The 179,451-nt window shown below is 38.1% G+C and carries 190 protein-coding genes, 1 other RNA gene, 7 pseudogenes, 1 riboswitch and 3 other annotated features (1 of these 202 only partly in view); of the genes and pseudogenes, 51 read left to right on the plus strand and 147 right to left on the minus strand.

Annotated elements, in window-relative coordinates; translation table 11 throughout:
* Window positions 1-678 carry the 5' portion of an aminomethyl-transferring glycine dehydrogenase subunit GcvPA gene (gene gcvPA / locus JOC76_RS05085; protein WP_205176510.1) on the minus strand. It extends 669 nt beyond the left edge of the window, so only the first 678 of its 1,347 coding nucleotides appear in the window; the start codon lies at window positions 676-678; the stop codon falls past the left edge of the window.
* A gap of 17 nt (window positions 679-695) precedes the next feature.
* A complete protein-coding gene (gene gcvT / locus JOC76_RS05090) occupies window positions 696-1,802 on the minus strand; it encodes a glycine cleavage system aminomethyltransferase GcvT (protein WP_205176511.1) in 1,107 nt (368 codons plus the stop codon).
* A 200-nt stretch (window positions 1,803-2,002) separates the two neighbouring features.
* A riboswitch (glycine riboswitch) is annotated at window positions 2,003-2,092 on the minus strand.
* Window positions 2,093-2,302: 210 nt separating this feature from the next.
* Here gcvT and JOC76_RS05095 point away from each other — a divergent pair.
* The 12 genes and pseudogenes from JOC76_RS05095 (at window position 2,303) to JOC76_RS05150 (ending at window position 10,415) form a co-directional block, all read left to right on the plus strand.
* Complete coding sequence (locus tag JOC76_RS05095; protein ID WP_205176512.1) at window positions 2,303-3,991, plus strand: DEAD/DEAH box helicase; 1,689 nt, start codon at window positions 2,303-2,305, stop codon at window positions 3,989-3,991.
* Window positions 3,969-4,763: pseudogene (locus JOC76_RS05100) on the plus strand (YqhG family protein). The gene JOC76_RS05095 and the pseudogene JOC76_RS05100 overlap by 23 nt, the downstream one beginning before the upstream one ends.
* Before the next feature lie 134 nt (window positions 4,764-4,897).
* On the plus strand, window positions 4,898-5,998 hold the full coding sequence (gene comGA / locus JOC76_RS05105; RefSeq protein WP_239557548.1) for a competence type IV pilus ATPase ComGA: 1,101 nt from the start codon (window positions 4,898-4,900) through the stop codon (window positions 5,996-5,998).
* Window positions 5,985-7,016 (plus strand): competence type IV pilus assembly protein ComGB, encoded by a 1,032-nt coding sequence (gene comGB, locus JOC76_RS05110; RefSeq protein WP_205176513.1) that lies wholly within the window; start codon window positions 5,985-5,987, stop codon window positions 7,014-7,016. The genes comGA and comGB overlap by 14 nt, the downstream gene beginning before the upstream one ends.
* 17 nt (window positions 7,017-7,033) lie before the next feature.
* Window positions 7,034-7,342, plus strand: coding sequence for a competence type IV pilus major pilin ComGC (gene comGC, locus JOC76_RS05115; protein WP_205176514.1), 309 nt, complete (start codon window positions 7,034-7,036; stop codon window positions 7,340-7,342).
* Window positions 7,343-7,352: 10 nt separating this feature from the next.
* Entirely contained in the window at window positions 7,353-7,793 is a 441-nt protein-coding gene (gene comGD, locus JOC76_RS05120; protein WP_205176515.1) for a competence type IV pilus minor pilin ComGD, read from the plus strand.
* A gap of 13 nt (window positions 7,794-7,806) precedes the next feature.
* Entirely contained in the window at window positions 7,807-8,115 is a 309-nt protein-coding gene (locus JOC76_RS05125) for a hypothetical protein (RefSeq protein ID WP_205176516.1), read from the plus strand.
* Window positions 8,063-8,539 carry a competence type IV pilus minor pilin ComGF gene (gene comGF, locus JOC76_RS05130; protein ID WP_239557549.1) on the plus strand — a complete coding sequence of 159 codons (477 nt, stop codon included), beginning with the start codon at window positions 8,063-8,065 and terminating at the stop codon, window positions 8,537-8,539. The genes JOC76_RS05125 and comGF overlap by 53 nt, the downstream gene beginning before the upstream one ends.
* Complete coding sequence (gene comGG / locus JOC76_RS05135; protein ID WP_205176517.1) at window positions 8,536-8,919, plus strand: competence type IV pilus minor pilin ComGG; 384 nt, start codon at window positions 8,536-8,538, stop codon at window positions 8,917-8,919. The genes comGF and comGG overlap by 4 nt, the downstream gene beginning before the upstream one ends.
* Window positions 8,920-8,976: 57 nt before the next feature.
* Window positions 8,977-9,165 (plus strand): YqzE family protein, encoded by a 189-nt coding sequence (locus JOC76_RS05140; RefSeq protein WP_205176695.1) that lies wholly within the window; start codon window positions 8,977-8,979, stop codon window positions 9,163-9,165.
* A 226-nt stretch (window positions 9,166-9,391) separates the two neighbouring features.
* Complete coding sequence (locus tag JOC76_RS05145) at window positions 9,392-10,090, plus strand: helix-turn-helix transcriptional regulator (protein WP_205176518.1); 699 nt, start codon at window positions 9,392-9,394, stop codon at window positions 10,088-10,090.
* Window positions 10,091-10,172: 82 nt separating this feature from the next.
* Window positions 10,173-10,415, plus strand: a complete 243-nt coding sequence (locus JOC76_RS05150; protein ID WP_205176519.1) for a DUF2626 domain-containing protein — start codon at window positions 10,173-10,175, stop codon at window positions 10,413-10,415.
* Window positions 10,416-10,640: 225 nt separating this feature from the next.
* On the opposite strand, the gene JOC76_RS05155 is transcribed toward JOC76_RS05150, so the two are convergent.
* A complete protein-coding gene (locus tag JOC76_RS05155) occupies window positions 10,641-11,735 on the minus strand; it encodes a class I SAM-dependent methyltransferase (protein ID WP_205176520.1) in 1,095 nt (364 codons plus the stop codon).
* A gap of 10 nt (window positions 11,736-11,745) precedes the next feature.
* Window positions 11,746-12,381 carry an MBL fold metallo-hydrolase gene (locus JOC76_RS05160; RefSeq protein WP_205176521.1) on the minus strand — a complete coding sequence of 212 codons (636 nt, stop codon included), beginning with the start codon at window positions 12,379-12,381 and terminating at the stop codon, window positions 11,746-11,748.
* A gap of 204 nt (window positions 12,382-12,585) precedes the next feature.
* On the opposite strand from JOC76_RS05160, the gene JOC76_RS05165 reads away from it, so the two are divergent.
* The gene (locus JOC76_RS05165; protein ID WP_205176522.1) at window positions 12,586-12,762 is read left to right on the plus strand and encodes a DUF2759 domain-containing protein; all 177 of its coding nucleotides are present in this window, start codon (window positions 12,586-12,588) and stop codon (window positions 12,760-12,762) included.
* A 191-nt stretch (window positions 12,763-12,953) separates the two neighbouring features.
* Here JOC76_RS05165 and JOC76_RS05170 read toward each other — a convergent pair whose 3' ends face one another.
* From JOC76_RS05170 to JOC76_RS05230, 13 genes are all read right to left on the minus strand, one after another.
* On the minus strand, window positions 12,954-13,271 hold the full coding sequence (locus JOC76_RS05170; RefSeq protein ID WP_205176523.1) for an MTH1187 family thiamine-binding protein: 318 nt from the start codon (window positions 13,269-13,271) through the stop codon (window positions 12,954-12,956).
* Window positions 13,272-13,355: 84 nt separating this feature from the next.
* The gene (locus JOC76_RS05175; RefSeq protein ID WP_205176524.1) at window positions 13,356-14,504 is read right to left on the minus strand and encodes a YqgU-like beta propeller domain-containing protein; all 1,149 of its coding nucleotides are present in this window, start codon (window positions 14,502-14,504) and stop codon (window positions 13,356-13,358) included.
* 100 nt (window positions 14,505-14,604) lie between these two features.
* A complete protein-coding gene (locus tag JOC76_RS05180) occupies window positions 14,605-15,792 on the minus strand; it encodes a M14 family metallopeptidase (RefSeq protein ID WP_205176525.1) in 1,188 nt (395 codons plus the stop codon).
* Between the two features lie 79 nt (window positions 15,793-15,871).
* A complete protein-coding gene (locus JOC76_RS05185) occupies window positions 15,872-16,072 on the minus strand; it encodes a YqgQ family protein (protein ID WP_205176526.1) in 201 nt (66 codons plus the stop codon).
* 91 nt (window positions 16,073-16,163) lie between these two features.
* Complete coding sequence (locus tag JOC76_RS05190) at window positions 16,164-17,726, minus strand: rhomboid family protein (RefSeq protein ID WP_205176527.1); 1,563 nt, start codon at window positions 17,724-17,726, stop codon at window positions 16,164-16,166.
* A 379-nt stretch (window positions 17,727-18,105) separates the two neighbouring features.
* Window positions 18,106-18,300: a protein YqgO gene (gene yqgO / locus JOC76_RS05195; RefSeq protein ID WP_205176528.1), complete on the minus strand. Its 195-nt coding sequence runs from the start codon at window positions 18,298-18,300 to the stop codon at window positions 18,106-18,108.
* 96 nt (window positions 18,301-18,396) lie between these two features.
* The gene (locus JOC76_RS05200) at window positions 18,397-19,350 is read right to left on the minus strand and encodes an L-lactate dehydrogenase (RefSeq protein ID WP_205176529.1); all 954 of its coding nucleotides are present in this window, start codon (window positions 19,348-19,350) and stop codon (window positions 18,397-18,399) included.
* Between the two features lie 71 nt (window positions 19,351-19,421).
* Window positions 19,422-20,207, minus strand: a complete 786-nt coding sequence (locus JOC76_RS05205; RefSeq protein ID WP_239557550.1) for a DUF92 domain-containing protein — start codon at window positions 20,205-20,207, stop codon at window positions 19,422-19,424.
* Window positions 20,204-20,770 (minus strand): 5-formyltetrahydrofolate cyclo-ligase, encoded by a 567-nt coding sequence (locus tag JOC76_RS05210; protein WP_205176530.1) that lies wholly within the window; start codon window positions 20,768-20,770, stop codon window positions 20,204-20,206. Before JOC76_RS05210 ends, JOC76_RS05205 begins: the two co-directional genes overlap by 4 nt.
* 55 nt (window positions 20,771-20,825) lie before the next feature.
* Window positions 20,826-20,975: a 50S ribosomal protein L33 gene (rpmG, locus tag JOC76_RS05215; RefSeq protein ID WP_015594975.1), complete on the minus strand. Its 150-nt coding sequence runs from the start codon at window positions 20,973-20,975 to the stop codon at window positions 20,826-20,828.
* Between the two features lie 61 nt (window positions 20,976-21,036).
* The gene (locus JOC76_RS05220; protein WP_205176531.1) at window positions 21,037-21,666 is read right to left on the minus strand and encodes a hypothetical protein; all 630 of its coding nucleotides are present in this window, start codon (window positions 21,664-21,666) and stop codon (window positions 21,037-21,039) included.
* A gap of 23 nt (window positions 21,667-21,689) precedes the next feature.
* Window positions 21,690-22,943: a glycosyltransferase family 4 protein gene (locus JOC76_RS05225; protein WP_239557551.1), complete on the minus strand. Its 1,254-nt coding sequence runs from the start codon at window positions 22,941-22,943 to the stop codon at window positions 21,690-21,692.
* Window positions 22,936-23,622 carry a DUF4912 domain-containing protein gene (locus JOC76_RS05230; protein WP_205176532.1) on the minus strand — a complete coding sequence of 229 codons (687 nt, stop codon included), beginning with the start codon at window positions 23,620-23,622 and terminating at the stop codon, window positions 22,936-22,938. The genes JOC76_RS05225 and JOC76_RS05230 overlap by 8 nt, the downstream gene beginning before the upstream one ends.
* A 572-nt stretch (window positions 23,623-24,194) precedes the next feature.
* On the opposite strand from JOC76_RS05230, the pseudogene JOC76_RS05235 reads away from it, so the two are divergent.
* Window positions 24,195-24,912: pseudogene (locus JOC76_RS05235) on the plus strand (transposase).
* A gap of 266 nt (window positions 24,913-25,178) precedes the next feature.
* Here JOC76_RS05235 and phoU read toward each other — a convergent pair.
* The 9 genes from phoU to JOC76_RS05280 all read right to left on the minus strand — a co-directional run bounded on the left by phoU (window position 25,179) and on the right by JOC76_RS05280 (window position 34,786).
* Window positions 25,179-25,838 carry a phosphate signaling complex protein PhoU gene (phoU, locus tag JOC76_RS05240; protein ID WP_205176533.1) on the minus strand — a complete coding sequence of 220 codons (660 nt, stop codon included), beginning with the start codon at window positions 25,836-25,838 and terminating at the stop codon, window positions 25,179-25,181.
* 13 nt (window positions 25,839-25,851) lie between these two features.
* Window positions 25,852-26,625, minus strand: coding sequence for a phosphate ABC transporter ATP-binding protein PstB (gene pstB, locus JOC76_RS05245; RefSeq protein WP_205176534.1), 774 nt, complete (start codon window positions 26,623-26,625; stop codon window positions 25,852-25,854).
* A 12-nt stretch (window positions 26,626-26,637) separates the two neighbouring features.
* Window positions 26,638-27,477: a phosphate ABC transporter ATP-binding protein PstB gene (pstB, locus tag JOC76_RS05250; protein WP_205176535.1), complete on the minus strand. Its 840-nt coding sequence runs from the start codon at window positions 27,475-27,477 to the stop codon at window positions 26,638-26,640.
* 16 nt (window positions 27,478-27,493) lie between these two features.
* Window positions 27,494-28,381 carry a phosphate ABC transporter permease PstA gene (gene pstA, locus JOC76_RS05255; protein WP_205176536.1) on the minus strand — a complete coding sequence of 296 codons (888 nt, stop codon included), beginning with the start codon at window positions 28,379-28,381 and terminating at the stop codon, window positions 27,494-27,496.
* Complete coding sequence (gene pstC / locus JOC76_RS05260; protein WP_205176537.1) at window positions 28,381-29,301, minus strand: phosphate ABC transporter permease subunit PstC; 921 nt, start codon at window positions 29,299-29,301, stop codon at window positions 28,381-28,383. The genes pstA and pstC overlap by 1 nt, the downstream gene beginning before the upstream one ends.
* An 80-nt stretch (window positions 29,302-29,381) precedes the next feature.
* Entirely contained in the window at window positions 29,382-30,302 is a 921-nt protein-coding gene (locus JOC76_RS05265) for a phosphate ABC transporter substrate-binding protein (RefSeq protein ID WP_205176538.1), read from the minus strand.
* Window positions 30,303-30,501: 199 nt separating this feature from the next.
* Window positions 30,502-32,640, minus strand: coding sequence for a peptidoglycan D,D-transpeptidase FtsI family protein (locus tag JOC76_RS05270; RefSeq protein WP_205176539.1), 2,139 nt, complete (start codon window positions 32,638-32,640; stop codon window positions 30,502-30,504).
* Between the two features lie 210 nt (window positions 32,641-32,850).
* Window positions 32,851-34,068, minus strand: a complete 1,218-nt coding sequence (locus tag JOC76_RS05275; RefSeq protein WP_205176540.1) for an MFS transporter — start codon at window positions 34,066-34,068, stop codon at window positions 32,851-32,853.
* 109 nt (window positions 34,069-34,177) lie between these two features.
* Window positions 34,178-34,786 carry a superoxide dismutase gene (locus JOC76_RS05280; protein WP_205176541.1) on the minus strand — a complete coding sequence of 203 codons (609 nt, stop codon included), beginning with the start codon at window positions 34,784-34,786 and terminating at the stop codon, window positions 34,178-34,180.
* 360 nt (window positions 34,787-35,146) lie between these two features.
* Here JOC76_RS05280 and JOC76_RS05285 point away from each other — a divergent pair, with 360 nt between their 5' ends.
* From JOC76_RS05285 to ispG, 4 genes are all read left to right on the plus strand, one after another.
* Window positions 35,147-35,842, plus strand: coding sequence for a Crp/Fnr family transcriptional regulator (locus JOC76_RS05285; protein ID WP_205176542.1), 696 nt, complete (start codon window positions 35,147-35,149; stop codon window positions 35,840-35,842).
* A 139-nt stretch (window positions 35,843-35,981) separates the two neighbouring features.
* Window positions 35,982-36,749, plus strand: a complete 768-nt coding sequence (locus JOC76_RS05290; protein WP_205176543.1) for a DUF1189 domain-containing protein — start codon at window positions 35,982-35,984, stop codon at window positions 36,747-36,749.
* Between the two features lie 87 nt (window positions 36,750-36,836).
* The gene (gene yqfZ / locus JOC76_RS05295; protein ID WP_205176544.1) at window positions 36,837-37,178 is read left to right on the plus strand and encodes a protein YqfZ; all 342 of its coding nucleotides are present in this window, start codon (window positions 36,837-36,839) and stop codon (window positions 37,176-37,178) included.
* 161 nt (window positions 37,179-37,339) lie between these two features.
* Entirely contained in the window at window positions 37,340-38,455 is a 1,116-nt protein-coding gene (ispG, locus tag JOC76_RS05300; protein WP_307784690.1) for a flavodoxin-dependent (E)-4-hydroxy-3-methylbut-2-enyl-diphosphate synthase, read from the plus strand.
* A 217-nt stretch (window positions 38,456-38,672) separates the two neighbouring features.
* Here the strand turns inward: ispG and JOC76_RS29865 are convergent, their stop codons facing one another.
* A complete protein-coding gene (locus JOC76_RS29865; protein WP_372441915.1) occupies window positions 38,673-39,002 on the minus strand; it encodes a hypothetical protein in 330 nt (109 codons plus the stop codon).
* Window positions 39,003-39,361: 359 nt separating this feature from the next.
* Here JOC76_RS29865 and JOC76_RS05310 point away from each other — a divergent pair, with 359 nt between their 5' ends.
* Window positions 39,362-39,958, plus strand: coding sequence for a hypothetical protein (locus JOC76_RS05310; RefSeq protein WP_205176545.1), 597 nt, complete (start codon window positions 39,362-39,364; stop codon window positions 39,956-39,958).
* Window positions 39,959-39,971: 13 nt separating this feature from the next.
* Here the strand turns inward: JOC76_RS05310 and zur are convergent, their stop codons facing one another.
* Genes zur through JOC76_RS05325 form a run of 3 tightly spaced genes read right to left on the minus strand, consistent with a single transcriptional unit; the run spans window position 39,972 to window position 42,000 of the window.
* Complete coding sequence (gene zur, locus JOC76_RS05315; protein ID WP_205176546.1) at window positions 39,972-40,382, minus strand: zinc uptake transcriptional repressor Zur; 411 nt, start codon at window positions 40,380-40,382, stop codon at window positions 39,972-39,974.
* A complete protein-coding gene (locus tag JOC76_RS05320; protein ID WP_205176547.1) occupies window positions 40,379-41,230 on the minus strand; it encodes a metal ABC transporter permease in 852 nt (283 codons plus the stop codon). The genes zur and JOC76_RS05320 overlap by 4 nt, the downstream gene beginning before the upstream one ends.
* Window positions 41,227-42,000 carry a metal ABC transporter ATP-binding protein gene (locus JOC76_RS05325; RefSeq protein WP_205176548.1) on the minus strand — a complete coding sequence of 258 codons (774 nt, stop codon included), beginning with the start codon at window positions 41,998-42,000 and terminating at the stop codon, window positions 41,227-41,229. The genes JOC76_RS05320 and JOC76_RS05325 overlap by 4 nt, the downstream gene beginning before the upstream one ends.
* 165 nt (window positions 42,001-42,165) lie before the next feature.
* On the opposite strand from JOC76_RS05325, the gene JOC76_RS05330 reads away from it, so the two are divergent.
* Complete coding sequence (locus JOC76_RS05330) at window positions 42,166-42,423, plus strand: DUF2624 domain-containing protein (protein WP_205176699.1); 258 nt, start codon at window positions 42,166-42,168, stop codon at window positions 42,421-42,423.
* 29 nt (window positions 42,424-42,452) lie between these two features.
* Here the strand turns inward: JOC76_RS05330 and JOC76_RS05335 are convergent, their stop codons facing one another.
* Together JOC76_RS05335 and JOC76_RS05340 are read right to left on the minus strand one after the other, a co-directional pair.
* Complete coding sequence (locus tag JOC76_RS05335; RefSeq protein WP_205176549.1) at window positions 42,453-43,346, minus strand: deoxyribonuclease IV; 894 nt, start codon at window positions 43,344-43,346, stop codon at window positions 42,453-42,455.
* Between the two features lie 21 nt (window positions 43,347-43,367).
* A complete protein-coding gene (locus tag JOC76_RS05340; protein ID WP_205176550.1) occupies window positions 43,368-44,684 on the minus strand; it encodes a DEAD/DEAH box helicase in 1,317 nt (438 codons plus the stop codon).
* A gap of 256 nt (window positions 44,685-44,940) precedes the next feature.
* Here JOC76_RS05340 and vrrA point away from each other — a divergent pair, with 256 nt between their 5' ends.
* Entirely contained in the window at window positions 44,941-45,582 is a 642-nt protein-coding gene (gene vrrA / locus JOC76_RS05345; protein WP_239557555.1) for a VrrA/YqfQ family protein, read from the plus strand.
* 188 nt (window positions 45,583-45,770) lie between these two features.
* Window positions 45,771-46,718 carry a 4-hydroxy-3-methylbut-2-enyl diphosphate reductase gene (locus tag JOC76_RS05350; RefSeq protein ID WP_205176551.1) on the plus strand — a complete coding sequence of 316 codons (948 nt, stop codon included), beginning with the start codon at window positions 45,771-45,773 and terminating at the stop codon, window positions 46,716-46,718.
* A gap of 212 nt (window positions 46,719-46,930) precedes the next feature.
* Here JOC76_RS05350 and JOC76_RS05355 read toward each other — a convergent pair whose 3' ends face one another.
* The 25 genes and pseudogenes from JOC76_RS05355 to rpsU all read right to left on the minus strand — a co-directional run bounded on the left by JOC76_RS05355 (window position 46,931) and on the right by rpsU (window position 69,327).
* Complete coding sequence (locus JOC76_RS05355; protein WP_205176552.1) at window positions 46,931-48,046, minus strand: Nif3-like dinuclear metal center hexameric protein; 1,116 nt, start codon at window positions 48,044-48,046, stop codon at window positions 46,931-46,933.
* Window positions 48,043-48,753, minus strand: coding sequence for a tRNA (adenine(22)-N(1))-methyltransferase (locus JOC76_RS05360; protein ID WP_205176553.1), 711 nt, complete (start codon window positions 48,751-48,753; stop codon window positions 48,043-48,045). Before JOC76_RS05360 ends, JOC76_RS05355 begins: the two co-directional genes overlap by 4 nt.
* Before the next feature lie 78 nt (window positions 48,754-48,831).
* Window positions 48,832-49,200 (minus strand): cytochrome c550, encoded by a 369-nt coding sequence (gene cccA, locus JOC76_RS05365; RefSeq protein ID WP_205176554.1) that lies wholly within the window; start codon window positions 49,198-49,200, stop codon window positions 48,832-48,834.
* 184 nt (window positions 49,201-49,384) lie between these two features.
* Window positions 49,385-50,524 carry an acyl-CoA dehydrogenase family protein gene (locus tag JOC76_RS05370; RefSeq protein WP_205176555.1) on the minus strand — a complete coding sequence of 380 codons (1,140 nt, stop codon included), beginning with the start codon at window positions 50,522-50,524 and terminating at the stop codon, window positions 49,385-49,387.
* A 373-nt stretch (window positions 50,525-50,897) separates the two neighbouring features.
* On the minus strand, window positions 50,898-52,028 hold the full coding sequence (gene rpoD, locus JOC76_RS05375) for an RNA polymerase sigma factor RpoD (RefSeq protein ID WP_205176556.1): 1,131 nt from the start codon (window positions 52,026-52,028) through the stop codon (window positions 50,898-50,900).
* 41 nt (window positions 52,029-52,069) lie between these two features.
* A complete protein-coding gene (gene dnaG / locus JOC76_RS05380) occupies window positions 52,070-53,878 on the minus strand; it encodes a DNA primase (RefSeq protein ID WP_205176557.1) in 1,809 nt (602 codons plus the stop codon).
* Window positions 53,879-53,921: 43 nt separating this feature from the next.
* Window positions 53,922-54,366 (minus strand): annotated as a pseudogene (locus tag JOC76_RS05385) (YaiI/YqxD family protein).
* A 274-nt stretch (window positions 54,367-54,640) separates the two neighbouring features.
* Complete coding sequence (locus JOC76_RS05390; RefSeq protein WP_205176558.1) at window positions 54,641-55,450, minus strand: pyruvate, water dikinase regulatory protein; 810 nt, start codon at window positions 55,448-55,450, stop codon at window positions 54,641-54,643.
* Between the two features lie 31 nt (window positions 55,451-55,481).
* Entirely contained in the window at window positions 55,482-56,114 is a 633-nt protein-coding gene (gene ccpN / locus JOC76_RS05395; RefSeq protein WP_307784691.1) for a transcriptional regulator CcpN, read from the minus strand.
* 260 nt (window positions 56,115-56,374) lie between these two features.
* The gene (locus tag JOC76_RS05400; RefSeq protein WP_205176560.1) at window positions 56,375-57,757 is read right to left on the minus strand and encodes a glycine--tRNA ligase; all 1,383 of its coding nucleotides are present in this window, start codon (window positions 57,755-57,757) and stop codon (window positions 56,375-56,377) included.
* A gap of 132 nt (window positions 57,758-57,889) precedes the next feature.
* Window positions 57,890-58,074, minus strand: a binding site (T-box leader).
* Window positions 58,075-58,123: 49 nt separating this feature from the next.
* Entirely contained in the window at window positions 58,124-58,876 is a 753-nt protein-coding gene (gene recO / locus JOC76_RS05405; RefSeq protein ID WP_205176561.1) for a DNA repair protein RecO, read from the minus strand.
* A gap of 36 nt (window positions 58,877-58,912) precedes the next feature.
* On the minus strand, window positions 58,913-59,056 hold the full coding sequence (locus JOC76_RS05410) for a YqzL family protein (RefSeq protein ID WP_098529956.1): 144 nt from the start codon (window positions 59,054-59,056) through the stop codon (window positions 58,913-58,915).
* Between the two features lie 158 nt (window positions 59,057-59,214).
* The gene (era, locus tag JOC76_RS05415) at window positions 59,215-60,135 is read right to left on the minus strand and encodes a GTPase Era (RefSeq protein ID WP_205176562.1); all 921 of its coding nucleotides are present in this window, start codon (window positions 60,133-60,135) and stop codon (window positions 59,215-59,217) included.
* The gene (gene cdd / locus JOC76_RS05420) at window positions 60,125-60,508 is read right to left on the minus strand and encodes a cytidine deaminase (protein WP_205176701.1); all 384 of its coding nucleotides are present in this window, start codon (window positions 60,506-60,508) and stop codon (window positions 60,125-60,127) included. Before cdd ends, era begins: the two co-directional genes overlap by 11 nt.
* A 207-nt stretch (window positions 60,509-60,715) precedes the next feature.
* Window positions 60,716-61,099: a diacylglycerol kinase family protein gene (locus tag JOC76_RS05425; RefSeq protein WP_205176563.1), complete on the minus strand. Its 384-nt coding sequence runs from the start codon at window positions 61,097-61,099 to the stop codon at window positions 60,716-60,718.
* Window positions 61,083-61,553: an rRNA maturation RNase YbeY gene (gene ybeY / locus JOC76_RS05430; RefSeq protein WP_205176564.1), complete on the minus strand. Its 471-nt coding sequence runs from the start codon at window positions 61,551-61,553 to the stop codon at window positions 61,083-61,085. Before ybeY ends, JOC76_RS05425 begins: the two co-directional genes overlap by 17 nt.
* On the minus strand, window positions 61,537-63,726 hold the full coding sequence (locus tag JOC76_RS05435; RefSeq protein WP_205176565.1) for an HD family phosphohydrolase: 2,190 nt from the start codon (window positions 63,724-63,726) through the stop codon (window positions 61,537-61,539). Before JOC76_RS05435 ends, ybeY begins: the two co-directional genes overlap by 17 nt.
* A 179-nt stretch (window positions 63,727-63,905) precedes the next feature.
* On the minus strand, window positions 63,906-64,874 hold the full coding sequence (locus JOC76_RS05440) for a PhoH family protein (RefSeq protein ID WP_205176566.1): 969 nt from the start codon (window positions 64,872-64,874) through the stop codon (window positions 63,906-63,908).
* Window positions 64,871-66,064, minus strand: a complete 1,194-nt coding sequence (gene yqfD, locus JOC76_RS05445; protein ID WP_205176567.1) for a sporulation protein YqfD — start codon at window positions 66,062-66,064, stop codon at window positions 64,871-64,873. Before yqfD ends, JOC76_RS05440 begins: the two co-directional genes overlap by 4 nt.
* On the minus strand, window positions 66,061-66,363 hold the full coding sequence (gene yqfC / locus JOC76_RS05450) for a sporulation protein YqfC (RefSeq protein WP_205176568.1): 303 nt from the start codon (window positions 66,361-66,363) through the stop codon (window positions 66,061-66,063). The genes yqfD and yqfC overlap by 4 nt, the downstream gene beginning before the upstream one ends.
* Before the next feature lie 77 nt (window positions 66,364-66,440).
* Window positions 66,441-66,881 (minus strand): YqfB family membrane protein, encoded by a 441-nt coding sequence (locus tag JOC76_RS05455; RefSeq protein WP_205176569.1) that lies wholly within the window; start codon window positions 66,879-66,881, stop codon window positions 66,441-66,443.
* Window positions 66,882-66,914: 33 nt separating this feature from the next.
* Complete coding sequence (gene floA, locus JOC76_RS05460) at window positions 66,915-67,910, minus strand: flotillin-like protein FloA (protein WP_205176570.1); 996 nt, start codon at window positions 67,908-67,910, stop codon at window positions 66,915-66,917.
* Window positions 67,911-67,931: 21 nt separating this feature from the next.
* A complete protein-coding gene (locus JOC76_RS29870) occupies window positions 67,932-68,567 on the minus strand; it encodes an NfeD family protein (RefSeq protein ID WP_205176571.1) in 636 nt (211 codons plus the stop codon).
* 124 nt (window positions 68,568-68,691) lie between these two features.
* The gene (locus tag JOC76_RS05470; RefSeq protein WP_205176572.1) at window positions 68,692-69,138 is read right to left on the minus strand and encodes a GatB/YqeY domain-containing protein; all 447 of its coding nucleotides are present in this window, start codon (window positions 69,136-69,138) and stop codon (window positions 68,692-68,694) included.
* A 15-nt stretch (window positions 69,139-69,153) separates the two neighbouring features.
* Window positions 69,154-69,327, minus strand: a complete 174-nt coding sequence (gene rpsU / locus JOC76_RS05475) for a 30S ribosomal protein S21 (protein ID WP_007087607.1) — start codon at window positions 69,325-69,327, stop codon at window positions 69,154-69,156.
* A 183-nt stretch (window positions 69,328-69,510) separates the two neighbouring features.
* Here rpsU and JOC76_RS05480 point away from each other — a divergent pair, with 183 nt between their 5' ends.
* Window positions 69,511-70,452: a Na/Pi symporter gene (locus JOC76_RS05480; protein ID WP_205176573.1), complete on the plus strand. Its 942-nt coding sequence runs from the start codon at window positions 69,511-69,513 to the stop codon at window positions 70,450-70,452.
* A gap of 218 nt (window positions 70,453-70,670) precedes the next feature.
* On the opposite strand, the gene mtaB is transcribed toward JOC76_RS05480, so the two are convergent.
* The 12 genes from mtaB to gpr form a co-directional block, all read right to left on the minus strand.
* On the minus strand, window positions 70,671-72,044 hold the full coding sequence (mtaB, locus tag JOC76_RS05485; protein ID WP_205176574.1) for a tRNA (N(6)-L-threonylcarbamoyladenosine(37)-C(2))-methylthiotransferase MtaB: 1,374 nt from the start codon (window positions 72,042-72,044) through the stop codon (window positions 70,671-70,673).
* Window positions 72,045-72,050: 6 nt separating this feature from the next.
* Window positions 72,051-72,800 (minus strand): 16S rRNA (uracil(1498)-N(3))-methyltransferase, encoded by a 750-nt coding sequence (locus tag JOC76_RS05490; RefSeq protein ID WP_205176575.1) that lies wholly within the window; start codon window positions 72,798-72,800, stop codon window positions 72,051-72,053.
* A 97-nt stretch (window positions 72,801-72,897) separates the two neighbouring features.
* On the minus strand, window positions 72,898-73,839 hold the full coding sequence (gene prmA, locus JOC76_RS05495) for a 50S ribosomal protein L11 methyltransferase (RefSeq protein WP_205176576.1): 942 nt from the start codon (window positions 73,837-73,839) through the stop codon (window positions 72,898-72,900).
* A gap of 17 nt (window positions 73,840-73,856) precedes the next feature.
* Window positions 73,857-74,993, minus strand: coding sequence for a molecular chaperone DnaJ (gene dnaJ, locus JOC76_RS05500; protein WP_205176577.1), 1,137 nt, complete (start codon window positions 74,991-74,993; stop codon window positions 73,857-73,859).
* Between the two features lie 259 nt (window positions 74,994-75,252).
* Window positions 75,253-77,079: a molecular chaperone DnaK gene (gene dnaK / locus JOC76_RS05505; RefSeq protein ID WP_205176578.1), complete on the minus strand. Its 1,827-nt coding sequence runs from the start codon at window positions 77,077-77,079 to the stop codon at window positions 75,253-75,255.
* Between the two features lie 29 nt (window positions 77,080-77,108).
* A complete protein-coding gene (grpE, locus tag JOC76_RS05510; protein ID WP_239557556.1) occupies window positions 77,109-77,705 on the minus strand; it encodes a nucleotide exchange factor GrpE in 597 nt (198 codons plus the stop codon).
* A 227-nt stretch (window positions 77,706-77,932) separates the two neighbouring features.
* Complete coding sequence (gene hrcA, locus JOC76_RS05515; protein ID WP_205176702.1) at window positions 77,933-78,964, minus strand: heat-inducible transcriptional repressor HrcA; 1,032 nt, start codon at window positions 78,962-78,964, stop codon at window positions 77,933-77,935.
* Window positions 78,965-79,068: 104 nt separating this feature from the next.
* Entirely contained in the window at window positions 79,069-80,208 is a 1,140-nt protein-coding gene (gene hemW, locus JOC76_RS05520) for a radical SAM family heme chaperone HemW (RefSeq protein WP_205176580.1), read from the minus strand.
* Between the two features lie 77 nt (window positions 80,209-80,285).
* The gene (gene lepA, locus JOC76_RS05525) at window positions 80,286-82,121 is read right to left on the minus strand and encodes a translation elongation factor 4 (RefSeq protein WP_205176581.1); all 1,836 of its coding nucleotides are present in this window, start codon (window positions 82,119-82,121) and stop codon (window positions 80,286-80,288) included.
* Between the two features lie 374 nt (window positions 82,122-82,495).
* The gene (locus JOC76_RS05530) at window positions 82,496-82,822 is read right to left on the minus strand and encodes a DUF3679 domain-containing protein (RefSeq protein ID WP_205176582.1); all 327 of its coding nucleotides are present in this window, start codon (window positions 82,820-82,822) and stop codon (window positions 82,496-82,498) included.
* A gap of 17 nt (window positions 82,823-82,839) precedes the next feature.
* Entirely contained in the window at window positions 82,840-84,045 is a 1,206-nt protein-coding gene (spoIIP, locus tag JOC76_RS05535; RefSeq protein WP_205176583.1) for a stage II sporulation protein P, read from the minus strand.
* 275 nt (window positions 84,046-84,320) lie between these two features.
* Window positions 84,321-85,439 (minus strand): GPR endopeptidase, encoded by a 1,119-nt coding sequence (gene gpr / locus JOC76_RS05540; protein ID WP_205176584.1) that lies wholly within the window; start codon window positions 85,437-85,439, stop codon window positions 84,321-84,323.
* 213 nt (window positions 85,440-85,652) lie between these two features.
* On the opposite strand from gpr, the gene rpsT reads away from it, so the two are divergent.
* Entirely contained in the window at window positions 85,653-85,913 is a 261-nt protein-coding gene (gene rpsT, locus JOC76_RS05545; RefSeq protein ID WP_205176585.1) for a 30S ribosomal protein S20, read from the plus strand.
* A gap of 59 nt (window positions 85,914-85,972) precedes the next feature.
* Here the strand turns inward: rpsT and holA are convergent, their stop codons facing one another.
* Window positions 85,973-86,989: a DNA polymerase III subunit delta gene (gene holA, locus JOC76_RS05550; RefSeq protein ID WP_205176586.1), complete on the minus strand. Its 1,017-nt coding sequence runs from the start codon at window positions 86,987-86,989 to the stop codon at window positions 85,973-85,975.
* Window positions 86,990-87,299: 310 nt separating this feature from the next.
* On the opposite strand from holA, the gene JOC76_RS05555 reads away from it, so the two are divergent.
* A complete protein-coding gene (locus tag JOC76_RS05555; protein WP_205176587.1) occupies window positions 87,300-87,434 on the plus strand; it encodes a YqzM family protein in 135 nt (44 codons plus the stop codon).
* Window positions 87,435-87,503: 69 nt separating this feature from the next.
* On the opposite strand, the gene JOC76_RS05560 is transcribed toward JOC76_RS05555, so the two are convergent.
* From JOC76_RS05560 to JOC76_RS05570, 3 genes and pseudogenes are all read right to left on the minus strand, one after another.
* Window positions 87,504-89,831, minus strand: a complete 2,328-nt coding sequence (locus tag JOC76_RS05560; protein ID WP_205176588.1) for a DNA internalization-related competence protein ComEC/Rec2 — start codon at window positions 89,829-89,831, stop codon at window positions 87,504-87,506.
* A 101-nt stretch (window positions 89,832-89,932) separates the two neighbouring features.
* Window positions 89,933-90,376: pseudogene (locus JOC76_RS05565) on the minus strand (ComE operon protein 2); the annotation flags it as partial.
* A gap of 69 nt (window positions 90,377-90,445) precedes the next feature.
* Window positions 90,446-91,081 (minus strand): helix-hairpin-helix domain-containing protein, encoded by a 636-nt coding sequence (locus JOC76_RS05570; protein ID WP_239557557.1) that lies wholly within the window; start codon window positions 91,079-91,081, stop codon window positions 90,446-90,448.
* A 100-nt stretch (window positions 91,082-91,181) separates the two neighbouring features.
* Here JOC76_RS05570 and comER point away from each other — a divergent pair, with 100 nt between their 5' ends.
* Complete coding sequence (gene comER / locus JOC76_RS05575; RefSeq protein ID WP_205176591.1) at window positions 91,182-92,006, plus strand: late competence protein ComER; 825 nt, start codon at window positions 91,182-91,184, stop codon at window positions 92,004-92,006.
* A 74-nt stretch (window positions 92,007-92,080) separates the two neighbouring features.
* Here comER and JOC76_RS05580 read toward each other — a convergent pair whose 3' ends face one another.
* The 8 genes from JOC76_RS05580 to JOC76_RS05615 are packed head-to-tail and all read right to left on the minus strand — an operon-like array spanning window position 92,081 to window position 97,131.
* On the minus strand, window positions 92,081-92,827 hold the full coding sequence (locus JOC76_RS05580) for a class I SAM-dependent DNA methyltransferase (protein WP_205176592.1): 747 nt from the start codon (window positions 92,825-92,827) through the stop codon (window positions 92,081-92,083).
* The gene (rsfS, locus tag JOC76_RS05585; RefSeq protein ID WP_205176593.1) at window positions 92,824-93,180 is read right to left on the minus strand and encodes a ribosome silencing factor; all 357 of its coding nucleotides are present in this window, start codon (window positions 93,178-93,180) and stop codon (window positions 92,824-92,826) included. The genes JOC76_RS05580 and rsfS overlap by 4 nt, the downstream gene beginning before the upstream one ends.
* Window positions 93,181-93,183: 3 nt before the next feature.
* The gene (gene yqeK, locus JOC76_RS05590; protein ID WP_205176594.1) at window positions 93,184-93,750 is read right to left on the minus strand and encodes a bis(5'-nucleosyl)-tetraphosphatase (symmetrical) YqeK; all 567 of its coding nucleotides are present in this window, start codon (window positions 93,748-93,750) and stop codon (window positions 93,184-93,186) included.
* Window positions 93,719-94,309 carry a nicotinate-nucleotide adenylyltransferase gene (locus tag JOC76_RS05595; RefSeq protein WP_205176595.1) on the minus strand — a complete coding sequence of 197 codons (591 nt, stop codon included), beginning with the start codon at window positions 94,307-94,309 and terminating at the stop codon, window positions 93,719-93,721. Before JOC76_RS05595 ends, yqeK begins: the two co-directional genes overlap by 32 nt.
* Before the next feature lie 36 nt (window positions 94,310-94,345).
* Window positions 94,346-94,639: a ribosome assembly RNA-binding protein YhbY gene (yhbY, locus tag JOC76_RS05600; RefSeq protein WP_205176596.1), complete on the minus strand. Its 294-nt coding sequence runs from the start codon at window positions 94,637-94,639 to the stop codon at window positions 94,346-94,348.
* A complete protein-coding gene (gene aroE, locus JOC76_RS05605; RefSeq protein ID WP_205176597.1) occupies window positions 94,639-95,472 on the minus strand; it encodes a shikimate dehydrogenase in 834 nt (277 codons plus the stop codon). Before aroE ends, yhbY begins: the two co-directional genes overlap by 1 nt.
* A 33-nt stretch (window positions 95,473-95,505) precedes the next feature.
* Window positions 95,506-96,612 carry a ribosome biogenesis GTPase YqeH gene (yqeH, locus tag JOC76_RS05610; protein WP_205176598.1) on the minus strand — a complete coding sequence of 369 codons (1,107 nt, stop codon included), beginning with the start codon at window positions 96,610-96,612 and terminating at the stop codon, window positions 95,506-95,508.
* A 3-nt stretch (window positions 96,613-96,615) separates the two neighbouring features.
* On the minus strand, window positions 96,616-97,131 hold the full coding sequence (locus JOC76_RS05615) for a YqeG family HAD IIIA-type phosphatase (RefSeq protein WP_205176599.1): 516 nt from the start codon (window positions 97,129-97,131) through the stop codon (window positions 96,616-96,618).
* Window positions 97,132-97,624: 493 nt separating this feature from the next.
* Between JOC76_RS05615 and JOC76_RS05620 the strand changes: the two genes are divergently transcribed.
* A complete protein-coding gene (locus JOC76_RS05620; RefSeq protein WP_205176600.1) occupies window positions 97,625-97,765 on the plus strand; it encodes a sporulation histidine kinase inhibitor Sda in 141 nt (46 codons plus the stop codon).
* 43 nt (window positions 97,766-97,808) lie between these two features.
* On the opposite strand, the gene JOC76_RS05625 is transcribed toward JOC76_RS05620, so the two are convergent.
* A complete protein-coding gene (locus JOC76_RS05625) occupies window positions 97,809-98,612 on the minus strand; it encodes a phosphatidylserine decarboxylase (protein WP_205176601.1) in 804 nt (267 codons plus the stop codon).
* 128 nt (window positions 98,613-98,740) lie between these two features.
* Between JOC76_RS05625 and pssA the strand changes: the two genes are divergently transcribed.
* Together pssA and sigK are read left to right on the plus strand one after the other, a co-directional pair.
* Entirely contained in the window at window positions 98,741-99,280 is a 540-nt protein-coding gene (gene pssA, locus JOC76_RS05630) for a CDP-diacylglycerol--serine O-phosphatidyltransferase (protein ID WP_205176602.1), read from the plus strand.
* Between the two features lie 409 nt (window positions 99,281-99,689).
* Complete coding sequence (gene sigK, locus JOC76_RS05635) at window positions 99,690-100,403, plus strand: RNA polymerase sporulation sigma factor SigK (RefSeq protein WP_205176603.1); 714 nt, start codon at window positions 99,690-99,692, stop codon at window positions 100,401-100,403.
* Window positions 100,404-100,706: 303 nt separating this feature from the next.
* Here sigK and JOC76_RS05640 read toward each other — a convergent pair whose 3' ends face one another.
* Entirely contained in the window at window positions 100,707-101,672 is a 966-nt protein-coding gene (locus JOC76_RS05640; protein ID WP_205176604.1) for a F510_1955 family glycosylhydrolase, read from the minus strand.
* Between the two features lie 29 nt (window positions 101,673-101,701).
* Window positions 101,702-101,881 (minus strand): annotated as a pseudogene (locus tag JOC76_RS05645) (winged helix-turn-helix domain-containing protein); the annotation flags it as partial.
* Between the two features lie 131 nt (window positions 101,882-102,012).
* Here JOC76_RS05645 and JOC76_RS05650 point away from each other — a divergent pair.
* On the plus strand, window positions 102,013-103,806 hold the full coding sequence (locus JOC76_RS05650) for a M3 family oligoendopeptidase (RefSeq protein WP_205176605.1): 1,794 nt from the start codon (window positions 102,013-102,015) through the stop codon (window positions 103,804-103,806).
* Between the two features lie 470 nt (window positions 103,807-104,276).
* Here JOC76_RS05650 and JOC76_RS05655 read toward each other — a convergent pair whose 3' ends face one another.
* The 5 genes from JOC76_RS05655 to mtnN all read right to left on the minus strand — a co-directional run bounded on the left by JOC76_RS05655 (window position 104,277) and on the right by mtnN (window position 108,337).
* Complete coding sequence (locus JOC76_RS05655) at window positions 104,277-104,417, minus strand: YrzI family small protein (protein ID WP_205176606.1); 141 nt, start codon at window positions 104,415-104,417, stop codon at window positions 104,277-104,279.
* A gap of 750 nt (window positions 104,418-105,167) precedes the next feature.
* Entirely contained in the window at window positions 105,168-105,422 is a 255-nt protein-coding gene (locus JOC76_RS05660) for a YrhC family protein (protein ID WP_205176607.1), read from the minus strand.
* Window positions 105,423-105,564: 142 nt separating this feature from the next.
* A complete protein-coding gene (locus JOC76_RS05665) occupies window positions 105,565-106,698 on the minus strand; it encodes a bifunctional cystathionine gamma-lyase/homocysteine desulfhydrase (protein ID WP_205176608.1) in 1,134 nt (377 codons plus the stop codon).
* Between the two features lies 1 nt (window position 106,699).
* On the minus strand, window positions 106,700-107,623 hold the full coding sequence (locus JOC76_RS05670; RefSeq protein WP_205176609.1) for a PLP-dependent cysteine synthase family protein: 924 nt from the start codon (window positions 107,621-107,623) through the stop codon (window positions 106,700-106,702).
* 18 nt (window positions 107,624-107,641) lie between these two features.
* The gene (gene mtnN, locus JOC76_RS05675; RefSeq protein WP_205176610.1) at window positions 107,642-108,337 is read right to left on the minus strand and encodes a 5'-methylthioadenosine/S-adenosylhomocysteine nucleosidase; all 696 of its coding nucleotides are present in this window, start codon (window positions 108,335-108,337) and stop codon (window positions 107,642-107,644) included.
* A 266-nt stretch (window positions 108,338-108,603) separates the two neighbouring features.
* On the opposite strand from mtnN, the gene JOC76_RS05680 reads away from it, so the two are divergent.
* Window positions 108,604-108,807 carry a DUF2536 family protein gene (locus tag JOC76_RS05680; RefSeq protein WP_205176611.1) on the plus strand — a complete coding sequence of 68 codons (204 nt, stop codon included), beginning with the start codon at window positions 108,604-108,606 and terminating at the stop codon, window positions 108,805-108,807.
* A gap of 34 nt (window positions 108,808-108,841) precedes the next feature.
* On the opposite strand, the gene JOC76_RS05685 is transcribed toward JOC76_RS05680, so the two are convergent.
* The 21 genes from JOC76_RS05685 to cymR form a co-directional block, all read right to left on the minus strand.
* Window positions 108,842-109,474 carry a YrrS family protein gene (locus JOC76_RS05685; protein ID WP_205176612.1) on the minus strand — a complete coding sequence of 211 codons (633 nt, stop codon included), beginning with the start codon at window positions 109,472-109,474 and terminating at the stop codon, window positions 108,842-108,844.
* A 69-nt stretch (window positions 109,475-109,543) separates the two neighbouring features.
* Window positions 109,544-111,310 carry a peptidoglycan D,D-transpeptidase FtsI family protein gene (locus JOC76_RS05690; RefSeq protein ID WP_205176613.1) on the minus strand — a complete coding sequence of 589 codons (1,767 nt, stop codon included), beginning with the start codon at window positions 111,308-111,310 and terminating at the stop codon, window positions 109,544-109,546.
* A gap of 58 nt (window positions 111,311-111,368) precedes the next feature.
* On the minus strand, window positions 111,369-111,845 hold the full coding sequence (gene greA / locus JOC76_RS05695; protein ID WP_205176614.1) for a transcription elongation factor GreA: 477 nt from the start codon (window positions 111,843-111,845) through the stop codon (window positions 111,369-111,371).
* A gap of 154 nt (window positions 111,846-111,999) precedes the next feature.
* Complete coding sequence (udk, locus tag JOC76_RS05700; RefSeq protein ID WP_205176703.1) at window positions 112,000-112,635, minus strand: uridine kinase; 636 nt, start codon at window positions 112,633-112,635, stop codon at window positions 112,000-112,002.
* Window positions 112,632-113,906: a peptidase U32 family protein gene (locus JOC76_RS05705; protein ID WP_205176615.1), complete on the minus strand. Its 1,275-nt coding sequence runs from the start codon at window positions 113,904-113,906 to the stop codon at window positions 112,632-112,634. The genes udk and JOC76_RS05705 overlap by 4 nt, the downstream gene beginning before the upstream one ends.
* Before the next feature lie 91 nt (window positions 113,907-113,997).
* Entirely contained in the window at window positions 113,998-114,927 is a 930-nt protein-coding gene (locus JOC76_RS05710) for a peptidase U32 family protein (protein WP_205176616.1), read from the minus strand.
* Window positions 114,928-114,932: 5 nt separating this feature from the next.
* Entirely contained in the window at window positions 114,933-115,574 is a 642-nt protein-coding gene (locus JOC76_RS05715; protein ID WP_205176617.1) for an O-methyltransferase, read from the minus strand.
* A 287-nt stretch (window positions 115,575-115,861) separates the two neighbouring features.
* The gene (gene mltG, locus JOC76_RS05720; protein ID WP_205176618.1) at window positions 115,862-116,998 is read right to left on the minus strand and encodes an endolytic transglycosylase MltG; all 1,137 of its coding nucleotides are present in this window, start codon (window positions 116,996-116,998) and stop codon (window positions 115,862-115,864) included.
* 174 nt (window positions 116,999-117,172) lie between these two features.
* The gene (locus JOC76_RS05725; protein WP_205176619.1) at window positions 117,173-117,472 is read right to left on the minus strand and encodes a DUF1292 domain-containing protein; all 300 of its coding nucleotides are present in this window, start codon (window positions 117,470-117,472) and stop codon (window positions 117,173-117,175) included.
* Between the two features lie 12 nt (window positions 117,473-117,484).
* The gene (ruvX, locus tag JOC76_RS05730) at window positions 117,485-117,901 is read right to left on the minus strand and encodes a Holliday junction resolvase RuvX (protein WP_205176620.1); all 417 of its coding nucleotides are present in this window, start codon (window positions 117,899-117,901) and stop codon (window positions 117,485-117,487) included.
* Between the two features lie 3 nt (window positions 117,902-117,904).
* A complete protein-coding gene (locus JOC76_RS05735; protein ID WP_101651947.1) occupies window positions 117,905-118,171 on the minus strand; it encodes an IreB family regulatory phosphoprotein in 267 nt (88 codons plus the stop codon).
* A 235-nt stretch (window positions 118,172-118,406) separates the two neighbouring features.
* A complete protein-coding gene (gene alaS, locus JOC76_RS05740) occupies window positions 118,407-121,043 on the minus strand; it encodes an alanine--tRNA ligase (RefSeq protein ID WP_205176621.1) in 2,637 nt (878 codons plus the stop codon).
* Window positions 121,044-121,160: 117 nt separating this feature from the next.
* Window positions 121,161-121,395 (minus strand) — a binding site (T-box leader).
* Window positions 121,396-121,440: 45 nt separating this feature from the next.
* Window positions 121,441-122,505 carry an AI-2E family transporter gene (locus JOC76_RS05745; protein WP_205176622.1) on the minus strand — a complete coding sequence of 355 codons (1,065 nt, stop codon included), beginning with the start codon at window positions 122,503-122,505 and terminating at the stop codon, window positions 121,441-121,443.
* Between the two features lie 91 nt (window positions 122,506-122,596).
* The gene (locus tag JOC76_RS05750; protein ID WP_205176623.1) at window positions 122,597-122,731 is read right to left on the minus strand and encodes a YrzQ family protein; all 135 of its coding nucleotides are present in this window, start codon (window positions 122,729-122,731) and stop codon (window positions 122,597-122,599) included.
* Between the two features lie 57 nt (window positions 122,732-122,788).
* Window positions 122,789-122,980, minus strand: coding sequence for a YrzR-like zinc ribbon domain (locus JOC76_RS05755; protein WP_205176624.1), 192 nt, complete (start codon window positions 122,978-122,980; stop codon window positions 122,789-122,791).
* Between the two features lie 11 nt (window positions 122,981-122,991).
* Window positions 122,992-123,468, minus strand: coding sequence for a PRC-barrel domain-containing protein (locus JOC76_RS05760; protein WP_205176625.1), 477 nt, complete (start codon window positions 123,466-123,468; stop codon window positions 122,992-122,994).
* Window positions 123,469-123,493: 25 nt separating this feature from the next.
* Window positions 123,494-125,905 (minus strand): SF1B family DNA helicase RecD2, encoded by a 2,412-nt coding sequence (gene recD2 / locus JOC76_RS05765; RefSeq protein ID WP_205176626.1) that lies wholly within the window; start codon window positions 125,903-125,905, stop codon window positions 123,494-123,496.
* A 30-nt stretch (window positions 125,906-125,935) separates the two neighbouring features.
* Complete coding sequence (locus tag JOC76_RS05770) at window positions 125,936-126,589, minus strand: tetratricopeptide repeat protein (RefSeq protein WP_205176627.1); 654 nt, start codon at window positions 126,587-126,589, stop codon at window positions 125,936-125,938.
* A 225-nt stretch (window positions 126,590-126,814) separates the two neighbouring features.
* Complete coding sequence (gene mnmA / locus JOC76_RS05775; RefSeq protein WP_205176628.1) at window positions 126,815-127,933, minus strand: tRNA 2-thiouridine(34) synthase MnmA; 1,119 nt, start codon at window positions 127,931-127,933, stop codon at window positions 126,815-126,817.
* Window positions 127,934-127,967: 34 nt separating this feature from the next.
* Entirely contained in the window at window positions 127,968-129,110 is a 1,143-nt protein-coding gene (locus JOC76_RS05780; RefSeq protein ID WP_205176629.1) for a cysteine desulfurase family protein, read from the minus strand.
* Between the two features lie 107 nt (window positions 129,111-129,217).
* Entirely contained in the window at window positions 129,218-129,637 is a 420-nt protein-coding gene (gene cymR, locus JOC76_RS05785) for a cysteine metabolism transcriptional regulator CymR (RefSeq protein WP_205176630.1), read from the minus strand.
* Between the two features lie 208 nt (window positions 129,638-129,845).
* Here cymR and JOC76_RS05790 point away from each other — a divergent pair.
* The 3 genes and pseudogenes from JOC76_RS05790 to JOC76_RS05800 all read left to right on the plus strand — a co-directional run.
* A pseudogene (locus tag JOC76_RS05790) lies at window positions 129,846-130,148 on the plus strand (AAA family ATPase); the annotation flags it as partial.
* 589 nt (window positions 130,149-130,737) lie between these two features.
* Window positions 130,738-131,808, plus strand: a complete 1,071-nt coding sequence (locus JOC76_RS05795) for an SAVED domain-containing protein (RefSeq protein WP_205176631.1) — start codon at window positions 130,738-130,740, stop codon at window positions 131,806-131,808.
* A 26-nt stretch (window positions 131,809-131,834) separates the two neighbouring features.
* The gene (locus JOC76_RS05800) at window positions 131,835-133,106 is read left to right on the plus strand and encodes a cyclic GMP-AMP synthase DncV-like nucleotidyltransferase (protein ID WP_205176632.1); all 1,272 of its coding nucleotides are present in this window, start codon (window positions 131,835-131,837) and stop codon (window positions 133,104-133,106) included.
* Between the two features lie 57 nt (window positions 133,107-133,163).
* Here JOC76_RS05800 and JOC76_RS05805 read toward each other — a convergent pair whose 3' ends face one another.
* A complete protein-coding gene (locus tag JOC76_RS05805) occupies window positions 133,164-133,808 on the minus strand; it encodes a hypothetical protein (RefSeq protein WP_205176633.1) in 645 nt (214 codons plus the stop codon).
* 284 nt (window positions 133,809-134,092) lie between these two features.
* Between JOC76_RS05805 and JOC76_RS05810 the strand changes: the two genes are divergently transcribed.
* From JOC76_RS05810 to JOC76_RS05825, 4 genes are all read left to right on the plus strand, one after another.
* A complete protein-coding gene (locus tag JOC76_RS05810; protein WP_205176634.1) occupies window positions 134,093-134,440 on the plus strand; it encodes an ArsR/SmtB family transcription factor in 348 nt (115 codons plus the stop codon).
* A 29-nt stretch (window positions 134,441-134,469) separates the two neighbouring features.
* Window positions 134,470-135,111 carry an MIP/aquaporin family protein gene (locus tag JOC76_RS05815; protein ID WP_205176635.1) on the plus strand — a complete coding sequence of 214 codons (642 nt, stop codon included), beginning with the start codon at window positions 134,470-134,472 and terminating at the stop codon, window positions 135,109-135,111.
* Between the two features lie 13 nt (window positions 135,112-135,124).
* Complete coding sequence (gene arsC, locus JOC76_RS05820) at window positions 135,125-135,544, plus strand: arsenate reductase (thioredoxin) (protein WP_205176636.1); 420 nt, start codon at window positions 135,125-135,127, stop codon at window positions 135,542-135,544.
* A gap of 666 nt (window positions 135,545-136,210) precedes the next feature.
* On the plus strand, window positions 136,211-136,552 hold the full coding sequence (locus JOC76_RS05825) for a hypothetical protein (RefSeq protein WP_205176637.1): 342 nt from the start codon (window positions 136,211-136,213) through the stop codon (window positions 136,550-136,552).
* A 19-nt stretch (window positions 136,553-136,571) separates the two neighbouring features.
* Here the strand turns inward: JOC76_RS05825 and JOC76_RS05830 are convergent, their stop codons facing one another.
* The 3 genes from JOC76_RS05830 to JOC76_RS05840 form a co-directional block, all read right to left on the minus strand.
* Window positions 136,572-136,997: a hypothetical protein gene (locus JOC76_RS05830; RefSeq protein ID WP_205176638.1), complete on the minus strand. Its 426-nt coding sequence runs from the start codon at window positions 136,995-136,997 to the stop codon at window positions 136,572-136,574.
* Between the two features lie 28 nt (window positions 136,998-137,025).
* Entirely contained in the window at window positions 137,026-137,214 is a 189-nt protein-coding gene (locus JOC76_RS05835) for a hypothetical protein (RefSeq protein ID WP_205176639.1), read from the minus strand.
* Window positions 137,215-137,286: 72 nt separating this feature from the next.
* On the minus strand, window positions 137,287-137,613 hold the full coding sequence (locus JOC76_RS05840) for an ArsR/SmtB family transcription factor (protein ID WP_275591332.1): 327 nt from the start codon (window positions 137,611-137,613) through the stop codon (window positions 137,287-137,289).
* Window positions 137,614-137,885: 272 nt separating this feature from the next.
* Between JOC76_RS05840 and JOC76_RS05845 the strand changes: the two genes are divergently transcribed.
* From JOC76_RS05845 to JOC76_RS05855, 3 genes are all read left to right on the plus strand, one after another.
* Window positions 137,886-138,329, plus strand: a complete 444-nt coding sequence (locus tag JOC76_RS05845) for an ArsI/CadI family heavy metal resistance metalloenzyme (protein ID WP_205176640.1) — start codon at window positions 137,886-137,888, stop codon at window positions 138,327-138,329.
* Window positions 138,330-138,480: 151 nt separating this feature from the next.
* Window positions 138,481-138,957 carry a GNAT family N-acetyltransferase gene (locus JOC76_RS05850; protein ID WP_205176705.1) on the plus strand — a complete coding sequence of 159 codons (477 nt, stop codon included), beginning with the start codon at window positions 138,481-138,483 and terminating at the stop codon, window positions 138,955-138,957.
* 156 nt (window positions 138,958-139,113) lie between these two features.
* The gene (locus JOC76_RS05855; protein WP_205176641.1) at window positions 139,114-139,902 is read left to right on the plus strand and encodes an abortive infection family protein; all 789 of its coding nucleotides are present in this window, start codon (window positions 139,114-139,116) and stop codon (window positions 139,900-139,902) included.
* Window positions 139,903-139,987: 85 nt separating this feature from the next.
* Here the strand turns inward: JOC76_RS05855 and JOC76_RS05860 are convergent, their stop codons facing one another.
* From JOC76_RS05860 to JOC76_RS05905, 10 genes are all read right to left on the minus strand, one after another.
* Complete coding sequence (locus tag JOC76_RS05860; protein WP_205176642.1) at window positions 139,988-140,215, minus strand: hypothetical protein; 228 nt, start codon at window positions 140,213-140,215, stop codon at window positions 139,988-139,990.
* A 61-nt stretch (window positions 140,216-140,276) separates the two neighbouring features.
* Window positions 140,277-140,507, minus strand: a complete 231-nt coding sequence (locus tag JOC76_RS05865) for a hypothetical protein (protein ID WP_205176643.1) — start codon at window positions 140,505-140,507, stop codon at window positions 140,277-140,279.
* The gene (locus tag JOC76_RS05870) at window positions 140,504-140,920 is read right to left on the minus strand and encodes a hypothetical protein (protein WP_205176644.1); all 417 of its coding nucleotides are present in this window, start codon (window positions 140,918-140,920) and stop codon (window positions 140,504-140,506) included. Before JOC76_RS05870 ends, JOC76_RS05865 begins: the two co-directional genes overlap by 4 nt.
* Window positions 140,917-141,069, minus strand: a complete 153-nt coding sequence (locus JOC76_RS05875; RefSeq protein ID WP_205176645.1) for a hypothetical protein — start codon at window positions 141,067-141,069, stop codon at window positions 140,917-140,919. The genes JOC76_RS05870 and JOC76_RS05875 overlap by 4 nt, the downstream gene beginning before the upstream one ends.
* A 15-nt stretch (window positions 141,070-141,084) precedes the next feature.
* The gene (locus JOC76_RS05880; protein WP_205176646.1) at window positions 141,085-141,309 is read right to left on the minus strand and encodes a hypothetical protein; all 225 of its coding nucleotides are present in this window, start codon (window positions 141,307-141,309) and stop codon (window positions 141,085-141,087) included.
* On the minus strand, window positions 141,299-141,589 hold the full coding sequence (locus JOC76_RS05885) for a hypothetical protein (protein WP_205176647.1): 291 nt from the start codon (window positions 141,587-141,589) through the stop codon (window positions 141,299-141,301). Before JOC76_RS05885 ends, JOC76_RS05880 begins: the two co-directional genes overlap by 11 nt.
* Entirely contained in the window at window positions 141,586-141,885 is a 300-nt protein-coding gene (locus JOC76_RS05890) for a hypothetical protein (protein ID WP_205176648.1), read from the minus strand. The genes JOC76_RS05885 and JOC76_RS05890 overlap by 4 nt, the downstream gene beginning before the upstream one ends.
* A gap of 78 nt (window positions 141,886-141,963) precedes the next feature.
* Window positions 141,964-142,146, minus strand: a complete 183-nt coding sequence (locus JOC76_RS05895; protein ID WP_205176649.1) for a hypothetical protein — start codon at window positions 142,144-142,146, stop codon at window positions 141,964-141,966.
* A gap of 20 nt (window positions 142,147-142,166) precedes the next feature.
* A complete protein-coding gene (locus JOC76_RS05900) occupies window positions 142,167-142,514 on the minus strand; it encodes a YolD-like family protein (protein ID WP_205176650.1) in 348 nt (115 codons plus the stop codon).
* Window positions 142,515-142,536: 22 nt separating this feature from the next.
* Complete coding sequence (locus JOC76_RS05905) at window positions 142,537-142,719, minus strand: hypothetical protein (protein ID WP_205176651.1); 183 nt, start codon at window positions 142,717-142,719, stop codon at window positions 142,537-142,539.
* A 312-nt stretch (window positions 142,720-143,031) separates the two neighbouring features.
* On the opposite strand from JOC76_RS05905, the gene JOC76_RS05910 reads away from it, so the two are divergent.
* From JOC76_RS05910 to JOC76_RS05940, 7 genes are all read left to right on the plus strand, one after another.
* On the plus strand, window positions 143,032-144,015 hold the full coding sequence (locus JOC76_RS05910; protein ID WP_205176652.1) for a hypothetical protein: 984 nt from the start codon (window positions 143,032-143,034) through the stop codon (window positions 144,013-144,015).
* Window positions 144,016-144,240: 225 nt separating this feature from the next.
* Window positions 144,241-144,438: a hypothetical protein gene (locus tag JOC76_RS05915; RefSeq protein ID WP_205176653.1), complete on the plus strand. Its 198-nt coding sequence runs from the start codon at window positions 144,241-144,243 to the stop codon at window positions 144,436-144,438.
* A 97-nt stretch (window positions 144,439-144,535) separates the two neighbouring features.
* Complete coding sequence (locus JOC76_RS05920) at window positions 144,536-144,739, plus strand: hypothetical protein (RefSeq protein WP_205176654.1); 204 nt, start codon at window positions 144,536-144,538, stop codon at window positions 144,737-144,739.
* 48 nt (window positions 144,740-144,787) lie between these two features.
* Complete coding sequence (locus tag JOC76_RS05925) at window positions 144,788-146,089, plus strand: site-specific integrase (RefSeq protein ID WP_205176655.1); 1,302 nt, start codon at window positions 144,788-144,790, stop codon at window positions 146,087-146,089.
* A gap of 6 nt (window positions 146,090-146,095) precedes the next feature.
* Window positions 146,096-148,903, plus strand: a complete 2,808-nt coding sequence (locus tag JOC76_RS05930) for a hypothetical protein (RefSeq protein WP_239557559.1) — start codon at window positions 146,096-146,098, stop codon at window positions 148,901-148,903.
* Window positions 148,904-148,913: 10 nt separating this feature from the next.
* On the plus strand, window positions 148,914-150,593 hold the full coding sequence (locus JOC76_RS05935) for a site-specific integrase (RefSeq protein WP_205176656.1): 1,680 nt from the start codon (window positions 148,914-148,916) through the stop codon (window positions 150,591-150,593).
* A 9-nt stretch (window positions 150,594-150,602) separates the two neighbouring features.
* Window positions 150,603-151,352 (plus strand): hypothetical protein, encoded by a 750-nt coding sequence (locus tag JOC76_RS05940; protein ID WP_205176657.1) that lies wholly within the window; start codon window positions 150,603-150,605, stop codon window positions 151,350-151,352.
* A gap of 12 nt (window positions 151,353-151,364) precedes the next feature.
* Here JOC76_RS05940 and JOC76_RS05945 read toward each other — a convergent pair whose 3' ends face one another.
* Entirely contained in the window at window positions 151,365-152,654 is a 1,290-nt protein-coding gene (locus JOC76_RS05945) for a replication-associated recombination protein A (RefSeq protein ID WP_205176658.1), read from the minus strand.
* Between the two features lie 270 nt (window positions 152,655-152,924).
* Here JOC76_RS05945 and JOC76_RS05950 point away from each other — a divergent pair, with 270 nt between their 5' ends.
* Window positions 152,925-153,941, plus strand: a complete 1,017-nt coding sequence (locus JOC76_RS05950; protein ID WP_239557560.1) for a replication-associated recombination protein A — start codon at window positions 152,925-152,927, stop codon at window positions 153,939-153,941.
* Window positions 153,942-154,002: 61 nt separating this feature from the next.
* Here the strand turns inward: JOC76_RS05950 and JOC76_RS05955 are convergent, their stop codons facing one another.
* From JOC76_RS05955 to JOC76_RS06015, 13 genes are all read right to left on the minus strand, one after another.
* Complete coding sequence (locus JOC76_RS05955) at window positions 154,003-154,953, minus strand: ABC transporter permease (RefSeq protein WP_205176659.1); 951 nt, start codon at window positions 154,951-154,953, stop codon at window positions 154,003-154,005.
* Entirely contained in the window at window positions 154,946-155,872 is a 927-nt protein-coding gene (locus JOC76_RS05960; RefSeq protein WP_205176660.1) for an ABC transporter ATP-binding protein, read from the minus strand. Before JOC76_RS05960 ends, JOC76_RS05955 begins: the two co-directional genes overlap by 8 nt.
* Before the next feature lie 116 nt (window positions 155,873-155,988).
* On the minus strand, window positions 155,989-156,756 hold the full coding sequence (locus JOC76_RS05965) for a tRNA threonylcarbamoyladenosine dehydratase (RefSeq protein WP_205176661.1): 768 nt from the start codon (window positions 156,754-156,756) through the stop codon (window positions 155,989-155,991).
* A 330-nt stretch (window positions 156,757-157,086) separates the two neighbouring features.
* Window positions 157,087-157,280, minus strand: a non-coding RNA gene (gene ssrS, locus JOC76_RS05970) — 6S RNA.
* Window positions 157,281-157,347: 67 nt separating this feature from the next.
* A complete protein-coding gene (gene aspS / locus JOC76_RS05975) occupies window positions 157,348-159,117 on the minus strand; it encodes an aspartate--tRNA ligase (protein ID WP_205176662.1) in 1,770 nt (589 codons plus the stop codon).
* A gap of 13 nt (window positions 159,118-159,130) precedes the next feature.
* On the minus strand, window positions 159,131-160,402 hold the full coding sequence (gene hisS, locus JOC76_RS05980; RefSeq protein WP_205176663.1) for a histidine--tRNA ligase: 1,272 nt from the start codon (window positions 160,400-160,402) through the stop codon (window positions 159,131-159,133).
* A gap of 119 nt (window positions 160,403-160,521) precedes the next feature.
* Window positions 160,522-160,759 (minus strand) — a binding site (T-box leader).
* Between the two features lie 60 nt (window positions 160,760-160,819).
* Window positions 160,820-160,996 (minus strand): hypothetical protein, encoded by a 177-nt coding sequence (locus JOC76_RS05985; RefSeq protein ID WP_205176664.1) that lies wholly within the window; start codon window positions 160,994-160,996, stop codon window positions 160,820-160,822.
* Between the two features lie 878 nt (window positions 160,997-161,874).
* Window positions 161,875-162,315 carry a D-aminoacyl-tRNA deacylase gene (dtd, locus tag JOC76_RS05990; protein WP_205176665.1) on the minus strand — a complete coding sequence of 147 codons (441 nt, stop codon included), beginning with the start codon at window positions 162,313-162,315 and terminating at the stop codon, window positions 161,875-161,877.
* Between the two features lie 12 nt (window positions 162,316-162,327).
* Window positions 162,328-164,523: a RelA/SpoT family protein gene (locus tag JOC76_RS05995; RefSeq protein WP_205176666.1), complete on the minus strand. Its 2,196-nt coding sequence runs from the start codon at window positions 164,521-164,523 to the stop codon at window positions 162,328-162,330.
* A 275-nt stretch (window positions 164,524-164,798) separates the two neighbouring features.
* Window positions 164,799-165,311 carry an adenine phosphoribosyltransferase gene (locus tag JOC76_RS06000; protein ID WP_205176667.1) on the minus strand — a complete coding sequence of 171 codons (513 nt, stop codon included), beginning with the start codon at window positions 165,309-165,311 and terminating at the stop codon, window positions 164,799-164,801.
* Window positions 165,302-167,665 (minus strand): single-stranded-DNA-specific exonuclease RecJ, encoded by a 2,364-nt coding sequence (gene recJ / locus JOC76_RS06005; RefSeq protein WP_205176668.1) that lies wholly within the window; start codon window positions 167,663-167,665, stop codon window positions 165,302-165,304. The genes JOC76_RS06000 and recJ overlap by 10 nt, the downstream gene beginning before the upstream one ends.
* Window positions 167,666-167,765: 100 nt before the next feature.
* Window positions 167,766-170,030 (minus strand): protein translocase subunit SecDF, encoded by a 2,265-nt coding sequence (secDF, locus tag JOC76_RS06010; protein WP_205176669.1) that lies wholly within the window; start codon window positions 170,028-170,030, stop codon window positions 167,766-167,768.
* Window positions 170,031-170,156: 126 nt separating this feature from the next.
* Window positions 170,157-170,453: a post-transcriptional regulator gene (locus JOC76_RS06015; RefSeq protein ID WP_205176670.1), complete on the minus strand. Its 297-nt coding sequence runs from the start codon at window positions 170,451-170,453 to the stop codon at window positions 170,157-170,159.
* 149 nt (window positions 170,454-170,602) lie between these two features.
* Between JOC76_RS06015 and spoVB the strand changes: the two genes are divergently transcribed.
* Window positions 170,603-172,156, plus strand: a complete 1,554-nt coding sequence (spoVB, locus tag JOC76_RS06020; RefSeq protein WP_205176671.1) for a stage V sporulation protein B — start codon at window positions 170,603-170,605, stop codon at window positions 172,154-172,156.
* A 149-nt stretch (window positions 172,157-172,305) separates the two neighbouring features.
* Here the strand turns inward: spoVB and JOC76_RS06025 are convergent, their stop codons facing one another.
* Entirely contained in the window at window positions 172,306-172,965 is a 660-nt protein-coding gene (locus JOC76_RS06025; protein ID WP_307784693.1) for a DUF421 domain-containing protein, read from the minus strand.
* 230 nt (window positions 172,966-173,195) lie between these two features.
* On the opposite strand from JOC76_RS06025, the gene JOC76_RS06030 reads away from it, so the two are divergent.
* Window positions 173,196-173,558, plus strand: a complete 363-nt coding sequence (locus JOC76_RS06030; RefSeq protein ID WP_205176708.1) for a TIGR04086 family membrane protein — start codon at window positions 173,196-173,198, stop codon at window positions 173,556-173,558.
* 198 nt (window positions 173,559-173,756) lie between these two features.
* Here JOC76_RS06030 and yajC read toward each other — a convergent pair whose 3' ends face one another.
* The 8 genes and pseudogenes from yajC to JOC76_RS06070 form a co-directional block, all read right to left on the minus strand.
* A complete protein-coding gene (gene yajC / locus JOC76_RS06035) occupies window positions 173,757-174,053 on the minus strand; it encodes a preprotein translocase subunit YajC (RefSeq protein ID WP_205176672.1) in 297 nt (98 codons plus the stop codon).
* A 29-nt stretch (window positions 174,054-174,082) separates the two neighbouring features.
* Window positions 174,083-175,222, minus strand: a complete 1,140-nt coding sequence (gene tgt / locus JOC76_RS06040) for a tRNA guanosine(34) transglycosylase Tgt (protein WP_205176673.1) — start codon at window positions 175,220-175,222, stop codon at window positions 174,083-174,085.
* A gap of 128 nt (window positions 175,223-175,350) precedes the next feature.
* The gene (queA, locus tag JOC76_RS06045; RefSeq protein ID WP_205176674.1) at window positions 175,351-176,379 is read right to left on the minus strand and encodes a tRNA preQ1(34) S-adenosylmethionine ribosyltransferase-isomerase QueA; all 1,029 of its coding nucleotides are present in this window, start codon (window positions 176,377-176,379) and stop codon (window positions 175,351-175,353) included.
* 47 nt (window positions 176,380-176,426) lie between these two features.
* On the minus strand, window positions 176,427-177,428 hold the full coding sequence (gene ruvB / locus JOC76_RS06050) for a Holliday junction branch migration DNA helicase RuvB (RefSeq protein ID WP_205176675.1): 1,002 nt from the start codon (window positions 177,426-177,428) through the stop codon (window positions 176,427-176,429).
* Between the two features lie 10 nt (window positions 177,429-177,438).
* A complete protein-coding gene (gene ruvA / locus JOC76_RS06055) occupies window positions 177,439-178,050 on the minus strand; it encodes a Holliday junction branch migration protein RuvA (protein ID WP_205176676.1) in 612 nt (203 codons plus the stop codon).
* Window positions 178,051-178,495: 445 nt separating this feature from the next.
* Window positions 178,496-178,774 (minus strand): hypothetical protein, encoded by a 279-nt coding sequence (locus JOC76_RS06060; protein ID WP_205176677.1) that lies wholly within the window; start codon window positions 178,772-178,774, stop codon window positions 178,496-178,498.
* The gene (locus tag JOC76_RS06065) at window positions 178,771-179,034 is read right to left on the minus strand and encodes a hypothetical protein (RefSeq protein ID WP_205176678.1); all 264 of its coding nucleotides are present in this window, start codon (window positions 179,032-179,034) and stop codon (window positions 178,771-178,773) included. Before JOC76_RS06065 ends, JOC76_RS06060 begins: the two co-directional genes overlap by 4 nt.
* Window positions 179,031-179,451, minus strand: a pseudogene (locus JOC76_RS06070) (hypothetical protein); the annotation flags it as partial. The gene JOC76_RS06065 and the pseudogene JOC76_RS06070, both read right to left, overlap by 4 nt.

Below are 179,451 nucleotides of genomic sequence, written 5' to 3' on the forward strand. Positions count from 1 at the left end.
CACTTCTTTTAACGGTTCAATACGACCAAAAAAATTCGGGTATTGGATGATAACAGCTGCTACTTCTTCATTAATTAATTCCTTTAAGGCTTCCACATCGGTAATCCCTGCTTTGATGGGCGCCTCGATTACCTCTAGGTACTGTCCTTTTGCATACGTTTTAAGAACCTCGCGATACTCAGGATGAACAGTCTTCGAAACTACAATCTTTTTCCGTTTTGAATGAGCTGCACTAAGCATGGCAGCTTCTGCAAGTGCGGTGCCTCCGTCATACATGGAAGAGTTGGCAACGTCCATACCGGTTAACTCACAAATCATTGTTTGAAATTCAAAAATAGCTTGTAATTCTCCTTGAGAAATTTCGGGCTGATAAGGTGTATAAGCTGTATAAAATTCTGAACGTGAAATAACATGGTCGACAATGACAGGTATATAGTGATCATAAATACCAGCACCTAAGAACGATACATTACGTTTGAGGTCCGCATTTTGGTCAGCTAACTTATATAGTTCTTTCATAAGGGCCGTTTCAGACTTTGCCGCTTTTATATTTAACTCTCCCTTAAATCGAACCTTTTCAGGAATATCGCTAAATAGTTCATCAATCGATGAAACACCAATGGTATCGATCATTTCCTTCTTATCTTGTTCAGTCATCGGCAAATAGCGATGTTTCATAAACTTAACTCCCCCCATTACTTCATATTTTTTTTATAAAAAGGTGTCGGTACAATTGCTGCTTTTAGTCTTTTACCGCGAATTTCCACTTCAATTTCGGTATCAAGTTTAGCAAATTCCGTCTTAATTAAAGCAAGACCAATATTTCGCTTTAAGGTAGGCGACTGTGTTCCGGTTGTCACTTGACCGATTAGCGCCTCTCCTTTATAGACTAGGTAACCATGACGAGGGATTCCACGATCAATCATTTCAATTCCAACTAACTTCCTTGTTAAACCAGTTTCCTTCTGCTTTTTTAAAGCTCCCTTTCCAATGAAGTCAACCTCTTTATATAACTTAACAGCAAAACCAATCCCGGCTTCGAGTGGTGATATATCAGGCGAAAGCTCTTGACCATAAAGGGCAAGCACCGATTCAAATCGAAGCGTATCACGTGCACCTAATCCGCATGGCAGAACCCCGTCTTCTTTCCCCGCTGTTAAAATAGCTTGCCAAAGGTCTACTGCATCAAAAGCATCACAATAAATCTCAAAACCATCTTCACCGGTGTACCCTGTTCTAGACACCAGCGCCTTTTTTCCGTTTAGATTTACTTCCTGCTGAAATTTAAAATAGCCTATTTGACGTAAATCTGTATTGCTAGCAAGCTTTTGGAGGACCTTTTCAGCAAGAGGCCCTTGAAGCGCAAGCTGTGCCGTCTTTTCCGATAGGTTATTAAGGATTACCTCTCCTTCAACATGATCTTCAAGCCATTGATAATCTTTTTCGATATTTGAGGCATTGACAACAAGTATGAAGTGATTGTCCTCTATCTTATAAACAAGTAAATCATCAACTGTTCCACCGTTTTCATAACACATCGCAGTGTACTGTGCTCCACCGTTGTTAATTTTTGAAATATCATTCGTCATCATCTTCTGTAAAAAGGGTAAACTGTCTTCCCCTTTCACTTCAATTTCACCCATATGGGAAACATCAAATAATCCTGCTTTGGTACGGACTGCTTCATGTTCTTCTTTGATGCTTGAAAATTGGACAGGTAATTCCCAACCTCCAAAATCGATTGTTTTCCCTCCGTGTTCTTTATAAACTGCAAAAAGTGGAGTTCGTTTTAATTCCGTCATCCCCTTATCCCCCTCCAGGATTTTGATTAAAGAATAATGGCCCTATTTCTTTGATTTAAGGATTAAGGACCTTAAAAATATAAAAAAGGACAGAAACCTCCCTATACTTCTAAGAAGGTCTCTGTCCTTTCACCTGAAAGTTTACCATAAATGGCTTTCCCCTTTGGTGGCTGCTACACAAGCAACGCTCTCCAGAGCTGCGTCAAACAAGAGTTCTTTTGCCTGAGAGATTCACATGTACTGCTTGCTCCTTCGGCGCTACTCTCGGTAGTCTCTCCCCTTGTTATCATTCGCATTATAATATTTTCCAATTTGGTAATACTAATTTTACTTAAAATAAAATTTCCTTATTAAAATATTTAAAACATTCTAGCTATTATCATCCTACCATTAAACTACAAAATGGAGCAATCATTTTATAAGAAAACAATACAAGAGCGAACAATCTTTATTATGGGCAAAATACTTGATACTACAATGTATGAAAAGGAGCTGTAATGATGTCAGTTGAAATTGAATTTGAATCCTCGTGGCAGGATGATTTTTTGCATCGAATTGACAACGATGGTCCGTGGGGGAACTGGGAGCTTTTTAAACTAGCAATCGATGTTGAAAACCATTTGGTCATCCCGGAGTTCGAAGGCTTACAAGCTCCAAATCACTTGCCAAATTTAACTCCTTTGCCGCATCAACTTGAAACGGCGAAACAAGTAATTGAAAATATGAATGGAAAAGCCATTCTAGCTGACGAAGTAGGGCTTGGTAAAACGATTGAAGCCGGATTAATTTTAAAAGAATACATGATTCGCGGCTTAGTAAAAAAGGTTTTAATTCTCGTCCCTGCTTCATTGGTAACACAATGGGCCATTGAGCTAAACAGTAAATTTTTCATTCCAGCTGTTACCCAAAGAAAAAGTTATGTCTGGGAACAATGTGATGTCGTGGTATCTTCCATTGATACAGCCAAACGTGATCCTCACCGAGAAATTATTTACAAGCAAGATTACGATCTGATTATCATTGATGAAGCCCATAAACTAAAAAATAATAAAACAAAAAACTATGAATTCGTACAAAATCTCAAAAAGAAATTCTGTTTACTGTTAACGGCAACCCCTATCCAAAACCGAATTGAAGAAATCTTTAATCTTGTTTCGCTCTTAAAGCCAGGGCATCTGGGCAGCGAGACCGCTTTTTATGAAAAATATAAACGGGATGCCCGCTCCTTAAATGATGACCAACATTTAAAAGAATTAGTAAATAAGGTGATGATTCGAAATCGGCGGGCTGACACTGGGATTGAATGGACAAAAAGACAAGTTGAAACCATTCCCATCGTATTCTCTCCTGCGGAGAAAGAACTGTATGATTCTATTTGTATGCTAAAAGGCGAGGGTGATTGGGTCCAAACAAGTGCGTTTTCAGTGATGACCTTACAGCGTGAGGCTTGCTCAAGCAGGGAAGCTGTTTTCTATACACTTAAAAACATGCTGCAAAAGAAAGAAGACCCAACTCCTGCCTTTGAAGAACAAATAAATTTCTTAATCAAAAAAGTGGAAGCTGTCCAGCAAAATTCGAAAGCAGAAAAAGCACTCGAATTAATCCAGCAGGTTAATGATAAGGTGATTATTTTTACCGAATACCGTGCCACGCAGATGTATCTACAATGGTATTTAAAACAGCATGGAATCAGCTCTGTTCCATTCCGTGGTGGTTTTAAGCGAGGAAAGAAGGACTGGATGCGCGAGTTATTTCAAAAACATGCGCAAGTCCTCATTGCCACTGAAGCGGGTGGAGAAGGAATCAACTTGCAATTCTGTAACCACATTATTAATTTTGATCTACCGTGGAATCCGATGAGACTAGAACAACGGATTGGGCGGATTCATCGCCTTGGTCAGGAAAAGGATGTCATGATTTATAATTTTGCCATTAAAAATACGGTTGAAGAACATATCCTTAAGCTTCTCTATGAAAAAATTCATCTATTTGAAAAGGTCATTGGTGAATTAGACGACATCTTAACAAAATTGGAATTTGGGAATATTGAGGACCATCTTATTGATATATTTGGTCAATCGAGTTCTGAAGGTGAGATGCGAATCAAAATGGATAATTTATCATCAATGATTGAATTTGCACAATCAATGAAGGAGGAGGATTCCCATGCAGCAGCAGGAAATTCATAATTTTCTTCTTAAATATTTCCAAGCAAACGATTGTCCGATTGTTGACAATAAACCGGGATATTTTATTGTTCAATTAACCATTGAACTTGATAAAGAATTGATGAACCGTCCTTTCTATTGGCACTATCTTGAAAAAACAGGCGGCATACCCAATCCAATGAGGTTAACGTTTATAACCGACCAGAAAAAGGCTCCAGAAAACTTAAAAGGAGAAATCGTTCATTTTGGGTCACCAAGGCTTCATCAAATATTTGCTTCTACCAAAAAATTAGCCAGTTATATCCGCTTATATGAAAATCATCAGCATATCCAAAACCAAACAGCCTTGTATCCATGGCTTTGTATGAATGTAAAGATTTCTTATCAGTGTGACCGGAAGAAAGATATCTTTAAGTCTATTGGTTTACAACTTATCAATGGACAAATGGTCGAAGATTTTCATGAACGTTTACAAAAAGTGCCTTTAACCCCAAAGATTCCGGATTATTCCTTTACATTATCTCCGCTGGTAAAACCGAAAAGCGGTATGATTCGGGTTGAAAATTAATTAAAAGCCGTAATTGGAGAAGATGATCATTCCTGGGCCGATGACGCGCGAAAGCGTTGGGAACAAGACTTGCGATTACTCAATCATTTTTATGAGGATGTTGAAGAAGAAGAAAATGTAAACTATGAAATCGAAAAAACAGCACTGCAAGAACAATACGAACCCAAAATAAACATCTCCTTCATCAATGGCGGACTCTTCTACCTAACCGAAAAGGCAATATAAAAATAAAATTAAATTTGGTGACAGGCACCATGTGAAAAATTCACAATGGTGCCTGTCACTTTTACTCAGAAAAAGTTTTTTTAGATTTATAAAAATAAAGAAGGAAAAGATGGAATGCTGTCGAATTATAATTATTGAAAAATAAAAAGGTGGTGGTAACCATTGTTAGTTCTATTGAAATACTAGCCAATCGGATTATCAAAGATGCCGTACGAAATCAAGCAACTGATATTCATATTATCCCTCGAAAGAACGACACACTGATTCAAATCCGTTTAACGAACAAACTCATTCCCCGATTATCCCTGCCAAAAGATGAATGCGACAGATTAATCGCCCATTTTAAATTCACAGCCAATATGGACATCGGAGAAAGAAGACGCCCCCAAAGCGGAGCCGTTTTTTGTGAAGTAGACGGACAATTAATGGGTCTTAGGCTTTCTACACTTCCTTCAAACAATAGAGAGAGTCTTGTCATCCGGCTCCTACCTCAACAAGAGCAAATCCCTTTTCACCAACTCTCATTATTTCCTTCTATGACAAGAAAGCTATTAGCCCTTCTCAAGCATGCACATGGATTAATCATTTTTACAGGTCCAACCGGATCGGGTAAGACTACGACACTCTATTCCCTCTTAAATGAAACAGCCCACCTATTTTGTCGCAATGTCATCACACTAGAAGATCCCATCGAAAAAAACTACGACTCTGTCCTGCAAGTTCAAGTAAATGAAAAAGCTGGTGTGACGTATGCAACAGGGCTAAAAGCGATACTCCGGCATGACCCCGATATCATAATGGTTGGGGAAATTAGGGATGCCGAAACAGCCAAAATCGCCGTAAGAGCCGCGCTAACCGGGCATTTAGTATTATCCACCATGCATACTCGCGACGCAAAAGGAGCCGTTTATCGTCTTCGCGAATTTGGTGTAAACTGGCTCGAAGTGGAACAAACACTAATCGCTGTTACCGCACAAAGATTAGTAGAACTTACCTGTCCTTATTGTGATGGAGAATGTTCACCGCTTTGTTATTCCTATAGCAGATGGAAAAGAGCCAGTGTCTTTGAACTCTTATCAGGTCGAAACTTAAACAATGCGATGAAAGCAGCTAAAGGGGAAAAACTGGACACCCATTACCGAACACTTAAAGAAGTGATTAACAAGGGCATTGCTCTAGGGTTTATTAAAGGATCCGAATATAAGCGGCTGGTGTACGATGATGAACAGTCATAAATGGTCCGTCAACGAACAAGCCAATTTCTTAAAAAGAACAGGCGATTTACTTTTACGGGGATATCCAATTGCGGAAGCAATTGAATCTATAGCATTACAATTACCATCTAATCGAAAGGAGGAATTAAATGGCTGTTTGGTAGAGTTAAAGCAAGGGTCACCCTTTCATGAAGTGTTGAATAATCTTGGCTTTCATAAAGATTTAGTTGGTTATGTTTATTTTGCTGAACAACATGGAAGTTTTGCTGAAGCACTTTTGGAAGGCAGCGATCTTGCTTTATTAAAGGATAAAGATTTTAAAAAGCTGTTAAAATTATTGCAATACCCACTGTTATTGATTTTTATCACTGGTTTTTTATTCATTTTCATCGAGAACAGCTTGCTGCCACGATTTACAACACTGTTTGCTTCACTTGGGCTTAAGGAAAATTTCTTTACAAAAGTCCTTTATGCTTTTGACCATTATTTCCCGATTGCTCTTTATACTGTCTTAAGTTCCCTCTCCCTGACAGCCATCTATTATTTTTTTGTATTCCGAAAACTCTCAATCCTTACGCAAAGGGTATTGCTTGTTCGAATCCCCATTGTCGGCAGAATCCTCAAACTATTGTTTACACACTACTTTTCCATTCAATTAAGTTTTCTTTTATCTGGCGGCATATCCGTCTCTCTTGCCCTTTCCCTTTTTGAAAAAAATCATAGACAGCCTTTTTACAGCCGAGTAGCTGAAGACATCAGAATTAAACTCGTAACTGGAGAAAATCTGAGTACAATCATAGCTTCTTATGCCTTTTTCGAAAAGGAATTTCCAATGATTATTAAACATGGTCAAGAAAATGGAAAATTAGAGCAGGAATTACTTTTTTTCAGTAAACATTGTGTAACAAGCGTGGAAGAAAGGATTGAAAAAAGTTTAAAGACCATACAACCCATACTATATGTATTTATAGGATGCCTAGTTGTTTCGATGTATTTATCAATTCTGTTACCAATGTTCCATCTGCTAGATAGCATATAAAATTGGAGGTTATCAAAATGAAGAAAAATGAAAAGGGTTTTACCTTAATCGAAATGATGATTGTTATGCTAATCATTTCAGTTATTCTTATGATTACAATACCGAATGTTGCCAAGCACAATTCTAATATCAACAATAAAGGATGCGAAGCATACGTAAAAATGGTACAAGCACAAGTTCAAGCATATCAAATGGAGAATAATAAAATTCCAACCCTCACAGAATTACAGACTGCTGGCTACTTAAAAGATGTCAAGGGCTGTCCAAATGGACAAGAGGTTAAGATTGATACTGATGGTAATGTCACTGCGGTTACAAATGAATAATATTACAAAAATGAGCAGAAATCAAAAAGGCTTTACTTTGGTTGAATCATTACTAGTTCTTTCGGTTTTTATGATCCTATCCTTAATCACAGCTTTCTCTTTACAACCCCAACATGATGTGTTGGAGGATAGGGTTTTTATATCACAGCTTAGTGCAGATCTCCTTTATGCCCAACAATATGCGATTTCCCACCAAAAAGAAGTATCGATTTTAATAGTGCCAAGTCAATACAAATACTATATGTTTGCAAGTGCTGCCGGTACACCTATTGTTGAGAGGAATTACTCCACCAACATTTATCTTACTGAAGGATCACTCCCCTTAAACTTCAACTTCCTGCGGGATGGTAATGTAAATAAATTTGGCTCCTTTTATATCCAAACAAAGAAAAACAATTATCGAATAACCTTTTTAATCGGAGAGGGACGATTTTATGTTACGGAGCTTTAAGGGGTATTTTCTGTTGGAATTGCTGTTGTCACTCTCAACATTGTTTATGATTTGTCTATTCTTACTCCCTCTATTAATGGAGTTAAAAGACCAATCAAGAAAATTAGAGCTAGAAAAAACCGCACAGAAATTCATGTATGAAGAACTAAAAGCAAAAATCATGGACAATCGGACTTTCTCCGATTATACAATCAAGGAAAATAATATTGAGTACAAAATTACTTGGATGAACCCTAATCCAGCTGGTCAAAAGGAGGTATGTGTAAAAATTGAAAAGAATTCAATTCAACCTGAAACCATTGTTTGTGGGATCCTCGAGTGAAAAAGCTTTTACCTTAATTGAGGTATTAATTTCTTTATCTATCTTTTCCACTATTGTTTACTTTATGGCACCTATTTTTCATATAATCCTAAACCAAAAAAGTACACAAATGGAATTGCAGGAAATGGAATGGGATGTATTCTCCAGTCAAATAAAGAAAGAAATTTCGACCGTCTCTCGTGCTGATATCCTTTCTGGGCGTTTAATTCTAACAAAGGGTACGGATACTGTTCAATATGAAAAATATGGACAGAATGTTAGACGGCGGGTAAACTCCAACGGACATGAAATCGTTCTCCAAAACGTTTCACAGTACTCATTATCTCTCGTAAATAATGGAGTGAAAATTACAGTGGTGGATGTATGGGGAAAAGAATATTCAGTTACAGCCTTCTCCTTCCTAAAATGGAGTACTGGTACATGAAAAGTGATGAACGTGGGTTTACGTATCCCCTAACATTATGTACGCTATTACTGTTCCTTATTTTTTTCTCCATGCATATTGAACAACTATTATCAGAACACAAGATGGCTGTCGAGACAGCAACAATCTTTAAACAGGAATACTACTTTCTGTTATCGGCCAAAAAAGTTGAATCACTGTATCAAACACGTGGTACGATGCCAGCAAAAGGAACCTTTGTTTATGTAAACGGTACAATGGATTACAAGGCAGAGACCCCTTCTGCTTATGTTCAGATTGTTGATTTCACACTTGTTCTTCACTTGCGTGAACCTATTATCGGATACGGATACTTTGATACTCGCTCAAAAAGTTTGATTAAATGGGTTGAAGTAAAATAAACGGTTAGAATGCTTAATAAATGGGCAAACTGTGACTGTGTAAAGGCAGGTGTGTCCATGAAAACGAATGATTATGTTAAATATATGACCCAAACCTTTGTTAAATATGCAGACCAACCGAAGGATGAGCGAAAACGAATTCGAATTGAGAAAAAACAAACAAAGGCTGACTTCTGGTACCGCTGGTTTGGGATTCTCCCTTATATCCTTTATTCTGAATTTAGTAAAAAACGAAGATTTAAATAGCGGTATTCCCATACCGCTATTTTTTTTGCCAAAAAGACCAAAGGAATGTAATTGACAAACACAAAACATCCTTAAATTAGAATTGTTATATAATATTGTTACAATAAATAGACAAGAATTGTGAACATTTTCTAAACATATAGTGTTAACATTGTTAACTCCGTTCCTAAGTATTTTCCCCTGTATTATAATGGGAATAAATTATGGGGGTTCGAGGTGAACAGTGATGGAACAAACATTAAAAATAACCAACGTTTTGTCAGATCCAACACGGTACTACATTTATCAATACATTACCAAACGTCATCAAGAAGTAACCGTTCAAGAGATAGCTGAAAATTTCAATATTCACCCAAATGTAGCCAGACTACATTTATCTAAGTTAGAAGATGTGAATATGTTAGCTTCTGAAACAAAGAAAACTGGAAAAGGCGGAAGACCTAGCCGACTCTACCGTTTATCTGATGATGTCATCCAACTGCATTTTCCTTACCGCGACTACATGCTTTTATCAAAAGTAGCCATTCAAACGATGATAACACTTGGTGAAGTGGGAAAAAAAGCATTGTATATGACAGGTAAACGCTTTGGAACTGAAGTGATTGAACAGGAAATGGCCAAAAGAGCGCCAGGCAACGAATTAGAATTCGAACAAAAATTGGCGATTTTAAAAAGCGCTGCTACCCTTGCAGGTTTTTATCCTGAGTTTGAAGCAAATGGCGATCAAACAAAAATTTACTTTAAGATTTTTAATTGTCCGTTTAAAGAAGTAGCGAAGGAACATACTGAAACGATTTGCAATATGCACCATGAATTCTTAAAAGGCATGTTCAATGCTTTATTCGAATCAGTAGAATTAATTGAAAAAGAAAACATGATTACTGGCTGTGAAACTTGTTCTTACCAAGCTCTTGTGACAAACTAATTAGTGTCAAATGTTTACATTATGCCTCCTTTTCCTTTATAATATTGTATGATGGTATAGCAGGTAAAAAGGGGGTATACATATGGATCGCATGTTCAGAGTTTGTGGTTTTTGGACTGGTATTTTTACCGTAATGCTCTATCTGGGTCATATGGACAGAACAGCAATGCTATTCTTAGCTCAAACAGGATTTTTTGTTCTGCTTAGCTACCTAAAACTTTCCGAGCGTATGTATTTGTATGTGTTCGGGGCATATTTAACTATTTTCTTCGTCGGCTTTACCTACTGGACAACGTTTATGATGCCGCTTGGCGCAGGAGAGTAATAAGAAAAACTAAGGTGCTTAGAAAGCGCTTTAGGATTAGAAAAGCGCAAGGCGCTTAGCCTTCGGCGACAAGCACAAGCCAATCCGGCCGAAAGGTTGTTCTTTAACCTTTTGGACGGATTGGCTTGTGACCTCGAGCCGATGGCGCCTGGAGCTAGACAATTCTCAAAGTCCAAATTTATACATTCATATCTTTAAATTAAAACGCCGGAGGCCCGGCGTTTTTTATTCTGGAAAAACATCTTTTTCTCTTAATTGGAGACCTTTATGCTGGATGATGATATGAAAAAACGAACTCATCCCTGATGGCATAATTAAACTCCGTATTGCTCGATTTTTTTTGCTAACTTCTGAAAAAGGATTGGGATCATAATGATTCTCTAATTCCTTTAGGATACCCGTCTTAATAAGAAATTCATCCTGCCTAAGTTTCGTTAGCTGCTCCAGCTGATACAGCCTCCCTTTTTGAACAAGATAATCAAAGTGAATATGTGTGGTTATATCCATTTCTCCTGGAAACTTCAAAACATTTTCCATCATATTATGTTGATGGTAGCCTCTTAAACTCCCCTTTTTATGTAAGGGATGATTCCATTCCTCATTGGAATAGCCATAATCTGCTGTCACCATAATTCCTTCATTTAAGACGTTTGACATATCCTTAAGCATCTTATCCATTGCTAATGGAATTTCCAACCGCTGTTTTTCACTTATACCCAATTGGCTTTCTGCTAAAAATGATAAAATCTCATGATTAGTTAAAGAAACCGTTTGTTCATACAATTCTCCTTCATCCGTGATCCCCACCATTACTTCCACAAGCTCACCATTCATTTTTTCAATAACATGAACAGGGAGAGCATCAAAAAGTTCATTAGAAAAAATCATGCCAGAAAAGGGTTCAATCTCTTCCAAACTCTCTACTTGTACAAATGAAAAATGAGGAGAAAGTAATTCGCGTTGTAGTTTTTGATGATATGGACTACTTTCCACTATCATATATTGGATGGGTCCTTGAACCGAATCATGCCATTCTTGTAAAAAAGCATTTGCAAAACGACCGGTTCCAGCTCCAATTTCACAAAATACAGGCGGTAGTTTTAATTGATTACATATGTGGAAAAACCATTTAGCTAGAAGTCTTCCGTATACATCTGAAATATTACTGGTCGTAATAAAATCTCCCTGCCTGCCGATTTTTGGTTTTTCTCTCATATAGTAACCTAATTCCGGATGATAAAGAGCAGCAGATATATAATCAGCATAAGTGATGAGCCCATTAGGCGAATTAATAATTAATTGTTGTAAATATGTAATCATGTTACTCCTTTTAAAAACCATTTAAAAATGGATTACTGTCCATTTCTTCTCCAATGGTTGTCACAGGACCATGTCCTGACAAGACATATGTTTCCTCTGGTAAGCTCAAGAGTTTATCGTGAATACTCTTTAATAGCTGTGCCGAATTTCCCCCAGGTAGATCTGTACGCCCGATTCCTCCTTGAAATAACGCATCCCCTGAAATAATAACATCCTTTTCTTTAAAGTAATAAGAAACACTGCCAGGTGAATGCCCTGGTGTATGATAAACATGAAAAGAAAAACCGTCTAGTTCCATGTTCCCTTCATGCTGGATGATATGATCTGCCGGCATAGCCTTAATAGGTTCAATGCCCATAAATAATTGAGAGCCGTTCAACCTCGGGTCTTCAAGCCATTTTTCTTCTTGTTTATGAATATAAACTGGAATGTTATAAGTGTCCCTAATCAGATCCACAGCACCGATATGATCAAAATGGGCATGTGTTAACAGAACAGCAATTGGCTTTAATTTTCTTTGATTCAGCAATTGGATTAATTTGTTCCCTTCTTCTCCCGGATCAAAGATTAAGCATGTCTTATCCGGATTTTCTACAATATAGCAATTCGTTTGCAAGGGTCCTAAAGGGATTTGCTGCCATTTCATATAAATTGTTCCTCCCATACATAAATACATCAAATTTATTTTACACTAAAGAGGATTGGAGCGAAAGCAGTCAAGAGCTCCTTATTTGTCCTCGACAAACACAATAAAAAAATATAAAATAGGAAATGAATGGATATAAATTAGTTACATAATTTTTGGAAATGTGAGGCATCTTGCCTGCTTTAACGAAAAGGGGGATTTAGGATGGGTTTAGTGATTATTTTTGCTCTCGTAACAATCCTTGCGGCTTATGGTGGATATAGTTCTTTGAAAAATAAGAACTTCCTTGCTGCTTTCTGGGGTGTAGCTTCATTTCTAGTTTTCGGCTGGTTTACAGTAATGACAATTATTGAATCCGGTTTCCCAACTGGAACCCACTGATCCATGAAAAAGCGGAAGGCGCCTGGTTATCGGCGACAGGCACAAGCCAATCCGGCCGAAACCTTTTGACGGATTGGCTTGTGACCTCGAGCCGATGTCGCCTGGAGCTGGACAATTATCGAAGTCAAAATTTATACTTTCCTATTCTTGCAAAAAAAGACTGTCAACGGACAGTCTTTTTTTGCTTTTTCTTATTCTCCTTGAAGCAGACTGTTAACCCGCTCAACCTTATATTCCATTGTTCGCTTAACATCTCTGCGATCATCAATCCGAATTGTTGTCGCCACTCGTTTGATCCCTTCAGAGAATGGAACCTCATGCATTGCCTGAATAACTTCAAAAAGAACTGGGAGGTCTCCTTCAATAATCGTATTCATTGGTGTTAATTGAAACTTAATTTTCCCTTCCGTTTCATACTGTCTTAATACCTTTTGAACACTTGCTACGTATTTGCTTACACTTGGTGTTTCAGTTCCAATTGGAATAACTGTCACATCTACAATTGCCATTCAAATCACCATCTTTGTATATTTTGTAACCCTTTGTGATTTTACCATAACCATCTCTAAAGTAAAAAAAGAATGACCTTTTCGTCATTCTTTTATTAAGTCATAGATTTTCTTTTCATTTAAATCAATTATTTTTTCAAAGCTATTACCCATTAATGCTGCATTTCCTGATGGGGAAACTGAAAGAGGAACATTTTCCAATCCTCCTAGAAGGATCTCACTGCTGCCCTTCTCGAGGTCATAACGCATAAGTTGGAACCCTTCTGAATAGGTATCCTCATCACCACTCGTGAGCGGTTTGAAGGTGATAAATTGCTTCTTTCCCTCACTATAATCATAAAAGGGTACCAGCCAATCTGAATAACTCGTTAACTGTGGGATTGAAAAGCTGAACAACTTCTTTAGCTTCTTATCAAAAAAAGAATAGTCAGCGACAGACTTGTCCTGTTTGTTTGCTGACACTGTCATTAGCATATTCCGATATACTTCAAATTGAATAATATTTGCAAAAACTGTTGTTTCTCCTTCTGTTCCGAATCCATTAAAACTTAGCGGGGCATCCAGTGAAGGACTATTTCGATTCCAATTTAAATACGCAATCTCATCTTTGTTGATCCATTTGATAAAGGGCTCAGGGAAATGAAGAACGGTGGTACTCGCATCCTTCGTATCTAATAAATTTAGTTGAAAGCTCCAGTCTTCCGCAAATTTGGTGACAAGAATTTGAGATTCATTATACGGATTCCACTCAAAATCTAAATCATAGGAAGGAAAAGTCTTCTTAAGGAGTTCAGTTCCTTTAGAATCAATGATGGTAACCAGTCCCTCATTGGAGGATGGTGAGGAATGAATTAATAGATATTTCTTTGATGGGCTGATTTGTACATTGACAATGGGATTTTCTGTTTTATAGATTAATTTGTTCTTCCCTGTAATAAGATTATAAAGATAGAGATGGGAAGATTGTTTTAAGTTCGTAACATAGAAGATTTGTTGATCTGATAGCCAGCCAATTACCTTATAAAACTCTCCTTGATCTGCTGAAATCGATATTGGCATTTTCCATTCCTTGACTAGCGGGACAACTGATTCCTTTGTTTTTTCATCTTTAATGGGTATTTTTTGTTTAGTTTGTTCCTGTCCGGAACAAGCACTTAAGAAGAGGGACGACAAAATAAAGATTAGCAACATGAATGCATAATTTGCTTGTTTTAGTGTCTTGAAATGAATCAAGTCGTCTCCTCCTTATCACTATCAATGGAAGATTTAGATGCTAGTTTCACTCTATTGTAATGACAATATTTATAGATTACAAGTGAAGAACATGTAAAATTTAATAAGTTATGGCCGTCAAAAAAATCTCTTCTGCGCGTTTAAGAATACTTGGAAATTGAGAAAGCGGCAAGGGATTAATCCCCCTCCCAAGCTCTAAAGTAATGCCTGGTTTTTGATATTTTTGGATAAACCAATCCTTATATCCGGCATGGCTATTAACATAGCGGATGGCGCGATAACCACTCACTTTTTCCAATTCCTTAGCCAGTACTTCAGACTCAGCAGGTTCAAGTCCTTCATATCCCCAATAAAATTCCTCTCCTTGCGTATGGAATGCAAGAACTAAATGGAACAGATTCTTTTCTGTTAAATCTGCAATAGCGACCGCTTCCGGTTCTGTTAAGGGTTCAATCCCTGGAAAATCTCTAGGTGCGGGTGACTTTGGTTTTTTATTTTTCCGGCAAATGTCCCAGTTAGCTGGGAATTGATTATTTAAATCAATTCCTCTTATATTTGCTTTCCAATGGATAAAGTCTTCACTGCCTTCATTTATTTCGATTAGGTCTTTTCGTAAGTGATTAGGTGGTCCGTTTAACACTAAATCTACTCCATCAGGGTTCACCATTGGAACAATGGATAACTCAACACCCTCGTAAAGAGCTAAAGGCTCCTTCCCTCTAATTAAAAGTCCATTGGTTATGGCTAGTAAATATCGATTTAATAAATTCATGAGAACCATGGTAGTAATCCATTCATTAGCATGGAAGGAAGCATTCATATGTATTTTCTTTTCTCCCTTTCCAATCCTAATTTCATCAATGGAGTTTCCCAAAACACTTGAGCCAATCTTAGATACTTCTATAAAAGGATAGGTCCTTTTAAGATATTTAATAAATTTGACTAACCTTTTATAATCTAAGGGAGTTTCTGTTGTACCGAAGGGAACCATTACCTTTTCAGGTACAAAAATCTTCTCACTTACCATTAAGTGATTTGCGTCTTTGGATTGATTTAAAAGGAAAAGGGCATCAATCTCTATTCCACTTCGCACAGCTATTTTTTCAAACGTATCTCCTTCTCTAACCGCATATGGTACTGAAGCATATCCTGGAATATGAATTTTGTCCGCTGGTTTTATCTTGGTCAGGATTGTGTTGGAGTTTGAATCCATGATTAATCTAAGTGGAATTTTAAATAACCGGCTATAATAATCAAATGTATCCCCAGATCTAACACTGATTTCCATATACTTTCCTCCCATCACAAAGAGGATATGAAGAAAAGAAAAAAAAAATGATGAAAACCCGTAGGTCAACGGGTTTTCATCATTTTTTTTCTTTTAGAACTTGGATCTCATGTCGTAATATTAACAAAGCAGACTGATACTCTTTTGGTTCAATTATTTGCGCTTGATATAAGTCTTTTAACTCCGCTTCCATAAGCTGCAAGTCACCCATTCTATCACCAACATAAATAATTGTTCCAAACTGTTTTAAAAATTGCTGAATATCATAAATAGTCTTCATTTTAGTACCCCCTCCTTTATTCTTGATGGAGAGCCCAATCTTCTTTTTCTAAAAAAGTATAACCCAAGCTCCGTTTTACAACAAGATATTCCTAATTCCCTGTTTCGGAAGATTGAAGCTGTTGATTAATCTCTTGTACAAGCTCAGAATATTGCTGATTTGATGGATCTAGTTTTGCTGCTTTGTCGGCATTCTGTTTAGCCTGTTTGAGATCATTTTGTTCCAGGTCAATCAACGCAAGATTAAAATAGGCCTCGTCGAATGTCGAGTCAAGTTGAATCGCTTTTTGTAAGTGTTTTTTTGCTTCAGGGAGCTGATTTTTCTTTATTTCCACGTAAGACAATAAAAAATAAGTTCGTTCTGAAAGATTGTCTGCGTTCGCCTCAGTTTCCTTTAATAGCTTGTATGCTTGATCATATTTACCTTGTTTTACATAGTCCTCTGCCAGCATGATGCTTGAATTTTCATCTTTGGTTTGAGCGGATGAACTAAACCCATAAGCTAAAGAAGTATAAACAATCGAAAAAGAAGCAATTAAAAATACTAATTGCCATAAGAGCTGTTTCTTTTTAGGAAAATAGGTAATTCCAGCTGCAAGGAATCCCCCAGCTAAACCGCCAAGATGTCCTGCATTATCAATACCAGATGCTGAAAAACCAAATACAAGATTGATACCAAGAACAACAATAATATTCCATCCCATTGTCCTAAAAAATAATTTTGGGAACATGGCGCCAAAATACAATAGAGCCCCAAAGCAGCCAAAAATGGCACCGCTCGCCCCTGCAGATAGGTTTGGACTAAAAAGAAAGCTGGCAATAACCCCCGTAAATCCCGCAAACAAATAAATAAAAGTAAAACGAGCTTTACCGAATATCCTTTCTACTGTCGTACCGAGATAATATAATGCAAGGCTGTTCATCGCCAGATGCAGAAAACCAATATGTAGAAAAACAGGTGTGATGAATCTCCACCATTCACCTTCATAAATCAAAGCGTTTTCCTTAGCACCATACTTGATGAGTGTCGATGTATTTGTGCTTCCTCCTTTTAGCTCTAACCAGAGAAAGACGAGCAGTTGTATAATGATAAACACATAAGTAAACACTGGCTTGCTATTAAACAGAATTTCTCGTTCTGCCTTTACCTTCCTATTAGCAAGATTTAAGGCAGACCTTTTTAATTCCTCAACTTCTTGTTCTGTGTAATCCTCTTGAACTTCAAAGTGAACATCACTGTTTAGCGTTTCAGATAAACGCTCAAAGCCTGTTTCAAGCTGCTCGCTTGTCAAAAGTATGGAAGTTACACTCGTTTTATTCCCTTGCGGAAAAATAAACGATTTTGCAAGTCGATATTCATACTCATCTACAGGTGGAAACTTACTGACATAAATATTCAGTACACTTATTTCATTTTTACTGATTTGCTTACGCACTCTTTCCCCATTAGCCGCCGTATATTCAATATCCCTCTGCATCGCATTGCTCCAATCCAAATCATGGAGCAGCATACGAATAATCGGGACTTTCTTATTTTCTAATTTTTCAAGCCACAGTTCTTTCTGGTTTTCAAATAATTGAATAACTCGATAGCCATGATCTGAGATGAATGAATAGGCCAGCCTCCAAAAGATGTAACCTTGTCTATGATTCATTTCTCCCCTGCTTTCTTACAGAATAGTGAAAGTATTTTGCTATGATAGACTTAATATGTCATCTTTCATATTTTATGAATTCATTTTTACCCGTTTCTTACATTATAAACGAAATGCACCTTTTGCTATTGTTTAAACACCTAAAGAATGCATATTTAACAAAATCGACAGGAACAAAAGCGCAAGCGCCTTGAACAGCCCCGACAAGCATAAGCCACTCAGGGTAAGAAGGCGTTCTTTGCCTTCATTCCCTGAGTGGCTGTAGACCATCGAGGGGCTAGACGCTGGAGCTGGACGTCGACAGTCCTTTTATTAACAGTTATCCACAAGCGAAAATTTTATATTTTCTAAACGATAAATAGAAAGCCATCTGTGGTTTTCACCGTTCAGATGGCCCTCCAAATACTGATGAAATTAATTTTTGCCTTACCCCTGGGAAGCTCATAAAGGAGCCTACTGCAAGTCTACGCATCCAGCCAGTACCGATTAAGACATTGATAATTCTGTACCTGAATTTAAATACAACATAACCAATGGAACCTATCATAAAAATAGATGTTAATATTCGAGACATTACACATCCCTCCTACTTAATATTCTGTGACGATTCACAAGAATTATCCCAAAAAGAAAAGAAAAGGGAAGGATTTTGAGAATCCTTCCCTTTTCTTTAGAAGTTCTTAAATACAGGTTCCATTGTCTTTTTTAAGACCTGAACAGAGTTTGTAAACTTCTCTTTCTCTTCCTCATTTAAATCAAGTTCAACAATTTCTCGCAAACCTTTGCGATTGATAACTGCTGGTACACCAATATATATGTCATCATGTCCGTATTCCCCGCTTAAATAGGCGGAAACAGTAAGAACAGAGTTCTCATTTCGTAAGATTGCTTTTGTTAAGCGAACTAACCCCATGGCAATCCCGTAATATGTAGCACCTTTTCGCTCAATAATGTGATAGGCAGCATCACGGACATTTAAGAATATTTTGTTTAAATCTTCCGGATTAAAGTCAGTCTTATTTTTTGTCCACTCCGAAATGCTTGTTCCGGCAATATCAGCATGACTCCATACAGGAAGCTCGGTATCCCCATGTTCGCCAATAATATAGGCATGTACATTCCGTGTATCCACGTCAAAATGTTCTCCCAGTAGATAACGGAAACGAGCGGTATCTAAAATGGTACCAGAACCAATAACCCTTCCTCTTGGGAGTCCGGAGAATTTCCAGACAGCATAGGTTAAAATATCAACTGGATTTGTTGCGACTAAGAATATACCATTAAATCCGCTATCCATAATTTCATCCACAATGCCCTTAAAAATTTTCGTATTTTTCTCTACAAGATCAAGTCTTGTCTCACCGGGTTTTTGATTAGCCCCGGCAGTTATAACAACAAGGTCAGCCAAACCGCAATCCTTGTAATCTCCATACCATATTTTCGTCCGAGATGGAGCAAAAGGCATCCCATGATTCAAGTCCATGGCATCTCCTTCCGCCTTTGCTTTATTTAGGTCAATTAATACCAACTCTTCTGTTATCCCTTGATTTAACAGGGCAAACGCATAGCTTGAGCCGACAGCTCCTGTTCCGATAAGTACTACTCTGTTAACACGTCTTATCAATGTCATTCCTCCAATTCACTTTCATAGTTTAATGCTGAGTAAACATTAATATGAATCAATGTAAAATTTTATCAAAAAAATCTAAAAATTACGATTGATAACACCGCAGCAATAAAACCTGAAAGAAAATTCACCATATCATTATCCACCATTGTGAATCCTTTTATTCTTTTGGTTGGGATCTGACAATGTTTCTTTTTTTCCGTCGTTATTCCGCATTCCACACAAATATATAATTGTTGATAAAAGGCACCAAATAACGTATCTAAGACATTACCGATAAAGCCAAATAGGAAAACAATCATAACTACATAAATTCCTGTATCGAAAAGCAAATAACTTAATATGGAGATAAAAAAAGCCCCCGCGAAAGCAGCAGCAGTGCCTAATCCACTAATGGCACCTGATGTTCCTCTTTCAATCCGTTTAAATGTTCTTATGTATATTGGTTTTTTCCTGCTTAGACTCCCAATTTCCGATGCCCATGTATCCGAGTTGGCGCTCGCCAAACAAACCATAAATCCTAACATCCATATTTGCTCATGTTGAAAGGAATATAGAAGGCTAAAAAAAGAGGCAGCTCCCCCGTTAGCAAAGACTTGAAGCCAATCTCTTGTCCCCCCTTTTGCCAGTTTTTCTTCTATTTCTCGTTTAACAGAACTTTTATATTTTGACCAATAGTTTGAAGAAACAAAAAAGGCACCGATTAGCGCAAGTCCATTAAGACCAAAACCAGCATTTACGGACAGACCAACCAGAATTGCTGCAAAAGCACCGGATAAGGTCAATGATTTAAATAAGTATCCAGATATCGCTCCAACGATTATGACAATAGCAATCAATAAGCTTACTATCATTTGATTAAGATAACCTCTTGGTTTGTTATAATTTTTGAAACAGGAATATCATGTGTTTCAATTGGAAACTGCGGAATGATTTGCTGTTGGAATGCTAATGATAAGGTTTTACCTGCATAAGTAGATAAAAAACGATCATAATATCCACCGCCAAATCCTAATCGAAATCCAGCCCTTGTATAAGCTAGTCCTGGAACGATAACTAAATCGACTAAATCTGAATTAACTTCAACAGTTAATGCCTCAATTGGTTCAAAGAGCCCATAAAAGACCATTTCTAACTGAGAAAACTCGGAAAGGGTTCTGAAAGATAATCTTTTATCTTTTGGATGACACCTTGGTACTACTATTTTTTTTCCCTGTTCCCATGCTTGACGAATAATTTGATATGTATCTACTTCAGGAAGTCTTGAAACATAAATTCCTATAACCTTAGCTTTTTTCCAATCATCATCATCATATAAAGTTTGGGCGATTCTATAGGAATAATCTTCATAAAGGGGTCTTGGTAGTTTCGAAAGAGTTTCTTTAACCTGATTTCGTACAATTGTTTTATCAGTCACAAGTTAACCTCCCTACTTTTTAAGCAACAAAAAAAGCAGCAGGAAGCCCTACTGCTTATTTTGTTTCGCGATGTGCTGTTGTACGCTTTTCTCTTGGGCAATATTTCTTAAGCTCAAGACGATCTGGGTTGTTACGTTTATTTTTTGTTGAAATATAGTTACGATCTCCACACTCAGTGCAAGCTAACGTAATATTTACACGCATGTTTATTTCCCTCCAAACGATTAAGCTGTTCGTTCATACGACTTTTCTATAATATCACTTTTCAAAGGGAAATGCTAGTATGTTTTTTAAGAAGTGCTTTTTCTAGCGTAAGCACCTCCGCTTTGCTTGCCCCATTTATAGACCAGGTGTCCATTTTACATGTTTCATGCGGCTCGATAATCATGCTCATCGTAAAGATACTAGCCGCGGGTCCTTTTGACATTGGTTGATATTTTAAGTTTCCTTTTTCAATTGAACTCCAAATTCGGTCGGTATATGCATACCTCAAAGGTATAGCCGTATATTCTTTCATGTCAGCTTTATCACAGTAACCATTCACCAGATACACTGTATGATCTGTATGATGAAAAAGGTGTTTTTCAATTGGAGAAACAAAGGTTAGATGCTTTTGTCCAATATTTGAAAAGTGATGCATGGCTAAAAATTGAACCTGAATGCTCTTTTGACTATGATTGCTTACATACACACTAGAGAGGCTTATTTTAGATTGTATTTGTTCCTGCTTGACCTTTATAGCCAATAATTTATCATAAATCACTTTTTCCATGGTATTTTGCAGCCAAAGGTATTTTCCATTCACCCATATACCAGGAACAAATTGAAGTCCATCCGTTACAACTTCAAGATTAGCGGCTTGTTTAATTTTTTGTAGTTCAGTCTTTAAATTCATCATCATGAACACCTATTTATCAGTTATTTTGCGTTGCTTTTTGCTCCTTCTATATATGCCCGTTTGCTTAATATCGTATCTTCCATAACCCTGATTGTTTCAGCAGCAATCCGTTTCCAACCATACAGACTTTCAACAATTTGTTTGCCCTTATTGCCAATTTCTTTCGCTTTTTCAGGGTGATTGATTAGAAATTCTATTTGTTCTAACAAACTTTGAGAATTCCCTGGTACCATGAGCATTCCTGATTGTAGATGCTTGACAATACCTTTCATCCCACCTGTATTGGAAACAACTGTTGGTTTTCCAAGAACCATCGTTTCTAACACAACAATCCCAAAAGGTTCATAGAGGCTAGGGATTACCGCTATTTCACATCCCTGTATAAGGACATTTCGTTGGTCATCTGTGACGTACCCTATAAACAAGACATGCTCATTCAAACCACGCTCAAACACTTGTTTTTGATAATTCTTCAATCTCGGTCCTTTACCTGCTATTACGAAAATATAGTCTCGTTTCTGTTCCTTTACAATGGCTGCCGCTTCAATGATGGTATCAAATCCTTTTTCTTCCACTATTCTTCCTAACGAAAAAATATATCTTCTATCTTTTAATTCAGGAAAAATCACAGGAAACTCCGGCTCGACCGTTACTGGTTCAATTCCATTAGGAATGACATTCATTCTTTCTACAGGCAGATTAAAGACTTCTTTAAGCTCATTTTTCATAAAGTCACTGCATACAATGATTTGGTCTGATTCAAAGATTAATTGCTGTTCCTTTTCATGAATAAATCGTTGCATCTCATTATGGATTCCCTTATTTCTACCATGTTCTGTCGCATGTATGGTCGTTAAAAGTGGAAGACCCATTAGTTCCTTTAAGGAAATGGCTGCTGCTCCTACAAGCCAATCGTGAGCATGAATGAGGTTAAATTCTAACTCAGCCGCTAGCTGTTCTGCTTTCAACGCCATCGCTAAATTTAGACCTGCAATCCAGGAGAGGAAGTTATCATCATATTGATTAATAGGCTTAACGCGATGGACCTTGACCCCATTCATCACTTCAGATTCCGGTAGATTATGCTGACCCGCAGTCAGAACATGAACGTCATGTCCCAGTTCTGCCAAATAGCTTGATAATCCAAACACATGTCTTGAAAGCCCTCCTACAATATTCGGTGGAAACTCCCAGCAAAGCACCACTATGCTTAGTTTCCTAGTTGTTGTTTCTTTTAAATCCTGATCCATTAATGAAGTTGGTTGTTTATTCATGCTGCTCACCTAAATTTCTTGATTTTAAATAATAGCTATAAGTACTAACTTGCTCCATCCATTTAGGAGCTTCTTCCTCATATCGGTTCAATTGCAATAATTCCTGCTGATAGGTATCCCCGATTTGAAGATCTGGTGTTGTTGTTTGAATGCAATTTGAGCGCAGAAGCGGAAAAAATTGATTGTCTGCGACATATAAACCTAATTCAGAAATATAGCTGTGATTCTGTGCTAAACCTTTAATAAACCAGTGTCCGCTTTGATACGGGACAGTTATTTCGTTAAAATGGTGAGCATTTTTACCATTAAATAATATTTCCGTTACATCATAAATCCGGATTACTGTTACATGGTCTTCGAATTTTTGATTAAAAAATCGTTCAATGATTTTTTTGGGTAATTCGGAAGTGTCCCAGAAAAGTAATATTTTGCGAGGTGTAACAAGCTTTGCTAATAGCTCACCCTTTAGTGGATTTAATGCCGGTGAAATTGAATATTCTGAGGAATTTGTCTCCTTGGATGACTGCTGCTCACTGATGTTATTCGTTTTTCTATCTTCATTTTCTTCGAGCCATTTATGCCAACGGTATTGAACTTTCCCTACTGTCGTATTTAATTCTGTGGCAATTTTTCGAAATGATAATCCATCAGTTCTTAACCTGATAATTTCCTCGATCATTTATATCCCCCATTCTGTAAACAATCAATTTATGCAAATAATCGTAAAATTATTCCGATAATTTATAATTTAATGGTATCACCAGATAGGAAAGCATACAATAAACACAATTTGTCGGTTTTTCGTTCGCCCATATAGCAAGCTAAATTTTCAGTTCAGAAAAATTTTTTTAGCTCCCTATCACATACCGTTTATACAATTATCAACATTTTTCTGACCGACCATTACATCTACTTTCGACATATTCTGAATGTATAAAAAAAGAGGATACAATTAAGCATCCTCAGGCTGTCGAAAGAACCTCGACAGTTTCTTATTTTATACAGACACTTTAATAAATCACCGCTTAAAATGGAAATAACATTAATGGTAATTTCAGATTACAACAAGTCTGTTGATTGGCGCTCCAGGCACGAGCGGTTCGAGGGCGTGCCGGGGAGCCTCCTCATCGCTACGCTCCTGCGGGGTCTCCCCTGCCCCGTACTCCCGCAGGAGTCTGCGTGCCTTCCGCGCCAATCAACAGAGTGTTTTCAATAAGGAATTAACTAAACTTATAAATATTAAAAAGAGTGGTGAATTCAATTTTTAATCCAAAAGAGTCTAGTCAAAATGTATATGAATTTGTATCTATTGATGAATTTGTTCCAGATAATCACCTTCTTCATTTGATTGACAAATATATTGATTTTTCATTTCTTCTTGAAAAAACCCGTCCATATTATAGTAATGATAATTGACGCTCTACTGATCCCCTTATTCTATTTAAAATGATGTTTATTGTTTATATTACGGCATTCTTTCTGAGCGACAATTACAAAGAGAAATAAAAATGAACATCGCATACTGATGGTTCTTGGGATTGAGATTCCATGATACAGTGCTACATCATTCTACGATTAGTTGGAATCATCAACACCGTTTTAAAGATACAAATATCTTTTTGGGTATTCAAAGAAGTGTCAGAACTGCCCACTAATTTCCCAATGTAAACGCTCAAAAAATATGGTAAAAGTTGTAACACAAAACGTATGGGAGGAACATAAGGAAATTGTATGGTTAGGTTAAATCGCTTATCCAAATCAGGAAAAATGCTTTATAAATTTAGAAAGGAAAAAATTGAGCGAAGATTCGGAGACTCGGGAAGAGCTGCACGGGCTTCACTATTGCTGGTTACGGGGATTGAAGAATGTATGTGAGCAGACTCTTCTTACTGCAGCCTTCCAAAATATAACAAAGATTACAGCATACTTGGCAAGGTTAGAAAAGGTGTGTTGCAATACTTTAGGTTGATAGCCTCCCTGGTGATTGGAGTGGAGGGCACTTGACTCCTGCGGGATAGAGAGGTCACTGGAGATCCCGCAGGCGCCAAAGCGCCGAGGAGGCTCCAGGACCTCCCCGCGGAAAGCGAGTGCATGGAGCGGAAATCAGCAGGCCCAATTGAAGGGGAAATCAATAAATTTGGAATTTAGATTCTGTAAAATAAAAAAATTGCCGAGAAAAATACCTTCTCTCGACAATCTGAGGATGCGATTACGCAACATAATTTTTTTGACAAACTATGCATTTAAATTTAATTGTTTTCCCGTAACAAGATAAATAGCATTCTCGGCAATATTTGTAGAATGGTCAGCAATTCTTTCAACAAACCTACATACAAATGCCAACTGAATAATTTGATTTGTTGAATCCGGGTTTTGTGGAATATAACCTATTAACTCGTTAATGATGCGCCCAAACATTTGGTCAACTAGGTCATCTTTTTTTGCACATTTTTGTGCAAGAGAAACATCTTCAGTGGTAAAAGCCTCAATCGATTCAGAAACCATCTCTAATGCAATCCCCATCATATTCGGAATATCAATGATTTCCTTAATATGTTTTTCCTCACCAATATGAATGGTTGATTTAGCAATATTTACGGCTATATCTGCTAATCTTTCAATCTCTGACGAAACCTTTAATGCCGCGCTTATTTTTCTAAGATCTGTTGCTACTGGTGATTCTCTTGCAATTAATAGTAATGCTTTATTGTTTATTTCATGCTCCAGTTCGTTTATTTCATTATCCCCCATTATTACAGCTTTCGCCTTTTCGAGGTCTTGATTAACCAAAGAAACCATAGCCTCTCTAATGGCTATTTCTGCCTTTTTGGCCATCGATAAGAGCATGTCATTTAACTGCTTTAAATTATTATCAAAATTAGACCTTGTACTCATTCTATTCACCTCATCATCCGAATCTTCCAGAAATATACCCTTCAGTACGTGAATCTGCAGGGTTTGAAAATATTTTTGCAGTAGAATCTAATTCTATTAACTCCCCCATCAAAAAGAATGCAGTCTTATCTGAAACCCTTGAGGCCTGCTGCATGTTATGGGTAACAATAACGATGGTATATTTTTCTTTTAATTCTAAAATTAATTCTTCAATTTTTAAGGTGGAAATCGGATCTAACGCAGAGGTTGGTTCATCCATTAACAATACCTCTGGTTTTGTCGCTAAAGCTCTGGCAATGCAAAGCCTTTGCTGTTGTCCGCCGGATAACCCTAACGCAGGTGCGTGTAATCGGTCTTTTACTTCCTCCCAAAGAGCTACGTCCATCAATGATTTTGTAACAATCTCATCAAGATGAACCTTCTTTTTAATCCCATGAATTCTTGGCCCATATGCAACATTGTCAAAAATGGATTGTGGAAATGGGTTTCCCTTTTGGAACACCATCCCAACATGTTTCCGAAGCTCTACAAGGTCAACTTTGTCATCAAGGATGTTTTTTCCTTCAAAGTTAATTTCACCTGTCATTTTAACATTTGGAACCATATTGATCATTAGATTAAGAGTTTTAATAAAGGTTGACTTACCGCAGCCTGACGGCCCAATAATGGCCGTAACCTCTTTTTTATTTATAGGGAAGTTTATATCTTTAAGGGCATGGTGGTCGCCATACCATAAATTCAAATGATCAATACCAAAAACTTCTCTTGTTAACATCGAAGTTGTCATTGTTTTTCCCCCTTATCCAAATCTTCCAGAGATATATTCTTCGGTCTTTTTAACGGAAGGATTGGTAAAGATTTTTTCGGTAGAATCATATTCAACCAAATCTCCATTCAAGAAGAATGCCGTTTTATCTGAAATTCGGGAAGCCTGCTGCATATTATGAGTAACAATAATGATTGAATAATCTTTTTTCAAGTCCACAATTAGTTCTTCAACTTTTGCGTTAGAAATAGGGTCTAATGCCGAACATGGCTCATCAAGCAGCATGACTGTCGGCTTCATGGCAATGGTCCTAGCAATGCATAAACGCTGCTGTTGTCCCCCTGAGAGTGATAATGCAGATTTATGAAGTCGATCCTTCACTTCATCCCATATTGCCGCTTTTTCAAGGCTCTCCTGGACAATATCGTCAAGCTCACTTTTCTTTTTAACGCCACTAAATTTCAACGCATGTGTAATATTTTCATAGATTGATTTTGGAAACGGATTTGGCTTTTGAAACACCATTCCAATCTCTTTCCTCAATGCCACAACATTTATTTGTTCTGATAATATATTTAAATCCTCATAAATGATTTCTCCTACAGCTCTTGCTCCAGGGATTAGATCATTCATCCGATTAATACTTCGTAGAAATGTTGACTTACCACAGCCTGAAGGTCCAATTAATGCTGTAACAGCATTTTTCTCAATATCCATTGAAATCCCATTTACGGCACGTTTATCTCCATAATAGATTTCTAAATTATTGACTTTTAATATATTTTCCATTTGCACTGGGACGGTTAATGGTAAGGATTCTCCAGTTTTTTCTTTTAATAAAAGTGTTTCTTTTTCTAGTAACGATGTAACCATCCTTTTCACCTGCCCTTTATTTAGTTGCTGTGATTTTTTTATGAATCAAGCTTCCTATCCACCTAGCTAACAGGTTAAACAGTAAAACCGATAATACGAGCACGGCTGCAGAACCATTTGATACCTCTTCCACGTCAGGAATTAATCCTTGCGTATTTACCGACCAAATGTGTACCGCAAGCGTTTCTGCAGGACGAAAAATATTTAGTGGAGATTGTGCAGAAAAGGGGTTCCAGTCTGCATAATCAAGCCTTGGAGTTGATAAGCCTGCTGTAAATAATAAGGCTGCCGCTTCACCAAATACTCTTCCTGCCGCTAAGATGGCACCTGTTAAAATCGATGGAAAAGCACTTGGCAGAATAACTGTTTTAATGGTATGCCAATGAGTAATCCCTAATGCAAGACTTGCCTCTTTTAAGTCACGGGGCACTGTACGAATAGCGTCCTCGCTAACCCGTACAAGGACGGGAAGATTAAATACGGTCAGTGCTAATGCTCCGCCAAGAATGGTATAGCCCCAACCTGTTGAATTAACAAACATTAATAACCCAAACATCCCAATAACAATCGATGGAAGAGAAGCTAGTACTTCAATACAAGAACGGATGATATCGGTCACTTTACCAGGCTTAGCATATTCAGCCATATAAATTCCACCACCTAAACCAAGCGGAACCGTAATTAGCATCGTAATAAAGAGGACGTAAAACGAATTAAATAATTGGTCACGAATTCCTCCGCCGGCTAATACATTGCTTGATGGCGTTGTTAAAAAGTGGAAAGAAACAGATTTTAAGCCATTGACTAATATAAATGAGAATAATCCTACTAAAATCGAAATGATAATAATCGCAATCGCAATAAATACTCCAGTAGCTAAACGATCGGCAGTTTTACTATTCATTACATTTTCCTCCTTGATGATAGATAACGAATCAGGAGAATAAACGCAAACGACATGACTAATAAAATTAAACCCATGGACCAAAGTGTATTATTTTCAACACTTCCATATGTGGTATGACCCATGTTTAATGTAATAATCGTCGTTAACGTAGCTGAAGCATCCAAAAGGCTTGTTGGTAGAGTACGTACATTTCCGATTACCATTTGAACAGCCAAAGCTTCTCCAAATGCTCTAGCCATACCTAAAACTACTGCTGTTAGTAATGTAGGAAGTGCAGCTGGAATAAGAACTTTTCTAATGGTTTGCCAGCGTGTAGCACCCAGTGCGTACGATCCCTCTCTTAAATTCTTTGGTAATGAGCTAATTGCATCCGTTGCAATAGTAGTGATGGTTGGTAATATCATAATTGCCAAAACAATCGTCCCTGATAGCAAACTAAAGCCAAGACCGCCAACATGTTCTCTTACAAAAGGAACTAATACTGTAAGCCCGATGAATCCATAAACAACCGATGGTATTCCAACTAAAAGCTCTATGACTGGCTGTAATATTTTTCTTCCCCATGAAGGTGCAATCTCTATCATGAATATTGCCCCACCAATTCCTAATGGCGCAGCAACAATTGCAGCGAGAAAGGTGACAGCAAAAGAACCGAAGATAAATGGTACAACCCCATATTTCGGGTTAGCTTGATCTGTAGGATTCCAATCTTTACTGGTTAAGAACTCAATAAGACTGACACCATTTTGGATAAATGATTGTAAACCTTTGGTGCCCAGGAAAATAGTAATGGATATTGTTGCCGAAATCATAATTACTGCGCATAAGATTACTAGAATTTTCCCGCGTAATTCACCGTTCATCCAATTTTTTTGAGATTTTAATAATCTTTCCTTGGCAGGAATAATTTTTTCCATAATGCAAGAAACACCCCTAATTTACGTTATAACAGGGTAAATGTATATGTCACTTACCCCGTTTAAACCTTTTGCTTTACTTATAGATTTTTTTGATTTCCTTTAGCATCTCGTTCTACTTTCATTTTTGTAACAGGAAGATATCCTTGTTGTTTCAAAAGATTATTTTGGATCTCGTCTGACATCATAAAGTCAAGGAACGCTTTTGCAAGATCTGTAGGTTCACCCTTTGTATAAGAGTGCTCATACGCCCATACAGGGAATTTTCCAGTTTGTACATTTTCATCAGTTGCTTTTACACCATCAATGGAAAGAGGTGTTACTTTATCATCAGTGAAATATGAGAAAGCAAGGTAACCAATAGCGCCATCTGTTTCATTAATAATCTTTTTAACTGTGTTTGAAGAATCTTCCGTAATACCTTCTGCTGGTGTTGCTCCATCAAGAGCAAGCTTATTGAATACTGCACGTGTACCAGAAGAGTCCGGACGGTTTACTAGAACGATTTTTTGGTCTTTTCCGCCAAGTTCTTTCCAGTTCGTAATTTTTCCAGTGAATACTTTGATTAAATCTTCTTTTGAAATATCTTTAATGCCAACCTTAGGGTTAACAGCTGCTGTAATACCTACAACTGCTACTTTATGATCAACTAATTTGTCTGCAGGGATACCCTCTTTTTCTTCAGCAAAAACGTCAGAGTTACCAATTTGAACAGAGCCTTCAGCTACTTGTGATAAGCCTGTACCAGAACCACCGGCTTGTACTTGAATATCAACTTTTGGATTTTGAGCCATGAATTCTTCAGCTGCCGCCGCAACTAAAGGCTGCATAGCAGAAGAACCTGAAATCGATAAGGAACCTGAAAGTTCTTTCTTTTCTTCCGTTTTTGCTGTGGTGTTTTTACCTTCTGTTTTATCTGTAGAAGCCTCTCCACATGCAGCCATAAATACCATTAACGCTGCAAATAATGTAAGAAGGCTAAATTTTTTTACATTTTTCATTCTTTTAATCACTCCTAAGAATTTTGTCGAAACTAGTTTATTTTTCTTACAGTTTTAAGATTAAAAGATGTATGTAAATGCTGTTTTAATAAAATGTAAAGGTTTTGTAAATGTATGTATAGAAATTGTAAATCCAGGGGAAAATAAAAAACCACCTGACTCAGATTAGACAGGTGGTTTTAGGCATAACATATTAAAATTATTGGCCAGTTTGCTGGCTATTTTGCGTAGTGTTTGTTGAAGTTTGTGTTGTTGGCTGCTCTGTACCAGTTACATCTTCGGTTAACTGACGTTTTTTCTTCAAGTCAAAATAGGCATCCAATACTCGGCGCCCAATTAAGTTGTTGATACTTGGACCACTATTACCTGAATAGGCCCAAGGCACAACGACAGCAATGGCAACTTCCGGATTGGTTGATGGTGCATAGCTAACAAGACTTAAGTTCCATACTTCTGTACCATGTAATGATTTCACTGAACCATCATAAAAGGCCTGAGCCGTTCCGGTCTTTCCAGCAGGGCTGTATGGTGCACTTCTAAAGGTGCTAGTTGCCGTACCATCTCCAACCTGCATAACCATTCGGAAGCCTTCTTGGACCCGTTTAATCCAAGCATCCTTCATATCGATACGATTTAATACCTTGGGTTCTATTTCTTCAATAATCGGTCCTAGCGTATTGCTGTCCATTACAGGTTCACGAATTTCTTTGACAATGTGCGGCTGGATACGATTTCCGCCATTAGCAATCGTTGAAACATATTGCGCTAACTGCATCGGTGTATACGTATCATACTGACCAATCGCTAAGTCCATCAGTTTACCAGGTGAATTATTCTCGGTTCCTTGAAAACCATTCATTTCATTAGGTAAATCGATTCCTGTCCGGGTTCCAAGTCCAAATTCGGCAAATGATTGGCGCATGGTATTAAATGTCTTTGCCGTATTCATATTAAGCGTACCATTTGGAACATACTTTCCACCTGCCATAGCAATTACGGTTTTCCACATATAAACGTTGGATGATACCTGCAATGCTCGTAAATCATTAATAGCACCAAATGTCTTCCATGATTTCTTGATTGGAGTATTTTTTATCTTTAACGGTTCATCCAATTGAATGGAACCAGGTTTAATCGCCCCTGTTTGATAACCCGTTAAGACCGTTGCACCCTTGACAGCTGAACCTACGTTATAAGAGCTTGTAAAAGTACCGCTAGCATAGTCATTCATGACGGTCTTACCATTTTTGTCTTTCCCAATTAGTTTCCCGGCCATCGACAATATTTCACCTGTATTAGGATTCATGACAACAACAAAAGCACGATCCATAACACCCGTATTCGGTTTACTTTTAGCTGACCACATTTCTTCCTCGATTATTTTTTCAACCTGCTGCTGAAGATCCATATCAATGGTTAGAACTAGGTCATCTCCGCGCTTCCCTTCGGAAACAGTTTCAGTGGACAGAACTTTCCCAGATTTGTCCGTTACGCTTTTCACTTTGGCTTTTTGACCATGGAGTACATCTTCATATTTTAATTCTAAATAACTTTTCCCGACACGGTCATTTCTACTATAACCCTGCGCAAGATATTTATCTAACTGCTCTTTAGGGATTCCCTGATCAGAGGTAGTAACATCTCCTAAAATAGATTTTAAAGTTGTGCCATAATCATATTTGCGTTCCCAGTCGGTGGTGGTATCAACACCAGGTAAATTTTCTAAATTTTCACTGACAATTGCATATTCTTCTGGGGTTACATTTTTATTTTTGACAATTTGCGGAGTTAAAGCAAAGCCACTATTAAATTGCCTATAAATAGCAAGTGTCGTAAGTTCTTCCTTAGAAAAACTATTTAATTCCTGATCCGTAACCCGATCAAGCTCCAACTGATAGATTTGAGTATCGTCTAATTTTTTTTGATTATATTGAGCCCATTCTTTTTTGGTAATTTTCGCTTTAGCTTCTTTCGGATGTTGGGTAATCCAGAAATCCTTCTTGTCACGAATTGGAATTTTTGTGGTATCCATTGTAATAAGCTTGGCAAGTTTTCCCGCTGTGTCAAGCATTTCCTTTTGCGTTACATTTTGACTTTTGGTATAAGTAATTGCATTTAGAGGACTATTATCTACAATAGTATTACCGTTACGATCGTACATCTTTCCCCTCGGTACAGGGTTATTTACAGTGACATCCGCCGTTCGCTGAAGTTCACGTTTAAAATCATCACCGAAGACAATTTGCAGTTCTCCAAGACGTAGAATGAGAATGGAGAAAAGGACAAATACAACAAAAAACACCATATTTAAACGGAACGGAACATGTGTTTTTTTCATTTTCTTTTTAAGATTCAAGGTCCATATACACTTCCTTTACTACACAGCTAACATAACTTCTCTATTCTATAGGATACTGTTCTATTTTTCTATGAATAACCCTTACCAATTTTGTTAAAATTCTTGGACTAGACGGTGACCTTTTTTGAGAGGCTTATTTTTAGGGGATTTTGTGAAGCAAAAAAAACGATGAGTAACGAACTCACCGTTTTATGCTGCAGGTAATTGAACTCTCCTCATGAACGGATAAATTAATAAATGACCCGCCCCTAAAAAGAATAAAAGAATCGGTATACTATCTTTTTCATTAAACCAGGTAACGGCTGCTAAAAAAGCTAATATCGAGACAATTCTGCCTATATTGAGGAATATTTCCCGGACAACGATATATTCAATCCTCATTTCCGCAGCTTTCCAGCCTGACCCAATAACATCATATGTAGTTGAACTATACGGAACAAGTAATAAGGGGTAAGCAACTGCAATCATACCTGCGTATAACAATAATTTAACAAAATTCATATCCCAAATAATAAGCAGAACGGCGACATATAGAATAATCCCGCCAATTAGTATTGCTATTTTTCGATATTTTTTCTTAATTAATCTTGAGGCAAAATAATAAGCGATAAAAGATATTCCTGAATTAATAAGACCAAATGTTCCTAAAGACAATTCACTTCCGGTTGAAAGATAAACAAAGACGGAAATAACAAAAGCAAATGTCCCTTCTCGTAAGCCCTGAAAGAAATGAGCATTTGTTACGAAGCGCCAATTGTCATTTTGCTTCCTTTCCTCAATAATCCGTTTAAAGCAATAGATGCCGGAAGCAGGTCTTGGTTTTAAGGAGAAACTTAAAAACACCGCTAGTCCAAATAAAGCCAGTGACAAACCAAAAACAAAAGTATACCCAGTAAATTCCTCAAATCTTGTAATGATAATCCCTGCTGCAATCGGACCAATCATACCACCAGCGGAAGATAAAATCCCTAAAAACCCATTAAAAAAATCTCTTGTCTCGGGTTCAGTAATTTCAAAGGTTAACACGTTATAGGCTAACCAATAAAAGCCATACCCAATTCCCAACAAGCCTCCTAATAAGAGTAAATAAGTGGATGCCTTTGTACCAGTCACAAGTACGGCTAAATAAAACATAGCTAAAAAGATAACCCCAATTCGAAGCACAATCACTCGATCAATTTTTTTCGCCCACCGCCCTGCCAAGATGAACGTTATGGGCTGTAGAACAACAATAGAGAGGTTGTATAACGCAATATCTGAATACTGTCCTGTTTGTTTCCACAGATAAATATTCACAAACGTATTGGAAAGAGCAACACTTAATGAGTATAAACCACCTATGATCAGCAAAAGTGATAAATCCTTCGTTAATTCCACGTCACCTAAAATCTTAAATTTTTTTGCCATAAAAAAACTCCCCTTTTTCATAAGGGTAGTCTTTATCAGAAGAAGTGTTCTTATACTCCTTTTTAAATAAATGAAAAAAGACAGCTATTCGCTGTCTTCCTTCATTTTATTACTTCGCTGCGCTATAACGCTTAGAAACTTCATCCCAGTTTACTACGTTCCAGAATGAGCCAATATAATCAGGGCGTTTGTTTTGATATTTTAAATAGTAAGCATGTTCCCAAACGTCTAAACCAAGGATTGGAGTTTTCCCTTCCATTATTGGAGAATCTTGATTTGGTGTGCTGGAAACTTCTAATTCACCATTATTTACAGATAGCCAAGCCCAGCCAGAGCCAAAACGAGTAGTTGCTGCTTTAGCAAATTCTTCTTTGAAGCTTTCAAAGCTGCCAAATTTGCTATTAATCGCGTCAGCTAATTCACCAGTTGGGGCACCGCCGCCATTTGGAGAAAGGATTTGCCAGAATAATGAGTGGTTAGCATGTCCGCCGCCATTATTACGTACAGCTGTACGTGCAGCTTCTGGAACCGCATCCAAATTAGCAATAACTTCCTCTACTGATTTAGAAAGTAACTCTTCGTTTCCTGCTAGTGCATTATTTAAATTTGTTACATAAGTGTTGTGGTGTCGAGTGTGGTGAATATTCATTGTTTCTTTATCAATGTGTGGTTCTAATGCATCTTCTGCATAAGGTAATTTTGGTAATTCAAATGCCATGGTCAATTCCTCCTATGTATGTACTAATTTTTTCAGCTTTAGTAATATAACCCTTACGATTTATAAGAATATTTCTAAAGCTTTAGTTTTAAGATACCAAAGATGGTATTTCCTTTCAAATAAAATGCTTATACCCAACATAAATACAATCCCCTTTCCACCATTTTTTATACAAGGTTTTTATTAAAAAAGTTCTCACCCTAAGAATTCGAAAAATTGTCATGATTCACCAAACAAGCATCCTGTCAACGATTTTTGTCATAACACCATAACTAAACTTCCAATTTCTGTTAATCCTCTGTTGACATGTTGTTAATAAAGGATTTTAATCAACTTGAAGAGTAAAAAGGGGTGAGAAAAATGCAAACTACAAGCATTTCCATATATAATTTAATGTTACAATTTTTCCAAAAAAATGAGCCCGTACAAAAAGTAAAAGCAGGAACTGTACTTTTTCATGAAAAAGATCTGGTTGAATATGTATATTTATTACTTAAAGGAAGTATCTCCCTTGGCCGAGTTCACCTACGGGGAAAGGATTTTATTTTAAAAGTTTTAAATGAAAGGGAATTAATTGTAGAATATCAGCTTTTTAAAGCTCATCCCCACTATCAGTTTTATGCAAAATCCCTAACTGACTGCGAATTGCTTTTTATTAAAAGAGAACAGTTTGAAGAATTTATTCAAACTGATCCTGAAGCTATGAGTGCATTGGTTGAATGGTTAAGCACTGGATATTTAAAAGCTCAAATGAAATGTCAGGACTTAATCATGAATGGTAAAAAAGGAGGGTTATATTCCATCCTCGTCCGCTTATGTCATTCTTACGGTGTACAAACAGGAAACGGGATACTGATTGATTTGCCCTTGACCCATCAAGAACTCGCCAACTTAACCTATGGTACTAGAGAGGTCATTCAACGTGCTTTAAAGGAACTTCGTCAAAAAGATATTATTCTATACGAAAACCAAAAATTTACGATCAAAAACATGGCATACTTAAAAAGGGAAGTAGATTGCCAAAACTGTGCATCTGAAATTTGCGGAATCAATTAGTCACTTGAAAAACCAAGTGGCTTTTTTTAAGTTTCTCCGTTCTTGTATATATTGATAACACAGGCTACAATAGAATGTGTATTAATATACTAGTTTTTACAAGTGCGAGAAATTTGTTTCTCTTTTAAAGGTGGTTTTTATGAATATATTCAAACAATTTTATAAAAGTATTTATTCGCCAAAAGATATCGCTTTATTTCGTTTCCAAGGAATAGGAAAAACCATTTTTTATGTATTTTTCCTAACATTCATTTCCATCCTGCCATCTATTTTTTATCTTACTACAGCGTTAAACCAGGGTATAGATGCTGCAAAATCCGTTATCAAAGATGAAGCTCCTGCATTCTCCATAAAAAACGGCCAACTTACAGCAAAAACAGATGTTCCGGTTACCATAGATAAAGGAAATTTCACCATTATTATTGATCCTACTGGAGCTATGACAGAAGATGATGTAGCCGATCAAGGGAATGCTTTTGCATTATTAAAGGATAAGTTTGTTTTATCCTCTGCCAGCAAGGTGGATACCTATCCCTACTCCATGCTCGAAGGACTTCAGATTACCAATACTGACCTGCTCCATTTTGTTAACACCATCGCTGGAATGAAAGGAATTATTGTCCCAATTATTTCATTATTTATATATGTATTTTCAAGTGCAGCAAGCTTTATTGAGGTGTCTGTTTTAGCCTTTATCGGTCTTCTTTTAAAAGGGAATCGTAAGCTTCATTACCGGCAATTATGGAGAATGGCGGCATACAGTGAAACCCTGCCAACCCTTTTCTTTACAATTATGACTGCCATTCAAACATCTGTACCAAATAGTTTTCTCATAAATTGGTTTGTTGTGATTATTGTCCTCTTTCTCGCTATTAGGGAAGTACCGCAACCTAAAAATACACATTAAAACGTCCAATGAATGGGCGTTTTTTTGTTCTAATTTAATGTGGACAAGCATACGAATGTACTAACATTCCTACTGGAGGCTTGTCCAATGAAAAAACTAATCGGCTTTCTACTATCAATTTTAGTTATATACGTCATATATTACGATTTAACTGTTGGCACCCTTCCCACTTCTCCAGCGCAGAAAGTTGACGCTAAAGTTGAACAGGTCACTCCATCTTCATCGTTAAACTCTACTACCATTCCTTCTTTTGATGCAAAAGTTGAACCCGGCGACACCGTTATGTCCATTGTTGAACATAGGATTAATAAATCACTTCCAGTATCGATCACAGAACTAATTGAGGACTTTCAAACATTAAATGGAGGTAAGTCGCCAGAAAAAATTCAAATTGGGCTTACATATCATTTTCCAGATTACTCAAAATAAAGAGGATATAGCGTTAATCTTGTCAAAAATAGCTAATGGCTGATAAAATAAGTTGAACCTCTCATGAGGATTTACAATTATTTCTATTGTGCAGAGATTTTAAACAAATAAGATCGAATTTATTAAATTCGAATCCATCTTTAAAGGAGAGCGAATTACACGTGAGTGAAATTATACATCGCACCAAAACCCGTCCTATTAAAGTCGGCAATCTGACGATAGGCGGAAGCAATGAACTGATCATCCAAAGTATGACAACAACCAAAACCCACGATGTGGAAGCAACCGTGGCTGAAATAAAACGATTAGAAGAAGCAGGCTGTCAAATTGTCCGGGTAGCATGTCCAGACGAGCGTGCCGCAAATGCGATCTCAGAAATAAAAAAACGAATAAATATTCCCCTTGTGGTCGACATTCATTTTGATTATAAATTAGCACTTAAGGCCATTGAAGGCGGTGCTGATAAGATACGAATTAATCCAGGAAATATTGGGAAACGGGAAAAGGTTGAAGCGGTGGTAAAAGCAGCCAAAGAACGTGGAATCCCTATTCGGATTGGGGTAAATGCTGGATCACTTGAAAAGAAAATCCTTGAAAAATACGGTTATCCAACAGCTGATGGCATGGTAGAAAGTGCCCTCCATCATATTAAAATACTGGAAGATCTAGATTTCCATGATATTATTGTTTCAATGAAGGCCTCAGATGTTAATCTTGCCATTGAGGCTTATGAAAAAGCGGCGCGTGCTTTCGATTATCCATTGCACTTAGGTATTACAGAATCCGGGACACTTTTCTCTGGAACAGTGAAAAGTGCGGCTGGCCTAGGAGCCATTATCAGTATGGGAATTGGAAATACACTACGTATTTCTTTAAGTGCAGATCCTGTTGAGGAAGTTAAAGTTGCCCGTGAACTTTTAAAAGTATTTGGTCTTTCTTCTAATGCGGCAACATTAATCTCTTGTCCAACCTGCGGAAGAATTGAAATCGATCTAATCAGTATAGCTAATGAAGTGGAAGAATATATTTCAAAAATTAAAGCTCCTATCAAGGTTTCCGTATTGGGCTGTGCTGTAAATGGTCCGGGTGAAGCTCGTGAAGCGGATATAGGCATCGCTGGTGCCCGTGGAGAAGGATTGTTGTTTAGAAAAGGTGAAATTGTCCGGAAAGTACCAGAAGCACAAATGGTAGAAGAGTTAAAGAAGGAAATCGACCAAGTTGCTGAAGAGTATTTCCGTAAAAAGGCTGAAGAAGAAAAGATGTCCCAAACAAAATAGAACTCAGGAAAAGCGCAAGGCGCCTGCTTATCGGCGACAAGCACAAGACGGGCCAGCCGAAAGGTTGTTTTTTAACCTTTTGGACGGATTGGCTTGTGACCTCGAGCCGATGGCGCCTGAGGCTAGACAATTCTCAAAGACAAATTTTATACTTCTTATTATATGAAAAAACCCGGTGTACTCACCGGGTTTTTTTTTGCTCCCACGCAGATCACTGTTAAAAGAACGGAAGAATGAAGATACCAACCACAATCGATATAGCTCCAATACCAATTGCCCAAGCACCAAGGCCTTCGGCACCTCTTCTTCTTGCTACGAATCCTAACACAATCCCTGCAGCACCAAATAGTATAGGCATGACGAACAGTGATAAAATGGATAACGCTAAGGCAAGGGTACCCAATCCCGTTCCAGCAGCAGCTCCCGCTTTCTGTTGCTGCTGGGTATTATCCCGATCTTTGCGCAGTACAACAGGAACTGGTGCAGCGATTTCTGCTGCCGATTCTTCACGATATTGGGAAGACCTTATTGGAACGGACGCACCAATCTGAGGAGTACTCTCAGATTTCTTTAATGAATAAGAAGTCTTGATTGGTGCGGCAACTTCTGAAGCAGTCTCTTCCCTGAATTCCGTAGGAGAATTGGGAATATCATGTCCAACAATGGGCCCTCGAAGAGCTTCTTGCACTTTCGTGTCTCTTTCATCTGCCATCCTAATCCCTCACTTTCAGTAATAGGAGCATTTATTATTGTGAACCATGTTTTGATTTTTAATATGTTAATGTTTGTCTTAAATAGTGATTTATTTGAAATTCCGGGAATTTTACTTTTAAAATAAAATCCTTTATTATTCCAGTCTGTTTGGTAAAATATAAGGGAAACTTAGGATTAACGTAGGAGAAGAATGTGATGAAACGATTTGGGATAGATATAGATGGAACTGTGACCTCGCCCGCTTCACTCCTTCCATTTATCAATAAAGCGTTTAATTTAAATATTTTGTATGAAGATGTTAATCAATACGAATTAACACCTTTTGTCAATGTAGGAGAGAAAGAATTTGCTGAATGGTTTACGGAAAACGAACCAATGATTTACAAAGGTTCTCCTCCTGCAAATGGGGCGATTCAAGTATTAAAAAAATGGAATCTTAAACATGCATTATTTTTTATAAGTGCACGTGATCCTCATTTACTAGATGTTACAGAGGAATGGTTTTACCAAAATGGGTTGACTTTTCACCATATTGAATTAATTGGTTCCCATAATAAAGTGGAAACAGTCAAAAAACATGACATTGATATTTTCTTTGAGGATAAACATGATAATGCCGTGATGATTCATGAGGAATGCGGCATACCTGTCCTATTATTTGATACCCCTTATAATCAAGACCCTATTCCGAAGGGGGTCATACGTGTGAAAAATTGGAAGGAAGCCAATAAATGGGTTGAAAATTGGTTAAAAAGATCGGAATTGTCCGCAAAAAAACAGCTTGTGTAATCACAAGCTGTTTTTAACAACACTCCGGGCACCGTCCATATATTTCAAATTTATGACCGGAAATGTCATATCCCTTAAGATTTTCACTTAATCCATTCATTGGGCATGTTTCAATTTCCTTCGTTTTTCCACAGTCTAAACAAATAAAATGGTGATGATGGTGGTTTCTAGAACAGGTAAAACGAAAATGTTTCTCTCCTGATAACTCGGTCATTTCCAAAATCCCCATTTTCACAAATAGTGAAAGATTTCGATAGATGGTATCAAAGCTCAAGCCTGGATAATCATCTTTTAACAAATCAAGTACATCTCTCGCTGTTAAATATTTATCATGATCTGCAAATAATTGCAGCATATCTTCTCTTTTTCCTGTCTGCTTAAACCCTTTTTCCTTTAGGTATTGTATAGCCTCATTTACATTCACTTAGCTCCTCCTCCAAGTCTAGTGGTTGATTTTTTATATAGGATAGCAATTATTAGGATAAGTACCGCAATCATAACAATTGTCCCACCAGGAGCAAGGTCAAGATAATAGGCTGTAAAAAGCCCGCCTAAAACAGAGATTTCACCAAAGAGGACTGATAAAAAAATCGTCTGTTTAAAACCTTTAGCAATTCGAATACTTGCCGCAACTGGCAGTGTCATTAATGAGGACACCAACAATATCCCTACTATTCTCATCGATGCGGCAATGACAAGTGCAACCATCACAATAAAAATAAAATGAATACTTTTTGCAGGTAATCCAGATGCTTTTGCATGCTCCTCATCAAATGAAAGTAAAAATAACTCTTTAAATAATAAGATAATGATTAAAATGACGACAACACTAATGAAAAGGATTACCCATAGGTCAGTACGGCTAACAGCAGAAACACTGCCAAATAAATAGCTGAATAGGTCTGTATTGAATCCATTAGCAAGTGAAATAAAGATAACGCTTAAGCCCACTCCACCGGACATAATAATCGGGATGGCTAATTCCTGATAATGTTTATACACTTCTCTTAATTTTTCTATAAATAATGAGCCACCAACAGAAAAAACCATTCCCATATAAAGCGGGTTTAATCCTGCCAACATAGCTAATTTATTTTCGATTAACAGACTTAGTGCGATTCCTGCCAAGGTAACATGGCTTAATGCATCTGCAATTAGTGATAATCGTCTGACAACAATAAACACACCCAGCAATGGAGCTAGTACTCCAATCATAATCCCTGTTAAAAATGCATTCTGTAGAAATTCATAATGAAAAATACCTTCAATCAATGTTTTACGCCTCCGTGTTCATGGTTATGGGCTAGCACATGGACATCATGACCATAAACCTTAGACAAACCATCTGAACTAAGCTGTTCAAATTCTTCCGTGTCTCCATGAAAATGCAAATGTTTATTTAAGCAGGCAACATGTGTGACTTTATCCGAAATAGTGCCGATATCATGAGTAACCAATAACAATGTAATTCCATTGCTTGTATTGAGTTCACTAAGCATTTGGTAGAAAGATTGAACATTTTCGGCATCCACCCCGACAGTTGGTTCATCTAATATCAAAAGCTTTGGTTCACTCACGAGGGCACGGGCAATAAATACCCTCTGCTGCTGTCCCCCGGAGAGTTCACCAATATTTCGGTGACTAAACTCCTTCATCCCTACTGCAGCCAATGCTTCGTAAACTTTCGCTTTATGGCCCTTCTTATAAAATGTAAAAAGTCCCAATTTTTTAGTAAGTCCACTTAATACCACTTCAAAAACGGTGGCTGGAAATCCTGTATTAAAGGAATTGGCCTTTTGCGAAACATAACCAATTTGGTGCCAGTCCTTAAATTTACTTATTTCTTGACCAAATAAATAAATATCTCCTTTTTGAAGCTTTAATAGACCGAGTATCAATTTTAACAATGTAGACTTACCTGAACCATTTGGCCCTACAATAGCCAAAAATGCTCCATCTGGTATGGTTAAATTTATATCTTCTAAGACACGATCCTTTTCATAACGGTAGGATAGATGTTTGGTTTCTATTATGGATTGCATGATACACACTCTCACTTTTAATTTTAAGAATCATTCCGATTTAACTTCAAGTAGTATACAATAGGAAAATTCAATTGTAAAGGTTGATGAATCGCGTACCTCTTATATAATCCATTGTCACACTCTATTTCCGGCTTCATACATTAGCATGGAGGAGTGATGAAGGTGAAAATATTTGAAAGCATCATTAATCATAAAATAAACACCATCACAGCAGAAGAGCTTGTTAAGTATGCAAATCAGTTTAATATTACCGTTAGTCAACAGCAGGCAAAAAAAATTGCCGAATACTTAAGAGGGAAAAACATTAATATTTTTAATGATACAGAGCGCTCTCAATTGATTAAGCAAATAGCCAAATCAGCCGGGCCTGAAACAGCTCGGGAAGTAAATAAGCTATTAATTCAATTTACCAAACAATAAAAGCTGTGCTACTTTAGCACAGCTTTTACTTATCCTTGCATAATCTCGTCTAATAAGTTTTCATTAAATACTTGGTCCCTGAGCATATTAATTTCAAACTTATACGGCGCTTTTTTATTGTTTTTGTCCTCACCAACGAAAGGTGTTTCTAAAATTTTAGGAACATCCTGTAATTGCGGATGATGTACAACATAATTTATGGCTTTAAATCCAATATGACCGAAACCAATATTTTCATGGCGGTCTTTTCTCGCCCCAACTGCATTTTTACTGTCATTTATATGGAGTACTTTAAGCCTGTCTAAGCCAATTATTTGATCAAATTCATTTAGCACACCATCAAAATCTTCGACAATATTGTAGCCAGCATCATGTGTATGACAAGTATCAAAGCAAACAGACAATTTTTCGTTATGGGTGACACCCTCCATAATCATGGCCAGTTCTTCAAACGACTTCCCGCATTCAGAGCCTTTTCCGGCCATTGTTTCTAAAGCAATTTGAACCTGCTCTTTACCGGTCAATACTTCATTTAAACCCTCAATGATTTTTTTAATGCCTAGTTCTGTCCCCGCACCAACATGGGCACCAGGATGTAGAACAATTTGCTTTGCTCCAATAGCCTCTGTTCTTTCTATTTCACTGCGAAGAAATCTTACCCCTAATTCGAACGTATCCGGGTTGGTTGTATTACCAATATTAATAATATAAGGAGCATGAACGATAATTTCTGAAATCCCGTTCATTTCCATATGTTTTCTTCCTGCTTCAATGTTCAAATCTTCAATTTTCTTTCTTCTCGTATTTTGCGGAGCACCCGTATAGATCATAAAGGTATTAGCACCATAGGATACCGCTTCAGCACTCGATGCGAGCAGCATATCCTTTCCACTCATTGATACATGCGAGCCGATTTTTAACATACTATCTCTCCCCTTATATCATTATTTCTTTCTCTTCTCGATCTTGCGCTGTCTTTTTTTAATTTTATCCATTTCCCATTGCATCTTCTTTTTATATCCAGGTTTTACTTTTTGTGGCTTTTTGATCATTGATTTTGCGGTTCGATCTGCCTCATCCTCTTTTCGAACACGAGTTTTTCTCTTATTTCTCTCATCAATTTCATCTATAGCCCCATTTTTAAGATCCACATGCTTAAACTGAATCCCCATTTTTTCTAACCGATTTAAGGCATCCTCATCAGAGTTTTCGTAAATTGTAAGAGCGATACCAGAATGCCCTGCCCTTGCCGTTCTTCCTACCCGATGGATATAAAAATCTAAATCCGTTGGCAGCTCATAATTGATGACATGGCTGATACCTTCAATATCAATCCCTCTAGAAGCAAGATCTGTTGCGACAATATACTGATACTCCAAATCCTGTATCTGTTTCATCATTTTTTTCCGTTCCCTTGGGTTAAGATCGCCATGTACTCGGCCAACCTTTAGACCTTTTTCATTTAAATAATTGGCCACCTCTTCAGCCATCTTTTTTGTATTCGTAAAGACGATCGCCAGATATGGATTATATGCAAGTAAAGCATCATGAACTAGCTGTTTCTTATTACGATGCCTTGATGGTAATAAAAACTGCTCTAAATTCTCTGCCGCTTTTCTTTTTGATTCAATCTGGACTGTCTTAGGGTTTTCCATATATTTTTTTAAGAATGGTTTTAACTTTTCAGGTATTGTAGCAGAAAACACCAACATTTGAAGTTTTTCTGGCATTCGTGAAGCCACTTGGTCGACATCTTCAATAAATCCCATATCCAGCATCATATCTGCCTCGTCTACAACAAGGATGTTGGAAGTATGAATAAATAAGGCCTGCTCAATCATTAGGTCCTTAATTCTCCCTGGGGTACCGACCACAATTTGTGGTTGAACTTTTAATTTTTCAATGGTCCGCTGCTTATCAGTTCCTCCAATATAACATCTAGTCATAATTTGTTGATCAGGACTGCAATGTTCGGTAACTTTTAAAATTTGCTGATAGATTTGCGTGGCTAATTCTCTTGTTGGTGCGGTAATCACAGCTTGAACCTCTTGCCGATTAGGATCAATTCCTTCTAGTATCGGCAAAACAAAAGCAAATGTTTTCCCCGTCCCTGTTTGGGATTGTCCAATTGCACTTTCTCCCTTTAAAATTAAAGGCATCATCTTTTCCTGAATTTCAGTTGGCGCAAAAAAGCCAAACTGGTTCAAGGCTTCTATGATAAAAGGCTGAAACTTAAAACGCTCAAATTGATTTATGCTCATATATAACTCCTTATTCTCATTAATCTTTCATATGGATTCGCTTATCTTTAGGTAGACCGCCTGTTTAATTCCATCATGTTATTATAGTGGAATTTCACTTAAATAACCAGCTAACTATTACTTTTATTCACAGCTTTTACTTAATAACCATTTTTAAAACGAAATTTTCATTTTTTCCTTGTGTGGAAAACCTAAACAAAATTTGGCGTTTTGCATATTTTAATGTATTAAGATTTTGGTGAAAGGAGGTAATGGAATGCAACCAAGACCAAGAATGCCATTTAACAGTGGAATGGGTCAACAGATGTTCGGCGGAGGCCCTTCTATGATGGGACCAGGAGGGCAGCCTTCTTTCGGAATGAATCCCATGATGAGACCGCAGTCTGGAACTTTCGGTGGCGGTGCGCCCATGATGGGAGCCAGAATGGGGGCAGGCGGAATGAATAGAGCGGGTGGTGGTGGATTATTATCGAAACTTCTCGGCGGAGGTTCCCAGGCAGGAGGATCAAGAGGAATGATGGGAATGGGTAGAGCTGCCGGTGGAATGATGGGAGCAGGCAGAGCTGCCGGTGGCGGTGGCGGCGGTTTACTGCAATCTTTAAGCAATCCCGGTGGCCTAACAGGAATCTTAAACAATACACAGCAAGTTTTAAAGACCGCTCAAACAATCGGGCCAATGGTACAACAGTATGGACCAATGGTTAAAAATTTACCTGCAATGTGGAAACTCTATCGCGGCTTGAAAAATGCCTCAAATAACACAGAGTCATCATCAACTCAATCCAAAGCGGAATCTAAGGTGGAAGAATCTTCGAGTAGTGAAAGTCAAGAGAGTAACAATAAGAAACGCTCCCCACAATACCCAAAAGGAAGTTCCATTCCCAGAATGTATATTTGAGAATGCTGTCCCACAGCATTCTTTTATTTTTTCTCAAGATTCAACAGGAAAAATGTATCTTTGTATTATATCTATTAGTTTTATATAATAAATACATAGACTAACAGAAATGACCATCGTAATAAGGACATTCTGCATTGTTATGACTTGAAAAAGTAATGAAAAGTTCAATTAGGAGGACTTTATAGATGCAAATTATAAAAATTTCACCACGCGGTTACTGCTATGGTGTGGTAGACGCTATGGTGATTGCCCGAAATGCCGCATTAGATAAAACACTTCCACGTCCTATCTACATTTTAGGGATGATCGTTCATAATAAACATGTTACCGATGCCTTCGCTGAAGAGGGTATTATTACTCTTGATGGAAAGAATCGGATGGACATACTTGAAAAAGTAGATTCAGGTACTGTTATTTTTACCGCTCATGGGATTTCTCCAGAGGTACGTGAGCTTGCAAAGAAGAAAGGCTTAGTAGCGATTGATGCGACATGTCCAGATGTAACCAGAACACATGATTTAATTGAGGAAAAAACAAATCTGGGGTATCAGGTAATCTATATTGGTAAAAAAGGGCATCCAGAGCCGGAAGGAGCAATGGGTGTAGCTCCTAACATGGTTCATTTAGTTGAAACTCCTGCGGATGTGGAAGCATTAACGATTCAAAGTGACAAACTAATTGTTACAAACCAAACGACCATGAGCCAATGGGACGTTGCAGATACCATGAAAAAAGTACAGGAAAAATTTCCTCATGTAGAGGTCTATAATGAAATTTGCCATGCAACTCAAATTCGACAAGAAGCCGTTGCCGGACAAGCAACAGAAGCTGACGTTACGATTGTGGTTGGCGACCCAAAAAGTAATAACTCGAATCGTCTTGCGCAGGTCTCAGAAGACATTGCAGGTACAAAAGCCTACCGCATTGCAGATATATCCGAATTAGAAATAGAATGGATTAAAGATGCCAAAACCGTGGCTGTTACATCCGGTGCCTCCACACCAACACCGATTACAAAAGAGGTCATCACATTTCTTGAGCAATTTGATCCTAATAATCCAGCCACATGGGAACGCCGCAAACAAGTGCAATTAAATAAAATATTACCTCGTGTTAAAACTTCCGAGAAATAAGAAAAGCGGAAGTGCCTTGGTCAGCCCCGACAAGCATAAGACGCTCCCAAAAGGAAGGCGCTTTTTGCCTTCCTTTTTGGGAGTGGCTTATGACCTCGAGGGGCTAGGCGCTGGAGCTAGACAATTCTCAAAGTCGAAATTTATGCTTTTTATATCATTAATAAACACAAAGAACCGCGTCACTATGACCGGTTCTTTGTATTTATGAAGAATTATACAAACTGAAAAGGATCAGTATTTACTTCGGAAGGAAATACATCTACACTGTAGCCTGCTTCTTGGCACATCTTTTGCAGTATCTTTGTCAATCCTATTTTCATGATTTTTTCAACATTATGTCCCGGGTCGATCATATTTAGACCCTCCATCATCGCATCATGGGCTGTGTGGTAATAAATATCACCGGTAACATATACATCTGCCCCTTTGAACTTCGCATTCATGAAATATTTATTCCCATCTCCGCCTAAGACAGCCACCTTTTCCACCTTGGATGATAAGTCGCCAACAACTCTGACAGACGACACCCCTAATGATGTTTTTACCTTCTCTGCAAATTCAGCTAATGTCATTTCACTGACTTTTCCTATTCGACCAAGACCAAGGACTTCACCCTTATTCTCGATTGGATATACATCATACGCCACCTCTTCATATGGGTGGGCTTTTATCAACGCGGTAATCGCCTTTTTTAATAAAGGTTCAGGGACAATCGTTTCCACTTTTACTTCCTCAACTTCTTCTAGCCTTCCTGGTTTCCCAACATATGGATTCGTTTGTTCCCCTGGTAAAAATCTCCCTGTTCCATTTGCCGAGAAAGAACAATGACTGTAGTTCCCGATAAAACCAGCTCCTACATTTCCTAACACTTGTCTTATTTCCTCTGCATGACTAGAAGGAACAAAAACAACTAATTTCTTTAGTTTCACCTCATAAGTAGGAACCAAAACTTCTGGGTCCTCAAGTCCTAAAGCTTCCGCTAATAGGTCATTTACGCCTCCTTTGGCGACATCTAAATTTGTATGAGCAGCGTATACAGCAATATCATGTTTTATTAATTTTTCAATCATTTTCCCTTGTGTTGAATCTGTTAACAAGTTTTTAAGCGACCGGTAGATAATGGGATGATGGGCAATAATTAGCTGAACATTTTTTTCAATTGCCTCGTCAATAACATGTTCAAGCACATCAAGTGCAATCATCACCCGGTCAACCTTTTTATTTAGTCGCCCGATTTGTAAGCCAATTTTATCCCCTTCCATTGCCAGCCCCTTCGGTGAAAATTGTTCAAATAGCTGGATGATTTCATGTCCGTTAGGATTCTTCATGGTTTTAAGACCTCCTCTACAAGTTCTATCTTATCAAGTAGCTCTTTCTTTTTATCGACTGTTTCAGCCGTCGTAGATGCTCCTGCGAGAGCTTCGTATATTCGCTGCCAATTCTTTATTTCTGCAGTCCATTTCTTTTTAAAGATTTCATTTTTTTGTTGCAGAAGGAACGGCCCTAATAAGAGGCCTGCTTCTCTTTTTTCCTGATACGGTTTAGCCGGGTCCCCTTGCTCAGCTACTAATATTTCGTAAATCTTCCCGTCTTCTTCCAAAATCTCTTCCGTCACTAACTCCCAATTGTTTTCTATTAGCCATTTCCGAATGGAGATTGCACTAATATTAGGTTGTAAAACAAGCCTCTTTACACTGCCAAGTTTTGTATTCCCATTTTCCAAAATACTAGAGATAAGAGCACCTCCCATCCCTGCTATGGTGATACAATCTACCTCACCAGGCTGTATCACCTCAAGTCCATCTCCCATTCGAACGGTAATTTTCTCCGCAAGCCCTTCAGCTTGCACATTTTTCTCTGCAGATTGGTATGGTCCTTGCGCGACTTCACCTGCAATGGCATAAGAAATTTTTAAATTTTTTGCCAAGTAACATGGCAAATAAGCATGATCCGACCCAATATCGGCCAATCTCGCTCCTTCAGGAACATATTTTGCAACTGTTGTTAATCGAACTGATAATTTATCTGTATTCAAAATTCCACCACTTTTACTTTATGTATTTAATTCAGTATATAAAAAAGTCCTTTACATTTGCAAAGGACTTTTTATAAATTATTTAATTTTAGAAACCCATTCTGCCATTGCTTCCGCTTGCTCTTGAGGTACAAGACCTGCTGGCATGTTGCCTTTACCTTTTGTGATGAATTGGACAATTTGTGCTTTTGTATACTTATTGCCAACCCCTTTTAAACTTGGACCTACTACCCCTTGATATTGATCTCCGTGACAGCCAATGCAAGTTGACTTATAAATATCTTCTGGTTTTGTAGCTGCAACCTCTGTTGTCTTGTTGCTGCTTTCCCCCCCACTATCCTTGGCGACTTCTTTCATGTCTCCCAGGCCTTTGAAAGAAAGGACAAAAACTAAAACGATTCCAAAAACCATGACAAGAATGTAAGGAATTACCGGATTCCGTTTCATGAACTTACCTCCCTTATGTACGAACACTGGTAAAAATTAAATAGTCTTCAAACAATTACTATTTTACTTGAAAAATAACCGTAGGAAAAGCCCTAAACTAATTTTACCACTATAAACTCCATTAAATTAGAAAAAGAGACTGTGAAATATACATAGCATCAGCCTCTTTCGTCCCCTAACCTATTTAGCAGCCGATAAGACGTGAAATGACCATTCGCTGTATCTCTGAGGTCCCCTCACCAATTTCAAGCAGCTTCGCGTCACGCATCATTCTCTCTACTTGATACTCCTTCATATAACCATAACCACCGTGGATTTGCACGGCTTGATCCGTGACCTCCATACAAATTTCAGAAGCATACAATTTACACATGGCCGCTTCTTTTGAAAACGGTCTGCCGTTGTCTTTTAACCACGCTGCTTTATAAACCATATTTCTTGCTAATTCAATTTTCATAGCCATATCTGCCAGCTTAAATTGAACGGCTTGGAAGGAGGAAATTGATTGGCCAAATTGATTTCTTTGCTTTGCATAGGAAAGCGCCCTCTCAAAAGCCCCTTGAGCGATGCCTACGGCCATTGCACCAATCCCGATACGTCCACCATCTAGAGTAATGAGAAACTGTCTAAATCCCTCTCCACGCTTTCCTAAGAGATAATCGAATGGTACTTTTACATCTTCTAACACCAACTCAGTGGTATTTGAGGCATTTAAGCCCATCTTTTCATAATTATTAATAATGGTGAATCCTTCAGCATTTGTGGGAACAATAATGGCACTGATTTCCTTGCCTCCATCCTTTTCACCAGTTACAGCAGTTAAAGCAATATGTTTTGCGTAACTGGCATTGGTAATAAAACATTTATTTCCATTAATATTAAATTCGCCATTTTCCTCTTTTGCCGTAGTTCTCGTGCCACCTGCATCAGACCCTGCATTGGGTTCTGTTAATCCAAATGCCCCAAATGATTCACCGGTACAAATAGGGACTAGAAATTGATGCTTTTGGTCTTCTGTTCCAAACAAATGAAGTGGTGCACCACCTAACGAAATATGTGCAGAGTAGGTTATTCCAGTGGAGCCGCAGCCTCTGCTTAACTCTTCGACGACAATGGCAAAGCTAATCGTATCCGCTCCTCCGCCTCCATATTTCTCTGGAAAAGGGAGCCCCATCATCCCCATATCACTCAGTTTTTTAAATATCTCTACAGGAAACTGTTTCATCCGGTCCCGCTCAATTGCACCTGGTGCGACTTCTTCCTCTACAAAATCCCGCATAGTCTTTTTTATCAATTGTTGTTCAGATGTTAAATCGAAATTCATATTCATCCCCCTAAAACAACATTGTAGACGCTTTCTTTATATTATATATGTATTTTCAAACAAATCCCAATACTTTAAAAATTAAAAACCATAAAGGTGCATTTGCAAAATGAGAGACAATTCAGTAAAATAACAAATAAAGAAAGTGCTTTCATATTAAGAAAAGCGCAAGGCGCCCGCTAATCGGCGACAAGCACAAGACGAGCCGGCCGAAAGGTTGTTCTTTAACCTTTTGGACGGATTGGCTTGTGACCTCGAGCCGATGGCGCCTGGAGCTGGACAATTCTCAAAGACAAAATTATACATTCTTATCTTTTTTTAAAAAAATAGTCTACCTCCATTAAGAAGTAAACTATTGTTTAAATGAATCATTTTATTCTAAGAAATCTTTTAGACGTTTGCTGCGGCTTGGGTGTCTTAATTTCCGTAAAGCTTTTGCTTCAATTTGACGAATACGTTCACGAGTTACGCCAAAGACCTTTCCTACCTCTTCAAGGGTGCGAGTCCGGCCATCATCTAATCCAAAGCGCAATCTAAGAACATTTTCTTCTCTGTCTGTTAAGGTATCGAGTACATCTTCTAATTGCTCTTTTAATAATTCGTACGCTGCATGTTCTGAAGGTGATGTAGCATCCTGATCTTCGATAAAATCTCCTAAGTGTGAATCATCCTCTTCACCAATTGGAGTTTCAAGTGAAACAGGCTCTTGAGCAATTTTTAAAATTTCTCGAACTTTATCAGGAGTTAAATCCATATCTTCACCGATTTCTTCCGGTGTTGGTTCGCGCCCTAGATCTTGCAATAGCTGCCGCTGAACCCGAATAAGCTTGTTAATCGTTTCCACCATATGAACTGGAATACGAATTGTTCTTGCTTGGTCAGCAATCGCACGTGTGATAGCCTGACGGATCCACCAGGTAGCATAAGTACTAAATTTAAAGCCTTTGCGATAATCAAACTTCTCAACAGCTTTTATTAGACCCATATTTCCTTCTTGGATTAAATCAAGGAATAACATTCCCCGACCAACGTAACGTTTTGCAATACTAACAACAAGCCTTAAATTTGCTTCGGCAAGACGACGTTTTGCCTCTTCGTCTCCTTCTTCAATCCGGTTTGCAAGCTTTATTTCTTCTTCCCCGGAAAGTAAGTCAACACGGCCAATCTCTTTCAAATACATGCGAACAGGGTCATTAATCTTGACTCCTGGAGGTACACTTAAATCATTTAAATCGAATTCTTCATCATCTTCTTTTGCCAATTTTTTTACGTCTGGATCTTCTCCATCGCTTTCGCCTACTAATTCAATTCCTTGTTCAGTTAAGGACTCATAAAATTCATCCATTTGCTCAGAATCTACATCAAAGTTAGCCAATTTTTCAGCAATATCATCATAGGCAAGGACACCGATTTTTTTACCCAGTTCAGTTAACTGGTCTTTTACTTGTTCAATGGTTAATTCATTCTCAACCTCTTTTGAACGGGCTGATTTTTCAGCAGCCATATGTCCCCCTCCTTCCAAAAATCAAAACAATAAAATAGAATTTATAACAATTTTCGCAAGTGATTAATTTCTGTGAGGACCTCTGCGGCTTTAGTAAAGTTTTTTTCACGTTCAGCCTCTTTAAGTTCCTCTTCTTTTTCTCTTATCTTTAACAAATTTTGATAATTCAACACCTGCTTGATATAATCAGTTAATTCCTGAGTTGTTAGCTCATCATTAATCGACATCATTTCAATGTCGACAACCATTCTTCTAAGATTATCATCTTGAATATAGGTTAAAAACGAGCTGGCGTCAGGAACTAAATGATCTTCATAAAACCCTAATAAATAGGTTATTATTGCCTGATGCTCATCCTTATTAAAAGTAGTACCTGCTAATAATTCCTGAACCTTATATGCCACGTCTCGATCTTTCAGCATATGGGCAATTAATCGCCTTTCAGCGGTAACGTATTTCGTTTTTAATTCTTCCGCAGGCTTAAAGCTTAATAAAGGCTTTTGAGCTGGTTCATTCTTACCAGTTGATTTTCTTTTTTCAGCAAAATAAATTTGCCTTTGCTGTTGCATTAATGCTTCTAATGAGAGTGAAAATTCAGTTGCAAGCTGTCTTAGGTAATGGTCCCTTTCAACTGCCTTATCAAGTTTGCTGATTTCCTTAATTATCTGTTCGATGTAGGCTAGTTGATCTCCTTCATGCTGAAGATTTTTTCCGCGTCGATAGTAGAGAAATTTAAAGCCCATCCATGTTAAACTTGCGCCAATTACTTCATTTCGGAACTTATCTTGACCGTTTTTTTGAATGTATTCATCAGGATCCATTCCATCTGTCATTATAGCTACTTTTATTTGAAAACCAGCATCATGAAGATGGTTTCCTGCTCGGTAAGCAGCCTCAATTCCCGCTTTATCGGAATCATAGCAAATGGTAACCGTTTGAACATTTTGTCTTAAAAGACTGATATGCTCATCTGTTAATGCTGTTCCCATTGTGGCAATACCATTTTCTACTCCTGCGCGGTCTGCAGCGATAACATCAGCAAAACCCTCAAATAAAACAGCATACTGCATTTTTTTTATACTTGGCTTGGCCAAGTGATAATTATATAAAATTTTACTTTTATTAAAGATTGCCGTTTCGGGACTATTTAAATATTTTGGCTCATCAGCCCCAAGTGATCTCCCAGAAAATGCAATCGTATTACCGTGACGATCAAAAATTGGAAACATAATCCGATCTCTAAATCGATCAAAATAAGTTCCATCCCGTTCTCGTTTGATAATCAATCCGGCTTTTTCCATCCATTCAGGTGAAAAATTCCTTTTTGAAAGGAATTTGTATACGAAGTCCCATGAATTTAAGGAATAACCGATTTGGAATTTATCAATCGATTCTTGGGTAAAACCTCTGTTAAGTAAATACTCTAACGCCTGCTGACCTTCTTTTGTATTTACCAAGAGATGGTGGTAAAATTTCCTTAAAAGCTCATGCGCTTCGAGCATCGCTTGAAGCTCTTTTGAAACTTTTTTTCCACCCTGTGATTGTGGTAAATTAATTCCTAAATCAATATTTACCTTAGCAGCAAGTTTAATGGCTGTTTCTTGAAAGGATAGCCCATCAAGTTCCATTAAAAAAGTAAATACATTTCCCCCCGCTCCACAGCCAAAACAGTGAAAAATTTGTTTGTCAGGTGATACTGAAAATGATGGGGTGCTCTCTCCATGGAATGGACATAATCCGAAGTAATTTCGCCCCTGTTTTTTCAGTTGGACATAATCGCTGATTACTTCGACTATATCAACAGCCTGACGAATTTGGTCAATCTTTTCTTCGGCAATAAGGTCTGCCATGAAAACAACTCCATTTGTACTACAGGTATTCGGCACGCAACGATTAAATTCCTGCAAATTTCGACAAAATTTTTGTTAATTCCATCACAAATCTCGCTCGATCCTCAGATTGATAAGGTTTTGGTCCTTTTCCGTATTCCCCTCGTCTCCTTGCCTTCGCATTTAAAAACCGTAAATCAAGGGCAGTTTGGATACTGCTTTCTTCAAATACAACTCCCCTTGGGGATATCACGTATACATCCTTAGGTAGCAGTGTCGATGCAAGACCAATATCTTGTGTAACGACAATATCTCCTTTACCTGCATGGTTCATAATTTACAGGTCCGCAGCTTCCTTACCTGAGTCAACGTATTTCCAGGTTGCATATGTAATGTTTTTCTCTTTCACATGATGATCATAGGAAGCAACAAAAAACGTCTACGGGAATTCTAGATGCGATTTCGACAATTTCTTCTTTGATCGTGCAAGAATCTGCATCGACAAAAATAGCCGGTTTACCTTTTCCATAAGTATAAATTCTACATCACTCCGCATATTCCTTCTTATGAGATGAACTTTTATAAAAAGGATTTATGTCGAATTTTTTTTAGGGGGTTGCCTTGACATCTAACAATAAATAGTTTATTCGTTCCAAAGCAACTCTAAACCTAAAAAGATATATTTTTATCACAATTTTTTATTATAGTATATTCGTTATCATTTTACCATAACTTTTTTTCAATTTTTCTTAACGAAAAAACACATAATCCACTGATTATGTGTTAGGGTCTCCCCTTTTGAATATAATTTAATATTACATTCGCTGTCTCTTCCACTGCTTTATTGGTCACATCAATAACAGGACACTTTATCTTCTTAACAATCTGCTCAAAGAAGGTTAATTCCTCTTTAATCCGTTCAATATTGGCATAACTTGCTTGATCATTTAATCCTAATGACAATAGACGCTCTCTTCTAATATTATTAAGCTTTTCCGGACTTATTTTTAACCCAAAGCATTTATCAATAGGTACCCGATATAATTCTTCTGGAGGATCTACTTCTGGAACCAACGGGACATTTGCCACCTTTAATCGCTTATGCGCTAAGTATTGAGATAACGGCGTTTTGGACGTTCTTGAAACTCCTATTAGTACGATATCTGCCTTTAAAAGTCCTCTCGGGTCACGACCATCATCATATTTGACGGCAAATTCAATAGCTTCGACTTTTTTAAAATAGTCCTCATCCAGTTTTCGAACCAAGCCTGGTTCACATAACGGCTTTTTCCCGCTAAAAATCTGAATTTGATCCATAATTGGACCAATTAAATCAACTGCCTGTATACCGTCTTCATCGGCACGTTCTTTTAAATATGTACGCATATCCGGTTTAACTAGTGTGTATGCCACCATGCCCTTATCATGAGAAACCATTGATAAAACTTCATCGATATGTTCTTTATCCTCAACATAAGGAAATCTTTTTAATGTCATACCAGAACCATTAAATTGGCTAATTGCTGCTTTCGTAACTAATTCAGCTGTTTCCCCAACTGAATCAGAGACCACATATATGATAGGCGAACTCATTCTCCCTCTTCAGCTCCATTCTCAGTTAATATTACTCATCACCTAACGCCAAAAAGGCTTTCGTAATGTTCGTTTTGGTAACTCTGCCGATAACCTCATAACCTTTTTCAGATTTTTTAACCACAGGCAAGGCATCGATCTGTTTTTCAATTAGTTTTTTGGCCACATCCATCAATAAGTCCTCTCGTTCACACGTTGTTATGTTTGGCATCCTTGTCATAATAATATTAACAGGGATACTTGAAAGCTCTTGTTTCCCAATACTTGCCCTTAGTAAATCCTTCCTTGAAAGCACACCTACTAAGATAGAGTCTTGATCAACTACAAATAGAGTGCCCACATCTTCAAGGAACATTGTACAGATGGCATCATATACCGAAACACTTTCACTCACTACAACCGGGATCGATTGATAATCTGCAACATATATTTTCTGAAGGTTTTCAGTCAAAAGCTGAGCCCCTGATTTTCCTGTATAAAAATAGCCAACTCGCGGACGTGCATCTAAAAACCCAGCCATGGTTAAGATAGCCAAGTCAGGCCTTAAGGTAGCTCTAGTTAAACTTAATTGATCCGCAATTTGCTCACCGGTTATAGGTCCATTATCTTTCACAATCTGTAATATATGTTCTTGACGTTTAGTAAGTTCGATTGTCCTCACCACCTTAAAAATGTTCTTAAACCACACATTTAATAAAAATATTATATACTACTTAGATTCCATTTAAAATGATAATAAAAGCGTAAGCGCCTTGGTCAGCCCCGACAAGCTTAAGCCACTCCCAAAAGGAAGGCGCTTTTTGCCTTCCTTTTGGGAGTGGCTTAAGACCTCGAGGGGCTAGGCGCTGGAGCTGGACAATTCTCGAAGTCGAAATTTATCTTTCTTATCATATTAAAAGGTGCGGATAACCGCACCTTCTTTTATTAAAAAACCATCTTCTCTTGTAAAAAGCTTACTAATTGTGAAATTGGCAGACGGGTTTGTTCCATTGTATCCCTGTCACGAACGGTCACCATGTTATCTTCTTTTGAATCAAAGTCATAAGTAATGCAGAATGGGGTCCCAATTTCATCATGACGACGGTAACGTTTTCCGATTGAACCAGCTTCGTCATAATCAACCGTAAAGTGTTTGGAAAGTTCAGCAAACACCTCTCTTGCCTCTTCTGAAAGTTTTTTCGATAATGGCAGAACTGCTGCTTTATACGGTGCTAAAGCCGGATGGAAATGCATAACAGTTCTAGATGTACCATCCTCAAGCTGCTCTTCATCATAGGCATCAATTAAAAATGCAAGGGTAACCCTGTCAGCACCAAGTGACGGTTCAATACAATATGGTACATACCTTTCATTTGATTCTGGATCCAAGTAATGGAAGTCTTCACCGGAGAAATCCATATGCTGCTTCAAATCATAATCCGTTCTTGAAGCAACTCCCCATAATTCGCCCCAACCAAATGGGAATTTAAATTCAAAATCTGTAGTCGCATTACTATAATGTGAAAGCTCATCCTCTGAATGGTCACGAAGTCTGATATTTTCTTTCGTAAGACCTAAAGATAATAACCAATTTTCAGCAAATTGTTTCCAATAATCAAACCATTTTAGTTCCTCACCAGGTTTGCAGAAAAATTCTAGCTCCATTTGTTCAAATTCTCTAGTTCGGAATGTAAAATTACCAGGGGTAATTTCATTACGGAAGCTTTTACCAATTTGGGCAATCCCAAAAGGTAATTTTTTACGCATCGTCCGTTGTACATTTTTAAAGTTAACAAAAATACCCTGAGCCGTTTCCGGACGAAGAAAAATTTCATTTGTACTTGATTCTGTTACGCCTTGGAAAGTTTTAAACATCAAATTGAACTGGCGGATTCCAGTAAAATCATGGCTGCCACAGTCCGGACAAGCAATGTTATGTTCCTTAATCAATTCTTCCATTTTCTCAAATGGAAGTCCATCAACAACCAATTCGATTCCTTTTTCGTCTAGGGCATTTTCAATTAATTTGTCCGCACGATGACGTGCCTTACAGTTTTTGCAGTCAATCATTGGGTCATTAAAATTACCAATATGACCTGAGGCTTCCCAAGTTCTTGGGTTCATGAGAATGCTGGCATCTAAGCCGACATTATAGGGAGACTCTTGAACGAATTTTTTCCACCAAGCCTGTTTGATATTGTTTTTAAATTCAACACCTAATGGACCGTAATCCCAAGTGTTTGCCAATCCTCCGTAAATCTCTGAACCAGGGAATATAAATCCTCTGTGTTTTGCATGTGAAACGATTTGATCCATTGTTACACTCATTTTTTCTCGCTCCTTAATTAAATTAAAGTTTGTGTTAAACTTGGGTTGATTTCCGCTCCAATCAACAATGTTCTAAAATATGTGGCAGTGTAGTGGACATAAAAAAACTCCCGTTCCTATGCTTGTGAAAAGCATAGGGACGAGAGTTACCCGCGGTTCCACCCTATTTGCTGCTTAAAATGCAGCCTCCTTAAATGTGTTTCTTCAACACGATTGCTCAGGAATGCCTTCATTAGTGCTCTATACCCTAGCTTACACCACCCTAGGTTCGCTTTTATAGAGGATGACTAATTACTACTTTCCGTCAACGCAAATATTTTATTATAGAAATAGTAACGAAAACTTCTAACATTGTCAACAAGGCAATTATAACAGATTACGAAAATGATCCATCGAATCAAGAAATTTTTTAGATTTAAGATGTAAACCTGAATACTCATCATAGTAAGCAGAAATAATTTTTTTCAGTTCAGCCTTTGTTTCATTTTTAACTGAAATATTTCCTAACCTTGATAGATCAAAATAATAAAATAGCCGTAATAATTTAACAGTTGCTGGTAATAATGGAAAGTGATATGGATCTTTTTCTAAGCAACGATGACAGATAAATCCGCCTTCTCTAATCGAAAATGAAAAACGTCCGTCTGTACTGCCACAAACCGAACATCGGTCGAGAATCGGATATAATCCCATGACATTTAACATCTTCATTTCGTATATATTCATGAGAATATCGGGATCAAAGCCTTCATTCATATAATTAAGCGTTTGATAGAGCAATTCAAAATGAAATGGATTTGGCTTTTTATCTTCCGTACATTTATCTGTAAGTTCAACAATATAACTGGCATAGGCCGTTAAAAAGATGTCTTCCCCAATCGAGCGTAAGGAAGTAATAATCTCTCCCTGCTGAAGGCTTCCAAGCCCTGAACCTTTTTGTAAAAGAAAGTATCCATGTGTAAACAGCTGAGAAATAGAGGAAAGGCGGCTGTTTGGCTTTTTAGCTCCCCGAGCCATTACGCCAATCTTACCACCTTCCCTCGTATATATTGTTACTATTTTATTGGTCTCACCATAATCTGTAGTTCTAATGACAATGCCTTCATATTTTTGAAGCATTTCTTGCCACCTTCTAACATACGAGCGAAAACAAACTTATGAAACGGGAAAATCAATTTGTGCTAGATCTTCATTCTGATTTCCGGGTATTTCTTGGTTTTCCTTCTCAAGCTCCTTAAAGAGAAGATATGTGTCAATATTACCTGTTTGGAGGAATACTTTCCACGTAAAATCCATCATCGAAAACCCCACCTTTCATTATTTAGACTAGCCTAATGTTAAATCCCAAACCTTATAATTATCATAGCCTGCCTTTGCCAAAATATAAGACGAAATAATTGTTAATGTTGTCCATGCATAATCTTGTATCAAAGTTAATATTTTAAATATCGTTTAGATTAATATTCATCTTCATTGAAGCCATAATCACGTAGCTGGGACATTTTATTACGCCAATCTTTTTGAACCTTAACCCAAAGCTCCAAAAATACTTTTGAACCAAGTAGATTTTCAATATCGACCCGGGCGCGCTTGCCAATTTCTTTTAGCATGCTCCCTTGCTTTCCAATTATAATACCTTTTTGTGAGTCTCTCTCTACAATAACTGTAGCCATGACATGAATGACATCTTTATTTGGCTGCCGTTCCATTTTATCTAGAACAACCGCTAGAGAATGGGGAATTTCCTCCCTCGTTAAGTGAAGTGCTTTTTCCCTAATTAACTCTGTGATAATAAACCGTTCCGGATGATCGGTGACTTGGTCAGCGGGATAATATTGCGGTCCTTCTGGTAAAAATGCTTTGATTTGGTCCAATAATCGTTCCACATTGTTACCTTCTAAAGCAGAAATGGGAACAATTTCTTTAAAGTCATATTTTTCTTTATAGGAATCAATAATGGGAAGTAATTCATCAGGATGTATTTGGTCAATTTTATTTATTACAAGAAAGATAGGGGTATTTACTGTTTGAAATTTTTCAAGAATAAATTCTTCCCCACGTCCAAATCCTTCTTCGGCATTTACCATAAATAAAACTAAATCCACTTCTTTTAGCGTATTTTGTGCTACCTTCATCATAAAATCGCCTAATTTATGTTTTGGCTTATGGATACCTGGTGTATCAATAAAAATCATTTGAGCGTCATTTAGGGATAATACACCTTGAACCTTGTTTCTAGTCGTTTGGGGCTTATCACTCATAATCGCAATTTTTTGCCCAATTACTCGATTAAGGAAAGTCGATTTCCCTACATTTGGACGACCAATAATTGAAATAAAACCTGACTTGTATCCGTTTTCATTCTCTCTATTTTGCATGTAAATCCTCCGAAGAAAAGGCACCTGGCAGTAACTCAGCTACTGTTAATTCTTGTACGTCGCCTTTAAGGTTTGTCAATATTATTTTCATGTCACTTGGGCATAGTTCAGATATTACTTGTCTGCATGCACCGCAAGGGGAACAAGGTCGGTCAGTTTCAGCCACAACGGCCATCATTTGAAAATCCCGGTCACCTTCTGAATAAGCTTTAAAAAGGGCAGTACGTTCAGCACAATTACACATACTATAGGCGGCATTTTCAATATTGCAGCCATGATATACTTTACCATTTGTTGTAAGTAGAGCTGCCCCTACTTTAAACTTTGAGTAAGGTACATATGCTTTTTCCCTTGCAATTTTTGCTTCTTCCATTAATTGTTCGATGCTCACTAAAAACGTCTTCCCTTCCAGCAGAAATCCTGCTGTTTCTTTATTTTACCTCAAATTTTAGAGAAAATCATTACTTGTAGCGAAAAAGTAATATAAAATTTAAAAAAGTTTGAATTTTCTCATAACGTAACTTACTTTAAAAAACAAATTATTTTTGTTATTTTACCTAAAAAATAATTGCTTTTCAAATCAAGAAAATTGCTTCAAAACATAAGGCAAGAAAATTACTAAACCTACAATCACTGATAAAACAGCATAAACAAAAACTGCTCCTGCAGCCATGTCCTTGGCCTGTTTAGCAAGAGGATGGTATTCTGTTGTTACTAAATCAACAACTCGTTCAATTGCCGAATTGATAAGTTCAAGGGCAAACATTCCCCCAATCAAAAAAAGAACGATGATCCACTCCATTTTGGATATGGAAAAAAAGAACGAAAAAAATAATACAAGAAGGGAACTGATAAAATGGAAACGCATATTTCTTTCATTTTTAATAGCGGTGAGGATACCGATTACAGCAAAAGAAAATGATTTTAATATGGAGAATCGTTTGCCTTTATCGTGTGAGTCCATATTCGTTTAAAATTTCCTTTTGCAAAGTGAACATTTCCTTCTCGTCTTCCTCTGTCATGTGATCATAACCTAATAGATGAAGGAATCCATGTACCGCTAAAAACCCAAGCTCTCGCTCAAAAGAATGTCCATAATCCTCTGCTTGCTCCTTGGCTCTTGGAATAGAAATAATAATATCACCTAAGACGCGCGGCATGTCCATTCCTGATAATTCTACCTCTCCCTCTCCCAACTCTTCCATAGCAAAAGAAATGACATCCGTTGGGGCGTCTTTATCACGATAATCTCGGTTAATCTCCTGAATTCTTTGATTCGACACAAACGTAATAGAAACCTCACTATGTTCTTCGATTTGTTGTTTTTTGGCAGCAAAATGAACCAATCGCTCAATATTTAGCATTTGCTGCTCTGTCAATTCATTGGTTTCATCCACACTATCAATAAGCAATGTCATGCTTCTCCACCTGCTTTGTCTTTGTTAATTCTGGATATTCGATTCTAGAATGAAATATTCCCTTAACCGTCTCACATAATGTATGGGAAACAGCTTCGATTTCTTTCATCGTAATATCACATTCGTTTAATTGCCCATCCTCTAAGCGCTCTGCCACGATTTTTTTTACGAGTGATTCAATTAATTCCGGTGTTGGTTTTGTTAAGGAGCGTACAGCGGCTTCAACACTGTCCGCAATGCCAACAATAGCTGACTCTTTTGTTTGAGCTTTAGGGCCAGGATAACGAAAGTCGTTTTCTTTAATATCTGACTCACTCTGCAATGCTTTATGATAAAAGAATTTTAAAAATGTGGTTCCATGATGCTGTTCGGCAATATCAATAATTTCTTTAGGCATATGGTAGTTCTTTAAAATAGCAGCCCCATCAATTACGTGAGAAATAATAATAGTTGCACTTTTATCAGGCGGCAGCTTGTCATGTGGGTTATCATGATGCAACTGATTTTCAATAAAAAAGTTCGGCCGTTTGGTTTTACCAATATCATGATAATAGCTTCCGACTCTAGCCAAAAGCCCGTTTGCTCCGATTGCTTCACAGGCTGACTCCGCTAAATTGGCAACCATTATGCTATGGTGATAGGTACCTGGAGCTTCCATTAAAATCTTTCTTAGGAGCGGGTGGTTTGGATTGGATAGTTCAATCAACCTAATGGTCGAAAGTATTCCAAAGCTAGCTTCAAAGAAAGGCAATAATCCAATTGTCAACACAACTGAGCTGATTCCTGAGACAAGTGCGGTTATGAAATAATAACCGTACTCGATTCCAGAATACTGACCATTGGGCAGAAGTATTAACGCCGCAATGGTTAACACATTTACTATGGTCGAAAAACTGCCAGCTTGTAAAATTTTTGAACGGCGTTGTTGATTGTTCAAGAAAAGAATGGCTGCAATCCCGCTAAAAAGGATATAGATTCCTACAGAATAATTAAGTGTACCAGTAATTCCTTCGTTGAACAAAATACTTCCGAAGACAGCCATAAATAGGCAATTGTATATCGCCAATTTTTCATCAATCAGTAATTTTATTAACATACAGCTCATAGCGGCTGGAAAAATATAGCCGATACCCTCAAAATTAAATATTTGCAGTAAACTAATAATTTTCATAATCATAATAGATATAAGGAAAATTATCCCATATATCAATAGATAGGTCTGCCTTTTTTCTGGGAACCACTTCATTTGATAAAAATAGTAATAAATAGCCGAGAGGATTATGGTAATTAACACTACTAAACCGATTAAAGGTTTATAGGAATACTGATTATTAATGAGTCCTACCAGCTTTAATTGGCGATAAATATCTTGATTAATTAATTCTCCTTCTTCAGCAATAATTTGTCCTTGAAGAATTTTTACTGGCTCGACATTTTCTGCTGCCTGTTGTCTAAGTTCTTCTGTTGCATTAGAGTCATAAAACTCATTTTGGATGACCGCATATCTGCCCAATTCAATTGCAGCTAATCTTAATTGATCATTTAAGGTGGTATACTTTAATTCTTCCTCTACCCTTTTTTTAGCATTTTCCACTTCATCAGCAGAGATTCGATTGGTCATCACATTATTGATTGCCGTAACGGTTAAATCCTTAGCGATAGAAAGCTCGTCATTATCAGCATGAATCAGAGCAGAGAAGACTTGATTGGAAAGATCTTTCGATACACTAGATGTTAATTTAGCTTTTAGCATCGACTCTTTATCATCATCACTCGGTTCACCTCTGGTTGTACTGTTCTCATTAGCTGCTTCTTCCTGCTTTTTGATATCATCTTGAATATCATCATTAACCTGAATAGCCGCTTGAAAAATAGACGTAATTAAATCAACCCGGTTTTGTGCATATTCATTTTTCAAAGAATATACAGGCTGAACCTGATTAATAGCATCTTTACGTTTATTTGCAGTACTTTCCTTATCCTCTACGGTTGCGGGAGACCGAATGGTATTTTCTGCAACTGAAAATAAACTTAACTTCAGTTTTTCGGGTTTTACGTTACTGTACAACGATCCAATCAACATAAGCCCTAGAACAATAAAAAACAAAATTCGAAAAAAAGTAATATCAAGTAATTTTCGTATCCGTATGAATTGCTGCTGTAGTGTATCCAACAATATCCCTCCAGCCACGGCCCATCCATCTTGTGTTTAGCATTAGAATAACATAATACGACCATAAAATGCACTTTATGTAAAATCATATCAGTTTTTCAGGAAAGTTTCATCCTAAATAGAACAAAATGTCAATAATGAAAAAAAGGGATAAACCGACAAGGTTTACCCCCATTTGTTTAATGTTGATTTCCCTTCTTTTCATAGGCTTCAATAATTCTGCCAACAAGGGGATGACGAACAACATCACTTTGTTCTAAGAAGATGAATGAAATTCCGTTTACATTCTGCAGTATTTCCTCTGCAACAATCAAGCCAGATTTCGCACCTTTTGGTAAATCAACTTGTGTCTGGTCACCCGTAATGACCATTTTTGAACCAAAACCCAACCGCGTTAAGAACATTTTCATTTGTGCATGTGTAGTATTTTGCGCTTCATCTAAGATGACAAAAGCATCATCCAATGTTCGCCCTCTCATATACGCTAGGGGGGCAATTTCAATCGTTCCCCGTTCAATTAATCTTTGGGTATGCTCTGCCCCTAAAACATCATTTAGCGCATCATAAAGGGGTCTTAAATAAGGGTCAACCTTTTCTTTTAAATCGCCTGGCAGGAAACCTAGACTTTCACCCGCTTCTACCGCGGGTCTCGTTAAAATGATTCTGTTTACTTGTCCAGATTTAAGAGCGTTCACGGCCATTACTACAGCAAGATACGTTTTACCCGTTCCAGCAGGTCCAATTCCAAAGACCAAGTCCTTTTTCTTGATAGCTGTCACATACTGCCTTTGTCCCAATGTCTTAATTCTGATTGATTTCCCTTTAACATTCTTTCCTATTTCTTCCTCATATAAATTGACAAAATAGTCTAGGGTACCTTTTTGTGCCATTTGAATGGCATACAGAACGTCCCGTTGGCTAATATTTATGCCCTTTCGAATCACAAAAATTAATTTATCTAAGATTTCTCCAGCCATATGGGCCATTTCTTCATCACCAGAAAGGCTTACAGACTCTCCTCTGGTTATAATTGATACCCCTAGCTCTTCTTCAATGATTTTTAGGTTTTGATCAGAATTCCCAAGCAGAGTAATGGCTTCTGCCGGATTTTCTAGCTGTACATTAATCGTTGTCAATTTTTCTGTCATTCAGGAGTCTCCTTGGTTATCGGTTGTCCGACTGCAATGTTTTCAATTATCTTAAAATGGATGTCTAGTATAACTTTACCATTTTCCATTGCCTTGTGTAAAATTTTTTCATCTTTTATCATAGCATCTTCATCTAAACTGCTTTTTATTTGTTTTTTTGCAAGTTCCAATGCTAACTTTTCTGCTTCACTCGTCGTATAGGTCCGTTCGTACACTTCCTTTTCACGAATAGTCTTATTAATATATGAAATAGGCAGCTCCCATTTTAAAAATCGTACTTTATGAACATTTTGTTCTATCTCATAATGTTTGAATTTAGGTTTTCCGAATCCCCAGATAGGTACCTCTAATTTCCCAAAAACAAGAGAATGTTTTTGCTCTTCCTTGCCATTATATACGTTAAATTTACTTACTAACGGAAGCTCTACATGGCTTTTGTACCATGTTTCTCCCCAAACTTCACCTTTTGCTGCTGTAAGTTCTGGTTTGTCTTCTTGACCAAATGCACCTGAAACAAGTAATTGCCCTTTTTCAACATGATCATGAATATCAACCATCTTTTGACCATTTTCTATAAACATTTTATATATTATCGCCTTTTTCTTCGCGATTAGGTTTTGTGGTGATAAAATCTCAGGTTTTTTCGGCTCGTTTTTTTCAACTACTTGTAGGTGGTAGGTTGTCCCCTTTAACTCCACACCAACCCACGTTAACGCCCCAATGTTATTGGTTAATTGTCTTTGAATACCCTCAACATTTTTCACAAAGAATTGTATATTGCCGATTTTTACCCCCATCTTGTCCAATTCTTTACGAATTTGATATTCCGTCGCTGGTTTAGCCCCTTTTATTTGAATTCCCCAAATCATATTAGACAATAGAAAAATAATAAATATAAAGGCTGCGGCCCCAATCATAAAGCCGCTGTTTTTCAACAATCTTTTTAGTAAAAATGGAATGCCGGTTCGCTGTAAAAAAGAAATATTGCATCCACTTTTTCTAGCAAACCTTCTGATTTTAAGGGCATCTTGGACCCGCATTTTGAATGTTATCGTTTCAGTTCCATGCCGCTTTACGTTCCAAATATGTAAACCATTTCTAATTAAAACATTAATAAACCGCTCAAGACCTTTACCAGTAACTCTTACTGTAACTCTTCCATATAGAAATTCAATCCACTGGTTCTTCATTTTGTTCCTCCCGCATTATCATTTATATAAATGACCTGATCGATCTTTCCTTCCAATAAAATTTCTTCAGGTAAGATGGTCTTTATGACAAATCCCTTGCCTTTAATAAGTAATTGTCCTTGTTTTAACAGTAATCGGAGTTCCTTATCTGTAAATGCCAGCAGCCCGCGGTGATTTTCCACATAAATATGGATTTGTCCAATCATGGTAATTCGAGGCAGATCCATTATGACATCTTGAGGAAGATCCATTTTATTAGCCATCCAATTTCGAACCCGTTGGCCCCATTTTTTTGCCATAAAAAAGAACCCCCTTTCATCTCATATTTATGAGATGAAAGGGGGTTCTAGCACACCTTTTTCTAGTCGTTTTCAATTCAATTGGAGCGTCCTTTAAATGTATAAGGCTTTTTTGAACGTGGTTCGCTAAGTATTTCCGACCAAATTATTCCATTCAAAACTGCCCTTTGATCCGAATCCTCTGTAGTAGGAAGATTGATTTCTTCATTGCTATTTATATTTTCAATATGTTTTCGTGCCGCTGACATTCCCAGTCTACTAGCCTCAGACTCTTGTCTTACTTGCAGGTATTCTGCTTCAAGCTTAGTTTGGTCACTTTGCAGTGGGGCTTGCTTCTTTTCTGTTTTTCTTGCTATTGTGTCTTTGGAAATATTGTCAGTCATTTCTTTAATCATTGTTTGAATATCTCCCAGGCGCTGGCTGGTAGGTTTTCCTTTTAATGGACGTTGATTATTTTTTGATTTGCGAAAAATTATTGAGATGACTCCTATAACAATCATTAATAAAATGGATTCCAAACCTTTCACCCTCCTTTTTTGACAAAGTGGGTTTTATTGCTCATTCTTTTTATCACCTGTCATTTTTCCAATGGACCCTCTCATATCAGTATCAGCGGAAATATTTTTAAAATTCATATAGTCCATCACACCAATATTACCTGATTTAAGCGCTTGCGCCATTGCAAGTGGTACTTCTGCTTCTGCTTCCACCACTTTTGCTCTCATTTCTTGTACTTTTGCCTTCATTTCCTGCTCTTGAGCAACAGCCATGGCCCGGCGCTCTTCTGCTTTCGCCTGAGCAATTTTCTTATCTGCTTCAGCTTGCTCAGTCTGCAATTCCGCGCCTATATTTTTACCGATGTCGACATCCGCAATATCGATCGAAAGGATCTCAAAGGCAGTACCGGCATCAAGGCCCTTTGACAAAACAGTTTGCGAGATTAAATCAGGATTTTCAAGAACTTTACTGTGACTATCTGACGAACCAATGGTGGAAACCACACCTTCACCGACCCGGGCTACAACGGTTTCTTCCCCGGCACCTCCGACAAGACGCTCAATATTGGCACGAACGGTAATTCTGGCTTTTGCTTTAACTTCTATCCCATTCATCGCAACCCCTGCTATAAATGGTGTTTCAATTACCTTTGGGTTTACACTCATTTGCACTGCCTCTAAAACATCCCGGCCTGCAAGATCAATTGCAGCACAGCGTTCAAATGATAACTCGATATTGGCTCTATGTGCTGCAATTAACGCATTGACAACACGATCAACATTTCCTCCGGCAAGATAGTGACTTTCAAGCTGATTGGTTGTGACATTTAAACCTGCTTTATGGGCTTTAATAAGGGGATTTACAACCTTGCTAGGAGTTACACGTCTAAGCCTCATTCCAACTAACGTAAAAATACTAATCCGAACTCCTGCAGCTAATGCCGAAATCCACAGCATGACTGGCACAAAGGATAATAAAATCCCTAAAAATATAAGGGCAATGATTACAACAACAATAATAAAAATAGCTCCTCCTGAAACATTTATCATTGATTAGTTCCCTCCTAACATTTATTGTATTTCTCTAACAACAATACGGGCCCCTTCAACCTTTATCACTTTCACTTCTGCATTTTTTCCAATGAATCCACCTTCACTAACTGCATCAACACGTTCATTGTTAATAATAATGGTACCTGCGGGACGTAAGATGGTTAAAGTGCGGCCTTCCATCCCAAGAAGGTCAGTTCGGTTAATATTTGAAACATATCCGTCCTCTTTTCTAGCAGTTTCGGATAGTACCATCTTATTAAATAAAACTAGTTTCTTACCAAATGTCTTAATCATCAAAAAGAATACAAAAATAGAGACAGCAATCGCAATTAAAATAGAAACTCCAATTTGTAAAGCATTTTGACCAGCTAAAAAAAGACTTAAAATTAAAGCTGCCACACCAAGGGTACCTGCAATAGCACCAGGTAAAAAGAATTCCAAGAAAATAAGCAGAATTCCTGCAACAAATAGAATAATCGTTCCATACCCTGCAAGTCCTGCTTGAAAGTGAACATAAAAGAATATTATCAGTGCAAAGACCCCTATAAATCCGGCAATCCCGATTTTAGCTGAAAAAAGCTCTATGACTATTCCGACTCCTGCAATGGTTAAAAGAACAGTTACTACAACTGGGTTTGTTAGAAATTCAACCACATAAGCCCCCCCTTTCTATTCAGTTCTTTCTGACTATATGTTTTACGTTTTAAGCCTTAAAAAGGTTTCATAATATGTAAAAAGACTGTAGGTATTAGAACCTGCAGTCTTTATGTCAGAATACTTATGAAAGGTGTTGTTGTACAAATTTATTTACGAGTGAGCCATCTGCTTTACCTTTTACTTTAGGCATAATGGCAGCCATCACTTTTCCCATATCCGCTTTTGATGTTGCGCCGACTTCAGCGATTGTTTCTTTAACAATCTCTGACAGCTCCTCTTCAGAAAGCTGTTTCGGTAAATACAGTTCAAGATTCTCAAGTTCTGTACGCAATTTATCAACTAGGTCTTCACGACCAGCCTTATCAAATTCATGGAGGGAGTCTTTGCGTTGTTTTACTTCGCGAGAAAGGACCGTTAACTCTGCATCTTCGGAAAGCTCTTGTGTACCGAGCTTAATCGCTTCATTTTGTAAAGAAGCTTTTACCATCCGAATCACTGAGAGTTTGTCTTTTTCCTTGTTTTTCATCGCTTGTTTCATATCATTGTTTAAACGCTCGAGAAGACTCATGTATTACACCCTCTCTTAAAACTTACGTTTTCTTGCTGCTTCAGACTTTTTCTTACGTTTTACACTTGGTTTTTCATAAAATTCGCGCTTTCTTGCCTCTTGCAAAGTACCAGTTTTTGATACTGTACGTTTGAAGCGACGAAGAGCATCTTCAAGCGATTCGTTTTTACGAACGACGGTTTTAGACATTCTCTTTCCCTCCCTCCGAAACACAACACACTTACATTCAATCCATGTACCTTGCAATTATAATATAACCTTGAAACAAGGTCAACTTAATTTCATTTTTTATCTGAAACTTGTTTTCCCTGTCTAAAAAATTAGCATGTCCCTCCAAATAAAGCCATAGAATGAACGGAGGGGGCAGGTAGGATGCTGTACATATTATTATTCATACTTTGTATATTAATATTTGTCTTTGGGATGATGATTATAAGGTTTGGGTTATTTAATTTATCTGCCAATAAATTAAAAACATGGTTAATTAAACTAACCAAAACACCGTTAAAAGGGATGTTAACCGGAACTTTTATCACCGCCCTTTTACAAAGCAGCTCGGCTGTAATGGTAATTACAATTGGGTTAATTTCAGCGAGAATTATGACCTTTCCACAATCGATTGGAATTATTCTCGGTACTAATATTGGGACAACTTTTAAAACAGAACTAATTACATTTGATATTGACAGAATCCTGGTTCCTTTAGCTGTAAGTGGTGCACTGCTAATCCTATTCAAGAATAAAAAGGCGAGAAGTATCGGGATGCTGCTATTTGGGATCGCTTCTGTCTTCACTGCGATGAAAGGTTTTGAATTATTAGCAACTCCGCTTACGGGTCTGCCGATTATCAACAAATTTATTTTATCGATTAATGACAATGTTCCTTTAAGTCTGCTGACAGGGACGGTTATCACTGCCATAATCCAGTCCAGTACGGCCATGACAGGCATTGCAATGGGGTTTTTAACTGCCGGTTTACTTCAGCTGGATGCGGGTATTGCGATTGTCTTAGGAGCTAACATAGGGACATGTATAACAGCTGTCATTGCATCAATTGGAGGCGGTAAAGAATCTAGATTAGCAGCCTTTACTCATGTTTGGCTTAATGTATTTGGAGTATTATTATTTATCCCATTGATTCCAATTTTATCAAACCATGCTTCACTGCTCGCCAGTGAAAAAGATATTCAACTAGCACATATAAGCGTCATTTTTAATGTTGCAACCTCATTAATAGTCCTACCATTTGCAACTCAATTTGGTGAAATGATTCTTTTTTTTCACGACCGTCCACCCAAAAAGCCGGTTTCCTAAAAATCTCTGTTATTTTTTATAATCCAATAAAAAAAGGACCAGTTAGGTCCTTTTTTTAAATTATAAGAAAGTATAAAATTTGACTTCGAGAATTGTCCAGCTCCAGCGCCTAGCCCCTCGAGGTCTTAAGTCACTCCCAAAAGGAAGGCAAAAAGCGCCTTCCTTTTGAGAGCGTCTTAAGCTTGTCGGGGCTGATCAAGGCGCTTGCGCTTTTCTTATTAAATCGCTGCTTCTGCCTGATTAAAGATTACTTCTTTTAACGAAGAAGCGTCCTCGACAACTTTGACAAATTGTCCTTCATTATATGGATAACCCGCTTTAGTTATCTTGACTTTGACAATTTTTCCAATCATCTCTTCGGTTGCTGGAAATACTACTTTTAAATAATTATCTGAGTATCCAACATACAGTCCAGAATTAGCTTCGTCCTTGTATTCCTCTTCTGGAATAACCTCTAATACTTCCCCTTCAAATAGAGAAGCATATTCCTTAGCAAGTTGATCAGAAAGTGAAATCAAGCGGTGTACACGCCCATTTTTGACTTCCTCATCTACTTGGTCCTCCATTCTCGCGGCAGGTGTACCAGTCCGTTTAGAATAAGGGAATACATGGAGTTCAGAGAATTTATGTTCTTTAATAAAATCATAGGTTTCCACAAACTCTTCTTCCGTCTCGCCAGGGAAGCCGACAATAACATCGGAAGTAACCGCAAGTCCTGGAAGTACTTCCTTGAGTCGGTCCAATCGTTCTGCAAAGAATTCCATTGTATATTTTCGGCGCATCCGTTTTAAGACTGTATTGGAACCAGATTGAAGCGGAATGTGCAGATGTCGGACAATAATATTTGAATGTTTAATCACTTCAATGACTTCATCTGTTATTTGACTTGCCTCAATGGATGAGATTCTCAATCTTTCTAAACCTTTAACACTTGCCTCTAAATCACGAAGAAGTGCAGCAAGATTATAATCTTTCATGTCCTCACCATAACCGCCGGTATGAATACCAGTTAAAACAATTTCTTTGTAACCGGCATCCACTAGCTGCTGGGCTTGATGAATAACTTCTTTTGGATCACGAGATCTCATAAGCCCGCGTGCCCAAGGAATGATACAGAAGGTACAGAAATTATTGCAGCCTTCTTGAATTTTTAGTGAGGCACGTGTACGATCGGTAAAGGCTGGAACATCAAGTTCTTCATAAACTCGATTTTTCATGATGTTTCCTACACCATTAATCGGCTCGCGTTCATTCTTAAATTGTTCAATATAGTCCAGCATTTTCACACGGTCCTGTGTTCCTACCACAATATCAACGCCAGGAATGGCCATAATTTCTGCAGGAGAAGTTTGGGCATAGCACCCAGTTACACAAATAACAGCATCTGGATTTTTCCTAACAGCTCGCCGAATGACTTGACGGCTTTTTTTATCTCCCGTATTGGTTACGGTACATGTATTAATAATATAAACATCGGCAATTGATTCAAAATCAACACGCTCATAGTTTTCTTGTTTAAACAACTGCCAAATGGCTTCTGTTTCATAATGATTTACTTTACACCCAAGTGTATGAAACGCAACTGATGCCATTTAATCTCACCTCAATAGTTCAAAATGATAGGAAATAGCCGCAAGTGAATACAATGGGGCAGTTTCCGTCCTTAAAATACGCGGTCCTAAGCCACAAAGTCCAAACCCAACATCTTTTAATTGCTGGACTTCTTCCTCTGCTAACCCGCCTTCCGGTCCAAAAACAATCAGAAGGGTTTCGCCTTCTTTCATGCTGTTTAACGTTGAAGAAAGGACTGATGTCTCCCCTTGTCTGCTTTCTTCCTCATATGCTGCTAATTTATAGTCAAAGTCTTGGCTTTTTTTCAGTAAATCTTTAAAAGTCATTGGATTGATAATAGCAGGTAAAATTGTACGATGGGATTGTTCCGCAGCTTCTTTCGCAATCTTTTGCCATCGTTCTATTTTTTTGGCTGCTTTTTTTTCGTCCCATTTTACAACGGAACGGGCAGCAGAAAAGGGCAGGAACTGATGTGCACCTAATTCCGTTCCTTTTTGAATAATCCATTCCAACTTGTCCCCTTTAGGTAACCCGCTTGCAATAGTTATAGAGATCGGAAGTTCGGGACTCTCATCTATCCATTGTACAACGTCTGCAACGACACTTGAATTGGTAATTTCTGAAATCCTGCAAACGGCCTGTTTCCCCCCTGGGTCAACGCAAATAATTTGATCACCGACTTGCATCCGCATAACTTTTACAATATGATGGCGGTCCTCTTCACCAATGAAAAAGGTAGCATCATTTGCTTTTTGTGAAACAAAGTAGCGTTGCATACATTGCACCTCTTCTAAACATTTTACTCTTTATTTTTCTCCAATAAAGAAGTTAAGGAAAATAAAAAGGGGTTCTGACCACCCCTTTTTTTAACCATTATTTCCTTTTAGCAATAATCGCAACCCAATCTTCCATTAAAATGGTTTCAAGGATTTCAAATCCTGAATCCACTAAGGCTTCTTTAACTAGGTCTTTTTTAGGTTGAATAATTCCTGAAGCAATAAAAGAACCACCTGGTTTTACCACACGCGCAACATCATCTGTGAACCGCAAAATAACTTCTGCTAAAATGTTCGCCACAATAACATCAGCAGACCGTTCGTCTACTCCATCTAAAAGATTGTTCTGCTCAACCGTAACCTTATCATTTACCTTATTTAGCTTAATATTAAGCTTGGCAGATGCTACGGCAACTTCATCAAGGTCATAGGCCCTAACATCTTCAGCACCAAGCATACCGGCTGCAATACTTAGCACTCCTGAGCCTGTCCCGACATCAATCACACGGTCACCAGGTCGGACAGTTCTTTCTAAAGCTTGAATACACATAACGGTGGTTGGATGTGTTCCCGTACCAAAGGCCATCCCAGGATCTAATTCAATAATTAATTCATCACTGCTTACAGGTTCGTATATCTCCCATGTTGGCACAATCGTGAATTTTTCAGATATTTTCACTGGATTATAATATTTTTTCCAGGCTGTGGCCCATTCTTCTTCATTCACTTCGCTAATGGTTACCTGATTCATGCCCAAATCAATATCATGAAGAATTAAATCGTTAATGGATTCTTTAATAGCATCAACCGTTTCACCAAGAAAACTGTTGACAGGTAAGTAAGCTTTTATAATGACTCCTTCTTCAGGATAATCATCTGGATTTAGTTGGTAGATTTCTCCGAATTGATCTTCCCTTTCTTTTGTCAAATCAAATGGATCCTCAATCACTACACCGCTTGCCCCGGCTTCATGCAATATATTAGAAATAGGTTCGATCGCCTCGTTTGTTGTGTGGATACTAATTTCTGACCACTTCATTTCTACCAACTCCATCCTTACTCGCTTTTAAAAGCTCTTTTAACTTTTGAGAAAAAACTTTCTTCATGTTCACCTATTGGTGAAGTACCACTAAGTTCCGCAAATTCTTTGAGTAGATGCTTTTGTTTATCTGTAAGCTTCGTTGGAGTAATAATGCGGACTATTATATACTGATCTCCAACACCGTAACCACGTACGTTTGGAATACCTTTTCCTTTTAGACGGAACTTTTTACCTGTTTGAGTACCAGCAGGGATTTTAAGTTTCACCTTGCCTTTTAAGGCTGGAACCTCAATTTCATCCCCTAAGGCAGCTTGAACAAATGTAATTGGCATTTCACAGTAGATATCATCGCCATCTCGTTCAAAAAACTCATGTGAACGTACATGGAATACTACGTAAAGATCTCCAGACGGACCGCCGTTTGTTCCAGCTTCACCCTGACCAGACATCCGAAGTTGCTGTCCATCATCAATTCCGGCAGGAATTTTGACATGAATTTTTTTGCGATTTTGAACTTTTCCTTTTCCGCCGCAGGTTGCACATTTATCTTTAATCTCTTTCCCTGTGCCATTACAATAATGACATGTCCGACGATTCAATACTCTGCCAAATGGAGTATTTTGTTCAACATTTAACTGTCCTGTGCCATGACAGTGCTGACACGTTTCAGGATGGGTTCCAGGTTTGGCACCTGATCCATGACAGGTATCACATGTTTCTTCTCTTGGAATTTCAATATCTGTTTCTTTCCCAAACGCCGCTTCTTCAAAAGACACTGTCATCGTGTATTGCAAATCTGCACCTTGTCTTGGTGCATTTGGATCACGCCTTCTTGAACCGCCACCGCCGCCAAAGAAGGTGTTAAAAATATCTTCAAAACCTCCGAAGCCGCCGCCAAAATCACTACCGCCAAAACCTCCGAAACCTTGGTTTGGATCGGTATGTCCGAATTGGTCATACTGGGCCTTCTTTTGGTCATCACTTAATACTTCATAAGCTTCCGCAATTTCTTTAAATTTATCAGCCGCATCAGGCTCTTTATTAATATCTGGATGATATTGTTTGGAAAGCTTACGATATGCCTTTTTTATTTCATCCTTAGAAGCACTTTTACTAACACCAAGCACTTCATAGTAATCCCGTTTACTCATGATTACCACTCCCGAATCTGTCACATAAAGATTATTCTAACACCAATTAGAAGGGTATTGCAATAAAAAAGCCAAAGCCTGTAACTTTGACTTTGACTTTTTTGTAAGAATAAAAAACTTTTATAACTGTCCAGCGGCTAGTGGCCTTCGCTCTTCTCCCAATGATAAGTCAACATCGGTCACTATCGTTCACCGTGTTTCCTTTATCTCAGTCGAGGAACTCCAGCACATACACCGCTAAACGGGCGCTTCCGCTTTTTTATTTATCGTCTTTAACTTCTTCGAACTCTGCATCGACGACATTGTCATCTTTAGGACCTGCAGCGCCTGGATCTTGGGCACCTTGTTGTGCTTGTGCTGCTTGTTCGTAAAGCTTAACTGTTAATGCTTGAACAACTTCTTGTAAAGCATCTTTTGCCGCACGAATTTCATTTAGGTCGTTTTTCTCAATAGCTTGTTTTAAGGCATCTTTAGCATCGTTTGCTTTAGCAACTTCTGCAGCATCTACCTTACCTTCCAAGTCTTTTAACGTTTTTTCCGCTGTAAAGACTAGCTGGTCTGCCTCATTGCGAAGTTCAACTTCTTCTTTGCGTTGTTTGTCCGCTTCAGCATTTTCTTCGGCTTCTCTAACCATTTTTTGAATTTCTTCATCAGAAAGACCTGTGGAAGACTTAATCGTAATTTGTTGCTCTTTATTCGTGCCAAGATCTTTTGCACGAACGTTAACAATACCGTTCTTATCAATATCGAAGGTAACTTCAATTTGTGGAATTCCACGTGGTGCTGGTGGAATATCCGTTAATTGGAAGCGACCTAATGTTTTGTTGTTAGCCGCCATTGGGCGTTCACCTTGTAAAACATGAATGTCAACAGCTGTTTGGCTATCAGCAGCAGTTGAGAATACTTGTGATTTTGATGTAGGGATAGTAGTGTTGCGGTCGATTAACTTCGTAAACACTCCGCCCATTGTTTCAATACCAAGTGATAAAGGAGTAACGTCTAGTAGTACAACATCTTTCACATCTCCAGTGATGACTCCACCTTGAATCGCTGCACCCATTGCTACTACTTCATCTGGGTTTACACCACGGTGTGGCTCTTGATTAGTTGCTTTCTTAATAGCTTCCTGAACAGCTGGAATTCTAGTAGAACCACCAACAAGGATTACTTTATCAATTTGTGATGGGGTTAAACCTGCATCACTTAATGCTTGGCGAACTGGACCCATTGTACGTTCAACAAGATGAGCTGAAATCTCATCAAATTTTGCTCTTGTCATTGATACCTCAAGGTGAAGCGGTCCAGCTGCACCCGCAGTGATAAATGGTAAAGAAATTTGCGTTGTGCTAACACCAGATAAATCTTTCTTCGCCTTTTCAGCTGCATCTTTCAAGCGTTGTAAAGCCATTTTATCTTGAGAAAGATCAATGCCATTTTCCTTTTTAAATTGCTCAACTAAATAATCGATAATAACTTGGTCAAAGTCGTCTCCACCAAGACGATTATCTCCAGCAGTTGCTTTAACTTCGAATACACCGTCACCTAATTCAAGAATTGAAACGTCAAATGTACCACCGCCAAGGTCATAGACTAAGATGGTTTGATCTTGGTCAGTCTTATCTAATCCATAAGCTAGCGCAGCTGCAGTTGGCTCGTTGATAATACGTTCCACTTCAAGACCTGCAATACGACCGGCATCCTTCGTTGCTTGACGCTCTGCATCGTTGAAGTAAGCTGGTACAGTAATAACTGCCTTTGTTACTGGCTCACCCAAGTAATCTTCAGCATATGATTTCAAATATTGAAGAATGATAGCTGAAAGCTCTTGTGGAGTGTAATCTTTTCCTTCAATATCCACTTTGTAATTTGTACCCATATGACGCTTAATGGAAATGATTGTATTTGGGTTTGTGATTGCTTGGCGCTTAGCCACTTCCCCTACTTGGCGCTCCCCGTTTTTAAATGCAATAACAGATGGAGTTGTACGATTTCCTTCTGGATTTGGAATTACTTTTGGTTCTCCGCCTTCTAGTACGGATACACATGAGTTTGTTGTTCCAAGGTCAATACCAATTATTTTACTCATTGCCTTTTCCTCCTATTAAATATGTAGAATTATTGATTTACTTTTACCATTGAAGGTCGAATCACACGATCTTTTAATAGATAACCTTTTTGAAATTCATCAGTCACAATATTTGAACCGAAATTCGCATCTTCCCCTTGCATAACTGCCTGGTGCAAGTGCGGGTCAAACTCTTTGCCAACAGCCTCGATTGGTTCAACACCTTCTTTTTTTAGTGCCTCTACCATACTGCGGTATACCATATCCATTCCCTGCAGCAGAGTTTTAGTCTGTTCATTGTCAGCTTCCATTTTCATGGCTCTTTCGAAGTTGTCTAACGCCGGCAGTAAATCAGTGATCAATTTTTGAGCTCTATATTTTTCGCCGGCCTCTTGGTCCAATCTCGTACGGCGGCGGAAGTTATCAAAGTCTGCTTGAAGTCTTAGGTATCGATTATCTGCTTCCTCTAATTTCGCGTTAAGCTGCTGTATTTCTTGCAAATATTCGTCAACAGGATTTACTGCTGTCTCTTCAGTTGATTCCTCTTTACCAACAACAGTTTCACCTGTATTTTCTTCAGTAAGTTCAACTTCGTTATTTTCTATTTCGAGTTCTTCATTAATCGTATTGTTTTGTTCATTCGTCAACTTACTCACCTCCCTTAAAGGATTCAATGTATTAATCATTACTGATAGTCTCACAAGGAAAAAGGGTGAGATTAGAAAAGCGGAAGCGCCTTGAACAGGGGCGCAAGGCTACAGACAAGCCGGCTAGAAGGCTGTTTTTTGCCTTCTTGACGGATTGGCTTAGACCTAAGAGCCCCTAGGCGCTGAAGCTGGACAATCCTTTTCACCCTTACTCAATATTACCAGCACTATTTACTTTGATACAATTTTGTTAAAACAGCGGTCAAATCCGTGCTTAAAAATTGCAGCAGGCTGATCACACGCGAGTATTCCATTCTCGTTGGTCCTAGTATGGCAATTGTTCCTAGCTTTTCAAGGCCCACCGAATAGGAAGCCGTTATCAAACTGCAATTATCCATTGCACTTATATTGTTTTCCCTGCCAATTTTCACATGAATACCGGCTGACTCATTGCGGATTAAGTTGTAAATCCATTCTTCTTGATCAATCATGGTCAACAGACTGCGTATCTTTGAAATATCATGAAACTCTGGCTGGCTTAACATATTGGTTTTTCCACCAAAAAACAGCTTTTCTGTTACTGGCGCTTTAAATGAATCAGCAATCATCTGCAGCATTAGATCATTGTTATGAATATGCTGCCGTAACAGCATGGCCACTTCCTTATAAATCTTATCATTTAAATCTTCAAGAGGTACTCCGGATAACCGCTCATTCAGGATATTCACCGTTTTTTCAATATCACTAGCATCAACCATCTCAGGCAACGAAAACGTTCTGTTCTCCACATGCCCTGTGTCCGTCACAAAAATAGCAACCGCTGTTTCCTTGTTTAAGGGAATGATTTGAATTTTCTTTAACTTATTCACACTAACAGCAGGCCCTAATACTATAGATGTGTAATTGGTAAGCTCTGATAAGATTTTGGCGGATTTTTGAATAATTGCTTCAAACTCAAATATTCTTTCTGCAAAAATCGATTGTATAATCGAAATTTCCTTTTGATTTAAGGTTTGAGGCGAGATTAAATGATCCACATAATACCGGTATCCTTTTTCAGAAGGCACACGACCTGAGGAGGTATGTGTCTTTTCGATATACCCCAACTCTTCAAGGTCGGCCATTTCATTTCGAATGGTAGCGGAACTAAAGGAAATTTCCTCTTTTTTCGACAAACTTCTTGAGCCGACTGGTTGGGCAGATCGAATAAAGTCATCAACGATAACCTGTAGAATTAACAATTGACGATCTGTTAGCAACATTCATCACCTCTGTTAGCACTCCTCATCAACGAGTGCTAATTATATTAATAAATTATCAAAAAAAGTGGGAAGATGTCAATCAAAAAGCAAATCGGTTTGCTTTAAATTACCCCCAAAAAGGCCTGAAATACTTCGTTCCCTAACAAACGACCTTTTTTAGTTAAATATATAGTGTCATTGTTTACTTCTATCCATTTTTTATTGGTTAAATCATCTAATTCGGACGCAAATATTTCCATTGGGTTTGTACCGAATTTTTCAGTAAAGTGCGGAATGGAGATTCCTTTCGTTTTTCGGAGCCCAAGAAACATTTCTTCTTCCATTTGCTCCTCTTTTGAAACAGGGTGATCTTCAAGAATAGGTAAAACATGTTGATTTAGCTGTTCCATATATCTTTTTAATGGTCCTATATTAGACCGTCTCCGTCCATTTACATAACTATGAGCACCCGCTCCAAATCCGTAGTAATACTCATTATTCCAATAAGTTAAATTATGCTTACTTTCAAACCCTGCTTTTGAAAAATTACTAATTTCATATTGATTAAATCCGTGTTTTTCCATTTCTTCCATTAATATTTCATACATATTCGCCTCCACATCTTCCCCAGGGGTAGGAAGCTTGCCTTTTTTTAATAAATTATAAAAGACGGTTTTGGGTTCAATGATTAGCGAATAGGCGGAATAGTGAGGAATATCAAGTGAAAAGGCCTCTGTTAATGAGTCTTTAAAATCCCGGACAGTTTGCGTGGGTAAACTGAAAATCAGATCAATACTGATATTTTCAAATCCAATCCTTTTGGCATTTTCAACTGACTGATAAACATCCTTTGCCTTATGGACACGTCCAATTTTTTTTAACAGCTCTTCATTAAAGGTCTGTACCCCCAAACTGATACGATTTACACCAGCATCCTTTAATATTTGTAATTTTTCCTTTGATAAGTCTCCCGGATTGGCTTCGAACGTATATTCAAGAGTATCGCTTTTAGGTAAATTTTTATTAATACTTTCACAAAATTGGTAGAGCTGTTGTTCATTTAAAGAAGTAGGTGTACCGCCTCCTACAAAAATGGAATCAAGGGACCGCGTTGGGAACTCGCTAAGGGTCAATTCCATTTCTCGGCCAATCGCCTCAATATATTCATTAACAGGCTGACCCTTTAAATACACTTTATTAAAATCACAATAGTGGCAAATATGCTCACAAAAGGGAATATGGAGGTATGCCGCTTTAATCATTTTTCATCCTCTGCTCTTTCTAACAAAAAGAGGCTAGAATCACCTGTTTTAAGGCAATCCCTAACCTCTTATCTTGTTTATTTTTTCGTATTGTTATCGTCCATTTTCAATACGGCCATAAACGCTTCTTGTGGTACTTCAACGGACCCTACTTGTTTCATCCGTTTCTTACCTTCTTTTTGTTTCTCTAACAATTTACGTTTACGCGAGATATCGCCGCCGTAACATTTAGCTAATACGTTTTTACGCATCGCTTTAATAGTAGAACGAGCCACAATTTTTTGACCAATTGCCGCTTGTATAGGTACTTCAAACTGTTGTCTTGGGATCAGTTCTTTCAGTTTCTCTACAATGATTTTGCCTCGGTCATAGGCAAAGTCTTTATGGACAATAAAACTTAAGGCATCAACTTTTTCGGAATTTAGTAATATATCCATTTTAACCAGGCTTGAAGGTTGATAACCAATCAACTCATAATCAAAAGAAGCATAGCCTCTTGTACTAGATTTCAACTGGTCAAAGAAATCATAGACAATTTCGGCTAATGGAATTTGATAAACAATGCTAACCCGATTTTCACCTTGATATTGCATATCAATAAAGATTCCCCGCTTTAATTGGCAAAGCTCCATTATAGCCCCAACATAATCATTTGGAGCCATCATCGTGGCTTTAACATATGGCTCTTCCACACGATCAATTTTTTGCGGATCTGGCATATCGGATGGGTTGTCAACATTTAGTTGAGAACCATCTGTTAAATGGACATGATAGATAACACTTGGTGCTGTTGTAATCAAATCAATTTTAAATTCACGCTCAATACGTTCTTGAATGATTTCCATATGAAGTAGTCCAAGGAAGCCGCAACGGAAACCAAAACCGAGTGCTTGGGATGTTTCCGGCTCAAATTGAAGCGCAGAATCATTCAATTGCAGTTTTTCCAAAGCTTCACGGAGATCGTTAAATCTAGCGGTATCTATTGGGTAAAGCCCACAGTATACCATCGGATTTAATTTACGATAACCTGGAAGAGGTTCTGTCGCACCTTTTTTGGCGCTGGTAATCGTATCACCGACACGGGTGTCCCCTACATTCTTAATGGAGGCTGTCAGGAAGCCAACATCCCCTACAGACAGCTCATCACGCATAACGGCTTTAGGTGTAAATACACCAACTTCGTTTACTTCAAACTCTGCTCCTGTAGCCATCATCTTAATCTTGTCACCGACTTTAACAGTCCCTTCGACAACACGGATATAGGCAACAACACCGCGATAAGCATCATATAAAGAGTCAAAAATCAATGCTTTTAGGGGAGCTTCCGGATCACCTGCTGGAGCAGGAATTTTTTCCACAACTTGTTCGAGAATTTCTTCAATTCCAATGCCTGCTTTTGCTGATGCAAGAACGGCTTCAGAGGCATCTAAACCGATCACTTCTTCAATTTCACTTCGGACTCTTTCAGGTTCTGCACTTGGCAGGTCAATTTTATTGATGACAGGTAAAATTTCAAGGTCGTTATCTAGGGCTAAGTATACGTTTGCTAGTGTTTGTGCTTCAATTCCCTGGGCAGCGTCCACGACTAAAACAGCCCCTTCACATGCTGCAAGACTTCTTGAAACTTCATACGTAAAATCGACATGTCCTGGTGTATCTATTAAATGGAAAGTATATTCTTCGCCATCTTTTGCTTTGTATTTTAATTGGACAGCATTTAACTTAATCGTAATCCCGCGTTCTCTTTCTAAATCCATTGAATCCAACAGCTGATCTTTCATTTCACGGGATGATAAGGCATTCGTTTTTTCCAAAATCCGGTCAGCTAATGTTGATTTCCCATGGTCTATATGGGCAATAATGCTAAAATTTCTAATTTTTGATTGTCGTTTGAGTTTTTCTTCTCTGTTCATGGTCTTCCACTCCTACTATACTCGCACATGTACACTATTTTTGATTATATCAGTAGGCTAGACAAGATTCAATACAGAATGCCGTTCCATAAGTTTCTAACTACAACAATAATGAAAGACGGCACCCATCAATGCCGTCTTTCATTTATAATTTAGTATTGATTTCCGCTCCAGGCGCTCAGCAAACCCGCGGGCGTGCCGGGGAGCCTCCTCGGCGCTTAGAGATGAGTGGGGTCTCCCCTGCCCCGTACTCCCGCAGGACTTTGAAATTCTTCCTCGAGTCCGCCCACGCACGAAGAAAATACGATAGCATTTTCGAGGAGTCGAGCGCCTTCCGCTCCAATCAACATGGTTTTTAATAGACCCTTCATTTATTATTCTTCAATGAAATGAATTAGTTTTTCTGAAGCACTTGTGATTCCATTTGACAGGTTTTTTCCCATTGAGGAAAAAAAATTAAATGCGCTTAATTCTTCTAATTTTTTCTTCTTTGCTGCTATATCATGGCTAGAAATGTCTTTTCCTAGTATGGATGCCTTAACGGTATTATCTTTTTCATGAAAGCTAACAGCCGTTTCAAAGTTTGGGTCCTCATATCCTTTCATCTTTTGTATGCCACTGCTTGCCAATTGCATGCAAGTTAACACAGCGATTAACATGATGGCAGCTAGACATATGCTTTTTAACATAAACATTTTCATAAAAATGCTCCTAATCACTATTGTTGATCTGCAGGCTGCTTTGTATCCGTATTTACTTTCTCAGCTTGCCAGTAGAAATCACTAAACACATCTGCAAGGGCATCAGCGGAGCGGTTTAGTTCATCGAATGTATTATCAACGCCGCCAAACTCCATCAGAATCGCATTTTCTGATAGATTCTGGTTATAAATACTATTTGATCCTGCGGCATTTTTGATAATAACCCCCCTGCTTAAACCCTTATATTTTTTCTGTAATCGGTCATGAAGTTCTTTTGCCAGTTTAGCATTCTTTTCGTAGTTAGGATTTTTCCCACCGATAATAAAGGCAACCTTTGCATACGATTTTCCATTAATCGTGACAGTGGTTTTGTCTCTTCGTTGTGAATCACGATGTATATCAATAAAATAATGGTAGTCCCGATTGTTGGTCATGGCTGTTTGCACAACCGTTCTAGATTCATCATAGGACTGCCAAAACTTCCAGCCCTTCTTATTTAATTCCGCTTGAATATCCGTTTTATCTATAAAACTGCCAATTCCTTTTTCTTCGAGGCTTTGTTCTAATTCATCACCTATTTTGGTCACATTAATTTGCGAATGATAAGCTAAATCCGGGTCGGAGACTCCTTTTAGATATGGTAAATAGGATTCCCGATTATGAGAGAAGTAAACATAGACGACCTTTCTGCCTCCAGTCGTTTGATTAGGAGATGACGCAGAATTTTCATCTGTTGACTTGTCCAATCCTTCAAGATTTTGCAGGGCGGCTTCGCGTTGCTCCTCCATAATTTTAATTGGCGGCGCCGACTCAACCGGCATATTGGTATAATTTGTCCCTTCACCTGCTACAAGAATTTTCCCATCAAATTGATAGAATCCCGGAAGTTCTCGGCCTAGAAGACTGCGTGGATCATTTAGATTAATATTACTAGAGAGTGTAAAAATCAAATTGGTCAGCTTTGGTGTTGCTTCCCAGTTATTCTCAATCATTAAGAAATGATGATTCTCCCAGCCGATTAATTGATAAAGTAATTTACCATTCACATTTGTAGCCGCTTGGTTTACAGAGCTCGACATTAATTGATATTGCGGCTTTAAAGATGTTAAAAGCCCGCTTATAAAGAAAATGAACAGTATAAATAGGGAAAGGGCAGTACCTATTTTCAAGATGCTTGCCCCTTGGACAATTAAAAAGGCACCTGAATTTCTAGTGTTTTTCATAGTTCCACCTCGCAAAACGATTCTAGTAAATTCTATGACTTTACTAGAAATGGTAGAACTATGATTTCTATTTAAAAAAAGGTACCATTTTAAAAACTAGACCCCTTTTATTGTACAAAGACTAAGAAAGAAATTTCGACTTTGAGAACTGTCCAGCTCCAGGCGCCATCGGCTCGAGGTCACAAGCCAATCCGTCCAAAAGGTTAAAGAACAACCTTTCGGCCGGCTCGTCTTGTGCTTGTCGCCGAAAGCTAAGCGCCCTGCGCTTTTATTAATTATCTTGTAGTAAAACCGGCATTTTCTTGGTCAATGGCTGAATGGAGCGAGGCATTTAGTCCATTCGCTATGAGATTTGCCATATCTTCGATAAATACATCAACTTCTTTCGGTGTAACCATTAAATTATGTCCAATTGGTGATAATACCTCATAGATAAGTTTTCTTTTTTCCTCGTCCGGTAAGGTGCCAATCATACCTAAAAAGGTTTTTCGATGTTTTTCTTCAGGCATATCTTCATCCGTTAATGTTCTTTTCTCACCAAATGTCATTCCCGCTGGCGCCAAGGCTCTTGAAGGACGGTTCCCTTCCCTAAGCTCTTTTCCAAAGTGTTTTAGAATGAAGTCAATGGTATCACTTGTGATTGAAACAGCATCCACCACTGTGGGAACACCAATAGCTATGACTGGAATCCCAAGTGTCTCCTTACTTAATTCCTTGCGTTTATTGCCAACACCTGAACCAGGGTGAATTCCCGTATCAGAGATTTGGATTGTAGAATTAACTCTTTCAATTGAGCGAGACGCTAATGCATCGATGGCAATAACAAAATCTGGTTTTGACTTTTCAACCACACCAAAAATAATATCACTTGTTTCAATACCAGTCAGTCCCATAACACCGGGTGATATAGCGCTGACAGAGCGATAGCCTTCTTCAACATTCTCCGGCTGAAGCTGGAATAAGTGCCGAGTGACCAGTAGATTTTCACACACCATTGGTCCAAGTGCATCCGGGGTTACATTCCAATTCCCTAATCCGACTACGAGACATGAATCGGTTTTTTTAATTCCAGAGCCTTCTAAGAAATGGGCAAACTCTCGGGCAAAAACTTCTTGGACTTTCTGTTGAATCTCCGTATTTTGCTGCCTGATTCCCTGAACCTCTAATGTTAAGTAGCGACCTGCCTTTTTTCCAAGCTGTTCTTCGCCCTGTTTGGTTACCTCAACTAGCGAGATCTTTATATCATCTACATCTTTTTCTTTAATAATGACACCTTCAATTTTTGAAAGGTTCTCTTCTTCGCCGACAGACCTTCCAGCAAGCACCATTTCTCTGGCTTCAATCGCCAAATCTGTTCGGACAGAATACTTGCTTAAATCAATAGACTCATTCATGAAATTCACTCCTAATAGAGAATCCTAAAATAGAAACTATTTCCTATTTTTGCCCTGGAATGTGTAAAACATGCATTTTAAATTGTTCTTCTCATGAATTGTGTATTGCAATCTAGGCTTCTGTTTGATAAAATACTCTTTGTTCTCAATTATTTTGGATGAATGTAAAGTCGAGTTCATATAAGTCTCGATTCTTTGTAGGAGGTGAATGGAATGCCTAACATTAAATCTGCTATTAAGCGTGTTAAAACAACTGAAGCTCGTAATGCTCAAAATACAACTGCTAAATCTGCAATGCGTACGGCTGTTAAAAAAGTAGAAGCTGCTGTTACTCTTAACGATGCTGCTGCTGCGAAAGAAGCATTAGTTGCTGCTGCTAGTAAATTAGACAAAGCTGCTGCAAAAGGTCTTATCCACAAAAATGCTGCTGCTCGTAAAAAATCACGTCTAATGAAAAAAGCGAACGCTCTTTAATTATAAGCGTATAAAAAAACGATTCCCTACTAGGAATCGTTTTTTTATTATCTCTTTAATCATCTCTTTAATCGGAACAAAAGCATCTCTATTAGTAATGATTTATTCATACCACCCGTTTTCATCTGGTAATCGGCGTCTGCTAGCAGCCCCATTAACTGCGCTAATTCTTCATCCTTGAAACTTGCGGCCTGACCGAGGGCTAATTTTACCCGAAATGGATGGGTTTTTAAAAAGCCAGCAATTTGCTGTTGTCCATATCCTCTCCTTGAGAGCTCCTTAACCTGATAGATTAAGCGAAATTGACCGGAAAGCAATGCTAAAATCTTAATCGGTTCTTCATTCTGTTTGAGTAAGTCATAATAAATTCGTAACGCCTCATCTAATCTCCTTTGAACGACTTTTTCGATGAGAGTAAAAATATTCTGTTCTAATGTCCTAGCAACCAACCTTTCAACTAAGTCACTATTAATGCGCTTTTGCTCTGCCGCATATAAGGACAGTTTATCCACTTCACTTGCAAGCATAAACATATTAGTTCCAGCAAGTGCTAACAATTGGTCAATTGCCGCTTCCTCGAATTCCAGCCCATTATTTTTCGCTCGGTCTTTAAGCCATTTTTTTAATTCGTGTTCATTTAATTTTTTAGCCTCAACTAATTCAGCAGTCCGCTTCAATTCTTTGGTAATTTTTTTTCGTTCGTCCAATTTTTCATATGGTGCGGAGATAACCAGTATGGTATATGGAGCTGGTTCTTTCAGATAGGTTTCCAATTTTGCTATATTATGTTCTACCTTTTCCCTTGTTTTTTCCGCTGTTAAAAAAACAGGATTATGTAAAAAAATGACCTTTTTCTCTCCTAAAAATGGAAAAGTCTCAGCATCCTCTAATGCAATGTCAACGGGAGTCTCCTCTAAATCATAAGCCGAAAAATTAAAATCCCGTTCTTCTTCATCCAGGATATGCTCCAATAGTAATTGTTTTGTTTCATTGATTAAAAAAGCTTCAGTTCCATATAATAAGTAAACAGGAGCTATTTCCCTTTTTTTAATTTTTTTCCATATCTCTAATACCATTTCGTCCAGCGCTCCCTTTTATTTTCACTCATCTCTTATCGTAATGAAGCTTGGACCTTTTGACAAGTACTTAAAGGGAATTAGCACTATTTATCCCACAAGTGCCAATTCCCAAATCTATTTTAACGCCAGTCATATTTGCCCTAGGATCATCTATGATCTGGCGGGGTTCCCTTTATTACTTATATTGTAGCCTTACCCGTGTCGAAGTATTTTGACAACTCTTGTCAGTACAGGAAAGTACAAAAGGCATGCTGGATTTTTTCAGACAAATAGCTTATACTATACTTGAAAATAGGGGGGGTAGCGCGTGAATCATTTTGAAAAGGACATGCAAAACAAACGCAATGATGCGATCGATTCTGGGGTAGGTTTTGGAGTTTCTTTTGGATTTTTTGCATTAATTTTTATTATCGCAACAGTCATTAAGATAGTTGGTTCTTAATGCGATGCTACATAATGATCACGGGGACTGCTACGTTGCAGTCTTTTTTTATTGAATAATTAATATAACCTATGGTAAATAGGTTGAAAAGGTTCCTTTTCCACGATAAAAAATATAGGTAATCGCCCCCTGCTGATCGGTACGATATATTTTGGTATTTACCGCAGCCAAACGCTGCAATACTTCCTGATGCGGATGCCCAAACCGGTTATGTTCACCGACAGAGATAAGGGAAACCTTTGGCTGAATTTGATTAATAAAGGATTCGGAACTCGACGTTTTACTTCCATGATGACCAGCTTTTAAAACATCAATCTTTAAATGAGGATGTTGCTTAATTATTTTCTCCTCTCCCTCTTGGTCGAGGTCTCCACCAAAAAACCAGCTTACACCTCCAATGGTCGCAACAAACGCAATCGACCCACGGTTTCGTTCACCCGTAAAGTTCTTTTCCGGTGAAAGGACATAAAAATCATTTTCTCCTTGATGCCACTGATTTCCTGACGATACCTTAATGACTGGGATTCCTTGTCTTTGTGCTTCCATAGCAATAAGCTCTTCGGTCTCTGATGGTTCTGTTACGGATGGCATCAAAATTTGTTTTACCTTAAGACTTGATAATATAGATGCAGCACCTCCAATATGATCCATATCGCCATGGGTCAGGATTAATTTATCGATTTGAGTAATCCCTTTCCCTTTTAATAAAGGAACAACAACATCCCGCCCCACCTCGAATGGTTTAGACTTTATTTTCCAGTCCTCTTCTAAAAAATTCAATGAACCCCCTGTATCGATGAGATAATTACCTTTTCCATGTGGGAGGTGGATTAAAATAGAATCTCCCTGTCCGACATCAATCATGGTTACTTCACCATAAGGATTTAACCAATTCCATGCTGGTTGAATCACTAGCAGTGAAACCCCAAGCCAAAATAAATGAATTTTTTTGTTCGGGTATGGCCTTCTTTCCCAAGTAAAAAAAATAATGGAAATAAGAATGATATAAAAACTGAGAATGAGGATATGAGGTCTGCCAGGTGTAAAATTTGTGAATGGCAAATTGGCCAAAAGGTCCATTAGCTGATTGGATAGCTCGATTATTTTTTGAATGATGTTGATTAATAACCTTGGGGTGGCTCCGAACATTAATTGAATAAAAAATAATACATAAACAACAGGAAGGTAGACAAATGAAAACAGTGGAATATATAACAAATTTGCCATTATCCCTATGAGTGAAATTTGAAAATAGTGATAAAGTAAGAGCGGCATAGCAGACAGTTGGGCGGTAACAGAAGTGGCAGCCATCTTTGCCAAATTCCCCTTATATCCTTGCAAAATTTTGGGAGCAGCTAAAATAATCGCAAAGCTAACTAAGAAGGATAGCTGGAAGCCAATATCAAAAATAACTAACGGCGCAATAAAAAGATACATAATAAAGGCCAAACTTATAGCATCGAGGGTAATTAGTTTTAATTGGTGCTTCCACTTATCAGCGATCAAAATGAGGGAAATCATCAGAGCGGAGCGTATAACTGATGGAGAACTGCCCGTTAAGATGACATAAATAGGCAAAAGGACCAAAAGAAAGTTTGACATGAATTGTCTGCTTAAACCGCACCGTATTCCGATCAAAAAGATCATCCCAATAAATAAAGAAACATGCAGACCGGAAATTGCCAATAAATGGACAATTCCGGTACGTTGGTAATCACTCAAAACCTCAGGTTCTAAGATATGGGAATCGCCAAATATTAATGCTGCAGCCAATCCGGCAATTTCTGGGGGAAAATGATTGTCTAAATAGCGAATACCAATAAAGCGAAGTTGTTTAATGGATATGGTCAGGGTCGATTTGAGAGGTTTACAATTTTCAAGGGGGTATTGGCTAAGTTTTACAATCCAAAAAACACCTTTCGAGGCCAAATACTTACGATAGTCAAATCCATTTGGATTTTTAGCAATAGAAGGTCTTTCCAGCTCCCCTGTAACCTTGCATTGGCTTCCATAAAAGCTTTGATTTTGTAAAACATTTTTCTCTTCCTCCGATTTAATTTGGTAACGGAGAAGGACCTTTTCGTTTGATTGGCTGTCTTTGCCTTGCACCTTTAATAAGTCACCGTCAATCATGGGATCACTAATATATTCGATATAAAAAATGGTCTTAGACGATGAAAGCTTTGACTGATTATCAGCCTCTGCCCATTCGCCTTTTAAGAAAAAAACAAAACTTAAAAGAAAAAGGATAAAAATATAGACAGGCTTGAACATTTTTATCTTAGCTAACACGAGCACATAGAGGAAAAATAAGAAAAGAAATAAGAAAGGATTCACAAGGGCACCTAGAACACCCAATAATACACCTAGAGCCATATAAATATATTTTCCGCTCATTTTTTGCTTCTCCGTCATATTATTTTAAGAGGATAATTTTATATTCGGGGTGACGCCGGAAAGTACCGGCGCCATTTAGTAGAATGGATTTCTTACTTGCCTAATTGAATAACTGATTCTTTTAATTCAACCTTTTCAACTTTTACATTTGCTTGTTCAAACAATTCAACAGCATATGGATGATTTTTATAATCCTCGGCATAATAAACCGTCTTGATTCCCGCCTGAATAATTGCCTTACAGCATTGAAGACAAGGAAAATGAGTCACATAAATTTCAGCATCCGTTGTTGGAACACCAAATTTAGCACATTGCAATAATGCATTCATTTCGGCATGAATGGTTCTTACACAATGATGGTCAATGACATAGCATCCTTTATCAATACAATGGTCTCCGCCAGCAATTGAACCATTATAGCCCCCAGCTATTATGCGTTTATCTCTGACTATTGTTGCCCCCACTGTTAACCTTGTACAGGTACTTCTTAATGCAAGCAGATGGCTTTGTGCCATAAAATATTGATCCCAAGATATTCGTTCCACGCTGCCCACTCCCTTCAGTACTTTTCTTATAAGTTTACTGGTACAAGTCAACTATGGTCAATGGAAGTTTTATTTTACTACAATTAAATCTTTTAATTTTTCAAATGTTTTATCGCCTATCCCAGTGATGTTTTTTAAGTCTTCGATTGCTTTAAAAGGACCGATTGTATTGCGGTATTCGATTATCGCGGCTGCTTTGGCAGGTCCGATGCCCGGAAGATTTTGCAACTCCTGTTCATCCGCTTTATTAAGATCAATTTTCCCCTGATTTTGCCCCGTTCCGCCCGAAGCATTGCTGTTATGTCCACTGGTTGCAATAATTGCACTTCCCTCTTCCCCTTTCGGAGGTATATAAATCACCATTTCATCCACTACATGCTCAGCAAGATTCACTTGTGTTTGGTCAGCTTGGTCCGTTAATCCCCCTGCCCTTCCAATCACGTCCATTACCCTTTCATCTGTACTAGATTGATAAACTCCTGGATTCTTCACTTGCCCCTTTACATCCACCATAATTTTTTCAGGCTGGTCTGTTGCTCCTTGGACCGGCTTATCCGATTTCGTCTCAACTTCCGTTTTTAGGGATTCTGTCTCTTGACTAGTGGTATTGAACGTGGAAATCTCCTCAGACCCCTGAGCATAAAAATAATAAAATCCTCCAAGAACAAGTGATAGCACAACTCCCAATTTAATCTTGTGTTCCATCAACCAATCTTTCAAGAATATCCATCCTTTCTAAAGGTATATTTCACCTAAAATTTTCATAATGTTATAAAAGAATACGGGATGCGAAGGAGGGTCGATAATGAATATAGGCATTATTGGTACCGGTAATATGGGGAGAATCATAGTGGAAGCTTTGATTGACGGTAAGGCCGCTTTCCCTTCTTCCATGATGATCACAAATAGAACGAAATCCAAAGCCTTGTTGCTTAAAGATAAATATAAAGACCTATTAATTGGGGCGAATCCAGAGGAAGTTGCAGCATATTCCGATTTAATTTTTATTTGTGTAAAGCCCTTAGACATTCCCCATATCCTTGAGCAAATCAATCCACATGTAACACCCGATAAATGTCTAATATCGATAACTAGTCCGGTCAATACCAGCCAAATTGAACAAAAGGTATCATGTTCAACAATCCGAGTAATCCCTAGTATTACGAATCGAGCATTATCCGGGGTATCACTTGTGACCTATGGTGAACATTGCAGTGAACATTGGAAAACAAAAGTAGAAAAGTTAATTTCAAAGATTTCTGTACCGGTGAGCATAGATGAACGAATTACGAGGGTTGCTTCTGATATTGTCAGCTGTGGACCTGCCTTCTTTAGCTATCTTCTTCAAAATTTTATTCAAGCAGCTGTAAAAGAGACTGAAATTGATACGGAAACCGCGACGATTTTTGCAAGTGAGATGATTGTGGGACTTGGTGAATTAATAAAACAAGGTCATTATACATTACCGTCACTTCAAGAAAAGGTCTGTGTAAAAGGCGGGATAACAGGTGAAGGGATTAAGGTATTGGAGAACGAACTAGGAATGGTATTTGAACACATTTTTCAAGCAACCCATGCAAAGTTTAAAGAGGAACTTGGAAAGGTAGAAATTCAATTCTCTAAAAAATAATTCGCCATCAAATTACAAATTCCTTTAATAAATGATAAAAAAGCCATCTTTTTTATAAAAAAAGATGGCTTTGATTATTTTTTTCGAGCAACAAAAAAGATTCGTTCAGAATGTTCGTTTGGTTCAATATGCTCAAAATCGGCACCCACCTCTAGGATTTGAAAGCCCGCTGCTTCCAACCAGTTTATGTATATCTCATTAGGATAGGTCCGTTGAAAATGCAGTTCATCAATCCGGTCATATTTTCCTGATCGATCATCAAATACAAAAAAACTCAATTCATGCTCGACACTATTTGGAAATTCTCCAGGAAAACTATTCCAAATATAAGAAACTTCCTCTTCATTCAAGGCAAAAGTTTGATTGAGGAATATGTCGTTCATTTTATAGAGCGAATGGACATCAAAAATAAAGACTCCATTATCTTGTAAATGTTGATGCACATTTGAAAAAGTCGCTTTTACTTCGTCTTCTCTTTGCAAGTAATTTAAAGAATCACAAAAGATACCAATAACATCAAATTGTTCTTGTCCTTCTAAATTCGCCATGTTTTGCTGAAAAAAAGGAATCCTAACTCCTTTTTCCACAGCCTTCGCCTGGGCCACTGACAGCATATCCTCGGACAAATCAATTCCAGTTACCTCAAAACCTTGTTGCGCAAATCGGACAGAAAGCTCTCCTGTCCCACAGGCTAAATCCAGTAGCTTGCCTAGCTTTACATCGTATTTGACTAGAATGTTTTGAACATAGGATACCCACTGATCATATGGAGCATCTTTCATCAGTTCATCATATAAATAGGCAAATCGCTCATAGCTCATGAATTTAACTCGCTATGGATATCCACAAGAGGAGCATCGCCCCATAAACGTTCTAAATTGTAATAGCTTCGCTCATCGCGGTGAAACACATGGGCAACAACATCGCCTAGATCGATTAACACCCATCTTGCTTCATCAAAACCTTCCATTCTTTTGACATCATAGCCGTTCTCTTGAGCCTTCTCTTTCATTTCCCGTGCAATGGCTTGTACCTGTTTATCAGAATTACCATGACAGATGATAAAATAATCGGCAATTAACGAGATTCCATTCATATCTAACGCCAAAATATCTTCAGCCCTTTTATCGTCTGCTGCTTTTACGGCAATTTTTAATAGTTGTTGATTTTCCATTCATCAGTCCTCCAGTTTTTGAATCAAATCGTTATAGGTATAGAATGTTTCAGGATAAATTGTTTGGTTCTTTTTCATTAGAAACAAGATTGTATTTTGAACTGCTTTCACAAGGGCTTTATCCAAATGCTCCTTGGCTATTTCCCTTACTTCCTCTACTCCAGGAAAATGTCTGCCCGGTTCAATATAATCAGCAAGGTAGATCACTTTTTCCAATAAAGTCATACAGGTGCGTCCAGAAGTATGATAACGAATGGCATCCAGTACCTCTGAATCGGTAACACCTGCCTCTTTTTCCACTAAGTAAGCACCAACTGGAGCATGCCATAATTCACTGTTAAATAAAAGCAAATCCTTGGGCATCCCTTGTGTGGTAATGATTTCTTTCATTTCGTCCTTGGGACGGAACTTGGCATAATCATGAAAAATTGCGGCTATTTCCGCCTTTTTTGGATCGGCTCCATATTTTTCTGCCAAGCTAATCGCTGTTTCCATTACCCCTAATGTATGCAGATACCGATGCTCTGTTAATTGACTTTTAACTAAATTTAATGCCACTTGGCGTTCCATATAATTGCTTCTCCTCAATATAATCAATGACCGAATCCGGCAGCAAATACCGAACCGATTTACCTTTTTTTACTCTGTCCCTTATCATACTTGAAGACACATCAATGGACGGAACATCAATATAGAGAACAGGATAGTCGGTTTGATGATTATAGGACGGTCTCTCAACCCCTACAAATTGGACAAGATTAACAAGTATATCAATATCATGCCATTTTGGCAAATATTCAATCATATCAGCCCCAATGATAAAGAAAAATTGATATTCAGGATAATTTTCGTTAAGAATCTTCATAGTATCGACTGTATAGGATGGTCCCGTCCGTTTAAGTTCAATCGGCTGAACAGAGAAATTAGTGTTTCCGGTAATTGCTAGCTCTAGCATACGGAGGCGTTCCTCATCTTTAACCGAATCCGGCTTTTTTTTATGTGGTGGTTCATGGTTTGGCATAAACCAAATGATATCAAGATCCAGCTCTGAAAGAACTTCATTGGCAATCAAAAGATGTCCATAATGAGGTGGATTAAACGTGCCGCCTAATATTCCAACTTTCTTCATGCGTTCGCCGTCCTTTACTAAATTTCAAGGTCCATTTTAATGTGGAAGGTTGATCGTTTTCTTTTCGACAGACTCTTTATATAACACAATCGTATTCCCGATAATTTGCACAATTTCTGCACCTGTCCCTTGTGCCAGCTGATCAGCTACTTCCGTTTTATCTTCTTCACAATTTTGCAAAACACTGATTTTAAACAGTTCTCTTGCTTCCAATGCATCAGCAATTTGTTTAATCATATTTTCATTTACGCCGCCCTTACCGACCTGAAAAATAGGATCTAAATGATGGGCCTTTGAACGTAAAAATCTTTTTTGTTTACCTGTAAGCATTATTTTCCTCCTAATTGTCTTAACACATTTTCTTTCATTCTTTGTATATCTGGTAGTCTTCCGGTCCAAATTTCAAAAGCAAGGGCACCCTGATAAACAAACATATTAATTCCGTTTTGAACAGCAGCCCCTCTCTCCTTTGCATCACGTAAGATACTGGTTTCGAGTGGGTTATAAATGATATCACAGACAAGAGCCTGCTTGTTTATATTTTCAAGACTGATTGGCTGCTCTTCTGTATTTGGTTCCATCCCAATCATGGTTGTTTGAATAATCAAATCATACTCCCCTAAATAGTTGCCTGCTTCCTCTAAAGTCAGGGCTCTGGAAGTAATCGAGTACGGACACTCCGTAATAAGCTCTACAGCTTTTTCCACTGTACGGTTAGCAATGTCAATTTGCACCGGATTTTCTTTTGCTAAGGTGAAGTAGATAGCTCTAGCAGCACCACCTGCACCAATGACCAATATCTTATGACCTTCAATCTTGGTTACATATTCATCTAACCCTTTTAAAAAGCCTAATCCATCTGTATTATAACCAATCAATTTACCATTTTGATTGACAACAGTATTTACAGCACCAATACTTGCTGCTAATTCATCAATTTCATCAAGAAACGGCATAATGGTACTTTTGTGAGGAACAGTAACATTGAAACCAACCGCGCCCAATGCTCTTAATCCATTTACTGCCTCTTTTAATTCCTCCTCTTTAACTTGAAAAGGAAGATAGACAGCATTCATGTTATAAAGTGAAAATAAATCATTATGCATGACTGGTGACATGGAGTGACCTATCGGATTCCCCAAAACTGCAAATAGCTTTTTCATTTATTTCCCCCACCCTGTTTTACATTTTCTCTTTTAGATTAAGGATCTTCGTATTAATGTCTGTACACCTTTTGGAACATAGGCGGCCACTTTTGCTCCCGGCTCATTAACGGTAATCCATCCAAGCCCCGAAAATACAATATCGGTTTTGGCTTCTTTAATGGTAAATTCTTGTTTAACAAGCGGCGGGAAGGTTTCTAAATCTTCCGGTCCAGGCGGGGAGAGCATTTCTCCAAGATGATTTTCATAAAGGCTTTCCGCATTTTCTATCTTGGTCCGATGAATATTTATTTCATTTGAAACATAACAAACAAATGATCTTCTGCCTCCGCTTATATAATCGAAACGAGCAAGTCCCCCAAAAAACAATGTTTGCCCTTCATTTAATTGAAATACCTTTGGCTTAATTTCCTTCTTAGGAGTAATTATTTTTAAATCCTTTTTATCAATGAAATGTGCCATTTGATGGTGATTAATTATTCCTGGTGTATCAATCAAAGATTTTTCATCATCTAGAGGAATTTTAATAATATCTAATGTTGTACCTGGAAAATGCGATGTCGTGATAACATCCTGTTCTCCAGTTACTTCTTTAATAATTCGATTAATAAAAGTTGATTTTCCTACATTTGTACATCCAACCACATAAACATCTTTCCCATTACGTAATTCATCAATCGCTGCGGCTGTATCTCTAATATTTAATCCTTTCGCGGCACTTACTAAAAATATTTCTTCCGGTCTTAAGCCCAGTTCTTTTGATTCATTTTTCATCCATTGAACTAACTTGTGATGCTTTACAGACTTTGGTAATAAATCCACTTTATTACCAACAAGGACCACCTTATTGTTTCCTACAAATCGATGTAATCCTGGAAGCCAGCTTCCATTAAAATCGAAAATATCGACAATCATCACAATTAGGGCATCAGTTTTGCCCACCTCATTTAAAATCTTCAAAAAATCATCATCTGTTAAACTAACATCTTGAACTTCATTATAATGTTTTAACCGAAAACAACGTTGGCAAATAATCGCCTCTTTCTCCAAAGCAGAAAGAGGCGCATAGCCCATTTCGTTAGGGTTTTCAGTTTGGACTTTAACACCACAGCCCATACAGATATATTGTTGATCACTCACAGATTAATCCTCCCATTGAAGCATCCCTTTTTTGCGAAACCAATTTAGAATCCTGCGCTCCGCAAATCGGTTAAATTTGGTTCCTAAACCATCCGTTTGGGCAACAGGGACAACTAAGATTGTATGAAATCCGCCGCGATTTCCACCGAGGACATCAGTCAATAATTGGTCCCCAATGACAACAGCCTCTTCTTTTTTAATGCCCATTTGCTTGACTGCCCGATGAAACGCCGCACTCATCGGCTTTTTTGCTCTATAAATAAAGGGAATTTTAAGTGGATCTGAAAAAAACTTGACCCTTGCTTCATTATTATTCGAAACAATCGTTACCTGGATATTTTGTTTTTTTACTTCATCAAACCATTTGATTAATTGAGGAGTGGCACTAGGACGGTCCCATTCAACCAAAGTATTATCCAGATCGGTAATAATCCCTTTCACTCCTTTTGCTTTTAAATCTTCGGGTGAAATATCGAGAATGCTTTTCACATGTTCATTCGGCAAGAATTGTTTTAACACTAAGCGTACACCTCATTAATAGTAAATAAAAAGATGGATGTACATCCACCATTTTCTTTTCTTGTACCATCATAACCAATTTAACTCCTTGTTTCAAAAGAAAAAATGAAGGGACACGAAAACAAAACAAAATCACTCTATAGCTTATTATCCTTCAAATATCGACAAACCATGATAATCAATCATAATAACATACTCTCTTTTAAAAGATTTGAGCTTTTCCTAATTCATTAATTAAATATTTTTCGACATTTTTCCGCATTTTACCATTCTGTGGATAACCTTATTAACATTTTACCCATTGTTTCCTATACCTTTCATTGCTTTATAAACAAATTAATAACAAGTTATCCACTAGAATCTGTGGATAAAGAGAACGATTGTTCTAAAGGAATAAATTTGGTAGATTTAGGTTATAGCAATCGAACTTAACAATTTATGTTTTGTACGGATAAAATAGAACATTTATTTTTAATCGGAGGTGGAATCTGACATGCGCAAACTGTCGGACGAATTATTAATCGAATCATACTATAAAGCAAGAGAACTAAACTTAAGCCCAGAATTTATCAACCTGATTGAGTCTGAAATTCATCGGCGCTCTCTATTTAATAAAATCAAAAAGTCTTCGTGATGTTTACCGTTCGCCCTTTAAGGGCTTTTCTTTTTTTATGGGTTTAAACTTCAACTTTTTCTTTTACTGAAGTGAGCATCCCTAGTCGTACCCCTACTTTAAGCTCTTGCGGGGTACGAAGTGATGGGTCGATTTGAAATAGATCTTTTTCAAATAGTAGGACCACAGTTGACCCAAAACTAAAGTAAGCTATTTCCCCGCCTTTTTCTAGTTCACTGCCTTTATGAGTCGTTTCAATCGAATTTACAAACATGGCTCCGACTTTAACAATGGCAACATGGCCATAATTTGTTTTCACTTCTGTTATCACCCTATAGTTTTTTGAAAGGGTCTCACGTCCGTATTTTAATCCCCATTTATTGACTGGAAACGATTTTGATCCAAGTTCCCATTGTTTGGTGACAGTGCCACTGACAGGACTATGTATACGATGATAATGGCTAGGACTTAAATATAAGATCATATAGATTCCGTTTAAATATTTTCCCAAGATATCTTCATTACCTAGCATCTCTCGAATGGAATATGTCTTCCCTTTTACAACGATATCGCTTGTTTCTTTAATAGTGCCAACGTCTTCCAAAACAGCATCGACAGGGCTGACGACAGATTGCGAATGCTGGTCAATAGTCCTAGCATCTTCCTTTAAGTTTCTAATAAATAAGTCATGCAAAGTAGGATAATCATTCAGTCCTTTTTCCATTTCTTCTTGGTTTAATTGATAAATGCTTGCAAACGATGGCACAATAAAACGACTAATAGATGACCGGGCAAATCTCCTTAAGATACCCGATGACCATCTTCCATTAGTTAATTCTATGAACAGCCGATATAAACCTTGTATCACAATAATACCCCCAAATAGTGTAAAAATACTCTTTACGGAATGACATAAAAACCTTAGAATTAAATAGTATAGATTAACTTAGTTAAATAAAATTCCTTCTGTTTTTTAAAAAAGGAGTGGTGTGGAGAATGTTTTTATTGGACGTATTGGATCACACAATTAAAAAACTGAAATCGCAAACAGCAAATGTAATAACGTTAACGAATCTTGCACTCGGCGGCTTTGCCATTGTACTTGGTTTAAACGGAAATTTACGCTTAAGCTTATTGCTTATTTTTATTGCTGCCTTAGCTGACCGGTTTGATGGGATGATTGCGCGGAAATTTCAGATCGAATCAGAGTTAGGCAAACAATTGGATTCCATGAGTGATATTATATCATTTGGAGTCGCACCAGCACTATTACTATACCAAGGAATTTTAAATGAGTTTGGTGGCCCTGGCTCTTTTTTTACGGTTTTTTATATTAGCTGCGGTGCCTTTCGATTAGCTCGGTTTAATATTTCAGAGAATAATGGTTATTTTACTGGACTGCCTATTACTGCAGCAGGCTGCCTTGCAACTCTAAGCTTCTTGGCCATCCCTTATCTGCCTCCACAAACCTTCTTATTTATTTTGATTATTTTATCATTTCTAATGGTTAGTTCGTTTAAACTGAAAAAAGTATAATTTTTTAGACAAAAGTGCAAGCGCCTTGAACAGCCCCGACAAGCATAAGACGCTCAGGGAAAGAAGGCGTTCTTTGCCTTCATTCCCTGAGTGGCTGTAGACCATCTAGGGGCTAGGCGCTGGAGCTGGACGTCGACAGTCCTATTATTAACAGTTATCCACAAGCGAAAATTTTATATTTTCATAAACGATCACTAAATGACCTCCCTTCGTTGCCGGCTAAGGAGGTCATTTTCTTTTTAAACATGGATGTTGATTTCCGCTCCAATCAACATTGTTCCCAAATCAACAATATCCTTTAACACAGCCTTTTATAAATAAAATTTTCGGGACAGACACAATTTCTTGTTTTTTTCATAGGAATTAATAAAAGGATCCTGGGTCCAATAAAACACGGGGGTGGATATAGATGACTGGAATCTTAACAGCTCTCGGATATTTAATGAAGGAATTCTTATTTCTGGTTTCATATGTTAAAAATAACGCCTTTCCCCAACCCCTATCTGCGGCGGAAGAAAGAAAGTATTTAAAGTTAATGGCAGAAGGGGACGCGCACGCACGGAATATGTTAATTGAACACAATTTACGCCTTGTCGCCCATATTGTCAAAAAGTTTGAAAATACCGGCGAGGATTCCGAAGATTTAATTTCAATTGGAACAATCGGGCTAATAAAAGCCATTGAGAGCTACTCAGAGGGGAAAGGAACAAAGCTTGCAACCTATGCAGCAAGATGTATTGAAAATGAAATCCTAATGCATTTACGCGCGCTTAAGAAAACGAAGAAGGATGTTTCTCTGCATGATCCAATTGGCCAGGATAAAGAGGGGAATGAAATCTCCTTAATTGATGTCTTGAAATCAGAATCTGAGGATGTAGTTGATACCATTCAGTTAAATATGGAACTTGAAAAAATAAAAAAATATATCGAAGTACTCGATGACAGGGAAAAGGAAGTCATTATCGGACGCTTCGGTCTAGATTTACAAAAAGAAAAAACGCAGCGTGAAATTGCCAAAGAGCTAGGAATTTCAAGAAGCTATGTCTCAAGGATTGAAAAGCGGGCGCTGATGAAGATGTTTCATGAATTCTACCGTGCAGAAAAAGATCGTAAAAAGAAATAAGAAAAGCGCAAGGCGTCTGCTAATCGGCGACAAGCACAAGACGAGCCGGCCGAAAGGTTGTTTTTTAACCTTTTGGACGGATTGATCTAAATGTGGAGGCGACTGTTCTGGGACTCTAGGCTAAGACGCACCCTGCAAGAAGGCGTTCTTTGCCTTCTTCTGGGGGTGGCTTATGACTTGAGTCCCAAGGAGCCGCAACTGGATAAGCTTGTGACCTCGAGCCGATGGCGCCTGTAGCTGGACAATTTTCAAAGTCGAAAACAGAGCAGGAGTACTCTCTCCTGCCCTTTTTGTTGACTATTTTTATTTTTTACCTGCTGACAGCAAATTGTTCCATGTTTTCCCGCCATCTGTGGATTCGTAAACATCATTATTATAAGTTGAAAAGGCCAACTGATTTGTATTCTTTTGATTAACCGCCAAATAAGTAATGGGATTCTCATAATCCAGAAACGGTATTGGCAGATTTGTCAGTTTACTCGTTAGTGGATCAATTAATTTTATAAAGATACTCTCATCTTCAACACTGGAATATAAAATAGAATTCCCTGAGAAGGTGACAGCAGTAACCATAATCGGATCTGTTATCCGTTTCATGGTATTTCCATTATCAGTTGATAAATAGATTCCAGATCTAGTGGACATAGCAATCGTATTTCCATTCGTTGGATGGACCGCAATCATGCCCATAGAATTAGCATCAAAATTTTGCATCTCACTCTTTTTCCATGTCTTCCCATTATCGGTAGAATAATTTACACCCAGACTTAAAGAATCACTTTGCTCTTCACCAATTACATAGAGCCCATTTCCTGAGTAACTTGCTGCAGTGAAATGGAAGTTGGCTTGATTATAAAAAGCTAGCTTTTGAAGTGTCTTTCCCTTATCAACGCTTTTAATAAGTCCGAACGGATCTTTGAAACCTGTCCCTTTTTGCGGATGCCCGCTGGCAATAAAACCGGTTTCAATTGGCTGAAAGCCAATATAGTCATGTTGATTTGTTGTTGTTTTGTACCACTTTTTATCCTTATAAAGTTTTAGTCCATCATCTCCGGCAATATATAAAGCATGATCGTTTCCTGGATAGCCAATCCCGCGGATGTTTTTCAGATTAATACTATTTGTCTCCACAATAGAAAAAGGGGTTGTCGTTTTGGTGGTAGTTTTCTTGCTGTCCGTATTCTGCTCCTGACTCTTACTTGAACAGCCTGATAATAGTAGGAGCAATCCCAAAAAGGCCGCCATAAACAGTTTCAACTTACGCTTCATTTTTCCCTCCTATTATTCATCATATTAAACTATGAGATATTTTCTTGAGAACCCTTATCCATCCACTTATACCCCACTCCCCATACCGTTGTCAAATAATCGTCAACAGGAAAACCTGCTTTCCGAAGTTTATCGCGTAAATTCCGAACATGGGAATCGATGGTTCGATCTTCCGTCAGTGCTTCATACCCCCATATGGTCGTTAAAAGTCTACTTTCTCACTGCTATTACGATTAATAAAATTATACTATGTCTCTGCCAATAATTAAATTTTATGTGGATAGAGATAATTTTTCAAAAAAGTTATAATGTTGTAGTACATATTAAAGGAGGAACATTTTTGAAAGCTACAATTTATTCAGAAGTATGGAATCTTGATGTTATTTTCCCTGGAGGAAGTGATTCTCCGGAGCTGGAAAAGTTCCTACTTGAAACAGAGGAAAACATTCGTTGCTTTGAAGCAAAGGTTAATAGTTGGGAACCGCAAAATTCACTGAAAGACACCCGCTATCTAATGGAGCTCTTAGGTGATTATGAACAGACTTCTAAAAAGCTAACACAAGCTGGAGCATACATTGGCTGCTTATTAGCGCAAAACACAAAAGATAAAAAGGCCTATTCTCTTGATGCTAAAATAACAAGTTTAAATGCTGTATTTAACACAGCGTTAGGTTCTCTTGATCATCATTTAACACTTATTGATGATGATGTTTGGCTGCAATTGACTGCTGCAGAGCCTTTAAAAGATCTTAGCTTTGTTTTAACGGAGAACAGAGAAAAGGCCAAAGAGAAATTATCGAAAGAAGAAGAGGCACTCATCAGTACACTTGAGGTCGATGGGTATCATAGCTGGGGTCAATTATATGATTTAATCGTAAGTAAAATTAAAATCCCATTTGTTGAAGATGGTGAGGAGATTCAACTCTCCGTAGGACAAGCCTTTAACAAGTTTTCAAATTCAGACCGCGTGGTCCGTGCTGCTGTCTTTAAAAATTGGGAACAAGCCTGGAGTAACCATGCAGACTTACTGGCCAAAGCGCTTAATCATCTGGCCGGTTTTCGGTTAAATATTTACGAAAAACGCGGTTGGGAAGATGTCTTAAAAGAACCCCTTAGTATAAATCGGATGGAAAAGGTGACCTTGGAAACGATGTGGTCCGTTATATCCGAAAATAAACAAAAACTCGTTGAATATTTAGAGCGGAAAGCTAAGCTTTTAGGAGTTAAGAAGTTAAGTTGGTTTGATTTAGATGCATCATACGGAAAAACAACAACACAGGTGTCATTCCAGGAAGGAGCAAGCTTTATTGAACAAAACTTTGCCCTTTTTGGCGAAAAGCTTGCAGAGTTTACGAACCATGCTTTTGAGGAACGGTGGGTCGAAGCCGAGGACCGCCCTGGGAAGGCGCCAGGAGGTTTTTGTACTTATTTTCCTGTGAAAGAACAATCGCGGATATTCATGACATACTCCGGAACTCCATCAAATGTTTCAACTCTTGCTCATGAACTAGGACATGCCTTTCATTCCTATGCAATGAGAGATGTTCCATTTCTTAATTGCAATTATGCCATGAACGTGGCAGAAACGGCTTCTACTTTTGCTGAAATGATTGTTGCCGATGCAGCTGTCAAAAACGCCAAAAACATAGAAGAAAAGCTTGTCCTATTAGATGATAAAATTCAGCGAACCGTAGCCCTTCTCATGAACATTCATGCACGTTTCTTGTTTGAAACTCGATTTTATGAGGAGAGGAAAAGTGGAACTGTCTCTACAGAACAAATTAATGAATTGATGCTGGCTGCTCAAAAAGAAGCATATGGTGAGGCATTAGAGCAATATCATCCACTCTTTTGGGCGTCTAAACTCCATTTTTTTATCACCGATGTACCGTTTTATAACTTTCCTTATACCTTTGGCTATCTGTTCTCGTTAGGTATTTATGCTCGGGCCATTGAGGAGGGAAAAGGCTATGAGGAAAAATATATGGCCTTATTAAGAGACACTGCCTCTATGCAGGTAGAAGATTTAGCGTGGAAACATTTACAGGTAGATTTAACCCAAAAAGATTTCTGGGAAAAAGCGGTCGGGATTTGTGTGGCTGATATTGAGGAATTCTTGGAATTAACTAAATAGAATAAACTTGATAACAAATGAGCATCGGCTTCTTGCCAATGCTCATTTGTTTATTTATTCTACACTAATCTCTGCTGCAATAACGCATACAATTGCTCCAGTAATAACGAGAGCGATCACAACCATAAACATGTTCTCCACCCCTTAGAGATCTGTTTGTTTCTACCTTGAATTTATCACATTCTCAAGTTACCAATCTGAGGGAAAAGTGAACATTTTGTTAATAATCATCTAGCTCCTCTTTGCGCTATTTTCAGATGATTATTAGAGATTTTTATTTATAATTGTTTTGATTAATTTAAAAAGTATCGATAAAAAAATCGGGTGCAGCGGCATTTTGTTACCTCCTATTCACTTACCTTTGGCTAGGTGGTATCCTTCAAATCCCATAGGCTATCTCCTCGTCCTTGCATTAGAAAAAATCTCATAATTAAAACCACCTTTCTGTTTGTTTTTTGTCCATTTACCAATTACATGATTCTGTACAGGGAAATTTCTCGGTCTTTGTTTTGTTCATAAAGCTTTTCAACCATTTCTTGGTGTTCTGCTTCTTGATTACTGATTTTTCGTTTATGGATGGTAATCGAGAAAAATAAAATATTCAGGGTCATCTATATCACCTCCTTTTTTGCTTTTTGGCTATGTTAAACTTGGATGTTGATTTCCGCTCCAGGCGCTCAGCAAACCCGCGGGCGTGCCGGGGAGTCTCCTCGGCGCTTTTGCCCCTGTGGGGTCTCCCCTGCCCCGTACTCCCGCAGGACATTGAAATTCTTCCTCAGTCCGCCCACGCACGAAGAAAATGCGATAGCATTTTCGAGGAGTCGAGCGCCTTCCGCTCCAATCAACATTGTTATAAAGTTAACAATAACCTTTAACACAGCCAAGTTATTAAAATTTGATTAAAGCTATGAACTGCTTTTCATGGCTGCAGTTTTACCTTATGCAATACATATCCAAAAGGCTCGTAAAAAGGGCACAAAAAGGCCGCAGAAAGGAATCCCTGCGGCCAATAGGTTTATGGGTACAAAAATACCGCAAGGCGTCATTCTCCCTGCGGCATGGATATGTATAAACACTTTACGCCATAAATGCGCTAAGCAATCCATTCCAATCTGGTCGAATGCATGATATTCAAGTATAAAGTTTTCATGTGAGTGCCTTCAGCTGCCCCTGCTGGATAAGTTGTTCTTGATAACATCATTTTCCTCGACCTCCTTTGGAATATTTCACTTTCTATGGTAATTATATCCATCACCCTTCACTTTGTAAACCTTTTTAGGCAATTTTTAAAAAATTAAGGAAATGGCCCTTTATATATATGAAAAAGGCACCTCCGAAGATCGGAAGTGCCTGTAGTTTAATTAATTATATAAATCTTCGTTATCATCCATTTCTAACAGCTTCATTTGACAATGCTTTGACTGGATAAAAAACAAAATAGACAGAGCAATAAAAGAGGCAGAAGAAAGGACCAATAAATTTAACTCAAATTCGGTCTTTGCATCAACCGGAATAATCACACCTAAATAAAAAAATATACCAACAGCCAATAAGACAGTTCCAAAACGTTTAAAATCAACCATTTTCTCATACCAAACCTTCGATTGTTGCTGCACTGCTTATCACCTGTCTTTCTTTAAATCTACTAACCTACTTTACCACAGAAATAGTGGCAAAACAGTATGTAAATATTAGAAAATGTGACAGGCACCATGTGAAGAATTCACATGGTGCCTGTCACCTTTTGTTGTATTGTTACTATTTTAATGCTTGTTCTAGGTCTTCTAATAGGTCTTCTACGTCTTCGATGCCAACTGAGATTCGGACGAGGCCTTCTGTGATGCCAAGTTCTGCTCTTCGTTCTGCTGGGATAGAGGCATGTGTCATTCGTGCAGGCACTGAGATTAGGCTTTCAACTGCTCCGAGGCTTTCGGCGAGGGTAAAGTACTTAACTCTGCTAAGAATTTGATCTGCATTATCCCCGCTGCCTACATCAAAGGAGACCATGCCGCCAAACCCTCTCGCCTGCCTTTTGGCAATTTCATGATTCGGATGTGATTCAAGTCCAGGATAGTAAACTTTGCTGACCTTAGGGTGGTTTTGTAGAAAATCAACAATCGCCTTTGTATTGGCTTCCGTTTCTTCCATGCGAATTCCTAATGTTTTAATTCCCCGAATTAATAAGAATGAATCCTGTGGTCCTAACACCCCGCCAGTGGAGTTCTGGACAAAATGGAGATCTTCAGCTAGCTTGTCGCTGTTTACGACTGCTAATCCGGCCACTACATCACTGTGACCGCCAATATATTTTGTCGCACTGTGAAGGACTATATCTGCCCCCAACTCAAGCGGATTTTGCCAATATGGAGTGGAAAAGGTATTGTCAACAATGGTTAACAAATTATTCTCCTTGGCAAGCGTAGCAGCTGCTGCAATATCGGTAATCTTTAAGAGCGGATTGGTCGGTGTTTCGATGTAAATCGCTTTAGTATTTGGACGAATTTCACGTTGAATATTTTCCAAGTTACTGGTATCTACAAAGGTTGAATCAATGCCAACACGCTTTAAGACCTTTGTCAAAACACGGAACGTACCACCGTAGACATCATCAGTTATAATAACATGGTCACCGCTGTTAAACAGCATAAATACAGCCGTAATCGCCGCCATTCCAGAGCCAAAGGCAAAACCTGCTGTACCGCCTTCAATATCCTTAATGAGCTCTTCAAGTGCGTGTCGCGTCGGATTGCCGGTACGGGAATATTCAAACCCCTTATGTCCGCCAACACCCTCCTGCTTATAAGTGCTAACCTGATAAATAGGATAAACAACAGCTCCAGTGGCAGGGTCTTCACTGATTCCACCATGAATTAACCTTGTTTTCGGTTTCAAGCTAGATACCTCCCTCAAAAATCTTCTTACTTAAATAACGTTCGCTTCCATCCGGAAAAATAACCACGATATGGGTCCCCTCTTTTGCAGCTTTTGCCTCCACTAAGGCTGCAAAAAAGGCCGCTCCTGAAGAACTTCCACATAAAAGTCCCTCTTTCGCCGCTAACTCACTGACAAGACGAAAGGAATTCATATCTGATACCGTATGAATAGCATTAAAATAAGCAGAATCCATATAACCAGGCAGAAATTCCATTCCAATCCCTTCTGTTTTGTGCGGTCCCGATTCACCGCCGTTTAAAATGGACCCTTCAGGTTCCACGATAACGGTTTTAACGTGTGGATTCCGCTCTTTTAAATAACGAGCGGTCCCCATAAATGTACCGCCCGTACCTGCACCCGCAACAAAAATATCAACATCCCCATCCATTTGCTTCCAAATTTCAGGACCAAGTGTTTTGTAATAAGTTTCAGGATTGGCTGGATTTCCAAATTGCTGAGGGCAGTAAGAACCCGGGATTTCTTTTACAAGCTCCTCCGCTTTAGCGATTGCTCCCTTCATCCCTTGTTCTGTAGGAGTATGAACGACTTTAGCTCCTAAGGCCTTCATTAACGTCTGTTTCTCAATACTAAATTTTTCTGGTACACACAAAATGACCTGTACTCCTTTATTAATCGCAGCAAGAGCCAGGCCAATTCCGGTATTTCCAGCAGTGGGTTCAATGACGGTACCGCCCGGTTTAAGTTTTCCGCTCGCAAACGCCTCATGTAAGAGTTCAATTCCGAGGCGGTCCTTAACACTTCCCCCTGGGTTCATGAATTCAAGCTTTGCAAAAATACGAACGCCTTTAGGCAATGAAAATTGAGTAATTTCAACAATTGGTGTCTGCCCAATTAACTCATGGACGTTTTTGTAAAACTGCATTGCTTCACCCCTGTAAAACTATTTTAATGCAGCCACCATTTTCATAACTAAAGTAGCAGAATTAGTTGCTGCTTTGTCAATAAATTGGTCAAATGATATTTCAGACTCTTTGCCTGCAATATCGGATAGTGAACGAATGATAACAAACGGAGTACCAAAGCGATAAGCGACCTGAGCAATCGCTGCCGCTTCCATTTCAACCGCCTGCAAATCCTTAAATTTCGACCTTACAAACTCCACACGTTTCGGGTCTTCCATAAATGAGTCACCTGTAACAATTAGTCCTTTTACGATTTGAAAATTATCCAGTTCCTTTGCAGCTGATTCAGCAACAGTAACCAAACGCTCCTCCGCTAAAAACGCAGCTGGCAGCTGAGGTACCTGGCCATATTCATAACCAAAGGCGGTTACATCGACATCATGATGGCGGACTTCCGTTGAAATAACAGCATCCCCTACGTTCAAGGAAGGATTATAGCCTCCTGCTGAACCGGTATTGATAATACAATCAGGCTTATATTTTTCAAGCAGGATGGTGGTCGACATTGCAGCATTTACTTTCCCAATTCCTGAGCGCAACAGGATAACCTCTGAACCGTGCATGTTCCCAAATGTAAATTCACAGCCCGCTACCGTTTCTTGTTTTTGATCCTTAATATTATCCCTTAGTAAAGTAACTTCTTCTTCCATTGCTCCGATAATGGCAATCTTCATAAATTTACCTCTTCCTTCTTTACAGCCACCCATTAACCTCGCAACAAAATGGATTGATTTATTGTATTCAATAATGATGTGTTAGGTTAGCGTAGGCAATTTATTTATTTTTACGTTAATACGATTATAATCTTCCTCGGATTCATACATCGTATCCGTAAACCCTATTCTAACACCATTTAAAAACAACCTGCTAGATTAATGCTAAAGAGATTGTCTACAAGGATAATAATCACTAAAATGAACATATAGAGAGGAGGATAAAGATGAATTTTCAGCTCGACTTTATTGAGGATAAGGTAGAATTTTTTGAGGCAACTAATATAAAATCATTACAAAAACAAATTGAGTCACAGATTGATGAAAATCGTGCGCTTATGTTATCCGTTCATTCGGTATCACACCAAATGCAAATGAACGAGAACGGACAGACTTATTTTACCGCGGTCGTTCATTTTAAAAAGAAATAGGATGGTGCCTAATAAAAGCACCATCCTCTTTTTATTATTGAACTTCTTCAACCTTTGTAGGTACATAGCCTTGGCCATCCACCCATTTAATATAAACCTTATATTTCTTTGTATTATCTTTAGAAGCAACTGTCCCAACGGCTCCATTGGCAGTAGACTTATCACTGCCAAGCCAATAAACGGTCATATTGCTTTGGTCAAGACCTGTTGCACCAGAAATGGCATTTAACATCTGCTGCCAATCTTCACCCTCAAATGTCATTTTATGCTCACTAGTTTGCGTTGTAGAAGAACTTCCATTATCAGTAACAGCGGCCTGTGTATCAGCTGGCTGTTCGGGTGTGGTTGTTTCTTGACTATCTTGTTCGTCTGCCGTTTGATCGTCTGAAGAAGAACTGTCGTCACTTGATACAGTGTCGTCCTTTGTATTATCTTTGGTCGTTGTTTTACTATCTGTTGTTTTTTCTTTATCAGTAGTTTTTGTTTGTTCCGTTTTAGTACTACTTTCTATCTTAGTTGATGAAGCATTATCATTTCCCGATGCAAAAATATTATATGCAACAAAAATAATTAATAGCAGTACAACTACAATTAGCGTATTTAAAACAAGATTTGTTTTTTTCCGTTTTGTTCGATAACCCGAACGCGAATTTCCATCATTACTCAAGATTAATCCCTCCAAAAAATAAGGCTCTCAATATTTTAACATGATTTAAGGAGAACTTGAAGGGAAAACCTACTCACTACTTTTTTCCTTATCTTTTTCATAGAGCATTTTGACCATATCGGCAAATAATAAGTTCACACCGCCCTCCGTATCTAACACATCTAAATTAACAGCCACAAGAGCATATTTTGGATTTTTATATGGAAAATACCCGGCAAACCATTTATTATGAAGCTGCTTGCCATCGATATATTTTCCTGTTTCAGCAGTACCTGATTTCCCAGCAACCTCGTATGGGAGATTTCGAAACCATCTTCCTGTCCCATTTGGATTAAGAACGACTTCGCGAAGCAATTTTTGCAGCCTCATGCTCGTATAGGGTGAGATGCTATCCCCCCCTAAGCTTTGCACAGGAAAATCTACCATCGTCGTCCTATTTTTATATTCAATTTTAGATACGGCCCTTACCATCTCTTTCTTTCCCCCTCTAGCAATCGTTGCCATCATATTAGCAACGGCTAAAGGTGTGACTCGTACTTCATTCTGTCCTATCCCAGACATTGCGGCCATATTGGCATCCTTTCTTGCCTCATCCGATACAAATACCCTACCAGAATCCTCGTCAGGAAGCTGTTTAAAATTACTTGTATGATAGACATCACCCTGCCAGCCAACACCGCCGGTTAATCCTAATTTACCGGCATATTCCTCTAAAGAAAGAGGGTCCTCTTTTTGTAATTCCTTTGCTAGTTCACCAAAAGTTTGATTACAGCTTCTCGCAAAACTATTCGTAAAATCTAACATACCATAATTATATTGGACTTCTGGCTTTCCATTAATTTTTTTACTGCAATCAAATTGACGCATAGGAGAATCAAGATTATGGTCAATTGCGGCAGCCGCCACAACCGTTTTAAATACCGAGCCTACGATCTGTTGTTTTAACATCCTATTGGTGATCCCTGCACCGCTATAAGGGTCCTTTTTATTAATCGATGGACGGGAAACCATGGCGAGGATGCTGCTGTTTTTTATATCAAGAAGGACTAGACCGCCCTTTTTAATTTGGGATTGATCTACTAAATCCTCGGCCCTTTGCTGAATGTTCTTATCAATAGTGGTCCGAATATTAACCGGATAAAATGGATTAGCCGGATCAACATACTTTACATTTATCCCAAATAGTGGTCCGCCAGAACCATCGACATGGTAAACCAATTTCGATTTCCCCTCTGGAAGCAGAAATTCATCGAAGCTCTCTTCCAGTCCCGATACACCAAGCAAAGTTTTTTCTGATAACTCTTTATTTGGATACCGCCTTTTAACTTCTTTTGGGTTTTCACCAGTCAAACCAATCAGTTGTTCTGCCGGAACCTCTGAACGTTCAAACTTCTTTTCTATTGCGAAAACACCAGGTATATTTAATTGATTAATTCGTTCCATTTGTGAAGAGGTTAATTCTAGTGGCTTCGGATTACCATAGGCAAACGGTTTTTTTGCCCGTTCTACTGCATTTTTTAAGGTTTTGACCGGAATTCCGCTAATTTCAGAAACTTTATTTGCATTCCAGTCTATTTTTTTTAAAAATGGAAACAGGACAAGGACGGAAACTTTTTTATGGGTAAGCATAACGCCATTTCGGTCCAGAAAATTTCCCCTGCCGTTATCTATCACCAGCTCTTGTGTTCTTTGCTGCACACTTTCCTCAAGTAAATTGATGTTATGCTTAGAAAATGCCTCTGTTTCAATTAGTTGAATTTGCATAAGCCTGATTAATAGCAATGCAAAGCCAATGATACAAATGATTAGCCATCCAAAGGCCCGTCTTTTCCACATAAAAAACACCTCGTCAAAAGTTTTGACGAGGTTCGAGCTTTTCAAACTATTGAATTAATTATTTAATCGATACAATACGAACATTCATTTCTCCGCCCGGTGTTTGAACGGTTACTTGATCGCCCACTTTTTTCCCGATAAGACTTTTAGCAATCGGTGAATCATTTGAAATCTTTCCTTCAAATGGATCAGCCTCTGCACTTCCTACGATTGAATACGTTTCTTCTTCACCATTTGGTAATTCAATAAAGGTAACTGAACTTCCTAAAGTAACAGAGTCACCTGCTAATTCGCTTTCAGCAATGATTTTTGCGTTTCGAATCATATTTTCTAATGTGGTAATCCGGCCCTCAACAAATGCTTGTTCTTCTTTCGCAGAATCATACTCGGAGTTTTCAGATAAATCACCGAAACTTCTAGCAATTTTAATTCTCTCTACAACTTCTTTACGTTTAACCGATTTCAAATGTTCAAGTTCTTGTACGAGTTTATCCTTACCTGCTTGTGTCATTGGAAATACTTTCTCAGTAGCCAAAATCCTCACTCCTTCTAGTCTTCACAATCCCCCATTAGAATTGTGTGTGTTATATGTAGGTTATAGTACATAAGGTAAATACATAGTAGCGCGTCCTTCCAATAAGGGCGCGCACTATTACTATTTATTTTAAGTCTATTCTGTTGCTATTGTGTCATAAAATTGATTTTTGTTCAAGAATTGTTTGAATTTTTGTGACCATTAAATCAATCGCCACATGATTTTGCCCGCCTTCAGGGATAATAATATCAGCATAACGTTTAGTTGGTTCAATGAACTGATTATGCATGGGCCTGACAACATTTAGATACTGGTCAATCACGGACTCAATCGACCTCCCGCGTTCTTTAATATCTCTTTGTAATCGGCGAATAATCCTTAAATCAGCATCTGTATCCACATACAATTTAATATCCATTAAATCGCGAAGACGCTCATCTTCTAATACTAAAATCCCTTCTAAAATAATAACATCTTTAGGCTGAACAGGTATTACCTTCTCTGAGCGTGTATGAATCGAATAATCATAGACCGGTTTTTCGATTGGTTCATACCGTAATAGCTTCTCAATATGTTCAATGAGCAAGTCATTATCAAAGGCTAGCGGGTGATCATAATTGGTTTTTAAACGTTCCTCAAAGGGGACATTTCGCTGATCCTTGTAATAATAATCCTGCTCCAACACTAAGATAGAAAGATCTTTTAAACTTTCATAGATCGAATTTGTTACACTGGTTTTTCCGGAGCCGGAGCCGCCGGTTACACCAATAACAACCGGTTTGCGCATTATGCGTTCTCCTTTCGCATCATGTTGTTAGGGTATACCGGTTTGTCCAATTTAAATTTTACAATCTGAAGTGGATGTCTAGCAGCGTCTAATTCATTCCCTTTTTCGTCCCAAACCTTATCAATTACATGTGTGAAATTTTCAATTTCAGGTCCGAAAAATTCCACTTCATCTCCTGGTTTAAAATGATTACGCTGCTGTAAGGTGAGCATTTGTGTTTCTTCGTTATAATCCAACACAAGTCCTACAAATTCAAAGTTTGTCTTCTTGCTATGATTACCAAACATTTGCTCTTTATACCCAGGAATTCCTTCAAAAAACGCTGGAGCTGTTTCACGGTTGGCACATTTATCAAGTTCTTCTAACCAACTTTTCTTAATGACAAAATTATCAGGGTCAGCACAATAAGCATCAATGACTTTACGATAAACACTTACAACCGTAGCAATATAATGGATTGATTTCATGCGCCCTTCGATTTTCAAGCTATCGATTCCAAGTTCAATCATATTTGGAATAGCTTTAATGAGGTTAAGGTCTTTTGGGCTCATTGCAAAAGGAGCGTCCCCTTCATTAAACAGAGCATTTTCTTGTTCCTCGCCCTCAAGCTTGTAAAGGTCATAATCCCAGCGGCATGATTGACAGCAGCCGCCGCGGTTAGAGTCTCTAGCTGTCATATGATTACTTAATGTACAGCGACCAGAGTAGGCAATACACATCGCACCATGGATAAAGGTTTCGATTTCAACATCCACCTTTTCCTTCATTTCTCTTATTTCCTCTGCACCCACTTCACGGGCTAAAACAACCCGTTCTGCTCCTGATTCTTTCCAAAACTGGGCAGCCTTCCAGTTGGAAAGGGATTGCTGGGTACTAATATGGATTTCAATTTCAGGCGCTAAGCGGCGGCAGGTTTCAATAATAAGCGGGTCAGCTACAATAATCCCTGCTATACCGGTTTCCTTTAACCCCAGAATATATTCTTCTAAGCCGTCAATATTTTCATTGTGAGCAAAGATGTTCGTTGTCACATATATTTTGGCTCCGTATTTCTTAGCAAACTCCACGCCTTCTTTCATTTCTTCGAAGGTAAAGTTATCGGCATTCGAACGAAGGCCGTATTCCTGCCCGCCAATAAAGACAGCATCTGCACCATAATGTACGGCAATTTTTAATTTTTCTAGATTGCCTGCAGGTGCTAGGAGTTCTGGCTTCTTTACAATGACGCGCTTTCCGTTAATTATTTCAGAAATTTTGTCTTTTAGTGTATTCACGATTGAACCCCTCCCATAAAAATGTGGCTGTTGATTTCCGCTCCAATCAACTAAGTATAAAAACAACAATATTGTTTAACAGAGCCTTCTCTTAATAAACCGTTTCTTTGAAATAGAAGCCTGTATCTAATGAACGATTGGCTGGTTGGATTTCTTCTATAGCTTCTAAAAGCTCGTCTTTTTTGTCATCATACGCATCCGGATCTTCTGCACATAAATCAATGGCCGTACGGTAAGCTTTTGTCACAGCCAAAATATATTCTGGGCTTTTTAAGATCCCGTCAATTTTAAACGAGTCAACACCAGCCTCCATCATTTCCTGAAGCTCATCAATGATACAAATATCATTTGGGCTCATGATATGCGTTCCATTCTCATCTTCAAAGATAGGATATTTATTTCCACGCTCTTTATCGTGCAAGAACATATTTTCTTCCATTTTACGATTTTCAATTTCCATGACCTTGCCCTGATATTCATAGTAATTTCCAAGCAAGGAACGTTTAGATTGAAACATACAGCTCATCCCGTGAACCTGTACTTCAATTTCCACTTCTGCATTTTCTTTTATTTCAATAATGGCATCCATATTAATTTCACGGGCAAGAACGGACCGTTTGGCACCCTTTGAACCCCAATAATTACAAGTAAACCAGTTTGTACCGGTTGTTTCTGTATTCCAATGGAGTTTCATTTCAGGAGCCACTTCTTTAGCGGTCATTAGAACTGCAGGATCGCCAAAGATAATCGCATCTGCATTTGCCTCTTTAACAAATTGAATATAGTCATCAAGTTCCCCAATTTTCTCATTATGAAAAATGGCATTCATGGCTACATATACTTTTTTTCCTTTGCTATGTGCCATTTCAATCGCCTTACGGACATTATCACGATTGAATTCCCCTGCAAGCCGCAGTCCATAACGCTGTTCACCTATCACAAATGCATCTGCTCCTGCATCTGCTAATGGTAAAATATGGTCAACTGTTAATGGGGTAACAAGTAATTCCGGTTTCTTCATAACCCTCACCTCTTCTTAATACTTATGGCTATTCCGTCTCCTACTGGTAAAATAACGGTATGATATTCAGAGTGATTCATTAACCACTTATTGAAATCAGCTATTTTTTTGACCAAGTTTCGAGTTCTTTTGAATTCAATCTCATCTTCGGCAACGAGACCTTTAAATAGGACATTATCCGTGACAATTAATCCATCTGCTTTCAAACACTTTGCATACAACTCAAAAAACTTTTTGTATTGACCTTTTGCAGCGTCAATAAAGATCGCATCAAATGGACCATGTGCATGCACATCATTCTCTACTTCCAGGGCATCTCCCTCGATGCAGATAATTTGTCCGCCTTTTCCTGAACGCTGAATAAATTCTTTGGCCGTTTGAATTCTATCCAAATCCCTTTCAATCGTAACAACTTCTGCCTCAGGAAGGGCTTCGGCCATCCTTAAAGCAGAATAACCAATTGCTGTTCCGACCTCAAGAATTTTTTTGGATCCATGAATTCTCAATAATTGCAACATGGTTTCAATGCCTGCAAGTTCCATGATGGGAACATGATGTTCGCTAGCATATTTCTCCATTTCTGTAAATAAACTATTCCTTTCGGGAATAAGACCTTCTATATAAGAATGCAGCTTTTCATTTAACAAGCTGCCGTCACCTCTATCCTCATAAGAAAACCGGAAGCTTTCATCCGGAAGATTCTTAAATTCAAATGCTTTTATTATTTGCCAAAAAAGAATGCTTTAGACATGAAAAAATAGCGTTCACAGAATCAAATGAAAACCAGCTAAAAGAAATAACTTTTAGAGCTATTCACAGCAAAATCTGCCGCCAGTTCTGTATCTGTGGGTTACGCTATAGAATACATATTAAAATACCTGAACTATTCTACCATAAAAATAGGGGGAATGCTAATCTTTCCCCCACGTTCACATTATTTTTTATTGGAAATATACTCAGCCTTTTTCTGATTGTGCTCAGCCAATGTTCTTGTAAAAATAACATCACCATTATCTGTTGCAAGGAAATAGTAATAATCGGTTTGAGCCGGTTCAAGTGCTGCCTCAATGGATATTCTACCTGCACTAGCAATCGGTCCAGGTGGTAGCCCAGTATGCTTATAGGTATTATAGGGTGAATCTACCTCTAAATCTTTATAATAGATTTTTTCTTTATGTCTGCCTTGTGCATATAAAACGGTTGGATCTGTTTGCAGTGGCATCCCTTTTTTCATCCGATTATAAAAAACACTGGCAATCGTTTTACGATCAGCTTTTGCGCTTGCTTCCTCTTCAACAAGAGAGGCCATTGTTAATAATTGATGAACAGACAGCTTCTTTTCTTTCCTTTTCTCTGTGTAATCAGATAGTACCATTCTCGTTTTATCGAGCATCGCGGTGACGATTTCATCCAGAGTAGGATTTGGTTTATAGAATGGATAGGTGGCCGGATAGAGATAACCTTCCAGTGGATATTTTACAGTTGAATGCAAGATTTCATCTGTTAAGATGTCTGGATATTTGGTCATTAGCGTTTTAATATATTGACGATTATTTAGTTTGTTAAACACATCATTCTCATTTTGGTTGGTCGCCTTTGCTATGATCCCAGCAATTTCCTTAAGCTGTTTCCCTTCAGGAATCGTTATTTTAAAAGTGGCATTTGCTAATACTTTACCGTTTTTTAAACGATTGACAATTTCAGGAACTCCCATTGAAGGACTTAATTGATACTCGCCTGCCATAAAGCCGCCTTCGTTTTTAAACTTGACATAGTACTTAAAAACCTTTGCGCTCTTAATGATTCCATTTTGCTCTAATCTTTCACCAATTCCTGTAACAGATGAGCCCATTGGAATATCAACTGTTTTTGTGGTTTTACTGTTTGAATCAACTGGTTTTAATGCGGATGTTATGTAAAGGTAACCTCCGCCGCCTATTAAAAGGATGAATAAGAGCAGAAAGATGGAAATATATAAAACAATCCTTCGGACAATTTTCGCTTCATGATGATGTTCTAACATTTTTTGTCGAATAACAGCTTTTTTATGTTCTTTGTCGTTTGTCTTCATCTTGTCCCCCTTCCCGATGCCAATGGTACATGAACGCTTGTTTATCTATACATTCAATAAAATCCAATCAATATTAATTTGAGCACATAGTACGAAAAATGTCAATTTAACAAGCAATATGTCAAAATTAGACGAACAAAAAAACCGACTCATGATAAGCCGGTTCAAAAAATCTTATTCTTCTTGTTCTTCATTGAAGGTATTGAATACTTCTTCTACCATATCCCATTCTTCATCTGTTTCAATTTCCATTAACTCTCCGAAACCGCCATCTTCCGTAGGAATATAAGCATAGGTTAGAATATCAATTTCTTCTTCCTCATCTTCATTAGCCCCTACTGGGTAAAAGAATACATAGGACTTTTCATATTCATCAGAGTCAAATGTGAAAAGTATTTCAAATAATTGTTCATCGCCATTTTCATCAACTAGTGTAATGTAGCGATCTTCTTCGTGATTATGATTTTGTGCCATTTTTCCACCTCATTATTTTTGGCTATCAAGAAAACCTTGTAGGATCATGACGGCTGCCATTTTATCAATGACCTTTTTGCGCTTTTTCCGACTGACATCTGCCTCAAGCAAAACACGTTCTGCAGCCATTGTGGTTAATCGCTCGTCCCATAAAACGGTTGGAACAGCAAATCTGCCCTCTACTTCTGCAGCAAATTTTTGACTTGCTTCACCTCGCGGTCCAATCGTCCCATTCATATTTTTAGGTAATCCGATAACGACTTTATCGACTTGATACTCATTTATTAATTGCCCAATTTCCTCAAAACCAAACTCTTGTTTTTCTTCGTTGATTTTGAGCGTTTTTAGACCCTGCGCCGTCCAGCCTAGCTCATCACTCAAAGCTACCCCAACGGTTTTTGAGCCTACATCTAATCCCAATACACGCATCTATTAACCCTCTCGTTGTTGTTTTAGATAGGATTTAACCAGTTCTTCAATAATTTCATCCCGTTCTAGCTTACGGATGATATTACGGGCGTCACGATGCCGAGGAATATAGGCAGGATCACCTGACAATAGATATCCTACTATCTGATTAATTGGATTATATCCTTTTTCTTGTAAGGCCTCGTATACTTGAAAAAGTACATCGTTTACGTCATGTTCAAACGGATCTTCCGGAAAATTAAACCGCATTGTTTTATCAAATGAGCTCATGTCTCCACCTCGCTTATTAGTTGACGAGAATTGTAGTGTCAAACTGCAGGGCCTACACACTGCAACATTTCTGATGTCTAGCTACAGCACCTAGGGGGCTCGGGGTCATAAGCCAATCCATCAAGAAGGTTAAAGAACAACCTTCTCGCCGGCTTGACTTATGCCTGTCGGCCCTGGGCAAGGCGCTTCCGCTTTTCTTTTAGTTACCTATATTTTACACTAGTTTGTCCCATTATCAAACGGATTTCACCCATTCAGCAACGAATTGAAGTGCAGTATCCAATTTCTCCGGATCTTTTCCACCAGCTTGCGCCATATCTGGACGACCGCCTCCGCCGCCTCCGCATCGGGAAGCAACCTCTTTAATTAATTTACCTGCATGATAGCCTTTTTCAATTAGGTCCTTCGTGACGGCTGCAATTAAATTAACTTTTCCATCATGTGCACTACCAAGGACGATGACAGCAGATCCAAGCTTTTGTTTCAAATCATCGGCCATATTTCGTAAATTATTCATATCAGCCGCTTGGACTCTGGCAGATAAAACCGTCACGCCCTCAATTTCTTTTGCATTGGAAACAAGGTTGCCTGCCTCAATATTTCCAAGCTTGGCTGCAAGTGATTCATTTTCACGCTGCAGCTGCTTGATTTCCGTTAATAAACCTTCAATTCGGCTGCTAATATCTTTGGGATTGGTTTTTAATTTTTCAGCTGTATCATTTAATAAACGAACCTGCTCATTTAGTAGTTTATAAGCGGATTCACCTGTAACAGCTTCAATCCTTCTTGTTCCTGCACCAATTCCACCCTCGGAAACAATTTTAAATAAACCAATAACAGATGTATTTGGTACGTGGCATCCACCGCAAAGCTCAAGGCTGTAATCGCCGACTCTAACTACACGAACAATATCGCCATACTTCTCACCAAAGAGTGCCATGGCCCCCATTGCCTTCGCTTCAGCAATTGGCTTTAAGTTAATATCAACTTCGATATTGCGCCAAATCTTTTCATTTACAATGCGTTCGACTTGTTCTAATTCTTCCGGCTTCACTTGACCAAAGTGTGAAAAGTCAAAACGGAGACGATCAGGTTCAACTAACGATCCAGCCTGGTTGACATGCTCTCCAAGAATATCCTTTAATGCACGGTGAAGCAAATGTGTTGCAGTATGGTTTTTAATAATTTTGACACGATTCTCTGCGTCGACTGTTGCTGTTACCTGTTGATTGGTTTTCAGTTGTCCGTTTTCAATTGCAACCTTATGAAGGTTTTGACCATTCGGTGCTTTTTGAACATCTTTAACCGCAACCGTCACGCCATCCCCTTGAAGCAAGCCTCGGTCAGCAATCTGACCACCGCTTTCTGCGTAAAAAGGAGTGATATCAAGGATTACTTGTACCTCTTCACCTGTTCCAGCTGTTTCAACTAACTGACCTTCTTTAATAATCGCAATGACTGTAGAATTCGTGTTTAATTCGTCATAACCAACAAATTTACTTTCAAGTGTAACATCACGTAGGACACCGCCTTGAACTTGCATGGAATCGACATCCTGACGAGCTGCACGAGCACGTTCGCGCTGCTGTTCCATTTCTGCCTCAAATCCATCATGATCGACTTTCATGCCTTCTTCTTCCGCATATTCCTCTGTTAATTCAACCGGGAAACCATACGTGTCATATAAACGGAAAATATCAGCACCCGAGATGGTATTACTGCCCTTTTCCTTTTCCTTGCTGATGACGTTTGATAAAATGGTTAAGCCCTCATGAAGGGTCTCATGGAAACGTTCTTCCTCATTTTTGATAACTTTTTGAATAAATTCGGTCTTATCCTTTACTTCTGGATAGTAATCCTGCATAATCTCGCCAACTACAGGTACCAATTCAAACATAAATGGACGATTAATATTGATTTGCTTCGCATAGCGAACAGCACGTCGCAACAGGCGGCGCAATACATAGCCGCGTCCTTCATTGGACGGCAATGCTCCATCACCAACAGCAAAAGCAACCGTCCGGATATGGTCTGCAATTACTTTAAAAGCGACATCCTTTTCTTTGTCCACACCGTAACTTACGCCAGATATTTCTTCTGTTGCCCGGATAATCGGGATAAATAAATCGGTATCAAAGTTGGTTGGAACATTTTGAACAACGGATGCCATCCGCTCAAGTCCCATTCCAGTATCAATATTTTTCTTTGGCAGTGGGGTATAGGTACCATCAGGGTTATGGTTAAATTGTGAAAATACCAGATTCCAAACCTCTAAATAGCGTTCATTTTCACCGCCTGGATACAATTCAGGGTCCGAAGAATCATCTCCATACTCAGGACCTCGGTCATAGAAAATTTCTGTGTTTGGTCCACTTGGGCCTTCCCCAATGTCCCAGAAGTTCCCTTCCAAGCGAATAATCCGCTCCTCTGGAATACCAATCGTTTTATGCCAAATTTCATATGCCTCATGATCCTCTGGATGGACCGTCACACTTAATAACTCTGGGTCAAAACCAATCCATTTTTCTGCAGTTAGAAACTCCCATGCCCAAATGATGGCTTCTTCCTTGAAGTAATCACCGATTGAAAAGTTTCCAAGCATTTCGAAAAACGTATGGTGGCGGGCTGTTTTTCCGACATTTTCAATATCATTGGTACGGATTGATTTTTGTGCATTAGTAATTCTCGGATTTTCTGGAACCACACGACCGTCAAAGTATTTCTTTAATGTAGCGACACCGCTGTTAATCCATAATAATGATGGGTCATCATGCGGAACAAGTGATGCACTTGGTTCAATGTTATGTCCTTTTTCTTCGTTAAAAAACTGAAGAAACATAGAACGAATTTGCGCTCCTGTTAATTTTTTCATTTTTTATAGACCTCCTTTAATTTAAAGGCTCTTTTAAATTAGGCTGTTGATTTCTGCTACAGATTCAACCTTTAACACACCTTTTTAAAAAAGCACACAAAAAAGCCCTCATCCCAAAACAGGGACGAGAGCTAGTCTCGCGGTACCACCCTGATTATGAATACAAAAAGCCTGTATTCATCTCTCAATTACAGCCTTAACGCGGCAATGACGGCAGTGATTAGCTGCACTCCGGAATAGCTTTCTGTTATCCTTCATCTAGAGCTTCTTTCAGCCTGGGAAGCTCCTCTCTTTTACGCAAGTACGCGTTACAGATGGACTACAACATACTTAATTCCTTCTACATTTTTAAACAATTATTCTATATGACGAATTATAGCCACCAACAAAACGTTTGTCAATTTGAATCGTTAATTAGGTGGTTTTTTGCATGAATGATACCCACCTTTATAACCGCAAGAATGGGAACAGCAAGAATTAATCCAAGAATTCCGCCAACTTCACCGCCCGTTGTTAAAGCCGCCATAATTAATAAAGGGTGCATATGCAAACTCTTTCCAACGATATACGGCGACAATATATTGCCTTCTAAAAACTGTAAACCAAAGACAATCACAACGGTAATGATCACTAACTTAATAGAAACAGTGGCGGCAATGATTACCGCTGGGATAGCTCCAATGATGGGTCCAAAATAGGGAATGACATTTGTTGCCCCGACAATTAACCCTAAAAGAAGCGGATAATTCAGATGAAAAAGCCAAAATAACAGAGAAGAAACACTGCCAATAATGATACAAACAAGCAGCTGACCTCTAATGTAGCCGCCGAGTGACTGATCTACATCCTTCAGAAACATTGTCCCTTTTCTTCGCCATTTTTTAGGACTTAAGTACCACACAGTCCTTTTTAATAATGGGTAATCTTTAAGCATATAGAACGCAATAAAAGGAATGATCATCATCAAAAGAGCAGAATTTAATATGTCGACTAGGATATTAACGATAATCGTTAATAGTGAGTTAAGCTTATTTTCAATTGCATCGATTCCATCATCAACCCGTGCCTGCAATCCATCAGGCCATTCCTTTGTATGTTTTTGCAGCAGGGCAATCCATTCTCGATATTGTTCAGCAAACACAGGTGCACTTTCAGATAAATCTTTTATTTGATTAATGACGATGGGAATTCCTTTATATAAAGAAAAACCGATGCCGCCAAAAAAAATAACATAAATCAAGATGATAGCAAGGCCTCGGTGAAGCCCTTTTTCATGTAATTTTTCCACAATGGGGTGAAGTAAATACGTAATAAACCCGGCAATGATAAATGGAAAAAGAATCGTTCCAATAATTCGAACAATCGGCATCCACAAAGAACTAATCTTTAAAAAAACATAGATGGCGATTAATAAAAGGAGTACAAACCCAATTCGATAATACCATTTTAAACGAATATCCACGTCGAAGCCCTCCTTACATTAGTTTTGGAGACTGCTGGTGGAAATATACAAGTTATACTAAATCCCCCTCAGAACTTTGAGGGGGATACATTTAAAGTATTACACGTTTAAGCTTTTTTTGCATTCTTTTCATATTGCGGGCTGACATCATATTATTCCTTTGGGCAATATTATATGCTGCCATTCCTGCACCAAAAACAAGCATGGTCGTCATCATTTTATTCATGCGTCTCACCTCTTAGACAAATTGGCCAGACAAACAAACGAGGGGACCTCGATGTTTTTAAATCGTATAACGACGTTCTTCTTCTTCAAACAGATCATCTAATGAACTGAGTGACCCGTCTTCTTCAACCTGATGGGTATTGATGATTCCTTTGTTAACGGAGAGTTCAATAAAACAATTCCAGCAATAATACTGGTTAATACCAATTTTGCCGATATCTTTGCTTTGACAATTGGGACACTTTAACACGAAAAGACACCTCACGTATCATTTACATCTACGATAATGGCATCCTTTCCGATCGCGACGGGCTTACCGGATTGAATGACTTGTTTGCCTTCCGTGATTTCCGAAAAGAAGCCATCCGTAATCTCATACCCTACGATTGTGCCCAATTCTTCCTGAAAATATACATCTTTTAACAATCCGAGGGAGTCACCGCTTTTAGAAAGCATCAACATCCCATCGATCGCATGTTGATGGTTTAATGTATATTCAGGACTCTCCTTTAATTTTTTTAAATACTTGGAATCCTCAATCATGACCCCATCCCAGCCAAAGGAGGCGACCTTTTGTATATCAAGGAAGTAGGTTTGTTTGAAGAATATTCCTTTTTTGACTAAGAGTCCGTCAACTTTTCCAGTGCTAGCGATACAAAGATCCATTATTTCACCTATTTTTGTTCCACTTCTGGTTTCAAAAACAGGCTGTCCTTTTAATAACGAAAATGTCGGCAAAGAGTTTTCACCCCCCGAACATTTCTTAGTTTCCGTCAATGGTTAAAAAATCATAAGGGGTAAGGTTTTCCATTCCAATCATGGGATTGACCCGCATCATTTCTTCTTCATAGGATAGCTCGCTAGAAATATCTATAGGGGGCTGTGTCACCATCGTAATTGATTCCTGCAGCTTTTGACAAAGCGTTGTTTGTCTTTTACTCTCATCCGCCCGTTCTACTCCCATCCTAAGCGCATCTTCCTCCCCACAGATAATCAATGATTGTTTACTGCGGGTAATCGCGGTGTAGATTAAGTTTCTTTGCAGCATCCGATAATAGCTTCTTGTAATTGGGAGGATGACAATTGGAAATTCACTGCCCTGTGATTTGTGTACAGAGCAACAATAAGCATGAGTAATTTGAATTAAGTCTTGCCTTGTATATTCCACTTCATTGCCTTCAAAGGAAATATAAATCATATCTTGCTTTTCTGTATTTTCTTTAGCATATATGATGCTGATAATTTCGCCAATATCACCATTAAAAACATTTTCTTCCGGCTGATTGACTAGTTGGAGTACCTTGTCGCCAATTCGGTATTTAACCTCGCCAAAGCTGATTTCCTTCCGCTTGCCATCGGGATTTGGGTTAAAGATTTCCTGCAATAAAACATTTAGGCGGTCAATTCCAGCCGGCCCCCGGTACATCGGTGCAAGCACTTGGATATCCTTTGCCGTATATCCTTTATTTTTGGCGTTAAGAGCAACTTTTTCAACAACTTGAGCAACTTGTGCCGTTGAACACTTTATAAAGGAACGGTCCGCTTGTTTGGCGGTTATATTTGGTGGGAGATAGCCTTTTTTGATATCATGGGCTAATTCGATAATCGACGACCCTTCTGCTTGACGGTAAATATCGGTAAGCCGAACCGTTGGAATGGTTTGTGATTGGAGCAAGTCTTTTAATACTTGACCAGGTCCAACCGATGGAAGCTGATCCTCATCCCCTACCATAATGACTTGAATATGTTCGGGCAGAGCCTTAAATAATTGATTGGCAAGCCAAATATCGAGCATTGATGTCTCATCGACGATTATAATTTTCCCCTCTAACGGACTATTCTCATCGCGGTCAAATCCTTCTGTTCCATTAAAACCTAGTAAGCGGTGTATGGTCACAGCAGGAAGTCCTGTTGACTCGGTCATCCTCTTTGCCGCACGGCCTGTAGGGGCCGCAAGTAAAATCGGAAACGGTTCATCTTTTTTGAAATAATCCTTTGGCTCAAGCGAACAGCCGTGGAGTTCACCATAAAGTTCGACGATCCCTTTGATAACGGTGGTTTTACCCGTCCCCGGACCGCCTGTTAAAATCAACATCGGAGACATGAGCGCATTTTGAATGGCTTCTCTTTGTGATGGGGCATATTGCACACCTAGACGCTCTTCTAAGCCGCCTAGTGCTAGGAGGAACTCAGATTCAGGGAATTGTTCACTGTATTCAGTTTGCTTCAATATTCGATTAACGCTAGTTACTAGACCTTTTTCCGCAAAGAATAAGGACGGGAGATAAATTCGTTTTTCCTCGCCAATTATTTTCCCCTCTTCTTGGAGTTTAATCAGTTCGTTTGAAATATGGATATACTCAATTTGATCGCGTTGGTTTTCTTCGAGGAGCGACTTTACTTGTTCAAGCAAATCCTCTGCATGTATAAAGACATGGCCTGTTTGCATGCTTTCATTTTCTAGAGTGTAAAGACAAGCTGCTTTGATGCGGTCAGGGTGGCTGCCGGAAATCCCCAGCTGGTAGCCGAGCTCGTCCGCCCGTCCAAAACCGATTCCCTCAATGTCCTCAACCAGCTGATAAGGATTTTTTTGAATAGTCGATAGCGTTTCCTCTTTATAGGCTTGATAGATACGCATGGAAATTTGCGGTCCGAAACCATATTGGTTCAAAGCTACCATAACTTGCTCAAGCCCCTGATGTTCCATCAAGGTATCATAAAGCGTTTTGGCTTTTTCCGGAGGAAGCTTTGGAATGGAATCAAGTAGTGACGGCTGATTGAGTATCTTTGAAATCGCATTTTCGCCAAGAGTTTCCACAATGTTCTCCGCTGTCTTTTTCCCGATGCCTTTGAACATTTCCCCTGATAGATAAGCAATTACCCCTTGTTTGGTCTGGGGCATGTCCTTTCGAAAATGTTTGGTATGGAACTGTAGGCCAAACTTTGGATGTTCTTTAAATTCTCCAAAGAATATGTAGGTTTCTTGTTCGTGAATTTTCGGAAAATAACCGGTTATCACCGCTTCTTTGTCATCGTATTGATCATTGGTTTCGTCGACGCGGATTCGAAGAACAGTGTATAGATTTTGTTCATTATGAAAAATGGTGACAATCGGTCTTCCCTTCACGAACTTTCCTTGTTCGGCAAATAAATCAAGGGTGTCTTGCATTTCCATTCTGCTTCCTCCTTTCGTCTGTATTTATAATTATTGAATTTGTTCGAGTAACTTTTTTGCGTGACCTGCCAGAACATGATCGGGCTGAATTTCGAGTGCTTTGTTAAACATTGTAAGGGCTTCGGCCTGATTTTCTTTGAATGCGTAGGAAACACCCAAGTTATAATAAGCATCTGAATGGTTCGGATCCAGTTCGATACATTTAGTTAGTTGAATAATTGCTTCATCAATGAGTTCATTTTGAGCCAGGCATAATCCATATTGAAAGCATGCTTCTGCGTCATGTTCGTTTAGCTCGACACTTCGCTGCAAGTATGGAAGGGCTAGTCTTCCTTGGTCTAACTGTATGAGGGTTAGGCCTAACATAAAGTATGTGTCGCTTGAATCAAGCCCTTTTCGCATGGCTTGCTCAAAACTATGTTTCGCTTCCTCAAAGCGGTCATGACTAAAGAGCAGGTTTCCGATACTATAGTAAGCTGCAGCAGCGTTTTCGTCGATTTCGATGGCTTTTTGATAAAATTTGAGGGCTTTTTCATCGTCGCCTACTGCTGAGAGAACATTGCCAAAATTGATATAGGCTACTGGGTCTTTCGGGTTTTCTTCAATTGCATCGTTAAAGGCTTTGGCTGCCTCTTCCCAGTTACCTTCTTGCATGTATTGTACACCTAATTGGTTTTTATCCATTTTGTCCACTCCAATCTACATGAAAGTATAACATATTTTTGTTTGAAATTATGTTTTGGATTTTGGACGGTTTACGACCATTACTTTGATAGTCTTTATTATTTGAATTCCTCCTGTTTGGGGACTAATTCCGCCGACTTTTGCGTTTATTCCACCTGATTTTCTGTTTTTTCCGCCAAACAGTAAAAAAGACCCGACTCCATTGAAGGAATCTGGGTCATAAAATTAGCCAACATAGGTTAACCGTTCACCATTTTTATAAACTTTATCAATCGTTCCGCCGCCCAGGCATTCGTCACCGTTGTAAAAAACTACCGCCTGACCAGGTGTGATCGCACGAATTGGCTCGTGGAAAAGAACTTGTACATTGTTCCCTTCTAAGAGACGAACCGTGACTTTGTTGTCCTCCTGACGATAACGGAATTTAGCTGTACATTCGAATTCTGAAGGCTTCTCACGATCCGAAACCCAGCTTACGTTTACTGCCGTAATTGCATCAGAATATAATTTTTCATGATGGAAGCCTTGTCCAACATACAGGATGTTTCTTTTTAAATCCTTACCGATTGCAAACCATGGTTCACCTGATCCGCCAATTCCAAGACCATGACGCTGACCAATGGTATGATACATCAGCCCTTCATGCTTGCCTTTGATTTCCCCTTCAAAGGTCTCCATGTTTCCCGGCTGTGCAGGCAAGTATTGACCTAAGAATTCTTTGAAATTCCGTTCGCCAATAAAACAAATCCCAGTACTGTCCTTTTTCGTCGCAGTCGCGAGTTCTGCCTCCTTCGCAATCTCCCGAACCCTTGATTTTTCAAGATTACCAATTGGGAACATCACTTTACTTAACTGCTCCTGTGATAATTGATTTAGGAAATAGGTTTGGTCTTTATTTTCGTCAAGACCGCGGAGCATTTTATATTCACCATCACGGAACTCGACACGAGCATAATGGCCTGTAGCGAGGTAATCCGCACCTAGGTTCATGGCATGCTCTAGGAAGGCTTTAAATTTAATTTCTTTGTTACACATCACATCAGGGTTTGGCGTCCTGCCCGCTTTATATTCATCAAGGAAATAGGTAAATACCTTGTCCCAATATTGTTTTTCAAAGTTTACGGCATAATAAGGAATGCCAATTTGATTGCAGACACGTATCACGTCCTCGTAATCTTCTGTAGCTGTACAGACACCAAATTCATTAGTATCATCCCAGTTTTTCATAAAGATGCCGATAACGTCATAGCCCTGCTGCTTCAATAAAAGCGCAGCGACAGAGGAATCGACTCCTCCTGACATTCCAACCACAACACGTGTGTCCTTTGGGGCTTTTCTTTCCATGATTTCACCTCTCTTCAAACAAGTCTATAAAAATCTATTTTTTCAGGCGCTTCACGATTTGCGTAATGGCTTTGGCTGCTTTACTTACCTCTTCTGTCGTAGTTGTAAAGCCAAAGCTGAAGCGAATCGAATTGGTCAGCCGCGCTGATTGTTTACCAAACATGGCAACAAGAACATGGGAAGGCTCAATCGAACCTGCAGTACATGCTGAACCGCTTGAAACAGCCACTCCTGCTAAATCAAGATTAACCAGCATTGCCTCCACACTCGTTCCCGGAAAGCTTAAGTTTAATACATGTGGGAGTGAATATTCAAGTGAACCGTTTATGTTAAATTCAACCTGCCCCTCATGGAGCTTCTCTAGTAAAGTCTTCTTTAGCGAAATGAACTTCTCACGCTTTTCTGACCGCTCTTCATTTGCTATTAATACCGCCTCATGAAATCCAACAATAGAGGCAACGTTTTCCGTACCGGCACGGCGTTTTCTTTCTTGGTCACCGCCAAAGAGGCGTGGAGCTAATTTAACCGTTGACCTGGCAAAAAGAAAACCAACTCCTTTTGGGCCATTAATTTTATGAGCGGAAACGGATAATAAATCAATATTGCTTTCCTTAACATCAATGTTTTCAATGCCATACGCTTGAACAGCATCTGTATGAAAAATAGCCTGATGATTGGTAAGTAATTGACCAATTTCATTTATAGGCTGCAGAGTTCCTACTTCGTTATTTCCGTACATAATGGATACAAGAATCGTATCATCTCTTAATGCCGCTTGGAGGTCAGCTATGGAAATTCGTCCTGTTTCATCGACTGGCAGATAGGTAACTTCATAGCCCATTTTTTCTAACTTGTTACAGGCATGAAGCACAGCATGGTGTTCCACTTGTGTAGTAATAATATGCCTACCTTTTGATTGGGAGCTTTCAGCCACACCAAATAATGCCATATTATCTGCTTCTGTTCCACCACCAGTAAAAATAATCTCATTTTCCTGGGCTCCAATGCTGCGGGCAAGCGCGGCACGTGCTAAGTCAATATAGTGACGTGCTTCTCTTCCGTAGGAATGAATGCTCGAAGGGTTTCCGAAAGTTGCATTCATAATAGTGACCATTTTGTCGATTACCTTTGGGTGCATCGGACTCGTTGCAGCATGGTCGAGATAGATTCGTTCCATTTATTACACCTTCAATCAAAATATTTCTCTATTTTACAATTCAAATTACTGTAGGATTACTACATTCTTCGACGTATCTAGTAAATCCGTTACGTTTATTTTTAACCTTAAATATAAAACATATAACCTTCTGGCTCATGATCATTACTATGACTAGCAAGATCTTCTAGGGTCGTATTATCCAACACATTTTTAATAGCATCGCGAATACGAATCCACAGCTCGCGTTTAGCTGGTTCTTCATCCTCTATCCCTTCAACCGGTGTTATCGGACCCTCAAGTACACGAATAACATCGCCTGCGGTAATTTTCGAAGGTGGACTTGTTAATTCATAGCCTCCATATGCCCCTCTAATACTTTTTACTAAACCAGCATTTCGTAATGGTGCAATTAATTGCTCTAAATAATGCTCAGAAAGTTCATTTGCCTGAGCTATCGTTTTTAAAGAAGTAGGACCTTCACCATGTTTTTTTGCCAATTCAATCATGATCGTCAGACCATAACGACCTTTTGTAGAAATTTTCATCTTTAGCACCCCTATTCGTTAATGTATCTATAATAAATAAAATCTCAGTAATTTGATAGGCATTCAAAATTATATCATATTCTTCTTTAATATGCTTTTCTAAGGGAAAATGGTAAAGTTAAATTTAGAAGAAATAGTAGGGATAAATAGAATTGAATTTTATTAACATCGAACTAATCCATTAGTTCAAATAGTTGGAGAGATGATTATGCAGCAAAAACCATTAGCATTCCGTATGCGTCCGCGTACAATTGAGGAAGTTGTTGGGCAGCAGCATTTGGTTGGAGAAGGAAAGATTATTGCTAGGATGGTAAAGGCCAAACAGCTGACCTCAATGATTTTATACGGGCCGCCTGGCATTGGAAAAACCTCCATTGCCAGTGCCATTGCTGGAAGTACAAAATATGCCTTTCGGACACTGAACGCAGTCACAAACAATAAAAAAGATATGGAGATTGTTGCCGCAGAAGCGAAAATGTCCGGCAAAGTAATCCTCCTATTAGATGAAGTTCTTGTATAACCATTCCTGGAGTTAAAAGAGTGGAACTCCTGTCTCTTTCTTATTTTATAAGGATTAGATAATATCCATAATCAAAACACATGGATAAAAAACTAGTTTATTATCATGAAGGGTAAATATCCTAGATGTTATATTAAATTAAAAAGAAATATGAAAGGGAATTAATTAAATAATAAGTTCAGTTGGAGGAGAATGTAGCCCACAGCGGGAGGCGTATCCGCAGATGCGAAGCATCGAGGACCTTAGAAAACAAAAAGAATGTACATAATAATAGGTAGAAATCTTAATGAAAATAATTAACTATATATAACTAGCTCCAAACAACAATCTTTCATACCTAGATTAAAATAACAATCTTAACAAGTAAATTTCTCAAAAATATATTTAAAAGACGTGTCCATTTTTTTGAACACGTCTTTTTAAATGAAGAAATATTTTTAAAAAATAAGATTACCTTAATATTTTGATGTATTGGTACCATTATACCTAGAATTAATTTTCACTATTATTATGTCAAACTACCTATTTTTACTAGAAATTGTATATAATTGGAGGTGTTGAATTTATTGGAGGTGTTTTTTTGACATTAAATACTATTACATGGATTATTGCAGCCTTTTTTCTGATCGGTGGATTATTTTTGATAATAAAACATTTCGCTCAGAAACAAAAAGAAGAATCTTTATCTTATACGTTTATCACGATTGGGCTCGAACTTATTACCACTTCATTCGGAACTTTTGATGACAAAGTTTTTGCTTTTCTTACCAACACACAAGTTAATACCAATTATGTTCAAATGGTTGTTGGCGGTATATTATCCATCCTGGGTGTCTTCTTATTATTATATATTAAAAGCAGGATTTATGTCATTAACATCAACGGGTATTCTGATTACCGAATCGAAAAGCATTATAAAGACCTAAACTTGAGTGCATTTGAATTCAAGGAAAGAGAGATTGATTTTATCAGGCCTTATCGTAAAGGAATGGATTCAACAGTTGCTGATGAGATACAGGATATAATCACAGAAAAAATGGCCACTTTCAAAGCTGAGAGTAGCGATAAGAGCAGAGCCTATACAGGAATCGCTCCAATCCCATTTATTTTTGTGGCAGGCAAACTTTTGGGCAAAGAAAAAATTGAAAGATATTTTGAATATGATAAATTCAAGCAATCCTACTATCCGCTTACAATTTGTAAAAAGAAGAGAAAGCCATATACATCCTTAGAATTAACCCCACCTTTAAATCAAGTCGTACCTTTAACCGCATACGAAGTTGTGTTGGCTGTTAGTATTACACAACAAATAACTAATGGGAATTTATCTCAATTTACATGTCCAATTATTCATTTAGCTATCACTCACCCAACAGATAACACAATTAAATATACCGATCAGCTTGAATCGTATACCCATACGATTTACCAACTTTTAATAGATGGGCTTCCTAAGAGGTTTTCCAATTTAACAAAAATTCATCTTGTGTACGCAGGACAAAGTTGCTTAGCTTTTGAGGTTGGAAAATTACTTGATGACCATCGAATGGTTGAAGTAATTAGTTATCAATTTACTGCACAGTCAACTCCCAAATATCCGTGGGGTATCGTGCTAAATGGGAATCGTAAAGGAACCTATATAGAATCATAATCTGGTTTAACAAGGAGACGGGGAAAATGTTTGATCTAAGTTCCAAATTTAATACTTTCTATTCCAATCATGTTGTTCTAAGTGGAGTAGAACAAAAAAATCTAAACGAAAAAAAGAAGATAAATATCGACCGATTAGAGGACGGTTTAATTGAGTACAACAATGAGAAAAAAACCAATTATCAATTTGTCGATGATATTGTTCAGGGTAGTATGGCTATGAGTACCGTAACCCAAAACGACAAAAATGAATACGATATTGATGTTGCTATCATTTTTGATAAAGAAAATATTCCAGAAGGAACCACTGCAGTAAAAAATATAGTAGAAGATGCTTTAAGAAGAAAATGCAAACAATTTAATACTGAACCAGAGGCTCTTACGAATGCCGTTAGAGTCGAATATGCAGATGGCTATCACATCGATTTTGCTGTTTATAGAAGGTACAAAAATTTTTGGGACGTTTATGAATATGAACATTGTGGAAGCCAATGGCGGCGAAGAGACCCCAGAGCCATTACTAATTGGTTTAATTCAAAAAATGCCACAACAGACGGAAAAATCCGAACCGTTGTAAGGTTATTGAAAATGTTCTGTAAATCAAGAAGTGGTTGGTTAATGCCAGGTGGGTTGATTCAATCTGCTTTAGTGGAAGAATGCATCCAGGAGAAAGAAAGAATTGATGAAACCTTCTACTATACAATTAAAGCCATTCGTGACCGTCTACAATTCAATAAAGAAGTATACAACCCCGTCGATGCCTCAATCAGTCTATTGATGACAAATAAGGACGTGCAAAAGGTAAGCAATCTTTATTCACGTTTAATCACTTATATAAATAAGTTAGATGTGTTGTTCAAAGACAATTGTACGGCGGTACAAGCTATTTCAGCATGGAACGATTTTTTTAATCATTCATATTGGGCTGCATTTATTACGGAATCAGCTGAAAACAGAGCTGTTACTAAAAGCTTTACTACATCACCATATATGGTTCTTGTCGATGCAATGGTTGAATGGAAGCCAAATGCTAAAATCCCACTTAGGAATATTGGAGGCAGATTACCAAAGGGAAAAACGGTTTATTTTAAAGCAACCCCAAATTTTAAGGACTTTGATGTTATAACATGGGAAGTCCAAAACACTGGGGATGAATGTGGAACAGACACGAATCACATCCAAACTGGTAACTATATCCACGAAACAACACGTTATCGTGGAACGCATACAATGACATGTCGTGTATATCGCAAAGGCACCGAATTATGCAGGCAACAAATTAAAGTTAATATTCGATAATTAATTATTCATATATAAACAAAAAAGACTAATCCATTGGAATAGTCTTTTTTGTTCCTAATTGTTCTTTTTCTCATCTATTGTTCTTTTTATTTCATCAATTATTGTACTATGGTCTTCTAGTTGTTGTTCTGACAAATCTACTTTTGAATAAAAATCTAGGAGCGGTCGAAGTAACAATTTTACCAGAACTTCATCTTTATCTATGGTTATTTTATCTTTAATTCTTTCCGTTAATACAGATTCAAAAGCAGTAACGTCCAAATCATTTTTCATAATATTGCCAATATATGTACATACTTCTACATTTCCAGGCACATATAAATCACTGCTACTTATTCTGTCTGGGCTGAAACGTAGGTATTTGAAGCCATTTCGCAACTCTTTTTTCTTTTCATCTTCATCTGCTTCTTTTTTTGTGATAGGGTTTTTTAATTGCATAGGCAACATAGTATAAGGACATAAAAAATGAGTGTCTTTTTTTTCTATCCATTTTTTTCTCATTTCTTGAGCAAATAAAATTTTATTTTGTTTTTCATCATTATCAAATTTAACTTCTTTCCGACCTTTATCTTTTATAACCATTGCAGCCTTATCCCAAAAAGGATGACAATCCTCACATATTTTATTATTTTTACCTAAGTGTCCCCCACAAACAATACAACCTGTTTCTTCTTTCTTATTTGCTAACCTTAATGACAATGTTCTTCCTCTTTTCCTATGAATAATATATAAACCGAACTCATTCTCCCTAAATTATCCTACAATTTTTTACAAAACAACAAACAATATGCCGATTTTTTCTAAAAGAATCTTTCAATCATTTATAATCTTTATAATTAGGTTGATAGCTAAAGTATCAGTTTATTTTACATTAACTTTACATTGGTGAACTTGAATTGGAATGTTCATTGATTTATTATATAAGCAAATAGTTATATATTAATATTTATATGAATTAAACCATTTATTTGGAGGTGTAAATGATGTTGAAATCAATAGTTGACATGGAACGAGCTGCAAGCGTTTTGAAGTTATTAGGAGATAAAACACGCTTAACCATTGTTGCAATTTTAAAACAACGAGAATGCTGTGTATGTGAATTTCAAGAAGTATTCGATATGAGTCAACCTTCTATCAGTCAACATCTTAGAAAACTAAAGGATTTAGGTTTAGTTAAAGAGGACCGCAGGGGTCAGTGGATTTTTTATTCTTTGAATCCACAAAGTAATTTATATGGACTTATTGAGGATGTTTTAGAGCATGTACCAGTCCAGACAGAAAAAATTAAACAGATTGAAAAAAGCAATCCTACGCTTCGTTGTGGTTGTTAAGCAATTTAACCATCAAGGGGATAATAGAAATGACAAAAAAGTTAATAAGCGAATTTTTAGGAACCTACTTTCTTGTTTTCGCTGGAACAGGTGCAGTAGTTATAGACTCGATTACAAAAAGTTTAACTCATGTAGGTGTCGCCCTTACATTTGGGTTGGTTGTTATGGCATTAATTTTTACGTTTGGTCACCTCTCAGGTGCACATTTTAATCCAGCTGTTACCATTGGGTTTTTAATTCATGGGGATATAAATAAAAAGGAAGCCATTTATTACATTATTTCTCAACTCATTGCAGGTATTGCTGCTAGTGCAACTTTATTATGTTTATTTGGAAATGTTGCTTCATTAGGGACCACCTTACCAAGAGGCTCATGGGAGCAATCATTTTTATTGGAATTCATACTTACATTTTTCTTAATGATGGTTATTTTCGGCTCAGCTGTTCACGGGAAGGCTGTAAAAGACTTTGCAGGAATTGCAATTGGTTCAACCGTAGGTTTAGAAGCTATGTTTGCAGGACCAATTTGCGGTGCATCCATGAATCCTGCAAGATCAATTGGACCAGCAATCGTATCAGGAAATATACAATGTTTATGGATTTATATTGTCGCAACGATTTTAGGAGCAAGTCTTGCGGCAATTTTTTATAAAATACTACACGAAAAATAAAGGAGTATACAACATGTCTAAAAAAACAATTTATTTCTTATGTACTGGTAACTCTTGCCGAAGCCAAATGGCAGAAGGTTGGGCTAAAAATCATTTAGGTGATGAGTGGGAAGTGAAAAGTGCTGGTCTTGAGGCACATGGTTTAAATCCGAATGCCGTCAAAGCGATGAAAGAAGCTGGTATTGATATTTCAAATCAAACATCTGATGTAATCGATCCTGAAATTCTAAATAACGCAGATTTAGTTGTTACGTTATGTGGTCATGCAGCAGATCACTGCCCTGTAACCCCTCCACATGTAAAACGAGTTCATTGGGGATTTGATGACCCTGCCAAGGCAGAAGGAACGGATGAGGAAAAATGGGCATTCTTCCAACGTGTCCGTGATGAAATTGGGGAAAGAATTAAACGATTTGCCGAAACTGGAGAGTAAGATAACTAAACAGCCAGGAGAATTCTCCTGGCTAAACAATTGTAAAGCAATACTTCTACTCTGCAAATGTGTAGTGGAGTAAAATAAGATTGAACTTTGAATATAGGAGGAATCGAACATGAGAATTACAGACGAAGGCCGTGATATGTTTAAACAAATGTTCAAAGAAGAGAATGCTAAGAACATTCGAATTTTTTTTGATGGCTTTGGCTGAGGACAGCCAAGAATTGGACTGGCTCTGGATGAGCCAGAAGCAGACGATATTATCGTCACAATTAATGAAATACAGGTTGCAATTGACCCTATTATCGAACCCAACACAGAAGGCCTGATTCTCGATCGCAGTGGAGATGGAAAAGGGATTTCAATGATAGGTAATACTGGAAGATGTTGTTAGAGGAAGGCCTTTTATAAGGAAAGGGTTCTGTTTTAAAGCAAGTCTGTATCAAACACAAAAAAGCACCGTAATAGAACGGTGTTTTTTCTGTTTTTCTTATTTAATTAAAAATTAAAATTTTTTAAACTGGTATAAGCAAAGGATTTAATACATAAAAAAAATATGTGGAAGAAAATCTGAGTCGATTAGATGCTTCTCCGCTGCGGGCGAGACATCTCAGTTCATTACATCATTGGGTGTCCAGAATATGATAAGGAGTTCGATGTGTAATGAGTGAACAAATTTATTCGAAAAAGCAAGCTTTAGGTTACATTGCAAATGCATTATTTAAGGGTGGTATTCCGCACAGGGATATAAAGGAAATCATGGCCAGGGCCAATAATAATATTAAAAGGGATCAAGTGATGCGTTGGACCAGTGTTAATGACATATTTCTTACTATATGCGGTGATACTCGGAACATAAATGCTAAAAACATGAAAAAACAATTAGATGAATGCCTAGGTAATTTGCATTGGTCTTTTGACCATCGTAGTGTAAAATGGGCTGAAGAAATGTTTGATACTTATGTTTTATTCTCAGGTTATGATAGTCTCCTAAACGGAATCTAAAACGAAAAGGCCACACCAATCACGGTGTGGTCTTACTTCTTTTTAACTTTAATCCAGATAAAGGTGTGTTTGCTTTTATCTGAAGCTGTTGAGTGCAACAACAAGGTAAATCAGTAATCATATTATCTGCAAAACCATATGAAGTCATAGACATTTTTAAATCGATAAAAGGCACTAGAATTGCATTATCCTGTCCTGTTACTTTAAGTGCTACATTTACACTCTCTAAATTAATGCTTTCTCCAATAGTCTTAGATAACTGTTCATAGGCATCTAAAAAACGTTCGTACGTCTGGTTACCATACCTCATGGGGTTGTTTTTGAAAAAGAAGCTAATGGTTAAATCCTTGGCTTCTTCTAAAGAACAGTTTCGAGAAATCTTGATTAAATTTATATAAGAAAGAAAATACTCTTTTTTCAAGGTGCTAGCATGGTTGACGGTCAACGTTTCAACCTCCTTTTAAAGTCGAGATTTAGCAACAAACGCATTCACAATTAGTTTTTACGGTAGTGCTTTCCCTTCTCGCTTTAAAACTCGTTAATAGCTTTTTGAAAAAAGATTCCTTTTGAAGATGTTCTAACTTCCAAACGTTGCGGGCATTTCTTTCTACTTCCTCTTGGCGTAGTTTCATCATTAGGTACTTTTCATACTCATTAAACATGTTTAACCCTCCAATTAATCAAATTATATTGATAAATTAATCAAAAAAAATTGATTTAATGTTTAAAAAAAATTAACAACAGGTTGGTTTGAAAACACAGCAAAGCTCATGCGACAATAGGTGATTGAGCTCTTCTTGATTTAGCTCGTAATAGCTCCAGGTTCCTTTTGTTTCTTTGATGATTATATTAGCGTCTAATAAGATTTTTAAATGATAAGATAATTTGGATTGAGACATATCCATCAACGGTGCCAAGTCGCAAACACACATCTTCCCGTTTTTTGTGAGTATATTCATGATCTGGAGTCTCTTTTTATCTGCAATTGCTTTAAATTTAAGCTCGTATTTTTCAAAAAACTTATCCATCGAAATGTCTTGTAATTGGATTTCTTCTGTCATAGGTTTCACCTTCTCTAAATCAAATAATCTTGATGAAATCATCATATATCCAAATTTTTCATATGTCAATATCAAATAAAATTGATTTAAACTTATTCTTATCATATTTCAGAAGCGTGAAAATGATACAAATAAATCAATTTTTTTTGATTAAGGGGTTGTAATTAGAAAAAATTGCTAATATACTGTAATCATAAATCAAAAAAAGTTGATTTATAGCTAATAAATCAAAAATATTTGATTTAAAAACCCATTATTAAAAGGAGATGTTAATGACGAAAATGCATGTTGGAGTGAATGTAACAAATTTAGAAAAATCAATTGAGTTCTATACTAAAGTATTCAATACGGAGCCTGTAAAGATAAAAACAGACTATGCTAAGTTTTTACTTGATGATCCTGGCCTTAACTTCACTTTAAACTTAAAAGATAAGGTATCAGGAAACCAAGTTGGACACTTTGGATTTCAAGTTGGTAACCGAGATGAAGTTTTCCAACATAAAGGTCGTTTAGAGAAATTGGGCTTTTTCGCTCGTGAAGAAATGGACGTTACTTGCTGCTATGCAACCCAGGATAAATTTTGGGTAACAGATCCAGACGGTAACGAATGGGAGTTCTTTTATACAAAAAGCGATGTAGAAACAATGACTACGGAGTCATCTTGTTGTGCAACTCAACCGACCAAAGAAGAAACAAAAACTTCAACATGCTGTTAACTCTCTAAGGTTAACAGCAACTCCTTGAGCGTTTCTGTATAAGCAGAAACGCTTTTTATTACTTGATGGAAATACGCATTGCATTTATATTGAACTTAATAAATAGACAAAGCTGGTGGTTTGAGTGAAAGATTCAATAGTTATCAAACAAATGCAACGGGAACATTGGGACCAGATTCGTGAAATCTACTTAGAAGGAATCGCTACTGGTAATGCAACCTTTCAAAAGGTAGCTCCGTCATGGGAAGAATGGGATAGTAGTCATGTGAAGGAGTGTCGTCTTGTTGCACGCTTAGAGGAAAAGGTTTTGGGCTGGGCTGCGTTAACCCCAGTCTCAGGGCGATGTGTATATGCAGGCGTAGCCGAAGTGAGCATTTATGTTAGTCAAAGCAATTATGGAAAGGGGATTGGCAGTAGGCTTTTAAATTCCTTGATTGAACAAAGCGAACAGAACGGTTTCTGGACGTTACAATCAGGTATATTCCCTGAAAATGTTGCTAGCCTTAAATTGCATAGTAAGCATGGTTTTCGGGAGGTTGGTAGAAGAGAACGTATTGGGAAAATGGATGGTGTTTGGCGTGATACTGTATTGTTAGAAAGAAGAAGTAATAAGGTTGGAATCAATTAAGTTCATTCAATTAAACTGTGCTTTAGTTCAAAAGTGGGTCGCTTTGGCTACCCTTTTTCTTTTTCCTTCAATGGGCAGGAATGTGGGTTAAGCATACCGAATATTACGTTTTGGACATTTTAAGGAAATTCAGTTTAGTTGATAGGAGTGTTTTTGTTGAGCAAATTAGGCGGAGTTGAGGTAAACAGTGTTGTTTCATACATAGGGGTAAATGGAGGCTATTTAGGGGATTTTACATACCCATCTCATGCTGATTTTTATCCTAGGTATTGCAGTTTAGACATTAACCCAAACGAATATCAGGGAACCACAAGAGAACGCTTTATTAAAATTTTATCGGACTCCAATTCGAATGAACAGTCGAAGATACTTTTAGGGATTCTTGAAAAGTATCCATTGGAGTATTTCGAAGATAGGCTTGAAAATGAGTTCATAACACTAAAAGAATATAAGCAAAAAGAAAGATTGCACGAAAAAATAACTCAATGGATCACTCAGCTGAGGGGAGAAGTAATAGAGCAAGGTGAGCTAAAACATGATATAGAGTTTGTAAAAGAGGTCTTACAGCAGGCGGATACTCTGATTGCAAATCATTCTTACAGTAGTGCGGTTGATCGTGCTCACACTGCACTACACGGCTATTTAAAAGAAATGTGCGATGAACAAGATATTACATTCAATGAACAGAATGTGAAAATTCAGGATATGTGGGGAAGGTTGAAGACTGAACATCCAAGTTTCAATATCGATGTAAAAGAGCATCAAAGACCTATAAATCAAACCGTAAACGCCATAAGCAAATTTCTGGAAAACATGAACGACATTAGAAATAGACATGGATTCTCTCACCCAAACGATGACATTATAGAAGAAAATGAGGCCAGGTTTATTATCAATCTTTCGAGAGTTTTATTGTATTACATAGACAGCAAAACGAACGCATAAATAAAAAAGGTAGGTTAACACCTACCTTTTTATGTTTTCAGTCAAGTTGAGAACTGATTTTTGAGTACTACTATTCTTAAATCGTTTAATTACTCAATGATAAATGTTCCTCTACAAACTTATTAAGCTCTTTACTTTTTATGCCTTTTCTTCGTTTCTTCTTTATGGAACTAAAATGATTCTTGATTATATCCAAATTTTTTAATTCTTTTACTGTTAAGTCTCCATTCAATAACATAATTGCCGCTGCCTTCACTTCTTCATCAGAAGTTTCATTGAATAGAAGAAAAGCCCAATCGGTTACCTTGTCCATTTCTAAAAACCCTCCATTCGGGCAATTCATTTTAAGGGAATCTGAACTATAATATAAGCGGTCATAATCGCCTATTAGTCTTCTTCCATTCCTTATAGAATTTATTGAACTCCTTCACGCTGTTAAATACTAACCGTGTCTCACGTTTGAATTTGATTTCTTTCGGCGGCTCCGATGGGAACAGAATCTCCTTAGCCCTTTCGACAGCTTGGTCGAGTGCTCGTTGCCTTGCTACTGGATCCTTTATATAAAACGGGTGTTTAGTAATGTCTATTTCCCTTTTATCGGTCATTTGTAATCACCTTTTCTAAATGGAGGTAAACTGGCTCTAATCCGTGCTTGTTCCATCAAATCATCCGATACTCTCGCATCTTTTACCAATCGGTAAAATTCATCGACTATTTTACCAAACGTTTTTTTCGCTTTTACATTAGTTGCGGTTTTTAGTAAATCTTCGGTATTACGAATAACGCTTAGACGAGCCGCTAAATAGGTTGTCGACGACATACCATTTAACCCTTCGATAAACTTTTTTAATTCACACTGGTATCTCTGTTCTTCTGGCGGTAATTGACTTAATTTTAATTGCTTGTAACCTCTACGATAATCGCTTATTTCCCTTTCTGTCCTTATATCGCTCCAATGCCAATGCTTGTGTATTTCCCGCATTACTTTTTCAAATATCAAAAATTCTTCGTCCGTCATTTATCGTACCGCCTCGGATTAATAATCATGGCAAAATGTTTAGCAACTTCGGGGCTATTCTTAATCATTTCTTCGTAGTCTTTTCGAATAGCATCGTCTTTTAACATTTTTGCTGTTTCTTGCAACCATATTAATTCTTTATGGTCCATTGTCGCCCCCCAGTGTTATCGCAGGATTTCGGATGCTTTTAGGCATCCATAAGCATAATCACTTTCATCCATTAATTTTTGTACTGATTCCTTGATTACTTCTACATAATCAGAATTACTATTTTCGTACATTTCAAGCCATATACGATGCCAATTTAATGTTCTTCGCCAATGTTTATACTCAGTTTCAAGGTGCTCTATGACGAGATCTAATTGCGAACCATTGTAATTATTGCTCATTCTCGTTCTCTTTCAAATCATAGCGTGATAATGATTCCACATCACGAACTTCAACGGCAGTAACGTAATCAACTGGCTCGAACATAACAGTTGTATATTTTTTTCCTTCCAGTATTCCAGTTACTTTTACAAGAGTTGCCCCGACAGGAATATAATTGAACGCTACGATTGAACCCTCTTTTAACTCTTCATTAGTGGTAAATCTGCATAGTTTACTGCTTGTACCAATAAAATAATAAGCAAATTTTGGTTCATAATCCCATAGTTCACCTATCATCATTTATTTTTGTCCTCCTCGAAGATGTGCTCCCAACCTTCGGATCCTTCTTGAAAATAGTAGGGAGAACGGTTAACAATATTTACGAAGTGTGCCGTTTTTACATCAACAATAGGTTTATGCGGTTTATCAATCAAACCATCTTTTAGCAGCTCGTTTGCGGTCAATTCCATCCACTTTTCAAACATCGCAACTAATATGTCAGGGTCGGTTGAACGAAGATCCTCACTCATTCCCATGCGGTCATCCATATCACGAATAATAGCTTTTACAATGCGTACCTGAATCGGTTCAATCATTTTTTCTCACCATCTCTTCCAGCAATATTCCACCTAACATCTCATGAATTAGAACCATCGACCTTTCCTCCCAATTCATCAATATTCAATACTTCTGATTTCCTTCTTTAATTGTTCAACAAATTCTTCAAGTCTTTTTATTCCTATTACTGGGGATTGGGACATCTTAATTGTAGCGAGAATAGAAGTTAATCTCATAAGAACCTTCATTTTTTCATGGTGTATGGCCATGTTTAATTTAAACTTCTCTAAATTAGTCAAAGGCTTACCTCCTAGCATTCTTAATGGCTATTACCATTGCTAATTGCAATAACACTAGTAATATTAAAAAATCCTACTTTGAATTTGGAATTAAACTCGTCCTCAATGACAATGTTTTTTTCTATTGGGTTCACTTTCTTTACTTTACAAACCCTTTTGGTAAAATAGCCGTCCTTCCACGTCGTGATCTCAACAAAGCTTCCTTGAGTAAGGCTTTCCTGTAATAATCGTTCCATTTCTTCAATTTGTTCTTCGTTTAATGTGGGGCGTGGTTGTTTATTGTCCTCACTAAACATTTGCCTAGTTGCTTTTACATTTTCGGGCATCATGAAACCATACCATTTCTTCATACCACTGTCACGTATCACTGATAACACACTCCTGATTGTTTTATGCCCACTTTTGTTTATTGATAAAAAACTTTCGGTTTTCATTGAACCAGCTGTGGGTTGCCAAAAAGACTTCATGGCTTAACTCTACAAATATTGTGTCAGGGTCGACTCCAAGACCAAGCATGTCCAGAAGATAATCGGCTCTCCGTTTTAAGCATTGTTTGCTATAAACTTCAAACATATGGGACACCTCCAAAAAATATAGGTAGAGGTACTCTTCAACATCCTTTTCTTGATATAGCCCCCAGATGTAATAACCACGAAGCTTATTCCTATTGAATGCTTGGATTGAGGTGATTTTGAAATAGTAGTTTTCCGATTCGATAGTCACCAACTCCTTCTTTAAAGAATTCTTCTCTATTATTTTATAGGAACTGGTGTTCTATTTTCAATCACACTATATAGTGTTTTTTTAACACTACTCCTACATTTACCATGTTCAAATTTGATACTATTTTTTATCATTAGGACAACAAGAATTTAGAGGTGCATTATGTCCTGGGAAGATTTATTTTCAAAATATAAAAAATACAATTATGGTAAAAAACTCGTTTTGTTTAATCAACTGTTTAATTGGCATAGAAAAAAACGAATGATTCGTCGAAATCGTGGACCATTTGATCCGATGATTCTCCATGAAACTTTGAGATTTAAACATGATAAATTAAAACAAGTTGCATACTATTACATTATGAAAGCACAAAAAGAAAAGCCGTTCATTGATGGAACAGCAATTGAAAAACGAATATATGAAACGGAAGCGGTAATTAAAAAACAAAAGTTAGAACAGAACGTTTTTAACACTAAAATAATTGATAAATATTTATTTATTGCACACCAAATAAAATCGCTAGCACCAAAAGACAAAAAAGTAACGATACATAAGAACACCGATTTAATTAGTTCATTGAGCGATTCGGACCTAGAAATTTTATTTGAGAATGTATGCGAATCCTTAATAGCAGACTTTAAGTATCTGGATGATAAATTAAAAGAAGATTTACAAGAAACAATTGCTTTTGCCGCTGAATTTTATGTAATTCATATCCAGCATAAAAAAATTGAAAACATTATTGTGGATTCATTAGTAAAAGAAATTGATAATGCCCCATTGGATGTACTGGACAAAAAAATAATGTCCTATTATTCTCAAGTTTCAAAAATGCATAGTGAAAAGGATACATACGAAGAAGCTATTAGAGAAGTTAAGATATTGGAAGTAGTCCAGGAAGAAGCAAATCCACGAAAAGGATATAAGAAACTACGGGAGATATTTACAAAGAATTTACAAGAGGCTATAGAAAAATCCGATTACAAAACTATTAAAAGTTTCATTGAAGATTTCGGAGAAATATGGGAGTGGGAAGATCATGACCATATACGACGAATGGTAAAAGGAAAAGTAGCACTTACTGCGGAAGATATATATGTGATAATTACAGAAATGGAAATACCATCTAAAGAGTTGTTTAAATAAATGATGAATTGACTATTATAACATAATTTTAGACTTTTAGGAAGGCATATAATGCTTTCCCTTTTTTTTATCTAAAATATAAAATGGAATCCTCAATATGAATCAAAGTTTTTAACGATTGAAGTCGAAAATCTCCCCCTTGATACGAACTAATGTTTGGGGTACAATCGATATAAATAGATCATATGTTCGTGTTTTATCAAAAAAAGGAGAGTGAGATTTCCAATGACAAATGTTTTTAGGAACACAGAACGGCTCGGTGTTTACATGACTCCTGACCTAAAAGAGCAACTATTCACAATTAGTCAAGAGACTGGGATTTCACTTAATAATCTTAGCTTGATTGCTATTACTAGTTTAGTGGCCAACTACCAGGAACACGGTCAATCCATTTTTGTGGAGATTGTAAAAATGAGGAAATAACGAACGGTTAAGTCAAAATAACCATTCTTTCTCTTTTTGTAACCATCGAAACGCAATATGCGTGTTCTTATGAACAAATTGTATAGGAGGAGAATTAATGCAGAGATTATGTTTTCCAATACCACCTGACCTAAAAAAACGTTTTGAAATCATGTGCGAAGAAACCAAACTCCAACAATCCCAGCTAATGTTAATGGCTTTACATTCCCTTCTCGCAAATTATGAGTCGAAGGGGTCATTTATTTTTGTTGATCTGATCGCACCTGAACATCGGGAGAGTCGCAAAAAAAAATCACCATAGATAATTCGGTGTAAAAGCTAAAACAAATAATATCTAGGAGAGATTACTATGAGTTGCAAGGATAATAGATTTGTAGTGGTCGAATACACTGCCTTTTATTACGCAAATGAAAGGGAATTCAGCGAAAAGGTCATTGGAATCGGAGTAAGAGATCAAACAACTGGATTAGTGTATCCATGTCCCCCTTTAATAAATTTTATAAAAACTAAATATAGAGGCAAATCTAGGGGGCTTAGTACACAAAGGAATGCTGCTTATGAAATCACTAAGTTCTTGAACTATTTAACAAAACAAACACAACTAGGTGTTCAAGAATTCCAAGATTTAATTGAAAAAGGTCTACTTGGATTGAGACGTACCCATGCTTCCCATTACATATCTTTTTTATCAATGAGAGCTAGAAGTGAAGAACTTTCATCTAGCTATGTATTTCGTGTGGAAACATACCTCATTTCATTTTATGACTGGTTAGTTAAAAACAACATCGTAAGTGAAGCTATAAACTTTGCTGACGGCTCACCTTTTGATGATTTGGAATTAGGCACAATTTATCCTGGCAGAGATGAAAATGTTCGTGAAAATCTTGTTGATTTTGGCGAAAATCGATTAGAGCTACTTCAGAGATTTATTAAAATATCCCAAGATGTTGCCCCTGAAATCACACTAGGCATCTGCTTTGAGTTATTTGGAGGGGTTAGAACAGGCGGAGTTGTCAATTTGACTAAAGATGCATTAGAATCCCCTAATTATTGGAATGAACAAGATCTTGGCGAAACTAAATTTATCTTAAAGATTAGAGACAGGCAATCACAACTATTTGGCAAGAAAAGAAACCTACAACATGAAGGAGTGAAAGTTCCTCGCAACCAATCTTTGTTGGTCAATCCTCTTCTCTCTAAGATTTATAAAGAACATAAAGAGTATTTAAAGCGATTAGAAAATAGGAAAAAAATCATAAACAACAATGCATTGTTCGTGAATCCGAGGACTGGAGAACCAATAACAGGAAAAACTTATAAAGAACTGTTTAACAAAGTTAAAATGGCCTTTATAAAAAGCCTAGTTGACGAAGGCCGAACAGAAGAGGTCTTATTTCTCACTGATAAGCCATGGTCGACTCATATTTGTAGAGGTGTTTTTACAAACATTCTTCTGGAAATGGGTGCTAGCGTTACAGAGGTGGCTATCGCAAGAGGGGATAAGAATTTAAAGTCTCTTTTAAAATATGTAGAGGAAAAAAATGCTTTAAAACTGACAAAAGAAGCTATCGAAAAAATAAGAAAAGCTGCAGAAGTTCAGGAAGCAACAATTGACGATGGATTAATTTACAGTTTTAAACTGGCGGGGTAATCAAAAATGAGCATAACACCTATTACTATGATTGAGGCAGTAGAGCATTTGGAAGGGTTTCAAAATAAATTAACTGAATTATCGTCTTACAATGAAATCTACAAAACATTAAATGCTATAAAAGTGGAAAATCCAGAACTAAATTTCGGGACAAAATTATTGAGACGCTTAGGAAATGAAGGCGTTGTTTCAACAGCTCAAGATAAAGAACGGATACTATATTCCCTTTATTCCATTGCTCTATATCAACTCTGTTATAAAGAATTAAAAAAGCATTACTACACGGTCAAAGAGGTATTATTAGAGCTCTGTTTTAGCAAAAAATCGCAAAATTTATACCAATATTCTTATGACCAAAAGTTCTATTCACTTCATAATAATGGACACATGAACATGGTATTGTTAGACCATAAAATCGAAAAAAATAATATATTCATTCTTAAAAGTGAGGTTGAACGATTTAAGAATGAATATATTTCTTGGCCAGAGGCAGCAAACCAAGCAGGTATTACAATGGATTCGTTTAAACACTGGATGATGAGTTATTCAAAAGTTATTATCAGGCTAAAGAATGATACGGACTATTTCTATATTTACAGAAAAGATTGGACGTTATTCTTAAAAGAGAAAAAAAATATTGGTTATATTTCTAGAGCACAGGTCGCAAAAGCTTTAGGTGTAACTGAACCTACCGTTGATAAAGTAATATCTATTTACAATATTGCACCTATAAAAAGAGACGGAGATAATATTACAAACTACTTCAAACAAGAAGATGTAAATAGACTGATCAAAAGACAAAATCAATTATGGCTACAATTTAGAAAAAAATATTTTTCCTCGAAAGAGGCAACAAGTATACTAGGCATCAGCTCCATTTCACTTCGTTCCAAAAATTACAATGACAAAATTCGGTCATTTATTGTTCCACCATTAATCTCAATAAATCGTGATGAAATTAATTTTCGAAAAGGTGGAGGTTGGTTTATTTACCTTAAAAAAGATGTATTAGTGGTTAATCAACAGCGTGAATTACCTCGTTGGGTAGAAAAGGTGTTAATAGATATAATTCACCAATCGGACCAGGTTACATTTAAAACCTTCGAAACAGCCTTGAAGGAAGCTAAAATCTCATTCAGTGATAAAGGAAAAAAAACCGAACAGTATTGGCACCAGTATGTAAAGAAAAAAATTACTAATAGTAAGGCTACTGATGATACTAAAAGAAAAGAAATAAGGAAATATATAACCACGACTATTAAACTAACAAAAATGACATTATTACAAGAGATTTTTGATTTCACAGAAAATGAAATCAATATGTCCGTATTTAATTCAACAACTGAATCAACTGTCCAAACGGAAATGTATAAATTTTTAAAAGTAATCTCCAAAACAAGAAACAATTCAAGTTTGCCAATCAGTTTTAAATTTAACAAGTTGAAGAATATCTATAAAAAAAATAATAAGGAAGAAAAAAAAGAAAAAACGATTTACCCAACAAAGCAGTACATTGACTTACTGGATTTTTCGTGTGACATTCAAGAACGTAAATTAAGGGCTATAGAAGATATTCGTAAGCAATTTAATGGTGAAAGTCACAGTAATAGAGATTCATCTTGGTTATATGTCCTTCTCCATTTAAATAACACTTGGCGACATTATGACGTTACTCTCTTTCCTCGTATTACACTAAAAGGAACAGCCTTTGAGCAAATGGATCCATTAGACGCTTTAAACTGGATAGAAAAAAATGACTTAACCGAACTTGAAACTTCAAACATTATCAATCACGTGAAATCCATTCCATTTAAACACTCTAAAACAAAGAAAAAACGATATTTCTTTTGTTCTGAAGATTTATCTAGTGCATTTGCTTTAGCAGTGGTATTATGCGAGCTTCGCTGCAGAATTTGCCAACCTTTAATGGACACTGTAATAGACTTTGGTAACAACAGAAATTTTAAAGAATCACAAAAAAAAACATTTTTTGAAGGATTCAAACATCAAGATTTTAACTTTATGTCAAAGCAAATGAATCGAACTCTTATTAGTTATATTTACAGTATTATTAAAAATCTCACTAACCGTAATCCCGTCGAAATAACAAAATATATAAGGAGTCATGCAAGCGAAGAAACAACCAATATTTATATTCAAATTCCTCAAGAACAATTGGATTTTATTTCAAACCAATTGTTTTTGAAAGGCCATTTTGGCTATGCCTACGATGCGTTGTGTGAACTAATCTTACCTGAAAAAATGGAGAACATGGATATAAAAAATAGAAATGCCTTATTAATAAAAAATGTGTTCGGAGACGCTTTTCAAATCGAACAAACAGCTCGCTACATGAACCGTTTAACGAAAGAGCAGCAATCTGTACGTAAAGTGTTAGAAGGCCTCTCACTCGAAGAAAGGGTTGAATTGTCCAACTCTATCAAATTGGGGTTACAGCCTGCCAAAAAAGAAGGTTATCAATGTATTTTTAAATCATGTAGGAACAAAGAAATCGATTGTGATAAATGCCCCTTTTCTGTGCCCAATTTTTATGCTCTTTCACAATTAGAAGAGGATTTTTATCTACAGTTAAATGAGTACAAAGAAAAATTCAACTCAACAGATAAAGACGGAGAAAAAATTCGTTTATCAAATATTTTATATTCCTACATCCACTTAATTGGGGTAGCTGTAAATAAATTTGGGAGCGAAACTGTTTCCGCATTTTTCAAAAATGGACTAGATGGTGTAAAGAATGAGTTAGCAGCACTTCCAAGCTCAAAAGAGCTTGTAACAATACCAGAGATAAAGTAGGTGAACAAAGATGTCACTGACAGCTCATGTGCTGGATGATGAGTCGATTGATGAATTTAATGATTACCAATTTGATTTGGAATATATGATTTCTCATGCTATTGAAATATTAGATGAACAAAAAGATAAAAACATTTTTATTTACGGGGATTTTGAGAGTTTAGAATGGCGTTTTATCTGCGATACTCGTCACGTTCCAGTATACTTTAATTTTTCTGAAACCATTGAGAAGTTAAAAGTTTGGACTAAAGAATACGAGCAAATAATTATTTCTTTAAAAAGTTGGATCGCATCGCTTATTCCTTCTCGTTCCATAGAAAGTATAAGAAAATACTTTAAATATCTAGAAGATTTTCTAACAATTTCTCAAGTATTTGACATAAAAATGCTAGAACAATGCGAAATTTATTTTAATCATGAATGTGATGATCGGTTGCGATGGAATATTTGTGTCTCTACACTAAATTTTATTGATTTCTTTGAAGAAATTGATAGTGGCCAAATGTATAAAAAATTGCTTGTAGATGTTAAAAAAGGTATTAATGTTAAAAAAGTAGGGGGAATGGTTCGTAAGCTTCCACCTGCTAAGGATGTATTAACTTTTTCTTGGGTTCTTGAAGACTTCTTCTCTAAACTTGAAAAGTACAATGAGACATTTTTTAGATATTTTCCTATTTATATTTGGTGGACATTAAGTAACCTCATTCCAATGAGACCATCAGAATTTTGTCAAATAGATAGAAACGCCACTTTTGAAGAAAATGACAGATTTTATGTAAGATTACCAAGACTAAAACAAAAAAATAATCATCACAGAATACAAATTGTGGATAAAATATCTATTCCAAAATGGCTATTTGAAGAAATGAATAATTACATTGAACAAACAAATTGCTTTGGAGAAACAATTACATTAGTTTCTAATGCTTCATTTATGAAGAAAATTATTGAAATTAATGGGGACCTTCATAAAAGGTTTACGCTAGAAAAACTTCAATATTTAATAAACCAATTTTACGAAGAAATAATAGAGAATACCTACGGTATGAAATGTAATCAAAGAATTCGTCCAGGAGACACCCGCCATTTTGCCTTTTTAAATTTAATGAGGCAAGGGTATCATCCTGTTGAAATTGCAAGGCTTGGAGGACATACGTCTCTACAGGCCCAATATCACTATCAACAACATATGGAATACTGGGTAGATGTTGAGATTATTCAATTGATGCAACGCTTTAATCTTTATCAAACCACAATGAATAAAGATGGAACAAACCCAATAAGTGATTTTTCTATTGATGATGAATTTATTAGGGAAAAGGTTTTAAAAGTGAAAGGCAGTAACTTTAAAAAGGAAGTTGAAATTGGATTTTGTACCGACCCTGATATGTATTGCCAAGTCGATAAATGTTTCTTTTGTAAACATTGGGGAATTAGCTCTAATGAATTCTTAGAAAAACGAAATGAAATTGAAAAGGAATTTAAAAAGTGTAAAAGTGAGGTCAGCAAATTAGTCGGAATGTTAAATAATTTATATAGCATTGCATTAAAAGAAGCATTTGAAGATGATTTTGCTGAAGAGAGCATCGAATTTAATCAAGACCTATTTCTTACCAAGAGCCAATTAGATGAAAAAGTGTATAGGATGCTTAATTTTTCATCGAGTATTGCAAAAGCAAGAAAGGATTGATGAATCTTAATGGGAAGGAACAAAACAACGTATTCCGAAGAGTTTATTGAGGGTCTTATTTACCGATATGCAGATGAATATAAAGTACATGGAGAAGTTCCATATATGGATATGCTCCGCTTCACTGACGAACTGATAAAAAACAAAGAAATTGATATAGGGAAAGTAAGTTTTGGAGAGTATTTTTGGCGAAAAGGCGATGGTAGAGATGCTATCGACAAAGCTAATCAAGTAATGAAACATAGTATTCAAAATGGATTTCAAGAGGATAAATCATATGTTGATACAAGGAGTACTGTAAATAAATTCTTTAAAGGCACAAATGCTAATAAAGAAAAATTAATAAACAATTTAATGATAAACGAGAAAAAGTTACAACATTACATGAAAAAGTGCGAGCAATTAGAAAAGGATTTATTGAAGACAAAAGAAGCCTTACAACAAGAAAAAGTGTCCAGACAAAGAAATAAGGAGGAGTCAGAAACATACAAAGAAACTTTATTCCAATGGACTGAACTGAGTGTCAGCAAGGACATCCCTATTGTAAATTTATTTTCAACAGGTAAAACAAGACATCAAGTCGTAGAAGAAATGCTAAAAAATGTATTATCAGACAAACCAATAGCTACATTTAAAAAAATGAATGATTTTATCGAGTCGAGCAAAAAAGAAAAGTCACAGCAAAAAAAGTCACAGTTGGTTTCTGTCACATCATCAATTCAAAAACAGAAAAGCATGCTCGATGATATAAATTTCTAAAAAAGTCCTCACCTATAAATTTGGTGAGGACTTTTTTAAAGAATTCAGCCTTTGATAAATTTGGCTTAATCTTTTTTCTGCACCTGCTTCTTTTGGCTCGTAGTAGATCCTATCTTTTAATTCTGAAGGAAGGTATTCTTGATTAACCCAACTATTAGGGTAATTATGAGGGTACAAATATTCTACACCATGCCCTAATTTCTCTGCCCCTCTGTAATGAGCGTCTCTTAAGTGGAAAGGTATATCACCAGTCCTTCCATTCCGAATATCTTCAATGGCCGCATCTAACGCTACATATGCGGTGTTACTTTTAGCAGAGAGGCACAATTCTATGACAACTACCGATAATGGGATACGACCCTCTGGCAAGCCTAAACGTTCCACTGACTGTATTGCAGGTAAGATCCTTGCACAAAGTTCAGGATTGGCTAATCCAATGTCTTCGTATGCAATAACAAGGAGTCTTCGGCAAATGGAAACAAGGTCTCCTCCCTCTAATAACCTTGCTAAATAATGTAAAGCTGCATTAGTGTCGCTTCCTCTTATACTTTTTTGAAAACCTGAAAGTAAATTATAGAAAATATCGCCTTTATTATCATGCGTGAACCCTTTATTTTGAATACACTCTACAACTGTGTCCTCAGTAACGTTAATGTTGCCTTCTTTATCCTTCGGTGAAGCCCAAACGATATTTTCTAAAAGAGTAAGTGCGGTTCGTCCATCTCCAGTTACGTTTGCAATACGGTTTAACAGGTCATCGGAGATATTTATACTTTCTTTCCCCAAGCCATCACTAGTATCATTCAAAGCCTTTTTAAGAAGTTTTAATATGGCAGAAGGTGTTAGTAGCTTAAGTTGCTTAATCTGACCGATTCTCGACAATATAGCCCCTCTAACGCTGTGAAAAGGGTTCTCTGTGGTAGCTCCAATAAGAGTAAAGACTCCTTCCTCTAGCGTCTTTAGAAGAAAATCTTGTTGGGTTTTGTTTAACAAATGGATCTCATCAATGAAAAGAATTGCATTTCGGGTTAGCCTTGCTTCGTCGATAACTTCCTCTATTTCCTTTTTTCCAGCTGATGTAGCATTCAGGGCATAAAAATCCTTCTTTGTGGACCCTGCAATTGCAAAAGCAAGTGAAGTTTTGCCTGTCCCTGGAGGGCCATATAAAAGCAAAGAAGGAACGTGGCCATTTTGAATCATACGATACAAAGCTGTTTTAGGCCCTATTACATGATCTTGTCCTACAATATCTTCTATGGTTTTAGGCCGCATTCGATGCGACAATGGTTCAGTTTGGAACATAAAAACTCCCCCTTCCAAAACAAGAAAAACGGACCCCATAAAAATCTTTCAACAGGTTCATAATTACTTACCATAAATAATTTCAAAAGACTTGTATAGAAAATTATTCAACATTTACAAATCTATTTTGGGATTAGATAAGATTATTTTACCACAATATTAAAAGAAAGGTTTTACAACCAATTTCTTCTTAATCTCGCTTACCTTGAGAAAACCATTCAAATTTTATCCACGAAATAATGGATAAAACTCTTACAACGCATAAGTAGCATGGTAATCACTATAAAATCCATGGAAAACGGTTATACAAAGGTGCATCGATTAGATAAAGCTAAACAGGATTTTTTACTGCCTTATTTGGAAAACGGCATGATTGTGTTAATTGGGGCTACCACTAGCAATCCCTATCATGCAATCAACCCAGCGATTCGGAGCCGCTGTCAAATCTTTGAGCTTAAGCCTTTAGCACCTGAAGAAGTCAAGCAAGCTTTGATCTATGCCCTACAAGACGATGAACGCGGGTATGGGAAAGAAAAAGTGGACATCTCTGATGAAGCATTATTGCATTTTTCGCAAGGTTCAAATGGAGATGTTCGCAGCTCCTTGAACGCACTTGAACTAGCCATTTTGTCAACGGATAAAGATGAAAATGGGATGATTCATATTGATGTAGAAACGGCAGAGGAATGTTTACAAAAGAAAAGTTTGGTTGCCGATAAAGACGGAGACGGTCATTATGATGTCCTTTCCGCTTTTCAAAAATCGATTCGCGGAAGTGATGTGGATGCTGCGCTCCATTATCTTGGCCGCTTAATTGAAGCAGGTGACCTTCCAAGCATCAGCCGTAGGTTGATTGTGATTGCCTACGAGGATATAGGGCTTGCCAATCCCCAATCAGGAGCACGGACATTAGCGGCGATTGAAACGGCCGAGCGAATTGGATTCCCTGAAGCGAGGATACCTCTCGCCAATGCCGTCATCGAACTTTGCTTATCACCTAAATCAAACTCAGCCATCCTGGCAATTGAGGCTGCTTTGGCGGACATTCAAAAGGGCATCGTTGGCGAAGTACCGGATCACCTGAAGGATGCCCATTATAAAGGGGCAAAAGAGCTAGGCAGAGGAATTGACTACTTATACCCACATGACTACGAAAACGGTTGGGTACCGCAGCAATATTTACCCAACAAATTAAAAAACAAAAAATACTATCAGCCTAAGAAAACAGGAAAATTCGAACAAGCCCTGGCTACCGTCTATGAAAAATTAACAAGGTCAAGAAAGTAGAAACAGTAAAAACGGTGACAGGCACCATGTGAATTCTTCACATGGTGCCTGTCACCGTTAGTTATGCGGCTATGTCTCGTTTGTTAAAAACGTAGAAAGCGAGTAACTGGAATAGGACAAAGTATATGACGAGTATGAAAATGGAGAAGGGCACTGTCATACTGTCGACTAGCGGGGTTCCTTCAAAATATTGCATTAAATCGGTGTTGGCAAATAAGATGTATTTTGCCCAGTCAAATTTCATGGCAAGCAGGGCAGTAAATTGGCTACCGGTAAATAATAAGAACAACGAAAGCCCAATCGCAAGTGAGCTATTCCGGAAAACAGCAGAAATCATGAATGCCATGGTCACTAACATAATCATATCAATTGAGCTGAGCCCATAATAGATAAGCAAATGAATGAGCATATTTTGTTCAGAAACATGACCATTCGAATAGTTTAAATATGGAACAGTTTTCTCAGGCAAACCGAACAAAATGGCCCCCAATAGACCAGAGAAAACAAACATGATCACCAACATAAGGAAGGCAAATAATAATACCGTTATGTATTTCGATAATAAAATCTTTGACCGATTAATCGGCCGGATTAATAACAGCTTAATAGTCCCCCAATTAAACTCACTGGCTACAATTCCAGCAGCAACAATAATAATAAAAACACCGGCTAACATAATCAGTTGGGTGGAATCTTTTACGAAGGACCAAACCGAATATTTCTCTTTAGGCGGTATATTATGTTGAATTCGGTAATCATTAATCGCGATTTCTTTTTTGAAATACTGCTTCTCCATTGCAGTCTGGCTCTTGACCATTTGCTGCTTTAAGGCACTATTCTCCTCCTGTAAGACTTCCTGCCAATTCTTATCCTGCTGGACATCCATACTATTATTCTGAGCCTTCATGACAATCCCAACAAGCGCAAGAGTTAAAACTAAAATGGCTATCATCACAATCGTTCCCGGACGCCTAAATATTTTCATCCATTCATTTTTAATTAAATTAACCACGAGCCCTCGCCTCCTGTTCAGATGTCACTTCAAGGAAGCGATCTTCTAATGTTTTTGCCGCTTCCTTTATCCCAAAGATGGAGATCTCTTCGGCAACTAGCAACTTAACCAAAGCAGGAATATCCTGTTTATTTAATTCAACCGTTAGACCATTTCGAGAATGCTTTACTTTAGCATTTGGGTAAACCTCTGCTATAAGATTTATGGCCTTGTCACTCGGAACGGCCTCTATTTCAAATGCTGCTCCTGAGCCATGAACAAATTCACGGACAAGCTGCACATCGATTAACCTGCCATCTTGAATAATCCCAATTCTGTCACACATCATTTCCATTTCAGAAAGTAAATGACTCGAAACGATTACGGCCATATTCTTTTCACGAGCCAGCAGGCGGACATAATCACGGATTTCTCGAATACCAGCGGGGTCTAACCCGTTTGTAGGTTCATCCAGAATTAACACCTCTGGGTCATGCAACAGGCACTGAGCTAAGCCTAAACGTTGTCTCATTCCGAGCGAATAAGTTTTGACTTTGTCATGAATTCGATTTGATAATCCTACCAATTCTATCGTTTCAGCTATTTTTTCCTTGGTAATTCCTTTCGTCATGCGTGCATAATGCACTAGGTTTTGATACCCGGTTAAAAACTTATACATTTCAGGATTTTCAACGATTGCTCCGATATGACCAACAGCATCCTCAAATTGCGTCTTTATACTATTACCGCCAATCAGGATGTCCCCAGAGGTAATTCCCATCAGACCCACAATCATTCGAATGGTCGTGGTTTTTCCTGCACCGTTTGGACCTAGAAATCCAAACACTTCCCCTTTATTTACTTGAAAGCTGATTTGGTCTATTATGGTTCTTCCTCTAATCACTTTTGTTACATCTCTTAACTCTACGATAGTCTCCAAATTCTCGCTCCTCTCTTAAACAGCCCCCAAAAACAAGTTTACCTGAAACTTGAAAAGATTTCCTCTTCCTAGGAATAAAAAAAGCCCTAAACTATTCCAGTTTAGAGCCGGGCACTTTATTTTTCATCTGAAACACGTTGAATTTTGATGTCTTTTAATAATTGTCTAACCACATAGCTTGCCATAATAAGACCTGCCGCTGATGGGACAAAGGCATTAGATGCTGGTGGCATTTGTGCTTTGCGAATTGGTGCATTTTCATTTCCCACTTCTTTTTTGATATCCTCACGAATAACAATTGGGCTTTCGTCAGAAAAGACGACTGGAATGCCTTTATGGATTCGTTCTTTGCGAAGTTTAGTGCGAATGACTTTGGCAATTGGGTCCGTATGAGTTTTTGAAATATCGGCAATTTGGAAACGGGTTGGGTCCATTTTGTTGGCCGCCCCCATGCTTGAGATAATCGGTATATTTCGTTTTAAGCATTCTTTCATCAAATGGATTTTATAGATAATCGTATCAGAGGCATCCACAACGAAGTCCAATTTGTGACTAAAAATTTCTTCATACGTTTCTTCTGTATAAAACATTTTTAGCGAAATGACTTCACAATCAGGATTAATATCTCTAATTCTCTCTTCCATGATTTCAACCTTTGGTCTGCCAACTGTTGACAAAAGGGCAATTAACTGGCGGTTGATATTCGTTATATCTACATCATCTTTATCAATCAAAATTAATCGACCAACACCAGACCGTGCTAAGGCTTCAGCCGCAAAGGAACCGACACCGCCAATTCCTAAAACAGCAACGGTGCTGTTTTTCATAATATTTAGTCCTTCTTTACCAATCGCAAGCTCGTTGCGTGAAAATTGATGCAGCATGATATTCACTCCAAATTTATATTCACTTTTATATATTTTTTCACCCATAAGAATATATCATACCCACCTATAAAAACAAGTAATCAAGTAGGAATTATTATGGAATGTGTTAAAATGGTTTATTTCCGCTCCAGGCGCTCGCTTTCCGCGGGCGTGCCGGAGAGACTCTTCGACGCTAAAGCGCCTGTGGGGTCTCCCCAGCCCCTTACTCCCGCAGGAGTCGAGCGCCTTCCGCTCCAATCAACATACTTATAAAATAAATATGACCATTATTAAAGACAAATAAAAAATCACCTTCCGCATGTGCAGAAGGTGATTTTTTGAAAAACAAAGAGTCCCAATGATGCCGTCGCTCATGATCCTTCGTTTTGATCCCGCTACTAGCAGGTGGGTGCCCTGTTTCCGTTATTGTAAGTCCCTTTACCGTATAGGTGGGGCATTTACGCAAGTAGAAAACTCCAGACTCCCGAATCTTAAATGTTCGGTCAAAACTTCAGGTAACACAACGTACATTTCAGGACTCTTCTTGAATTGTTTTTATCATATCACATTTTATAAACCACGACAAGAATTCATGAAAACGAATTCTTGTTATTTATTAACATTTAGTGACAAATATAATTCCTTTAATTGCGCCTCGGAAACTTCACCAGGTGCATCGGTTAACAAGCAACTTGCACTTGCTGTTTTTGGAAATGCGATGGTATCACGTAAGTTGGTACTGCCGGCAAGCAGCATTACCAAACGGTCAAGACCAATGGCGATTCCACCATGTGGAGGTGTTCCATATTCAAAGGCATTTAACAGGAAGCCGAACTGCTCTTGCGCTTCTTCTGGAGTAAATCCAAGAACGCTAAACATTTTTTCTTGTATCGAACGTTCGAAAATCCTTAGTGACCCACCGCCAAGTTCATAGCCATTTAAAACAATGTCATAGGCTTGGGCACGTACCTTTGAAGGGTCTGTATCAAGAAGTTCAAGATCTTCTCTAAATGGCATAGTAAACGGATGATGTGCCGCATAGTAACGACCTTCTTCTTCAGCGTACTCTAATAACGGCCAGTCCGTTACCCATAGGAAGTTAAACAGGCTAACGTCGATTAAACCTAGCTCTTTTCCTAGTTTAAGTCTTAAAGCACCAAGAGCATCTGCCACAACACTCTTTTTATCGGCAACAAATAATAGTAAATCTCCTTCAGCTGCTTCAAGAGTTGCCTTAATGGCTTGTGCATCCTCTTCAGAGAAGAATTTGGCGATTGGTCCCTTTAAGCCTTCTGCCTCTACCTTTAACCAAGCAAGCCCTTTTGCACCGTAGACAGCAACAAATTCTGTTAAAGCATCAATATCTTTACGAGAGTATTGATCAGCGGCTCCTTTTACATTAATGGCTTTTACCTGACCGCCATTTGCAACAGCTGCAGCAAATACTTTAAAGCCGGAATCTTTTACAATTTCAGAAAGGTCCACTAGTTCTAAACCAAATCGGGTATCTGGTTTATCTGATCCAAATCGGCTCATCGCTTCTGCATAAGTCATCCGTGGGAAAGGTGTTGAGACTTCTACCCCTTTCACTTCCTTCATCAAACCAGATAACATTGTTTCCATCATGGATATAATGTCTTCTTGACTTAAAAAGCTTGTTTCAATATCGACCTGGGTAAATTCTGGCTGACGATCTGCTCGCAGGTCCTCATCACGGAAACAGCGGGCAATTTGATAATAACGTTCAACCCCGCCGACCATCAGCAATTGTTTAAATAACTGCGGTGATTGCGGTAAGGCATAGAATTCTCCTGGATGGACACGGCTTGGCACTAAATAGTCACGTGCTCCCTCCGGTGTACTTTTTGTTAAAATTGGTGTTTCAATATCTAAAAAGCCTTCGCTGTCTAGATAGTTTCGAATATGCTTCGTCACTTGGTGGCGCATCTTTAATGTTTCAAACATGACTGGGCGGCGGAAGTCTAGATAACGATATTTTAAGCGAACATCTTCAGAAGCATCTGTCCGATCCGTAATTTGAAACGGTGGTGTTTTCGCTTCATTGATAATGGTTACTTCTTCAGCTTGAATTTCAATCGTTCCTGTTGAAATGTTTTCATTGATGGTTCCTTCTTCACGGCTGACAACTGTTCCAACCACATTCAGAACATATTCGTTACGGATAGTTTCTGCTAATTGAAGTGCTTCCTTTGATAAATCAGGGTTGAATACGACCTGTACTATTCCGCTACGGTCACGTAAATCAATAAAAATTAAACCGCCAAGGTCACGGCGTCTTTGAACCCAACCCTTTAATGTTACTTTTTCACCTACTGCTGATTCTGGTACTTCTCCACAAAAATACGATCTGCCAAACATGATTATCCCCCTCTTAAGCTTGCAATTCCTGAAATTGTTTTATAAATGTGTTTAAGTCTAATTCTACCTGTTCTCCCGAAGCCATATTTTTCACATTAATTTTGTTATTTTTAAGCTCGTCATCCCCAAGGATTACTACATACTTAGCCTTTAAACGGTCCGCAGCTTTAAATTGAGCTTTGATTTTGCGGTCCAAGTAATCTCTTTCCGCAGAAAAACCAGCCATACGCAGCTGCTGCAGGAGTCCAACCGTATAATCTTTTGCATCTTCCCCAAGTGAAGCTAAAAACACATCGATTCCCTGATTGATTTCAAGTTTAATGCCTTCTGCATTTAGGGCTGCAATAAACCGCTCAATACTTAAGGCAAAGCCGATACCAGGCGTTTCTGGACCGCCGATTTCTTCGGCAAGACCATTATAGCGTCCGCCTCCGCATAGGGTAGTAATCGCACCAAAGCCTTCTGCATTACTCATAATCTCAAAAGCAGTGTGATTATAATAATCTAAGCCGCGGACTAAGTTGGGATCCACTTCAAATGGAATATCAAGGAGCGTTAAATACTGCTGTAATTTTTCAAAATAAGCTTTTGAATAATCATTCAAATAAGCCAGAATCGATGGAGCTGTTTTCATTAACTCATGGTCACGGTCCTGTTTACAATCCAGGATACGAAGCGGATTTTTCTCCAGACGGTTTTGACAGTCATGACAGAATTCTCCGATCCGTGGTTTGAAATGATTTACAAGCGCCTCTCGGTGTGCCGTACGGCTTTCTTTATCACCGAGACTATTGATGATGAGCTTTAACTTCTTAAGACCCATTTCTTTATAAAGATTCATCGCAAGAGAAATAACCTCCGCATCAATGGCTGGGTCATTACTGCCTAATGCCTCCACACCAAATTGAACGAACTGACGGAAGCGCCCTGCCTGAGGACGTTCATATCGAAACATCGGCCCCATGTAATACAATTTGACAGGCTGGTTAGCTAGTCCAAACATTTTTTTCTCTACAAAGGAGCGAACGACCGCTGCAGTACCCTCTGGTCTAAGAGTAATACTGCGCTTCCCTCTATCCTCAAAGGTGTACATTTCTTTTTGGACGATGTCGGTACTGTCACCGACTCCTCTTGAAAAGAGATCGGTATGTTCAAAGATTGGGGTGCGAATCTCTTGATATTGATATTTTTCACAAAGTTCTCTAGCTTTCGCTTCGATGAGTTGCCACTTTTCAACTTCACCTGGCAGAATGTCTTGCGTGCCTCTCGGGATGCTGATTGACATGTAAATTGCCTCCTTTATTAACATAATGCGTATGTAGATATTATTAAATGAACACAGCTACGGGTGCTCATTTGCTTTTTTTTGGAAAAACAAAAAAACTCCCATCCCTTGTAATCATTACAAGGGACGAGAGTTTTAGTCCCGCGGTGCCACCCTAGTTGAAGAACATGAAAAATGCTCTTCCTCTTAAACAGTTAACGCCTGCTACGTTCATCTCCTACTAAAGCAGCTGCTTTTTCAGAGAGAAGCCTACGGAGTGTTCTTTCACTAAGGTACATGTAGAAATGCTTTCAGCCTAAGGCATTTCCTCTCTTTACATGGATGATCTTAATTACTGTGCTCCATCAATGGTTATTCCGAAATATCTTTTATATTTATATAATAATACGGAGCATAGGAGGTAATGTCAAGAGACTTTTACGACCTACCTAGATGTTTTTTTAACTTTCTGACATCGCCCAATGTTAAGCCAAACTCTGACGCCAATTCAACTGAGTTTGAATGCCCCTCTTTTTGAATAGAATCACGGAAATCCACTCCAAAAAAGCGTCCTTCCATTGACTGGATGTTCATTCCTTTTTCACTTGACCTCATATCCCATCACCTCAGTCTTTTTTTCTAGTATTTCCACTAATTGAAAAATATTTGCATGTTTTTTTATTTTTCAACTTCTGGAGCTTTTTTTCAAAGAGGTTTGATGGGACGGTCCTCATTTGTTACTATCAAGGTTTCTACAAAATTTCATTAACTTTGACATAGTAATTGACATCATTACTATGATGAAAAATAAGTATCTTACAATTAAAAAAGAGGGTCAAAACTTCAGTCATTTGCGGTGCCGTTTTGTGTATCAATTTTATTAATCTTATAAACTGGTCGATAAAAAGCTGCTGATTTTCGCATCTATGATCAAGAAGGGCCGCACTTTTCGGTTGGGGGATCAGGTTAAGAATGGGAGCTGATAATTAGACGGAAAAATTCCGCTTAAGTTAGTAATTATTATTAAAAAAAGCTTAAATAGGCGGAGAAATTCCGCCTATTGACTTGAAAAATTCGAAAATGAGGGATTTTGCTTGGCATAGACGGAAAATCTCCGCTTATATCCCCCGAAATGAGCTCCATTTTCCAACTAACCGGAAAATCTCCGCTTATTTTACTTTTGCAAGTTACTTGATTAAGGACAAGACATCTTATTTTAAAAGGAAATGAGGTTTATCTCCCTCATCTTGATGCATTACGGTGACCCCTATCACAAGTAAGTGAGGTTATATATAAATAAGGTTTTTGTAATTTCTAATAAAGAAACTCGCCAATTATGATCTGCCCCTAAATGTTAGACATCATTCTAACATTTACGGGGCAGATCATTACTATGACGAGTTTTACTTTTTTTGTATACCCATATCATTTCGGCACGTATTTTAAGAAAAGCACCTCAAAACGGAACCCTTTGGCACGGATGCCAAGGCTTCTTATTTGCTTTCTAAGATTAACGTGACTGGACCATCATTGACTAATTCTACGTCCATCATGGCACCAAACACGCCTGTTTCAACGGTAATTCCCTTATCGCGAAGCATCTGGTTAAAGGCTTCATACAATACCACTGCCTGTTCAGGTCTTGCCGCTTCCATAAAGTTAGGTCTGCGGCCTTTCCGGCAGTCCCCATAGAGCGTGAATTGGGATACAGAAAGGATTTCCCCACCTACATCGATCAATGAAAGATTCATTTTCCCATCATGATCATCAAAAACGCGTAAATTAGCGATTTTATCTGCTAAATAGGCCGCATCCTCTTCCTTATCTTCATGTGTTACCCCAACCAGCAAAACAAAGCCATGCTTAATCTGTCCAGTAATTTCACTATCGACGGTTACCTTGGCTGCTTTGCTGCGTTGAACTACTATTTTCATTGCTAGAACTCCTTAATTCATCATCCGGCGTACTGAATAAATATCTGGGATTTGTTTAATGCGCTCGACAACCTTTTGCAGATGATTCACATTATGAATGGCAATCGACATATTAATTGTCGCCATTTTATTCCGATCCGATTTACCAGAAACCGCCGATATATTTGTTTTTGTTTCCCCAACCGCTTGCAGAACCTCATTGAGCAGTCCCTGACGGTCATAACCGTTGATTTCGATATCCACGTTATATTCCTTCCGATCGTTTAAGGACGATTCCCACTCAACCGGAATTAATCTGGATTGAGCGTCATTGGAATCAATATTCGGGCAATCGGAACGATGGACAGAAACACCGCGACCTTTCGTTATAAAACCAACGATTTCATCACCTGGAACTGGATTACAGCATTTAGACAAACGGATTAATAAATTATCAATCCCTTGAACACGTACACCAGATTCGCGCTTTTTCGTGGATGGAAAAGCCTTTAAATCGGTAATAGCGTTGGCAATGGTTGCAGATTGCTCCATATCCCGCTTTTTACGCCACTTCTCCGTTAAGCGGTTGGCCACCTGCAAAGCGGTAACGCCGTTATAGCCGACAGCTGCATACATATCTTCTTCATTCATAAAATTAAACTTTTCCGCGACTTTTTTCAGATTATCTGAAGTTAAGATTTCCTTAATATCGAATTCCATATTACGGATTTCTTTTTCAACCAGTTCTTTTCCTTTAATCACATTTTCGTCACGGCGCTGCTTCTTAAAGAACGCACGAATCTTGTTTTTAGCTTGAGATGTTTGGGCTAGCTTCAGCCAATCCTGACTTGGACCATACGAATGTTTGGACGTAAGGATTTCAATAATATCACCGGTCTTAAGTTTATAATCTAGCGTCACCATCTTGCCGTTTACTTTAGCACCAATCGTCTTATTGCCAATTTCAGAGTGAATCCGATAGGCAAAATCGATAGGAACAGAACCAGACGGCAATTCGATTACATCACCCTTTGGTGTAAAAATAAATACCATATCCGAAAACAAATCAATTTTAAGTGACTCCATAAACTCTTCAGCATTTGCTGTATCATTCTGGAACTCAAGAATTTCCCTAAACCAAGTAAGCTTTTGTTCGAAGGTGGTGCTGTCGCTGATCGCTTTTCCTTCTTTATATGCCCAGTGGGCGGCAACCCCGAATTCGGCAATCCGGTGCATCTCATACGTCCGAATTTGTACTTCAAGTGGGTCACCTTTTGGACCAATCACTGTTGTATGCAAGGATTGATACATATTCGGCTTTGGCATCGCTATATAGTCTTTAAAACGACCTGGCATTGGCTTCCAGCAAGTGTGGATAATCCCAAGGACTGCATAGCAATCTTTAATACTATTCACAACAATTCGGACTGCAAGCAAATCATAAATTTCACTAAATTGCTTATTTTGCAGTGCCATTTTTCGATAGATGCTGTAAATATGCTTTGGACGTCCAGACAGCTCAGCTTTTATCGATACTTCACTTAAGCGGCTCTTCACTTCATCTACGACATCATCCAAATATTGCTCACGTTCCGCCCGTTTCTTTTTCATTAAGTTTACAATCCGATAATACTGCTGAGGATTTAAATATCTTAATGCGGTATCTTCCAACTCCCATTTAATCTTAGAAATACCCAGACGATGAGCTAAAGGTGCAAAAATTTCAAGTGTCTCATTGGAAATCCGACGCTGTTTCTCAACAGGAAGATGTTTAAGTGTCCGCATATTATGCAAGCGATCAGCAAGCTTAATAAGGATAACGCGGATATCCTGTGCCATCGCCACAAACATTTTCCGGTGATTCTCCGCCTGCTGCTCCTCATGAGACTTGTATTTAATTTTCCCTAACTTTGTAACTCCATCAACAAGCATTGCCACTTCGCCGTTAAAAGCCTCAGCAATATCCCCTAAGGTGACATTGGTGTCTTCAACAACGTCATGGAGAAAACCAGAGGCTACCGTCGCCGGGTCCATTTCAAGGTCTGCTAAGATACCTGCGACCTGAATTGGATGAATAATATATGGCTCCCCCGATTTTCTATATTGTTCACGATGGGCATGTTTGGCATACTCATACGCCTTTCTGACTAGTTCTACATGCTCATCATTTAAATACTTTCTAGTCTTGTCGATGACTTGGTCGGCCGTTAACACTTGATCGTTCGCCATGAAATCACCTTTATTTTCATCTCAATTTTTATATTATTAACATTTATTCGTCACATTGTATAAGAACAAATCACGAACAAATAGATTATATTTTAAAAAAATCGTTCCTAAATTAGAATGATTGTTACTATTATCGAAAAAAAATACGAAGTTGTAAAGAGATTAAACATTTTTTTTACAAAATAACGATATTTCTGTCTCTTTACCACTTAACCTCTATGTTTTTTAGATTATATAAAGAGAGCACTCCATAGTTGAGTGCCCTCATGCTCTTCTTAATAATGCAATAATGTAAGAACATCGTAGCCGTCTAATTTATTGCGACCTTCTAAATAGCTTAATTCCACTAAGAAAGCAATTCCTGCAACCACTCCACCAAGCTGTTCAACTAATTGAATGGTAGCCTCAATGGTTCCGCCAGTTGCTAACAGGTCATCTGTGATTAATACACGCTGACCAGGTTGAATCGCATCTTTGTGAATCGTCAGTACATCTTTACCATATTCCAAACCATAGCTGACCTTAATTGTTTCTCGAGGCAGCTTACCTTCTTTACGGACTGGTGCAAAACCCACTCCTAAAGAATAAGCTACAGGGCAGCCAATGATGAAGCCGCGTGCTTCCGGTCCAACAATGATATCTATTTTTTTATCTTTTGCGTAGGCAACAATTTGGTCGGTTGCATATTTATAGGCTTCCCCATTATTCATTAACGGAGAAATATCTTTAAATTTAATCCCTGGTTTTGGCCAGTCCGGTACGATTGTAATATATTCTTTTAAATCCATGCTTTAATTGCCTCCTCAGATTCAACTGATTCTTGTATGACTTGATCGAACCAGCCTTTTAATTCTTGAAAAGAGGAAAACAATAATTCTCTTTCAAGAGCAAACTGGGCCTGTTTTGTTTGATAAGTGTGGGAATCAGTTAGGTCACGCTTTGGCGCGCCAGTATTTAAAGTAATAAATCCATTGTTTATTGTAACAAAATCCAGTTCAGAAAACACCTTTGACATAAACTTTATCGTTTCCTGTGACCAGCCGCGGTGATTAGCAATAGTTTCACCATGACGGTTCAAATCGATTGGTCCCTTTTTTAACAAAAATGCATAGAACCATTTAAAATGATCACGGGTTGGAAAGGTGGAAAAATAGTCACTTGCTTCTTTATAAAAATACGTATAAATCCTTGCTGGCTTTTTCCCTGCTAATAAAGCTTGAAGATAATCTTTTGATGGCGGAAAATCAATTAAAGCAATATTGGCAGATGCCCCATCGAACGCTTTGGCTGCTTCTATATCTTGTATGAAGATGACCTCCGAACGCAGTTCAGGGTTCATTTTTTCAAGGAATTCTTTATTAAAAATAATAATTTTCCTGTTTTCACTCGGTACAGTTTTTTGCACATGATGAGCTTTTCTTTGCCCGCGAAAATCAAATAACTGCCAGGAATGGACCGCTAAATCGTGAATGAAAATTTGTGGCTTACGAATATTATTCCATTCATTAATCGATAATTCTCCTATTAATGAAATTTTTGAAGCTGGAGAAATATGATCAACGAGTGCCCCTAAACCAAAACCTACTCCGTCAAGGGCTGCGCCATCTTCATTCACCAAAACCTTAAGATGATTTTGGTCACTGCCAATCTTTTTCATACTTGTGATCGCCACTTGATCGATTAACACTTTCGGCTTCGGGTTGTCCATGCCAAAAGGAGCAAGCAAACGGAGTTCATCTAAGGTTGATAAGCTAATATCTTCGAGAAGTACTTCCTCATCGAGCTGGGTGATGGGAATTAAGTCTTCGTTTGTTAGCTGTTCGTCAGCTAGAATATTTAGACGCTGACGAAGCTCAGCTACGTCATCAAGCTTTAAAGTCATCCCCGCTGCCATTGGATGTCCGCCAAAATGCGGCAGAAGTTCTCTGCAAGTGGATAAATTTTTGAATAAGTCATAGCCGGTAATACTTCTGGCCGAACCTTTTGCGACCCCTTTTACCGGGTCAAAATTCAGCACTATCGTCGGCCGATAAAATCTTTCTACAAGTCTTGAGGCCACAATACCGATTACACCTGCATTCCAGCCTTCTCTACCTATGACAAGAACTTTATTGGTATCGATGGGGAAGTTTTTTTCGACTTCCTCGATGGCTTCAGCGGTAATGGTATTGACAATCTCCTGCCTAGTTTTATTTAGGTTATCCATTTCCATAGCTAAACTTTGAGCTTCATCCGGATCATCAGTCAGTAGTAACTGGACGGCTAAATCCGCATCCTCTAATCTTCCGACCGCATTAATTCTAGGGGCTAAGGTAAAACCTATCGTCTCTTCATTAATGGAGGCGAGGTCTACACCTGCCACTTTTAAAATGGCTCTTAGACCTATATTTTTTGTTAATCTTATTTTTTCCAAGCCTTTTTTCGCTATGATGCGATTTTCGCCTTTTAAAGATACTAAGTCAGCAATCGTACCAATTACAGCAATTTCTAATAAATGCTCGGGAACTCTGCCGTATAAAGCATGGGCAAGTTTAAACGCCACACCAACTCCTGCTAATTCACGGAACGGATAAGTGCTATCTGGATGCTTAGGATGAATAATCGCCAACGCTTCCGGTAATACAGGTCCTGGTTCATGGTGGTCCGTAATAATTAAATCCAGTCCAAGCTCTTTGGCAACTCCTGCTTCATGAACTGCAGCTATACCGGTATCGATTGTAATAATTAATTTGATCCCATTTCTTTCCGCTTCTCGGAATGCTGGTTCATTTGGTCCATATCCTTCTGTAAAACGATTTGGGATGTAAAATTGAACATTTGCTCCTAAATCGCGAAGGGTCATCATTAACAAGGTGGTGCTGCTAACACCGTCAGCATCATAATCACCAAAAATCAGGATTGGTTCCTGTTTTTCAATGGCTGCACGAATTCGATTTACCGCCGTATCCATCCCTTTTAGGGAGAATGGGTCATGAAATTCATCTTTACCAAATAAAAAATACCGAGCAGAATCTACGGTATTAAGTCCACGGTTTACAAGTAGCGTTGCAGTAAGAGGTGTTATCTTCAATTCATTGACAAGCATTTGAGTGAGATTTTGATCAGGATTGCGAACAATCCATTTTGTTTTTGATTTTAACATTAGTACGTTCACCCCTCAGACTTTCTAATTATACAGGAGCAAACCGAAGCTTTCAATTAAAAGAAAAAACTGCAAAATGATTGCAGTTTTTTCACCTTTATTATACCTGTGGCTGATCCGAGTATTTTCTCTTTTCTTTAACTGTTCGAATAACACCTTTCTTTTTCAGTTCTTTACATTTCATCACATACCATAAAGAACCTGCGACAAAAATCGATGAATAGACACCGACAATTAAACCAATAAACAATGCAATCGAAAAATTCCGTATGGAAGGACTTCCGAAAATCATTAAGCATGCTGTTGCCACAAGGACTGTAAACACAGTGTTAATAGAACGAGTTAAGGTTTGACGAATACTGATGTTTACCACTTCAGCAATATCTTGAACCGTTTTGAGACGCTTTTTCTTCCTCATATTTTCACGTACCCGGTCAAACGTAACAATCGTATCATGGTTTGAATAACCCACAATGGTTAAAATGGCCGCGATATAGTTTAGATCTACTTCCAGTCTTGTGATACTGAAAATAGCAATCATAAAGAATGCATCATGCAGGATCGCAACAATAGCTGAGATAGCCATATAGGCTTCAAATCGAATCGAAACATAGAGTATAATCCCAATCGATGCCAGCAATATGGAAATAAGGGCATTTTTAGCCAGTTCTTTTCCTACCATCGGAGAAACGGTGCTGACATTCGGTTCAAAGCCATAATCCTTTTTAAAATCTGCTTTCAAAGAGGCAATCTGATCTTTAGACAAAACCCCAATCATTCGAACAGCACCCATTTGATGATTGTTACCTGAGATGACGATATCATCCGGTTTTAAACCGCGATCAGTAAAAGCTTTTCTCACTTCTTCTGTGGTTAATGGTGTTTTCGATTGTACATCTATACGAGTACCACTTGAAAAATCAATACCCAAGTTCAAGCGGAAAATAGCAAGACAGACAATACCAGCGACAATGAGAGTACCTGATAAAATAAATACCTTTCTTCTTAAGCCAACAAAATCAATTTTATCAAATCTAGTTGGCAGGTCGATAGTATCAACATTATCTTTAATATTGTTAATTTGTGATGGATTGACGGCAAACCAGCCAGGCTTTTTATTAAAGATACCACTCTTCACCCATAGTCCTAATAGGAGTCTTGAACCGTAAACATTGGTCAAAAAGCTCATGAGAACACTGACAATTAGCATGGTCGCAAAGCCTTTTACAGAACTTGTCCCGTAGAAAAATAATACACATGCTGTTAGAATGGTCGTTAAGTTGGCGTCAAATATCGCTGTAAAGGCATGTTTCTCCCCTGCTTCAAACGCTGCTTTCAGACTTCTGCCGACTTTCAGTTCCTCACGAATTCTCTCATAAGTAATAATGTTGGCATCAACGGCCATTCCGACCCCGAGGATAATGGCCGCAATCCCTGGCAATGTCAGGACCCCATTCATCCAATCGAAAATTAATAACACCAAATAAGTAAAAATCGTTAATGTAATCGTAGCTATAAAGCCTGGAAAACGATAATAGAAAATCATGAATAAATAAATGATAGCTATACCGATAATTCCAGCAAAAATCGTCTCATGTAGGGCTTGTTCCCCAAACTTAGCACCTACAGAAGTGGAGTATACTTCTTTTAGTTTAACTGGTAAGGAACCAGCATTTAATAGGGAAGCCAAAGTTTGTGCTTCTTTAACTGTAAAGCTGCCGACAATTGAAACGGTATCCTGATTAAAGACTTCTTTAACAGTTGGAGCAGACAAAAATTTAGGATTCTGTTTTGTTACTTCTGTTTTAAAGGAATCTTTTCCTTCTACAAAATCAAGCCAAATGACCAGATAATTATTTGGCGCCTTATTCAGAATTTCTTGGGACACTTTTTTGAATTTATCCGCGCTCTTTAGTGTTAGAGTTACACTTGGAGCATTATTTTGGTCAAAGGTTTGTTTGGCTCCGCCCTGCTTTAAATCAGAACCATCCATCATCAGTTTGTCATCAGCATCACGGAAAGACAGATTAGCCTGAGTAGATAAAATTTCTCGCGCTTTATTCTGATCTTTAACCCCAGCGAGCTGAACGCGGATTCGATTATTTCCTTCAATTTGGATACTAGGCTCACTTACGCCTAAAACGTTAATTCGCTTATCAAGGGCTTCAACGGTACTTGTCAGTACCTCTTTGTCAATTTTTTGCCCTTTTTTCGCTGGCTGAACCTCGTATAAAACCTCAAATCCACCTTGCAGGTCTAGTCCTAGCTTCATGTTGTTTAAGATATTTTTGGTTGTTGCTCCTATTGTGCCTCCAACAATGAGAATCACAAGAAAGAAAGCAATAATTCTACTACGCTTTACCATTATGTATTGTTCCTCCTTAGTGCATAAAAAAGTAGCACTCTTGCGTCCAGCCCTATTAATATAATAAAAAAGTCACTGCTTTCATTATGAAATAACTTAGTGAGGCTGTCAATTTAACATTTTATGTTATTTTAAAAGTTCTTTCAGTTCTTCTTCATTATCAAGTGAGAATTCGGTTGTTTTATAAGATTCAATGGTTACATAGTTAAGATAATCACTTACCTTTACAGAGAGAATTTCCTGAATCATTTCATAGAGCCGCATTTCATGTTTTACCTTTTTCCATTTTTTCTTAATTAAGTACTCCCAAAGCCCCTGTTCTGTAACAGAATCAACCCCCAGCAGGCGAAACTCCTCTAATTTGCTCTTTAACACTGGCTGTACTTGGGTACGATTATTCTCGTTTATGTGGCTATTTTCCATTTCCCTCTGCCTCCACCGACATCTGTTTTGAATATCCTCTATATTTAAACCATTTCAAAAAGCTTTGACAACTTGTCATGCTTTGTCCACCTATAGGCATATAGATAATTGTATATGAATTCTTCTTTTTTGAGAAGGTGGGAACCGAAATGTCAAAGTTTTTAAGAGGGACCTTTATCCTGTTAGTAGCAGGCTTCATTACAAGGGTTCTCGGCTTTATTTATCGGATTGTACTAGCAAGAAGTATTGGAGAAGAAGGCGTCGGTTTATATATGATGGCATACCCTACGTTTATCCTGGTGGTAACAGTCATTCAATTAGGGCTTCCAGTGGCTATTTCGAAAAATATTGCGGAGGCTGAAGCCAAAGGGGACTATGCGGAAATAAAGAAGATCCTTATTGTTTCCCTGGCCATCACAATCGGCTTATCCATTATCCTCACACCGGCATTAATATTATTGGCACCGATTTTATCGACTACCCTTTTTACTGATTCGAGAACGTATTATCCTTTAATTGCCATTGCACCAGCACTTCCCATTATTGCCATTGCTTCGGTCTTAAGAGGTTACTTCCAAGGTCGGCAAAACATGCGTCCATCCGCCGTTTCACAGATTTTAGAACAGCTTGTAAGAATCACTCTAATTGCAACAGCAACGAAAACCTTCTTACCCTATGGAGTGGAATATGGAGCAGCCGCTGCAATGGGTGCTTCCGTTTTAGGAGAGTTACTTTCACTGGTTTACCTGCTTACCACATTTAAGTTAAAGAAACGTTTTAAATTGAGGAAGAATTTTTTTCAATTTGTTCAAAAAGGACAAAAAACATTTAAGGACCTCATGGGAATTGCCTTGCCAACAATGGGGAGCAGAATGATTGGCTCAATTTCTTGGTTTTTTGAGCCGATTGTAGTCGCGCACAGCCTCGCACTGGCTGGTGTCGTCGCCGTTAATGCCACAAAACAATACGGAGCTCTAACCGGCTACGCGATGCCGCTATTAATGCTTCCTTCTTTTGTTACGTTTTCACTCGCAACTTCACTCGTTCCAGCTATCAGTGAAGCTAATTCTAAAAATAAGCATAAACAAATCGAATATCGATTGCAGCAAGCACTACGATTTGTATTTTTATCAGGAGGACTAGCTGTTATCCTCCTTTATGTCCTAGCAGACCCGCTTATGCAGCTAATGTATGGTTCCACTAAGGGTGCCTACTTTATCCGCCTCATGGCACCTTTTATGCTTATTTTTTATTATCAAGGTCCACTGCAGGCTGTCTTGCAAGCACTAAATTTAGCAAGAGCCGCCATGATCAATAGTCTCATTGGTGCTATTGTCAAAACAGCCGTTATCTTTGTCCTTGCCTCCCAACCATCGTTTGGCATAACGGGTGCAGCTTTAGGTATTGTTGTAGGGTTTGTTCTAGTCACAGGTCTACACTTTGCCACCGTATTAAAGAAGGTAGCCTTTTCATTCTATATCCGTGACTATTTAAAAGGATTCTTATGTATGGGTGCTGCGGGCTGGATGGGATATTGGCTGTATCACCATTACTTCCTGGGTCATCATTTAGCAATCCGCGTGGTTACAGCTGCACTCATGATGATGATTGCCTATTTATTATTGCTTGTTATATTCCGCCTCATAAAAAAAGAAGAGCTAAAAAGAATCCCATGGATTGGAAACTTTATAGTCCTTAAATAAGAAAAGCGTAAGCGCCTTGGTCAGCCCCGACAAGCACAAGACAAGCCGACCGAAAGGTTGCCTTTTAACCTTTTGGACGGCTTGTCTTGTGACCTCGAGGGGCTAGGCGCTGGAGCTGGACAATTTTCAAAGTCAAAATTTATACGCCCTTATTCTTCATCCAGTAGATCAATAAAAAAATTTCCATTTTCATAGCTGCAAAAGGAGATTTTCTTAATATCCCGATAGCCCTTTTTTTTCAATTCTTGACGCAGCCATAGATTGGTTTTATTAATGCGCCTGAGGTTTTCCTCATCGATTTGTCCATCGAGTATTAAGGGGATCGTGATATCTCCCTGTTTGGTTTCATTGCCTGAATTTTTTAGCTTTTCAATCACAGACAAACTTCCAGAGGACTCGAGAATCGCAAATTCAACATCAGCAATGCTGCGAATGTTCTTTTCTCTTAGTTGAGTAAGCAAATCATCAAAATTATAACGTTGTTTACGCATGGCATCTTCATCAATTTTCCCTCTATTTATAATGATGATTGGCTTTCCATCAATCAAGTCACGAACTTTCTTACTTTTTAAAGAAATAATCGCCAAGATAATTTGTAAGGCCATCAATACAATCATTGGGACCATGGTGTGAAGTAATGGAGAATCATGCTTTTCAATGGCGACTACTGCCATCTCACCAATCATAATGAACACAACTAAATCCAATATGCTTAATTCACCAATCTCCCTTTTCCCCATAACCCGAAAAATGATGATAATAAGTCCGTAAAAAAATAGTGTTCTAAACACAATCGCTGCATAATCCACATTGGTCGCCCCTTTTTCAATCCAAAATTAGTATTTGCATTTGATTGCAATTAATGAAAGGAATTAATTCCCAAAATAAAAAAGTCCATAAAAAAATTTATTCTACTTTATTGCTTCCACGAATACGCTTGTACTAGGAAAGAAACTGTCATAAAGCCTGCAAATTGGCAGGCCTAAGACAATGAAGGGGGAGAGTTATCATCGAATCGAAAAGCTTTGGGCTATCCATTCTGTATGGATTAGTTTTTATCTTTGCCTTTGCTCTTGTTTGCAGTCTTATTTTTGCGTTCATTCTTCGGTTTACATCCACAAAGGAAGGATCACTACAGTATGTGATTACAGCCCTGTCGTTTATCGGACTGTTTGGCGGAGGCTTTCTTTCTGGAGGAAAACGAAAAGAAAAAGGCTGGTTAATTGGAGGAGTAACAGGGCTGCTTTATTCCTTTCTTGTTTTTTTATTTCAATATCTTGGCTACGACCGCCTATTTAATGCAGAACAAGTGATTTATCATACTTGTTATATATTAATTGCGATGATGGGTGGCATTTTAGGGGTTAACATTGCTTCAACGAATTCAAGAAGATCTATATAAGAAAAGCGCAAGCGCCTTGATCAGCCCCGACAAGCATAAGACGCTCCCAAAAAGAAGGCGCTTTTTGCCTTCATTTTGGGAGCGTCTGTAGACCATCGAGGGGCTAGGCGCTGGAGCTAGACAATTCTCATAGTTGAAAATATACTTTATTCTTTAATTAAAAAGGAAGCCATCGATTCTGGCTTCCTTTTTGTTTCCTTATTTGTTAAGGCTTACGCTGCCTTCACCCGCAGCAGATTCTGTTACTTCACGAATCGCATTACGGTCAAAGGTAAGACGGCTGCCGTCACCACATTTAATGACTGCTTTATTATCATCAATAGAGTCAATAAAGCCATGTAGGCCACCAATCGTGACGATTTTATCACCTTTTTTCAATTCGCTTTGCATGGTCGCAACCGCTTTTTGGCGTTTTTGCTGTGGACGAATTAATAGGAAATAAAATAACACAAACATTAAAATTAATGGAATGATTGTACCAATACCACCTGACATTTTGTTTCCCTCCTTTCAAAATTCTTCTATTAGAAATTTTTCGCGTTTGGTTTGTTAAAACCATAACGTTCAAAAAACTCTTCGCGGAAATCTCCAAGCCTGTCTTCCATAATAGCTTGTCTGACCTTCTCCATTAATCTTAACAGAAAATAGAGATTATGGTAAGACGTTAAACGAATTCCAAACGTTTCATCACATTTAATTAAGTGACGGATGTATGCTCTACTGTAGTTTCGGCATGTATAGCAATCACACTCTGGATCGAGCGGTCCAAAATCACGGGCAAATTGGGCATTTTTCACAACAAGGCGTCCTGTGCTAGTCATTAAGGTTCCATTTCTGGCAATCCGTGTTGGCAATACACAATCGAACATATCAATTCCGCGAATCGCACCGTCAATAAGCGAATCTGGAGAGCCAACCCCCATTAAATAACGAGGTTTATTCGTCGGTAACATTGGGGTTGTAAATTCAAGAACCCGGTTCATAACATCCTTCGGCTCGCCAACCGATAGTCCCCCAACAGCATACCCTGGGAAATCAAGTGAAACAAGGTCGTTCGCACTTTGTCTGCGAAGCTCCTCGTATTCACCGCCTTGGACAATTCCAAATAAACCTTGGTCTTCTGGGCGCTGATGGGCTGTTAAACAGCGCTCTGCCCATCTTGACGTCCTCTCAACTGATTTTTTCATATATTCAAATGTCGCAGGAAATGGCGGGCATTCATCAAATGCCATCATAATGTCAGATCCGAGAGCATTTTGAATCTCCATTGCTTTTTCCGGTGATAAAAATAATTTCTCACCACTCATATGATTGCGGAAATGAACGCCTTCTTCTTCTATTTTGCGGAATTCACTTAAGCTGAAAACCTGAAACCCGCCAGAGTCTGTTAAAATGGCCCGATCCCAATTCATAAATTTATGAAGGCCTCCAGCTTCCTTAATAATTTCATGCCCAGGTCTAAGCCATAAATGATAGGTATTACTTAAAATAATTCCAGCACCCATTTCTTTTAAATCCTCAGGTGACATGGTTTTTACGGTTGCTAATGTCCCGACTGGCATAAAGGCAGGTGTGTCAAATGATCCGTGAGGTGTATGGACTCGACCAAGCCTGGCCCCTGTTTGTTTACATGTTTTAATTAATTCATAACGAATAGCCGTCAAATTGTTGTCTCCTTCCTAAAGGCGGTGTGAGCAGAGCTATGTTAAATCTTTATAAAGTATAAATTATATATTATACAGAAAACATTGTTTACAATGTTCCATATTTGCGGCGCTCCGCCCCCTTACCACTAGATGATGAACATGGCATCACCAAAGCTGAAAAAACGATACCGTTCAGCAACGGCTGTGTTATAGGCATGCAAAATATGCTCTCTTCCAGCTAAAGCACTAACAAGCATGATTAAGGTAGATTTAGGCAAGTGGAAATTAGTAATCATCCCATCAATCCCCTTAAATTCATATCCTGGATAGATAAAAATACTTGTCCAGCCGCTCCCTGCGATAAATTGACCATTATTTGCCGATGCAATCGTTTCTAACGTCCTTGTAGATGTTGTTCCAACGGTAATAATTCTTCCCCCACTTTGCCTTACCTCGTTCAGTAATTGGGCAGTCCCCTCGGTTACCATATAAAACTCAGCATGCATATCATGTTCCAAGACATTATCGACACTGACAGGACGAAACGTGCCAAGTCCTACATGGAGCGTGATAAAGGCGATATGTACTCCTTTTGCTTTAATTTCATCCAAAAGGGACTCTGTGAAGTGAAGACCTGCGGTAGGTGCCGCGGCTGATCCCGGTTCGCGTGCATAGACGGTTTGATAACGGTCTCGGTCTTCCAGCTGCTCCTTGATATAGGGTGGCAGCGGCATTTCACCTAACTGATCAAGTACCTCGTAAAATATTCCTTTATATTTGAACTCTAGGACTCTGCCGCCATGGTCGGACTCTCCTGTGCAAACAGCTATTAACAGACCATCACCAAAGATGATTTCAGTCCCGATTTTCACCCGTTTTGCCGGTTTCACAAGTGTTTCCCACTGATCTCCTTCGAGTTGTTTTAATAATAGGACTTCAATTTTGGCACCTGTGTCATTTTTTATACCGAAAAGGCGTGCAGGCAATACCTTCGTATCATTTAAGACAAGGCAGTCTCCCTCACGCAAATATTCGGTGATATGTTTAAAAACTTCGTGCTTGATTTCCCCTGTTTGTTTATCTAAGACCATCAATCGGCTGTCTGTCCGATTGATTAGGGGTACCTGAGCAATTAGCTCCTCAGGCAAATGGAAATCAAATAAATCTACTTTCATATCTAACACACCTTACTTATCAAAATTTCCTAAAAGAAAAAACAAAGTCACTCCATTGGCACTTCCATGCCAAAATGGTGATATACGGCACCCGTTACCACCCGGCCGCGAGGGGTTCGCTGCAGAAAGCCAATTTGTAAAAGGTACGGCTCATATACATCTTCAATCGTCTCTGCTTCCTCACCTATCGAGGCAGCAATGGTATCAAGCCCTACCGGACCACCGCGGAATTTTTCAATAATTCCTTTTAATAGTTTGTGATCAATATGATCGAGACCCAAACGGTCAACCTGGAGTAATTCCAATGCTTCTGTTGCTAGAGCTAGGTCAATTGTACCATTCCCCTTAACTTGCGCAAAATCCCTCACCCTGCGCAGCAGTCGGTTGGCAATCCTTGGTGTCCCCCTTGACCTTCTAGCGATTTCTGCTGCTGAAATCTCATCGATTTCAGTTTCGAACAAATCAGCTGTTCGTAGGACAATATCTTTTAATTGTTCTTCCTTATAATACTCGAGCCTCGACAAAACTCCAAATCGGTCCCGTAATGGTGCAGATAAGGAACCGGCACGGGTAGTGGCACCAACAAGTGTAAAGGGAGGAAGGTCAAGCCGAACTGATCTGGCGCTTGGACCCTTACCAATGACAATATCCAAGCAAAAATCCTCCATTGCAGGATAAAGCACTTCTTCAATCGTGCGCGGCAGTCTATGGATCTCATCAATGAATAGGACATCACCTGGTTCAAGCGAAGTTAAAATAGCCGCTAAATCCCCTGGTCGTTCAATCGCAGGTCCAGATGTTGTCCGGATATTAACACCCATTTCATTCGCAATAATAACTGCAAGGGTTGTCTTGCCTAATCCTGGAGGACCATATAGAAGAACATGATCAAGTGTTTCCTTCCGCAGCCTTGCCGCTTTGATAAAAATCTCAAGATTCTCTTTTACCTGAGTTTGGCCAATATATTGCTTTAAAGTTTGCGGGCGCAAACTTTGTTCCATACTGATTTCACTTTCATTCACTTCACTAGATATGATCCGTTCGTCCATGAAATATCACCTATTTTAAAAGCCGCTGGAGGGCTTTTTTAATATATTGATCCGTTGAAAGCTGTTCTTTTTGTAATTCAGGTGAGATTTTTTTAATTTCTTTATCTGAATAGCCAAGAGCTTTCAAAGCAAGCACCGCTTCTTCAAACGCTGAATTAGCTGCTTGAACAGGAACCGAATAAGTATCGGCATTGAAAAGGTTAGGGAAGTAATCAGGAACAATATCCTGTAATTTTCCTTTTAGGTCAAGAATCATTTGCCGGGCCGTTTTTTTACCGACTCCTGGAAATTTAACTAGGAAGCTCTCATCTTCATTTTCAATCGCCATTACCACTTGCTGGACTTCTCCTGAAGCCAGAATGGCAAGCGCGCCTTTTGGACCAATTCCAGAGACATTTAATAGTTTTGTAAAAAGTCTTTTTTCTTCTCTTGTTTCAAAACCGTATAAAGCGATCACATCTTCACGAACGTAATGGTAAGTATAAACGGTAATCATTGTTTCCATTTTACCAGCGAAAATAAACGGATTGGGTGTAGAGATTTGGTAACCAATCCCATTATTTTCGATTACAATATATTCTGGTCCGACAAATTCTACCGTCCCCTTTATAAATTCATACAATCGTATTCTCTCCCTAGTCTATCTCTTGTAAAAATTAGCATCTTTCATTTTAACATAAGTCCAGAAGGTTATTGAAGAAAATCGTTTGCTAGGAAAAAGTCTAATAATTCAGTTTACCCAAACGTTGGGCTGAGTTAAAGGTCATTATTTTATTGTATCTGTGTTGATTGGAGCAGAAGACATGAGGCTCGCGTGGGATTATGAAGTTGGCGGGGGAAACCCACGGGCGCTCTCATCGTTCTAGGATGCTCCTTGGACGGCCCTCGGACCTGATTCGATAAGGGGACCGTTGATTTAGTGCAAACCTGTTCGAATGACCACCTGTTTTTAGACAGGCAGATCGTTAGTTTAAGTCAATCCACTCAATTGTGTAAAAGTGTCAACATTGATTTTCAACTATTTAGAACAACTTAGTGTAGTGAACGGTAATTTACTTCGGACAGCTCTACGTGTTTTCTGAGTCATGCTGTCCGATCTTGGCTGACTTCGGACAGCTCTGCGTGTTTTCTGGCTTGTGCTGTCCCAACTTGGCTTGACTTCGGACAGCTCTGCGTGTTTTCTGGCTTGTGCTGTCCCAACTTGGCTTGACTTCGGACAGCTCTGCGTAATTTCTGACTTGTAATGTCCGAACTTGGCTTGACTTCGGACAGCTCTTCGTGTTTTCTGTGTCGTGCTGTCCGAACTTGGCTTGACTTCGGACAGCTCTGCGTGTTTTCTGAGTCATGCTGTCCGAACTTGGCTTGACTTCGGACAGCTCTGCGTGTTTTCTGAGTCATGCGGTCCGAACTTGGCTTGACTTCGGACAGCTCTTCGTGTTTTCTGAGTCATGCTGTCCGAACTTGGCTTGACTTCGGACAGCTCTACGTGTTTTCTGGCTTGTGCTGTCCGATCTTGGCTTGACTTCGGACAGCTCTGCGTGATTTCTGAGTCATGCTGTCCGATCTTGGCTTGACTTCGGACAGCTCTGCGTGTTTTCTGAGTCATGCTGTCTGAACTTGGCTTGACTTCGGACAGCTCTGCGTGTTTTCTGAGTCGTGCTGTCTGAACTTGGCTTGACTTCGGACAGCTCTGCGTGTTTTCTGAGTCATGCTGTCCGATCTTGGCTTGACTTCGGACAGCTCTGCGTGTTTTCTGGCTTGTGCTGTCCGAACTTGGCTTGACTTCGGACAACTCTTCGTGTTTTCTGAGTCGTGCTGTCCGATCTTGGCTTGACTTCGGACAGCTCTTCGTGTTTTCTGAGTCATGCTGACCGAACTTGGCTTGACTTCGGACAGCTCTTCGTGTTTTCTGGCTTGTGCTGTCCGAACTTGGCTTGACTTCGGACAGCTCTGCGTGTTTTCTGAGTCATGCTGTCCGAACTTGGCTTGACTTCGGACAGCTCTGCGTGTTTTCTGAGTCATG

Origin of the sequence: Neobacillus cucumis (genome assembly GCF_016908975.1) — a bacterium.
Lineage (GTDB): Bacteria > Bacillota > Bacilli > Bacillales > Cytobacillaceae > Neobacillus > Neobacillus cucumis.

Excerpts from the sequence above, each read along its gene's own strand:
- gcvT (WP_205176511.1), bottom strand. The coding sequence starts at position 1,802 with ATGACGGAATTAAAACGAACTCCACTTTTTGCAGTTTATAAAGAACAC.
- JOC76_RS05095 (WP_205176512.1), top strand. The coding sequence starts at position 2,303 with ATGTCAGTTGAAATTGAATTTGAATCCTCGTGGCAGGATGATTTTTTG.
- comGB (WP_205176513.1), top strand. The coding sequence starts at position 5,985 with ATGAACAGTCATAAATGGTCCGTCAACGAACAAGCCAATTTCTTAAAA.
- comGC (WP_205176514.1), top strand. The coding sequence starts at position 7,034 with ATGAAGAAAAATGAAAAGGGTTTTACCTTAATCGAAATGATGATTGTT.
- comGD (WP_205176515.1), top strand. The coding sequence starts at position 7,353 with ATGAGCAGAAATCAAAAAGGCTTTACTTTGGTTGAATCATTACTAGTT.
- comGG (WP_205176517.1), top strand. The coding sequence starts at position 8,536 with ATGAAAAGTGATGAACGTGGGTTTACGTATCCCCTAACATTATGTACG.
- JOC76_RS05140 (WP_205176695.1), top strand. The coding sequence starts at position 8,977 with ATGAAAACGAATGATTATGTTAAATATATGACCCAAACCTTTGTTAAA.
- JOC76_RS05145 (WP_205176518.1), top strand. The coding sequence starts at position 9,392 with ATGGAACAAACATTAAAAATAACCAACGTTTTGTCAGATCCAACACGG.
- JOC76_RS05150 (WP_205176519.1), top strand. The coding sequence starts at position 10,173 with ATGGATCGCATGTTCAGAGTTTGTGGTTTTTGGACTGGTATTTTTACC.
- JOC76_RS05155 (WP_205176520.1), bottom strand. The coding sequence starts at position 11,735 with ATGATTACATATTTACAACAATTAATTATTAATTCGCCTAATGGGCTC.
- JOC76_RS05160 (WP_205176521.1), bottom strand. The coding sequence starts at position 12,381 with ATGAAATGGCAGCAAATCCCTTTAGGACCCTTGCAAACGAATTGCTAT.
- JOC76_RS05165 (WP_205176522.1), top strand. The coding sequence starts at position 12,586 with ATGGGTTTAGTGATTATTTTTGCTCTCGTAACAATCCTTGCGGCTTAT.
- JOC76_RS05170 (WP_205176523.1), bottom strand. The coding sequence starts at position 13,271 with ATGGCAATTGTAGATGTGACAGTTATTCCAATTGGAACTGAAACACCA.
- JOC76_RS05180 (WP_205176525.1), bottom strand. The coding sequence starts at position 15,792 with ATGGAAATCAGTGTTAGATCTGGGGATACATTTGATTATTATAGCCGG.
- JOC76_RS05185 (WP_205176526.1), bottom strand. The coding sequence starts at position 16,072 with ATGAAGACTATTTATGATATTCAGCAATTTTTAAAACAGTTTGGAACA.
- JOC76_RS05190 (WP_205176527.1), bottom strand. The coding sequence starts at position 17,726 with ATGAATCATAGACAAGGTTACATCTTTTGGAGGCTGGCCTATTCATTC.
- yqgO (WP_205176528.1), bottom strand. The coding sequence starts at position 18,300 with ATGTCTCGAATATTAACATCTATTTTTATGATAGGTTCCATTGGTTAT.
- JOC76_RS05205 (WP_239557550.1), bottom strand. The coding sequence starts at position 20,207 with ATGATAGTAAGCTTATTGATTGCTATTGTCATAATCGTTGGAGCGATA.
- rpmG (WP_015594975.1), bottom strand. The coding sequence starts at position 20,975 with ATGCGTGTAAATATTACGTTAGCTTGCACTGAGTGTGGAGATCGTAAC.
- JOC76_RS05220 (WP_205176531.1), bottom strand. The coding sequence starts at position 21,666 with ATGAATTTAAAGACTGAACTACAAAAAATTAAACAAGCCGCTAATCTT.
- JOC76_RS05225 (WP_239557551.1), bottom strand. The coding sequence starts at position 22,943 with ATGAATAAACAACCAACTTCATTAATGGATCAGGATTTAAAAGAAACA.
- JOC76_RS05230 (WP_205176532.1), bottom strand. The coding sequence starts at position 23,622 with ATGATCGAGGAAATTATCAGGTTAAGAACTGATGGATTATCATTTCGA.
- phoU (WP_205176533.1), bottom strand. The coding sequence starts at position 25,838 with ATGAGTACAAGGTCTAATTTTGATAATAATTTAAAGCAGTTAAATGAC.
- pstB (WP_205176534.1), bottom strand. The coding sequence starts at position 26,625 with ATGACAACTTCGATGTTAACAAGAGAAGTTTTTGGTATTGATCATTTG.
- pstB (WP_205176535.1), bottom strand. The coding sequence starts at position 27,477 with ATGGTTACATCGTTACTAGAAAAAGAAACACTTTTATTAAAAGAAAAA.
- pstA (WP_205176536.1), bottom strand. The coding sequence starts at position 28,381 with ATGAATAGTAAAACTGCCGATCGTTTAGCTACTGGAGTATTTATTGCG.
- pstC (WP_205176537.1), bottom strand. The coding sequence starts at position 29,301 with ATGGAAAAAATTATTCCTGCCAAGGAAAGATTATTAAAATCTCAAAAA.
- JOC76_RS05265 (WP_205176538.1), bottom strand. The coding sequence starts at position 30,302 with ATGAAAAATGTAAAAAAATTTAGCCTTCTTACATTATTTGCAGCGTTA.
- JOC76_RS05270 (WP_205176539.1), bottom strand. The coding sequence starts at position 32,640 with ATGAAAAAAACACATGTTCCGTTCCGTTTAAATATGGTGTTTTTTGTT.
- JOC76_RS05275 (WP_205176540.1), bottom strand. The coding sequence starts at position 34,068 with ATGGCAAAAAAATTTAAGATTTTAGGTGACGTGGAATTAACGAAGGAT.
- JOC76_RS05280 (WP_205176541.1), bottom strand. The coding sequence starts at position 34,786 with ATGGCATTTGAATTACCAAAATTACCTTATGCAGAAGATGCATTAGAA.
- JOC76_RS05285 (WP_205176542.1), top strand. The coding sequence starts at position 35,147 with ATGCAAACTACAAGCATTTCCATATATAATTTAATGTTACAATTTTTC.
- JOC76_RS05290 (WP_205176543.1), top strand. The coding sequence starts at position 35,982 with ATGAATATATTCAAACAATTTTATAAAAGTATTTATTCGCCAAAAGAT.
- yqfZ (WP_205176544.1), top strand. The coding sequence starts at position 36,837 with ATGAAAAAACTAATCGGCTTTCTACTATCAATTTTAGTTATATACGTC.
- JOC76_RS05325 (WP_205176548.1), bottom strand. The coding sequence starts at position 42,000 with ATGCAATCCATAATAGAAACCAAACATCTATCCTACCGTTATGAAAAG.
- JOC76_RS05335 (WP_205176549.1), bottom strand. The coding sequence starts at position 43,346 with ATGTTAAAAATCGGCTCGCATGTATCAATGAGTGGAAAGGATATGCTG.
- JOC76_RS05340 (WP_205176550.1), bottom strand. The coding sequence starts at position 44,684 with ATGAGCATAAATCAATTTGAGCGTTTTAAGTTTCAGCCTTTTATCATA.
- vrrA (WP_239557555.1), top strand. The coding sequence starts at position 44,941 with ATGCAACCAAGACCAAGAATGCCATTTAACAGTGGAATGGGTCAACAG.
- JOC76_RS05350 (WP_205176551.1), top strand. The coding sequence starts at position 45,771 with ATGCAAATTATAAAAATTTCACCACGCGGTTACTGCTATGGTGTGGTA.
- JOC76_RS05355 (WP_205176552.1), bottom strand. The coding sequence starts at position 48,046 with ATGAAGAATCCTAACGGACATGAAATCATCCAGCTATTTGAACAATTT.
- cccA (WP_205176554.1), bottom strand. The coding sequence starts at position 49,200 with ATGAAACGGAATCCGGTAATTCCTTACATTCTTGTCATGGTTTTTGGA.
- JOC76_RS05370 (WP_205176555.1), bottom strand. The coding sequence starts at position 50,524 with ATGAATTTCGATTTAACATCTGAACAACAATTGATAAAAAAGACTATG.
- rpoD (WP_205176556.1), bottom strand. The coding sequence starts at position 52,028 with ATGGCTGCTGAAAAATCAGCCCGTTCAAAAGAGGTTGAGAATGAATTA.
- dnaG (WP_205176557.1), bottom strand. The coding sequence starts at position 53,878 with ATGGCAGACCTTATTGCCGAAGAAAAGATTGACCAAATTCGTCAGGCT.
- JOC76_RS05390 (WP_205176558.1), bottom strand. The coding sequence starts at position 55,450 with ATGAGTTCGCCTATCATATATGTGGTCTCTGATTCAGTTGGGGAAACA.
- JOC76_RS05400 (WP_205176560.1), bottom strand. The coding sequence starts at position 57,757 with ATGAGTGTAACAATGGATCAAATCGTTTCACATGCAAAACACAGAGGA.
- recO (WP_205176561.1), bottom strand. The coding sequence starts at position 58,876 with ATGCTTCAAAAATATGAAGGCATTGTCATTAGAACTACAGATTATGGT.
- JOC76_RS05410 (WP_098529956.1), bottom strand. The coding sequence starts at position 59,056 with ATGATGGATTTTACGTGGAAAGTATTCCTCCAAACAGGTAATATTGAC.
- era (WP_205176562.1), bottom strand. The coding sequence starts at position 60,135 with ATGCAAAATAGAGAGAATGAAAACGGATACAAGTCAGGTTTTATTTCA.
- cdd (WP_205176701.1), bottom strand. The coding sequence starts at position 60,508 with ATGGAAGAAGCAAAAATTGCAAGGGAAAAAGCATATGTACCTTACTCA.
- JOC76_RS05425 (WP_205176563.1), bottom strand. The coding sequence starts at position 61,099 with ATGGACTCACACGATAAAGGCAAACGATTCTCCATATTAAAATCATTT.
- ybeY (WP_205176564.1), bottom strand. The coding sequence starts at position 61,553 with ATGACATTGCTTATTGATAGTGTGGATGAAACCAATGAATTGACAGAG.
- JOC76_RS05440 (WP_205176566.1), bottom strand. The coding sequence starts at position 64,874 with ATGACAGAAAAATTGACAACGATTAATGTACAGCTAGAAAATCCGGCA.
- yqfD (WP_205176567.1), bottom strand. The coding sequence starts at position 66,064 with ATGAAGAACCAGTGGATTGAATTTCTATATGGAAGAGTTACAGTAAGA.
- yqfC (WP_205176568.1), bottom strand. The coding sequence starts at position 66,363 with ATGGCAAAAAAATGGGGCCAACGGGTTCGAAATTGGATGGCTAATAAA.
- floA (WP_205176570.1), bottom strand. The coding sequence starts at position 67,910 with ATGATAAATGTTTCAGGAGGAGCTATTTTTATTATTGTTGTTGTAATC.
- JOC76_RS05470 (WP_205176572.1), bottom strand. The coding sequence starts at position 69,138 with ATGAGTCTTCTCGAGCGTTTAAACAATGATATGAAACAAGCGATGAAA.
- rpsU (WP_007087607.1), bottom strand. The coding sequence starts at position 69,327 with ATGTCTAAAACCGTCGTTCGTAAAAACGAATCGCTTGAAGATGCTCTT.
- JOC76_RS05480 (WP_205176573.1), top strand. The coding sequence starts at position 69,511 with ATGCTGTACATATTATTATTCATACTTTGTATATTAATATTTGTCTTT.
- mtaB (WP_205176574.1), bottom strand. The coding sequence starts at position 72,044 with ATGGCATCAGTTGCGTTTCATACACTTGGGTGTAAAGTAAATCATTAT.
- JOC76_RS05490 (WP_205176575.1), bottom strand. The coding sequence starts at position 72,800 with ATGCAACGCTACTTTGTTTCACAAAAAGCAAATGATGCTACCTTTTTC.
- prmA (WP_205176576.1), bottom strand. The coding sequence starts at position 73,839 with ATGAAGTGGTCAGAAATTAGTATCCACACAACAAACGAGGCGATCGAA.
- dnaJ (WP_205176577.1), bottom strand. The coding sequence starts at position 74,993 with ATGAGTAAACGGGATTACTATGAAGTGCTTGGTGTTAGTAAAAGTGCT.
- dnaK (WP_205176578.1), bottom strand. The coding sequence starts at position 77,079 with ATGAGTAAAATAATTGGTATTGACCTTGGAACAACAAACTCATGTGTA.
- hemW (WP_205176580.1), bottom strand. The coding sequence starts at position 80,208 with ATGATTAAAGCGGCATACCTCCATATTCCCTTTTGTGAGCATATTTGC.
- lepA (WP_205176581.1), bottom strand. The coding sequence starts at position 82,121 with ATGAACAGAGAAGAAAAACTCAAACGACAATCAAAAATTAGAAATTTT.
- JOC76_RS05530 (WP_205176582.1), bottom strand. The coding sequence starts at position 82,822 with ATGAAAATGTTTATGTTAAAAAGCATATGTCTAGCTGCCATCATGTTA.
- spoIIP (WP_205176583.1), bottom strand. The coding sequence starts at position 84,045 with ATGAAAAACACTAGAAATTCAGGTGCCTTTTTAATTGTCCAAGGGGCA.
- gpr (WP_205176584.1), bottom strand. The coding sequence starts at position 85,439 with ATGAATGAGTCTATTGATTTAAGCAAGTATTCTGTCCGAACAGATTTG.
- rpsT (WP_205176585.1), top strand. The coding sequence starts at position 85,653 with ATGCCTAACATTAAATCTGCTATTAAGCGTGTTAAAACAACTGAAGCT.
- holA (WP_205176586.1), bottom strand. The coding sequence starts at position 86,989 with ATGGTATTAGAGATATGGAAAAAAATTAAAAAAAGGGAAATAGCTCCT.
- JOC76_RS05560 (WP_205176588.1), bottom strand. The coding sequence starts at position 89,831 with ATGAGCGGAAAATATATTTATATGGCTCTAGGTGTATTATTGGGTGTT.
- JOC76_RS05570 (WP_239557557.1), bottom strand. The coding sequence starts at position 91,081 with ATGGAACACAAGATTAAATTGGGAGTTGTGCTATCACTTGTTCTTGGA.
- comER (WP_205176591.1), top strand. The coding sequence starts at position 91,182 with ATGAATATAGGCATTATTGGTACCGGTAATATGGGGAGAATCATAGTG.
- JOC76_RS05580 (WP_205176592.1), bottom strand. The coding sequence starts at position 92,827 with ATGAGCTATGAGCGATTTGCCTATTTATATGATGAACTGATGAAAGAT.
- rsfS (WP_205176593.1), bottom strand. The coding sequence starts at position 93,180 with ATGGAAAATCAACAACTATTAAAAATTGCCGTAAAAGCAGCAGACGAT.
- yqeK (WP_205176594.1), bottom strand. The coding sequence starts at position 93,750 with ATGGAACGCCAAGTGGCATTAAATTTAGTTAAAAGTCAATTAACAGAG.
- JOC76_RS05595 (WP_205176595.1), bottom strand. The coding sequence starts at position 94,309 with ATGAAGAAAGTTGGAATATTAGGCGGCACGTTTAATCCACCTCATTAT.
- yhbY (WP_205176596.1), bottom strand. The coding sequence starts at position 94,639 with ATGCTTACAGGTAAACAAAAAAGATTTTTACGTTCAAAGGCCCATCAT.
- aroE (WP_205176597.1), bottom strand. The coding sequence starts at position 95,472 with ATGAAAAAGCTATTTGCAGTTTTGGGGAATCCGATAGGTCACTCCATG.
- JOC76_RS05620 (WP_205176600.1), top strand. The coding sequence starts at position 97,625 with ATGCGCAAACTGTCGGACGAATTATTAATCGAATCATACTATAAAGCA.
- pssA (WP_205176602.1), top strand. The coding sequence starts at position 98,741 with ATGTTTTTATTGGACGTATTGGATCACACAATTAAAAAACTGAAATCG.
- sigK (WP_205176603.1), top strand. The coding sequence starts at position 99,690 with ATGACTGGAATCTTAACAGCTCTCGGATATTTAATGAAGGAATTCTTA.
- JOC76_RS05640 (WP_205176604.1), bottom strand. The coding sequence starts at position 101,672 with ATGAAGCGTAAGTTGAAACTGTTTATGGCGGCCTTTTTGGGATTGCTC.
- JOC76_RS05655 (WP_205176606.1), bottom strand. The coding sequence starts at position 104,417 with ATGACCCTGAATATTTTATTTTTCTCGATTACCATCCATAAACGAAAA.
- JOC76_RS05670 (WP_205176609.1), bottom strand. The coding sequence starts at position 107,623 with ATGCAGTTTTACAAAAACGTCCATGAGTTAATTGGGCAGACACCAATT.
- mtnN (WP_205176610.1), bottom strand. The coding sequence starts at position 108,337 with ATGAAGATTGCCATTATCGGAGCAATGGAAGAAGAAGTTACTTTACTA.
- JOC76_RS05680 (WP_205176611.1), top strand. The coding sequence starts at position 108,604 with ATGAATTTTCAGCTCGACTTTATTGAGGATAAGGTAGAATTTTTTGAG.
- JOC76_RS05690 (WP_205176613.1), bottom strand. The coding sequence starts at position 111,310 with ATGTGGAAAAGACGGGCCTTTGGATGGCTAATCATTTGTATCATTGGC.
- JOC76_RS05710 (WP_205176616.1), bottom strand. The coding sequence starts at position 114,927 with ATGAAGAAACCGGAATTACTTGTTACCCCATTAACAGTTGACCATATT.
- mltG (WP_205176618.1), bottom strand. The coding sequence starts at position 116,998 with ATGAAGACAAACGACAAAGAACATAAAAAAGCTGTTATTCGACAAAAA.
- JOC76_RS05725 (WP_205176619.1), bottom strand. The coding sequence starts at position 117,472 with ATGGCACAAAATCATAATCACGAAGAAGATCGCTACATTACACTAGTT.
- ruvX (WP_205176620.1), bottom strand. The coding sequence starts at position 117,901 with ATGCGTGTATTGGGATTAGATGTAGGCTCAAAAACCGTTGGGGTAGCT.
- JOC76_RS05735 (WP_101651947.1), bottom strand. The coding sequence starts at position 118,171 with ATGAGCTCATTTGATAAAACAATGCGGTTTAATTTTCCGGAAGATCCG.
- alaS (WP_205176621.1), bottom strand. The coding sequence starts at position 121,043 with ATGAAAAAATTAACAGGAGCGCAAATTCGTTCTATGTTTCTTCAGTTT.
- JOC76_RS05750 (WP_205176623.1), bottom strand. The coding sequence starts at position 122,731 with ATGAATAAAATGATGACGACCATGCTTGTTTTTGGTGCAGGAATGGCA.
- recD2 (WP_205176626.1), bottom strand. The coding sequence starts at position 125,905 with ATGGAAATGCAAGACACCCTTGATTTATTTGCCGAACAAGGAAAGTTC.
- JOC76_RS05770 (WP_205176627.1), bottom strand. The coding sequence starts at position 126,589 with ATGGATAAAAACCAATTAGGTGTACAATACATGCAAGAAGGTAACTGG.
- mnmA (WP_205176628.1), bottom strand. The coding sequence starts at position 127,933 with ATGGAAAGAAAAGCCCCAAAGGACACACGTGTTGTGGTTGGAATGTCA.
- JOC76_RS05780 (WP_205176629.1), bottom strand. The coding sequence starts at position 129,110 with ATGGAACGAATCTATCTCGACCATGCTGCAACGAGTCCGATGCACCCA.
- cymR (WP_205176630.1), bottom strand. The coding sequence starts at position 129,637 with ATGAAAATTTCTACAAAAGGTCGTTATGGTCTGACGATCATGATTGAA.
- JOC76_RS05800 (WP_205176632.1), top strand. The coding sequence starts at position 131,835 with ATGTTTGATCTAAGTTCCAAATTTAATACTTTCTATTCCAATCATGTT.
- JOC76_RS05810 (WP_205176634.1), top strand. The coding sequence starts at position 134,093 with ATGTTGAAATCAATAGTTGACATGGAACGAGCTGCAAGCGTTTTGAAG.
- JOC76_RS05815 (WP_205176635.1), top strand. The coding sequence starts at position 134,470 with ATGACAAAAAAGTTAATAAGCGAATTTTTAGGAACCTACTTTCTTGTT.
- arsC (WP_205176636.1), top strand. The coding sequence starts at position 135,125 with ATGTCTAAAAAAACAATTTATTTCTTATGTACTGGTAACTCTTGCCGA.
- JOC76_RS05825 (WP_205176637.1), top strand. The coding sequence starts at position 136,211 with ATGAGTGAACAAATTTATTCGAAAAAGCAAGCTTTAGGTTACATTGCA.
- JOC76_RS05835 (WP_205176639.1), bottom strand. The coding sequence starts at position 137,214 with ATGTTTAATGAGTATGAAAAGTACCTAATGATGAAACTACGCCAAGAG.
- JOC76_RS05840 (WP_275591332.1), bottom strand. The coding sequence starts at position 137,613 with ATGACAGAAGAAATCCAATTACAAGACATTTCGATGGATAAGTTTTTT.
- JOC76_RS05845 (WP_205176640.1), top strand. The coding sequence starts at position 137,886 with ATGACGAAAATGCATGTTGGAGTGAATGTAACAAATTTAGAAAAATCA.
- JOC76_RS05850 (WP_205176705.1), top strand. The coding sequence starts at position 138,481 with ATGCAACGGGAACATTGGGACCAGATTCGTGAAATCTACTTAGAAGGA.
- JOC76_RS05860 (WP_205176642.1), bottom strand. The coding sequence starts at position 140,215 with ATGGACAAGGTAACCGATTGGGCTTTTCTTCTATTCAATGAAACTTCT.
- JOC76_RS05865 (WP_205176643.1), bottom strand. The coding sequence starts at position 140,507 with ATGACCGATAAAAGGGAAATAGACATTACTAAACACCCGTTTTATATA.
- JOC76_RS05870 (WP_205176644.1), bottom strand. The coding sequence starts at position 140,920 with ATGACGGACGAAGAATTTTTGATATTTGAAAAAGTAATGCGGGAAATA.
- JOC76_RS05875 (WP_205176645.1), bottom strand. The coding sequence starts at position 141,069 with ATGGACCATAAAGAATTAATATGGTTGCAAGAAACAGCAAAAATGTTA.
- JOC76_RS05880 (WP_205176646.1), bottom strand. The coding sequence starts at position 141,309 with ATGAGCAATAATTACAATGGTTCGCAATTAGATCTCGTCATAGAGCAC.
- JOC76_RS05885 (WP_205176647.1), bottom strand. The coding sequence starts at position 141,589 with ATGATGATAGGTGAACTATGGGATTATGAACCAAAATTTGCTTATTAT.
- JOC76_RS05890 (WP_205176648.1), bottom strand. The coding sequence starts at position 141,885 with ATGATTGAACCGATTCAGGTACGCATTGTAAAAGCTATTATTCGTGAT.
- JOC76_RS05905 (WP_205176651.1), bottom strand. The coding sequence starts at position 142,719 with ATGTTTGAAGTTTATAGCAAACAATGCTTAAAACGGAGAGCCGATTAT.
- JOC76_RS05910 (WP_205176652.1), top strand. The coding sequence starts at position 143,032 with ATGTCCTGGGAAGATTTATTTTCAAAATATAAAAAATACAATTATGGT.
- JOC76_RS05915 (WP_205176653.1), top strand. The coding sequence starts at position 144,241 with ATGACAAATGTTTTTAGGAACACAGAACGGCTCGGTGTTTACATGACT.
- JOC76_RS05920 (WP_205176654.1), top strand. The coding sequence starts at position 144,536 with ATGCAGAGATTATGTTTTCCAATACCACCTGACCTAAAAAAACGTTTT.
- JOC76_RS05925 (WP_205176655.1), top strand. The coding sequence starts at position 144,788 with ATGAGTTGCAAGGATAATAGATTTGTAGTGGTCGAATACACTGCCTTT.
- JOC76_RS05930 (WP_239557559.1), top strand. The coding sequence starts at position 146,096 with ATGAGCATAACACCTATTACTATGATTGAGGCAGTAGAGCATTTGGAA.
- JOC76_RS05935 (WP_205176656.1), top strand. The coding sequence starts at position 148,914 with ATGTCACTGACAGCTCATGTGCTGGATGATGAGTCGATTGATGAATTT.
- JOC76_RS05940 (WP_205176657.1), top strand. The coding sequence starts at position 150,603 with ATGGGAAGGAACAAAACAACGTATTCCGAAGAGTTTATTGAGGGTCTT.
- JOC76_RS05945 (WP_205176658.1), bottom strand. The coding sequence starts at position 152,654 with ATGTTCCAAACTGAACCATTGTCGCATCGAATGCGGCCTAAAACCATA.
- JOC76_RS05950 (WP_239557560.1), top strand. The coding sequence starts at position 152,925 with ATGGTAATCACTATAAAATCCATGGAAAACGGTTATACAAAGGTGCAT.
- JOC76_RS05965 (WP_205176661.1), bottom strand. The coding sequence starts at position 156,756 with ATGCTGCATCAATTTTCACGCAACGAGCTTGCGATTGGTAAAGAAGGA.
- aspS (WP_205176662.1), bottom strand. The coding sequence starts at position 159,117 with ATGTTTGGCAGATCGTATTTTTGTGGAGAAGTACCAGAATCAGCAGTA.
- hisS (WP_205176663.1), bottom strand. The coding sequence starts at position 160,402 with ATGTCAATCAGCATCCCGAGAGGCACGCAAGACATTCTGCCAGGTGAA.
- JOC76_RS05985 (WP_205176664.1), bottom strand. The coding sequence starts at position 160,996 with ATGAGGTCAAGTGAAAAAGGAATGAACATCCAGTCAATGGAAGGACGC.
- dtd (WP_205176665.1), bottom strand. The coding sequence starts at position 162,315 with ATGAAAATAGTAGTTCAACGCAGCAAAGCAGCCAAGGTAACCGTCGAT.
- JOC76_RS05995 (WP_205176666.1), bottom strand. The coding sequence starts at position 164,523 with ATGGCGAACGATCAAGTGTTAACGGCCGACCAAGTCATCGACAAGACT.
- JOC76_RS06000 (WP_205176667.1), bottom strand. The coding sequence starts at position 165,311 with ATGGATTTAAAAGAATATATTACAATCGTACCGGACTGGCCAAAACCA.
- recJ (WP_205176668.1), bottom strand. The coding sequence starts at position 167,665 with ATGTTAAAATCAAAAACAAAATGGATTGTTCGCAATCCTGATCAAAAT.
- secDF (WP_205176669.1), bottom strand. The coding sequence starts at position 170,030 with ATGGTAAAGCGTAGTAGAATTATTGCTTTCTTTCTTGTGATTCTCATT.
- JOC76_RS06015 (WP_205176670.1), bottom strand. The coding sequence starts at position 170,453 with ATGGAAAATAGCCACATAAACGAGAATAATCGTACCCAAGTACAGCCA.
- spoVB (WP_205176671.1), top strand. The coding sequence starts at position 170,603 with ATGTCAAAGTTTTTAAGAGGGACCTTTATCCTGTTAGTAGCAGGCTTC.
- yajC (WP_205176672.1), bottom strand. The coding sequence starts at position 174,053 with ATGTCAGGTGGTATTGGTACAATCATTCCATTAATTTTAATGTTTGTG.
- queA (WP_205176674.1), bottom strand. The coding sequence starts at position 176,379 with ATGAAAGTAGATTTATTTGATTTCCATTTGCCTGAGGAGCTAATTGCT.
- ruvB (WP_205176675.1), bottom strand. The coding sequence starts at position 177,428 with ATGGACGAACGGATCATATCTAGTGAAGTGAATGAAAGTGAAATCAGT.
- JOC76_RS06060 (WP_205176677.1), bottom strand. The coding sequence starts at position 178,774 with ATGACTCAGAAAACACGCAGAGCTGTCCGAAGTCAAGCCAAGTTCGGA.
- JOC76_RS06065 (WP_205176678.1), bottom strand. The coding sequence starts at position 179,034 with ATGACTCAGAAAACACGCAGAGCTGTCCGAAGTCAAGCCAAGATCGGA.